189 protein-coding genes (2 of these 189 only partly in view) are annotated in these 230,686 nt (G+C 74.5%); 86 read left to right on the forward strand and 103 right to left on the reverse strand.

Translation table 11 applies throughout. From position 1 onward, the window contains the following. Both ABEA04_RS20175 and ABEA04_RS20180 read right to left on the reverse strand, forming a co-directional pair. Positions 1 to 1,529: the 5' portion of an FHA domain-containing protein gene (locus ABEA04_RS20175; protein WP_345463102.1), read on the reverse strand. Its footprint begins 52 nt before the window's first position; the window shows 1,529 of its 1,581 coding nt (coding positions 1–1,529); the start codon lies at positions 1,527 to 1,529; its stop codon lies off the left edge, out of view. After that, a complete protein-coding gene (locus ABEA04_RS20180; protein WP_345463105.1) occupies positions 1,526 to 2,347 on the reverse strand; it encodes a PP2C family protein-serine/threonine phosphatase in 822 nt (273 codons plus the stop codon). Before ABEA04_RS20180 ends, ABEA04_RS20175 begins: the two co-directional genes overlap by 4 nt. A gap of 45 nt (positions 2,348 to 2,392) precedes the next feature. Here ABEA04_RS20180 and ABEA04_RS20185 point away from each other — a divergent pair, with 45 nt between their 5' ends. Beyond that, positions 2,393 to 4,693 carry a helicase-associated domain-containing protein gene (locus tag ABEA04_RS20185; RefSeq protein WP_345463108.1) on the forward strand — a complete coding sequence of 767 codons (2,301 nt, stop codon included), beginning with the start codon at positions 2,393 to 2,395 and terminating at the stop codon, positions 4,691 to 4,693. Here the strand turns inward: ABEA04_RS20185 and ABEA04_RS20190 are convergent. Next, on the reverse strand, positions 4,680 to 5,393 hold the full coding sequence (locus tag ABEA04_RS20190) for a hypothetical protein (protein WP_345463110.1): 714 nt from the start codon (positions 5,391 to 5,393) through the stop codon (positions 4,680 to 4,682). The genes ABEA04_RS20185 and ABEA04_RS20190 overlap by 14 nt on opposite strands. Positions 5,394 to 5,433: 40 nt before the next feature. Here ABEA04_RS20190 and ABEA04_RS20195 point away from each other — a divergent pair, with 40 nt between their 5' ends. Together ABEA04_RS20195 and ABEA04_RS20200 are read left to right on the forward strand one after the other, a co-directional pair. Then, positions 5,434 to 7,074 carry a DNA repair helicase XPB gene (locus ABEA04_RS20195; protein ID WP_345463112.1) on the forward strand — a complete coding sequence of 547 codons (1,641 nt, stop codon included), beginning with the start codon at positions 5,434 to 5,436 and terminating at the stop codon, positions 7,072 to 7,074. A gap of 469 nt (positions 7,075 to 7,543) precedes the next feature. Further along, positions 7,544 to 8,767 (forward strand): HNH endonuclease signature motif containing protein, encoded by a 1,224-nt coding sequence (locus ABEA04_RS20200; RefSeq protein ID WP_345463114.1) that lies wholly within the window; start codon positions 7,544 to 7,546, stop codon positions 8,765 to 8,767. A 314-nt stretch (positions 8,768 to 9,081) separates the two neighbouring features. Here the strand turns inward: ABEA04_RS20200 and ABEA04_RS20205 are convergent, their stop codons facing one another. From ABEA04_RS20205 to ABEA04_RS20230, 6 genes are all read right to left on the reverse strand, one after another. Next, on the reverse strand, positions 9,082 to 10,068 hold the full coding sequence (locus tag ABEA04_RS20205) for an aldo/keto reductase (RefSeq protein ID WP_345463117.1): 987 nt from the start codon (positions 10,066 to 10,068) through the stop codon (positions 9,082 to 9,084). A 10-nt stretch (positions 10,069 to 10,078) separates the two neighbouring features. Further along, positions 10,079 to 10,768, reverse strand: coding sequence for a hypothetical protein (locus ABEA04_RS20210; protein ID WP_345463121.1), 690 nt, complete (start codon positions 10,766 to 10,768; stop codon positions 10,079 to 10,081). A 64-nt stretch (positions 10,769 to 10,832) separates the two neighbouring features. Beyond that, positions 10,833 to 14,081: a response regulator gene (locus ABEA04_RS20215; protein WP_345463124.1), complete on the reverse strand. Its 3,249-nt coding sequence runs from the start codon at positions 14,079 to 14,081 to the stop codon at positions 10,833 to 10,835. Positions 14,082 to 14,143: 62 nt separating this feature from the next. Then, on the reverse strand, positions 14,144 to 14,986 hold the full coding sequence (locus ABEA04_RS20220; protein ID WP_345463127.1) for an alpha/beta hydrolase: 843 nt from the start codon (positions 14,984 to 14,986) through the stop codon (positions 14,144 to 14,146). Positions 14,987 to 15,014: 28 nt separating this feature from the next. Next, positions 15,015 to 15,377: a YciI family protein gene (locus ABEA04_RS20225; protein WP_345463129.1), complete on the reverse strand. Its 363-nt coding sequence runs from the start codon at positions 15,375 to 15,377 to the stop codon at positions 15,015 to 15,017. Positions 15,378 to 15,452: 75 nt separating this feature from the next. Beyond that, positions 15,453 to 16,604, reverse strand: a complete 1,152-nt coding sequence (locus tag ABEA04_RS20230) for an ROK family transcriptional regulator (RefSeq protein WP_345463131.1) — start codon at positions 16,602 to 16,604, stop codon at positions 15,453 to 15,455. A gap of 93 nt (positions 16,605 to 16,697) precedes the next feature. On the opposite strand from ABEA04_RS20230, the gene zwf reads away from it, so the two are divergent. The 3 genes from zwf to eda are packed head-to-tail and all read left to right on the forward strand — an operon-like array spanning position 16,698 to position 20,720. Beyond that, positions 16,698 to 18,212 (forward strand): glucose-6-phosphate dehydrogenase, encoded by a 1,515-nt coding sequence (zwf, locus tag ABEA04_RS20235; protein WP_345463134.1) that lies wholly within the window; start codon positions 16,698 to 16,700, stop codon positions 18,210 to 18,212. After that, entirely contained in the window at positions 18,209 to 20,089 is a 1,881-nt protein-coding gene (gene edd / locus ABEA04_RS20240; protein WP_345463137.1) for a phosphogluconate dehydratase, read from the forward strand. Before zwf ends, edd begins: the two co-directional genes overlap by 4 nt. Beyond that, positions 20,082 to 20,720, forward strand: coding sequence for a bifunctional 4-hydroxy-2-oxoglutarate aldolase/2-dehydro-3-deoxy-phosphogluconate aldolase (gene eda / locus ABEA04_RS20245; protein WP_345463140.1), 639 nt, complete (start codon positions 20,082 to 20,084; stop codon positions 20,718 to 20,720). The genes edd and eda overlap by 8 nt, the downstream gene beginning before the upstream one ends. 39 nt (positions 20,721 to 20,759) lie before the next feature. On the opposite strand, the gene ABEA04_RS20250 is transcribed toward eda, so the two are convergent. After that, on the reverse strand, positions 20,760 to 23,522 hold the full coding sequence (locus ABEA04_RS20250) for a hypothetical protein (protein ID WP_345463143.1): 2,763 nt from the start codon (positions 23,520 to 23,522) through the stop codon (positions 20,760 to 20,762). Between the two features lie 134 nt (positions 23,523 to 23,656). Here ABEA04_RS20250 and serA point away from each other — a divergent pair, with 134 nt between their 5' ends. The 5 genes from serA to ABEA04_RS20275 all read left to right on the forward strand — a co-directional run bounded on the left by serA (position 23,657) and on the right by ABEA04_RS20275 (position 28,339). Further along, the gene (gene serA, locus ABEA04_RS20255) at positions 23,657 to 24,865 is read left to right on the forward strand and encodes a phosphoglycerate dehydrogenase (protein ID WP_345463146.1); all 1,209 of its coding nucleotides are present in this window, start codon (positions 23,657 to 23,659) and stop codon (positions 24,863 to 24,865) included. A 20-nt stretch (positions 24,866 to 24,885) separates the two neighbouring features. Further along, positions 24,886 to 25,554 (forward strand): hypothetical protein, encoded by a 669-nt coding sequence (locus ABEA04_RS20260; RefSeq protein WP_345463149.1) that lies wholly within the window; start codon positions 24,886 to 24,888, stop codon positions 25,552 to 25,554. A 72-nt stretch (positions 25,555 to 25,626) separates the two neighbouring features. Next, positions 25,627 to 26,487: an oxygenase MpaB family protein gene (locus tag ABEA04_RS20265; protein WP_345463151.1), complete on the forward strand. Its 861-nt coding sequence runs from the start codon at positions 25,627 to 25,629 to the stop codon at positions 26,485 to 26,487. A gap of 78 nt (positions 26,488 to 26,565) precedes the next feature. After that, positions 26,566 to 27,699 carry a hypothetical protein gene (locus ABEA04_RS20270; RefSeq protein WP_345463153.1) on the forward strand — a complete coding sequence of 378 codons (1,134 nt, stop codon included), beginning with the start codon at positions 26,566 to 26,568 and terminating at the stop codon, positions 27,697 to 27,699. A 34-nt stretch (positions 27,700 to 27,733) separates the two neighbouring features. Further along, positions 27,734 to 28,339, forward strand: coding sequence for an HD domain-containing protein (locus tag ABEA04_RS20275; RefSeq protein ID WP_345463156.1), 606 nt, complete (start codon positions 27,734 to 27,736; stop codon positions 28,337 to 28,339). A 151-nt stretch (positions 28,340 to 28,490) separates the two neighbouring features. Here ABEA04_RS20275 and ABEA04_RS20280 read toward each other — a convergent pair whose 3' ends face one another. From ABEA04_RS20280 to ABEA04_RS20295, 4 genes are read right to left on the reverse strand one after another with little or no spacing between them, the layout of a single operon-like run. Then, positions 28,491 to 28,751 (reverse strand): DUF4031 domain-containing protein, encoded by a 261-nt coding sequence (locus tag ABEA04_RS20280; protein ID WP_345463159.1) that lies wholly within the window; start codon positions 28,749 to 28,751, stop codon positions 28,491 to 28,493. Continuing rightward, positions 28,748 to 29,479 carry a copper homeostasis protein CutC gene (locus ABEA04_RS20285; protein ID WP_345463162.1) on the reverse strand — a complete coding sequence of 244 codons (732 nt, stop codon included), beginning with the start codon at positions 29,477 to 29,479 and terminating at the stop codon, positions 28,748 to 28,750. Before ABEA04_RS20285 ends, ABEA04_RS20280 begins: the two co-directional genes overlap by 4 nt. A gap of 10 nt (positions 29,480 to 29,489) precedes the next feature. Beyond that, positions 29,490 to 30,245: a hypothetical protein gene (locus ABEA04_RS20290; RefSeq protein WP_345463165.1), complete on the reverse strand. Its 756-nt coding sequence runs from the start codon at positions 30,243 to 30,245 to the stop codon at positions 29,490 to 29,492. Then, positions 30,245 to 30,607 (reverse strand): hypothetical protein, encoded by a 363-nt coding sequence (locus ABEA04_RS20295; RefSeq protein ID WP_345463168.1) that lies wholly within the window; start codon positions 30,605 to 30,607, stop codon positions 30,245 to 30,247. Before ABEA04_RS20295 ends, ABEA04_RS20290 begins: the two co-directional genes overlap by 1 nt. A 71-nt stretch (positions 30,608 to 30,678) precedes the next feature. On the opposite strand from ABEA04_RS20295, the gene ABEA04_RS20300 reads away from it, so the two are divergent. Further along, entirely contained in the window at positions 30,679 to 31,029 is a 351-nt protein-coding gene (locus ABEA04_RS20300) for a hypothetical protein (protein WP_345463171.1), read from the forward strand. Positions 31,030 to 31,460: 431 nt separating this feature from the next. On the opposite strand, the gene ABEA04_RS20305 is transcribed toward ABEA04_RS20300, so the two are convergent. The 3 genes from ABEA04_RS20305 to ABEA04_RS20315 all read right to left on the reverse strand — a co-directional run bounded on the left by ABEA04_RS20305 (position 31,461) and on the right by ABEA04_RS20315 (position 35,566). After that, positions 31,461 to 32,183: a GntR family transcriptional regulator gene (locus ABEA04_RS20305; RefSeq protein ID WP_345463174.1), complete on the reverse strand. Its 723-nt coding sequence runs from the start codon at positions 32,181 to 32,183 to the stop codon at positions 31,461 to 31,463. 72 nt (positions 32,184 to 32,255) lie between these two features. Then, complete coding sequence (locus ABEA04_RS20310; protein ID WP_345463177.1) at positions 32,256 to 34,808, reverse strand: ABC transporter permease; 2,553 nt, start codon at positions 34,806 to 34,808, stop codon at positions 32,256 to 32,258. Next, positions 34,805 to 35,566 (reverse strand): ABC transporter ATP-binding protein, encoded by a 762-nt coding sequence (locus ABEA04_RS20315; RefSeq protein WP_345463180.1) that lies wholly within the window; start codon positions 35,564 to 35,566, stop codon positions 34,805 to 34,807. The genes ABEA04_RS20310 and ABEA04_RS20315 overlap by 4 nt, the downstream gene beginning before the upstream one ends. A gap of 152 nt (positions 35,567 to 35,718) precedes the next feature. On the opposite strand from ABEA04_RS20315, the gene ABEA04_RS20320 reads away from it, so the two are divergent. From ABEA04_RS20320 to gndA, 4 genes are all read left to right on the forward strand, one after another. Continuing rightward, positions 35,719 to 36,693 (forward strand): glycoside hydrolase family 19 protein, encoded by a 975-nt coding sequence (locus ABEA04_RS20320; RefSeq protein ID WP_345463183.1) that lies wholly within the window; start codon positions 35,719 to 35,721, stop codon positions 36,691 to 36,693. Positions 36,694 to 36,852: 159 nt separating this feature from the next. Next, a complete protein-coding gene (locus ABEA04_RS20325; protein WP_425577057.1) occupies positions 36,853 to 37,491 on the forward strand; it encodes an alpha-ketoglutarate-dependent dioxygenase AlkB in 639 nt (212 codons plus the stop codon). Between the two features lie 436 nt (positions 37,492 to 37,927). Further along, positions 37,928 to 38,341: a lipopolysaccharide assembly protein LapA domain-containing protein gene (locus ABEA04_RS20330; RefSeq protein ID WP_345463186.1), complete on the forward strand. Its 414-nt coding sequence runs from the start codon at positions 37,928 to 37,930 to the stop codon at positions 38,339 to 38,341. After that, the gene (gndA, locus tag ABEA04_RS20335) at positions 38,325 to 39,806 is read left to right on the forward strand and encodes an NADP-dependent phosphogluconate dehydrogenase (protein ID WP_345463189.1); all 1,482 of its coding nucleotides are present in this window, start codon (positions 38,325 to 38,327) and stop codon (positions 39,804 to 39,806) included. The genes ABEA04_RS20330 and gndA overlap by 17 nt, the downstream gene beginning before the upstream one ends. A 53-nt stretch (positions 39,807 to 39,859) precedes the next feature. Here gndA and ABEA04_RS20340 read toward each other — a convergent pair whose 3' ends face one another. From ABEA04_RS20340 to clpB, 3 genes are all read right to left on the reverse strand, one after another. Next, on the reverse strand, positions 39,860 to 40,981 hold the full coding sequence (locus ABEA04_RS20340; protein ID WP_345463192.1) for a hypothetical protein: 1,122 nt from the start codon (positions 40,979 to 40,981) through the stop codon (positions 39,860 to 39,862). Positions 40,982 to 41,075: 94 nt separating this feature from the next. Then, positions 41,076 to 41,534, reverse strand: coding sequence for a DUF4189 domain-containing protein (locus tag ABEA04_RS20345; RefSeq protein WP_345463195.1), 459 nt, complete (start codon positions 41,532 to 41,534; stop codon positions 41,076 to 41,078). A 175-nt stretch (positions 41,535 to 41,709) separates the two neighbouring features. Further along, positions 41,710 to 44,310, reverse strand: a complete 2,601-nt coding sequence (gene clpB, locus ABEA04_RS20350; protein WP_345463198.1) for an ATP-dependent chaperone ClpB — start codon at positions 44,308 to 44,310, stop codon at positions 41,710 to 41,712. A 264-nt stretch (positions 44,311 to 44,574) separates the two neighbouring features. On the opposite strand from clpB, the gene ABEA04_RS20355 reads away from it, so the two are divergent. The 5 genes from ABEA04_RS20355 (at position 44,575) to ABEA04_RS20375 (ending at position 68,299) form a co-directional block, all read left to right on the forward strand. After that, positions 44,575 to 62,664: a hypothetical protein gene (locus tag ABEA04_RS20355; protein WP_345463201.1), complete on the forward strand. Its 18,090-nt coding sequence runs from the start codon at positions 44,575 to 44,577 to the stop codon at positions 62,662 to 62,664. A gap of 173 nt (positions 62,665 to 62,837) precedes the next feature. After that, positions 62,838 to 63,380: a hypothetical protein gene (locus tag ABEA04_RS20360; RefSeq protein ID WP_345463204.1), complete on the forward strand. Its 543-nt coding sequence runs from the start codon at positions 62,838 to 62,840 to the stop codon at positions 63,378 to 63,380. Next, entirely contained in the window at positions 63,377 to 64,792 is a 1,416-nt protein-coding gene (locus ABEA04_RS20365) for a hybrid sensor histidine kinase/response regulator (protein WP_345463207.1), read from the forward strand. The genes ABEA04_RS20360 and ABEA04_RS20365 overlap by 4 nt, the downstream gene beginning before the upstream one ends. A 265-nt stretch (positions 64,793 to 65,057) precedes the next feature. After that, positions 65,058 to 65,789 carry an HAD family hydrolase gene (locus ABEA04_RS20370; RefSeq protein WP_345463210.1) on the forward strand — a complete coding sequence of 244 codons (732 nt, stop codon included), beginning with the start codon at positions 65,058 to 65,060 and terminating at the stop codon, positions 65,787 to 65,789. Then, positions 65,786 to 68,299, forward strand: a complete 2,514-nt coding sequence (locus ABEA04_RS20375) for a glycoside hydrolase family 65 protein (protein ID WP_345463212.1) — start codon at positions 65,786 to 65,788, stop codon at positions 68,297 to 68,299. Before ABEA04_RS20370 ends, ABEA04_RS20375 begins: the two co-directional genes overlap by 4 nt. 9 nt (positions 68,300 to 68,308) lie before the next feature. Here the strand turns inward: ABEA04_RS20375 and ABEA04_RS20380 are convergent, their stop codons facing one another. The 9 genes from ABEA04_RS20380 to nth all read right to left on the reverse strand — a co-directional run bounded on the left by ABEA04_RS20380 (position 68,309) and on the right by nth (position 77,698). Further along, positions 68,309 to 69,184, reverse strand: a complete 876-nt coding sequence (locus tag ABEA04_RS20380; protein ID WP_345463214.1) for an Abi-alpha family protein — start codon at positions 69,182 to 69,184, stop codon at positions 68,309 to 68,311. A gap of 5 nt (positions 69,185 to 69,189) precedes the next feature. Beyond that, positions 69,190 to 70,506: a DUF445 domain-containing protein gene (locus ABEA04_RS20385; RefSeq protein WP_345463216.1), complete on the reverse strand. Its 1,317-nt coding sequence runs from the start codon at positions 70,504 to 70,506 to the stop codon at positions 69,190 to 69,192. A gap of 208 nt (positions 70,507 to 70,714) precedes the next feature. Next, positions 70,715 to 72,244: a hypothetical protein gene (locus ABEA04_RS20390; RefSeq protein WP_345463219.1), complete on the reverse strand. Its 1,530-nt coding sequence runs from the start codon at positions 72,242 to 72,244 to the stop codon at positions 70,715 to 70,717. Further along, on the reverse strand, positions 72,241 to 73,722 hold the full coding sequence (locus ABEA04_RS20395) for a hypothetical protein (RefSeq protein WP_345463222.1): 1,482 nt from the start codon (positions 73,720 to 73,722) through the stop codon (positions 72,241 to 72,243). The genes ABEA04_RS20390 and ABEA04_RS20395 overlap by 4 nt, the downstream gene beginning before the upstream one ends. Further along, the gene (locus ABEA04_RS20400) at positions 73,719 to 74,216 is read right to left on the reverse strand and encodes a hypothetical protein (RefSeq protein ID WP_345463225.1); all 498 of its coding nucleotides are present in this window, start codon (positions 74,214 to 74,216) and stop codon (positions 73,719 to 73,721) included. The genes ABEA04_RS20395 and ABEA04_RS20400 overlap by 4 nt, the downstream gene beginning before the upstream one ends. 257 nt (positions 74,217 to 74,473) lie before the next feature. Further along, positions 74,474 to 75,673 carry a MarP family serine protease gene (locus ABEA04_RS20405; protein ID WP_345463228.1) on the reverse strand — a complete coding sequence of 400 codons (1,200 nt, stop codon included), beginning with the start codon at positions 75,671 to 75,673 and terminating at the stop codon, positions 74,474 to 74,476. Continuing rightward, positions 75,670 to 76,410, reverse strand: a complete 741-nt coding sequence (locus ABEA04_RS20410; protein ID WP_345463231.1) for an NUDIX hydrolase — start codon at positions 76,408 to 76,410, stop codon at positions 75,670 to 75,672. The genes ABEA04_RS20405 and ABEA04_RS20410 overlap by 4 nt, the downstream gene beginning before the upstream one ends. Next, the gene (locus tag ABEA04_RS20415) at positions 76,407 to 76,997 is read right to left on the reverse strand and encodes a TlpA family protein disulfide reductase (RefSeq protein ID WP_345463234.1); all 591 of its coding nucleotides are present in this window, start codon (positions 76,995 to 76,997) and stop codon (positions 76,407 to 76,409) included. Before ABEA04_RS20415 ends, ABEA04_RS20410 begins: the two co-directional genes overlap by 4 nt. Further along, positions 76,994 to 77,698 (reverse strand): endonuclease III, encoded by a 705-nt coding sequence (gene nth / locus ABEA04_RS20420; RefSeq protein WP_345463237.1) that lies wholly within the window; start codon positions 77,696 to 77,698, stop codon positions 76,994 to 76,996. Before nth ends, ABEA04_RS20415 begins: the two co-directional genes overlap by 4 nt. A 133-nt stretch (positions 77,699 to 77,831) precedes the next feature. Between nth and ABEA04_RS20425 the strand changes: the two genes are divergently transcribed. Then, on the forward strand, positions 77,832 to 78,509 hold the full coding sequence (locus ABEA04_RS20425; RefSeq protein ID WP_345463240.1) for a Crp/Fnr family transcriptional regulator: 678 nt from the start codon (positions 77,832 to 77,834) through the stop codon (positions 78,507 to 78,509). A 151-nt stretch (positions 78,510 to 78,660) separates the two neighbouring features. Here the strand turns inward: ABEA04_RS20425 and ABEA04_RS20430 are convergent, their stop codons facing one another. The 4 genes from ABEA04_RS20430 to sp36 are packed head-to-tail and all read right to left on the reverse strand — an operon-like array spanning position 78,661 to position 80,958. Next, on the reverse strand, positions 78,661 to 79,464 hold the full coding sequence (locus ABEA04_RS20430) for an MBL fold metallo-hydrolase (protein ID WP_345463243.1): 804 nt from the start codon (positions 79,462 to 79,464) through the stop codon (positions 78,661 to 78,663). Continuing rightward, on the reverse strand, positions 79,461 to 80,339 hold the full coding sequence (locus ABEA04_RS20435; RefSeq protein ID WP_345463247.1) for an NUDIX hydrolase: 879 nt from the start codon (positions 80,337 to 80,339) through the stop codon (positions 79,461 to 79,463). Before ABEA04_RS20435 ends, ABEA04_RS20430 begins: the two co-directional genes overlap by 4 nt. Next, a complete protein-coding gene (locus ABEA04_RS20440) occupies positions 80,336 to 80,794 on the reverse strand; it encodes a RidA family protein (protein WP_345463250.1) in 459 nt (152 codons plus the stop codon). The genes ABEA04_RS20435 and ABEA04_RS20440 overlap by 4 nt, the downstream gene beginning before the upstream one ends. After that, positions 80,794 to 80,958, reverse strand: a complete 165-nt coding sequence (gene sp36, locus ABEA04_RS20445) for a Sp36 family protein (protein WP_345463252.1) — start codon at positions 80,956 to 80,958, stop codon at positions 80,794 to 80,796. Before sp36 ends, ABEA04_RS20440 begins: the two co-directional genes overlap by 1 nt. Positions 80,959 to 81,028: 70 nt before the next feature. Between sp36 and ABEA04_RS20450 the strand changes: the two genes are divergently transcribed. Further along, positions 81,029 to 81,421 (forward strand): TfoX/Sxy family protein, encoded by a 393-nt coding sequence (locus tag ABEA04_RS20450; protein WP_345463254.1) that lies wholly within the window; start codon positions 81,029 to 81,031, stop codon positions 81,419 to 81,421. A gap of 171 nt (positions 81,422 to 81,592) precedes the next feature. On the opposite strand, the gene ABEA04_RS20455 is transcribed toward ABEA04_RS20450, so the two are convergent. Both ABEA04_RS20455 and ABEA04_RS20460 read right to left on the reverse strand, forming a co-directional pair. Continuing rightward, positions 81,593 to 82,750, reverse strand: a complete 1,158-nt coding sequence (locus ABEA04_RS20455; RefSeq protein WP_345463256.1) for a metallophosphoesterase — start codon at positions 82,748 to 82,750, stop codon at positions 81,593 to 81,595. Between the two features lie 310 nt (positions 82,751 to 83,060). Further along, positions 83,061 to 83,555: a hypothetical protein gene (locus tag ABEA04_RS20460; RefSeq protein WP_345463259.1), complete on the reverse strand. Its 495-nt coding sequence runs from the start codon at positions 83,553 to 83,555 to the stop codon at positions 83,061 to 83,063. A 71-nt stretch (positions 83,556 to 83,626) separates the two neighbouring features. Between ABEA04_RS20460 and ABEA04_RS20465 the strand changes: the two genes are divergently transcribed. Genes ABEA04_RS20465 through ABEA04_RS20475 form a run of 3 tightly spaced genes read left to right on the forward strand, consistent with a single transcriptional unit; the run spans position 83,627 to position 86,478 of the window. Next, positions 83,627 to 84,325, forward strand: coding sequence for a response regulator transcription factor (locus ABEA04_RS20465; protein WP_345463262.1), 699 nt, complete (start codon positions 83,627 to 83,629; stop codon positions 84,323 to 84,325). A gap of 10 nt (positions 84,326 to 84,335) precedes the next feature. Further along, positions 84,336 to 85,883 carry a sensor histidine kinase gene (locus ABEA04_RS20470; protein ID WP_345463265.1) on the forward strand — a complete coding sequence of 516 codons (1,548 nt, stop codon included), beginning with the start codon at positions 84,336 to 84,338 and terminating at the stop codon, positions 85,881 to 85,883. Continuing rightward, positions 85,876 to 86,478 (forward strand): hypothetical protein, encoded by a 603-nt coding sequence (locus tag ABEA04_RS20475; RefSeq protein WP_345463268.1) that lies wholly within the window; start codon positions 85,876 to 85,878, stop codon positions 86,476 to 86,478. The genes ABEA04_RS20470 and ABEA04_RS20475 overlap by 8 nt, the downstream gene beginning before the upstream one ends. Positions 86,479 to 86,494: 16 nt before the next feature. On the opposite strand, the gene ABEA04_RS20480 is transcribed toward ABEA04_RS20475, so the two are convergent. From ABEA04_RS20480 to ABEA04_RS20515, 8 genes are all read right to left on the reverse strand, one after another. Then, positions 86,495 to 87,775: an anthranilate synthase component I family protein gene (locus ABEA04_RS20480; protein WP_345463271.1), complete on the reverse strand. Its 1,281-nt coding sequence runs from the start codon at positions 87,773 to 87,775 to the stop codon at positions 86,495 to 86,497. Beyond that, entirely contained in the window at positions 87,772 to 88,365 is a 594-nt protein-coding gene (locus ABEA04_RS20485) for an anthranilate synthase component II (protein ID WP_345463274.1), read from the reverse strand. Before ABEA04_RS20485 ends, ABEA04_RS20480 begins: the two co-directional genes overlap by 4 nt. Positions 88,366 to 88,432: 67 nt before the next feature. Further along, complete coding sequence (locus ABEA04_RS20490; RefSeq protein ID WP_345463277.1) at positions 88,433 to 89,821, reverse strand: NAD(P)(+) transhydrogenase (Re/Si-specific) subunit beta; 1,389 nt, start codon at positions 89,819 to 89,821, stop codon at positions 88,433 to 88,435. Further along, on the reverse strand, positions 89,821 to 90,138 hold the full coding sequence (locus tag ABEA04_RS20495; RefSeq protein WP_345463280.1) for an NAD(P) transhydrogenase subunit alpha part 2: 318 nt from the start codon (positions 90,136 to 90,138) through the stop codon (positions 89,821 to 89,823). The genes ABEA04_RS20490 and ABEA04_RS20495 overlap by 1 nt, the downstream gene beginning before the upstream one ends. Beyond that, complete coding sequence (locus ABEA04_RS20500; RefSeq protein WP_345463283.1) at positions 90,135 to 91,304, reverse strand: NAD(P) transhydrogenase subunit alpha; 1,170 nt, start codon at positions 91,302 to 91,304, stop codon at positions 90,135 to 90,137. The genes ABEA04_RS20495 and ABEA04_RS20500 overlap by 4 nt, the downstream gene beginning before the upstream one ends. Positions 91,305 to 91,585: 281 nt before the next feature. Continuing rightward, positions 91,586 to 92,158, reverse strand: a complete 573-nt coding sequence (thpR, locus tag ABEA04_RS20505) for an RNA 2',3'-cyclic phosphodiesterase (protein WP_345463286.1) — start codon at positions 92,156 to 92,158, stop codon at positions 91,586 to 91,588. Further along, positions 92,155 to 92,883 carry a hypothetical protein gene (locus tag ABEA04_RS20510; protein WP_345463289.1) on the reverse strand — a complete coding sequence of 243 codons (729 nt, stop codon included), beginning with the start codon at positions 92,881 to 92,883 and terminating at the stop codon, positions 92,155 to 92,157. The genes thpR and ABEA04_RS20510 overlap by 4 nt, the downstream gene beginning before the upstream one ends. Before the next feature lie 4 nt (positions 92,884 to 92,887). Beyond that, a complete protein-coding gene (locus tag ABEA04_RS20515; protein WP_345463292.1) occupies positions 92,888 to 94,756 on the reverse strand; it encodes a serine/threonine-protein kinase in 1,869 nt (622 codons plus the stop codon). 184 nt (positions 94,757 to 94,940) lie between these two features. On the opposite strand from ABEA04_RS20515, the gene glgX reads away from it, so the two are divergent. The 7 genes from glgX to ABEA04_RS20550 all read left to right on the forward strand — a co-directional run bounded on the left by glgX (position 94,941) and on the right by ABEA04_RS20550 (position 107,473). Next, positions 94,941 to 97,163 carry a glycogen debranching protein GlgX gene (glgX, locus tag ABEA04_RS20520; RefSeq protein WP_345463296.1) on the forward strand — a complete coding sequence of 741 codons (2,223 nt, stop codon included), beginning with the start codon at positions 94,941 to 94,943 and terminating at the stop codon, positions 97,161 to 97,163. Next, positions 97,160 to 99,454, forward strand: a complete 2,295-nt coding sequence (gene treY / locus ABEA04_RS20525) for a malto-oligosyltrehalose synthase (RefSeq protein WP_345463298.1) — start codon at positions 97,160 to 97,162, stop codon at positions 99,452 to 99,454. Before glgX ends, treY begins: the two co-directional genes overlap by 4 nt. 1 nt (position 99,455) lies before the next feature. Next, positions 99,456 to 101,258 carry a malto-oligosyltrehalose trehalohydrolase gene (gene treZ / locus ABEA04_RS20530; RefSeq protein ID WP_345463301.1) on the forward strand — a complete coding sequence of 601 codons (1,803 nt, stop codon included), beginning with the start codon at positions 99,456 to 99,458 and terminating at the stop codon, positions 101,256 to 101,258. Between the two features lie 15 nt (positions 101,259 to 101,273). Next, on the forward strand, positions 101,274 to 103,127 hold the full coding sequence (locus ABEA04_RS20535) for an ATP-binding protein (RefSeq protein WP_345463304.1): 1,854 nt from the start codon (positions 101,274 to 101,276) through the stop codon (positions 103,125 to 103,127). 259 nt (positions 103,128 to 103,386) lie between these two features. Beyond that, positions 103,387 to 105,399 carry an eCIS core domain-containing protein gene (locus tag ABEA04_RS20540; protein WP_345463307.1) on the forward strand — a complete coding sequence of 671 codons (2,013 nt, stop codon included), beginning with the start codon at positions 103,387 to 103,389 and terminating at the stop codon, positions 105,397 to 105,399. A 1-nt stretch (position 105,400) separates the two neighbouring features. Then, complete coding sequence (locus ABEA04_RS20545) at positions 105,401 to 105,889, forward strand: hypothetical protein (RefSeq protein WP_345463310.1); 489 nt, start codon at positions 105,401 to 105,403, stop codon at positions 105,887 to 105,889. A gap of 54 nt (positions 105,890 to 105,943) precedes the next feature. Further along, positions 105,944 to 107,473: a sulfatase family protein gene (locus ABEA04_RS20550; RefSeq protein ID WP_345463313.1), complete on the forward strand. Its 1,530-nt coding sequence runs from the start codon at positions 105,944 to 105,946 to the stop codon at positions 107,471 to 107,473. Between the two features lie 96 nt (positions 107,474 to 107,569). On the opposite strand, the gene ABEA04_RS20555 is transcribed toward ABEA04_RS20550, so the two are convergent. From ABEA04_RS20555 to ABEA04_RS20575, 5 genes are read right to left on the reverse strand one after another with little or no spacing between them, the layout of a single operon-like run. After that, the gene (locus ABEA04_RS20555; RefSeq protein WP_345463316.1) at positions 107,570 to 108,271 is read right to left on the reverse strand and encodes an NAD-dependent deacylase; all 702 of its coding nucleotides are present in this window, start codon (positions 108,269 to 108,271) and stop codon (positions 107,570 to 107,572) included. A 24-nt stretch (positions 108,272 to 108,295) separates the two neighbouring features. Then, the gene (locus ABEA04_RS20560) at positions 108,296 to 108,913 is read right to left on the reverse strand and encodes a class I SAM-dependent methyltransferase (RefSeq protein ID WP_345463319.1); all 618 of its coding nucleotides are present in this window, start codon (positions 108,911 to 108,913) and stop codon (positions 108,296 to 108,298) included. 7 nt (positions 108,914 to 108,920) lie between these two features. Further along, positions 108,921 to 109,307: a hypothetical protein gene (locus ABEA04_RS20565; RefSeq protein WP_345463322.1), complete on the reverse strand. Its 387-nt coding sequence runs from the start codon at positions 109,305 to 109,307 to the stop codon at positions 108,921 to 108,923. Further along, positions 109,307 to 109,906 (reverse strand): hypothetical protein, encoded by a 600-nt coding sequence (locus tag ABEA04_RS20570; protein ID WP_345463325.1) that lies wholly within the window; start codon positions 109,904 to 109,906, stop codon positions 109,307 to 109,309. Before ABEA04_RS20570 ends, ABEA04_RS20565 begins: the two co-directional genes overlap by 1 nt. A 7-nt stretch (positions 109,907 to 109,913) precedes the next feature. Then, complete coding sequence (locus tag ABEA04_RS20575; RefSeq protein WP_345463328.1) at positions 109,914 to 112,085, reverse strand: MMPL family transporter; 2,172 nt, start codon at positions 112,083 to 112,085, stop codon at positions 109,914 to 109,916. Between the two features lie 237 nt (positions 112,086 to 112,322). Here ABEA04_RS20575 and ABEA04_RS20580 point away from each other — a divergent pair, with 237 nt between their 5' ends. The 3 genes from ABEA04_RS20580 to ABEA04_RS20590 all read left to right on the forward strand — a co-directional run bounded on the left by ABEA04_RS20580 (position 112,323) and on the right by ABEA04_RS20590 (position 118,457). Next, the gene (locus ABEA04_RS20580; RefSeq protein ID WP_345463671.1) at positions 112,323 to 117,266 is read left to right on the forward strand and encodes a 3-keto-alpha-glucoside-1,2-lyase-like domain-containing protein; all 4,944 of its coding nucleotides are present in this window, start codon (positions 112,323 to 112,325) and stop codon (positions 117,264 to 117,266) included. Positions 117,267 to 117,387: 121 nt separating this feature from the next. After that, the gene (locus ABEA04_RS20585) at positions 117,388 to 117,678 is read left to right on the forward strand and encodes a hypothetical protein (RefSeq protein WP_345463331.1); all 291 of its coding nucleotides are present in this window, start codon (positions 117,388 to 117,390) and stop codon (positions 117,676 to 117,678) included. 134 nt (positions 117,679 to 117,812) lie between these two features. After that, positions 117,813 to 118,457 carry a hypothetical protein gene (locus tag ABEA04_RS20590; protein ID WP_345463334.1) on the forward strand — a complete coding sequence of 215 codons (645 nt, stop codon included), beginning with the start codon at positions 117,813 to 117,815 and terminating at the stop codon, positions 118,455 to 118,457. A gap of 52 nt (positions 118,458 to 118,509) precedes the next feature. Here the strand turns inward: ABEA04_RS20590 and ABEA04_RS20595 are convergent, their stop codons facing one another. Further along, complete coding sequence (locus ABEA04_RS20595) at positions 118,510 to 119,373, reverse strand: helix-turn-helix transcriptional regulator (RefSeq protein WP_345463337.1); 864 nt, start codon at positions 119,371 to 119,373, stop codon at positions 118,510 to 118,512. A gap of 101 nt (positions 119,374 to 119,474) precedes the next feature. On the opposite strand from ABEA04_RS20595, the gene ABEA04_RS20600 reads away from it, so the two are divergent. From ABEA04_RS20600 to ABEA04_RS20615, 4 genes are all read left to right on the forward strand, one after another. After that, the gene (locus tag ABEA04_RS20600; RefSeq protein WP_345463340.1) at positions 119,475 to 120,242 is read left to right on the forward strand and encodes an SDR family oxidoreductase; all 768 of its coding nucleotides are present in this window, start codon (positions 119,475 to 119,477) and stop codon (positions 120,240 to 120,242) included. Between the two features lie 105 nt (positions 120,243 to 120,347). Beyond that, on the forward strand, positions 120,348 to 120,791 hold the full coding sequence (locus tag ABEA04_RS20605; RefSeq protein WP_345463343.1) for a ferritin-like domain-containing protein: 444 nt from the start codon (positions 120,348 to 120,350) through the stop codon (positions 120,789 to 120,791). 178 nt (positions 120,792 to 120,969) lie between these two features. Continuing rightward, a complete protein-coding gene (locus tag ABEA04_RS20610) occupies positions 120,970 to 121,581 on the forward strand; it encodes a TetR/AcrR family transcriptional regulator (RefSeq protein WP_345463346.1) in 612 nt (203 codons plus the stop codon). Between the two features lie 293 nt (positions 121,582 to 121,874). Beyond that, the gene (locus tag ABEA04_RS20615) at positions 121,875 to 122,798 is read left to right on the forward strand and encodes a sugar phosphate isomerase/epimerase family protein (protein ID WP_345463349.1); all 924 of its coding nucleotides are present in this window, start codon (positions 121,875 to 121,877) and stop codon (positions 122,796 to 122,798) included. 69 nt (positions 122,799 to 122,867) lie between these two features. Here ABEA04_RS20615 and ABEA04_RS20620 read toward each other — a convergent pair whose 3' ends face one another. Next, positions 122,868 to 123,785 (reverse strand): 1,4-dihydroxy-2-naphthoyl-CoA synthase, encoded by a 918-nt coding sequence (locus ABEA04_RS20620; protein WP_345463353.1) that lies wholly within the window; start codon positions 123,783 to 123,785, stop codon positions 122,868 to 122,870. 56 nt (positions 123,786 to 123,841) lie between these two features. On the opposite strand from ABEA04_RS20620, the gene ABEA04_RS20625 reads away from it, so the two are divergent. Then, on the forward strand, positions 123,842 to 124,285 hold the full coding sequence (locus tag ABEA04_RS20625; RefSeq protein WP_345463356.1) for a nitroreductase family deazaflavin-dependent oxidoreductase: 444 nt from the start codon (positions 123,842 to 123,844) through the stop codon (positions 124,283 to 124,285). Positions 124,286 to 124,363: 78 nt separating this feature from the next. Here ABEA04_RS20625 and ABEA04_RS20630 read toward each other — a convergent pair whose 3' ends face one another. Genes ABEA04_RS20630 through ABEA04_RS20655 form a run of 6 tightly spaced genes read right to left on the reverse strand, consistent with a single transcriptional unit; the run spans position 124,364 to position 135,594 of the window. After that, complete coding sequence (locus tag ABEA04_RS20630) at positions 124,364 to 124,999, reverse strand: ACT domain-containing protein (RefSeq protein ID WP_345463359.1); 636 nt, start codon at positions 124,997 to 124,999, stop codon at positions 124,364 to 124,366. 35 nt (positions 125,000 to 125,034) lie between these two features. Continuing rightward, positions 125,035 to 126,945 (reverse strand): exodeoxyribonuclease V subunit alpha, encoded by a 1,911-nt coding sequence (gene recD / locus ABEA04_RS20635; RefSeq protein WP_345463362.1) that lies wholly within the window; start codon positions 126,943 to 126,945, stop codon positions 125,035 to 125,037. Beyond that, on the reverse strand, positions 126,942 to 130,349 hold the full coding sequence (locus ABEA04_RS20640; RefSeq protein ID WP_345463365.1) for a UvrD-helicase domain-containing protein: 3,408 nt from the start codon (positions 130,347 to 130,349) through the stop codon (positions 126,942 to 126,944). Before ABEA04_RS20640 ends, recD begins: the two co-directional genes overlap by 4 nt. Continuing rightward, positions 130,346 to 133,759, reverse strand: a complete 3,414-nt coding sequence (recC, locus tag ABEA04_RS20645) for an exodeoxyribonuclease V subunit gamma (RefSeq protein WP_345463368.1) — start codon at positions 133,757 to 133,759, stop codon at positions 130,346 to 130,348. Before recC ends, ABEA04_RS20640 begins: the two co-directional genes overlap by 4 nt. Positions 133,760 to 133,819: 60 nt before the next feature. After that, positions 133,820 to 134,641: an ABC transporter permease gene (locus ABEA04_RS20650; RefSeq protein WP_345463371.1), complete on the reverse strand. Its 822-nt coding sequence runs from the start codon at positions 134,639 to 134,641 to the stop codon at positions 133,820 to 133,822. After that, positions 134,638 to 135,594 carry an ABC transporter ATP-binding protein gene (locus tag ABEA04_RS20655; RefSeq protein ID WP_345463374.1) on the reverse strand — a complete coding sequence of 319 codons (957 nt, stop codon included), beginning with the start codon at positions 135,592 to 135,594 and terminating at the stop codon, positions 134,638 to 134,640. The genes ABEA04_RS20650 and ABEA04_RS20655 overlap by 4 nt, the downstream gene beginning before the upstream one ends. 734 nt (positions 135,595 to 136,328) lie before the next feature. On the opposite strand from ABEA04_RS20655, the gene ABEA04_RS20660 reads away from it, so the two are divergent. Together ABEA04_RS20660 and ABEA04_RS20665 are read left to right on the forward strand one after the other, a co-directional pair. After that, positions 136,329 to 136,682 carry a DoxX family protein gene (locus ABEA04_RS20660; protein ID WP_345463377.1) on the forward strand — a complete coding sequence of 118 codons (354 nt, stop codon included), beginning with the start codon at positions 136,329 to 136,331 and terminating at the stop codon, positions 136,680 to 136,682. Positions 136,683 to 136,700: 18 nt separating this feature from the next. Continuing rightward, complete coding sequence (locus ABEA04_RS20665) at positions 136,701 to 137,864, forward strand: DNA glycosylase AlkZ-like family protein (protein ID WP_345463380.1); 1,164 nt, start codon at positions 136,701 to 136,703, stop codon at positions 137,862 to 137,864. Between the two features lie 4 nt (positions 137,865 to 137,868). On the opposite strand, the gene ABEA04_RS20670 is transcribed toward ABEA04_RS20665, so the two are convergent. The 3 genes from ABEA04_RS20670 to ABEA04_RS20680 form a co-directional block, all read right to left on the reverse strand. Further along, complete coding sequence (locus tag ABEA04_RS20670; protein ID WP_345463383.1) at positions 137,869 to 138,678, reverse strand: siderophore-interacting protein; 810 nt, start codon at positions 138,676 to 138,678, stop codon at positions 137,869 to 137,871. 61 nt (positions 138,679 to 138,739) lie between these two features. Beyond that, positions 138,740 to 139,222 carry a PGPGW domain-containing protein gene (locus ABEA04_RS20675; RefSeq protein ID WP_345463386.1) on the reverse strand — a complete coding sequence of 161 codons (483 nt, stop codon included), beginning with the start codon at positions 139,220 to 139,222 and terminating at the stop codon, positions 138,740 to 138,742. 54 nt (positions 139,223 to 139,276) lie between these two features. Continuing rightward, on the reverse strand, positions 139,277 to 140,032 hold the full coding sequence (locus ABEA04_RS20680) for a lytic murein transglycosylase (protein WP_345463389.1): 756 nt from the start codon (positions 140,030 to 140,032) through the stop codon (positions 139,277 to 139,279). A 74-nt stretch (positions 140,033 to 140,106) separates the two neighbouring features. Here ABEA04_RS20680 and ABEA04_RS20685 point away from each other — a divergent pair, with 74 nt between their 5' ends. After that, a complete protein-coding gene (locus ABEA04_RS20685; RefSeq protein WP_345463392.1) occupies positions 140,107 to 141,759 on the forward strand; it encodes an adenylate/guanylate cyclase domain-containing protein in 1,653 nt (550 codons plus the stop codon). 9 nt (positions 141,760 to 141,768) lie between these two features. Continuing rightward, positions 141,769 to 142,578: an E3 ubiquitin ligase family protein gene (locus ABEA04_RS20690; RefSeq protein ID WP_345463395.1), complete on the forward strand. Its 810-nt coding sequence runs from the start codon at positions 141,769 to 141,771 to the stop codon at positions 142,576 to 142,578. Here the strand turns inward: ABEA04_RS20690 and tpx are convergent. The 4 genes from tpx to ABEA04_RS20710 form a co-directional block, all read right to left on the reverse strand. Continuing rightward, the gene (gene tpx, locus ABEA04_RS20695) at positions 142,575 to 143,072 is read right to left on the reverse strand and encodes a thiol peroxidase (protein ID WP_345463398.1); all 498 of its coding nucleotides are present in this window, start codon (positions 143,070 to 143,072) and stop codon (positions 142,575 to 142,577) included. The two genes, ABEA04_RS20690 and tpx, sit on opposite strands and share 4 nt — an antisense overlap. Before the next feature lie 44 nt (positions 143,073 to 143,116). Then, positions 143,117 to 144,610 carry a lytic murein transglycosylase gene (locus tag ABEA04_RS20700; RefSeq protein ID WP_345463401.1) on the reverse strand — a complete coding sequence of 498 codons (1,494 nt, stop codon included), beginning with the start codon at positions 144,608 to 144,610 and terminating at the stop codon, positions 143,117 to 143,119. Between the two features lie 258 nt (positions 144,611 to 144,868). Beyond that, complete coding sequence (locus ABEA04_RS20705) at positions 144,869 to 145,753, reverse strand: hypothetical protein (protein ID WP_345463404.1); 885 nt, start codon at positions 145,751 to 145,753, stop codon at positions 144,869 to 144,871. 87 nt (positions 145,754 to 145,840) lie between these two features. Beyond that, positions 145,841 to 147,214: a D-arabinono-1,4-lactone oxidase gene (locus tag ABEA04_RS20710; protein ID WP_345463407.1), complete on the reverse strand. Its 1,374-nt coding sequence runs from the start codon at positions 147,212 to 147,214 to the stop codon at positions 145,841 to 145,843. Here ABEA04_RS20710 and ABEA04_RS20715 point away from each other — a divergent pair. Then, positions 147,213 to 148,430 carry an amino acid deaminase/aldolase gene (locus ABEA04_RS20715; protein ID WP_345463410.1) on the forward strand — a complete coding sequence of 406 codons (1,218 nt, stop codon included), beginning with the start codon at positions 147,213 to 147,215 and terminating at the stop codon, positions 148,428 to 148,430. The genes ABEA04_RS20710 and ABEA04_RS20715 overlap by 2 nt on opposite strands. A gap of 513 nt (positions 148,431 to 148,943) precedes the next feature. On the opposite strand, the gene ABEA04_RS20720 is transcribed toward ABEA04_RS20715, so the two are convergent. Together ABEA04_RS20720 and ABEA04_RS20725 are read right to left on the reverse strand one after the other, a co-directional pair. Beyond that, positions 148,944 to 149,801: a class I SAM-dependent methyltransferase gene (locus tag ABEA04_RS20720; RefSeq protein ID WP_345463412.1), complete on the reverse strand. Its 858-nt coding sequence runs from the start codon at positions 149,799 to 149,801 to the stop codon at positions 148,944 to 148,946. Positions 149,802 to 149,826: 25 nt separating this feature from the next. Further along, the gene (locus ABEA04_RS20725) at positions 149,827 to 151,221 is read right to left on the reverse strand and encodes a mycothione reductase (RefSeq protein WP_345463415.1); all 1,395 of its coding nucleotides are present in this window, start codon (positions 151,219 to 151,221) and stop codon (positions 149,827 to 149,829) included. A 125-nt stretch (positions 151,222 to 151,346) separates the two neighbouring features. On the opposite strand from ABEA04_RS20725, the gene egtB reads away from it, so the two are divergent. After that, positions 151,347 to 152,651 carry an ergothioneine biosynthesis protein EgtB gene (gene egtB / locus ABEA04_RS20730; protein ID WP_345463418.1) on the forward strand — a complete coding sequence of 435 codons (1,305 nt, stop codon included), beginning with the start codon at positions 151,347 to 151,349 and terminating at the stop codon, positions 152,649 to 152,651. Next, a complete protein-coding gene (gene egtD, locus ABEA04_RS20735) occupies positions 152,648 to 153,628 on the forward strand; it encodes an L-histidine N(alpha)-methyltransferase (RefSeq protein ID WP_345463422.1) in 981 nt (326 codons plus the stop codon). The genes egtB and egtD overlap by 4 nt, the downstream gene beginning before the upstream one ends. A 70-nt stretch (positions 153,629 to 153,698) precedes the next feature. On the opposite strand, the gene ABEA04_RS20740 is transcribed toward egtD, so the two are convergent. From ABEA04_RS20740 to ABEA04_RS20750, 3 genes are read right to left on the reverse strand one after another with little or no spacing between them, the layout of a single operon-like run. Then, the gene (locus ABEA04_RS20740) at positions 153,699 to 154,847 is read right to left on the reverse strand and encodes a cysteine desulfurase-like protein (protein WP_345463425.1); all 1,149 of its coding nucleotides are present in this window, start codon (positions 154,845 to 154,847) and stop codon (positions 153,699 to 153,701) included. Positions 154,848 to 154,888: 41 nt separating this feature from the next. Then, positions 154,889 to 155,734, reverse strand: coding sequence for an HAD-IIA family hydrolase (locus ABEA04_RS20745; RefSeq protein WP_345463428.1), 846 nt, complete (start codon positions 155,732 to 155,734; stop codon positions 154,889 to 154,891). A gap of 4 nt (positions 155,735 to 155,738) precedes the next feature. Next, positions 155,739 to 156,239 (reverse strand): GNAT family N-acetyltransferase, encoded by a 501-nt coding sequence (locus ABEA04_RS20750; RefSeq protein WP_345463431.1) that lies wholly within the window; start codon positions 156,237 to 156,239, stop codon positions 155,739 to 155,741. Positions 156,240 to 156,269: 30 nt separating this feature from the next. Between ABEA04_RS20750 and ABEA04_RS20755 the strand changes: the two genes are divergently transcribed. Next, a complete protein-coding gene (locus tag ABEA04_RS20755; protein ID WP_345463434.1) occupies positions 156,270 to 156,620 on the forward strand; it encodes an MmcQ/YjbR family DNA-binding protein in 351 nt (116 codons plus the stop codon). Positions 156,621 to 156,629: 9 nt separating this feature from the next. Here the strand turns inward: ABEA04_RS20755 and ABEA04_RS20760 are convergent, their stop codons facing one another. Next, entirely contained in the window at positions 156,630 to 157,322 is a 693-nt protein-coding gene (locus tag ABEA04_RS20760) for a molybdopterin-dependent oxidoreductase (RefSeq protein ID WP_345463437.1), read from the reverse strand. A gap of 75 nt (positions 157,323 to 157,397) precedes the next feature. On the opposite strand from ABEA04_RS20760, the gene ABEA04_RS20765 reads away from it, so the two are divergent. Next, complete coding sequence (locus ABEA04_RS20765) at positions 157,398 to 157,934, forward strand: TetR/AcrR family transcriptional regulator (RefSeq protein ID WP_345463440.1); 537 nt, start codon at positions 157,398 to 157,400, stop codon at positions 157,932 to 157,934. 560 nt (positions 157,935 to 158,494) lie between these two features. Beyond that, positions 158,495 to 160,444, forward strand: a complete 1,950-nt coding sequence (locus ABEA04_RS20770; RefSeq protein ID WP_345463443.1) for a CocE/NonD family hydrolase — start codon at positions 158,495 to 158,497, stop codon at positions 160,442 to 160,444. Positions 160,445 to 160,599: 155 nt separating this feature from the next. On the opposite strand, the gene ABEA04_RS20775 is transcribed toward ABEA04_RS20770, so the two are convergent. Genes ABEA04_RS20775 through ABEA04_RS20785 form a run of 3 tightly spaced genes read right to left on the reverse strand, consistent with a single transcriptional unit; the run spans position 160,600 to position 164,337 of the window. After that, a complete protein-coding gene (locus tag ABEA04_RS20775) occupies positions 160,600 to 161,484 on the reverse strand; it encodes an aldo/keto reductase (RefSeq protein ID WP_345463446.1) in 885 nt (294 codons plus the stop codon). Positions 161,485 to 161,539: 55 nt separating this feature from the next. After that, positions 161,540 to 162,481, reverse strand: coding sequence for a hypothetical protein (locus ABEA04_RS20780; protein ID WP_345463449.1), 942 nt, complete (start codon positions 162,479 to 162,481; stop codon positions 161,540 to 161,542). Beyond that, entirely contained in the window at positions 162,478 to 164,337 is a 1,860-nt protein-coding gene (locus ABEA04_RS20785) for a phosphoenolpyruvate carboxykinase (GTP) (RefSeq protein ID WP_345463452.1), read from the reverse strand. The genes ABEA04_RS20780 and ABEA04_RS20785 overlap by 4 nt, the downstream gene beginning before the upstream one ends. Before the next feature lie 172 nt (positions 164,338 to 164,509). Here ABEA04_RS20785 and ABEA04_RS20790 point away from each other — a divergent pair, with 172 nt between their 5' ends. Next, complete coding sequence (locus ABEA04_RS20790) at positions 164,510 to 165,562, forward strand: serine/threonine-protein kinase (protein WP_345463455.1); 1,053 nt, start codon at positions 164,510 to 164,512, stop codon at positions 165,560 to 165,562. A 71-nt stretch (positions 165,563 to 165,633) separates the two neighbouring features. Here the strand turns inward: ABEA04_RS20790 and ABEA04_RS20795 are convergent, their stop codons facing one another. From ABEA04_RS20795 to ABEA04_RS20805, 3 genes are read right to left on the reverse strand one after another with little or no spacing between them, the layout of a single operon-like run. Then, entirely contained in the window at positions 165,634 to 166,992 is a 1,359-nt protein-coding gene (locus tag ABEA04_RS20795; protein WP_345463458.1) for a hypothetical protein, read from the reverse strand. 59 nt (positions 166,993 to 167,051) lie between these two features. Continuing rightward, complete coding sequence (locus ABEA04_RS20800) at positions 167,052 to 167,696, reverse strand: hypothetical protein (protein WP_345463461.1); 645 nt, start codon at positions 167,694 to 167,696, stop codon at positions 167,052 to 167,054. 20 nt (positions 167,697 to 167,716) lie between these two features. Beyond that, complete coding sequence (locus ABEA04_RS20805; protein WP_345463464.1) at positions 167,717 to 168,229, reverse strand: MarR family winged helix-turn-helix transcriptional regulator; 513 nt, start codon at positions 168,227 to 168,229, stop codon at positions 167,717 to 167,719. A 67-nt stretch (positions 168,230 to 168,296) separates the two neighbouring features. On the opposite strand from ABEA04_RS20805, the gene ABEA04_RS20810 reads away from it, so the two are divergent. Further along, positions 168,297 to 169,487, forward strand: a complete 1,191-nt coding sequence (locus ABEA04_RS20810) for an FAD-dependent monooxygenase (protein ID WP_345463467.1) — start codon at positions 168,297 to 168,299, stop codon at positions 169,485 to 169,487. 171 nt (positions 169,488 to 169,658) lie between these two features. Here the strand turns inward: ABEA04_RS20810 and ABEA04_RS20815 are convergent, their stop codons facing one another. Next, entirely contained in the window at positions 169,659 to 170,885 is a 1,227-nt protein-coding gene (locus ABEA04_RS20815; RefSeq protein WP_345463470.1) for an acyl-CoA dehydrogenase family protein, read from the reverse strand. Positions 170,886 to 170,913: 28 nt separating this feature from the next. Here ABEA04_RS20815 and ABEA04_RS20820 point away from each other — a divergent pair, with 28 nt between their 5' ends. Further along, positions 170,914 to 171,876, forward strand: coding sequence for an SMP-30/gluconolactonase/LRE family protein (locus ABEA04_RS20820; protein WP_345463473.1), 963 nt, complete (start codon positions 170,914 to 170,916; stop codon positions 171,874 to 171,876). 1 nt (position 171,877) lies between these two features. Here ABEA04_RS20820 and ABEA04_RS20825 read toward each other — a convergent pair whose 3' ends face one another. The 3 genes from ABEA04_RS20825 to ABEA04_RS20835 all read right to left on the reverse strand — a co-directional run bounded on the left by ABEA04_RS20825 (position 171,878) and on the right by ABEA04_RS20835 (position 175,265). After that, the gene (locus ABEA04_RS20825) at positions 171,878 to 172,249 is read right to left on the reverse strand and encodes a DUF1707 SHOCT-like domain-containing protein (protein ID WP_345463477.1); all 372 of its coding nucleotides are present in this window, start codon (positions 172,247 to 172,249) and stop codon (positions 171,878 to 171,880) included. Next, the gene (locus ABEA04_RS20830) at positions 172,246 to 173,007 is read right to left on the reverse strand and encodes a PadR family transcriptional regulator (protein ID WP_345463480.1); all 762 of its coding nucleotides are present in this window, start codon (positions 173,005 to 173,007) and stop codon (positions 172,246 to 172,248) included. Before ABEA04_RS20830 ends, ABEA04_RS20825 begins: the two co-directional genes overlap by 4 nt. Before the next feature lie 284 nt (positions 173,008 to 173,291). Next, complete coding sequence (locus ABEA04_RS20835; RefSeq protein ID WP_345463483.1) at positions 173,292 to 175,265, reverse strand: M3 family metallopeptidase; 1,974 nt, start codon at positions 175,263 to 175,265, stop codon at positions 173,292 to 173,294. A gap of 30 nt (positions 175,266 to 175,295) precedes the next feature. Here ABEA04_RS20835 and ABEA04_RS20840 point away from each other — a divergent pair, with 30 nt between their 5' ends. After that, positions 175,296 to 175,625 (forward strand): antibiotic biosynthesis monooxygenase family protein, encoded by a 330-nt coding sequence (locus ABEA04_RS20840; RefSeq protein ID WP_345463485.1) that lies wholly within the window; start codon positions 175,296 to 175,298, stop codon positions 175,623 to 175,625. Here ABEA04_RS20840 and ABEA04_RS20845 read toward each other — a convergent pair. After that, positions 175,603 to 176,829 (reverse strand): RNA polymerase sigma factor, encoded by a 1,227-nt coding sequence (locus ABEA04_RS20845; RefSeq protein ID WP_345463488.1) that lies wholly within the window; start codon positions 176,827 to 176,829, stop codon positions 175,603 to 175,605. The two genes, ABEA04_RS20840 and ABEA04_RS20845, sit on opposite strands and share 23 nt — an antisense overlap. 17 nt (positions 176,830 to 176,846) lie before the next feature. Continuing rightward, on the reverse strand, positions 176,847 to 177,209 hold the full coding sequence (locus ABEA04_RS20850) for a YciI family protein (RefSeq protein WP_345463491.1): 363 nt from the start codon (positions 177,207 to 177,209) through the stop codon (positions 176,847 to 176,849). A gap of 164 nt (positions 177,210 to 177,373) precedes the next feature. On the opposite strand from ABEA04_RS20850, the gene ABEA04_RS20855 reads away from it, so the two are divergent. Genes ABEA04_RS20855 through ABEA04_RS20865 form a run of 3 tightly spaced genes read left to right on the forward strand, consistent with a single transcriptional unit; the run spans position 177,374 to position 179,336 of the window. Further along, entirely contained in the window at positions 177,374 to 177,958 is a 585-nt protein-coding gene (locus ABEA04_RS20855) for a maleylpyruvate isomerase N-terminal domain-containing protein (RefSeq protein ID WP_345463495.1), read from the forward strand. Then, positions 177,955 to 178,968: a glycoside hydrolase family 6 protein gene (locus ABEA04_RS20860; RefSeq protein ID WP_345463498.1), complete on the forward strand. Its 1,014-nt coding sequence runs from the start codon at positions 177,955 to 177,957 to the stop codon at positions 178,966 to 178,968. Before ABEA04_RS20855 ends, ABEA04_RS20860 begins: the two co-directional genes overlap by 4 nt. 5 nt (positions 178,969 to 178,973) lie before the next feature. Further along, positions 178,974 to 179,336 carry a hypothetical protein gene (locus ABEA04_RS20865; RefSeq protein WP_345463501.1) on the forward strand — a complete coding sequence of 121 codons (363 nt, stop codon included), beginning with the start codon at positions 178,974 to 178,976 and terminating at the stop codon, positions 179,334 to 179,336. A 128-nt stretch (positions 179,337 to 179,464) separates the two neighbouring features. On the opposite strand, the gene ABEA04_RS20870 is transcribed toward ABEA04_RS20865, so the two are convergent. Both ABEA04_RS20870 and ABEA04_RS20875 read right to left on the reverse strand, forming a co-directional pair. After that, complete coding sequence (locus ABEA04_RS20870) at positions 179,465 to 179,965, reverse strand: DUF427 domain-containing protein (RefSeq protein ID WP_345463504.1); 501 nt, start codon at positions 179,963 to 179,965, stop codon at positions 179,465 to 179,467. Between the two features lie 2 nt (positions 179,966 to 179,967). Further along, positions 179,968 to 180,249, reverse strand: a complete 282-nt coding sequence (locus tag ABEA04_RS20875) for a DUF1905 domain-containing protein (protein ID WP_345463507.1) — start codon at positions 180,247 to 180,249, stop codon at positions 179,968 to 179,970. A 58-nt stretch (positions 180,250 to 180,307) separates the two neighbouring features. Between ABEA04_RS20875 and ABEA04_RS20880 the strand changes: the two genes are divergently transcribed. Further along, positions 180,308 to 181,660, forward strand: a complete 1,353-nt coding sequence (locus tag ABEA04_RS20880; protein WP_345463510.1) for an MFS transporter — start codon at positions 180,308 to 180,310, stop codon at positions 181,658 to 181,660. Here the strand turns inward: ABEA04_RS20880 and ABEA04_RS20885 are convergent. Beyond that, positions 181,633 to 182,130 carry a mycothiol transferase gene (locus ABEA04_RS20885; protein WP_345463513.1) on the reverse strand — a complete coding sequence of 166 codons (498 nt, stop codon included), beginning with the start codon at positions 182,128 to 182,130 and terminating at the stop codon, positions 181,633 to 181,635. The two genes, ABEA04_RS20880 and ABEA04_RS20885, sit on opposite strands and share 28 nt — an antisense overlap. Positions 182,131 to 182,174: 44 nt before the next feature. Between ABEA04_RS20885 and ABEA04_RS20890 the strand changes: the two genes are divergently transcribed. Together ABEA04_RS20890 and ABEA04_RS20895 are read left to right on the forward strand one after the other, a co-directional pair. Beyond that, on the forward strand, positions 182,175 to 182,654 hold the full coding sequence (locus ABEA04_RS20890) for a group II truncated hemoglobin (RefSeq protein WP_345463516.1): 480 nt from the start codon (positions 182,175 to 182,177) through the stop codon (positions 182,652 to 182,654). Positions 182,655 to 182,841: 187 nt separating this feature from the next. Next, on the forward strand, positions 182,842 to 183,315 hold the full coding sequence (locus tag ABEA04_RS20895) for a hypothetical protein (RefSeq protein ID WP_345463519.1): 474 nt from the start codon (positions 182,842 to 182,844) through the stop codon (positions 183,313 to 183,315). A gap of 8 nt (positions 183,316 to 183,323) precedes the next feature. Here ABEA04_RS20895 and ABEA04_RS20900 read toward each other — a convergent pair whose 3' ends face one another. The 3 genes from ABEA04_RS20900 to ABEA04_RS20910 are packed head-to-tail and all read right to left on the reverse strand — an operon-like array spanning position 183,324 to position 186,816. Further along, positions 183,324 to 185,003 carry a DUF429 domain-containing protein gene (locus ABEA04_RS20900; RefSeq protein ID WP_345463522.1) on the reverse strand — a complete coding sequence of 560 codons (1,680 nt, stop codon included), beginning with the start codon at positions 185,001 to 185,003 and terminating at the stop codon, positions 183,324 to 183,326. A 5-nt stretch (positions 185,004 to 185,008) separates the two neighbouring features. Beyond that, a complete protein-coding gene (locus ABEA04_RS20905; protein WP_345463525.1) occupies positions 185,009 to 185,959 on the reverse strand; it encodes a pseudouridine-5'-phosphate glycosidase in 951 nt (316 codons plus the stop codon). Continuing rightward, the gene (locus tag ABEA04_RS20910; RefSeq protein ID WP_345463528.1) at positions 185,956 to 186,816 is read right to left on the reverse strand and encodes a PfkB family carbohydrate kinase; all 861 of its coding nucleotides are present in this window, start codon (positions 186,814 to 186,816) and stop codon (positions 185,956 to 185,958) included. The genes ABEA04_RS20905 and ABEA04_RS20910 overlap by 4 nt, the downstream gene beginning before the upstream one ends. A 112-nt stretch (positions 186,817 to 186,928) precedes the next feature. Here ABEA04_RS20910 and ABEA04_RS20915 point away from each other — a divergent pair, with 112 nt between their 5' ends. Both ABEA04_RS20915 and ABEA04_RS20920 read left to right on the forward strand, forming a co-directional pair. Beyond that, entirely contained in the window at positions 186,929 to 187,921 is a 993-nt protein-coding gene (locus ABEA04_RS20915) for an ATP-binding cassette domain-containing protein (RefSeq protein ID WP_345463531.1), read from the forward strand. Next, on the forward strand, positions 187,918 to 188,766 hold the full coding sequence (locus tag ABEA04_RS20920) for an ABC transporter permease (protein WP_345463534.1): 849 nt from the start codon (positions 187,918 to 187,920) through the stop codon (positions 188,764 to 188,766). The genes ABEA04_RS20915 and ABEA04_RS20920 overlap by 4 nt, the downstream gene beginning before the upstream one ends. Before the next feature lie 76 nt (positions 188,767 to 188,842). Here the strand turns inward: ABEA04_RS20920 and ABEA04_RS20925 are convergent, their stop codons facing one another. From ABEA04_RS20925 to ABEA04_RS20950, 6 genes are all read right to left on the reverse strand, one after another. Next, positions 188,843 to 189,949, reverse strand: a complete 1,107-nt coding sequence (locus tag ABEA04_RS20925) for a PQQ-dependent sugar dehydrogenase (protein ID WP_345463537.1) — start codon at positions 189,947 to 189,949, stop codon at positions 188,843 to 188,845. Positions 189,950 to 190,004: 55 nt separating this feature from the next. After that, positions 190,005 to 191,306, reverse strand: coding sequence for a cytochrome P450 (locus ABEA04_RS20930; protein ID WP_345463540.1), 1,302 nt, complete (start codon positions 191,304 to 191,306; stop codon positions 190,005 to 190,007). Positions 191,307 to 191,446: 140 nt separating this feature from the next. After that, positions 191,447 to 192,013 carry a Dps family protein gene (locus ABEA04_RS20935; protein WP_345463543.1) on the reverse strand — a complete coding sequence of 189 codons (567 nt, stop codon included), beginning with the start codon at positions 192,011 to 192,013 and terminating at the stop codon, positions 191,447 to 191,449. Between the two features lie 173 nt (positions 192,014 to 192,186). Next, positions 192,187 to 193,203 carry a tRNA (adenosine(37)-N6)-threonylcarbamoyltransferase complex transferase subunit TsaD gene (tsaD, locus tag ABEA04_RS20940; RefSeq protein ID WP_345463674.1) on the reverse strand — a complete coding sequence of 339 codons (1,017 nt, stop codon included), beginning with the start codon at positions 193,201 to 193,203 and terminating at the stop codon, positions 192,187 to 192,189. A 117-nt stretch (positions 193,204 to 193,320) separates the two neighbouring features. Then, on the reverse strand, positions 193,321 to 193,518 hold the full coding sequence (locus ABEA04_RS20945) for a CstA-like transporter-associated (seleno)protein (RefSeq protein ID WP_345463545.1): 198 nt from the start codon (positions 193,516 to 193,518) through the stop codon (positions 193,321 to 193,323). Continuing rightward, positions 193,515 to 195,713 (reverse strand): carbon starvation CstA family protein, encoded by a 2,199-nt coding sequence (locus tag ABEA04_RS20950; RefSeq protein WP_345463548.1) that lies wholly within the window; start codon positions 195,711 to 195,713, stop codon positions 193,515 to 193,517. The genes ABEA04_RS20945 and ABEA04_RS20950 overlap by 4 nt, the downstream gene beginning before the upstream one ends. A 131-nt stretch (positions 195,714 to 195,844) precedes the next feature. Between ABEA04_RS20950 and ABEA04_RS20955 the strand changes: the two genes are divergently transcribed. Beyond that, complete coding sequence (locus tag ABEA04_RS20955) at positions 195,845 to 196,627, forward strand: class I SAM-dependent methyltransferase (RefSeq protein WP_345463551.1); 783 nt, start codon at positions 195,845 to 195,847, stop codon at positions 196,625 to 196,627. Between the two features lie 8 nt (positions 196,628 to 196,635). On the opposite strand, the gene ABEA04_RS20960 is transcribed toward ABEA04_RS20955, so the two are convergent. Next, positions 196,636 to 200,097, reverse strand: a complete 3,462-nt coding sequence (locus ABEA04_RS20960; RefSeq protein WP_345463554.1) for a S8 family serine peptidase — start codon at positions 200,095 to 200,097, stop codon at positions 196,636 to 196,638. Between the two features lie 104 nt (positions 200,098 to 200,201). Here ABEA04_RS20960 and ABEA04_RS20965 point away from each other — a divergent pair, with 104 nt between their 5' ends. Continuing rightward, positions 200,202 to 201,146: a LuxR C-terminal-related transcriptional regulator gene (locus ABEA04_RS20965; RefSeq protein ID WP_345463557.1), complete on the forward strand. Its 945-nt coding sequence runs from the start codon at positions 200,202 to 200,204 to the stop codon at positions 201,144 to 201,146. 8 nt (positions 201,147 to 201,154) lie between these two features. Here ABEA04_RS20965 and ABEA04_RS20970 read toward each other — a convergent pair whose 3' ends face one another. Then, a complete protein-coding gene (locus tag ABEA04_RS20970) occupies positions 201,155 to 203,920 on the reverse strand; it encodes an FAD-binding and (Fe-S)-binding domain-containing protein (RefSeq protein WP_345463560.1) in 2,766 nt (921 codons plus the stop codon). Positions 203,921 to 204,023: 103 nt separating this feature from the next. On the opposite strand from ABEA04_RS20970, the gene ABEA04_RS20975 reads away from it, so the two are divergent. Then, positions 204,024 to 204,437, forward strand: coding sequence for a DUF1761 family protein (locus ABEA04_RS20975; RefSeq protein WP_345463563.1), 414 nt, complete (start codon positions 204,024 to 204,026; stop codon positions 204,435 to 204,437). A 2-nt stretch (positions 204,438 to 204,439) separates the two neighbouring features. Next, positions 204,440 to 205,078: a TetR/AcrR family transcriptional regulator gene (locus ABEA04_RS20980; RefSeq protein WP_345463566.1), complete on the forward strand. Its 639-nt coding sequence runs from the start codon at positions 204,440 to 204,442 to the stop codon at positions 205,076 to 205,078. Here ABEA04_RS20980 and ABEA04_RS20985 read toward each other — a convergent pair. From ABEA04_RS20985 to ABEA04_RS20995, 3 genes are all read right to left on the reverse strand, one after another. Continuing rightward, positions 205,075 to 206,670, reverse strand: coding sequence for a GMC family oxidoreductase (locus tag ABEA04_RS20985; protein ID WP_345463569.1), 1,596 nt, complete (start codon positions 206,668 to 206,670; stop codon positions 205,075 to 205,077). The two genes, ABEA04_RS20980 and ABEA04_RS20985, sit on opposite strands and share 4 nt — an antisense overlap. A 28-nt stretch (positions 206,671 to 206,698) precedes the next feature. Beyond that, entirely contained in the window at positions 206,699 to 207,184 is a 486-nt protein-coding gene (locus ABEA04_RS20990; RefSeq protein WP_345463572.1) for a hypothetical protein, read from the reverse strand. Positions 207,185 to 207,279: 95 nt separating this feature from the next. Beyond that, a complete protein-coding gene (locus tag ABEA04_RS20995) occupies positions 207,280 to 208,077 on the reverse strand; it encodes an IclR family transcriptional regulator (protein WP_345463575.1) in 798 nt (265 codons plus the stop codon). A gap of 117 nt (positions 208,078 to 208,194) precedes the next feature. Between ABEA04_RS20995 and ABEA04_RS21000 the strand changes: the two genes are divergently transcribed. Beyond that, the gene (locus tag ABEA04_RS21000) at positions 208,195 to 208,515 is read left to right on the forward strand and encodes a putative quinol monooxygenase (RefSeq protein WP_345463578.1); all 321 of its coding nucleotides are present in this window, start codon (positions 208,195 to 208,197) and stop codon (positions 208,513 to 208,515) included. Positions 208,516 to 208,672: 157 nt separating this feature from the next. Here the strand turns inward: ABEA04_RS21000 and ABEA04_RS21005 are convergent, their stop codons facing one another. The 3 genes from ABEA04_RS21005 to ABEA04_RS21020 all read right to left on the reverse strand — a co-directional run bounded on the left by ABEA04_RS21005 (position 208,673) and on the right by ABEA04_RS21020 (position 211,006). Further along, the gene (locus ABEA04_RS21005; RefSeq protein WP_345463583.1) at positions 208,673 to 208,993 is read right to left on the reverse strand and encodes an AzlD domain-containing protein; all 321 of its coding nucleotides are present in this window, start codon (positions 208,991 to 208,993) and stop codon (positions 208,673 to 208,675) included. Further along, positions 208,990 to 209,724 carry an AzlC family ABC transporter permease gene (locus tag ABEA04_RS21010; protein ID WP_345463586.1) on the reverse strand — a complete coding sequence of 245 codons (735 nt, stop codon included), beginning with the start codon at positions 209,722 to 209,724 and terminating at the stop codon, positions 208,990 to 208,992. Before ABEA04_RS21010 ends, ABEA04_RS21005 begins: the two co-directional genes overlap by 4 nt. A 70-nt stretch (positions 209,725 to 209,794) precedes the next feature. Next, the gene (locus tag ABEA04_RS21020) at positions 209,795 to 211,006 is read right to left on the reverse strand and encodes a RimK family alpha-L-glutamate ligase (protein WP_425577058.1); all 1,212 of its coding nucleotides are present in this window, start codon (positions 211,004 to 211,006) and stop codon (positions 209,795 to 209,797) included. Between the two features lie 17 nt (positions 211,007 to 211,023). Between ABEA04_RS21020 and ABEA04_RS21025 the strand changes: the two genes are divergently transcribed. The 15 genes from ABEA04_RS21025 (at position 211,024) to ABEA04_RS21095 (ending at position 224,538) form a co-directional block, all read left to right on the forward strand. Beyond that, entirely contained in the window at positions 211,024 to 211,542 is a 519-nt protein-coding gene (locus tag ABEA04_RS21025; RefSeq protein WP_345463589.1) for an ATP-dependent zinc protease family protein, read from the forward strand. A gap of 3 nt (positions 211,543 to 211,545) precedes the next feature. Further along, a complete protein-coding gene (locus ABEA04_RS21030) occupies positions 211,546 to 212,559 on the forward strand; it encodes a succinylglutamate desuccinylase/aspartoacylase family protein (protein ID WP_345463592.1) in 1,014 nt (337 codons plus the stop codon). 22 nt (positions 212,560 to 212,581) lie between these two features. Continuing rightward, the gene (locus tag ABEA04_RS21035) at positions 212,582 to 212,791 is read left to right on the forward strand and encodes a TOBE domain-containing protein (RefSeq protein WP_345463595.1); all 210 of its coding nucleotides are present in this window, start codon (positions 212,582 to 212,584) and stop codon (positions 212,789 to 212,791) included. A gap of 70 nt (positions 212,792 to 212,861) precedes the next feature. Continuing rightward, a complete protein-coding gene (locus ABEA04_RS21040; protein WP_345463598.1) occupies positions 212,862 to 213,977 on the forward strand; it encodes a hypothetical protein in 1,116 nt (371 codons plus the stop codon). Between the two features lie 43 nt (positions 213,978 to 214,020). Continuing rightward, positions 214,021 to 214,326, forward strand: a complete 306-nt coding sequence (locus ABEA04_RS21045; protein ID WP_345463601.1) for a hypothetical protein — start codon at positions 214,021 to 214,023, stop codon at positions 214,324 to 214,326. 233 nt (positions 214,327 to 214,559) lie between these two features. Then, positions 214,560 to 215,831, forward strand: a complete 1,272-nt coding sequence (locus ABEA04_RS21050; protein WP_345463604.1) for an ATP-binding protein — start codon at positions 214,560 to 214,562, stop codon at positions 215,829 to 215,831. A gap of 488 nt (positions 215,832 to 216,319) precedes the next feature. Further along, positions 216,320 to 217,291, forward strand: coding sequence for an ABC transporter ATP-binding protein (locus tag ABEA04_RS21055; RefSeq protein ID WP_345463606.1), 972 nt, complete (start codon positions 216,320 to 216,322; stop codon positions 217,289 to 217,291). Beyond that, on the forward strand, positions 217,288 to 218,094 hold the full coding sequence (locus tag ABEA04_RS21060; protein ID WP_345463608.1) for an ABC transporter permease: 807 nt from the start codon (positions 217,288 to 217,290) through the stop codon (positions 218,092 to 218,094). Before ABEA04_RS21055 ends, ABEA04_RS21060 begins: the two co-directional genes overlap by 4 nt. A gap of 13 nt (positions 218,095 to 218,107) precedes the next feature. Continuing rightward, positions 218,108 to 219,277, forward strand: a complete 1,170-nt coding sequence (locus ABEA04_RS21065; protein ID WP_345463610.1) for a sensor histidine kinase — start codon at positions 218,108 to 218,110, stop codon at positions 219,275 to 219,277. Continuing rightward, positions 219,274 to 219,897 carry a response regulator gene (locus ABEA04_RS21070; protein WP_345463612.1) on the forward strand — a complete coding sequence of 208 codons (624 nt, stop codon included), beginning with the start codon at positions 219,274 to 219,276 and terminating at the stop codon, positions 219,895 to 219,897. Before ABEA04_RS21065 ends, ABEA04_RS21070 begins: the two co-directional genes overlap by 4 nt. Positions 219,898 to 220,080: 183 nt before the next feature. Further along, positions 220,081 to 220,719 carry an urease subunit gamma gene (locus ABEA04_RS21075; protein WP_345463614.1) on the forward strand — a complete coding sequence of 213 codons (639 nt, stop codon included), beginning with the start codon at positions 220,081 to 220,083 and terminating at the stop codon, positions 220,717 to 220,719. Then, positions 220,719 to 222,422 (forward strand): urease subunit alpha, encoded by a 1,704-nt coding sequence (locus tag ABEA04_RS21080; RefSeq protein ID WP_345463617.1) that lies wholly within the window; start codon positions 220,719 to 220,721, stop codon positions 222,420 to 222,422. Before ABEA04_RS21075 ends, ABEA04_RS21080 begins: the two co-directional genes overlap by 1 nt. A gap of 11 nt (positions 222,423 to 222,433) precedes the next feature. Further along, the gene (locus tag ABEA04_RS21085) at positions 222,434 to 223,105 is read left to right on the forward strand and encodes an urease accessory protein UreF (protein WP_345463620.1); all 672 of its coding nucleotides are present in this window, start codon (positions 222,434 to 222,436) and stop codon (positions 223,103 to 223,105) included. Continuing rightward, positions 223,098 to 223,877: an urease accessory protein UreG gene (gene ureG, locus ABEA04_RS21090; RefSeq protein WP_345463623.1), complete on the forward strand. Its 780-nt coding sequence runs from the start codon at positions 223,098 to 223,100 to the stop codon at positions 223,875 to 223,877. Before ABEA04_RS21085 ends, ureG begins: the two co-directional genes overlap by 8 nt. After that, complete coding sequence (locus tag ABEA04_RS21095; protein ID WP_345463626.1) at positions 223,855 to 224,538, forward strand: urease accessory protein UreD; 684 nt, start codon at positions 223,855 to 223,857, stop codon at positions 224,536 to 224,538. The genes ureG and ABEA04_RS21095 overlap by 23 nt, the downstream gene beginning before the upstream one ends. On the opposite strand, the gene ABEA04_RS21100 is transcribed toward ABEA04_RS21095, so the two are convergent. Next, positions 224,522 to 224,995 carry a GNAT family N-acetyltransferase gene (locus ABEA04_RS21100; protein ID WP_345463629.1) on the reverse strand — a complete coding sequence of 158 codons (474 nt, stop codon included), beginning with the start codon at positions 224,993 to 224,995 and terminating at the stop codon, positions 224,522 to 224,524. The two genes, ABEA04_RS21095 and ABEA04_RS21100, sit on opposite strands and share 17 nt — an antisense overlap. A 561-nt stretch (positions 224,996 to 225,556) precedes the next feature. Between ABEA04_RS21100 and ABEA04_RS21105 the strand changes: the two genes are divergently transcribed. Further along, positions 225,557 to 227,704 (forward strand): M6 family metalloprotease domain-containing protein, encoded by a 2,148-nt coding sequence (locus tag ABEA04_RS21105; RefSeq protein WP_345463632.1) that lies wholly within the window; start codon positions 225,557 to 225,559, stop codon positions 227,702 to 227,704. A gap of 131 nt (positions 227,705 to 227,835) precedes the next feature. After that, positions 227,836 to 228,711: a GNAT family N-acetyltransferase gene (locus ABEA04_RS21110; protein WP_345463635.1), complete on the forward strand. Its 876-nt coding sequence runs from the start codon at positions 227,836 to 227,838 to the stop codon at positions 228,709 to 228,711. A gap of 9 nt (positions 228,712 to 228,720) precedes the next feature. Here the strand turns inward: ABEA04_RS21110 and ABEA04_RS21115 are convergent, their stop codons facing one another. Then, a complete protein-coding gene (locus ABEA04_RS21115) occupies positions 228,721 to 229,401 on the reverse strand; it encodes a hypothetical protein (RefSeq protein WP_345463638.1) in 681 nt (226 codons plus the stop codon). 128 nt (positions 229,402 to 229,529) lie between these two features. On the opposite strand from ABEA04_RS21115, the gene ABEA04_RS21120 reads away from it, so the two are divergent. After that, positions 229,530 to 230,686: the 5' portion of a hypothetical protein gene (locus ABEA04_RS21120; RefSeq protein WP_345463641.1), read on the forward strand. It continues 382 nt past the right edge of the window; only the first 1,157 of its 1,539 coding nucleotides appear in the window; it begins with the start codon at positions 229,530 to 229,532; the stop codon falls past the right edge of the window.

The following is a 230,686-nucleotide window of genomic DNA, read 5'->3' on the forward strand; positions in this document are numbered from 1 at the left end:
CCGGGGATGAGCTGGACGGCGATGCCGGGCTTGAGGTCCTCCGGCGGCAGGCCGGGCTGCTCGAGCACGGTGCCGTTGGTGGAGCCCATGTCGGTGACGACCGCGCTGCCGTGGTCGGCGCCCGACCCGGGCCGCACCTCGATGTGCGTGGAGGAGATCTCGTGCAGCGGGCTGGGCACGGTGACCAGCTTGGGCTGGTCGGTGGAGGTGAACCGTCGCGCCTCGGGCGCCCGGCCGATCAGCACGACCCGGTCGACCTCGATCGTCTCGCCGCTGCTGATGACCAGCTTCGCGACGGGGCTGACGACGCTCGGCGCCATCGGCTGGCCGGGGATGCCCGGCTGCGGCCGGGAGAACTCGAGCGGGCTGACGCCGGCGCGGGTGAGGCCGTCGTGGTCGAGCACGCCCTCCTCCTCGCCCGTGGCGGGCTCGCCCGAGGGCGGCCCGAAGCCCGGCGGCGGACCCGGGGGCGGCGGCGGGCTGGACGGCGGCGGGCCCGGCGGCGCGGACGGCGGGGCGAAGGGCGGCGGGCTCGACGGGGGGCCGGACGGCGGACCCGAGGGCGGCGCGGACGGCGGGCCGTCGGGCCACGCGGGCGGGGCCGGCGGCGCGGACGGGCCGTCGGGGTCGGGCAGCGGGTCGTTGAGCGGGTCGGCCAGGGCGTCGTGCTCGCCGGGCACCCGCAGGGTCTCGCCCTCGTCGTCGAGCGGGGAGGACTCGTCGCCGGTGCCGGCGTCGTCCAGGTCGAGCAGCTCGGTGGCGGGGTCGGGTTCGGGGTCGGGGTCGGGCTTGGAGAGGTCGAGGCCCACCGGCGGGGTGGACTCGTCGTCGTCCGCGGCGGGCCCGGCCGGCTCGTCGGCAGGCTCGTCACCGGGCTCGTCAACGGGCTCGTCGAGCGGCTCAACGGGCTCGTCGTCCGCGTCGGAGCCCGCGACGACCGCCGGGGCGACGACCGCGCCGGCGGCGTCGTCGGCCTCGGTCTCGAGCTCGTCGGTGTCGACGAGCTCGCCGGTGTCGGTGCTGACGGGGGCGTAGGGCGGGTGGTCGACGCGACCGACGCGCACCAGACCGCCGTGGATGGGGAGGTCACCGGTGGCGCCCCCGTCGGACCCGCCGGACGCGTCGTGGCCGCCGCCGTCGACGGTGACGCTCACGGAGGTGACGTCGTGCAGCGTGCGCTCGACCCAGGTGGAGACCGAGGAGCCGTCGAGGTCGACCTCGTCGCCGCCGGCCACCACGTGGGCGTGCACGGACGCGCCGCGCACCAGCACCTTCGTGGGGCCGTCGCCGCTGCTGATGAGCACGAAGCCGGGCAGCGAGCCGAGGCCGGTGGCGAGCAGCGCCTCGAGGACGTCGTCGAAGCCGGCCCCGTCGTCGATGCGCGACCACAGCTCGCCGACCCGGGCCTTCTCGGAGGCGGGCAGCAGGAGCGTGGTGGCGGCGCCGAAGACGCCGAACCAGGTCCCGGGACGATACGACCAGGTGCCGGCGCTCGCGCCGGTGGCGTGGTCGGAGTTGCTCTCGCTCACGGCAACGCTCCCAACTTCTGCTCGAGACTCACGCGTTGCGCGTCGGAGTCGTAGGGTCGATCGTCGGCCAATCCCACCACATCGACGACCACCGCCGTGGCGTTGTCTGCTCCACCCGCCTCGACGGCGGCGGCGACCACCCGGTCGGCCGCGTCACGGGGGTCGGAGGCGGTGGCCATGATGTGGCCGATCACCGCGTCGTCGATCATCCCGCTGACGCCGTCGGAGCAGAGCATGAGGCGCTCGGCGCCCGAGAGCGGCAGCACGAAGTAGTCGGCCTCGACCGGGCCCTCCCCGCCCAGTGCGCGGGTGATGACGTGGCGCTCGGGGTGCACCGCGGCGGCGTCGGCGGTGATGACGCCGGCCTCGACGAGCTCCTGGACGACGCTGTGGTCGACGCTGACCTGCTCGAGCACGCCCTCGTTGAACCGGTAGATGCGGGAGTCGCCGAGGTTGGCCAGCAGCCACTTGGTCTCGCGGGACTGCTCGATGAGCAGCGCGACGACCGCGGTGGTGCCGGCGGAGAAGTCGGCGGCGCCCCGGGCGCGCTGCTCGTCGTCGTACGCCGCGATGCGCGCCTGCGCCTCGCGCAGCGTCTCGGCGACGATCTCGGGGCCGCGCAGGTGGTCGTAGCCCTCGTCGGCGAGGCGCGCGAACTCCTCGACGACGATGCGGCTGGCGACGTCGCCGCGGTCGTGCCCGCCCATGCCGTCGGCGACGACGAAGACCGGTGGGGCGACGAGGAAGGAGTCCTCGTTGACCTCACGCACCTTGCCGACGTCGCTGGCCGCGCCGTGGTGCAGCTCGACTCCGGTCACGGGCGGCCCGCTCCGCCGGACGGGGCACTGGCTAGGTTGACGAGGATGGCGACAGGGACGGCGGACGCGGCCGGGTTCCGCTCACTGGCCGACCAGCTGCGCAGCTGGCCGGACGAGCGGCTCTCGGGGCTCCTGCTCGCGCGCCCTGACCTGACCACACCCGCCCCTCACGACATCGGACACCTGGCGTCCCGGGCCACCGTCCGTGCCTCGCTGTCGCGGGCGCTGGACGCGTTGACTCGGCTCGAGCTCTCCGTCCTTGATGCCCTGGTCGTCGCCGGTCAAACCACCGCCGCCGACGTCCGGGGCATCGTGCACGCCGACCCTAGTGCGGTCGACCGGTCGCTCGCACGCCTCCTCGACCTCGCGCTCGTGTGGCAGGCCAGCGGCGGGCTGCGCACGGTGTCCGGAGTGGCTGACGCGCTGGGCGCGGGGCCCGGTGCGAGCGGGCTGCGGCCGCGCTCGCCCGACCCGCTGCCGCCGTCCGAGGTCGAGGCCCGCCTCACCGAGCTGTCGCCGCGGGCCCGCACGATGATCGAGCACGTCGTGGCCCACGGCGGCGAGGCCACCACCGGCGAGGCGCGTCGCACCGTGCTGCCCGAGGACGCCGCGACGCCGGCCGAGGAGCTGATCTCGCGGCGGCTGCTGGTGCCGACCGGGCGCGACGACCGCCCGGTGTGGCAGGCGCCGGGCGAGGTGGGCCTGGTGCTGCGCGGCGGCCGGACGACGACCGAGCCGGTCGACGAGGTGCCGCCGGTGGCGACGTCCGAGCGGTCGGCGAACCTGGTCGACCGGGCGGCGGCGGGCTCGGCCGACGAGGCGGTGCGGCGCGTCGAGCTGCTGCTCGACCACTGGGGTGCCGAGCCGCCGGGCGTGCTGCGCAGCGGCGGGCTGTCGGTGCGCGACCTCAAGGCCGTGGCCGGGCTGCTCGACGTCGACGAGCCGGGCGCGGCGCTGCTGGTCGAGACCGCGGCGGGCGCGGGGCTGCTCTCCAGCCGCGCCGACGCCGACGGCGACCCCGTGTGGGTGCCCACCGACGCCTTCGACGAGTGGACGGCGTCCCCCGCGGCCGAGCGGTGGCTGACGCTGGTGCGGGCCTGGCTCGCGAGCCCGCGGCTGCCGGCCCTCGTCGGCGGCCGCGACGTGAACGGCAAGGCGTGGAACGCGCTGGCTCCCGAGCTGGCCTCGCACGCGATGACCGAGTCCCGCGCGGGCACGCTGGCCGCGCTCGCCGACCTGCCGCCGGGCGAGGTGCTGGCGCCGACGACGGGGCTGCCCTCGCTCGTGGAGCGGGTCGCCTGGCACCGGCCGCGGCGTCCGCGCTCGCGCACCGAGCAGGTGGCGTGGACGGTCACCGAGGCGGCGGCGCTCGGCCTCACCGGGCTGGGCGGGCCGGCGTCGTACACCCGGGTCCTGCTGGCCGGCGACGACCCGACCGACGCGCTCGCGGCGCTGCTGCCGCAGCCCGTCGACCACGTGCTCGTGCAGGCCGACCTGACCGCCGTGGCACCGGGGCCGCTGGAGTCCTCGCTCGCGCGGCGGCTGCAGCTGGTGGCCGACATCGAGTCGCGCGGCGGGGCCACCGTCTACCGGTTCAGCCGCGGCTCGGTGCGGCGGGCGCTCGACGTCGGCTGGACCGCCGCCGAGATCCACGCCTTCCTCGACGACGTCTCGCGCACGCCGGTGCCGCAGCCGCTGACCTACCTCGTCGACGACGCCGTGCGCACCTTCGGCACGGTGCGCGTGGGGGCCGTCGAGTCGTTCCTGCGCGCGGACGACGAGTCGGCGCTCAGCGAGCTGCTCGCGCACCCGCGGGCGGCGGGCCTCGGCCTGCGCCGCATCGCGCCGACGGTGCTGGTGAGCACCACGCCGGTCGACGTGCTGCTGCCGCGGCTGCGCGAGCTCGGCACCGCGCCGGTGGTCGAGGCGGCCGACGGCACGGTGCAGGTGCTGCGACCCGACGTGCTGCGCGCGCGCACCCCCCGGCCCCGGCCGGCGCCGGGCAGCCTGTCGGCCCACGAGACGGCGCGGGTGGCGGCGGCGGTGCGGGCGGTGCGCACGGGCGACCGGGCCGCGGCGGCCCGGCCCGCGGCGACCGCCACGCCGTTGACGCCGTCCGGCTCGCTGGCCGCGCTGCGCGAGGCGATGGAGGCGGGGACGACGGTGGTGGTCGGCTACGTCGACAACCAGGGCGTCTCGGCCGAGCGCGTGCTCGACCCGGTGCGCATCGAGGCCGGCACGCTCTCGGCGCACGACCACGGCGCGGGCGAGGTGCGGGCGTTCGCGGTGCACCGCATCACCACGGTGCGGCCGCTGGCCGACGGCGAGCCGGTCAGGGGCGGCTGACGGCGCCGCGGCGCCAGACCCGCCAGGCGATCACGACGCCGGCGCCCTCGACCAGCACGACGGCGGGGACGAGGGGCAGCGACCCGGCGACGGCCAGCCAGGTGAGGGCGGTGGCGGCGAGCAGGACGCCGAGCACGCGGCCGGCGGGAGGGTCCGGCGTCCACCGGTCGTCGCTCGCGCCCCACCAGCCGTGCGTGCGGCGCCGGCGGCGCAGCAGCAGGCCCACCCAGCCGGCGACGCCGAGCAGCCCGGCGGCGACCAGGCCCGACAGCACCGCGCCACGGGCGCCGAAGAGCACCGAGACGATGCGGCCGTCGTGCACGGCGGGGTCGAACGACAGCGCGACCGGGTCGCCGTCCCAGTAAGAGACGGTGACGTCGTCCTCGCCGATGCGCTCGCGCGAGCGGCCCGGCACCGGGCCGACCTCGACCTGGCCGGGCACGAGGGCGCCGCCCACCTCGGTGATGCGCCACTCGGTGTCGTAGGTCTCGTCGAGGCTGTCGATGCGGGTGAGGTAGCGGGTGGCGGTGTCGAGCTCGCCGCGGTCGTAGGCCACCTGACCGCGCACGTCGTCGACGGCGTCGACCAGGCTCGCCACCGCGAGCAGGCCGGCCCCGACCGCCACGGCCAGCAGCACCGCGGGGACGGCGTGCCAGCGCGGCGGGCGGGTCGCCGTCGTCCGCGTCGTCGTGGCCGTCACGCCCGCAGTCTCGCAAACGGTGCCTCCGTAGGATCGTGCGGTGAGTGATGGGCCCCTGATCGTCCAGTCGGACAAGACGCTGCTGCTCGAGATCGACCACGAGAAGGCGGCCGAGTGCCGGCGCGCGATCGCCCCCTTCGCCGAGCTCGAGCGCTCGCCCGAGCACGTGCACACCTACCGCCTCACCTCGCTCGGGCTGTGGAACGCGCGGGCCGCCGGGCACGACGCCGAGCAGGTCGTCGACACGCTGCTCACCTACAGCCGCTACTCCGTGCCGCACTCGCTGCTGGTCGACGTGGCCGAGACCATGGCGCGCTACGGCCGGCTGCGGCTCGAGAAGCACCCCGTGCACGGGCTGGTGCTGGTGAGCAACGACCGGCCGGTGCTCGAGGAGGTGCTGCGGGCCAAGAAGGTCGCCGGCATGATCGGCGCCCGCGTGGACGACGACACCGTGGTCGTGCACGGGTCCGAGCGCGGCAACCTCAAGCAGGTGCTGCTCAAGCTGGGCTGGCCGGCCGAGGACTTCGCCGGCTACGTCGACGGCGAGGCGCACCCGATCGAGCTCGACCAGTCGGGCTGGACGCTGCGCGACTACCAGCGCGACGCCGTGGAGTCGTTCTGGCACGGCGGGTCGGGCGTCGTCGTCCTGCCCTGCGGCGCCGGCAAGACGCTGGTGGGCGCGGCCGCGATGGCGGAGGCGAAGGCCACCACGCTGATCCTGGTGACCAACACCGTCAGCGCGCGGCAGTGGAAGGACGAGCTGCTCCGCCGCACCTCGCTGACCGAGGACGAGATCGGCGAGTACTCCGGCTCCGCCAAGGAGGTCCGGCCCGTCACCATCGCGACCTACCAGGTGATGACGACCAAGCGCGGCGGCGTCTACCGCCACCTCGAGCTGCTCGACGCCCGCGACTGGGGGCTCGTGGTCTACGACGAGGTGCACCTGCTGCCGGCCCCGATCTTCCGGATGACGGCGAACCTGCAGGCGCGGCGGCGCATCGGGCTCACCGCGACCCTGGTGCGCGAGGACGGCCGCGAGGGCGACGTGTTCTCGCTCATCGGCCCCAAGCGCTACGACGCGCCGTGGAAGGACATCGAGGCGCAGGGCTGGATCGCGCCCGCCGACTGCGTCGAGGTGCGGGTGAGCCTGCCGACGTCCGAGCGGCTGGCCTACGCGACGTCCGAGCCGGAGGAGCGCTACCGGCTCGCCGCGTGCACCCACGAGAAGGTGCAGGTGGTGCGCGACCTCGTGGCCGCGCACCCCGAGCGGCCGACCCTGGTGATCGGGCAGTACCTTGAGCAGCTCGACGAGCTGGCCGAGCGGCTCGACGCCCCGATCATCACCGGCGAGACGCCGGTCAAGGAGCGGCAGCGGCTCTTCGACGCGTTCCGCTCCGGCGAGGTCATGCTGCTGGTGGTCTCGAAGGTCGCCAACTTCTCCGTCGACCTGCCCTCGGCCGAGGTCGCCATCCAGGTGTCGGGGTCGTTCGGCTCGCGTCAGGAGGAGGCCCAGCGCCTCGGCCGCCTGCTGCGTCCCAAGGACGCCGGCCGCTCGGCGCACTTCTACACCGTCGTCTCCCGCGACACCGTCGATGCCGACTTCGCCCAGCACCGCCAGCGGTTCCTGGCCGAGCAGGGCTACGCCTACCGGATCGTGGACGCCGAGGACCTGCCGGCCTGAGCCGGTCGGCGCACGTTCTCGAGGCGGGCCCGACCCCACGGACCTCACCGGTGGTCGGGCGTCTGCGCGAGCGTCGCCGAACGCCCATCGAGACCACACGGACCCTGAGCCTGTCGAAGGGCCCTCCGGTGGTTGAGCAGCGAGCCCAGCGAGCGTCGTCGAAACCACCGGCCCTCCACGTGAACGTTCGCGAGCGCTGTCCCTTCGACAGGCTCAGGGTCCGTGCGGGCGCGTTGCCGCTGACGGTGCGAGGTCTCGAGGCTCGGCCGTGGCCGGCCTCGCACCTCGACCACCGTGAGACCGACTCCGGTGGTTGAGCAGCGAGCGTCTGCGCGAGCGTCGTCGAAACCACCGGCCCACCAGGCCAGCCCGACCCACGGACCCTGAGCCTGTCGAAGGGCCCTCCGGAGTTCTCCACAGGCCATCGAACACACCAGCGGTTGTCAGTGGCCGGCGATAGAATCGGCCCATGCCGACCACCATCCAGACCCCCCGCGTGAGCAGCGACCCGCTGCTCGACGCGGTCGAGTCCGTGGTGGCCGAGCAGGCCCGGGTGGACGTCGCGAAGCTGCGGGCCGTGCTCGCCTGGGCCGCCGACCACACCACCACCGACGCCGACTACATCACCGACACCCTCGCCGAGCCAGGCCTCGAGGTCGCCGGCCCCGGCGCTCCCGTTGTGCTCGAGTGGGCGGCCCTCGACCTCGCTGCCGTCATGGGCGTCTCCACCGACTCCGGCCTGCGCTACCTCGGCCACGCCCTCGAGCTGCGCCACCGCCTCCCCCGCCTCCACGCTCGCGTGATCGCGATGGAGGTGCCGGTGTGGCGGGCGTTCCGCGTCGCCGAGCACACCGTGATCCTCAGCAAGGTCGGTGCCGCGTTCGTCGACCAGGCCCTGGCTCCGTTCGCGCACGACCTCTCGCTGGCCCAGATCGAACGGACGACGGCCGCCGCGATCACCCGGTTCGACCCCGCCGAAGCAGAACGCCGACGCCAGGAAGCAGCCGAACGCCGGGGCGTCGACATCCGGTTGAACGGGCTCGACGTCCCGATCAACGGCACCGTCGAGATCGCCGCCACCCTCGACGCCGCCGACGCGATCGACCTCGAAGCCGCCGTCCGCGCCGGCGCCCAGCAGCTCGCCGACCTCGGATCTGTCGAGACCCTCGACGTCCGCCGCTCCCACGCGCTCGGCGAGATGGCCCGCGCGCAGCTGGCCCTCGACCTCGACACCGAGCCCGGTTCGGGACGCGGGATGACGCTGTACGCGCACCTCGACGCCACCGACGTCGCCGTCCTCGACAACACCCAGACCCCCGTGCTCATCGAGCAGATCAAGCAGTGGTGCGCCGTCCCGGGCACCAAGGTCACCGTCCGACCCGTCCTCGACCTCAACGTCGGCAAGTCCAGCGACGCCTACCGCCCCAGCCCGACCGTCGCCGACCACGTGATGCTCCGCGACCGGCACTGCGTCTTCCCGCGCTGCACCAGACGACGGGTCGATCTCGACCACATCCACCCGTTCGAGTCCGGCGGCCCGACGTCCACCTTCAACCTCGCGCCGCTGTGCCGACGGCACCACCGCGCCAAGACCCACAGCCACTGGCGCTACCGGGTGCTCGAACCCGGGCTCTACGAGTGGACCAGCCCCACCGGACGCACCCACCTCGTCGACCGACGCCGACGACCCTGACCGCCCCACACCCCGCCCCGGCGGGGCTATCGGCGCGCGTTGGGGCCCTTCGACAAGCTCAGGGTGCGTGCGGCCGCGTTCGCACTGACCTTCCGGGGTCTCGACGACGGCCTCGCGCAGACGCTCGGCCTGCTCGACCACCGGAAGTGACGGTAGTTGCGCAGCGAGCTCCAGCGAGCGTCGTCGAAACATCGGCCCTCCACGAGAACGTTCGCACGGGGCGCCCTTCGACAAGCTCAGGGTCCGTGCGGGTGCGTTCACGTTGACCGCCCGGGTCTCGAGGCCCGGCCGTGGCCGGCCTCGCACCTCGACCGCTACCAGCGGGGGTGGATCTGCTCGCGGAGGTGCTCGTCGTAGAGGGCGGTGACGCCGTCGAGGAAGGTGGCGGGCAGCTCGACGTCGGCGGCGGCGGCGTTGGCGCGGGCCTGGTCGGGGCGGGAGGCACCGGGGATGACGGTGGTGACGCCGGGCTGGGCCGTGCACCAGGCGAGGGCGGCCTGGGCGGGCGTGACGTCGTCCGCGAGGTGCTCGCGCACCAGGTCGCCGAACGCACCGGCCGCGCGCAGGCCGGTCTCGTAGTCGACGCCGGAGAACGTCTCGCCCACGTCGAAGGCCGAGCCGTCGCGGTTGTACTGGCGGTGGTCGTCGGCGGCGAAGGTGGTGTCGCGGTCGAAGCGGCCGGTGAGCAGGCCCGAGGCGAGCGGCACGCGGGCGATGATCGCGACGCCGGCCTCGGCGGCGGCCGGCAGCACCTCGTCGAGGGGCTTGAGGCGGAACGCGTTGAGGATGATCTGCACCGACGCCACCCCCGGCCGCCGAATCGCCGAGAGCGCCTGGTCGCACGTCTCCACGCTCACGCCGTAGGCCGCCATCGTGCCGTCGGCGACGAGCGCGTCGAGGGCGTCGTAGGTGGCGTCGTCGTCGATGACCGCCGACGGCGGGCAGTGCAGCTGCACGAGGTCGAGGGTCTCGACGCCGAGGTTGCGCCGCGACCGGTCGGTCCAGGCGCGGAACGCCTCGGGCGTGTAGCTGTCGGGCACCTGCTCGGCGCGGCGTCCCATCTTGGTGGCCACGAAGACGCCGGGGTGCTCGGCGGCGAAGGACCCGACCAGCCGCTCGCTGCGGCCGTCGCCGTAGACGTCGGCGGTGTCGAAGCAGGTCACGCCCGCCTCGGCGGCCGCGCCGAGGACGGCGCGGGCGTCGTCCTCGCTCACCTCGCCCCAGTCGGCGCCCAGCTGCCACGTGCCCAGCCCCACCACGGACAGCTCCCGACCCAACCGGCCGGCCTCGCGTTGCTCCATGCCCGACACGCTAGCCAGCCCCAGGGCGCGGCGCCGCGCCCGATCGGGCCTGCCGCCGTCGGAGCCCCGCGACCAGGCCCGCCAGCTGCTCGGTCAGCACCGTCTCGAGGGCCGCGGCCCGCTCGGGGGTGAACGCCGGACGGTGCATCCCCTCCTCGGCCCGCTCGAGCCACCTGACCAGCGCCTCGTCGTCGGGGCCGTCGGCGGCGGCCGACGTCTCGCCGAAGCGTCGGCGGCTCGTGGCCGGCCACGCCGCCTCCAGCAACGGCACCTCGACGGGGTCCAGGTGGAGCGCCAGCCGCTCGACGGCACCGAGGAGCCGCGGCAGCAGGTGCCGACGCGACGCGTAGCAGAGGACGGTGGGCGGCTCGGAGTAGTCCCAGACCGAGAGCCGGCCCCGTCCGCCGAGCCGGCGCCGCGCCCAGGGAACGAACGCCTCGCCCAGGTCGACGTCGAGCCGCACAGCCTGGCGCAGCGCCCGGAGCCGGAGCTCGAACGACCGCGACCCGAAGCAGGAGCGGACGACGTCCGCGGCGCCGCCACCGACGTGCACCACGAGAGCGCCCATAGCGGCCGCACGGACCGCGGCGGGCTCGTCGCCCAGCGCCGCGGACTCCAACGCGTCGACGACCGCCGGGCTCGTCGGCACTCCCGCCAGCCAGCCGAGGGTCTCCTCCCGCTCGTCCGTGCCGCGAGCCACCGGCCACACCGACGCCAGCTCACGCAGGAGGTGCGCCCGCTCGTCGTCCACGGTCGCGGGCGCGCTAGTCGGCGGTGTCGAACGAGGCGCGGTAGGCCTCGAGGGCGTCGCCGCCGGCGGTGAGGGCGGACTCGAGGTCGACCAGCAGGGGGGCGGCGCCGTCGACGGTGTCGGCGCGGCCGAGCTCCTCCAGGGCGCCGGCGAGGCGGGTGACGACGGGCAGGCCGAGGTTGCTGGCGCTGCCCTTGAGGCTGTGGGCGGTCTCGCTGAGACGGGTGGGGTCGCCGCCGTCGACGGCCTCGTGCAGGGCGGCCAGCACCTCGGGACGGCGGCGCACGAAGTTGCCGATGGCCCGCTCGAGGTAGGGGATGGCGGCGTCGCCGAGCTCGAGCAGCTCCTCCAGGCGGGCGGGGTCGAGGTGCTCCCCCGACCCCTCGGCCGACGCCGGCTGGGGCTCGGGCACGGGGTCAGGCTCGGGCTGGGACTCGGGCAGGACGACGACCGGGTGCGCCGGCTCGGGCACCCACAGGTCGAGCGTCGCGGCCAGCACCGTGGGCGAGACCGGCTTGGTGATGAAGTCGTCCATGCCGGCCGCGAGGCACTTCTCGCGCTCCCCCGCCACCGCGCCCGCGGTCATGGCGATGATCGGCAGCCGGACGCCGTCGGCGGCGCCGGCCTCGTCGCGCCGCAGCGCGCGGGTCGTCTCGTAGCCGTCGAGGCGGGGCATCTGCACGTCCATCAGCACCGCGTCGTAGGCGCCGCCGCCGCGCACCATCTCGAGCGCGACCAGCCCGTCGTCGGCGGTCTCGACGGCGAAGCCCTGCGCCTCGAGGAACCCGCGCGCCACGAGCTGGTTGATGTGGTTGTCCTCCACGACCAGCACCCGGCCGCGCGCGCCCGCCTGCGGCTTGTGGACGACGGTGGGCTCGTCGCGCGGCCCGTCGCGGTCGAGCAGCGTCAGCAGCACGTCGCGCAGCGTGGACGACGGCACCGGCTTGGTCAGGCAGGCGGTGACGCCGGCGTCGCGCAGCGCGTCGTCGGCCGGGGTGTGCGACGAGGTCAGCATCACGATCGGAACCTCGGGCGGGTAGCCGGCGGCGCGGACGGCGGCCGCCACCGACAGCCCGTCGCGCCCGGGCATCGCCATGTCGAGCAGCATCGCGTCGAACCCCCGACCCTGCTCACCGGCCCGCGCCAGGGCCGCCATCGCGGCCTCGGACCCGTCGGCGGAGGTGGCCTCGACGTCCCACCACGACAGCTGCTCGACCAGGATCAGCCGGTTCTGCGGGTTGTCGTCGACGACGAGGATGCGCGAGTCGCCGAGCACCTCGCGCGCCCGGGCGAGGACGGCGTCCTGGTCGTGACCGGTGGCGGCCCCGAGCCGGGCGGTGAACCAGAACGTGCTGCCGAGGCCGGGCTCGCTCTCGACGCCGATCTCGCCACCGAAGGCCGCCACGATCTCGGCGCAGATGGCCAGGCCGAGCCCGGTGCCGCCGAAGCGGCGCGTGGTGGAGGTGTCGGCCTGCGTGAACGGCGCGAAGATGTGCTCGCGCTGGTCGGCGGGGATGCCGACGCCGGTGTCGCGCACCTCGACGCGCAGCATCCGCTCGCTGCCGAGCGGCTCGACCGACGGGTCGTCGACGGCGGTGGCGCGGATGCTCACCGACCCCTCGGTGGTGAACTTGACCGCGTTCGAGCCGAGGTTGAGCAGCACCTGCTTGAGCCGGGTCGGGTCGCCGGAGAGCACGTCGGGCACGTCGGGGCTGCACGAGACCTGCAGGTCGATGCCGCCGGTGCGCGCGCTCTCGCCGAGCACGTTGCCGACCTCGGCGAGCACCTCGCGCACCTCGAAGTCGACCCGCTCGACCTCGAGCCGGCCGGCCTCGATCTTGGAGAAGTCGAGGATGTCGTTGATCAGGTCGAGCAGCGAGCGGCTCGAGATCGTGATGCCCGAGACGAGGTGCTGCTGGCGGTCGTCGAGCGGGGTGGCGCCGAGCAGCTCGTTGAGGCCGATGATGCCGTTGAGCGGGGTGCGGATCTCGTGGCTCATCGTGGCCAGGAAGTCGGACTTGGCCTGCGAGGCCTCCAGCGCCCGGTCGCGCGCGTCGGCGAGCAGCCGGCCGGCCTCCTCGCGCTCGGCGACCCGCCCGATCAGCTCGGCCGCCTGCGCGGCGAGGTCCTGGATCATCTCGTGGCGCCACAGCGGCGGCAGCGAGGTGATGGTGACGACGGCGAGGATGCGGCCGTCGAGCCGCACCGGGAAGGCCAGCGTCAGCCGGTGCAGGGGGTCCCACACCGCCTCGCCGCGCCGGAAGCACTCGTCGGCCGTGGTCTGCTCGATCGCGGCCGCGGTCGGGTCGTCCTCCTCGACGTCGAGGTGCGGCACGAGCCGGGTGCGGTCGGGGGCGGGCACGAAGGCGCGGGCGCGGTGCCAGTCGTCGTGCAGGACGACGAGGTCGCGCGCCTGCAGCAGCAGCTCGTCGAGGCTCTCGGCCTCGTTGGCCGCGGTGGCGACGGCCTGCATGAGCGAGTTCTGGGTGACGAGGTCCTGCAGCTGGTCGGCGGTGTCGCGGGCACGGGTGATGTCCTGGTAGGTGCCCGAGACCTCGACGAGCCGGCCGTCGGCGTCGTAGGTGCCCACCGCTCGCAGCCGCACCCACATCCAGCCGTGCTGGCCGAGCTGGCGCACCTCGATGTCGGCCTGGTGGTCGCTGCCGTCGCGCAGGTGGGCGACGGCCTCGGTGAGCCGTTCCTGGTCCTCCGGGTGCGTCATCGCCATGATGCGCCCGACGTCGAGGCTGAGGAGGTCGTCGATGCGGTCGCCGTACAGCTCGGCGAGGCCGGCCGAGTGCGACGTGCCGCCGTGGACGACGTCCCAGGACCAGCTGCCGCTGCGGGCGATGCGCTCGGCGCGCAGCAGCTGCTCACGGCTGTCGCTGATCTGCTCCTGCAGCCGCTTGTTCTCGTCGTTGTCGGTCAGGCGCAGGACGACGCCGGTGATGCGGCCGCCCACGACCAGGCCGGTCTGCCGCAGCCGCACCCACAGCGGCGTGCCGTCGGCGCGCACCAGCATCGTGTCGACCTCGCGGTCGATGAACTGGCCCTCGGCGGCCCGCGCCAGGTAGACCGCCGACTGCTGGGCGCCCTGCTCGTCGAGGAACTCGTGGATGTTGCGGCCGGCGAGGCCGCCGAGCCCGAGCAGCGTCTCGGCGCTGGCGTTGGCGTAGCGGATGCGGCCGTCGAAGGCGAGGGTGACGATGCCGTCGGTCAGCGAGCCGACGATCTGGCGCGACAGGTCGGCGTCGTCGTCCACCCGGCGCCACCTCCGTCCAGTACTCCCGTCCGGCCCCACGGGTCCGTCGCGTGGCGGTCAGGTTACCGCCGGGTCTCCGCGCCGAGCAGCCACCGCAGCGCGTCGGGGAACAGGACGCCGAGGTGGTTGGGATCGTGCCCGCCGTCGCCGAGCACGAGGCGAGTCTCGTAGCCGGACGCGACGAGCGCGGCGGCGACACGCAGGTTCTCGACGAGCCAGTTGTCCTCGGGCTCGTCCCAGCCGAGGTCGCGGTGGGCGGCGTGCAGGAAGACCCGCAGCGGACGCCGCGGCTCGGCCGCGAGGAGCGCCGGGTAGGGGTTGCCGCCCGGCATCTGCGCGAAGCTGGCCAGCGAGCAGAGCGCGCCACCGAGGACGTCGGGCCGGTGCCAGGCCGCGGTGAGCGCCGCGTTGCCGCCGCTGCTGAAGCCGCCGACGACGCGCCGGGCGGGGTCGTCGGCCAGGGCCCAGCGTCGTCCGACCTCGGCCAGCACCTCGTCGGCCAGGTAGGTGGCGAGGCGGTCGTCGGCGGCGTCGTACTCGACGTTGCGCTGGCGCGGGGCCGGGCCGTCGGCGGGGTCGACGAAGACGCCGAGGGTGGGCGGCAGGTCGCCCGCGTGCACGAGGTTGTCGAGCACCACGCCGCCGCGCACCTCCTCGCCCGGGTCGAGGCAGTAGCCGCCGTCGAGCACGACCACCACGGACGCCGGCACGCTCGGGTCGAGCCCGGCGGGCGCGTGCACCCGCACCCGCCGCTGCGTGCCGGGGTAGGCGGCGCTGTCGCTCCACCCGAGGTCGGTGACCGTGCCGGGCGGCACGCCGGGCCGCGGCGAGGAGTCGGGGCCGTGGGCGTGGCGGACGCCGTCGACCCCGGTCGGCAGCGCGCGGAACGGCAGCTCGGCGTCCATCCGGCGACGGTAGTGCGCGGCGGCCCGCTCAGTCCTCGACCGGGCGGACCTCGACGACCGGGTGGGCCTCGAGCAGCACGCGCGCGGCGTCGAGGAGGGCGTCGTGGTCGTCACAGCGCACCAGGAAGAAGCCCGAGAGCTGCTCGACCGACTCGGCGTAGGGGCCCTCGGTGACCACCGCAGCACCGTCGGCGCCGCGGGTGAGGGTGCGGCCCAGACGGCTGTCGGCGAGGCCGGCGCCGCCGGTGATCGCACCGCCGCGCTCGGCCAGCGCGCGGGCGAAGGCGGCGTCGACGTCGAAGGTGGCCTGGTGGTCGGCCTCGGAGCCGGCGGCCCAGGCCACCTCGTCGTCGGCGGGGAACAGCACGACGTAGTCGCTCTGCTGGCTCATGGCACGTCCTCTCGATCGGGGTCGGTCACGAGGATGACGCGCGACCCCGGCCGGGATCGACAGCGACCCGTGGGCTCAGGCGAGCCGGGCGTCGACCGCCTCGGGGCTGAGCGCGTGGTCGAGGGCCATCGCGGCGCAGCCGACCAGCCCGGCGCGGTCGCCGAAGGTGGCGGGCAGGAAGCGGAGGTCGCGGGTCGCGAGGGCGGTGGCCCGGGCGTAGACGCTCTCGCGCACCCCGGCGGTGAAGACGTCGAACGCCGCGGCCATGTCGCCGCCGACCACGACGGCCTGCGGGTTGAGCAGGTTGAGCGCGACCGCGAGCACCTCGCCGAGACGTCGTCCGCTCTCGCGCAGCAGCGCCTTGGCCTCGGCGTCGCCGTGCTGGGCGAGCGCGACGAGGTCGCGCACGTGGCCGACGTCGTGCCCGGCCTCGCGCAGGCGGCCGACGAGGGCCCAGCCGCCGGCGAGCGTCTCGAGGCAGCCGGTGTCGCCGCAGCGGCAGGCGAGCCCGGCGGCGTCGTCGACCTTGGTGTGGCCGATCTCGCCGGCCGCGCCGAGGTGCCCGGTGACCACGCGGCCGTCGGCGATGATGCCGAGCCCGAGGCCGGTGCTGGCCTTGACGACGAGCAGGTCGGCGAACCCGGCAGCCCGGCCGAGCCGCTCGGAGCGGGCCAGCACGTCGGCGTCGTTGCCCGCGTGCACCGGTGCGGACGACGCGTCGGCCAGCGCGGCGGCGAGGTCGACGCCGTCCCAGCCGGCCATGGCGGGCGAGTCGATCGCGAGGGCGCGCACCGGGTCGACGGTGCCCGGCAGGCTCACGCCGATGCCGAGCACCCGGCCGGCCTCGACGCCCCGCGCGGCGAGCAGGTCGCGCAGACCGGCCGCGGCGGCGGGCATGACGACGTCGGGCGGGGCGCCGACCTCGTGGTCGAGCGAGGACGCCGCCAGCTCGCCGCCGGCGAGGTCGAAGACGCCGAGCTGCGAGCGCGAGCGACCGATGGCGGCGGCCAGCACGACGCCGGCGGCGCCGTTGAAGGCGAGCCCGGCGGCGGGACGGCCGCCGGTGGAGGCGAGCTCGTCGGCGGAGGTGACCAGCCCGGCGTCGGCGAGCGCCGAGACCCGGGCGACGACCGCGGTGCGGCTGAGGCCGGTGAGCCGCACGAGGTCGGTGCGGCTGCTCGCCCGCCCGTCGCGGATGAGCTGCAGCACGTCTCCGGCCGACCTCACGACGTCCACCATAGTCACGGTTTACCGAACTTTCATCTCCAAAGTGCGTAAGTCTGCTTGCACAGAGTCATATCGCGACCTACCGTCGGTCCGGTGACCCTTCCCGCCACCGAGCTGCTCGACGGCCTGCCGCCCTGCGACTTCGTCGTCGTGGGTGCCACGGGCGACCTCGCGCTGCGCAAGCTGGTGCCGGCGCTCTACCACCGCGACCGCGAGGGCCAGCTGGACCCCGCCACCCGCATCGTGGGCGTCTCGCGCACCGAGGTGGACGACGACGGCTACCGCGACCTGCTGCGCGAGGCCCTGGCGCGCCACGTGCCCGCCGCCGACCTCGAGCCCGCCGCCGTCGACCGCCTGCTCGCCCGCGTGCACCACCTGACCCTCGACTCCGCCTCGCCCGACGACTGGCACCTGCTGGCCGGCCTGCTCAAGGACGTGCCCGGCCCCCACCGCGCCGAGCGGGTGCGCGTGTTCTACCTCGCCGTCGCCCCCGCGCTGTTCGGCCCGACCTGCGGCCGACTCGACGAGGTCGGCGCCATCGACGCCACCTCGCGCGTGGTGCTCGAGAAGCCGATCGGCACCGACCTCGCGTCGGCCCGCGAGGTCAACGACGCCGTCGGCTCGGTCTTCGCCGAGCACCAGGTCTTCCGCATCGACCACTACCTGGGCAAGGAGAGCGTCCAGAACCTGCTGGTCACGCGCTTCGCCAACACCTTCCTCGAGCCGCTGTGGAACTCGCGCTGGGTCGACCACGTGCAGATCACCGTGGCCGAGACGCTCGGCGTCGGCGCCCGCGGCGGCTACTACGACCGCTCCGGCGCGCTGCGCGACATGGTGCAGAACCACCTGCTGCAGCTGCTCTGCCTGGTCGCCATGGAGCCGCCGACCTACGTCGGCCGCGAGACCGTGCGCGACGAGAAGCTGAAGGTGCTGCAGGCGCTGCGCCCCATGACCGGCGAGGACGTCGACCGCGACACCGTGCGCGGCCGCTACACCGCCGGCCTGGTCGACGGCGTCCCCGCGGCGTCGTACGACGACGACCTCGGCCTGGCCCCCGGCGAGCGCAGCAGCACCGAGACCTTCGTGGCGCTGCGCACCGAGGTGCAGAACTGGCGCTGGGCCGGCGTCCCGTTCTACCTGCGCACCGGCAAGCGGATGGACCGCAAGGTCAGCGAGATCGTGGTGGTCTTCAAGCGGCCGCCGCACGCGATGTTCCCGCACAGCGAGGGCGCCACGACGCCGAACCGGCTGCACATCCAGGTGCAGCCCGACGAGGGCATGCGCCTGCACCTGACGGCCAAGGAGCCCGGCCCGGGCGGCATCCGGCTGCGGCCGGTCTCGCTCGACCTCAGCTACGCCACCGCGTTCAGCCAGCGCAGCCCCGACGCCTACGAGCGTCTGCTCATGGACGTCATCCGCGGCAACCCGACCCTGTTCATGCGCCGCGACGAGGTCGAGGCCGCGTGGACGTGGGTCGAGCCCGTGCTGCGTCGCTGGGAGGCCACCGCCGACCGGCCCCGCCGCTACCCCGCCGGCACCGCCGGCCCCACCGCCGCCGCCACGCTGCTCGAGCGCGACGGCCGACACTGGCAGGAGCCGGACCTGTGACCCACACCCTCGACTTCACCGTCGCCGAGGTGACCGCGCGGATCGTCGCGCGCAGCCGCGAGACCCGCACCGCCTACCTCGCCCGCACCCGCGCCGCCGCCGACCAGGCCGGCCGCGGCGCGGCCCGCGCCGGCCTCGGCTGCGCCAACCTCGCGCACGGCTTCGCCGCCGCCGAGGACGACGACAAGGTGGCCCTGCGCGGGCGCACCAAGCCGAACCTGGCCATCGTCACCAGCTACAACGACATGCTCTCCGCCCACCAGCCCTACGGCGAGTACCCGCCGGTGCTGAAGAAGGCCGTCATCCGGGCCGGCGGCATCGCGCAGGTGGCGGGCGGCGTCCCGGCCATGTGCGACGGCATCACCCAGGGCCGCGCCGGCATGGAGCTCTCGCTGTTCAGCCGCGACGTCATCGCGATGTCGACCGCGATCGCGCTCAGCCACGACATGTTCGACGGCGCGCTGATGCTCGGCGTGTGCGACAAGATCGTGCCCGGCCTGCTCATCGGCGCCCTGTCGTTCGGCCACCTGCCCACCGTGTTCGTGCCGGCGGGGCCGATGGCCTCGGGCCTGCCCAACGGCGAGAAGGCGAAGGTGCGCCAGCTGCACGCCGAGGGCCGCGTCGGGCGCGACGAGCTGCTGGCCGCCGAGGCGGCGTCCTACCACTCGAAGGGCACCTGCACCTTCTACGGCACCGCCAACTCCAACCAGCTGCTCATGGAGGTGCTCGGCCTGCACCTGCCGGGCAGCTCGTTCGTGAACCCCGGGACGGCGATGCGCGAGGCCCTCACCCGCGCCGCCGCACAGCGGGCCGTGGCGCTGACGCCGCAGGGCGGCGAGCCGACGCCGATCGCCGACATCGTCGACGAGAAGGCGATCGTCAACGCCTGCGTCGCGCTGCTCGCGAGCGGCGGCTCGACCAACCACACGCTGCACCTCGTGGCGATCGCCCGGGCGGCCGGCATCCAGCTCACGTGGGCCGACCTCGCCGACCTGTCGGCCGTCGTCCCGCTGCTGTGCCGCATCTACCCCAACGGCACCGCCGACGTGAACCACTTCCACGCCGCCGGCGGCATCGGCTTCCTCGTCGCGACGCTGCTGCGCGCGGGCCTGATGCACGACGACGTCACCACGATCATGGGGCGCGGCCTGCACCTCTACACCCGCGAGCCGCGCCTGGTCGGTGACGAGCTCACGTGGGAGGAGGGCCCCAAGGCCAGCCTCGACCGCGACGTGCTGCGGCCGGCCGACGACCCGTTCTCGCGCACCGGCGGCCTCGAGGTGCTCACCGGCCCGCTCGGCACCGCGGTCATCAAGACCTCCGCCGTCGCCGACCAGCACCGCGTGGTCACCGCGCCGGCGATGGTCTTCGACGACCAGGCCGCCTTCCTGCAGGCCTTCGCCGACGGCGAGCTCGACGGCCGCGACCTCGTCGCCGTCGTGCGCTACCAGGGCCCGGCCGCCAACGGCATGCCCGAGCTGCACAAGCTGACCCCCGCGCTCGGCGTCCTGCAGGACCGCGGCCAGCGCGTCGCCATCGTCACCGACGGCCGCATGTCGGGCGCGTCGGGCAAGGTGCCGGCCGCCATCCACGTCACGCCCGAGGCCGCCGTGGGCGGACCGCTCTCGCGGGTGCGGGACGGCGACCTGGTCACCGTCGACTCCGAGCGCGGCGTGCTCGGCCTCGAGACCCACGACGGCGCCGACCTCGCCCGCCGCGAGCCCACCGGCCGCGCGCCGGAGGGCCCGGAGTGGACCGGCACCGGACGCGAGCTGTTCGCCGTCTTCCGCGCCACCGTCGGCGCGGCCGACGCCGGCGCCAGCGTCTTCCCCGCCCTGCCGACCCCGTCCGCGCCCACGGAGGTGCCCGTTGCCTGAGTCCCCGCTGCCCCTCGCGTCGTCGCTGCTCGACGTCGTCCCGGTGCTGCCGGTCGTCGTCGTCGAGCGCGTCGAGGACGCCGTCCCGCTGGCCCGCGCGCTCGTCGCCGGTGGGCTGCCGGCAATCGAGCTGACGCTGCGCACGCCCGTGGCGCTCGACGCCATCGAGGCGATCGCGGCGCAGGTGCCCGAGATCCTGGTCGGCGCCGGCACCGTCGTGGCCGCCTCGCAGGCCAAGGAGGCCGCCGACGCCGGCGCCCGCTTCCTGGTCTCGCCGGGCAGCACGCCGTCCGTGCTCGCCGCGATGCGCGAGACCGGCCTGCCGTTCCTGCCGGGCACCGCCACCGCCACCGAGGTGATGGCCGCGCTCGAGGCCGGCTGCACCGAGCTCAAGCTGTTCCCGGCCGAGGCGGTCGGCGGCCGCGCCCTGCTGAAGTCCCTCGCCGGCCCGCTGCCCGCCGCCCGGTTCTGCCCCACCGGCGGCATCACCGCCGCCACGGCGTCCGACTACCTCGCACTGCCCAACGTCGGCTGCGTCGGCGGGTCGTGGCTGACGCCGGCGGCCGCCGTCGCCGCGGGCGACTGGGACGCCGTCACCGCGCTCGCCCGCGAGGCCGCCGCGCTGCGCTGACCTCCTCGCCCCGGGCCTGCGCCCGGCCGACGGGGTCGGTCAGGCGGCGTCGCGGACCGTGATCGGGATGGTCTGCCTGCCGTCGGCGGTGCGCACGCGCAGGTAGAGCCTCTCGGTGCCCTCGCGGCGGCCGTCGCGCGCGACCGGGATCGTGAGGGTCGCGGAGTCGCCGCCCGCCCGGATGCGCTGGCTCACGTAGACGTAGCTGCGGTACAGCGGACGACGCGGGCGCACCCGGTCGGTGAAGTCCTCCATGAACGCCGCCGGCACGTCGGCCTGGCGCAGGTTCTCGCCGGGCCCGCGGACGACCTCGGCGACCGCGTAGAGCTCGTAGTCGGCCGGCGCCGTCGTGCGGAACCTCAGGACGACGTCCTGCCCCTCGCGCACCGTGCGCCGCGGCACCGAGACCCGCAGGTCGGCGTCGGGGTCGTCGTCGGTGATCCGCAGCCGGCCGAGGTAGTCGTCGGTGGTCAGGCCGCGCATGCCCCACGCGGCGAGCTGCACGTCGATCGGCTGGTCGTCGAGACGGTCGGCGGTGTAGGCCACCGGGATGGTGCCGCGGGTCTGGCCGGGGGCGACGTCGACGACGAACCGGTTGCGGCTGCCGCGCTCCTGGCCGGCGGTGAGCACCACGAACTTCGAGGGCCGGGTGACGGTGCCGGAGATGGTGAACGGCACGCGGGCGAGGCGGTCCTCCTCGCGGCGGTCGCCGGCGGGGTCGCCCTCGGGCACGGTGACGGTGCCGAGCGAGACGGTCGGCATCCGCTGCGCCGGGGCCGCGGGCGTCGCGGCGGGGGCCGCGGCCAGGTCGGCCACCCACACGTGGCCGCCGCCGTCGCCGCCCAGCAGCTCGACCGAGCGGACGTCGCTCGCGTCGAGCCCCGAGGCCGACGACGCGTCGGCGTACAGAGACTGCGCCCACATCTTGGTCAGGTAGCGCTTGCGCAGCAGCGGCGCGACGCGCGGGCCGCCCTCGGGCACCACGACGGCGGTGCCGCCCGAGCCGTCGGTGAGCCGCAGCCGCAGGTCGATCGGCCCGTGGTCGGGGTCGAGGATCGTGCGCAGCTCGAGCCGGTCGACGCTCAGGTCGAGCGGCGTGGAGAAGCGCAAGCCGCCCACCGCGCCGGCGCGTGACCACGACATCTCGAAGAACGTGCGGGCCGGCGTCCCCTCGCCCTGCGGCACCCAGTGCGGCGTGACGGCGTCGTCGATGTCGCGTCCGCACGCGGAGACGTCGAACGGGGTGTAGGTGGTCACGCCGGCGCACAGCTTGGTCTCGGCGCGGCCGTTGGCCAGCGTGGGCGTGGCCTCGATGCCCGGACGGCGCTCGTCGCGCCCGCCGCCGATCGCGTGGCTGCGCACGTCGGCGTCGCCGATCGAGGGCACGGTGACGTGCGAGCCGTCGAACAGCGGCAGGTAGTCGGACCCGTCGGTGGCGTCGGTGAACAGCCGGACGGCGCCCGCGACGTAGGCCTTGCCCACCGCGCGCTGCTCGGCGGCCGAGAGCCGGCCCGGGTGGCGGCGTCCGCACACCTGGCCGGCCCCGCCGCCCCAGTCGTCGGACGACGGCGCGGCCGCGATGCCCGGCGTCCACTCGGTGTTGAAGAAGTTGTGGTTGGCGCCCATGACCAGCACCGAGCTCTTCAGCGAGGTGTCGTCGTTGGTCAGGTCGCGCCCGACGTCGGTGAACTTCTGGCCCTGGATGTCGAAGACGTCGCCGTCGCAGTAGGGCAGCACGGTGACCGTCGGCACGTAGGGCGCGGTGTGGCTGGCGAAGTCGGTGGGGGCGAGCAGCACCTGCCCGGCGATCGTGTACGGCGCGCCGGCCGGCACCTGGATCGAGGCGCGGTCGACGCCCTCGCCGCCGCGGCTGTGACCGACCAGGACGACGCGCGAGAGGTCGACCTGGTGCTCGGCGGCGAGGTCGGCCCAGTGGTCGAGGTGGCGGCGCACGATCTGGGCGCGCGCGTCGGCGCCGCCGTCATCGAGGCGGTAGTCCTGGGCGTTGATGCCGTTGACCCGCACCGAGACGGTGGCGTAGCCCTGCGAGGCCAGGAGTCGCTGCACGTAGTCGTAGCCGAGCTGGCTCGGGATCTCCTCGAAGCGGCCCGAGCACGGCCAGCGGTCGGAGTAGGCGTCGGGGTCCGTCGGGTCGTAGCAGACGCCGTGACGGCCGTGCAGGAACAGCACGAGCGGCCGCGGGCCCGTGGCGGCGTCGGCCGCCGGCTCGACGACGTGGCCCACCATCTCGATCGGCTCCGGCATGCCGCGCAGCTTCACACCGGGCAGCTCGTAGTCGCTGGTGACGGTGCGGAAGGGGCCGGGGGTGGCGGGGTCCGCGGCGGGCAGCGGCGTGGTCGGTGGGGCCGCGGAGACCGGCGCGCGGGCGCCGGCGGCGGGGTCGAAGCCGGGCTCGTCGAGCCGGTCGCCCGACAGGACGACGTCGAGGTCGGCCGCCCGGGGCGCGGCGTCGGCGGTGACGACCGTCTGCACGGTGCGGCCGGCGGCGTCGACCGTGGGCTCGGCGAAGTCGAGGCCGGCGCCGGTGACGACCGGCCGGTCGGTGTTCGTCGGGAGCCGGGTGGGCGAGGTCCAGGTGACCTCGTAGCGGCCCTCGCCGAGCGCCGTGACCCGCCAGGCGCCGCGGTCGCGGCCGGGCTGGTCGGCCGGGTCGGGCTCGTCGGCGGGGGCGGAGGCCGGCGCGGTGCGCGCGGCCGGGGCCGCCGGGGCGGCGGGAGCGGTCGTCAGGGCGAGGCCGGCGACGACGGGCACGGTGGCGAGGGCGAGCAGGCGCGTTCGCACGCGCTGAGGGTAGGGCCGCATGAAGGTCGAGACGCGCTGGAGGGCCGAAAGGTTGCGGCCGCTCCCGACCCGAGTCGTCCCGACGGGGGGACGCCGTCGGGCCGGGCCGCGCGACGTCCGTACGCTGGGGGCCCGTGAAGGTGCTGCTGCTGGAGAACATCCACCCCGTCGCCGTCAGCCTGCTCGAGCAGCACGGCTTCGAGGTCGAGCTGCAGGCGGGCGCGATGAGCGAGGACGAGCTCGTCGCCGCCCTGCCGGGCGTCGCGCTGCTCGGCATCCGCTCGAACACCACGATCACCCCGCGCGTGCTCGACGCCGCCGACGACCTGCTGGCCATCGGCTGCTTCTGCATCGGCACCAACCAGGTCGACCTGCCCGCGGCGGCCGAGCGCGGCGTCGCCGTCTTCAACGCGCCCTACTCCAACACCCGCAGCGTGGTCGAGCTCGTCATCGGCGAGATCATCGCCCTCGGGCGGCGCCTGCCGGAGAAGACCCAGCGCATGCACGAGGGCATCTGGGACAAGTCGGCCAAGGGCAGCCACGAGGTGCGCGGCCGCACGCTCGGCATCGTCGGCTACGGCAACATCGGCACGCAGCTCTCGAACGTGGCCGAGGGCCTCGGGCTGCGGGTGATCTTCTACGACACCGCCGACCGGCTCGCCCACGGCAACGCCCGCCGGATGACGAGCCTCGACGCGCTGCTCGCCGAGGCCGACGTCGTCTCGCTGCACGTCGACGGCCGCCCGGGCAACGCCGGGTTCTTCGGCGACGAGCAGTTCCGCAGGATGAAGCCGCGCTCGATGTTCATCAACGCCTCCCGCGGCATGGTGGTCGACGACGTCGCGCTGCGCGAGCACATCCTGTCCGGCCACCTCGCCGGCGCCGCGCTCGACGTCTTCCCGGTCGAGCCGAAGAAGCAGGGCGACGAGTTCACCTCCGTGCTGCGCGGGCTCGACAACGTCATCCTCACCCCGCACGTGGGCGGCTCGACCCAGGAGGCGCAGGAGGAGATCGGCTGGTTCGTGGCCGGCAAGCTGGCCGGGTTCGCGCACGAGGGGCGCACCGAGCTGTCGGTGAACCTGCCCGCCGTGCAGGCCCCGCCGCTGGTCGAGGGCTCGCGCATCGGCTACCTGCACCACAACGTGCCCGGCGTGCTCGCCGAGGTCAACGCCCGCCTCGCCGAGCAGGGCGTCAACGTCACCGGTCAGTACCTCGCCACCCGCGGCGAGCACGGCTACGTCGTCACCGACGTCGCCGCCCCGCTGTCGGCCGACGCCACCGCCGCCCTCGCCACCTCGCCCCACACGATGTGGCTGCGGGCGTTCGGGCCGCGGGAGCAGTAGCGCGCCGCTAACCTCCCGGCGTGCTCCGAATCCTCCTGTGCCAGCGGACGGCGACGGCCGGCCTCGCCCTGTTCGCCGTGCTCGCTGTCGTCATCGCCGCACTGGCCGGTACGACCGGCCCCGCCGGTGCCGACCCGGGCCGCCTCCGTTTCGACCGCTACCCGACGGTCGAGAGCTTGGCGCGTGTCGTGCCAGCACTGGAACGTGGTGAACGCGACTTCGAGGGCGACATCGGGTTCTCGGGCACGGTCGAGCGGTGCCGCGACGACGAGCCTGCCCGCAGCGTCTGGGTCCAGCAGGAGCTGCGGGCGACCTACGACCCGCCGAACGGCACGGGCCGGTTCCCGGTCGTCGGGCTCACGATCGACCGGTTCGGCAGCGCCGCCCGGGCGGGTCGCTGGTTCGACCTCAACGCCGCCTACGTGCAGCGGTGCACCGGCCGTCACTCCGACGACTACTGGACTGAGGTCGTGCACCCCTTTGCGGCGGGGATCGACGGGCGCGCTCTGGCCTTCCGATCGGAGACCTGGTCGCACGTCGAGGGCGGGCGACACGTGCACGCGGGGACGGTCGTGATGAAGCGCGGCCGTGACGTCCTCAGCGCCGAGATCGTCTTCCGCACCCGCGACGTGAGGGCGCCCCTGGTGCGAGCCGTGGCCCGCGCGTTCGAGCGCAGCGCCAGCCGGTAGAACACCGGGTCACCCGGAGGGGCCTGCGCCCGCGCGCCGGCGCGCCGTACCGTCGACCCAATGATCGGTGGCGTGCGTGACCGGCTCGGCGAGGCGTTGTTCCTGCGGGTGGCCGGCCCCGACGGACCGGCCGCGGCGCAGCGCATCCACGGCACCGAGGGCCCGCGGTGGTTCGAGGCCGGCAGCGCCATCACCACGGTGCACGGCGACGCCTCGATGTTCGTCGGCGGCATCCGCGCGCTGCTGATGCAGACGCTGCACCCGGCCGCCATGCTCGCCGTCTCCGAGCACTCCGGCTTCCGCGGCGACATGTGGGGCCGGCTGCACCGCACGAGCACCTTCCTGGCCACCACCACCTTCGGCGCCGCGGACGACGCCCAGCGCAGCGTCGACATCGTCAAGGCCATCCACAAGCGCGTCGTCGGGCTGATGCCCGACGGCACCGCCTACGCGGCGAGCGACCCGCACCTGCTGCGGTGGGTGCACGTCGCCGAGGTCGACAGCTTCCTTCTCTCCCACACCGTCTACGGCCGTGAGCCGCTCGACCAGGCCGGGCGCGACGAGTACGTCGCCCAGGCGGGCCTGGTGGCCGAGAAGCTGGGGGCGCGCGACGTCCCGACGACCGAGGCCGAGCTGGCCGAGGCGCTGGAGGAGTTCCGGCCCGAGCTGCACGGCACGCCCGAGGCGCGCGAGGCGGTGCGCTACCTGCTGCTGCGCCCGCCGCTGCCGCTGGCCGCGCGACCGCCGTACGGCGTGCTGGCCGCGGCGGCCGTGGGGCTGATGCCGCGCTGGACCCGCCGCCACCTGCGCCTGCCGTACCTGCCCGTGACCGAGCGGCTCGTCGTCCGTACGCTCGGGCAGGCCGCGACAGGCACGATCCGGTGGGCGATGTCGCCCCGCGAGCGGCCCGCCGCCGAGCCGTCAACGGCCTGAAGGACAAATCTGCGGAACTTGTCGCGATCTTGACCCTAGGGGGATGTCGCCTTGAGGGGCGCTCCCTAGCGTCGCCCCATGCCCCCCACCCACCGGCCCCTGCGGCCCCGCGTCGGCACGCTCGTCGTGCGCCTCGACGCGCCGGGCCCGGGCGTGGCGCGGGTGAGCGTGAGCGACGCCGCCGGCCGGGTCGTCCGGCGCCGGCGGGTGCTCGGACCGGTCGCGGCGGTCGAGCTGCCGCCCGGTCGCTACCGGGTCACCGCCGACGACGACCGCGGCCGCCACGACCCGCGGCGCCTGGCGTCCGCGGTGGTGGACGACGTCCCGGTCGCCGCCGGTGAGGCCGTCGAGGTCGGCCTGGTGCTGCGCGCCGCCACGGTGGTCGAGGTGACCACCGACCGGTGGGCGCGGGTGACCGCGCTGCAGCCCGGCGGCCCCGAGGTCGAGGCCCGCGCCGACGGCCGCGGCCGCGCCGTGCTGACCGGCCTCGGGTCCGGGCCCTGGAGCCTCGTGGCGCACGACCCCCGCACCGAGCGCTGCTCGGTGGCCGTCGCGATCTGCGCCGCGCCGGGCGTGCGCCGCCGCGTCTCGCTGCCCGCCGACCGGCCGACGGCCGGGCTGCTGGTGAGCCTGCGCGGCACCGACCGGCGTCCCGTGCGGGCCGGTGAGGTCGTGGTCGTCGACAGCCTCGGACGCCGCGTGGTCGCGCCGGTGCGCGCCGGCGTCGCCGACGTGCGGGGGCTGCGGCCGGGCCGCCACACCGTCGTCGTCCCCGCCTCGGTGGGTCACCTGGGCACCACGCTCGCCGTCGCGGCGCTGGCCGCGGGCGACGTCGGGGCCGTCGAGGTCGTCGTCCCCGTCGGCGCCACCGTCACCGGCCGGGTCGTGCTGACCCGGGCGGGCCTGCCGCTCTACGCCGCGGTCGTCAGCCTGCTCGACGCCGGGGGCACCGAGCTCGAGCGCACCCGCACCGGCGACGACGGCCGCTTCGAGCTCGGCACCGGGCTGCGGCGCACCGAGGGCCTCACGGTCGTCGCCACCACCGGCCCCGAGACCCTGCACGTCACCCGCGCCGCGGTCGCCGACCTCGACGTCGTCACCGGCGTGCGCCACGACGTCGGCGACGTCGTCCTGCCCGCCACCGGACCGCCCGCGGCCTGGACGGCGCGCGCCCGCGCCGCCGCGACGCGGCGTCCCTCCCCCCGGGTCTGACGCGTCGCCCCCGGCGTCCCCTTAGATTGGCGGGGTGTCGCTCTCGACCCTGCACGCGTCGTGGCCCCTGCCCGACGCGGCCCGGCTCCGCGACGCGCTGCTCGCCGCCTACGCCGACCCGCAGCGCGGCTACCACGACACCGTGCACCTCGGTGAGGTGCTCGGACGGCTCGACGAGCTCGCCGCGCACGGCGTGGTCTTCGACGAGCTGCCGGTGCGGCTGGCGGGGTGGTTCCACGACGCCGTCTACGACGGCGAGCGCGACGCCGAGGAGCGCTCGGCCGCGTGGGCCGAGGAGGCCCTGCCCGGGCTCGTCGACGACGCCACCGTCGCCGAGGTCGCCCGGCTGGTGCGGCTGACCGAGACCCACCGCCCCGACGACGACGACGCCGACGGCTGCGCCCTCTCCGACGCCGACCTCGGCATCCTCGCCGCCGGGCCCGAGCGCTACGCCGGCTACGTGGCCGCCGTCCGCGTGGAGTACGCCCACCTCGACGACGCCACCTTCGCCGCGGGACGGCGGACCGTGCTCGACGACCTGCTGGCCAAGCCGCACCTGTTCCACACCACGCACGGCCGCGAGCGGTGGGAGGACGCCGCCCGCGCCAACGCCACCGCCGAGCTCGCCCGGCTCGGCTGACCTCTTCGGCCACGGCGTGGGCCGCGGCGGCCCCGTGCCACTACCTCACCCGCGGACGCACTCACCCGCCCGTATGCGGGCGGGTGAGTGCACCGGACGGTGAGTCAGTCGCGTCGGAGCGCCCCGAGCGACGTCGGAGCCGGGACGTCGTTCAGGCGCGGCGCTTGCGACGCCGCAGACCGGCGGCGACGAGCCGCGCCACCAGCTCGCGCGAGCTGACCGGGTGGGCGCCGGCGGCGACGACCTGGTCGTAGAACTCGTCGGGGACGTCGTAGTGGTCGCCGTCGAAGCCGCGCTCGGGGATGCCGAGGTCGCGGGCGAAGGCGTGCAGCTCGTCGAAGGAGGTGTCGCTGGCCAGGTGCGACCAGCGGCGTCCCCACCGCTCGACGGCCGGCGGGTCGACGATGATCACGGCACGGCCGCGACCGCCGGCGGGGCGTCGTCGAGCAGCCGGCGCCACGACCGCACCAGCGACCCGTCGACGTAGGCGCGATCGGCGTCGCGCGAGCCGCCGGGCCGCACCTGCGGGCCGACCCGGAACTGCCGGACGCCGGCGCGGGTCAGCCACGGCACGTGCTCGGGGGTGAGGTCGCCGTCGGGCATCAGCAGCCGGGCGACGTCGGGGTCGCCGGCCGCGAGCGTCAGCAGGTCGTCGAAGCCGTGCGTGAGGCCCTGCGGCGAGCCGCCCGAGGCCACCGCCGTCAGCCCCGGCAGGAACAGCAGCCGCCGCCACGAGCGGCGCGGGTCGAGGGTGAGGTCGACGGCGCGGTGGAAGGTCCACGGGACGCCGGGCAGCGAGCGGGCCAACGCGACGGTGGTCTCGACGTCGACCTCGAGGTCGGCGTCCAGGAAGCCGAGGACGACGCCGTCAGCGCCGAGCGAGAGGTACTCCTCGGCCAGGCCGACCATGCGGGTCAGGCCGGCGCCGCTGGTGGTGTAGCTGTCGTCGAGGCGCAGCACGACCCGGACGGCGACCTCGCCCCCGGCGGCGCGCAGCACCGACGAGGCGGTGGGCAGGTCGGGCGAGCGGCCGCCGACGTCGAGGGTGATGCGGTCGGCGCCGCCCTCGAGGCAGCCGGGCACGTCGCGGTCGTGCTGCACCACCACCTCGAGCAGCGGCCCGCCACCGAGGTCGGTCATGGTGCGAAACCTAGGCGATGGCGGCCAGCACCTCGGGGACGTCGAGCAGTGTCTCGACGCGGTCACGCTGCTGCTGCGCCCACGCGGCCACGGTGTCCTGCAGCGTCAGCAGGGTCTCGACCAGCTCGACGGCCCGCTGGACGTCGTCCACGAGGTCGAGCACGGGCTCGAGCCCGCGGGTGGCCAGCTCGACGGCGAAGACGCCCCAGCCGAGCGGCCCCGAGACCCGGGCCAGCACGCGGCGGGCCAGCCGGGCCACCAGCTCGCCCAGCTCGACGACCAGCGCCTCGACCCGCACGGTGAGCCACTCGCAGAAGTCGGCGACCTCGACGAGGACCGGGGCCGCGCGGGCGACCAGCTCGCCGAGGGCGCGCGTGGCGAGCGAGCGCGACCCGAGCTCGAGCAGGCAGGCGGCGCCGGCCCGGCCGCCCCACGACGGCGCCAGCCACCCGGCCAGCCGGGCCTGCTCGCCGGCGACGGTGACCAGGGCGTCGCGCACGGTGCCGCACGCCACGGCGTTCTGCCGGATGACGCCGTGGTCGCCGGTCAGCGGCTCGACCAGCAGGTCGCGCAGGCTGCCCTCGGGCAGCCGCGGCACGTCGAAGCCGCAGGCGTTGATGGCGTCGACTCCGCGGTTGACGACGTCGCGGACGGCGCCCACCTGCGCGTCCCAGGCGCGGAACGTGGGGTCGTGGCGCACCGTGTCGGGCTGCTCGGGCGGCGGGGCGAGGTCGGGGCCCGCCAGGACGAGCCCGGGGCCGCTCATCAGGCGGCCTCGTCGTCGAGGTGGGCGAGGGCCTCGGCGAGCGCGGCGGAGCGCACGCGGGCCCGCTCGTCGCTGCCGCGCAGCTCGCCGGCCGCGACGACGACTCCGTCGCGCACCCGCTGCCAGTCGGCGAGGTAGCGGCGTCCGGCCTCGTCGAGCGCCGCGGCGACGACGTCCATCGCCTCGGCGAGGGGCCGCAGCAGGCACACCGGGCTGGGGGCGAAGCCGTCGCGGCGGCACATCCAGGTGACGGCGTACCGCAGGGTCGCGCTCAGGTCGGCGGCGACGTCGTCCATCGCGGTCGTAGCGGCATCGAGATGGGCCCAGTCGGCCACCTCGATCTGGTCGTCGGAGCTGGTCATGGGTCCTCCTCGGCTCGGGGTCGTGGGTTGCCCCGAGGGGCCCGCCCTTGAAACGCCCGGACAATGGGCCTGTGGACGAACGCCTGCTGCTGGAGGCCCGAGCGCGCGTGCTCGCGGACCTCACTGCCCGCAAGCTGGCCACCCCCCACGCCGTCTCCGCGCTCGAGGACGCCTGCGACTCCCGCCAGTGGTGGGCCTCGCAGTGGCCCGAGGGAGCCGTGTTCGTGGCCGGTCTGGTGGCCCAGGACGTGCAGGACGCCCTGCTCGAGTCGGTCGGCCGCTGGCCGGTCTGCCTGCAGTGCGACGACGGACCCCCGCACTCGCTCTACATCCAGCCCGACCTCGGCGGCCCCGACCCCGTCTGGGTCTGCGAGGAGACCGGCGAGATCGCCGCCGCCCTCGGCTTCCTCCAGCGGCCGTAGCCCGCGGGCGTCGAGGGTCGGCAGTTTCACCACTTAAGTGGTGAAACTCCCGGTTCTACGACGAACCTTTGTGGCAGAACCCGCAGTTTCGTCGGCCCGGGCCGGGCCGCCCGGCCCGGGCTGGCCGGCCTCGGAGTCCCTTCGACGAGCTCAGGGTCCGTGTGGGTGCGTTCGCATGTGTGGCCGGAGGTCTCGAGGCTCGGCCGTGACCGGCCTCGCACCTCGACCAGCGTGACAGCGTGCTGTTGGTGGGGAGGGTCGGCCGGAACTGAACCCACTATGAGGCGCCCCGACCCGACGGAGACAGGACCACAGGGCGCAGGAGCGGAGGGGAGGCCGGGGTGCGGGACCCCTCGCGGGCCCACGCCGGCGGCAGCGAGCAGCGATGGCGCGAGGGCGGCCGCACCGGCCGACCCGCAGCGACCATCCAGTCAGTCGGCGTCGTCGCCGAGCTGGAGCCAGAGGGTGAAGCGGTCGGCGCGGTAGACGCTGCGGGAGACGTTGACGATCTTGTCGCCGACCATGCCGCGGCGGGAGTGGCGCAGGACGACGGTGGCGGGCTCGATCTCGAGGAGGTCGGCCTCCTCGGCGGTGGCGACGTCGGCGGAGATGGAGTCCTCGGCCCAGGTGGGGCGCAGGCCGCGGGCGGAGAGGGCGTCGTAGAGGCTGGTGGGCATGCCGGACTGCAGGAAGCCGGGCAGCAGGATCTCGTTGAGGTAGTTGTCCTCGAGGCACACCGGGACGGCGTCCCCGCGGCGCAGGCGGCGCCAGTGGATGACGGCGTCGCCCTCGGTGAGGTTGAGGGCGCGGGCCACGCCGGGGCCAGCCTGCTCGCGGCGGGCGACGAGGGTCTGCGACTCGGCCAGCAGGCCGCGGCGCGACATCTCCTCGGTGAACCCGGTGATGCGGGTGGGCTCGCGGCGCGGCCGGGCCACGAAGGTGCCGCGGCCGGGGATGCGCTCGAGCAGCCCCTCGGCGACGAGCGCGTCGAGGGCCTGGCGCACCGTCATCCGGGCGACGCCGAACTGGGTGACCAGCTCACGCTCGGACGGCGCCGGCGAGCCGGGTGCGCTGCCGGCGACGAGCTCGCGCACGTACTCGCGCACGACGACGTGCTTGAGCCCACGTCCGTCACGCAGCAGCACGTCATCCACGCGTCGAAGGCTAGGGACGAAAGGCCGCCACGTCCGGCGAATCGCACATCTGGTACACGGGCGTGCGGAAGGTCACTCGGTGGCGATGGCGCGCAGCACGTCGAGCCGGGCGGCCCGGCGCGAGGGCAGGACGGCGGCGAGGACGCCGATGACGATCGAGAGCGCGAGGAAGATCGCCACCTGGTCGAACGGCACGCTGATGACGTCGAGGCCCTCGTCGCGCACCGCCCACATCAGGGCGATGCCGAACCCGATGCCGAGGACGACGCCCAGCACCGCCCCGAGGAAGGCGATGACGACCGACTCGAGGGTGATCATCAGCCGCAGCTGACGGCGCGTCAGGCCGATGGCGCGCAGCAGCCCCACCTCGCGCGTCCGCTCGATGACCGAGAGCGCCAGGGTGTTGACGATGCCGAGGACCGCGATGAGCAGGGCGAGGCCGAGCAGGGCGTAGATGATGAGCACGAACTGGTCGATGGGCTCGCGCTGCTCGGCGGCGAAGGCGTCCTGGTCCTTGGCCGTCACGGTGGGTTGGTCGGCGAGCGCGTCGTCGAGCCGCTGCTGCAGGCCGGGCGGGGCGTCGGCGTCGGCGTCGGCGTAGACGATGAGCAGCCGGTCGCGGTCGGGGTAGCCGGCCTGCTCGAAGGTCGGGATCGAGACGATCGCGGTGGCCTGCAGCAGCGCGTTGGGCGCGAAGGTGCCGGCGACGGTGAGGTCGCGGTCGCCGGAGGCGACGGTGAAGGTGGCGGTGTCGCCGGGGCCGAGGCCCTCGTCGCGGGCGAAGTCCTCGTCGAGCAGCACGGTGCCGTCGGCGAGGTCGGGCTCGCCCGCGGTGACGTCGACGCCGATCAGGTCGAGGTCGTCGGCGCCGATCGCGATCACGAAGGCGAAGTCGCCGTCGTAGCGGGCGACGTCGCCGCGCTGCTGGACGACGTCCGCGACGCCGTCGACCCGGTCGACCCGCCGGGCCACCGTGGCGGAGAACTCGCCGCCGAAGACGCTGCTGACGACGTAGTCGCCGGTGAAGTCGCGGGCCACGGCCTTGTCGACGGTGGCCTTGGCGGAGTCGCCGATGATCGCCATCGCGCAGGCGAGCGCGAGCCCGATCATCAGCGCCGACGCGGTGGCGGCGGTGCGGCGCGGGTTGCGCAGCGCGTTCTGGGCGGCGAGGTTGCCGATGGAGCCGAAGGTGGCCGCGTAGAGCCGTCGCGCGCCGAGCAGGATCGGCGCGGCGAGCACCGGGCTCATCGCGGTGACGCCGAGCAGGACGGCGAGGATGCCGCCGCCGGTCCACCAGCCGCCGTTGCCGAGGTCGACGACGTCGGCGAGCCCGACGAACAGCATGAGGCCGCCGAGCACGGTGAGCGCGAGGCCGAGGCGGAACCGGCGCCGCAGCGAGGCCTCCGGCAGCGCGATGTCGTCGCGCATGGCCTGCACGGGCGCGATCCGCGAGGCGCGGCGGGCCGGGAAGTAGGAGGCGACCATGGTGACGGTGATGCCGACGACGTAGGCGGCGAGGAAGGTGCGGGGCTCGAAGACCAGCGGCTGGCCCGTCAGGTCGAGCCCGAAGGCGCCGAACAGGGTGCGCAGCCCCATCGCGAGCAGGACGCCGAGCCCGAGCCCGGCCGTGGCGCCGAGCAGCCCGACCACGAACGCCTCGATCTGCACCGACCGCACGACCTGCCGCTTGGAGGCACCGAGCGCGCGGAGCAGCGCGAGCTCGCGGCTGCGCTGCGCGACCAGGATCGAGAAGGTGTTGACGATGATGAAGCTGCCGACGACCAGGGCGATGCCGGCGAAGATCAGCAGGAACGTGGTGAGGAAGCCGATGGCGTCGAGCAGGTCGCTGGCGCCCTCGTCGGCGGCGTCGTCGCCGGTGACCGCCTCGACGCCGTCGGGCAGCACCTCGGCGACCCGGTCGCGCAGGTCGGCCTGCGAGACGCCGTCCTCGGCGGTGACCCAGATGTCGTTGTAGACGTCCTTGCCGTCGAGGAACAGCCGCTGCGACTCCTCGGTGGTGAAGGCCGCGAAGGAGGCCCCGTTGAGCGATCCGCCCTCGGGGAAGCCCGAGACGCCGACCAGCGTCGGCTCGAGGCGGGCCTCGGCGTCGGCGGTGATGATCGGGACGGTGTCGCCGAGGTCGTAGCCCGACTTCTCGGCGGTCTGGTCGTCGAGCACGACCTCGCCGGGTGCCTCGGGGGCGCGGCCCTCGACGATCTCGAGGCCGGGCAGGCCGTTGGCGGCGGGCGCGTCGGTCCAGTTGCCGCCGAGGGCCGGCGGCCCGAAGCCGCCGATCGGCTTGCCGTCGGAGTCGATGACGTAGACGCCGGCGACGCCCACCTGGCCGTCGGCGCGCGCGGCGCCCGGCACGTCGGCGAGCCGGTCGACGAGGTCGCCGGGCACGGTGAGCTCAGTGCTGCCGCCGGGGAGGACGTCCTCGCCCTCGGCGGGCTGGACGACGACGTCGCCGACGGTGGCGTCGAAGAGGGCGGTGAAGCTGCGGTTGAGGGTGTCGGAGAACAGCAGGGTGCCGACGACGAACGCGACGCCGAGCACGATGGCGAACGTGCTCGTCAGCAGCCGCAGCTTGCGGCCGAGCAGGCTCTTCAGCGCGGCCTTGATCACCGCTTCTCGGCCCCTGCGGCGGCCGCGGCGGTCATCGTGGCCATGATCTCGAGCACGCGCTCGCGGTCGGGGTCGCGCACCTCGTCGACGACACGGCCGTCGGCGAGGAAGACGACACGGTCGGTGTAGGCCGCGGCGACCGGGTCGTGGGTGACCATGACGACCGTCTGGCCGTGGTCGTCGACGGCCGCGCGGAGCAGCCCGAGCACCTCGGCGCCCGAGGTCGAGTCGAGGTTGCCGGTGGGCTCGTCGGCGAAGACGACGCGCGGCCGGCTCACCAGCGCGCGGGCGACGGCGACGCGCTGCTGCTGGCCGCCGGAGAGCTCGTTGGGCTTGTGGCCGAGCCGGTCGCGCAGCCCGACGGTGGCCACGACGGAGTCGAACCAGTCGGCGTCCGGCTTGCGGCCGGCGATGGCGAGCGGCAGCAGGATGTTCTCCTCGGCCGTCAGCGTCGGCACCAGGTTGAAGGACTGGAAGACGAAGCCGATCTCCTCACGACGCAGGATCGTGAGCTGCTTGTCGCCGAGCGAGCCGATCTCGCGCTCGCCGATCCAGACCTCGCCGTCGGTGGCGGAGTCGAGGGCCGCGCACACGTGCATCAGCGTCGACTTGCCCGAGCCGCTCGGGCCCATGACGGCGGTGAACTCCCCGGCGTGGAGGTCGAGGGTGACGTCGTCGAGGGCCCGGACCGTGGCCTCGCCCTCGCCGTAGGTCTTGGTGAGCCCGACGACGCGTGCCGCTGGGACGGGGGTGCTCATGCGCCCAGCCTCCCCGACGACCGGGGGCGGCGCCACGGGGATCACCCCGAGTACTCCCCCGGTGGTGCGTCGGGGTGGCACGCGCCGGCCCCGGGCGGACGCAAGGGTTTGCCCGGACGCCGTCCGGGCGGCGTGGGGGTGAGGGTGAGGTGGTGACCACCTCGCGACTGCTCAGGATGCTGCTCTGCGCCCTCGGGCTGGCCCTGCCGGTGCTGGCGATCGTCCCCGCCGCTCCCGCGCAGGCCGCCGACTTCCCGACCTACGGCTCGGGGGTGCGGGTGCGGGCCGACGCCACCACGGCGTCGGCCGTCGTGACGACGCTGGCCCCCGGCGAGACCATCGGGGTCGACTGCCAGAAGCGGGGCGAGCGGGTGGTGCTCGACGGCGCCGACAGCGAGTGGTGGGCGCACGTGCCGAGCAAGGGCGGCTACGTCACCGTCGCCTACGTCGACGTCCCCGAGAGCCAGCTGCCCGGCGTCCCGGTGTGCGGCGGCACCGACCCCGAGCCGGTGGGCGCGATCACCTACGCCGACCTCGTCGCGATGTTCCCGGGCAAGGTGGCCGACCAGGCGACGGTCGAGACCGGCCTGCCGAGCCTGAACGCCGAGATGGTCGCCGCGGGCATCACCACCGCGCCGCGCCAGGCGGCCTTCCTGGCCACGCTGGCCAACGAGTCGACGTTCCGCTACAACGCGGTGCAGGCGGGCGGGGCCACCTACACCGGTCGCGGCTACATCCAGCTCACCGGCGACTTCAACTACTCCGACGCCGGCGACTACCTCGGCATCGACCTGCTCGGCAACCCCGGCCTGGCGTCGTCCCTCGACCACAGCGCCCCGATAGCGCGCTGGTACTGGACCGTGGCCCGCGACATCAACCCGCTGGCCGACGCGCTCGACATGGGCGCGGTCGACGACGCCATCGGCTACGCCACCGACCCCGACGAGGACGTCGAGCGGTGCGACGACTTCAAGGCCGCGCTCGCCTACCTCACCGGCTCGGTGCCGTCCGGGGTCAACTGCGTGCGACCGGCCCGCGGCGGCGGCACCGGCTTCACCCGCGACCAGTCGCGCGAGCAGTTCGCCGACGAGATGCGCGAGCTGAAGCGGGTCGCCCGCACCCGCTGACGCCGTCCAAGCGCGACTACCTCACCGTCGGATGCACTGACCCGCCCGTGTAGAGGCGGGCGAGTGCGCCTGTCGGTGAGGTAGTCGCAGTGGACCCGCCGCCCGTCGACGCGCCCGTCACGTTCGCTCAGGTGTTCGAACGCGGCGTACGATCGGCGCGTGGACTTCCAGGCGACGCTGTTCGAGCCGGCCCCGGCCGGCGCCGACGGCCCGACGGGGCTCGACACCGGTCGCATCGAGCGGCGCGAGCTCAGCCACGGGGCGTGGGTCGACGTGGGCCGCTCGTGGCTGCCCGACGCCGACGAGGTGCTCGAGGCCCTGGTGCGCGAGGTGCCGTGGCGCGCCGAGCGGCGCCAGATGTACGACCGGCTGGTCGACGTCCCCCGGCTGGTGCACACCTACATGATCGGCGAGACGCTCCCCCACCCGACGCTCGAGGCGGCGCGCGACGCACTCACGGCCCACTACGCCGCCGAGCTCGGCGAGCCGTTCCGGACGGCGGGCTGCTGCTACTACCGCGACGGCCGCGACTCCGTGGCCTGGCACGGCGACACCATCGGCCGCGGCTCGACCCACGACACGATGGTCGCCATCGTCTCGGTCGGCGACCCGCGCAAGCTCGCGCTGCGCCCGCGCGAGCGCGACGAGGGCGGGGAGTCGATCGTGGTCACGATGGGTCACGGCGACCTCGTCGTCATGGGCGGCTCGTGCCAGCGCACCTGGGAGCACGCGGTGCCGAAGGTGGCCTCCGCCGGGCCCCGCGTCAGCGTCCAGTTCCGCCCGTTCAATGTCTTCTGACCGCGTCCGAGCCTGCGAAGACGCGAGTCAGAAGAGGTCGAGCAAGCGCCACGACCGAGGAACGAGGTCGTGACGCGCGTGTCGAGACCACGCAACGACCACGCGAACGCCACCGAAGGCCCTTCGACAAGCTCAGGGACCGTGGCCGACGCCCTTCGACAGGCTCAGGGACCGTGGCCGACGCCCTTCGACAGGCTCAGGGACCGTGACCGACGCCCTTCGACAGGCTCAGGGACCGTGACCGACGCCCTTCGACAGGCTCAGGGACCGTGACCGACGCCCTTCGACGAGCCCAGGGTCCGTGTGGTGCCGTTCCCGTGGACGCCCCGTGGTCCCGACGACGCTCGCTGGCGCTCGTTGCCCGACCAGCGACCGCCCAGGTCTCACCCACGAGCGGGTGGACGCCGGGCGCCGCGCCGAGGGCTAGGTTCGGGACATGAGCCAACCGCCGCCACCGGCCACGGGCGAGCCCGAGCCGCTGAGCGAGAACCCCGGGACGGTGCCGCCGGCCGAGCCGGCGCCGTCCACGGCCACCACCGAGCCGCACCCCGAGCCGCACCCCGAGCCGGCGTCCGCGCCGACCAAGGACGAGAACCCGCTGCGGTCCTCGCGCACCAGCGGCGCCTGGACCGGGGTCGTGGTCGCCCTGGTGCTGATCCTGCTGCTCGTCGTCTTCGTGCTGCAGAACACCGACTCGGCCCCGGTCGAGTTCCTATGGCTGGACGGCAACGCACCGGTCGCTGTTCTGCTGCTGATCGCCGCGGCGGTCGGCATGGCCATCGCGGCCCTGGTCGGGTCGCTCCGCATCATGCAGCTACGCAGGAGGATCAAGCGTGAACGACGCCGCTGACGGCATCGACGACACCCAGGGCGAGAGCACTGCTCGCGCCACCATCGGCCTCACGGGCCTGGCGGTGATGGGCTCGAATTTGGCCCGCAACATCGCCCGCCACGGGCACACCATCGCCGTCCACAACCGCACCACCTCGCGGATGACGGCCATGCTCGAGGAGCACGGTGACGAGGGCGACTTCGTCGGCGCCGAGTCGCTCGAGGACTTCGTGGCCGCGATCGAGAAGCCCCGCGTGGTGCTGGTCATGGTCAAGGCCGGTCCGGGCACCGACGCCGTCATCGACGACCTCGTGCCGCTGCTCGAGGACGGCGACATCGTCGTCGACTGCGGCAACGCCCACTACGCCGACACCCTGCGCCGCGAGGAGCGGCTGAAGGAGCACGGCCTGCACTTCGTCGGCACCGGCGTCTCCGGCGGCGAGGTGGGGGCGCTGAACGGGCCCTCGATCATGGTCGGCGGCACCGACCAGGCCTACGAGCGGCTCGGCCCGATCATGGAGTCGATCGCCGCGCAGGTGGACGGCGAGCCGTGCTGCGCCCACGTCGGCGAGGGCGGGGCCGGCCACTTCGTGAAGATGGTGCACAACGGCATCGAGTACGCCGACATGCAGCTGATCGCGGAGTCCTACGACCTGCTGCGCTCGGTGCTCGGGCTCAGCCCGGCCGAGATCGCCGACGTCTTCAAGCAGTGGAACGAGGGCGAGCTGGAGTCGTTCCTGATCCAGATGACCGCCGACGTGCTGCGCCACACCGACGCCGCGACCGGTCAGCCGTTCGTCGACGTCGTCCAGGACGCCGCCGAGCAGAAGGGCACCGGCCGCTGGACCGTGCAGAGCGCCCTCGACCTCGGCGTCCCGATCACCGGCATCGCCGAGGCCACGTTCGCGCGCAGCCTGTCGGGCCACGCCGACCAGCGGGCCGCCGCGCGTGAGGTCTACTCGACCTCGCCCGAGGGCGAGCGGGTCGACCGCGACCGCGACGAGTTCGTCGACGCCGTGCAGAAGGCGCTCTACGCCTCGAAGATCGTGGCCTACGCGCAGGGCTTCGACCAGATCGCCAAGGGTGCCGAGGAGCACGGCTGGGACGTCGACCTCGGCCAGGTCGCCAAGATCTGGCGCGACGGCTGCATCATCCGGGCGCGCTTCCTCGGTCGCATCACCGAGGCCTACGCGGCCGAGCCCGACCTCACCACGCTGCTGACGACCGAGTACTTCGCCACCGCGGTCAAGGAGGGCGTCGACGCCTGGCGCGACGTCGTGGCGACGGCCGCGCGCACCGGCGTCCCGACCCCGGCGTTCAGCTCGTCGCTGGCCTACTTCGACGGCCTGCGCCGCGAGCGCCTGCCCGCCGCGCTCATCCAGGCACTGCGCGACAACTTCGGCGCGCACACCTACCAGCGTGTCGACCGCGAGGGCACGTTCCACACCCTGTGGGCCGGCGACCTCAGCGAGACCGAGGCCTGACCCGACCCTGTCGGGCCACCGGCCCGACCGTCAGCGAGTCGGACGCCCGCGCCTCAGGCGCGGGCGTTCTTCTTCGCCCGGTACCAGTCGCCGGCGCCGCCGGTGAACAGCAGCACGATGACGGCGATGGCCGCGATCAGGTTCAGGCCCGGGAACAGGAAGATCAGCGTGCCGACCAGGCTGACGACGATCGAGACGCCGGCCGAGATGATGAGCATGATGCGCGCGCCGTTCGAGCCGCGCATCGCGCCGACGGCGAGCGCGATCGAGATCAGCGCCCAGACCGCGAGCACCAGGAAGATGATGCCGGCGGCGCTCAGCACGTTCTCCCAGTCCTCGAACGAGTAGTCGTCGAAGGTGCTCTGGTCGCCCAGCCGGTCCTGCAGGTCGTTGATGACGTCGCTCTTGTCGGCCAGCAGCAGCGTGAGGCCGAGGATGCCGCAGCCGAGCGTGGTCAGCGCGCCGAAGACCATCGTGATGATGGCGGCCGCCGTGACGGTGCCGGGCCGCTTCGTCGGGGCGCCCGAGCCGCCGTAGGGGTTGCCGCCGCCGTACTGCGGGGGCGGCGGGTAGGACTCGGAGCCCGGGTTGTACGTCATGGCGGACATGGTGCCAGAGGGACCCGGCGCGGGAGGGTGAGGCGGGCCGGGGGTCTGGACCGGCTCGGCGGGTCGCTCGGCGGGGGTCTCCGCGGGGCGCTCGACCTGCCGCTCGGCGCGTCCGTCCCCCGCACCGGCGGGCACGGGCACCGGCTGCCCCGCGAGCCACGCCCGCGAGGGCTGCACCCACAGCATCACCGTGGCGGCCGCCACCAGCATCGCGGCGAACGGGCTCACCCCGAGCCCGGCGAGCACCAGGAGCGGCGCGGCCACGCTCAGCACGACCCGCGCCTCGCGGGAGCGGCGCAGCACCAGCCAGCCCGCAGCGCCGGTGAGGGTGGCCAGGCCGCCGGCGACCACCGCCATCACGTGCAGGGCGAGCTGCACGTCGTCCACGCTGAGGTCGAAGCCGGTGGACGGCGCCCGGTCGAGCGCGTCGGCGGCGGCCTGCTGCGACTCGATGGAGCCGAGCGTCGCGACCCGCTCGAAGGCGCCGAGCACGACGAAGACGGAGCCGAGCACGACGAGCCAGCCGCTCAGCGAGGTCTGGCTGGGTCGTACCGGCTTCTCGCTCATCGTGGCCATTGTCCAGGTCGGGCCAACGCGAAGGGCCACCACCCGTGACGGGTGGTGGCCCTGTGCGCTGCAGGCCGGCCGGGGCCGGCGGGGCTCAGCGGGTGGTGCAGACCCAGGTGACGATGCGGCCACCGAAGTTGGCGCGGGCCTTGCGCTTGGCTCCCACCTTGGTGGCGGCGAAGCCGTACTTGTAGCGGGTCACGAAGCCGCGGCTGTTGAACTTGGCGGCGACGGCGCCGCACGCGTTGCGGACCCAGCCGATCTTGCGGCAGGTGCCGGGGTAGGCGGCGTTCTTGCGGCAGCCCTTGAGCGCCCGGTCGTAGGCGCCGGCGCGGGTGCGGTAGTCGTAGGCGACGCCCCAGGCGCCGTCGTTGGCCATGGCGATGGCGCCGTAGTAGGCGCGGGGGGCCTTGGCGGCGACCGTGGACTCGGGCGCGGGGGCCGCGGACGCCGAGGTGGTGACGGCGGCGGTCATGGTGAAGGCCAGGGCGGCGCTGATCGCGAGGACCAGGCCGGCGAGGGTGCGACGGGCGGAGCGGCGTGCAGTGGTCACGGTGGTCGTCCTTCGTGTTCGTGGAGAGAGCGGAAGCCGGCCCGCCGGAGCGGGCCGCCGGCCGAGACTGTGCCCGATGATGGCCCGGTCAACCCTCCCGCGTACTCATCCCTCGGGAGACGCCACCACCTCGTCACATCTCGGGCCCGCGGCTCGGCCCCACCTCGGCCCCGCCTCACCCGCCGGAGAGCGTCAGCCCGCCACCCTCGGCCGCGTCGACCCGCACGGCGCCGCCGTCGGGCACCTGCCCGCTGATGAGCAGCTTGGCCAGCGGGTCGCCTATGGCCGACTGCACCAGGCGACGCAGCGGCCGCGCCCCGTAGGCCGGGTCGTAACCGACGTCGGCCAGCCACGTCTTGGCGGCGTCGGTGACCTCGATCGTCACCCGGCGCGAGGCGAGCCGCTTCGAGAGCAGGCCGAGCTGCAGGTCGACGATGTGGGTGAGCGCCTCCTTGCTCAGCGCCTCGAACAGCACGATCTCGTCGAGCCGGTTGAGGAACTCGGGCTTGAAGCTCGAGCGCACCACCGAGATCACCGACTCGCGCTTCTTCTCCGCGTCCAGCGCCGGGTCGACCAGGTAGGTCGAGCCGAGGTTGGAGGTGAGGATCAACAGCGTGTTGCGGAAGTCGACGGTGCGGCCCTGGCCGTCGGTGAGGCGGCCGTCGTCGAGCACCTGCAGCAGCACGTCGAAGATCTCGGGGTGCGCCTTCTCGACCTCGTCGAGCAGCACGACCGAGTAGGGACGCCGGCGCACCGCCTCGGTGAGCTGACCGCCCTGGTCGTAGCCGACGTAGCCCGGAGGGGCGCCGACGAGCCGGGCCACCGAGTGCTTCTCGGAGTACTCGCTCATGTCGACGCGCACCATCGCGCGCTCGTCGTCGAAGAGGAAGTCGGCCAGCGAGCGCGCCAGCTCGGTCTTGCCGGTGCCCGTGGGGCCCAGGAACAGGAACGAGCCGGTGGGCCGGTTGGGGTCGGACAGCCCGGCCCGCGAGCGGCGGACGGCGTCGCTGACCGCGCGGACGGCGTCGCGCTGCCCGATCAGCCGCTCGCCGATGACGTCCTCCATGCGCAGCAGCTTGGCGGTCTCGCCCTCGAGCATCCGGCCGGTGGGGATGCCGGTCCAGGCCTCGACGACCTCGGCGATCTGCTCGGGCCCGACGGCGTCGCCGACGAGCGGGTCGAGGTCGCCGTCGGCGGCGTCCTCGGCGGCCTCGGCGGCGGCGATCTGCTGCTCGAGCTCGGGGATGCGGCCGTAGAGGATGGCGCTGGCGCCGCCGAGGTCGCCCTCGCGCTGCAGCCGCTCGGCCTCGATGCGCAGCTGGTCGAGCTGGGCGCGCAGCTCGCCCTCGCCCTCGCGGCTGGCCTTCTCGGATTCCCACCGGGCGACGAGCGCGCGCAGCGCCTCCTCCTTGTCGGCCAGGTCGGCGCGCAGGGCGGCCAGGCGCTCGACGGAGGCGTCGTCGGTCTCGTTGGCGAGGGCGAACTCCTCCATCTTCAGCCGGTCGACCTGGCGGCGCAGCTGGTCGATCTCCTCCGGCGAGGACTCGATCTCCATCTTGAGCCGCGAGCTGGCCTCGTCGACGAGGTCGATGGCCTTGTCGGGCAGCTGACGCCCGGTGATGTAGCGGTCGGACAGGCTCGCGGCGGCGACCAGCGCGGCGTCGAGGATGCGCACCTTGTGGTGGGCCTCGTACTTCTCGCGGATGCCGCGCAGGATCTGGATGGTGTCCTCGACGGACGGCTCGCCGACGAAGACCTGCTGGAAGCGGCGCTCGAGGGCGGGGTCCTTCTCGACGCGCTCGCGGTACTCGTCGAGGGTGGTCGCGCCGATCATGTGCAGCTCGCCGCGCGCGAGCATGGGCTTGAGCATGTTGCCGGCGTCCATGGCGGAGTCGCCGCCGGCGCCCGCGCCGACGACGGTGTGCAGCTCGTCGATGAAGGTGATGACCTGGCCGCCGGCGTCCTTGATCTCCTCCAGGACGGCCTTGAGGCGCTCCTCGAACTCGCCGCGGTACTTCGCGCCGGCGACCATGGCGGCGAGGTCGAGGCTGAGCACGCGGCGTCCCTTGAGCGAGTCGGGGACGTCGCCGTCGACGACGCGCTGGGCCAGGCCCTCGACGACGGCGGTCTTGCCGACGCCGGGCTCGCCGATGAGCACGGGGTTGTTCTTGGTGCGCCGCGAGAGCACCTGCACGACCCGGCGGATCTCGGAGTCGCGGCCGATGACGGGGTCGAGGGCGCCCTCCTCGGCGGCGGCGGTGAGGTCGACGGAGTACTTCTCGAGCGCCTCCCAGGTCGACTCGGCGTCCTCGCTGGTGACCCGGCGGTTGCCGCGCATCGCGGTGAGGCCCTCGCGCAGGCCCTTCTCGGTGAGCCCGGCGCCGGTGAGCACCTGCTGGGCGCCCGACTCGGTGCCGGCGAGGGCGATGAGCAGGTGCTCGGTGCTGACGAACTCGTCCTTCATGCCGGCGGCGAGGTCGAGGGCGGCGGCGAGCACCCGCACGAGCGCGGGGGTGGTCTTGGGCTGCTTGACCGTGGCGCCGCTCGCGCGCGGCAGCGCGGCGAGCGCGGACTCGGCCGAGGCGAGCAGGCCGGCGGCATCGACCCCGGCCTTGGTGACGAGCGTGCGGGCCGAGCCCTCCTGGTCGCGCAGCAGCGCGACCAGCAGGTGCACCGGCTCCATCGTGCTGTGGCCGGACGTCGTCGCCGACAGTTGGGCGGCGGCGATCGCCTCGCGGCTCTTGGTGGTGAACTTCTCCAGGGGGACCTGGCTCATGCGGCGGCTCCTGAACGACGTGTCCTGCGGCGACGGTGGGGCGTGACCGGGATCCGAGCCGGGTGCGCCCAGTGTGACGGCTCCGGCGGCGGGTGGTCAGCGATTCAACACCACCGAAGTTGAGTCTGTTCCACTCAAGTCTGGTCACCCGGCCTTGGTCCGACGTTCCCGGCCGAGGGGGATGCCGAGGCGCCGTGCCGCGTGATAATTCTCTGTCCAGATCAGTCAACAGGCCGGTCAATCTCGTCGAACGGGCTCCCTCCCATGCGTGGCACCTCCCCCCTCCCGTCCCACCGCGCCCTGAAGCAGCCGCACCGCCCGCCCCGGTGGCTCGTCGTCGTCCTCGTCGGCCTGCTGGCCGGCGTCGTCGCACTGCCGGTGGCGGCGCCGCCCGCGCAGGCGGCCGTCATCCGGCCCTTCACGAAGGTCTACTCGACCCAGACCAACGGCAGCGTGCAGCTCACCGGCAACACGCTGATGACGTGCAGCCCGACGGGCACCAACGGCAGCCAGTGCGCGGGCACGCTCAACGGCACCCTCGACCAGGGCAACAACGGCCTGACGATGGTGCGCCTCGACGTCGACAACGACGCGACCACGTCGTCCAGCTCGACGGCCAACCTCACGCTGCCCACGGGCGCGACGGTGCTCAAGGCCTACCTGTTCTGGGGGGCCAGCGCGAGCCTGGGCACCGCGACGAGCACCACCATCAAGTTCCGGACGCCGAGCGCGGGCTACCAGACGCTCACCTCCGACGTCGTCGACAAGCAGGGCACGTCGCACTACAGCGCCTACCGCGACGTCACGAGCCTGGTGCAGAACAGCGGCACCTACGGCGCCGCCGACGTCGTGCTCACCGACAACCAGTCCGACAAGTACGCGGGCTGGAACCTGGTCGTGGTGGTGGCCGACCCCAACGCACCGCTGCGCGACCTGTCGGTGTTCTCCGGCTACGCCTCGGTGGCCTCGGGCGAGACCGCCAACGCCTCGATCTCGGGCTTCCTCACCCCGCCGAGCGGCACCGTGAACTCGCGCGTCGGCATGGTCGTCTACGAGGGCGACAAGCAGCTCACCGGCGACCAGTTCACGATCAACGGCACCGCCCAGACCGACGGCAGCGCGGGGTCGACGACCAACTTCTTCGCCAGCCGCATCAGCAGCGACGGCGTCATCCTCGCCAACCGCAACCCGGCCTACGTCAACAGCCTCGGCACCGAGACCAAGTCGTTCACCACCACCTCGATCCCCAACAACGCCACCTCGGCCAACCTGTCGTTCACCAGCAGCGGCGACGTGTACTTCCCGGCCGCGCTGACCACGCAGGTCGACCTCTACGCCCCCACGATCTCGGGCACCAAGACCGTCACCAACCTCACCCGCGGCGCCGGCACGGCGCAGGTGGGCGACACGCTGCGCTACTCGCTGAGCTTCACCAACTCCGGCGACGACAACGCGACCAACAGCGTCGTCCGCGACGTGCTGCCCGCCGACGTGACCTACGTGCCGGGCTCGATCCGGGTCACCGCGGGCGCCAACACCGGCGCCAAGACCGACGCCGCCGGCGACGACGTCGGCGAGTACGTCGCCGCCTCGCGCACCGTGCGCGTGAGGGCCGGCACGGGCGCGAGCACCACCGCCGGAGGCACCCTGGCCAAGGGCGCCGTGCAGACGGTGACCTTCGACGTCACCGTCGACGCGACCGGATCGGGGACGACGCTCACCAACGTCGGCCTGCTCGACTACCGCGCCCCGCAGATCGGGCGCGACTACACCTACACGACCGGTCCGGCCGAGACGCCGGTGGCGGCGCGCGCCGACCTCGCCATCACCAAGCAGGCCTCGCCCGAGCCCGTCGACGCGGGCTCCGAGATCACCTACACGCTCACCGTCACCGACAACGGGCCCAACCCGGCCACCGGCACCGTGGTGAGCGACACGCTGCCCGCCGACACCACGTTCGTCTCCGCGACCGTGCCGGGCGGCTCGTGCACCCAGGCGAACGGCACCGTGACCTGCACCCTCGGCACCGTGAACAACGGCGCGACCCGCGCCGTCACGGTCGTGGCGCGCGTGCAGCCCGGCTTCACGGGCACCGGTGTCACCAACGTCGCGACGGTCACCTCCGACGTCAGCGACCCGGTGCCCGGCAACAACGCCGCGTCGGCGGCGTCCACGGTCACCACCAGCGCCGACGTCGCCGTCACCAAGGTCGGGACGCCGACCAACCCGGTGCCGGGCCGCGACGTCACCTACACGATCACCGCGACCAACAACGGCCCGTCGACGGCGCGGTCGGTGGTCGTGGCCGACACCCTGCCCACGGCGTTCCTCACCTCTCCCGCGGTCACCGCCACCACGCCGTCCGGCACCTGCACGGTCACCGGACGCAGCGTCTCGTGCCCGGTCGGGGCGCTCGCGCCCGGCGCGTCGGCGACGGTCACCGTGACCGCCCGCCTCGACCCCTCGTACGCCGGCGGGGCGATCGCCAACACCGCGACGGTCTCGACCACCACCCTCGACCGGGTGCCGGGCAACAACAGCGCGACGGCGTCGAACACCCCCGGCGCCGCCCAGGCCGACCTGTCGATCGACAAGACGACCACCACCTCGCCGGTCGTGCCCGGCCGACCGGTGCAGTACGTGCTCACCGTCACCAACAACGGCCCCTCCGACGCCGCCGGCGTGCGCGTCACCGACACGCCTCCGGCCGCGCTGACCAACGTCGTCGCCTCCCCCTCGCAGGGCACGTGCACCACCGCCGTGGTCTGCACGCTCGGGGCGGTCCCCGCGGGCGGCTCGGCCACCGTCGTCGTCGACGCCGTCGTCGCACCGACCGCCACGGGCCAGCTCGCCAACACCGCCTCGGTCACCGCCACGACCGCCGACCCCGACGGCGCGAACAACAGCGACACCGCCACCGACACGCTGCAGCCGCGCGCCGACCTCGCGGTCACCAAGACCGCCCCGCCGACGACGTCCGGCAACCCGGTCACCTACACCGTCACCGTGACCAACCGCGGGCCGTCGGTGGCCGGCGACGTCGTGGTGACCGACCCGGTGCCCACGCCGCTGACCCTGCAGTCGGCCTCGTCCGACCGCGGCACCTGCACCACCACCGGCGCCACCGTGCGCTGCGCCGTCGGCAGCCTGCCGGTGGGCGCCACGACCACCATCACGATCGTGGCGGGCACGCCGGCCGACGGCAGCGGCGCCGGCGCCGTCAACACCGCCACGGCCACCACGACGGCCCTCGACCCCGACACCACCAACAACAGCGCCTCGCACACCCTGACCGGTGGTGCGCAGGCCAACCTGGCGCTGCAGAAGTCGGCCTCGCCGAGCCCGGTCGTGGCCGGCGGCCCGATCACCTACACGCTCACCGCCACCAACGCCGGCCCCAGCAACGCCACCGGCGCGACCATCACCGACACCGTCCCCGACTCCGTCGTCATCGGCACCCTGCCCGCGGGCTGCACCCGCAACGGGCAGGTGGTCACCTGCACCCGCGCCGCCCTGAACACCGGCGACACCTGGACGGTCGTGCTGCCCGGCACGGTCGCGCCCGGCACCGCGTCCGGCGCGATCGTGGCCAACACCGCGACGGTGGCGGCCGCCGGTCCCGTCGACCCGTCGCCGGCCGACAACACCGCCACCACCCGCACCCCCGTCGTCACCCGGGCCGACCTGCAGGTCACCAAGACCGGCCCGACCTCCGTGGTGGCCGGCAGCGTGGTCGACTACACGGTCACCGTGCGCAACCTCGGGCCCTCCGACGCCACCGACGTGCAGGTGCTCGACGACCTGCCCGGCAACGCCGCCTTCGTCAGCAGCCCCACCTGCAGCTCGGCGCCGGCGACGCCCGGCACCCTCACCTGCGACCTCGGCACGGTGCCGGCCGGGCAGACCGCCACGGCCACGGTGAGGGTGCGGGTCGACCCCGCCGTCACGGGCGGCAGCGTGGTCAACACCGCGCGCGTCAGCAGCGCGACCACCGACCCGGTCGTGGGCAACAACACCGGCCAGACCAGCGCCACGGTGCAGACGCGCACCGACCTCACCGTGGTCAAGAGCGTCACGCCCGTCCCGCTCGTCGCCGGCCGCCCGGCCGCCTACGACGTCACGGTCACCAACAACGGACCCTCCGACGCCGCCGGGGTGCGGCTCGTCGACGTCCTGCCCGCCGGAGTCACCCTCACCGGCACCAGTGCCGCCGGCGGCAGCTGCTCGGGCACGACCACCGTCACCTGCACCCGGGCGGTGCTGTCCGCGGGCGCCACGTGGACGGTGCGCCTGCAGGTCGCCGTCGCGGCCGGCGCCACCGCGAACCAGGTCAACCAGGCCAGCGTCACCAGCACCACCACCGAGCTCACCCCCGGCGACAACCAGACCAGCATCAGCACCCCGGTGACGGCGGCCGGCGACCTCGAGGTCGTCAAGACCGTCGCGCCGAGCCCGCTCGTGGCCGGCCAGCAGGTCACCTACACGCTGACCGTCGTCAACTACGGCCCCGCCGACATGGTGGCCACCACCGTGACCGACCCGCTGCCTGCGGCGCTGAGCGGCGTCCGGGCCACCGTCTCGCCCACGGCGGCCGGCACCTGCTCGACGGCCGGTGGCACCCTGTCGTGCAACCTCGGCACGCTGGCCGACGGTCCGACACCGGTGACCATCACCGTCACCGGGCTGCTCGACCCGGCCTTCGCCGGCGCGAGCCTGTCGAACACCGCCACCGTGAGCAGCACCACGGCCGACCTCGACGCCAGCAACAACCAGAGCACGGCGACCAGCACGGTGCAGACCCGCGCCGACCTCTCGGTGGTCAAGTCGGCCTCGGTCGACACGGTCGTCGCGGGCGTGGCCTTCGACTACGACCTCACCGTCACCAACGCCGGGCCGTCGGTGGCCCGGGCCACGGTGGTGCGCGACACCGTCCCGGCCGGCCTCACCGTGGTCTCGGCCACCGTGGTCGGCGGGCCGGCGTGCGCCGTCGACGGCCGCGCCGTCCAGTGCGCCCTCGGTGACCTGCCGCCGGGCGGCACGCCGGCGCGGATGACGATCACCGTGCTGCCCGACGCCGACCCGCCGTCGAACCGGCTGGTCAACCAGGCCACCGTCGGCTCGCAGACCGTCGACCCCGCGACCGACGACAACACCAGCACGCTCGGCCTCACCGTCATCACCCGCGCCGACCTCGCGATCACCAAGACCCGGACGGCGCCCGCCACCGGCCCGGTCGTGCCCGGGCAGCGCGTCGCCTGGACCATCGCGGTCACCAACCCCGGCGGCCCCAGCACCGCGCGCGGCGTCACCGTCACCGACGCCGTCGACCCCCGGCTGACCGGCGTCACCGCCACCGGCGCGTCCGGCGGCTGCACCGTGGCTGCCGACAACCGGGTCACCTGCTCGCTGGGCAGCGTCGCCGTCGGCGCCGCCCCGGCCACCGTCACGGTCTCGGGCGTCGTGCCCGCCGACTTCACCGGCAACCTCGTCAACACCGCGACGGTCAGCGCCACCACGCCCGACCCGAACGCGGCCAACGACTCCGCCACGGTGACCGAGACGCCGGCCGCCCGCGCCGGGGTGTCGGTCACCAAGACCCGCACCTCCGGCCCCGTCGTCCCGGGCCGCACCGTCACCTGGGACGTCGACGTCACCAACGCCGGCCCGTCGGTGGCCGCTGCCGTCACCCTGACCGACGACCTGCCCGACGAGCTCACCAACGTGACGGCCACGCCGCGGGGCGCCCCGGCCGGCGCCACCTGCACCGTCGGCGCGGCGAACGTGGTCACGTGCCCGCTCGGGTCGCTGGCCGTCGGCACCGCCACCGTCACCATCACCGCGCGCGTGCCGGCCTACTACACCGGGGCCCTCGACAACACCGCCGTCGTCGACTCCCCCACCGACACCACCCCGGCCGACAACACCGCCACCTCGACCGGGACGGCGCAGCCGAGCGCCGACCTCGCCGTCACCAAGACCCGCACCTCGGGCCCGGTCGTGCCCGGCTCGGCGGTCACCTGGCAGGTCACCGTCGACAACCTCGGCCCCTCGCGCGCCACGGGCGTGGTCGTCACCGACGACGTGCTCGACGCGCTCACCGGCGTCGTCGCCACCGTGCCCGGCGTCCCCGGCGCCTGCACCGTCACGGCGGGCGGCGCGACGCCCAACCTGGTGCGCTGCGAGCTCGGTGCCATCGCCCCGGGCGACCCGCTGGTGACCGTCACCATCACCGGCGACCTGCCCGCCGGCTACACCGGCCGGGTCGACAACACCGCCGAGGTCACCAGCGCGGTGCCCGACCCGGCGGCCGGCAACAACAGCGCCACCGTCGACGGCTCGGCCGCCCCGCGCGCCGACGTGTCGGTCACCAAGACCCGCACCACGCCCGTCGTCCCGGGCACCCGGCTGTCGTGGACGATCGTCGTCCGCAACGCCGGACCCTCCTCGGCCACGAACGTCGAGGTCGTCGACGAGCTGCTCGACGCGCTCACCGACGTCGCCGTCGACGCGCCCGCCTCGGCCGGGTGCCGGGTCGGCGCGGCCGGCGTGCTTCGGTGCAGCCTCGCCACGCTCGGCCCCAACCAGAGCGTCTCGGTCGTGGTCAGTGGGCGCCTGCCGGCCGGCTTCACCGGCAGCGCCGCCAACACCGTCACGGTCGACTCGCCCGTCGACACCACGCCGGGCAACAACACCGCCACCGCCCCTGGCACCGCCCGGCCCGACGCCGACGTGTCGGTCACCAAGTCGCGCACCAGTGGCCCCGTCGTGCCCGGACGCCGCGTGACCTGGGACGTCGTCGTCACCAACAACGGCCCCTCGGTCGCCCGCTCGGTCACGCTCACCGACGACCTCGTCGACGCCCTCACCGACATCACGGTGACCCCGGCCGGCCTCGACTGCACCGTCGCGGCGGGCAAGGTCGTGCAATGCGACCTCGGCACCCTCGCCGCCACCGGCACCGGACGCAGCGTCACCGTCACCATCAGCGGCCGCGTCCCGCCGTCCTACACCGGCGCGCTCGACAACACCGCCGTCGTCGACTCCCCCACCGACACCACCCCCGGCAACAACACCGACACCTCGACCGGCAGTGCCACCCCGGACGCCGACGTCTCGGTCAGCAAGGCCCGCACCAGCGGACCCGTCGTCCCCGGCCGGCCCATCAGCTGGAACGTCACCGTCACCAACGCCGGCCCCTCGGTGGCCCGTGACGTCGTCCTCACCGACGACCTCGTCGACGCCCTCACCGGCCTCACGGTGTCGCCGTCCACCGGCTGCACCGTCGCCGCCGGCAACCAGGTCACCTGCGACCTCGGCGACCTCCCGGCCACCGGCGCGGGCTCGAGCGTCACCCTGACCCTCAGCGCGGACGTGCCCGCCGGCTACACCGGCGCGCTCGACAACACCGCGGTCGTCGACTCCCCCACCGACACCACCCCCGGCAACAACACCGCCACCTCCGCCGGCAGTGCCGCACCGGACGCGAACGTCTCGGTCACCAAGGTGCGCACCAGCGGCCCGGTCGTGCCGGGCCGCCCGATCAGCTGGAACGTCACCGTCACCAACGCCGGCCCGTCCGTGGCCCGCTCGGTGACGCTCACCGACGACGTCGTCGACGCGCTCACCGGGCTGACGGTCTCGCCGTCCGCCGGCTGCAGCGTCGCCGCCGGCAACGAGGTGACCTGCGACCTGGGTGACCTCGCGGCCACCGGCGCGGGCGCCAGCCGCACGATCACGCTGTCCGCCGACGTGCCGGCCGGCTACACCGGCGCGCTCGACAACACCGCGGTCGTGGACTCGCCCACCGACACCACCCCGGGCAACAACACCGACACCTCCACCGGCACCGCGGCCCCCGACGCCGACGTGTCCGTCACGAAGGTCCGCACCAGCGGCCCGGTCGTGCCTGGCCGCCCGGTCGGCTGGAGCGTCACCGTCACCAACGCCGGCCCGTCGGTCGCGCGGGACGTCGTCCTGACCGACGACCTCGTCGACGCGCTGACCGGGCTCACCGTGTCGCCGTCTGCCGACTGTGAGATCACCGCCGGCAACCGGGTCACCTGCGACCTCGGCGACCTCCCGGCCACCGGCGCCGGCGCCTCCCGCACGATCACGCTGTCGGCCGACGTGCCGGCCGGCTACAGCGGGGCCCTCGACAACACCGCGGTCGTGGACTCGCCCACCGACACCACCCCGGGCAACAACACCGACACCTCCACCGGCACCGCGACGCCGGACGCCGACGTGTCGGTCGGCAAGGTCCGCACCAGCGGACCCGTCGTCCCCGGCCGGCCCATCAGCTGGAACGTCACCGTCACCAACAACGGCCCCTCGGTCGCCCGCTCGGTCACGCTCACCGACGACCTCGTCGACGCCCTCACCGACGTCACGGTGACCCCGGCCGGCCTCGACTGCACCGTCGCGGCGGGCAAGGTCGTGCAGTGCGACCTCGGCACCCTCGCCGCCGCCGGCACCGGACGCAGCGTCACCGTCACCATCAGCGGCCGCGTCCCGGCGTCCTACACCGGCGCGCTCGACAACACCGCCGTCGTCGACTCCCCCACCGACACCACCCCCGGCAACAACACCGACACCTCGACCGGTGGCGCGACGCCGGACGCCGACGTGTCGGTCAGCAAGGTCCGCACCAGCGGGCCCGTCGTCCCCGGCCGCCCGATCAGCTGGAACGTCACCGTCACCAACGCCGGTCCCTCGGTGGCCCGCGACGTCGTCCTCACCGACGACCTCGTCGACGCCCTCACCGGGCTGAGCGTCGACCCGTCCGCCGGCTGCACCGTCACGGCGGGCAACCAGGTCACCTGCGACCTCGGCGACCTGGCCGCGAGCGGGGCCGACGCCTCCCGCACGATCACGCTGTCGGCCGACGTCCCGGCCGGCTACACCGGCGCGCTCGACAACACCGCCGTCGTCGACTCCCCCACCGACACCACCCCGGGCAACAACACCGACACCTCCACCGGCACCGCGACGCCGGACGCCGACGTGTCGGTCAGCAAGGTCCGCACCAGCGGCCCGGTCGTCCCCGGCCGCCCGATCAGCTGGAACGTCACCGTCACCAACAACGGCCCCTCGGTCGCCCGCTCGGTCACGCTGGCCGACGATCTGGTCGACGCCCTGACCGACGTCACCGTGACCCCGGCCGGACTCGACTGCGACGTCACCGCGGGCAACCAGGTCACCTGCGACCTCGGCGACCTGCCGGCCACCGGCGCGGGCTCGAGCGTGACGGTGACCGTCACCGGTGACGTCCCGGCCGCCTACACCGGCGCGCTCGACAACACCGCCGTCGTCGACTCCCCCACCGACACCACCCCCGGCAACAACAGCGCCACCTCCACCGGCACGGCGGCCCCGGAGGGGAACGTCTCGGTCAGCAAGGTGCGCACCAGCGGCCCCGTGGTGCCCGGCCGCCCGATCAGCTGGGACGTCACCGTCACCAACGCCGGCCCCTCGGTGGCCCGCGACGTCGTCCTGACCGACGACCTCGTCGACGCCCTCACCGGCCTGAGCGTCGACCCGTCCGACGACTGCGAGATCACCGCCGGCAACCAGGTCACCTGCGAACTCGGCGACCTCCCGGCCACCGGCGCCGCCGCCAGCCGCACCGTCACGCTGACCGCCGCCGTGCCGGCCGGCTACACCGGCGACCTCGACAACACCGCCGTCGTCGACTCCCCCACCGACACCACCCCCGGCAACAACACCGCCACCTCCGCCGGCACCGCGGCGCCGGAGGCGAACGTGTCGGTCAGCAAGGTCCGCACCAGCGGACCCGTCGTGCCCGGCCGCCCGATCAGCTGGAACGTCACCGTCACCAACGCCGGACCGTCCGTGGCCCGCTCGGTGACGCTCACCGACGACCTGGTCGACGGCCTCACCGGGCTGAGCGTCGCGCCGTCCGACGACTGCGAGATCACCGCCGGCAACGAGGTCGCCTGCGACCTGGGCGACCTCGCCGCGACGGATGCGGGCGCCACCCGCACGTTCACGCTGTCGGCCGAGGTGCCGGCCGGCTACACCGGCGCACTCGACAACACCGCGGTCGTCGACTCCCCCACCGACACCACCCCGGGCAACAACACCGACACCTCCGCCGGCACCGCGACGCCCGACGCCGACGTCTCGGTCAGCAAGGTCCGCACCAGCGGACCCGTCGTGCCCGGCCGCCCGATCAGCTGGAACGTCACCGTCACCAACGCCGGCCCCTCCGTCGCCCGCTCAGTGACGCTCACCGACGACCTCGTCGACGACCTCACCGGCCTGAGCGTCGCGCCGTCCGACGACTGCGAGATCACCGCCGGCAACCAGGTCACCTGCGACCTCGGTGACCTCCCGGCCACCGGCGCGGGCGCCACCCGCACGATCACGCTGTCCGCCGACGTGCCGGCCGGCTACACCGGCGCGCTCGACAACACCGCCGTGGTCGACTCCCCCACCGACACGACGGCGGGCAACAACAGCGACACCTCCACCGGCACTGCCGCCCCCGACGCCGACGTCTCCGTCAGCAAGATCCGCACCAGCGGCCCGGTCGTGCCCGGCCGCCCGATCAGCTGGAACGTCACCGTCACCAACGCCGGCCCCTCGGTGGCCCGCGACGTCGTCCTGACCGACGACCTGGTCGACGCCCTCACCGGGCTGACCGTCGACCCGTCCGCCGACTGCGAGATCACCGCCGGCAACCAGGTCACCTGCGACCTCGGCGACCTCCCGGCCACCGGCGCGGGCGCCACCCGCACGATCACGCTGACGGCCGACGTACCGGCCGGCTACACCGGCGACCTCGACAACACCGCCGTCATCGACTCCCCCACCGACACCAGCCCCGGCAACGACACCGACACCTCCCCCGGCACCGCCCAGCCCAGCGCCGGCGTCTCGGTCTCGAAGACCCGCACGAGCGGGCCCGTCGTGCCCGGCACGCCGGTCACGTGGGACGTCAGCGTCACCAACAGCGGTCCCTCGGTGGCGCGCGCGGTCGTGCTGACCGACGAGGTGCCGGCCGCCCTGACCGGGGTGACCGCCGACCTGCTCGACGGCGCGGCCGACGCCTGCACGGTCACCGGCTCGAGCGTGGAGTGCGTGCTCGGTGACCTGCCCGCCACGGGTTCCGGCAGCCAGGTCGTCGTCCGCATCGGCGGCGACCTGCCGGCCGGCTTCACCGGCGACCTCGACAACACCGCGGTCGTCGACTCCCCGACCGACACCACCCCGGCCGACAACACCTCGACGTCGGCCGGCACGGCTCAGCCCGCCGCCGACGTCTCGGTCACCAAGACGCGCCCCTCCGGCGAGGTGGTGGCCGGCACGCCGGTCACCTGGCGCGTGGTGGTGACGAACAACGGGCCGTCGGTCGCCCGCACCGTCGTCGTGGCGGACGACGTCGAGCCGGCGCTGACCGGCGTCACCGCCGTGACCGACTCCGGGGCGAGCTGCACCGTCTCGGCCCGGAACGAGATCGACTGCGCGCTCGGCGACCTCGCCGTGGGCGACCCCGTGACCGTCACGATCACCGGCGGCGTCCCCCCGAGCTACACCGGCACGCTCGACAACACCGTCGTGGTCGACTCGCCCACCGACACCACGCCCTCGAACAACACCGCCACCGTGCCCGGCGACGCGTCGTCGGTGGCCGACGTCAACATCGTCAAGGCCCGCACCAGCGGCCCGGTGGTGCCGGGCCGGGCGGTCACCTGGACCCTCACGGTCGGCAACGCCGGACCGTCGACGGCCACCGCCGTCGTGGTCGACGACGACCTGCTCGACGCGCTCACCGACGTCACGGCCGAGGGGCCGGCCGGGGTCGACTGCACCATCGGCGCCGGCAACACCGTGCAGTGCGAGCTGGGCGACATCGCGCCCGGCGACCAGGTCGTGGTGACCGTGCGCGGCCAGGTGCCGGCGTCCTACACCGGCGGCGCGGCCAACACCGCCACGGTCGTCACGACGCCGCCCGACGGCAACCCCACCGACAACACCTCGACCTCCGACGGCGACGCCGTCCCCGAGGCCGACGTCTCGATCGTCAAGACCCGCACGAGCGGAGCGGTCGTGCCCGGCCGGCCGGTCGCCTGGAGCCTGCAGGTGCGCAACGCGGGCCCGTCGATCGCGACCGACGTCGTCGTCGAGGACGACCTGCCCGACGAGCTCACGAACGTGGACGTCGACGCCCCGGCCGGCGTCGAGTGCTCCCTGACGGCGGGCAACGCCGTCCGGTGCGAGGTGGGCGACCTGGCCTCGGGGGCGGCCGCGGCCGTGGTGGTCACGATCACCGCCGACGTGCCGGCCGGCTTCGTCGGCGACGTCGACAACACCGCCACCGTCACCTCGCCGACCGACTCCACGCCGGGCAACAACAGCTCGACCTCACCCGGGACGGCGGAGCCTGCGGCCGACGTGTCGATCGACAAGGTGCGCACCGTCGGCCCGGTCGTCCCCGGTCGCCCGGTCAGCTGGGACGTCACCGTGACCAACGGCGGCCCCTCGGTGGCCCGCGACGTCGTCGTCACCGACGACCTCGTCGACGCCCTCACCGGAGTCACCGTCACCCCCGCCGGCCTCGGCTGCACCGTCGGCGCCGGCAACGAGGTGCGCTGCGAGCTGGGCGACCTGCCCGCGACCGGTTCCGGCTCGGCCGTGACCGTCACGATCACCGCCGACGTGCCGCCCGGCTACACCGGCGACGTCGACAACACCGCCGTGGTCGACTCGCCCACCGACACCACCCCGGGCAACAACAGCTCGACCTCGTCGGGGACGGCGCAGCCGACCGCCGACGTGTCGATCTCGAAGACCCGCACGATCGGGCCGATCGTCCCGGGCCGCCCGGTCAGCTGGGACGTCACCGTGACCAACGGCGGCCCCTCGGTGGCCCGCGACGTCGTCGTCACCGACGACCTCGTCGACACCCTCACCGACGTGACCGTCACCCCCGCCGGCCTCGGCTGCGCCGTCGGCGCCGGCAACGAGGTGCGCTGCGAGCTGGGCGACCTGCCCGCGAGCGGCGCCGGCTCGACCGTGACCGTCACGATCACCGCCGACGTGCCGCCCGGCTACACCGGCGCGCTCGACAACACCGCCGTCGTCGACTCCCCGACCGACACCACCGACGACAACAACGAGGCGACCTCACCCGGCACCGCCCAGCCGGCGGCCGACGTCTCGATCTCGAAGACCCGCACCATCGGGCCGGTCGTGCCCGGCCGACCGGTCAGCTGGGACGTCACCGTCGTCAACGGCGGACCGTCGGTGGCCCGCGACGTCGTCGTCACCGACAACCTGGTCGACACCCTCACCGGCGTCACCGTGACCCCGGCCGGCCTCGGCTGCACCGTCGGCGCCGGCAACGAGGTGCGCTGCGAGCTGGGCGACCTGCCCGCCACCGGCGCCGGCTCGACGGTGACCATCTCGATCACCGCCGACGTGCCGCCCGGCTACACCGGAGCGCTCGACAACACCGCCGTCGTCGACTCGCCGACCGACACCTCCCCCGACAACAACAGCTCGACCTCAGCCGGCACCGCCCAGCCCGCGGCCGACGTGTCGGTCTCGAAGACCCGCACGAGCGGCCCGGTCGTCCCGGGCCGACCCGTCAGCTGGGACGTCGTGGTCACCAACGGCGGGCCCTCGGTGGCCCGCGACGTCGTCCTCACCGACGACCTCGTCGACGCGCTCACCGGTGTGACCGTCACCCCGACCGGGCTCGGCTGCACCGTCGGCACCGGCAACGAGGTGCGCTGCGAGCTGGGCGACCTGCCCGCGAGCGGCGCCGGCTCCGCGGTGACCGTCACGATCACCGCCGACGTGCCGCCCGGCTACACCGGGGCGCTCGACAACACCGCGACCGTCGACTCGCCGACCGACACCTCCCCCGGCAACAACAGCTCGACCTCGCCCGGAACCGCCGAGCCCGCGGCCGACGTCTCGATCACCAAGACCCGCACCAGCGGCCAGGTCGTCCCCGGCGGCCCGGTCAGCTGGGACGTGGTCGTCGCCAACGGCGGCCCCTCGGTCGCCCGCGACGTCGTCGTCACCGACGACCTCGTCGACGCGCTCACCGGCGTGACCGTCAACCCGACCGGCCTCGGCTGCACCGTCGGCACCGGCAACGAGGTGCGCTGCGAGCTGGGCGACCTCGCGGCCACCGGTGCCGGCTCCACGGTGACGATCACGATCACCGCCGACGTGCCCGCCGGCTTCACGGGCGCGCTCGACAACACCGCCGTCGTCGACTCCCCGGCCGACACCACCGACGACAACAACGAGGCGACCTCGCCCGGCACCGCCCAGCCGGCCGCCGACGTGTCGATCGACAAGACCCGCACCAGCGGCCAGATCGTCCCCGGCCGACCCGTCAGCTGGGACGTGGTGGTCACCAACGGCGGGCCCTCGGTCGCCCGCGACGTCGTCGTCACCGACGACCTCGTCGACACCCTCACCAGCGTCACCGTCACCCCCGCCGGCCTCGGCTGCACCGTCGGCGCCGACAACGAGGTGCGCTGCGAGCTGGGCGACCTGCCCGCGAGCGGCGCCGGCTCGACCGTGACCGTCACGATCACCGCCGACGTGCCGCCCGGCTACACCGGAGCGCTCGACAACACCGCCGTCGTCGACTCCCCGACCGACACCACCGACGACAACAACGAGGCGACCTCGCCCGGCACCGCGCAGCCGGCGGCCGACGTCTCGGTCTCGAAGACCCGCACCAGCGGCGCGGTCGTGCCCGGCACACCGGTCGCGTGGGAGGTCGTCGTGACCAACGGCGGCCCCTCGGTCGCCCGTGACGTCGTGCTCACCGACGACCTCGTCGACGCCCTCACCGACGTCGAGGTGACGCCGGCCTCGCTCGGCTGCACCGTCGGCACCGTCGGCACCGGCAACGAGGTGCGCTGCGAGCTGGGTGACCTGCCGGCGTCCGGGGCCGGCTCGACCGTCACGCTCACGGTCTCGGCGCAGGTGCCGGCCGACTACACCGGCGACCTCGACAACACCGCCGTCGTCACCTCGCCGACCGACACCACCCCGGGCAACAACAACTCGACCTCGCCCGGGACGGCGCAGCCGGCGGCCGACGTGTCGATCTCCAAGACCCGCACCAGCGGGCAGGTCGTGCCCGGCTCGCCCGTCAGCTGGGACGTCGTCGTCGCCAACGGCGGCCCGTCCGTCGCCCGCGACGTCGTCGTCACCGACGACCTCGTCGACACCCTCACCGGCGTCACCGTCACCCCGGCCGGCCTCGGCTGCACCGTGGACGCCGGCAACGTCGTCCGCTGCGAGCTGGGCGACCTCGCGGCCACCGGTGCCGGCGCGACGGTGACCGTCACGATCGCCGCCGACGTGCCCGCCGGCTACACCGGGCGGCTCGACAACACCGCCGGCGTCACCTCGCCGACCGACACCACCGACGGCAACAACACCTCGACCTCGCCCGGCGCGGCGCAGCCGGCGGCCGACGTGTCGATCTCCAAGACCCGCACCAGCGGGCAGGTCGTGCCCGGCACGCCCGTCAGCTGGGACGTCGTCGTCACCAACGGCGGCCCCTCGGTCGCCCGCGACGTCGTCGTCACCGACGACCTGGTCAACACCCTCACCGGCGTCACCGTGACCCCGGCCGGCCTCGGCTGCACCGTGGGCACCGGCAACGAGGTGCGCTGCGAGCTGGGCGACCTGCCCGCCACCGGCGCCGGCGCGACGGTGACCATCTCGATCACCGCCGACGTGCCGCCCGGCTACACCGGAGCGCTCGACAACACCGCCGTGGTCGACTCGCCGACCGACACCTCCCCCGGCAACAACAGCTCGACCTCAGCCGGCACCGCCCAGCCGACGGCCGACGTCTCGGTGACCAAGACCCGCACCAGCGGACGGATCGTGCCCGGCGGCCCGGTCTCGTGGGACGTCGTCGTCACCAACGGCGGCCCGTCGGTCGCCCGCGACGTCGTGCTCGTCGACGACGTCGTCGACGACCTGACCGGCGTCACGGTCGTGCCGGCCGGGCTGCCGTGCACCGTCGGTGACGGCAACGTCGTCCGCTGCGACCTCGGCGACCTGCCGGCGTCCGGCGCGGGCTCGACGGTCACGGTGACCGTCACCGCCGCCGTGCCGGCCGACTACACCGGCGACCTCGACAACACCGCCGTGGTCTCCTCGCCGACCGACACCACCACGCCCGGGAACGACACCTCGACCTCGCCCGGCACCGCCTCGCCCGACGCCGACGTGTCGGTCACCAAGACCCGCACCAGCGGGCCGGTCGTGCCCGGCCGGCCGGTCTCGTGGTCGGTCGTCGTGACCAACGCCGGCCCGTCGGTGGCGCGCGACGTGGTGCTCACCGACGACCTCGTCGACGCCCTCACCGGCGTCGAGGTGACGCCGGCCTCGCTCGGCTGCACCGTCACCGCCGGCAACCTGGTGCGCTGCGAGCTGGGCGACCTGGCGGCGTCCGGCGCGGGCTCGACCGTGACGCTCACCGTCTCGGCGCAGGTGCCGGCCGACTACGAGGGCGACCTCGACAACACCGTCGAGGTCGACTCACCCACCGACACCACCACGCCGGGCAACGACACCGCCACCTCGCCCGGCACCGCACAGGGCGAGGCCGACGTCTCGATCACCAAGACCCGCACCAGCGGGCCCGTCGTGGCCGGCAGCACCGTCTCGTGGGACGTCGTGGTGACCAACGCCGGCCCGTCGACGGCGCGCGACGTCGTCGTCACCGACGACCTCGTCGACGAGCTCACCGGCGTCGTCGTCACGCCGGCCGGCTGCAGCGTGGCCGCCGGCAACGTCGTCCGCTGCGCGCTGGGCGACCTGGCGGCCTCGGGACCGGGGTCGTCGGCCACCGTCACCATCACCGCCCAGGTGCCCGGTGACTACGCCGGACCGCTCGACAACACCGCCGAGGTCTCCTCGCCCACCGACACCACCCCGGGCAACGACACCGCGACCTCGCCCGGCAACGCCGAGGGCATCGCCGACCTGTCGGTCACCAAGACCCTGCGCGGCACGGCCGTCCCCGGACGCCGCGTCACCTGGGACGTCGTGGTCGCCAACGCGGGCCCGTCGGTCGCGCGCGACGTGATCGTCACCGACCGGGTGCCCGACGTCGTGGACGACGTCCGCGCCACCGGGCCGACCGGCACCACCTGCGAGGTCACAGGCGGACTGGTCACCTGCACCACCGCGGTGCTGCGACCCGGCGAGACCGTGGCGCTGACGGTCTCGGGCCGACTCGCGCCCGGGGCCACCGGAGAGCTGGTCAACACCGCCTCGGTGGCCGGTGCGCAGAGCGACCCGACGCCGGCCGACAACACCGACACCAGCACCGAGCCGCTGGCCCCCTCGGCCGATCTCGCGGTGACCAAGGCGGTCACGCCGGCCGCGCCGCTGCAGGGCGGGCGGGTCACCTTCACCCTCACCGTGCGCAACCTCGGACCGTCGACCGCCACCGGCGCCACCCTGCGCGACCCGATGCCGCGCGGCGTGCGCGACACCGAGGTCGTCGCCGACGGTGGCAGCCGGTGCGAGGTCACGGCCGCGGGTGGCCGCGACGTCGTCGCGTGCGACCTGCCCGCGATCGCGCCCGGCGCACGGGTGGTGGTCCGGGTGAGTGGCCGGGTGGCCGAGGGCCTCGAGGGCACCCTGAGCAACACCGTGGTGGTCGCCGCCGGCGACCAGCCCGACCCGGTGACCGGCAACAACACCGACACGGTGACCACCGGGCCGGTCGAGGGCGCCGACGTCGGCGTGGTGAAGACCGCGCTGGCCGAGACGGTCGACGCCGGCGAGCAGGTGGGCTACCGCATCGTCGTCACGAACGAGGGCCCGGCCACCGCGCGCGACGTCGAGCTGGTCGACCGGCTGCCCGAGGGCCTGACGGTCGCCGCGACCGAGGTGCGGCCGCCGGCGACCGGGCGGTCGTGCGCCGCCGAGGACGACGACACCGTGCTGCGGTGCGCGCTCGGCGACGTCGCGGCCGGCGACGCCGTGACCGTCGTCCTCACCGCCGACGTGGGCACCGAGGTGGCCGGCCGGGTGGTCAACGGCGTCGAGGTCACGGCCGCCACCGGTGACCCCACGCTCGACGACAACACCGACGAGGCGACCGTGGTCGTGGTCGGCGTGGCCGACGAGGGCGACACCGACGACCCCGACGGCCCGGACGGCCCGGACGACGGGGGCACCGGCACGCCCGGTGACGACGGCGGCGACGACACCGACGACGGGGGTCTGCCGGGCACCGGCGCCGGGCCGTGGCTGCTGCCGATGCTGCTCGCGGCCCTCGGCTCGCTGGCCGCCGGCCTGCTGCTGATGCGCCGCTCGCGACGGTCGTGATGCGTCCAGAAATTCAGCTCTTCGGCTGACTGGGCGGCCCTGGCCGCTTACGGTGGTCGCGCACTGTGTCGATGCGCGGCCACCGTGGGCCGGCCGGAATGGGGGGACGCCGCAGTGACGAGCTACTCCGTCGCGCTGTCGCGCCTCCACCTGCGCGCGCACCCGGAGCCGTCGTGACGTGGCTGGTGTGGGCGCCGGCCAACGGCGTCATCGCGCTCGCCTACCTGGCCATCGGCTTGGTCATCGTGGTGCCCCTGGCCCGCGCGCGCCGGCTGCGCGGCAACCCGCTGGCGCTCGCCACCGCCGCCATCTTCCTCACCGGTGCCGTGCACCACGGCGCCCTGGCCACCCACCTGTGGGGCTGGCCGCTCGTGGTGTGGAGCGTGCTGAGCGCCGTCGCCGCGTGCTGGTACTGGTCGCTGCGCCGCAGCTACCGCTCCTTGACCATCGGGCCCCAGCTCTTCGACGACGTCCGGCGCCGTGAGCAGCAGGCCCTCGAGCTGAACGACACCGTGCTGCAGTCGCTGGTGGTGGCCAAGCTGGCCCTCGACCTCGACGACCCCGAGCGCGTGCAGCGCGCCCTCGACTCCTCCATCGCCGCCGCCAGCAAGATGGTCACCGACCTGATCGGCGAGGCGCCGGCGAGCACGTTGCTGCGCAGCGCTCCCGCCGAGGTCGGCGCCGTGCTGTCGACCGACGCCCCGGTGACGCCGTGACGACGGCCGACCTGCTCACCACCGCCCCGCCGATGCGGGTCGTGGTCGTCGACGACACCGCCGACCTGCGCGACCTGCTGCGGCTCGCCCTGACCCGCGGCGGGTTCGACGTGGTGGGCGAGGCCGGTGACGGCCGCGAGGGCATCGAGGTCGTCGCCCGGCACCAGCCCGACGTCGTCCTGCTCGACCTCGCCATGCCGGTGATGGACGGCATCGAGGCCCTGCCGCGCATCCGGGCGCGCTGCCCCGGGGCGACCATCGTGGTGCTCTCGGGCTTCGGGGCCCAGCAGATGTCGGCGCGCGCCCTCGCGGCCGGGGCCGACGGCTACGTGCAGAAGGGCGCGCCCCTCGGCACGATCCTCAACTACGTCACCGACCTGGTGGCCGGCACGCGCGGCGCCGGCGACCCGGTCGTCGCGCTGCCGCCGGCGGGCGAGCCGCGGTCGCCGGTGCCCGCCGCCGGCCCGGCGCGGACGCCGTCCGCTGGCGACGCGCTGCGCATGGCGCCGATCGGCATCGTCGAGGTCGCCGACGAGCCGCAGCTGGGCATCGTGCAGGCCAACCCGCTGGCGTCCCGCCTGCTCGGGACGCCGCCGCCGGGCGCCTCGCTGCTGGCCGTCGCGCCCGAGCTGGCCGCGCTCGTCTCCTACCACCGGCTCGACTCCGACGCGACGTTCGAGACGACGGTCGCCGGCGCCCGGGTCGGGGTCGCGCTGCGGCGCACGCCGACGTCCGTGCTGGTCTACCTCGACTCCGGGGCCGAGGACGTCGGCCTGCTGCGCCGCGCGATCGCCACCACGGCGCACGAGGTGCGGGGGCCGGTGGCGGTGCTCACCGGCATCGCCGAGACGCTGGCCTGGGACGGCAACCTCATCCCGCCCGAGCAGAACAAGCGGCTGATGGACTCGGTGGCCCGGCAGGCGCGCATCCTCGACCGGATCACCGCCGACCTGCTGACCGCCGCGCAGATCCAGCGCGGCACGCTGCGCATCGACCTGCAGGTCGTCGACCCCCGGGCCCTGGTGCTGAGCACCGTCGACGGCCGCTGGGAGGTCGACCTCACCGTCGACGACGACCGGCCGGTGCTGGCCGACCCGCTGCGGGTCGAGCAGATGCTGACCAACCTGCTCAGCAACGCACAGAAGTACGGCGCCGCCCCGTTCTCGGTGGTCGTGCGCGGCGACGGCGCCCGGCTGTGCCTCGACGTCGTCGACCGCGGCGCCGGCGTCCCCGCCGAGTTCGCGCCGCGGCTGTTCCGCGAGTTCGCCCGCGCCGACGGCACCTCGGCCACCGGCACCGGTCTCGGCCTCTACGTCGTCCGCACCCTCGCCGAGGCCCAGGGCGGTGACGTCTCCCACGCCCCCCACCCCGACGGCGGCTCGGTCTTCACCATCACCCTCCCCGCCGGCTGACCCACGGGCCCTGAGCCTGTCGACGGAGGTCTCGAGGCTCGTCGCCAGGGCTCCTCGCACCTCGACCACCGTGAGCCCGACCTGACGGTGGTCGAGGTGCGAGGCCGGCCACGGCCGAGCCTCGAGACCCCGCGAGATCCACGCCGACCCGACCCACGGACCCTGAGCCTGTCGAAGGGACGACGCACGCGAACGTCCCCCCGGTGCCGTCCACCGCGACCACGGGAGGGGGCGGTGGGGTGGGGGCGGCACTAGCCTCGCGTGCATGAGCGTCGACTGGAGCCGCTACTCGGCCGTGCTGTTCGATCTCGACGGCGTCATCACGCCGACCGCGGAGGTGCACATGCGGGCGTGGGCGCGGATGTTCTCCGACTTCCTCGCCTCGCGCGGGGCGGAGGACTACACCGACGCCGACTACTTCGCGCACGTCGACGGCAAGCCGCGCTACGACGGCGTCCGCGACCTGCTGGCCTCGCGCGGCATCGAGCTGCCCGAGGGCACCCCCGACGACCCGCCCGACCAGGCCGAGGGCGAGGAGACCGTCTGCGGGCTCGGCAACCGCAAGAACGACCTGTTCGGCGCCGTGCTGCGCGAGGAGGGCGTCGAGGCCTACCCCGGCTCGCGGCGGCTGGTCGACCGTCTCCGCGAGGACGGGCTCAAGCTGGCCATCGTGTCGTCGTCCAAGAACGCCCCCGACGTGCTCGAGACCGCCGGCGTGACCGACCTGTTCGAGATCGTGGTCCACGGCGGCGTCGCCGCCGAGCGCGGCCTGAAGGGCAAGCCGGCCCCCGACACCTACCAGGCCGCGGCCGACGAGCTCGGCGTCCCCTACGAGCGCGCGGTCGTCTTCGAGGACGCCGTCAGCGGCGTCGCGGCGGGCCATGCCGGCCACTTCGGTCTGGTCGTCGGCGTCGACCGCGGCGCCGGGCACCAGGCGCTCACCGACGCCGGCGCCGACCTGGTCGTCGACGACCTCGGCGAGCTGGTCGAGCCGTGAGCCGCCGCCACGGTCGCCACGGCGCCAGCCACCACGCCCCGCCGGCGGTCGACCCGCTCGACCGCGCCCGCTTCCCCGTCGACGAGTGGCGGCTGGTCGAGACCCGGTTCGAGGCCGACGACCTCGGCACCACCGAGTCGATCTTCAGCGTCGGCAACGGCTACCTCGGCTTCCGCGGCAACCACCAGGAGAGCCGCGACTTCCAGGCCAACGGCACCTTCGTCAACGGCTTCCACGAGACCTGGCCGATCCAGCACGCCGAGGAGGCGTTCGGCTTCGCCAAGGTCGGCCAGACCATCGTCAACGCCCCCGACACCAAGGTCATCCGGCTCTACGTCGACGACGAGCCGCTCGAGCTCTCCACCGCCGACCTCGTCGACTACGAGCGCGTGCTCGACCTGCGCGACGGCGTCCTCACCCGCCGCGTCGTGTGGCGCACCCCGAGCGGCAAGCGGGTGCGCGTCGACGCCACCCGCATGGTCTCCTTCACCCAGCGCCACCTGGCGGTGATGACCTTCGAGGTCACCCTGCTCGACGACGCCGCGCCGGTCATCGTCAGCTCGCAGATGATCAACCGCCAGGACGCCGACGTGGGCGCCTCGGTCGAGCTGGCGCGGGCCACCGAGAAGCTCGACCCGCGCAAGGCCAGCACGTTCTCGCACCGGGTGCTGATCCCCGAGAACGACCACGGCGTGCTGCCCGACGGCCGGCTCGCGCTGCGCTACAAGTGCGCCCAGAGCGGGATGACGATCGCGCTCGCCGTCGACCACGACCTGCAGACCGAGAACACCTTCTCCCACCACGTCGAGCGCGGCGACGACATGATCAAGGCGATCTACAAGGTCGACGCCCGGCCCGGCCAGCCGATCCGCCTCACCAAGACCGTCAGCTACCACACCGCGCGGGTCGTGCCCTCGCGCGAGCTGCTCGACCGCTGCGCGCGCACCCTCGACCGCGTCGCCGAGGAGGGCCTCGACAAGCAGGCCACCGACCAGCGCGCCTGGCTCGACGCGTTCTGGGCGCGCTCGGACGTCGAGATCCCCGGCCAGCCGGCGCTGCAGCAGGCCGTGCGGTGGAACCTGTTCCAGCTGGCGCAGGCCTCGGCGCGTGCCGACGGCCACGGCATCCCGGCGAAGGGGGTGACGGGCTCGGGCTACGGCGGTCACTACTTCTGGGACACCGAGATCTACGTGATGCCGTTCCTGACCTACACCTCGCCCAACACCGCCCGCAACGCGCTGCGCTTCCGCAGCTCGCTGCTCGACTCCGCCCGCCACCGCGCCCGTCAGCTGGCCCAGCGGGGGGCGCTGTTCGCCTGGCGCACCATCAACGGCGAGGAGGCCTCGGCCTACTACGCCGCGGGCACCGCGCAGTACCACATCAACGCCGACATCTCCTACGCCCTCAGCCAGTACGTCCGGGCCACCGGCGACTACGAGTTCCTCGACCGCCAGGCCATCGACATCCTCATCGAGACCGCGCGCATGTGGGCCGACCTCGGCTTCTGGCGCGACGAGGACGGCGGCGCCTTCCACATCCACGGCGTCACCGGCCCCGACGAGTACACGACGGTCGTCAACGACAACCTGTTCACCAACGTCATGGCCCGCTACAACCTGCGGCGGGCGGCGGCGTCCGTGCGGTTCATCGAGCGCAACCGGCCCGAGAACCACGCCGCGATGGTCACCCGCGTCGGCCTCGCCGAGGGCGAGGTCGAGGAGTGGGAGCGCTGCGCCAAGGCGATGACGGTGCCGTTCGAGGACCACCTCGGCATCCACCCGCAGGACCTGCACTTCCTCGAGCGCGAGATGTGGGACCTCGGCCGGACGCCGGTCGAGAACCGGCCCCTCCTGCTGCACTACCACCCGCTGGTGATCTACCGGTTCCAGGTGCTCAAGCAGGCCGACGTCGTCCTGGCGCTGTTCCTGCTCGGCGACGACTTCACGCTGGAGCAGAAGAAGGCCGACTTCGACTACTACGACCCCATCACCACCGGCGACTCCACGCTCTCGGCCGTGGTGCAGGCGATCATCGCCGCCGAGGTCGGCTACCACGACCTCGCGCTGCGCTACTTCCACGCCGCGTTGTTCGTCGACCTCAACGACCGTCACGGCAACACCTCCGACGGCGTGCACGTGGCCTCCACCGGCGGCGTCTGGAGCGCCCTGGCGTGCGGGTTCGGCGGGTTCCGCGACGTCGACGGCGCCCGCTGGCGCATCGACCCGCGGCTGCCCGACGGTTGGGAGTCGCTGACCTACCGGATCACGCTGCGCGGCACCCGGGTGCGCGTCACGGTGCGCCAGGCCGAGCTCGAGCTGACCGTCGAGGACGGCGACGGCGAGCTGACCTTCGACGTCCGCGGCGAGAACGTCACCGTCGGGCCCGGCTCCCCCGCCACCGTGCCGCTCGAGGGCCACGGCCCGCGTCTCGACGGCGAGCCAGCCTCCCCCGTCGGCACCCGGCGCGCCGACGGCACGGCGATCACCGCGACGGTGCCGTCGGGCGAGTGAGGGGGCGGCTCAGCCCGGGCTGAGTGACTCGCCCTCGCCGGGGGTGTCGTGGCCGGGGTAGACGGCGTCCGCAGCGGTCTCCTCGACCAGGCAGGTGCGGCAGAAGTCCGCGCCGAACGGCGTGAGGTGGATCGAGCGGCGCACCACCTTGGCGAAGCGCACCGAGTGCAGCGCGGCGAGCACGTCGGGCTGCGCCTCGACGACCTGGTAGGCCATCGGGTCGCGCAGCGGGTCGCGCGAGAACCACACCAGGCCGAGCCGGAACAGGTTGTTGAGGTACGACGGCACCTGCTCGACGTGGCGGCAGCCGGCCCGGGCGCCGATCATCGTCAGGCCCGAGGCGATCAGCCGCGAGCTCATCACGCCCGACGGCCCGCCGGTGCGGACGTCGACGCTCGGCTGCGGGCCGGTCGAGAGGAGCAGCAGCAGGATGCGGCCCTCGTCGGGGGCCAGCTCGTCGAGGATCCGCGCGAAGGCGGGGTGGCCCGTGTCGTCGCGCCACACGTCGCGCGAGCGGGTCAGCAGCTCCTGGCCGCGCTCGCGCAGCGACGGCTCACGCTCGCGGGAGGCGACGACCTGCCCGCCGACGACGTCGCCGACCGGCTCGACCAGCCCGCCCAGCGCCTCACCGGCGGCCACGAGCGCCTTGCCCACCGGCGTCCCCGACGAGACCGAGCGCGCCAGCTCGCCCACCACCGAGACCGCCTCGCCGGCGTCGTGGGCGAGGGCGGCCGCCTCCTCGCGGTCGGTGACGGCGCGGCCCACGCGCACCCACGCCCGGGCCGAGGTGCGCACCGACCAGCCGGTGGTGTGCCACGCCGCGGACGCCGCCACGCGGGTCAGCCCCGGCAGCGCCTCGGCCCCCTTGGCCAGTCCGTTCGCCACGCCTCTCAGCCCCCTTGGACGCCGAAGACCAACAGGTGCAGGAAGCCGCCGGCTGCTCCCATGATCGCGCCGTGGGCGTACAGCATCCACTCGTCCTCCTTGATCGCGGCCCGCATCATCTCGACGAAGTCGCGCGGCGGGAGCTCCTGCGTCCGACGCGCCACCAGCACCCGGATCTTCTCCGCCTGCTGGGCGCTGAAGGTCGGGTCCTTGAACGGGGTGAGCGTACGGCCGACCGCCTCACGGGCCACCGACTCGCGGATGGTGTCGAAGCGGCCCCCGCCGATGGCGACGCGCAGCGCGCCGCGGGCCGGGCCGGCGGCCTGGTCGATGGCCGGGCGCAGAGCCGTGGCCAGCATCTGCCGGGTGCGGTCGCCACGGGGCCCGTCGAGCAGGAAGTCGCCGATGCGCTCGAGGGTGATCACGTCCTCGGCGATGATCTGGGCGTACACCTCGGCCGCCTGCCGCTGGCGCCGCGGGAACAGCCCGTGCCAGGTGATCCCGAGGATCCGCTTGGGCTCCGGCGGCTCGAAGATCAACCACATGCCGAGGGCGTTGGTCACCCAGCCGACCACGATGCCGAGCACCGGCAGCAGCCAGGCCTGGTGCGCGATCGAGTCGACGACGGCCACCGGGACCCCGAGCAGGAACCCGAAGACGAACCCGAACCGCACCATCAGGTCGAGCTCGCGCTGCCCGAAGTCGCGGAAGATCCGCACCACCAGCTCGGGGTTCTCCTGGAAGTGGTCGATCACCATGATCTTCGGGTCGAGCAGCTGGTCGATGTGGATGCCGATCTCGGTCGTCACCCGGCCCACGACGTCGGGCAGCTGGTCCTGCACACGGTGGTGGACGGCGTCCTTCACCGGCTGGGGCAGGTCGCGCCACAGCCGCGGGTGCTCGCGGGTCATCACCTCGTCGACCAGCTCGGGCACCTCGGGGCGGAAGACGGCGACGATGTGCTCGGCGATGCGCTCCGGCTCGAGCTGCTGGTAGAACTCCGCGGGCGTGCCCAGCTTCGCGATGGCCTTGTCGACCGCGATGCTGCCCATCTTGGCCGCGCGGGCCGGGATGATGCCCTGCCAGCCGACGCCGCCCTGCAGCAGCCCCGGCACCTCCTGGATCTTGCGCGGCAGCACCCGCGACAGCTCGGCCATGCCCGGCACCCGCACGCCGTGGAAGCGCAGTGGCGCGAACAGCATCCAGAGGCCCGACCAGTTGATCAGCCAGCCGACGACGCCGGTGAAGACCGGGATGCTCACGAAGGCGACCCAGTGCAGGTCGGCCGCCCACTCCCGCACGGGGTCGAGCAGCCAGTCCACGGCGGGCAGCCTAGTGCGCGGCCGCACCACCCCGACGTGGTTGTGCGTGACGCCACGTCACGGTTTCTTTGAGGTCGGCGCCGGGCGGCAGGAGTCACCGGTGATCCGGTGACTCCTGACGTTCTCGGCCGTTGCACCGGCCGAGAACGTCAGGGACCGGCTGAGAAGGGCCCGCGGCCGGACGCCTGCGGGGCGGCGGGCGGGCGGGTCAGAGCGCAACCAGGCCGACGCCGAGCACGACGGCCGCGGCGACCAGCGTCAGCGCCCACTGGACGCCGTACAGGAACCGGGCGAGCAGGGGGTGGCCGTCGCCGTCCCACTGCGCCGCGCCGGAGCGCCGGTCGCGCCGGATGCCCCACAGCACGGCCAGCCCGATGCCGAGCAGCGGGGCCATCGTCGTCCAGTAGCGCGGGCCGCCCATGTGGACGAACGGCTGGGCGAGCAGGCCCATGACGCCGACCTTGAGCAGGATCAGCTGCAGCTGGTGGTCGAAGCCGCGGCGCGTGACCGCCCCGAGCAGCGCCAGCATCACCAGCACCATCGGGTAGAACATGCCCCACGTGAGCACCTGGGAGACCAGCACGGTGTCGTAGGGCGCCTCGCTCCACTTCAGCAGCACCGAGAACCGCGACGGGTTGCCGAGGTAGCGGCCGGTGTTGCCGATGACGTCGCGGGCGTAGGACGTCGGCGTCACGCCCTGGCGGGCGTAGGCCGACATCTCGTCGGCGATGTCGACCTCGCTCAGCCCGGTGGCGTGCGCCTGCTCGCGGGAGTAGCGCAGCGGCGAGAACCAGATGCTGCTGCCGGGGTCGCACTCGCCGAAGCAGACCAGGTCGCTGTCGCCGAAGGTGTTGGCGCGCACCGTGGGCACCGAGACGGTGGTGACCACGCGGGCGTCGAGGGCGGTCGAGGCCCCGACCGACCACGGCGCGAGCACCGCGAGGAAGGCCACCCCGGCCGCGACGTAGGCGACCACGACCCGCCGCCGCTCGGCCCGCGCCGCGAGCACCAGCGAGACGACGAAGGTCAGCCCGAGCATGCCGACCACCAGCAGGCTGACGCTCGAGCGGAAGTAGACGGCCACGATGGCGTAGAGCCCGAGCCCCACCCCGGCGCGCCACGAGACGCTGCCGCGCTCGCGCACCGTGCGCAGCATGTCGACGGCCTGGCACACCATGAGGACGACGACCAGCCCGGCCGACGTGTCGCCCCAGGCGGCCGCGCCGAAGGCGGCGTAGGTGGGCACCAGGCCCGGGAAGACCAGCAGCGCGCCGGCCGGCCCGTTGCCGAAGGTGCGGCGCACCCGCAGCGCGGTGAGCAGCAGCAGCAGCGCCGAGAAGACCGACAGGTAGGCGCGCACCAGCGCCACCGGGGCCTGCGGCGCCACCAGGAACAGCGGCGTCAGCACCACCGACATGCCCGGCATGAACCACCCGCTGCCGACCACGATGCGGTCGAGCTCGGCGGTGTCGGGCGCGCCGAGGCCGGCGAGGTCGCGCAGCGCGTTCGACAGCGCCCGGCCGGAGTCGAGGTAGTAGGCCTCGTCGCCGATGAGGATGCCGCCCGCGATGCCGCCGTAGACGAACAGCCGCATCACCAGCGTCGCCCCGAACAGCAGGACCAGCACCCGCTCGGGACGGCCGAGGTCGTCCCACCACGCGCGCACCCGGCCGGCCGGGCCCGGGCGGCCCGGGCGTCCCTGCGGGGTGGACGGCGTCGTCCGCTCGGTCGTGCTCACAGCAGGGCCAGTGTCCCGATCACGACCACCGCACCGGCGGCCACGGCGGTCAGGACCACCTGGGCGAGGGTCAGCCAGCGGGCCACCCACCCGGTGGAGCGCGGGACGTCGTCCGCGCGGTCGCGCCACAGCTGCCACAGCAGCGCCGCGCCGAGGCCGAGCATGGGCGCCATCGTCGTCCAGTAGCGCGGGCCGGCGATGTGGACGAACGGCTGCACGAGCAGCGTGAGCACCCCGACCTTGAGCAGCACCAGCTGCAGCTGCTGGTCGAAGCCGCGGCGCGCCACCGCCGCCAGCACCCCGACCAGCACCAGCACCGAGGGGTAGAACAGCGCGTTCGTGCCGACCTCGGCCAGCGGGACGATGTCGTAGGGCGCGTGCGACCAGCGCAGCAGCGTCGCGAACCGTGCGGGCTCGCTGAAGTAGCGCATCGTGTTGTCGACGACGTCGCGGGCGTAGGACGTCGCCGTGACGTCGCGCCGGGCGTAGGCCGACATCTCGTCGGCGATCTCGACCTCGCTCAGCCCGGTGGCGCGCGCGTGCTCGCGGGAGTAGCGCAGCGGCGAGAACCAGATGTTGCTGCCGAGGTCGCACTCGCCGAGGCACACCGCGTCGGGGTCGCCGAAGGTGTTGGCGCGCACGGTGGGCACCGAGACGGTGGTCAGCACGGGCGCGTCGAGCACGAGCGAGGCGGCCAGGCTCCAGGGCGCGAGCAGGCCCACGAAGACGACGCCGGCGACGACGTAGCCGAGCACCACCTTGATGCGCTCGGCGCGGGCGGCGAGCAGCAGCGAGGTCACGAAGGTGACCCCGAGGACGCCGACCACGAAGACCGCCACGCTCGAGCGCAGGTAGACCGCCACGATGGCGTAGAGGCCGAGCAGCAGCCCGGCGCGCCACGAGATGGTGCGGTGCTCGCGCACCTCGCGCAGCATCGTGACCGCGTGGCAGAGCATCAGCACCGCCACCAGTCCGGCCGCGGAGTCGCCCCAGGTCGCGGCCCCGAACGCGGCGTAGGTGGGCACCAGGCCCGGGAAGACGAGCAGCGCGCCGGCGGGCGCGTTGCCGAAGGTGCGCCGCACCTTGAGCACCGTGGCCAGCAGCAGCAGCGTGGAGACGATCATCGCGAAGGCGCGCACCACCGGCACCGGCGCACCCGGGGCCACGAGGTACAGCGGGGCCAGCACCACCGACATCCCCGGCATGAACCAGCCGCTGCCCACCACGGCGGCGTCCAGCTCGCCGAGGTCGGGGCCCCGGAGCGTGACCAGGTCGCGCACCACGTTCGAGAACGCGCGGCCGGCGTCGAGGTAGTAGTACTCGTCGCCGATCAGGATGCCGTCGGCCGTGCCGAGGTAGACCAGCCCGCGCAGCGCCAGGACCGCGACGCCGAGGCCGACCAGCACCCGCTCGGGGCGCTCGAGGTCGTCCCACCAGCGCCGCGCCCGCTCCGTGCGCGGCGGGGCGGACGTCGTCACGAGCGGTCCGGCAGATCGGGCGTGAAACGCTTGGTGACGAACAGGTTCTCGCAGTCGGGGTCGTCGCTCTCGCGGCCGGTGAGCGGCAGGTCGAGCACCATCTCGCCCCGGATGACGTAGTCGTCGGGGACGTCGAAGTCGCGGGCGCTCACCCCGACCCGATCGGCCACCCCCGCCGCCTCGAAGGCCGCCTCGGCCCGCGCGACCGCCTCGGCGCCGTCGACGCGGTCGTAGTGCAGCACCACGCGGCGGTGCAGGCCGTGGGCGTCGAGGACGTCGCTGTCGCTGCGCAGCACGTAGGGGAAGTCGAGCTGGGCGCCGCCGGGCAGCGGGTAGCAGCCGCTGGTGAGACCGTCGCCCGGCAGCACCGGGCGGTACATGCCGGTCACCGCCGCCCGCCCGAACAGCGGGCTGACCAGCACCAGCGCGACCCCGACCACCACGGCCACCGCGATCGCCCGGCCGCGCGGGCGGCTCGGCAGCAGTCGGGTCACGTGGGCGGCCTCGCAGGTCGGGGGCGGGTCGGGGGCAGGTCGGGGGCAGGTCGGGGCAGGGCGCGGTCAGTGTAGGTGGGGGTGGGCCTCGGGCCGTGATCGTGTGCGCGCCTGACCGGTTGCGTTCCCGTGGACGTTGCGTGGTCTCGACCCGCCCGTCGCGGGGGGCTCCACGGTTCCTGAGCCTGTCGAAGGGCACCCGCGGGGCTTGCTCGACCTGCGCTGACGACGGCCCGGCTCCTCCGTCGCCGGGCCTGTCAGCTCGCGCAGTCCTGCGTGGAGACCTCGGTGGTGGCGTCGCGGCCCTCGGCGGCGGCGTCCGCGACCTGGTCCCAGGTGAGGGCGTAGCCGGTGTCGTCGTCGGTGACCGAGGCGGCGAAGACCACGCCCGCCACCCGGCCCTGGGTGGTGACGATCGGGCCGCCGGAGTTGCCGGGCCGCACCAGGCCGCGCAGCGAGTAGACCTCGCGCTGCACCGCGCCGTCGCCGTAGATGTCGGGCGAGCGCAGGTTCTCCTCGGAGCGGACCCGGGCGCGCTGGACGTCGTAGGGCCCGTCCTGCGGGTAGCCGAGGATGGCGACGCCGTCCTTCGCGTCGGTGACGAACCGCTCGGACTCCTCGTCGGAGTCGACGAAGCGCAGCGCGGGCCGCCCGCGGTCGTCGAGGGCGAGCACCGCGACGTCGAGGTCGGGGTTGTAGTAGACGACGGTGGCCTCGACGGTCTGGTCGCCGATCTCGACGACGGGCTCGTCGACGCCGGCCACGACGTGGGCGTTGGTCATCAGCCGGTCGTCGGCGTAGACGAAGCCGGTGCCCTCGACGCCGCGACCGCAGTCGTTGTTGCCGGTGACCTTCAGGACGCTGGCCTCGGCGTCGGCGATGTCGGGGTCGGTGAGCAGCCGCCGCGCACCGGGGCCGACCTCGACGATGCGCTCGGGGGCGAAGGGGTAGAGGTACTCGGGGAAGAACGAGGTGCCGACGACCCGGTTGAAGGCGTTGAGCACGCTCGCCGCCGAGGTGGGCAGCACGTCGTTGACCGTGCGCAGCACCGACGACTCGCGCACGAGCGGCGTCAGCGAGCCGATCTTGGCGCCGGCGACGGCGACGCCGAGCGCCCACGCCACCAGCAGGACGGCGACCGCGCTGAGCACCGCGCCGCCGGCGGCGTCGACCACGCGGGCGGGCTGCCAGGTGATCTTGTCGCGGATGCGCGAGCCGAGGAACTGCAGCAGCGCCTGCCCGAGCGAGGCGCAGAGGATGACGATGAACAGCGCACCGAGCGAGACCGCGATCGACGGCTCGCGGTCGCCGAGGATGACCGGCGCCAGCCAGATGCCGAGGATGCCACCCAGCAGCAGCCCGATCACGGCGAAGGCGCCGGTGACGAAGCCCTGCCAGTAGCCCGAGAGCGCGTAGGCGACCACCAGCAGCAGCAACAGGACGTCGAGCAGGTTCATCGGCGCCGCTCCTCGAACTCGGTGTTGGGCAGGACGTCGAGGTTGCGCGGCGGGCGGCCGCCCAGCATGTAGGCGGGCAGCTCGCGCTCGGGCGCGTCGGGCAGGTCGTCGATCCAGCCGAGGTACTCGAACAGCCGCGCCACGATGCCGCCGGTGAAGCCCCACAGGATGACGTCGTGGTCGTCGCCGATCAGGAAGCCCGGCGAGCGCCAGCCCCGCGGACCGATGACGGTGATGCGGTGGACCGGGTCGCGCAGCTCGGCCAGCGGCACCCGGTAGACCGCGTGCACCTCCTCGGGCGAGCGCACCGAGACCGGGCTCGGCTCGCGCCACCACCCGAGCACCGGGACGACGGCGTAGTTGCTCGGCGGCAGCCAGAGCTCGGGCAGCTCGGCGAAGACCTCGACGCCGGCGGGCACGAGGCCGGTCTCCTCCTCGGCCTCGCGCAGCGCGGTCTGCTGCGGCGTCTCGCCGGGGTCGATGCTGCCGCCCGGGAAGGAGACCTGGCCCGGGTGCGAGCGCATCGTGTGGCTGCGCTCGGTGAGCAGCAAGTCGGGCCCGGCGGGGCCCTCGCCGAAGAGCATCAGCACGGCCGAGCGGCGGACGTCGTCGGCGTCGTCCGGGACCATGAAGCGGGTCAGGTCGTGCACGGTGATCGAGCGGGCGGCGTCCTCGACGGGACGGAGCCAGTCGGGCAGGCCGGGGTGGAGGCCGGCCGGCTGCGGCTCGGCGCTCACAGCACTCCCTCGGCGAACGCGTCGAGCTCGCCGAGGGAGGTGAACTCCCCCGCCTTCATGGCCACGACCTTGCCGTTGGCGTCGACCAGCAGCGTCTGGGGCAGGCCAGGGCGGATGCCGAGCGACGGCTGCTCCCAGATGAAGCCGCCGGGGTCGGCGACGTGCGGGTAGGTGGCGCCCACGGCGTCGGCGAAGGAGATCGCGCTGTCGGGCGCGGTGTCGATGTCGATGCCGAGGACGCCGATCTCACCGGCGTTCTGCTCGTGGAACTGCTGCAGGAGCGGCATCTCCTGGCGACACGGGCCGCAGCTGGTGGCCCAGATGTTGATGAGCAGCGGGCCCTTGAGGTCGTCGAGCGCGACGTCCGGGCCGCCGCCGAGGCAGGGCAGCGTGAGGTCGGGCAGCTCGCCGCCGCCGGGGCCGGGCTCGCAGGTCTCGATGCCGGCGGCGGCCTTCATCTCGCGCAGCTGCGGGGTGTCGACGGCGACGTCGATGTCGGCGGGCGTCTGGCCGCCCCCGGCGTCGGGCGAGCAGCCCGTGGCGACGATCAGCGCCAGCGCGGCGGCCGCGAGCAGCCCGCGCCTCACGCCGGCCCCTGGGTCTTGAGCAGCGCCGTGGCCGTCTCGGGGTCGGTGGGGCCCTCGCCGAACGCGGGGCACCAGCGCGCGACCGGGCAGGCACCGCAGGCGGGCTTCTTGGCGTGGCAGCAGCGCCGGCCGTGCCAGATCAGGTGGTGGCTCAGCATCGTCCAGTCGCGCTTGGGGAACAGCGCGCCGACGGCGTGCTCGACCTTGACCGGGTCGGTCTCGTCGGTGAACCCGAGGCGGCGTGCCAGGCGCCCGAAGTGCGTGTCGACGGTGATGCCGGGGACGTCGAAGCCGTTGCCGAGCACCACGTTGGCCGTCTTGCGGCCCACGCCGGGCAGGGTGACGAGGTCGTCGAGCCGGCCCGGCACCTCGCCGTCGAACCGCTCGACGATCGCGGCGCTCAGCTTGAGCAGCGCGTCGGTCTTGGCGCGGAAGAAGCCGAGCGGACCGACGATGCCCTCGAGCACGGTGCGGTCGGCGGCGGCCATGGCGGCGGCGTCCGGGTAGGCGGCGAACAGCGTGGGCCGGACGGCGTTGACCCGGCGGTCGGTGGTCTGCGCGCTGAGCACCGTGACGCACAGCAGCTGGAACGGGTCGTCGAAGTCGAGCTCGATGTGGGCGTCGGGGTAGGTCTGCGCCAGCACCCGGTCGATCTTGCGGGCGCGCCGCACCAGGCCGGTGTGGGTCTCGTCCGCGCGCACGGCCCACAGCGTACGGCGCGGCACCGACCGTCTCAGCGGGTTGTCGCTCCCGACCCGCCAGGCTCGATAGGATCACCTCGGTGAGTGCTCGCACCGAGTGCTCGTGCCCCGCCCGGGCCGACCAGGAGGACCGATGGACAACGACGTGCTCCGCCAGGCCCCGCTGTTCAGCGGGATGGACGACGAGGCGGCCACCGCCCTGCGCGAGTCGATGAGCGAGACCCGCCTGCGCCGCGGCGAGGTGCTCTTCCGCGAGGGCGACGCCGGCGACAAGCTCTACGTGATCATGGAGGGCAAGGTGAAGCTCGGCCGCACCTCCACCGACGGTCGCGAGAACCTGCTCGCCGTGCAGGGCCCCGGCCAGATGTTCGGCGAGCTGTCGCTCTTCGACCCCGGCCCGCGCTCGGCCACCGTCACCGCCGTCACCGACACGACCTTCCTCTCGCTGTCCCACGAGGACCTGCTGCGCTGGCTCGAGGGCCGCCCCGCCGTCGCCCGCGGCCTGCTCACCCAGCTGGCCGGTCGGCTGCGCAAGGCCAACGACGTCGTCGCCGACCTCGTCTTCTCCGACGTGCCCGGCCGCGTCGCCAAGGCCCTGCTCGACCTCTCCGACCGCTTCGGCCGCACCGCCGACGACGGCGTCCACGTCAACCACGACCTCACCCAGGAAGAGCTCGCCCAGCTGGTCGGCGCCTCCCGCGAGACGGTCAACAAGGCGCTCGCCGACTTCGCCTCCCGCGGCTGGGTGCGCCTCGAGCCCCGCTCCGTCGTGATCATGGACGTCGAGCGCCTGGCCCGCCGCGCCCGCTGACGTCTCCTCCCCCGCGCGGCCGGGGCGTCATACGCACCGATCGCCCGCGCCGCCACCTCGTATGACGCCCCGCCGGACGGGCCGGGCGTCATACACACCGGCCGCCCGCGCCGCCACCTCGTATGACGCCCAGAGGCGACGGGTGCGGGGGTCAGGCCTGCTCGGCGAGGTAGTCCAGCTGGGCGCGGACCGACCACTCGGCGTAGTCCCACAGACCCGGGTCGACGTCGGCGTAGACGACCTCGACGACGCGGCGGGGCAGGGTGTCGTCGCCGGTGGCGGGGTCGGCGTCAAGGTCGGCGAGGGCGGCGCGCACCTGGTCGAGGCGCTGGCGGCGGTGGGTGGCGTAGTGGTCGAGGACGGCGGCGGCGTCGGGCAGCACCGGGCCGTGGGCCGGCCACACGACGTCGACCTCGTCGTCGGCGAGGGCGCGCATGCGCTCGATCGAGGCGAGGTAGGGGCCGAGCCGGCCGTCGGGGTGGGCGACGACCGTGGTGCCGCGGCCGAGCACCATGTCGCCGGAGAGCAGCGCCCGCTCGGCGGGCACCACGAACGACACCGAGTCGGCGGTGTGGCCGGGGGTGGCGACCACGCGCAGCACGAGGCCGTCGACCTCGATCTCCTCGCCGTCGCGCAGCGGGTCGGCGCCGTGGCACCAGGCCGGGTCGAGGGCCCGCACCGCGCAGCCCTTGCGCTCGGCGAGCTCGCGGGCGACCTCGGAGTGGTCGAGGTGGTGGTGCGTGAGCAGGACGACGGCGACCTCGCCCGCCTCGGCGTCGACGCGGTCGAGGTGACCGCCCTCGACCGGCCCGGGGTCGACCACCACCGAGCGCGCGGCGCCCGGCTCGCGCAGCAGCCAGGTGTTGGTGCCGTCGAGGGTCATCGGGCCGGGGTTGGGGGCCAGCAGGCAGCGCCCGCGCTCGCCGAAGTCGCCCCCGGCCCAGGCGTCGCTCACGAGCGCCGTCCGGCCACCAGCGGCCGGAGCCGGTCGGGCAGCGAGAGGGTGAAGCCGTCGTCCAGCGGCTCGAGCGAGGGGCAGAACATCGTCGCCGTGCGACCGGCCGCCTCGGCCATGACCGCCTCGGGCGTGCCGAAGTGCGCCAGCTCGAGCGAGGTGAGGACGGTCGGCGGCATCATCGCCAGCTCGCCCGACTCGGCCTGCTCGGCGGCCGCGCCCGCGGAGAGCCAGGCCACCGACGACGACTCGCTCGAGACGTCGCGGGTGCGCTGCCCGGCCGGCAGGGCGGCCACGAAGAACCAGGTGCGGTAGCGGCGGGGCTCGAAGACCGGCGTCAGCCAGGCGTCCCACACGCCCAGCAGGTCGGTGCGCAGCACCAGCCCGCGGCGGGCGAGGAAGTCGGTGAGCGACAGCTCGCGCGACTCCAGGGCGACCCGGTCGGCCTCCCAAGCGTCACCGGTGGTGTCGGCCACCACCTCGTCGGCCGAGGGCCCGGCCAGCAGCACGCCCGACTCCTCGAAGGTCTCGCGGACGGCGGCGCACACCAGCGCCCGGGCCAGCTCGGGCTCGTCGCAGCCCAGCCGCGCGGCCCAGGCCTCGGCGTCGGGGCCGGCCCAGGCGACCTCGCGGTCGAAGTCGCGCCGGTCGACCCCGCCACCGGGGAAGACCGCCATCCCGGCGGCGAAGGCCATCGAGGTCTGCCGCCGCAGGTAGTAGACGTCGGGTCCGCCGTCCCCCTCGGCGCCGGGCCGCATCAGCACCACCGTGGCCGCGTCGCGCGGCTCGGCGGGCTCACGGGCGCCGTCGTCGAACTCGCGGGCCAGCCCGACCAGCTCGTCGGGCAGCGCCACCGGGGGCAGCGGGACCCTCACACCTCGACCAGGATCTCGACCTCGACGGGCGAGTCGAGCGGCAGCGAGGGGACGCCGACCGCCGAGCGCGCGTGCACGCCGGCGTCGCCGAAGGCCTGGGCGAGCAGCTCGGAGGCGCCGTTGGCCACGCCCGGCTGCCCGGTGAAGTCGGGGGTGGAGGCGACGAAGACGACGACCTTCACCACGCGCTTGACCTGGGCGAGGTCGCCCAGCTCGGCGCGCACCGCGGCCATCGCGTTGAGCGCGCACTGCTGCGCGCACATGAAGGCCTCCTCGGCCGAGACCTCGCCGCCGACCTTGCCGGTGACGATCAGCTCGCCCGAGCGCATCGGCAGCTGGCCGGAGGTGAAGACGTGCTGGCCCGAGCGCACCGCGGGCACGTAGGCCGCGACCGGCGCCGCCACCTCGGGCACCTCGAGGCCGAGTGCGGCCAGGCGCTCCTCGGGGGTGGCCATCAGGCCGACTTCTCCGCGCCCGGCCGCTTCAGGAAGGCCACGAGACCGCCCTGAGCGTTGGTGTGGATGGCGACCAGCTCCCACCCGTCCTGGCCGAAGTTGTTCAGCATCAGCGCCTCGTTGTGGAGCGGGATCGGCGCCACCTGGTACTCCCACGTCTGCATGCTCGGCACCCTACTCGCGGGCGCGGCGCGGGGTCTGGCGCCGGCGGTCGGGCCGGGCCACACTGGCCGCGTGGCCGTCGACCCCGAGCTCGCCGAGCGGGTCTCGGCCGCCGTCGCCCGGCTCGTCGACGCCCGGACGGACGGCGACGAAGGCGACGAGGGCTCGGACGGCGGCGGTGCCGCGACGCTCGACCAGCGCCGCATGTTCGGCGGGCTCGCGTTCATGGTCGCCGGCCACATGACCGTGTGCGTGAGCGGCCAGGGCGGGCTGATGGTGCGGGTGCCCGAGGACGACGCCGCCCGGCTCGCCGAGGCCGAGCACGTCGAGCCGATGGTGATGAACGGCCGCGAGCTGCGGGCCTGGGTACGGGTCGCCGAGCCGGCGCTGGCCGACGACGACGCGCTGGCGGCGTGGGTGGCGCGCGGGGTCGACGTCGCGCTGGCCCTGCCACCACAGGGGTGAGTCTCACCCCTCGTGTCACTCATGAGGGTGGGAGGGATTGTTCGACAACCCGTCTAGGTTTCAGGCAAGAGCAGCACCCGGCTCACGCAGCCCGGACCCGTCGCTCCCGATCCCGGTCGTTCGCACCGAGGTCGTCTGAGGCTCCACCTGTGCTCCCCGGCCGGTGGGGCCTCAGTCGTTTTCGCCCTCCGGGTCGCGGCGCAGCGTGACCACGTCGATCGCCGGCGGCGCCAGCACGCGCACCGGCGGACCCGACGTCCCGAAGCCGCGGCTGGTGATCACCGTGACGCCGTCGCGGTCGTCGCGTCCGGCGACCGTGGGGTCGAACAGCGGCACGAGCAGCTGCACCGGCCACAGCTGGCCGCCGTGGGTGTGCCCCGAGAGCTGCAGGTCGGCGCGGCCGCCGGGCGGCCCCTGCCGCGGCTGGTGGCTCACCCAGATCGTGAAGGCGTCGTCCGGGACGCCGGCCAGCGCGGCGTCCGGGTCGGGGGCGAGCGCGCCGGTGCCGGTGGGGTCGTCGACCCCGGCGAGCGCGATCGTGGCGCCGTCGCGGGTCAGCGCGACCGACTCGTTGCGCAGCACGTCGACGCCGAGCCGCTCGAACTCGTCGACCCACTCCAGCGCCTCCGCCTCGCCGCCCATGAGCTCGTGGTTGCCGGTGACGAACACGACGCCGAGCGGGGCGTCGAGGTCGGCGAGCGGGGCGAGGTAGTCGCCCACCTCCTCGACCGAGCCGTCGACGAGGTCGCCGCCGAGGACGACGAGGTCGGGCCGCTGCGCCTCGACCATCCCGACCGCCCGCCGCGCCCACGACGCGTCGTGGAGCGGACCGACGTGCAGGTCGGTCAGCAGCACCACGCGGACGCCGTCGAACGGCGCCGGCAGGCGCGGGCTGCTGACCTCGTGCTCCACGACGCCGGGGCGGGCGGCCTCGACGAGGCCGTAGCCGGTGACCGCCAGGCTGAGCGCCACCACGGCCGGGGTGCCGACGCGCAGCACGCGCAGCCGGGTGCCGGAGCGCCGGGCCAGGCTCAGCGGCAGCACGACCAGCCCGAGCAGCAGCAGACCGAGGGTGAGGTAGAGCGCGAGCGCGATCTCGGTCATGCCGAGCCACAGCAGCGGACGCACCGGGTCGGGGTCGCCGTTGCGCAGCAGGGCGGCGGCCGCCACGAACACGACACCGCCCACGGCCAGCACGCCGAGCACCACCCGCCGGACGACGCGCGGCGCGTCGGGCGCCACGACGAGGCGGCGGTAGAGGAAGGCCAGGTAGCCGGCCACCACGGCCAGGCCCACCAGCAGCGCGAGCGCGCGGAGCACGCCCTCCACCCGCTCCACTGTGCCAGGCGGTGTGAGAGGCGGTCCCTCGCACCCGACTCGGCGAAACCGTTCACCCGGGGTTCGCCACGACGGCCCGCGACCCCATAGCCTTCTATCTCAGTAGCAGCGATCGACTTTAGACCGCTGGTGCTCCTTGGGCCCACGTCGCCGCGGTTGTGCACCCGGCCGCGGCGACGTGGATCACTCCCCCCACCCCCGTGCGAACGCCCGCGCGCCGGGCCGGTGGTCTCGAGGCTCTGCCGGGGCTCCTCGCGCCTCGACCAGCGTCGGGAGCGCGCTCCACCCCGCCGGCGCCGACTCAGGCGGGGCAGGTGGTGGCGAGGTAGGAGTCGAGGGCCTTCTGGTCGGGCTCGACGCCGGGGTCGAGCTCGACGTCCTCGCCGATGCCGGCGAGGGAGCCGGCGACCAGCTGCTCGAGGCTCACCTCGCCGCCGGCCGACAGGCCGAGGGGGGTGGGGAGGTCGAGGAGGGTGCGGCCGGCCTCGCGCAGCGTGTCCTGCGCGGCGGGGTCGGTGGGGGTGGCGACGAGGTTGTTGCTGGCCTCGGCGAAGGCCCGGAAGGCGATGCAGAACTGGTCGGGCGAGGTGGGGGCCGTGCTAGTCGTCGTCGTCGCGGTCGGCGAGGGCGACCCCGACGCGTCGGGCGCGGCGTCACCGGGGGCAGCGCCGCCGCCGCCACCGCCGCCGCCGTCGTCCGCGCCGCCGCCGAGCACGAGCACCAGCACCACGACGAGCGCCACGAGCACGAGCGGGACGGCCGCCCACACGCGGCGGTCGAGGTGCGCGTCGGCCACGACGCGATGCTAGAGCCTGCCGCCGGGCGTCGTCTCAGCCCCGGCTCAGGGCTGCGTGGCACAGTGTCGGCGTGTCCGCCGCGCCCAAGCCCCGCGTCCTCGTGGTCGACGACGACCGCGCGGTGCGCGAGTCGCTGCGCCGCTCGCTCGAGTTCAACGGCTACGACGTCCACCTCGCCGCCGACGGCGCCGAGGCGCTCGCCGGCATCGGCGGCGTCGGTCCCGACGTCGTGGTGATGGACGTGATGATGCCGCGCCTCGACGGCCTCGAGACCACCCGCGCGCTGCGCGCCGCCGGCCACGACCTGCCGATCATCGTGCTCACCGCCCGCGACGCCGTCGGCGACCGCGTCGACGGCCTCGACGCCGGCGCCGACGACTACCTCACCAAGCCGTTCGCCCTGCCCGAGCTGCTGGCGCGGCTGCGGGCGCTGCTGCGGCGCGTGACGCCGTCCGAGGACGACGTCGAGGAGGTGCTGGCCTTCTCCGACCTCACGATGAACGTCGCCACCCGCGAGGTGGTCCGCGGCCACCGCGCCATCGACCTGACGCGCACCGAGTTCACCCTGCTCGAGCTGTTCCTGCGCCGGCCGCGGCGCGTGCTCGACCGCTCGTTCATCCTCGAGGAGGTCTGGGGCTACGACTTCCCGACCACCGCGAACTCGCTCGAGGTCTACGTCGGCTACCTGCGCCGCAAGACCGAGGCCGAGGGCGAGCCGCGCCTGCTGCACACCGTGCGCGGCGTCGGCTACGTGCTCAAGGAGTCGTGACCCGGCGGCGATGAGCGCTCCCGTGCTGCCGCCGCCACCCGGGCCGCCCCCGCCGCCGGGGCAGCCCGGCCCGCCCGGACCCTCCGGCTCCTCGGGGGACGGCGACCCCGCGGCCGAGCCGCGCCGGCTGCGGGTGCTGCCGCCGCCCGACCAGCGCTGGCACTTCCGCCGCTCGCTGGCCACCCGGGTGCTGCTGCTGACCACCATCGCGGTCGGCCTCGCGGTCACGGTGCTCTCGATCGGCGTCTATGTGACCGCCCGTGCGCAGCTGCAGAGCACCCTCGACGACTCCCTCATCACCCGCGCCAAGAAGACCGCCGCCGGGGGCGCCCTCGGTGCGCGGCTCGAGGTGCCCGCCGCCTACCTCGGCGCCGCCGACATCCGGCTGTTCCTCGCCCTCAACGACCTCGAGGGACGCAACGCTGCCATCGCCTACGACGGCTACGAGCCGATCCCGGTGGTCGGCGCGCCGGAGTTCGCGGTGGCCGCGGGCGCGCGCTCCGAGAGCGTGCGCACCGTCGCGTTCGGGGGCGAGCGCTACCGCGTGGTGGCGGTGCCGACCCCCACGCCAGGCCGCGCCATCGTCATCGCGCAGTCGCTCGAGAACCAGGAGCGGGTGCTCAGCCGCCTCGGCGCGGCCTCGCTGATCTTCGGTGGCCTCGGCGTGCTCGGCGCCGGCATCGCCGGGTGGGCGGTGGCCCGCAACGGACTGCGCCCGGTGCGCCGCCTCACCAGCCAGGTCGAGCAGATCGCCGTCACCGAGAAGCTCGACGCGCTGCCGGTCGAGGGGGACGACGAGATCGCCCGCCTGGCCACGGCGTTCAATGACATGCTCGCGGCGCTCTCGGCCTCGCGCGACCGCCAGCGCCGCCTCGTCACCGACGCCGGGCACGAGCTGCGGACGCCGCTGACCTCGTTGCGCACGAACGTCGACCTGCTCACCCAGGTCGACGCCGCCGAGCAGGACATGGACCCGCAGATGCGCGCCGAGCTGCTGAGCGACATCCGGGGCCAGATCGACGAGCTCACCACGCTCATCGGCGACCTCACCGAGCTGGCCCGCGACGAGCCGCTGGCCCCGGTGGTCGGCGAGGTCGACCTCGGCGAGGTGGTCGACGCGGCCGTCTCGCGGGTGCGCCGCCGCGCGGCCGACCGCACCCTCGACGTCACCACGGTGCCGTGGCTGGTCATCGGCGAGGCGCCGGCGCTGGAGCGCGCGGTGACCAACCTGCTCGACAACGCCGTCAAGTGGAGCCCGGCCGGCGGCCTGGTCACCGTGCGGCTCGCCGTCGAGCCCGACCCCGCGCGGGCCGACGGGACGGCAGTCGGCGTCCTCACCGTCGACGACCAGGGCCCCGGCATCGCCGCGCCCGACCGCGAGCGGGTCTTCGACCGGTTTTGGCGCGCCGAGGAGTCGCGGTCGATGCCGGGCTCCGGACTCGGCCTCTCGATCGTGCGGCAGGTGGCCCAGAGGCATCATGGGAGCGTGATCGCCACCGACGCCCCCACCGGCGGGGCCCGCCTCGTGCTGCGCCTGCCGGGGAGGCCCAGTGCGTAGGGCGTGGCTCGCGCCGGCCGGCGCGGCCGTGCTCGCGCTCGGCCTGGGCGGCTGCGCCGGTGGCGACGAGCCGCCGCTGGGCCAGCCGCCCGACCTGCCCGACGCGCCCCCGGCGCTCTGGAACCCGTGCGACGGCCTCGACGTCCCCGGCGTCGACCGGCTCTTCGACACCGCCTACACCGCCGCCGTGGGCACCCCCGCCGCGCCGCGCTGCACCTTCACCCCCGACGACGAGGGCGACCCCGCGGTCGACGTCAACTACCAGCTCTTCCCCGGCACGCTCGACGACCTCTTCGACAGCTTCGGCGACCTCGCGGAGGACGCGCAGACCGAGGTCGAGCCGGTCGACGTCCCGCGGGCGGACGACGCCTCGATCGTCACCGACGTCGACGACGAGGGCGACCTCGCGATCACCGGGTTCGTGCAGAACGGCGACCTGGTGCAGGTCGTGAACGTCACCGACGCCAAGCCGTTCGACCGCGAGACGGTGCGCCGCGGCGTCCTGGCCCTGCTGAAGGACCTCGCCGCGCACGGCGCCGACTCCGGCCTGTCGGGCGAGAGCAGCGGGGACGGCGACGGCGTGGGCAGCGACTGAGGCTCCCCGGGGCTCCTCACCCGGCCAGCGCCCGCAGCAGCCGGTCGGTCTTGAGCCGCGTCTCGGCCCACTCGCCGTCGAGGTCGGAGTGCACGGTGATGCCGCCGCCGGTGCCGAGCCGGTAGACGCCGTCCCCGCGCGTGAGGAGCGAGCGGATGACGACCCCGAGGTCGGCGCGCCCGTCGGCGGCCACCCAGCCGAACGCCCCCGCGTAGGCGCCGCGCGGCGTCGCCTCGACGGCCTCGACCACCTGCATGGTGCGCAGCTTGGGGGCGCCGGTCATCGACCCGGCCGGGAACAGCACCCGCAGCGCGGCGAGGGTGGCGACGTCGTCGCGCAGCCGGCCGCGCACGGTCGAGACGAGCTGGTGGACGCCGGCGTACGACTCCACGGCCATCAGCGCCGGCACCTCGACGCTGCCGACCTCGCAGACATGCGCGAGGTCGTGGCGCAGCAGGTCGACGATCATCAGGTTCTCGGCGCGGTAGCGCGGGTCGGTGGCGAGCCGGTGGCGCTGCTCCTCGTCGTCGGCCGCGGTGGCGCCGCGCGGCGTGGTGCCCTTGATCGGCTTGGTCTCGACGACGCGGCCGGCGCCGTCGTGGTCGACGAGCGCGAAGCGCTCCGGGCTGCTGCTGAGCAGCCAGGCGCGGGCGCCGTCCACGTCGTGCTGCAGGAACCCGGCGTACGGCGCGGGGCTCAGCGCCCGCAGCCGCAGGTAGACCGCGAGCGGGTCGGGCGGGCCGGGGCGGTCGAGGCGGTAGGTCAGGTTGGCCTCGTAGGTGTCGCCGGCGTGCAGGTGCTCCTGCACCGTGGCGAAGGCCGCGGCGTAGTCGGCCGGAGGCGGGGTCGTGTGCCCCCCACCGGTCGTGGCGCCGGCGGCGGGCACACGACCCGGGTCGGACGCCGCCGGGCCGGGCGGGTGGTCGAAGCGCCGCACGTGCGAGGGCCGCAGCCACACCGCGTCGGGCAGCCACGGGTCGGGGGCGGCGGGCAGGTCGGGGCGGGCGGCGTAGCCGAGGTAGCCGAACCACTGGCCACGCCCGCCCGACGCGCGGTCGGCGTCCAGCTCGGCACCGAGCACGTCGAAGACGTCGTCGCCCACCACCTCGGCGCGACCGCCGACGTGGCGCACCACCTCGCGGCGCGCGGCGGAGTAGCTGAGCGAGACGTCGTTGTCGTCGAGCCAGCCGACGATCGAGCGACGTCCGGACCACTCCCGCGCGCCGCCGCCGTCGAGCCAGAAGCAGCGCGGGTGCCGGGCGACCACCTCGCGCACGACGTGCGCGGGGTCGGTCACCGGGCGGCCGTAGCGGGCGCCGGGGACCGCTCGAGGAACGACGCCACCAGCTGCGCGCCGTGGGTCGAGAGCACCGACTCGGGGTGGAACTGCACGCCCTCCTGCGGCAGCGAGCGGTGCCGCACCCCCATGACGACGCCGTCCTCGGAGCGCGCCGAGACCTCGAGGACGTCGGGCACCTCGACCGCCGCAAGCGAGTGGTAGCGCACCACCTCGAAGCCCTGCGGCAGACCGGCGAAGACGCCGCGCCCGTCGTGCTCCACGCGCGAGACGACGCCGTGCGCGGGGGGCCGCCGCTCGACCCGGCCGCCCCACGTCGTCACCAGCCCCTGCATGCCCAGGCACACCCCGAGCACCGGGCGGGTGCCGGCGCGCAGCACGTCGGCCCCCACGGCGAAGTCGGCCGGGTCGGCCGGGTGCCCCGGCCCGGGCGAGAGCACGACGTGGCTGTGCGCGAGCACTTCGGCCGCGCTCACCTCGTCGTGCTGGACGACGTCCGGCAACCGCCCGGTCACCGCCGCCACGAGGTGCACCAGGCTCCACGTGTAGGAGTCGTGGTGGTCGACCACCACGACGTTGGGACCGGGCACGTACCTCACGCTACCGACCGGCGGGCCGGGCGGGATGACGTCCGAGCGGGTCGTCCCCGCCGTGCGGCTACAACGCCTTGAGGGCGGCGAGCAGCTTGCCGAGCGAGTCCTTGGCGTCGCCGAACAGCAGCGTCGTGGTGGGCTCGAAGAGCAGGTCGTTCTCGATGCCGGCGAAGCCGGGCCGCATCGAGCGCTTGAGGAAGACGACCTGCCGGGCGGCGTCGACGTCCAGGATCGGCATGCCGTAGATCGGGGCGCTCGGCGTGGTGCGGGCGGCGGGGTTGACGACGTCGTTCGCGCCGACGACGAGGACGACGTCGGTCTGCTTGAACTCGCCGTTGATCTCGTCCATCTCCTTGAGCTGCTCGTAGGGCACCTGGGCCTCGGCGAGCAGCACGTTCATGTGGCCGGGCATGCGGCCGGCGACGGGGTGGATGGCGTAGTCGACGGTGGTGCCGCGCTCGACGAGCAGCTCGACCAGCTCGCGCAGGGTGTGCTGCGCCTGGGCGACCGCGAGGCCGTAGCCCGGCACGATGATCACCTTCTCGGCGTAGCCGAGCAGGATGGCGACGTCGTCGGGCCCGGCGCTGCGCACCGGCCGGTCGGAGGCCTCGCCGGCGCCGAGCGTCGAGCCGCCCTTGAGCGCCCCGAACAGGATGTTGGCCACCGAGCGGCCCATCGCGCCGGCCATGAGCAGGGTGAGGAAGGTGCCCGAGGCGCCGACCAGCGTGCCGGCGATCAGCAGCACGGTGTTCTGCAGCACGTAGCCGCCGGCGGCGACGGTGAGGCCGGTGAAGGCGTTGAGCAGCGAGATCACGATCGGCACGTCGGCGCCGCCGACCGGCAGCACCAGCAGGACGCCGAGCGCGAGGCCGAGCACGCCCACCAGCACCCCGGCCCACATGACCGGCTCGGCGACCAGCAGGCCGCTGAGCACCAGGGCCGCCAGGAACGCGGCGCCGAAGGCGACCGGCAGCCCGGGGAAGACCACCGGCCGGGAGGTCATCAGCTCCTGCAGCTTGGCGAAGGTGACGACCGAGCCCGAGAACGACACCGCGCCGACCAGGATCGTGAACGCGGTGGCCACCAGGTAGGCCGCCTGGACGTCGACCCCGACGTCGGCGAGGTGGGCGAACTCGCGCAGCTCGAGCAGGGCCACGAGCGCGGCGGCGCCGCCACCCACGCCGTTGAACAGCGCCACCATCTGCGGCATCTGCGTCATCTGCACGCGCTGCGCGCCGACCAGGCCGACCGCCGTCCCGACCGCGATGGCGACCAGGATGAGCAGCACGTGGTCGAGGTCGGCGTAGAAGAACGGCAGCGCCACGGCGACGACGGCCGCCCCGGCGCCGATCAGGTTGCCGACGCGCGCCGTCCGCGGCCCGGAGAGGCCCTTGAGGGCGAGGATGAAGCCGATGCCGCAGAGCAGGAAGACGACCTCGGCCCAGGTCGGCATCAGGCCTCACCCCGCCCCGACGGACCCTGAGCCCGTCGAAGGGGCTTGCGGGTGAACATCTGCAGCATCCGGTCGGTGACCACGAACCCGCCCACCATGTTGACCGCGGCGAGCACGACGGCCAGCAGCGCGATCGCCAGGGCGAACCCGTCGGCCTGGCCGGCCACGATCACCGCGCCGAGCAGGATGATCCCGTGGATGGCGTTCGCGCCCGACATCAGCGGCGTGTGCAGCGTCGAGGAGACCTTCGAGATCACCTCGATGCCCACGAAGACGCTGAGCACGAAGTAGGTCAGCCAGGTGACGTCGTTGCTCATGGAGCGCTGCCCTCCAGGGCGAGGCGGGTGGGTTCGTGGCGGACGACGCCGTCGTGAGTGACGCAGGCGCCGGCGACGATCTCGTCGTCGAAGTCGGGGTCGAGCGTGTGGCCGCCGTCCCCGCCGTCCCTGCCGTCATCGGTGGCGCGGGTCAGCAGCGCGACGAGGTTGACGACGTTCTGGGCGTAGAGCCTGGACGCCGGCCCCGGCATCTGGGCGGGCACGTTGCGGCCGCCCCACACCTGCGCGTTGCCGATGCGCACGACCTCGCCGGGCACCGAGCCCTCGACGTTGCCGCCGCTGTCGGCGGCGAGGTCGACGACGACCGACCCGGGCCGCATCTGCTCGACCATCGCGGCCGTGACCAGCACCGGCGCCTGCCGGCCGGGCACGGCGGCGGTGGTGATGAGCGCGTCGGCGGCCGCGATGTAGGGCGTGAGCAGCTCGCGCTGGCGGGCGGCCCGCTCCTCGGTCATCTCGCGGGCGTAGCCGCCGGCGCCCTCGAGGGTCTCGAGGTCGAGCTCGATGGCCTTGGCGCCCATCGACCGGATCTCCTCCGCCGCCGCGGCCCGCACGTCGTAGGCGCGGACGACGGCGCCGAGCCGCTTGGTGGTGGCGATGGCCTGCAGGCCGGCGACGCCAGCGCCGAGGACGACGACGTCCGCGGGCTGCACGGTGCCGGCGGCGGTCATGTTCAGCGGGAGGAAGCGGCGCAGCAGGCCGGCCGCGACGATCGCGCAGCGGTAGCCCGAGACCAGCGACTGCGACGAGAGCGCGTCCATCGACTGGGCGCGGCTGATGCGCGGCACGAGCTCCATCGCGAGGCTGGTGACGCCGAGGTCGCGCAGGTCGGCGACGAGCCCGAGCTCGGCGCTCGGCCCGCCGACCGGCAGGAAGCTGACCGTGGTGGTGCCGCGCCGCAGCCGGCGGGCGGCGTGCGTCGCGAGCGGCTGCACCGAGACGACGAGGTCGGCGTCGTCGAGCGCGGCCGGGTCGACCGTCGCGCCCGCCGCGACGTAGTCGTCGTCGGTGTGCAGCGCGCCGCGCCCGGCGTCCGGCTCGACGACGACCTCGTAGCCCAGCGCGGTGAGCCGGCCGACCAGCTCGGGCACCATCGCCACCCGGGTCTCGCCGTCGCGGGTCTCCCGGGCCACTGCGATCCTCACGCACGCGAACCTAGCCGCACTCGCGGCCGGCGTGGGCCAGGCGAGGCGCGGGCGGTTCGGGGTGGGTCGTGTGGCGCCGTGGTCCGTTCGATCGAAGGATCTGGGCGGTCCTCGGGCCTGGTGCGCCGCCCGATCCGTTCGATCGAACGATCTGGGCCCCTCGGGCCTGACTCGCCGCCCGAACCGTTCAATCGAACGACTTGGGCGCCACCAACCGCCGATCCGCTCCCTGAACCGTTCGATCGAACGGATCGTGCGGTCGCCGGGCGGGCGCCATCCGGTCAGCCGTCGGCGCCCAGCGGCAGCTCGGCGACGACCTTGTAGCGCGGACGGCGGCGGGGGCCCTCGCCGAGGTGGGAGGCGACGAGCGCGAGGCGGTCGACGCGCCAGACGGGTCCGCGGTAGGCGTCGAGCAGGCGCACCCAGTTCGAGACCTCGGCGGGCCGGCCGAGGCGGGCGACGGTGAGGTGGGGGCGGAAGCGCTGGCCGTCGACCTCGACGCCGGCGTGGGCGGCGGCGTCGCGGGCGCCGCGGGCGAGCCGGTCGAGCGTGTCGCGGCCGGCGTCGTCGGTCTCGAGGCCGGCGAACAGCACCCGCGCCGACGCCGGGTCGGGGAACGCGCCGCCGCCGGCGATGCGCGCCTCGAAGGCCGGACGCCGGGCGGCGGTGCGGGCGAGCGCGTCGACCAGCTCGTCGAGGGCGCGGTCGGGCACCGCGGGCATGAAGGCGAGCGTCAGGTGCACCTGCTCGGGCGCCGTCCACCGGAACGGGGCGTGGGCGCGGCGCGGGTCGAGGAAGGCGTCGAGGTCGTCGGCGACGTCGTCGGGCGGCAGCAGCGCCGCGAACGTCCTCACGCCGGAGCGGGCCCGGCGGGCGGCTCGAGGAACACCGAGGTGCGCGTGTAGCCCGCGCCGACGAGCAGCAGCTCGGTGCCGAGGTCGTCGGGCCGCTGGCTGACCACCGAGACGGTCGCGCCGCGGCGGGCCGCCTCGGTCTCGACGGCGGCCAGCGCCTCGGCCGAGTCGGTGGCGGTGACCAGCAGCACCGGGCCGCCGGGGTCGTAGACGGGCGGCGCGGGCACCAGCCGGCCGGTGGTGCCGGGCGTGCTCAGGCCGATGGCGCCCGGCTCGCCGAGCACCCGCGTCGGCGGCAGGTCGCGGTGCCACCACACCTCGGCGGGCTCGAGCCCGACGACGGCCGCGGCCGCGAGCCGCTCGGTCTCGGCGGCGGCACCCACCACCCGCACCCAGGCCTCGCCGGGCAGTGCCTCGCGCAGCGCGGTCAGCAGGGCGACGCCGTCCACCGCCCAGGCGGCGGGGTCGGCCACGGCCCAGTCGTCGACGACCGCGCGACGGCGTCCGGGGACGGCGAGCACGAACCCGCGGTCGGTGCGCAGACCGACCGTGGCGTCGTCGGCGATCAGGTGGCCCAGGAACGCGCGGTGACGGGCCGCGGCGTCGGCCGCGGGCCTCCAGAAGCGCGGCGCGTGCTCGACGAGCGCGGCGCGACGGGCGCCGGCCAGGTCGGCGACCCAGTCGAGGTCGGCCGGCGTGAGGGGACGGACGTCGGGTTCTGCCACCTGCTCAATTGAACGTGCTGGAGTCGATGACCTCCGACTCGGGGGGCGCCTCGACGCCGAGGGGCTCGTCGAACTCGGAGAAGCGGAAGTCGGCGTCCTCGCCCTCGAGCTGCAGCCGCAGGAAGTAGTGGGGCTCCGACAGCGAGACCCAGGCGTTGGTGTTGCCGGTGGGGTCCTCGGCGACCAGCTTCACGCCGTACTCGCCGTCGACCTGCTCGATGTCGCCGACGGTGCCCGACTCCGAGCCGTCGGCGCCGGAGGAGGGCGAGGAGGACGACGCCTCGCCGATGATGGCGTCGATGTCGCAGAAGGAGTCGAACTGCGCGGCGTCGCTCTCGTCGCCCTTGACCCACCGGTCGCCGATCAGCTTCGCGGCCTGCTCGGCGGTGGCCTGCGGCTGACCGCTGGCAACGAAGAAGGCGACGTCGGGCTTCAGGTAGGCCTCGCCCTCGATGCGCCGCACGGCGGCCGTGCCGTCGCCGACCTTCAGGGTGCCGTCGCAGTCGCCGGCCGAGGTGATGGTCATGTCGATGCTGGAGTCGACGCCGTTGTAGGGGATCTCGCCGCTGATGCGCACCGAGTCGAGCACGCGCATCGCCTTGGCGGTCTCGGACTGGATCTCGGTGTAGCCCTGCTCGGCGAAGGCCCGCTCCGCCGCCGTCGGACGGTCGGGGTCGGGGTCGTCGCCACCGCTGCCGAGCACCACGGCCGCCACGGCGCCGCCCGCGACCACGAGCGCCGCGGCGGTGAGGCCGGTCCACAGCCCCGCGCGCGAGCGACGCGGCGCCGGGGTGCTCGCCCACTGCGGCTGGTGCGGTGCGGGCTGGTGCGGGGGCCGGTACGGCGGCTGGTGCTGCTGCCCGGTCGGCGCGGCGTGCGCGGGCAGCGGGCCGGACGGCGTCGCGTGCGGCGGTGACGGCGGCGACACCGCGGGCGAGACGGCCGACGGGTAGGACGACGGCGGCGGGGCGGCGGCCGGCGCCCCCGGGACGACGAGCGCCGAGGCGAGCCGGCCGTGGTTGGGGTCGTCGACCATCCGCGCGGCCTCGCGGAGGTCGTCGCGCAGCGCGAGCGCCGAGCGGTAGCGGTGCCCCGGCTCCTTGGCCATGGCGACGCGCAGCACGTGGTTGACCGTGCGGGTCAGCGGCGAGCGGTCGGGCAGCTGCGGCACCGGCTTGGTGACGTGCCCGCCGATCACCTCGAACTCGGTGGTGCCGCCGTACGGCGGCTCGCCGGTGAGCACCACCCACAGCAGGCAGCCGACGGAGTAGATGTCGGTGGCCGGGCCGGCGTGCGCGCCGCCGTGCAGCTCGGGAGCCATGTAGGACGGCGTCCCGACGACGGCCGTGCCGATGCGGGTGGCCTCGGCGTCGACGCGCCGGGCGATGCCGAAGTCGCCGAGGTAGGCCTGCACGGTGGTCTTGGTGCGGCGGCGCACGAAGACGTTGCCGGGCTTGATGTCGCGGTGCACCAGGCCCGCCGCGTGGGCGTCGGCGAGGCCGCTGGCCACCTGCTCGATGAGGTCGAGCGCCTTGCCGAGCGGCGCCGGGCCCCAGCGGGAGACCATCTGGCCGAGGTCGCCGTCGGGGATCAGCTGGGTGGCGATGTAGAGGTAGCCGTCCTCCTCGCCGTGGGCGTAGACCTGGACGACGTGCGGCGAGTCGAGCGAGGCGAGCGCGCGGGCCTCGCGACCGAACCGCGAGCGGAAGTCGGGGTCGTGCGCGAACATCGGCGAGATGACCTTGAGCGCCACCCGCCGGTCGAGGTTGACCTCGAGGGCCTCGTAGACCACGCCCATGCCGCCGGCGCCGAGCTGGCGCAGCACGCGGAAGCGCCCGATCTCGTCTCCGGGGGCGGGGAAGGCTGCGGTCACCGTCATGTTCTACCTGACGTCGCCCCGCCCGTGCCGGTTGCGAGCCTGGTCACACCGCCGCCTGAGCGGCCCCTACCTCGCCCTTCAGGACGGACCGCCCCCACCTGGCGACGTGCTTGGATCGATCAAAACGCTGACCCGTCCCCTATGAGCGACGGGTCGGCGACGAGAACCCGGAGGACGAGTGACCGCACGACCCGACAGCCCCGACGTCTGGCCCGGCCAGCCCTACCCCCTCGGGGCGACCTTCGACGGCACCGGCACGAACTTCGCGCTGTTCAGCGAGGTGGCCGAGCGGGTCGAGCTGTGCCTGTTCGACGACGACCTGGTCGAGACCCGCGTCGAGCTGACCGAGGTCGACGCGTTCGTGTGGCACTGCTACCTGCCGACCGTGCAGCCCGGCCAGCGCTACGGCTACCGCGTCCACGGCCCGTACGACCCCAGCCAGGGCCTGCGCTGCAACCCCAACAAGCTGCTGCTCGACCCCTACGCCAAGGCCACCGCCGGTGACATCGACTGGGACCAGTCGCTGTTCGGCTACACCTTCGGCGACGAGGACTCCCGCAACGACGAGGACTCCGCCGCCCACATGACCCACGGCGTGGTCATCAACCCGTTCTTCGACTGGGAGGGCGACCGCCGGCTGCACTACCCCTACAACGAGAGCGTCATCTACGAGGCGCACGTCAAGGGCATGACCCAGCTGCACCCCGAGGTGCCGGAGGAGCTGCGCGGCACCTACGCCGGCCTGGCCCACCCCGCGATCACCGAGCACCTCACCCGGCTCGGCGTCACCGCCATCGAGCTGATGCCGGTGCACCAGTTCGTGCAGGACTCCACCCTGCTCGACCAGGGCCTGCGCAACTACTGGGGCTACAACACCCTCGCCTTCCTCGCCCCGCACGCCGACTACGCCGCCACCGGCCGCCCGGGCCGGGCCGGCGCCCTCGGCCAGCAGGTGCAGGAGTTCAAGGCGATGGTCAAGGCCATGCACGCCGCCGGCATCGAGGTGATCCTCGACGTGGTCTACAACCACACCGCCGAGGGCAACCACATGGGCCCGACGCTGAGCATGCGCGGCATCGACAACCAGGCCTACTACCGCGTCGTCGAGGACGACCAGAAGTTCTACATGGACTACACCGGCACCGGGAACTCCCTCAACGTCGGCAACCCCCACTCGCTGCAGCTGATCATGGACTCGCTGCGCTACTGGATCCTCGAGATGCACGTCGACGGCTTCCGCTTCGACCTCGCCTCGACGCTCGCCCGCGAGTTCTACGACGTCGACAAGCTCGCCACCTTCTTCGAGCTCGTGCAGCAGGACCCGGTGGTCAGCCAGGTCAAGCTCATCGCCGAGCCGTGGGACATCGGCCCCGGCGGCTACCAGGTCGGCGGCTTCCCGCCGCAGTGGACCGAGTGGAACGGCGCCTACCGCGACACCGTGCGCGACTTCTGGCGCGGCGAGCCGTCGCTGGGCGAGTTCGCCTCGCGGGTGGCCGGCTCCTCCGACCTCTACGAGCACTCCGGACGCCGTCCGGTGGCGAGCATCAACTTCGTCACCGCCCACGACGGGTTCACCCTGCGCGACCTCGTCAGCTACAACGAGAAGCACAACGAGGCCAACGGCGAGGACAACAACGACGGCGAGAGCCACAACCGCTCGTGGAACCGCGGCGTCGAGGGCCCCACCGACGACCCTGAGATCCTGGCGGAGCGCTCGCGCGCGCAGCGCAACGTCCTCGCGACGCTGCTGCTGAGCCAGGGCGTGCCGATGCTGCTGCACGGCGACGAGCTCGGCCGCACCCAGCACGGCAACAACAACACCTACGCCCAGGACTCCGAGATCGCCTGGATGCACTGGGACGACGTCGACCAGCCCCTCACCGACTTCGTGGCGGCCGTCATCCGGCTGCGGCGCGAGCACCCGACCTTCCGGCGCAAGCGGTTCTTCACCGGCGACACGGTGCGCACGCCGGTGCGCGGCGGCGAGGGCGACCGGCTCAACGACATCGTGTGGCTGCACCCCGAGGGCCGCCCGATGGAGCCCGACGACTGGTCCTCGCTCGAGCAGGGCGACCAGACCGTCGGCATGTACCTCAACGGGCACGGCATCGCCGGGCTCGACCAGCGCGGCGCGACGATCGTCGACGACCACTTCCTGCTGTACTTCAACGCCGACGGGCCCATCGACCTGGTGCTGCCCTCGGCCGAGTACGCCGAGGCCTGGGACGTCTGCATCAACACCGGCGGCGCCGCCGACGCCTCCGAGACGGTGCCGGCGGGCTCGACCTTCCACATGGAGCACCGCTCCGTGCTGGTGCTGCGCGAGCACCACGAGCCCGAGGCCGAGCCCGACCTGTCGGTGGCGGCGTCCGTGGCGGCCCTCGCGGGGCGCGACGCGTGAGCGAGCCCCGGGTGCCCGTCAGCACCTACCGCCTGCAGATCCGCGAGTCGTTCGACCTGTTCGAGGCCGCCCGCCGGCTGCCCTACCTGCACGAGCTCGGCGTCGACTGGGTCTACCTGTCGCCGCTGCTCGAGGCCGAGCCGGGCTCCGACCACGGCTACGACGTCGTCTCGCACGCCCGCATCGACCCGGTGCGCGGCGGCCGCGAGGGCCTCGACGCGCTGAGCGCCGAGGCCCGGCGGCTCGGCCTCGGCGTCCTGGTCGACATCGTGCCGAACCACGTGGGCGTCCAGACGCCGAAGGTCAACGCCTGGTGGTGGGACCTGCTGACCCACGGCCGTGACTCCCGCTGCGCCGAGGCCTTCGACGTCGACTGGGACGTCGCGGGCGGCAAGGTGCGGCTGCCGGTGCTCGGCGACGACGGCACCGACGCCGTCGAGGTCGACGTCGACGCGGGCGTGGTGCGCTACCACGAGCACGCCTGGCCGCTGGCGCCCGGCACGACGTCGCTGGAGGAGCAGCACTACGAGCTCGCCCACTGGACGACGGCCGACCACGGCCTGAACTACCGGCGCTTCTTCGCCGTCAACACCCTCGCCGGCATCCGCGTCGAGGTGCCGTGGGTCTTCGAGGAGTCGCACGCCGAGATCCGCCGCTGGTTCGACGAGGGCCTGGTCGACGGGCTGCGGGTCGACCACCCCGACGGCCTGCGCGAGCCCGGCCCCTACCTCGACGACCTGGCGCGGCTCATCGGCGGCGCCTACGTGCTGGTCGAGAAGATCCTCGAGCCGGGCGAGGTGCTGCCGGCGTCGTGGGCGACGGCCGGCACCACCGGCTACGACGTGCTCGGCCAGGTCGACCGGGTGCTCACCGACCCCGCCGCCGAGGCCGTGCTGCCACTGTCGGAGCTCACCTACGCCGACGTCGTCCACACCGCGAAGCGCTCGATCGTCGACGGGATGCTCGGCTCCGAGGTGCGGCGCACCGTGCGCGAGCTGCCCGCGTCGGTGCTCGACGGTGGTGCCGACGGGGCCGACCTCACGCCCGGTGAGGCGGCGATCGACGCCGAGGCGCTCGAGGACGCCGTCGCCGAGCTGGCGACGTGCTTCCCGGTCTACCGCTCCTACGTGCCCGAGGGGCGCGAGCACCTCGAGCACGCGGCCGCCGAGGCGCGGCGCCGTCGTCCCGAGCTGGCGCCGTCGATCGACCACCTGGTCACCGTGCTGGGCGACCCGGCCGAGCCGGCCGTGCGCCGCTTCGAGCAGCTCACCGGCGCCACGATGGCCAAGGGCGTCGAGGACACCACCTTCTACCGCTACAACCGCCTCACCTCGCTCAACGAGGTCGGCGGCGACCCGAGCCACTTCAGCCTCACCGTCGAGGGCTTCCACGACGCGATGGCGCGGCGGCAGGCCGAGCGGCCGCACGCCATGACCACGCTCAGCACCCACGACACCAAGCGCGGGGAGGACGTGCGCGCCCGCATCACCGCGCTCGCCGAGCAGCCGCAGCTGTGGACCGAGGCCTTCGAGCGGCTGCAGGACGCCGCCCCCGTGCCGTCGCGCGCGTTCGCGGCGCTGCTGTGGCAGGCCGTCGTGGGCGCGTGGGACGACGACGACCCCGACCTGCGCGACCGCCTGCACGCCTACGCCGAGAAGGCGATGCGCGAGGCCGGCGACCACACCACCTGGACCTCCCCCGACGAGGCGTTCGAGGCCACCGTGCACGCCGCGGTCGACGCCGCCTTCGACGACGAGGCCGTCGCCGCCGTGGTGGCCGGGCTCGTCGGCGCCGTGGCCGGGCCGGGCGCCGTCAACGCCCTGTCGGCCAAGCTGCTCTCGCTGACGGTGCCGGGCGTGCCCGACGTCTACCAGGGCTCCGAGCTGGGCGAGTTCTCGCTCGTCGACCCCGACAACCGCCGCCGGGTCGACTTCGACCGGCTCGCGGCGGTGCTGCGCGGCGACGAGCCGCACCCCTACCTGCCCAAGCTGCGGGTCACCGCGGCGGCGCTGCGGCTGCGGCGCGACCGGCCCGAGCTGTTCACCGGTTACACGCCGCTGACCGCCGAGGGCCCCGCCGCCGACCACGTGCTCGCCTTCGACCGCGGCGGCGCGATCACCGTCGTCACCCGGCTGCCCATCGGCCTCGACGCCGCCGGCGGCTGGGGCGAGACCCGGCTGGCCCTGCCCGACGGCACGTGGCGCGACGTCGTCCACGGGGGCACCACCGACGGCCCGCTCGAGCCGGTGCTGGGCGCCGCCGGCGTGGCCCTGCTCGTGAGGGAGGACTGAGATGACCACCTCGACCACCACCGGCCCGGCCCGCGGCCCCTTCGACGTCTGGGCGCCCGAGCCGGCGCGGGTGCGCCTGCTCGTGGCCGGCGAGACCGTCGAGATGGCGCGCGACGACGACGGCTGGTGGACGCCGTCCGAGCCCGTGCCCGACCCCGAGCAGGGCGACGTCGACTACGGCTACCTGCTCGACGACGTCGAGACGCCGCGGCCCGACCCGCGCTCGCGGCGCCAGCCCGACGGCGTCCACGGCCTCTCGCGCACCCACCGCGCCGACGCCTTCGCCTGGACCGACCAGGGCTGGACCGGCCGCCAGCTGGCCGGCTCGGTCGTCTACGAGCTGCACGTCGGCACGTTCACGCCCGAGGGCACCCTCGACGCCGCGCTCGGACGCCTCGACCACCTGCTCTCCATCGGCGTCGACCTCGTCGAGGTGATGCCCGTCAACGCCTTCAACGGCACCCACAACTGGGGCTACGACGGCGTCGCCTGGTTCGCGGTCGACGAGAGCTACGGCGGCCCCGAGGCCTACCAGCGCTTCGTCGACGGCTGCCACGCCGCCGGGCTGGGCGTCATCCAGGACGTCGTCTACAACCACCTCGGCCCGTCAGGCAACTACCTGCCCGAGTTCGGCCCCTACCTCAAGCAGGGCCGCAACACGTGGGGCGACCTGGTCAACCTCGACGGCGGTCAGTCGGCCGAGGTGCGGCGGCTGATCCTCGACAACGTGCGCATGTGGCTGCACGACCACCACGTCGACGGGCTGCGGCTCGACGCCGTCCACGCGCTGCACGACGAGTCGGCCACCCACCTGCTGGAGGAGATGGCGGTCGAGGTGGCGGCGCTCTCCGCGCACCTGCGCCGGCCGCTCACGCTGATCGCCGAGTCCGACCTGAACGAGACCCGGCTGGTGACGCCGCGCGAGGGCGGCGGCTACGGCCTCGACGCGCAGTGGAGCGACGACTTCCACCACGCCGTCCACGTGGCGCTGACCCGCGAGACCGACGGCTACTACGCCGACTTCGAGCCGCTGACGGCGCTGGCCAAGGTGTGCGAGCGCGGGTTCTTCCACGACGGCACCTACAGCTCGTTCCGCGAGCGCGACCACGGCGCCCCCGTCGACGTCGAGCACATGCCGGGCTGGCGGCTGGTGGTCTGCAGCCAGAACCACGACCAGATCGGCAACCGCGCCGTCGGCGACCGCATCACCGAGGAGCTGGACGACGACCAGCTCGGCTGCGCGGCGCTGCTCACCCTGGCCGGGCCGTTCACGCCGATGCTCTTCCAGGGCGAGGAGTGGGCGGCGTCCACGCCGTTCCAGTTCTTCACCTCCCACCCCGAGCCCGAGCTCGGCGAGGCCACCGCGAAGGGCCGCATCACCGAGTTCGAGCGCATGGGCTGGGACCCCGCCGTCGTGCCCGACCCGCAGGACCCCGAGACCTTCACCCGGAGCAAGCTCGACTGGTCGGAGCGCGACGGCGAGCGGGGACGACGGCTGCTGGGCGTCTACCGCCGGCTGGCCGAGCTGCGCCGCACCGAGCCCGACCTCACCGACCCCCACCTCGGCGGCGTGCGCTGCCGGGTAGACGAGACGGCCCGCACGTTCGTCATGTGGCGCGGCGGACTGGCCGTGGTGGTCAACCTCGGCGACGCCGAGGCCGAGCTGCCGCTCGTCGAGGCCGGCGGCGGCCTCGAGCCGCTGTTCGAGACCGGGCCCGGCGTGGCGGTGGACGGGGGCGCGGTGCGCCTCGCGCCGCACGTCGGCGCGATCGTCCGCGCGAACGGCCGCCGACTGCTTGACTGAGGCCATGAGGCCTCGGTGAGCAGCCCGGAGGCGGGCCCCGACCTCGTCGTCGGCCTGGCGGTCGCCGCCCTCGAGCGGGCGGTCGCCGCCGTCAGCGACAGCGAGCTCGCCGCCGCGGCGCTGGAGCCGGCCGAGGTGGCGCTCGCTGCGGCCCGGGCCGCGCTGGCCGAGGGCCTCGCCGACGACATCGGGCTGGCCGACCTCGTCCGGCAGGCCGGGCTGAGCGGCGCGGAGGCCGAGCTGCTGGCCGTGCTCATCGGTACCGAGATCGACGAGCGGCTGCAGCGGCTGGTCGTGAGCCTCACCGACGACCGCGCCCGCCACCACGTCGAGCTGTGGCTGCTGCCCCACCTGCTGCCGGGCGCGACCCCGGCGCTGGCCGGGCCGGGCTCGGCGCTGGTGCGCGCCGGGTTGGTGCGGCTCTCCCCGCGCGGCGCCTTCGGTCGCACCGCCCTGGTGGTGCCGCCGCGGCTGCTGTGGGCGCTGTGCGGCGACACCCAGCCCGACCCGTCGCTGCCCGCCGGGCTCGAGCTGGTGGTGGCCGACGTCCTGCCGAGCGTGCCGGCGCGGCTCGCGGGCCACGACGCCGTGCTGGTCGTCGGACCCGACAAGGTGCGGCGCCGCCGCCGCGCCCTCGAGAGCCTCGGCGCCTCCGGCGTGCTCGCCACCGCGCCGCCCACCGACGCGCTCGGGTGGGAGTCGCTGGTGCTCGAGGCCACGCTGGCCGACGCCGCCGTGCTGCTCGAGACCAGCCGGCCCCTCGACGACGCCGGACGACGCTGCGTCGAGCAGGCCACCCACCTGCGGTGGGGCATCTCCAGCGCGCTGCCGCTCGGGCTCGACGACCTGCCGCACCGCCCGTGGCGCGAGGTCACCGCCGACGAGGGCACGGTCACCGCGGGCGAGTGGAGCGCCGTCACCGGTCAGGACGGCCTGCCGCAGGGCCTGACCGCCGAGCAGCTCGGCCGGATGAGCCGGGCGCTGGGGCTCACCGGCGGCGACGCGATCGAGGCCTACCGCCGCCTCACCGACGCCGGCATCACCGACCTCGCCACCCGGGTGGTGCCGCGGGCCGGGTGGGACGACCTGGTCCTCGACACCGGGCGCAAGCAGCGGCTGCGCGACCTCGTCGACCGCTACCGCTCGGCGTCCGTGGTCTACGGCGAGTGGGGCATCCGCCCCAGCCCCTCCCGCGGGCTGATCGCGCTGTTCTCGGGCGCCTCGGGCACGGGCAAGACGCTGAGCGCCGAGGTGGTGGCGGGCGAGCTGGGGCTGGCGATGTACCGCCTCGACCTGTCGGCGGTGGTGAGCAAGTACATCGGCGAGACCGAGAAGAACCTCGACGCGCTCTTCGACGCCGCCTCCATCGGCGGCACGCTGCTGTTCTTCGACGAGGCCGACGCCATGTTCGGCAAGCGCACCGAGGTCAGCGACGCCCACGACCGCTACGCCAACGTCGGCACCAGCTACCTGCTGCAGCGTCTCGAGCGCTACGACGGCATCGTCGTCCTGGCCACGAACTTCGAGAAGAACATCGACGAGGCGTTCGTGCGCCGCGTGCACGTGCGGCTCGACTTCCAGCTGCCCGCCGAGGCCGAGCGGCGCCGGCTGTGGGAGTACAACCTCGCCGCCGGCATGCCGCTGACCGACGACATCGACCTCGACTGGCTGGTGCGAAGTCTCGACGTCTCGGGCGCCTCCATCCGCAACATCGCCGTGGACGCCGCCTTCCTGGCCGCCCGCGAGGGCACCGCGGTGTCGATGGCCCATCTCGTGCAGGGCGCCGCCCGCGAGATGCACAAGTCGTCCCGCATGATCACCCGCGGCATGTTCGGCGACTGGTTCGCCGTCGCCACCGCCGCCGGCTGACCCGACCCACTGCCCCGACGCCGGCCGAGGTGCAGGTACCCCTGCGTCCCCCGACGCTGGTCGAGGTGCGAGGAGCCCTCGGCGACGAGCCTCGAGACCACCGGCCGACCACGCGGACGTCCCCACGACCGGTGCGCGGCGCGGGCATGCCGGGGCAAAGTCTTCGCCGTTCGGCTGCGCCCGTCGGGGGGCCGCCCTAGCCTGACCGCGACGGACCGTCCGATCCGCCGCTGCTCCCCGGCTCGAGAGGTCCCCCCACATGCCCCCCACCACGGCTGCGCCCGAGGCCGAGTCCGAGCGCGAGCGTGAGCGCCCGACCCCGGCGCCCGCCCCCGCGGCCCCCGAGGCCGCGACCCTCGAGGTCGGTGCGGCCGACCACCACTACGAGCAGGCCGCCGACGCCACCGCCGACCGGGTGCTGCGGCGCCTGGCCGAGCAGGGCGAGCTCGGCGGCGAGGCCGGCACCGGCGGCGGCCACGGCGGCGGGATGGGCCGCGAGGGCGGCGCCGTCGACGAGCAGACCGCGGGCGCGATCGCACGCAGCCGCGGTGGCGGCGCTCCGCTGTCGGCGCCGCTGCGCCGCTCGATGGAGGGCGCCTTCGGCGGCGCCGACTTCAGCCGCGTGCGGCTGCACACCGGCCCGGCCGCCGGCACGCTCAGCCGCACGCTCGGCGCCACCGCCTTCACCGTCGGCAACGACGTGTTCCTGGGGTCGAACGCCCCCTCCCTCGACACGCGCCAGGGCCAGCACCTGCTGGCCCACGAGCTGACCCACACCCAGCAGGAGGGCGGCGACGCCCACCGCTCCATCCGCCGTCTGGTCGGCGACGAGGCCGAGCACAGCGGCCCCGTCACCTTCCACCTCGACGACGAGGCCGAGGACAGCGGACCGGTCACGTTCCACCTCGACGACGACGCCGAGGTCGACGACGAGGAGCCCTCGTCGGTCACCTTCCACCTCGACGACGACCTCGAGGACGGCGCCACCGCGGTGCCGACGGACGCCGAGACCGCGGCCGAGAAGGACCCCCTGTCGGCCGACCCCGCCAAGGCCGAGTTCGACGTCCTCGTCACGGGCAGCAAGGCCATCGCGTCGTGGCGCGGCACCGGCCCGGTGCCGGAGTTCAACCGCACCACGGGCGAGAAGGCCGAGCTGGGGCTCACCACGGCCTCCGCGACCGGCACGGTGGCCGCCGGGGCCGGCAGCCAGCTCGAGACGTCCCAGGGCGGCAGCGACAAGGCCGCCGTGGCCGACGGCCGCGCGGTCGAGACCGCCGCGCCCGCCGACGTCCAGCTGGCCGAGAACATCCTCGGCGCCATCTCGGCCAAGATCTCCGTGGTCAAGACGGCCTACAAGGCGGTCAAGGACATCGTCCGCGCCATCGACGAGCGCAACCTCGGCACCGGCACCGTGGCCCGCAACTCCCTCAGCGCCGTGAAGGCCTCGGTCGACCTCGGTCAGGCCGCCATGAAGGCGGTCAACGCGATCCTCGAGCCGATGGGCATGGTGACCGGCCCGATGATGGCCGCCGTCCCGGGCCTCGGCATCGCGATCGGCGTGCTCGACATCCTCAGCAACGGCATCGCGCTGGGCATCGCCTACAACGGCTGGGCCCGCATGCGCGACGACAAGCGCGAGGCGAAGAAGGTCCTCTTCGAGGCCAAGAACTGGGGCAAGACCAAGAAGTGGTACGGCGGCAACGAGTCGGGTGCCGAGCTCGCCGCGCTGATCCTCCAGGACGCCGAGACGTTCCCCGACAAGGCGGTCGCCAGTGAGGTCGAGGCGGCCAAGGACTACCAGCTCTCCAAGAGCCTGCAGGAGATCGGCGGCAAGCGCATCCGCCGCAACCTGCTGAACATCTCGGCCGCGGTGCCCGGCATCGCCGGCGACATCGCGATGCTCACCGGGGTCGGCGCCGGTGTCGGCGCCGGGCTCAAGCTGGGCGGCTCGGCCCTCAAGGGCGGCGCGGCCCTCACCCGCCTCGGCAAGCAGGGCCTCAAGGACGCCTTCGGCATCGGCGGCACCACCGCCAAGAAGCTGGCCGCCTACGACGGCATGATCATGGCGATGAGCAACAAGATCATCTCCGTGGGCGCGCTCGGCGACGTCGAGGGCGTGCAGGACCGACGCGACGACGTCACCCACCAGGTGATGGCCTCGGGCCTGAACGTGCGGGCCATCAAGGTCGCGGTGGCCGGCAACGCCCCCACCCTCGGCGCCGACCTGTGGCGCATGTGGGTCAAGGCGCTGAAGAACCGGGACGGGCTCTGAGATGGCCTGGGGCATCCCCGACCTCACCGCGTTCCTGACCGACGACCTCGGCCTGACGCTGCTCGGTACCGACGACGAGGCCGAGCAGCTCGAGGTCGGCCTCAGCGGGGGCGAGGCCGACGAGGTGCACCCCACCACGCTCCGCCTCGCCGGCTCGGTCGCCGAGGCGCGGGTGCTGTGGGTCGACGTCCGCTACCCCTTCACCGCCCCCGACCTCGACGCCGCGCGCATCGCCGGCGCGCGACTGCACCCCTACCTGGCGCTCGGCCACACCGAGGTCGACGACGACGGCTCGCTGCACCACCGCTACGCGATGCCGGTCGACACGACGTCCCCCCTGCCCGCCGGTCTGCTGGCCCAGGCGCTGTCGGTGCTCTCCTACGAGCAGGTGCACTTCGGCGACTACCTCGAGGCGCTGTGCCGGGGCGACGTCGAGGTCGACCTGTTCGCCGAGCTGGTCGCCCGGGGCGAGGCCGCCGAGCTCGGCTGAGCCTGCCCCACGATGCCGGTCCGGGGCCGCCGTCCGACGTATCGTGACGGCACCATGACGCGACCCACGATCTCCCGCACCGTCCGCTCCCGGCTGCTGGTCAGCGCGATGGTGACGGCCATGGTGGGCGTCACCGCGTGCAGCGGCGGTGGCGGCGCCGGTGGGCCCGAGCGCAGCCCGACGTCGCCCGAGGCGGCGCCGCGGCCCGTGCCGTCGTCCGACCTCAACGTGATGGTCTTCGTGATGGACGACGCGGGCGACGTCTCGTGCCGCGACTTCGGCCGGTCCATGCCGAAGTCGGCCGCCCTGCTGCGCGACCGCGGCCGCTGCTTCGAGGGCGCGCAGGCCAACGCGCCGTCGTGCGCGCCGTCCCGCGCGGCCCTGATGACCGGGCAGAACCTGCACAACAACGGCGTCCTCGACAACCAGTCGGCCCCGAACATCGACGTCACCCACACGGTGCAGCACCAGCTCGAGCAGGCCGGCTGGAACACCTACGGCACCGGCAAGTTCTTCAACGGCATCAAGGTCTGGGACGTCGAGTCCGGCAAGCGGCCGAGCGGGTTCGGGTCGTCGGACTTCTGGAGCAGCTCGAAGCCGCTGGGCTACAAGCTGTGGGACGAGGAGACGCAGAGCCCGCAGAAGCCCGAGCGCAACATCCACGCCACCACGCGGGTCGGGATGTTCCTGCGCTCGTTCATCAAGAGCCAGGCCGACTCCGAGCGCCCGTTCTACGCCTACGCCGCGTTCAAGGCGCCGCACACCGACAACTCCGCGCCCACCCTCGAGGCCCGGCTGCCGAAGGCGACCAAGGCCAACCGCACCCGCGAGGTGCCGCCGTTCCGCTACGACCCCGAGGCCGACACCCGCGACAAGCTGCCGATCTTCCAGCAGCAGCTGGCGAAGCGGGAGTACTACGCCCGCTTCCACCAGGCCCGCGCCCGGGCGACCTACGACGTCGACGACGAGATGGGCAAGGCGATCGACCTGCTGCGCGAGCAGGGCGAGCTGGCCAACACCGCCATCTTCCTGACCAGCGACCAGGGCTACCACCTCGGCGAGAACGGGTGGGAGACCAAGGGCGACCCCTACCCGACCACGCTCGACGTGCCGCTGCTGGCGTGGCTGCCGTCGCGGTTCGGCGAGGGCAAGGTCGACCGCAGCCCGGTGCAGCTGCTCGACGTCGCCCCCACGATCTACGACCTCACCGGCGTCGAGCCCGACTACCAGGTCGACGGCCGCTCCATGCTGCGCCGCCAGCCCGGCGGCGCCACCTACGCCGAGGTCGTGAACAAGAAGGCGAAGCTGAGCTACCCCAAGGAGGGCTTCGCCCCCGGACGGGTGCCGAGCTGGTCGGCCCTGCGGCGCGGCCCGGCGGCCTACATCGAGTACTACGACAAGGACGGCGCCCGCATCCGCCGGGAGTTCTACCGCGACCCCGGCATGAAGCGGAACCTGCTCTGGCAGGGCCACCGTGCCGACCGCCCCAGCGACGCCACCCTCGCCCGCTTCTCCCGCGACCTCCGACGCGCCCGCACCTGCGCCGGCGCCGAGGGCTCCGGCGCCCCCAACCCCTGCCCGTAGCCGGCGGCTCGGGCTCGGGCTCGGGCCGGGGCGGCGGTGACCTAGTGACCGAACGCCGACCCGTCACTCATGCGCGACGGCTCGGTGACCCGTCGCCTATGAGCGACGGGTCAGCGTGTCGACCCACTCCGGGACGAGGACGCCGGCGGGGCCGTGGCGGGCGTCGTGGAAGAGGTGGCTGCCCTCGCTGGGCTCGAGGTTGAGCTCGAGGGTGCGGGCGCCGTGGGCGCGGGCGTACTGCACGAAACCGGCCGCGGGGTAGACCGCGCCGGAGGTGCCGACGGAGACGAAGAGGTCGGCCTCGGCCAGGTGGCCGAGGATCTCGTCCATGCCGTAGGGCACCTCGCCGAACCAGACGACGTCGGGCCGCAGCGCGCACGAGCCGCACCGCGGGCACGGCGGCAGGTCGCCCAGCCCGCCCTGCTCGGCCGGCCACGGCACATGTGCGTCACAGCCCAGGCACAGCGCCGAGCGCAGCTCGCCGTGCATGTGGTGCACCCGCGTCGAGCCGCCGCGCTCGTGCAGGTCGTCGATGTTCTGGGTCACCAGGAACAGGTCGTCGCCCAGCGCCTGCTCGAGCCGGGCGAGGGCGTGGTGGGCGGGGTTCGGCTCGACGGTGTCGAGCGCCTCGCGCCGCGCGTCGTAGAAGGCGTGGACGACGCCCGGCGCGCGCTCGAAGGCCTCGGGCGTGGCGACGTCCTCGACCCGGTGGCCCTCCCACAACCCGTCGGCGTCGCGGAAGGTCGGCACCCCGCTCTCGGCCGAGATGCCGGCCCCGGTCAGCACGACGACCCGCACGCCCCCAGCCTGACAGACTCGGGATCAGCCGCGGGCGTGCACCCGGACGACGTAGCCGGACGCCGGGTCGTGCGCCCCGCCGTCCCACGTGCCGTGCCGGGCCCGCTCGACGAGCCCGACCGCGCGGGCCGCGGCGGCGTAGTCCTCGTCGGAGCCGGGCGGGCACCCGTCGGGCACGTGCGCGGCGTCGGTGCCGAACCCGGCGACCAGCAGGCCGCCGTCCACCAGGTACGTCGCGAGCCGCCCGAGCGTGGTGGGCAGCGAGCCGGGCGCCAGGAACGGCACCACGTTGCCGGCCAGCACGACGACGTCGAACGCCGGCCCGTCGAGGTCGAGCGTCGCGACGTCGGCGACGTGCCAGGTCAGCCCGGGGCTCTCGCGCCGGGCCACCTCGACCATGGCCGCGTCGTCGTCGACCCCGACCACCGGGTGGCCGAGGGCGGCGAGCCGCCGCGCCACCCGGCCGGTGCCGCAGCCGGCGTCGAGCACCCGGGCGGGCGGCGGCGCCAGCGCACTCACGAACGCCGCCTCACCGTGGACGTCGGCGCCCTCGGCGGCCGCACGGCGGAACCGCTGCTCGTAGGCCTCGGCGTAGTCGTCCCCGGACTCGGCCCGCGCCACCCGGCGCCAGAGGTCGCTCACCGGGCGGTCAGCGGACGGCCGGTGACGGTCGCGGCCGGTCGAGCGTCACGGCCAGGATCGAGAGCAGGCCGAGCACCGCGAAGCAGCCCCAGCCCAAGAACGCGGTGCCCGAGAGGTAGGCGCGCAGCCGCAGCAGCAGCACCAGCAGCACGGCCAGGTGCACCGTCACCACCACGACCCACGGCCCGGGCGTGCGGCCGGCGAACAGCGCCGCCACCAGCAGCGGCACCGGGGCCGCGACGATCCACACCACGCCGATGCCGTAGAGCACCGCGCCGTTCTCGAACAGGAAGGTCGCCGCCGCCACCCCGTCGATGCCGGTGCCCCCGAGGAACAGGAAGGTCGTCGCGCCGGTGATCATCAGCAGCACCGCCGCCATCACCTTGAACGGCATCACCGGCTCTCGCCCGACCCGGAGCCCGACCCGGAGCCCGACCCGGAGCCCGATCCGCTCGGCGCGACGTCCGGCGACCTCACCCGCCCGTAGCCGTCACCGGCCACCTCGACCCGCGGCCGCTCGGCGTCGGGCTCGCCGACCCCGACGATGCACGAGCGGCCGTCGCGCTGCTCGACGAAGACCCGCAGGCTGGTGCCGCGGTCGGTCAGGCCCTCCTCGTCGCTGCTGATCTCGACCAGGAACGAGCCGGTCGGCCCGTCGGAGACGTCGCTGACGGCGTAGGTGACGTCGGGGTCCTCGGTGCCGGCCTCCTCGCGCCCCTCGTCGATGAGCGTCTCGAGCGACATCCGGTAGAGATCCATGGGCAGCTCGCACAGCAGGTCGATGCCGGCGGCGACGTCGAGGTCCTCGGCCGCGTCGACGGCGAGGTCGGCGACGTCCTCGACCGAGTCGGCGTCGGCCGCGTCGCCCGGCCCGGCGACGAACAGCGTCACCACCGCGACCCCGGCCAGCACCAGCAGGACGGCGCCCACCACCGCCCAGGGCAGCCAGCCCCTGGCGGTGTGCGGTCCCCGGTCGGGCCCGGTCAGCTCCATGGCCCCACTATGACCGACGCGACGACGCCGCACCGGCGGTACGCCGGGACGCGGTGGCCCCCCGGCCCGGCCGCCACCAGTTGCGCTCGCCGAGCAGGGTCATGGTGGCCGGCAGCAGCAGCCCGCGCACGATCGTGACGTCGATCAGGATCGCGACGGTCATGCCCACGCCGATCTCCTTGACCGCCACCAGCCGCCCGGCGGCGAAGCCGAGGAAGACGATCGAGATGGCCAGCGCGGCCAGCGTCACCACCGGCCCGGACGCCGTGATGCCGGTCAGCACGGCCCGGTCGTTGGCCTCGCGGCTGCCGGGGCGGGGCGCGCCCTTGCCGCGCGCGGGGTGGTCCCACGCCTCCTTGATCCGAGCGACGAGGAAGACGTGGTAGTCCATCGAGAGGCCGAAGGCGAAGACGAACAGCAGCAGCGGCGTGGTGATGTCGAGCGCGCCCCACGGGTCGAAGCCGAGCAGCGAGGAGCCCCAGCCCCACTGGAAGACCGCCACGACGACGCCCAGCGTGGCCGCCAGCGAGAGCAGGTTCAGCAGCAGCGCCTTCACCGCCACGACCAGCGAGCCGGTGAGCACGAGCAGCAGCAGCCCGGTGACGAGCACGACGAGGCCCACCGCGAGCGGCAGCCGGGCGCCGGTGGCGTCCTTGGCGTCGACGAGCTCGGCGGCGGGCCCGCCCACGAGCACCGGGACGCCGAGGTCGAGCTCGCGCAGCTCGCCCACGAGCCGCTGCGCCGCCGGGCCGTCGGTGGCCCCCACGGGCTCGACCTGCAGCTGGGTGGAGCCGTCGGGCAGCGGGTCGAGCACGAGCACGTCGTCCACGTCGTCGAGCGCGAGCACCTGCTGCACGAGCGCGGTGACGCGGGGGTCGCCGGGGGGCGGGTCGGTGAGCACCGTGAGGGGCGTCGTGCGCAGGTCGGGGTAGGTCTCCTGCACCGCCTCGTAGGTCAGCCGGGCCTCGTTGTCGCGCGGCAGGGAGCGGGCGTCGGAGTTGCCGACGTCGAGCGCGAGCAGCGGCGCGGCCAGGGCGAGCAGGACGGCGGTCGAGCCGGCCAGCGCGAGCCACGGCCGGGCCTGGGCGGCGCGCGCCAGCCGGGCCAGCAGCGTCTGCTCGGGCGGACGTCGGCGGGCCAGGAAGCGGCCCTCGCCCGGCGCGGGCACGTGGCGGTGCCCGAGCGCGATGAGCGCCGGCGCGAGAGTGAGGCCGGCCGCCGTGGCGAGCGCGACGGCGACCACGCCGCCCACGGCCATGCCGGTCAGCACGGGGTCGCCGAGCACCAGCAGGGCGGTCAGCGTGGCGCCGACGGTGAGTCCCGAGACGAGCACCGTGCGCCCCGCGGTGGCCATGGTCGCGGCGAGCGCGTCGGCCGGGTCGGCCGGGCCGCCCTTGGGCCCTCCGGTCTCGCGCTCGTGCCGGAAGCGTGAGAGCACCAGCAGGCTGTAGTCGACGCACAGGCCGAGCCCGAGCAGCGTGACCACGTTGACGGCGTACTCGCTCACGTCGGTGAGCGAGGCGAGCCCGGTCAGCGCGAGCAGCGAGGCGGCGACGGTGCCGAGGGCGGTGAGCACGGGGACGGCGCCGGCCAGCCAGCCGCCGAGCACCACGACGAGCACGAGCAGCAGCACCACGACGGCGACGCCCTCGCCGCGGGCGGCGTCGGCGACGGCCTGGTCGGCGAAGGCCCGCTCGGCCAGCAGCTGCCCGCCCACCAGCACCTCGGGGAAGGGGATGCTGCGCAGTCGCGCCGTGACCTCCTCGGCCACCTCGAGCGCCTCGTCGTCGCTCAGCGTCGGGTCGAGCTCGACCTGGACGACGACGCCCTGCCCGTCGGCGGCCACGAGCTCGCTGGCACCGGTCGTGTAGGGGTCGCGCAGCTCGGCGACCCCGGGCAGGGTGCGCAGCTGCTGCAGCACGTCGCTGGCGGCGTTGACGATGGCGATCGAGAGGGCGTCGTCCCCCCGCAGGACGGCGACGACCTGCTCGCCCTCGGGGTCGAGCGCGTCGAGGCGCTGCTCGACCTCGGTCGACTCGACGCCCTCGCGCGGGCCGGGGGTGGCGGCGCGGTCGAAGACCGAACCGCCGAGCACGGCCCCCACGGCCACGAGCAGCAGCCACGCCGCCACGACGACCACGCGGCGGCGCCAGACGGACCGGCCGAGCCGCTCGAGCACGGGAGCGAACTCTAGACCAGACCCTACTTTTGCGTGATTCACGGAGAAAAGGTGGCCAACAGGCGGCAGATGTTCCTACAGTGACCACGGTCACGCCCACCGAGGGGTGTGGCGCTCCCTTCCTCCGGAGGTCAGTCCGTGTCAGGTTCCACACAACAGCTGCGTGCGGGTCACCCGCGGCGCAGCACGCGTCGCGGCCCGCTCGCCGTGGCGCTCGCAGGCGCGCTCACGTTGGGCGTGCTGGGTGGCGTCGCCGCCGCCGCGCCCCCGTCGGGCGACGAGGCCGGCGTCACCATGCGCGTCTACCAGCTGGGCCAGGGCATCGACAAGCTCTGCACCCTGAAGTCGGGCCAGACCCCGAACGTCGACCAGCTCAAGCAGAGCATCGACTGGGACGAGGCCTCCGACTTCGGCGGGCTCGAGGACAACTTCGTCGTCGAGGCGCTCGCCAACCTGTCCGTGCCGACCACCGGCACCTACACCTTCCGCCTCACCAGCGACGACGGCTCGCGCCTGAAGGTCAACAACCAGGTCGTCGTCGACCACGACGGCCTGCACGGCGCCACCGCGAAGGAGGGCACCATCGCCCTCACCGCCGGCACCGTGGTGCCGCTGCGGATCGACTTCTTCGAGGCCACCAACGGCCAGCAGCTCACGCTCGCGTGGAAGAAGCCCGGCGACGCCGGCTTCACCCTCGTGCCCAACACCGTGCTCAGCACCGAGGCCGGCGTCACCCGCGTGACCGCGCCCGGCTTCAAGCAGTGCGAGGGCCAGGACGACTCGGCCGGCGACGGTCTCCAGCTCGCCGGCGTCAACCCTGCCTACGACCTCACCAACCTGCGTCCCTCGGGCTTCGAGCCCAAGGTGACCGGCCTGGAGTGGATGGGCGACGACCTGCTCGTCCTCACCTGGGGCGGCAACAACAATGACCAGGGCAACGTCGCGCTCGGCGAGGTCTGGCGCCTGTCGGGCGTCAAGGACGCCACGGGCCCGGCCGACGTCACCCGCACCCTGATCGCCAACGGGCTCAAGGAGCCGCAGGGCATCAAGGTCGTCGACGGTGACATCTACGTCTCGGAGAAGCAGCAGCTGACCAAGCTGACCCAGCCGAACGCGAGCGGGGTCTTCCAGGGCCGCCAGGTCATCGCCACGCTGCCGACCGACACGAACTTCCACGAGTTCGCCTTCGGCATGCTCTACCGCGACGGCAAGTTCCACCTGAACCTGTCGGTCTCGATCAACCTCGGTGGCGCGACCACGGTGCCCCAGGGCTCCTACGACCGCGGCACGCACGTCACCATCGAGAAGGACACCGGCAAGATCGAGTTCGTCGCCGGCGGCCTGCGCACCCCGCACGGCATGGGCGAGGGCCCCAACGGCGAGATCTTCGTGACCGACAACCAGGGCGGCTGGCTCCCGGCCAACAAGCTCGTCGAGATCAAGCCCGGCCGGTTCTTCAACCACTTCACCACCGAGCCCGACGGCTCGCGCGGTCGCTTCGACGACCAGCCGGTCACCAAGCCGATCATGTGGATGCCGCAGAACGAGATCGCCAACTCCCCCAGCACCCCGATGTGGGTCGAGGAGGGTCCCTACAAGGACCAGCTGCTCATCGGCGACGTCACCTACGGCGGCCTGCAGCGCGGCTACCTCGACAAGGTCGAGGGTGAGTACCAGGGCGCGCTGTTCCGCATGACCCAGGGCCTCGAGGCCGGTGTCAGCCGCGTGCTGCGCGACCCCGAGAACGGCGACCTCTACATCGGCGGCATCGGCAACGGCGGCAACTGGGGCCAGAACGGCAAGCTGCGCTACGGCCTGCAGAAGCTGAGCCTCAACGGCGCCGTCCCCTTCGACATGAAGTCGATGGAGGTCATCGAGGGTGGCTTCAAGATCACCTACACCGAGCCGGTCTCCCCCGCGACGCTGCAGGACCTCGCCAGCAAGTACCAGGTCGAGCAGTGGCGCTACCGGCCCACCGCGCAGTACGGCGGCCCGAAGATCGACGAGGAGTCCCTCGAGGTCACCAGCGCGACCCCCTCGGCCGACGGCCTGAGCGTCGAGCTGCAGATCGCCGGCCTCAAGGAGGACCGCGTCGTCCACCTGCGCTCGCCGCGTCCGTTCGACAACGTCGACGGCGAGACCCTGTGGAGCACCGAGGCCTGGTACACGCTGAACAACTACCCGGGCTACGTCGCTCCCGACCCGGAGCCGGCCCTGAACGGCCTCTACGAGCTCGAGGACGGTGAGCTCTTCGGCACCGCGGGCATCGACACCGAGCACGCCGGCTACAGCGGCACCGGCTTCGTCGACGGCATCCAGAGCGTCGGCGCGGGCACCGCGGTCGACGTCATCACGAGCAAGGCCGGAAACTACGACCTCAAGCTCGGGTACGCCAACGGACCCAACCCGTTCGCCGGCCCCAAGAAGCTGAGCATGTACGTCGGCGGCGTCAAGCAGCAGATCACGCTGCCCTCGACGACCGACTGGAAGACCTGGGGCAGCATCACGTTCCCGAAGGTCGCGCTGCCCGCGGGCACCACGACCGTGCGCCTGGTCATGGAGGAGGGGGACGACGGCAACGTCAACCTCGACTACCTGCAGGTCACCGACCCGACCGCCGGTCGCGTCGAGGCCGAGGACGGCACCGTCAGCGGCACCGGCAACCGCGTGCAGACCGAGCACGCCGGCTACAGCGGCACCGGTTACGTGGGCGGGTTCGAGAACGACAACACCGCGGTGACCTTCGACGTCACGGCGGCCGCCGCCGGCACGCACAACGTCAAGATCGGCTACGCCAACGGCCCCAACCCGAACCCGAACCAGACCAAGCAGATGTCGGTCTACGTCAACGACGTCTTCGCCAAGAAGATCGCGTTCCCGCCGATGGCGACCTGGAAGGACTGGGGCACGCTCAGCGAGCAGCTCGAGCTCGCCGAGGGGCTGAACGTCGTCTCCATCCGTCGCGTGGCCGGTGACAACGGCAACGTCAACATCGACTACCTCGACCTCGGCGCCCGCGAGGCGTGCGCCCCGGGTCAGGTGCCCGGTGCGGACGACGAGTTCGACGGCACCTCGCTCGACACCTGCCGCTGGAGCACCATCCTCAACCCGACGGCGAGCGGCGTCGCGGTGGCCAACGGCCAGCTGCGGATCAACGCCCAGTCCGGCGACCTCTCCGGTGGCGCGGTCGACGCCAAGAACATGATCCTGCAGCCGGCGCCCGCCGACGGCACGTGGGAGGCCTCGACCCAGCTCACGATGACCGGCAAGGACGACTACCTGCAGGGTGGTCTGGTCGCGTGGACCAACGCCAGCAACTACGCCAAGCTCGTCGCGATGCAGCGGCCCGAGGGCAACTGGGTGCTCGAGCTCGGACGGCGCGTCAACGGCGACATGGTCTACAAGAACGCCGACCTGCCCGGCGGCACCGCGCCCGCCAACCTGCAGCTGAAGCTGGTCTCGACCGGCACCGAGGTCAGGGGCCTGTGGTCGACCGACCAGGGCGCCACCTGGCAGTCGATGGGCTCGGGCTACCCGAGCGCCGGCCTGGTCGACCCGAAGATCGGCGTCGCCGCCTACAACGGCACCGGCAGCCAGCTGGGCCTGTTCGACTGGTTCAAGGTCGGCAACGACCCCGTCGTCGCGCCCGACACCTGCGAGCCCGTCGAGGCCGACCCCGGCTACCGGATGCTGTACGACGGCACCGCGGCCAGCCTCGAGGACTGGCACCACGCCGGTCCGGGCTTCTTCACCCGCGAGGCCGACTGCGAGCTTATGACCCACGGTGGCCTCGGTCTGCTCTGGCACACCGACCCGCTCGAGGGCGACTACTCGCTGCAGCTGGACTGGCGCCTCGACCGCGACGACAACGGCGGCGTGTTCGTCGGGTTCCCGAACCCGGAGACCAGTCCTCGCAACCCCGGTGACCAGCCCAACCCGGCCGGTGACCCGTGGGTGGCCGTCGACAACGGCTACGAGATCCAGATCGACGCCACCGACGACCCCGACAGCACCACCGGCGCGGTCTACAACTTCCAGTCGGCCAACCTCACCGCCCGCGACGCGGCGCTGAACCCGGTGGGCCAGTGGAACCACTACGAGATCCGCGTCGAGGGCAAGCGCATCCGGATCTACCTCAACGACCAGCTGGTGAACGACTTCACCAGCCCGGCCAGCGAGACCCGGCGCCTGACCTGGCCGTCCTACATCGGCCTGCAGAACCACGGTGGCAACGAGAACGTCCGCTACCGCGACGTGCAGGTCAAGGAGCTCGCCGACCCCGAGAACGTGACCCCGACGGTGACGGTGACCCCGACGCCGGCCGAGGTGACGGTCGGCGAGAGCGCGGAGGTCGAGATCACCGTCGACTCCGCCGCCCAGGAGACCCCGACCGGTGAGGTCACGCTGTCGGTCGACGGCACCGACCTCGCCCCGGTGCAGCTCGAGAACGGCACGGCCACCGTCCCGGTCGGTCCGTTCACCGAGGCCGGGACCGTCGAGATGACGGCGTCCTACGACGGCGACATCGCCCACGACACGGCCACGGGCAGCGGCTCGCTGACCGTCGTCGAGGAGGAGCCCGAGCCCGTCGCGTCGACGGTCGCGGTCAGTGCCTCCCCGGCGAAGATCCAGGTCGGCCAGACCTCGAAGGTCACGGTGGCCGTCGACTCCGACGCCACCGAGGCCCCGACCGGCGAGCTCGTCGTGTCGGTCAACGGCAAGGCCCTGGCTCCCGCGCAGCTCACGAACGGCACGGCCACCGTCACGGTCGGTCCGTTCAAGGGTGCGGGCACCGTGCGCCTCGCCGCCCGCTACGCCGGCGACGCGGCCCACCAGGCCAGCAGCGGCACCGGCACCATCCAGGTCGTCGCCGCGCCGAAGCCGTCGGTCTCGACCGTCGGCAAGCGGGTCGACGCCAACCCCAAGCGCACCAAGGCCACCATCTCGGTGCGTTGCGCCACCGCCGACTGCAAGGGAACCGCCGTCCTGCGGCTGCCCGGCGGCAAGACGCTCGGCCAGGCCTCCTTCTCGATGAAGAAGGGCCAGACCAAGACGCTGACGATCACGCTGAACAACACGGCGCGTCAGCAGCTGAAGTCGAAGGCCTCGGTCAAGTCGGTCCTGGTCTTCCGCCTCCCCGGCGGTGCGACCAAGCAGGTCCAGGTGAACCTCACCCGGTGATCCGGGGCTAGGCCCGTCCCGACGGCCACCCACCGCGAGCGCGGTGGGTGGCCGTCGGCCTTTTTCGGGCGCGGGTCCCCGATCGGGTCCGTGGCCGCCCGAGACCGCCTACCCTCGGCCGATGAGCACGCCTCCCTCGCCCGGACGACGTCCGCTCGAGCCGACCGCGAACCTCGACCACGGCCCGACCTCCGACGTCTCCGGTCGGCCCGGGCGCGGGCTGGTCCCGTGGCTCGCCGTCGTCGCCGTCGGCCTGGTCGCGGCCGGCGCCGGCCTGCTGCTCGACGGCCTGCCCACGGTGCTCGCCGCCGTCCTCGCGGTCGGTGGCCTGCTGGTCGTGGTCATCGGCTGCCTGGTGGTGGGACGGCGGGGCACCCCGGGCTCCGGCGGCGGGTTCAGCGCCCTCGGGTAGGCGGGCAGGGCCGCCGACCGCGGCGGCGCCTGGGCGATCGAGGGCCGACCAGGAGGGCGTCGACCAGAATGGGCCGGACATCGGGGTCGAAGCACGCCGCGCCGTCCGATCACCAGCTGTGCCGAGGGGGTCACGTGATCATCAGCCATCGGCACCGCTACGTCTTCCTGAAGACGAAGAAGACCGCGGGCTCCAGTGTCGAGATCGCCCTCTCGCGCTCGTGCGGGCCGGACGACGTCATCACGCAGCTGCCGCGCCCCGACGAGGAGCTGCGTCGCCAGGCAGGCGGGCTCGGCCGGCAGAACAACTCTGCACCCCCGCTCACGGTGTCGCTCCACGAGCACAGCGGCGCGCGGCGATGCCGACGTGGCGTCGGTCGCGAGACGTTCGAGGGCTACTACCGGTTCGCGATCGAGCGCAACCCGTGGGACGCGGTCGTCTCGCTCTACTACTGGGTCAACCGCCGCACGGGCTCCTACTCGTTCGAGGAGTTCCTCGAACGCCCGGAGGTCGCCAACCTCGCCGCGCAGAACCATGCGATCTGGCACATCGACGGCCGGGTCGCGGTCGACCGCGTCGTCCGCTACGAGTCCCTCGAGCACGACCTCACCGAGGTCTGGCAACACCTCGGCCTTCCTGGCTCCCCCGACCTCCCACGCGCCAAGAGCGGCATCCGCCCCGGACGCGTCCCCTACCGTGACCTGTACGACGCCGGCGGACGCCAGCGGGTCGGCGAGCTGTTCGCGCCGATGATCGACGAGCTCGGTTACTCGTTCTGACCGCCCACCGGTCCGCTCAGGCGTCCCCGTTCGAGGTCGAGCGGGAGCCTCGTCAGGGCGTTCCGCGACCCGCAGCACCCGAGCCGCTCGGGGCGAGCGAGCCGAGCAGGCCCAGCAGGCGCAGCGCCTCGGCGTCCGGCGAGCCGGGCTCGGCGGCGTAGACGACGAGCTCCTGGCCAGGCGCGACGCGGACGTCGAAGACGTGCATGCGCAGGGCGAGGTCGCCGACCTCGGGGTGACGGAACCGCTTCACCGCCGCCCGCTTGGGGCCGACGTCCTGGCGCTGCCACAGTGCGTCGAACTCGGGCGATCCCGCGCCCACCTCGGCGACGACCTCGGTGATCCGTGGGTCGTGCGGGAACTGGCCGCGCAGCGTGCGCAGCCCGGCGACCGTCGCCTCGGCGACGCGGTCCCACTCGGCGTAGAGCTGACGGGCCGCGGGGTCGAGGAAGACCGTGCGCACCAGGTTGGCGCCGACGCCCGCGCCGTCCTCGACCGGGGCAAACAGTGCGGCGCCGAGCCGGTTGACCGCCAGCACGTCATAGGCCCGGCCGAGGACGAGCGCCGGGTTGGCCGACCACGTGTCCATCAGCGACAACAGCTCGGGCGCGACCCGCTCGCTCGGCACCGCCCGCGGGCGGCCCCCGACGCCGGCCAGCTCAGCCAGGTGGTCGCGGGCGTCGTCGTCCAGCTGCAGGACGGTGGCGAGCGCGTCGACCACCTGGGCCGAGGGACGACGCTCGCGCCCCTGCTCGAGCCGCACGTAGTAGTCGATGCTGACGCCGGCGAGCGTGGCGACCTCCTCGCGCCGCAGCCCCGGCACGCGGCGCTGCCCGTAGGTCGGCAGCCCGGCCTGCTCCGGCGTCACCCGTGAGCGGCGCGAGCGCAGGAACTCGCCGAGGAGGTTCTCGGACACGCCACCAGCCTAGGAGCGTGCCGGCCCGCGAGCCTGGGTGTGCGACTACCAGGACCGAGGCGGCCTGCCTCGCACGGACGACGGCCGCCACGGTGGACGGCATGACCCAGGACATCCACCCGACCACCGACCCCACCACCGACCGGCCGCGCAAGGTCGTGCTCGTCACCGGGGCGAGCAGCGGCATCGGCGCCGCCACCGGACGCCGTCTCGCCGAGGCCGGCCACCACGTCGTCCTCGCCGCCCGGCGGGCCGACCGGCTCGACCAGGTCGTGAACGGGCTGACCAACCGGGGGCTCTCCGCCGAGGCCCTGACCCTCGACGTCACCGACCACGCGGCGTTCGTGGCCGCGGTCGACGGCGTCGTCGCCGAGCACGGCCGTCTCGACGTCTACGTCGGCAACGCCGGCGTCATGCTGCTCTCGCGGCTCGACGCCCTGCTCGTCGAGCAGTGGGACCGGATGCTCGACGTCAACGTGCGCGGGCTCTACCACGGCATCGCCGCCGCGCTCCCCCACTTCGAGCGCCAGGGCGGCGGGCACGTCGTGACGATGGCGTCGGTGGGCGCGCACGAGGTGCCGGCCACCTCGGCGATCTACTCCGCCACCAAGCACGCCGCCTGGGCCCTCACCGAGGGTCTGCGCATCGAGTCCCCCGGCAGCATCCGGGTCACCACCGTCTGCCCGGGGGTCACCGAGTCCGAGCTGGCCGACCACATCACCGACGAGGGCGCGATCGAGGCGATGCGCACCTACCGGGCGGCCGCCGTCCCGGCCTCGGCCATCGCCGACGCGGTCGCCTACGCCGTCGACCAGCCCGCGACCGTCGACGTCAACGAGATCATCGTTCGGCCGAGCCGGCAGCGCTGAGGTCCGGCGCCGACCGACGGCCGGGGCACACGCGCACGGGTGAGCCACCGCCGGTGTCGACTCGGCCATGGTGCGTGGACACCCACCTGATCGAAGGAGATCTGCATGAGCGACGACGCCAAGGCCGCCAAGGAGCTGGTCGAGACCCTCAAGGACGGCGAGAAGGGCTTCACCGACGCCGCCGAGAAGCTGCGCGACAGCGACCACCCCGAGTGGGCCACGACCATGCAGCGCCTCGCCGACCAGCGCGCCGGCTACCGCCGCGAGATCGTCGAGCTCGGCCACGAGTACGGCGACGACGTCGACAAGAGCGGCTCGGTCGCCGCGGCCCTGCACCGCGGTTGGATCTCGCTCAAGGACGCCCTCACCGGCGACGACTCCGACGCCGTCCTCAAGGCCGCCGCGACGGGTGAGGACCACGCCGTCAAGGAGTACGAGGACGCCCTGAAGATGGACCTGAGCGCCGGCTTCCGCGAGGTCGTCCAGCGTCAGCACACCGCCGTCGTCGCCGCTCGCGACGAGGTCAAGGCGCTCGGCACCGTCGCCTGAGCCCGCCTGAGACCCCGTCCCACCCACATCTCGGGTGGGGCGGGGTCTCTGCGTCTCGGCGCGGTCCGGGCGACTCGGCCCGCCCGCAGCCCTGACCCTGGGCGCTCGCCGACCACGTAGTGTGCGGTGACGGCCCCGGGCGCGGTGGTCTGACGTGCTGGCGCGGAGGTCGACCGTGGTGACCAATCAGCCCGACGAGGTCTCTGCCAAGCGGGTGCACGCCTCGACGGCCGCCCGGCGGCGGGAGATCGTGCAGTCGGCCCTCGAGCTGTTCCTCGCCGACGGGTACTACGGCACGTCCCTGCGGGCCATCGCCCGGCGCATCGGGATGACGCATGCCGGTCTGCTGCACCACTTCGACAGCAAGGACGAGCTGCTGGTCGAGGTCCTGCACCGCTGGGACCTGGACACCCGGTCGTGGTTCGAGTCCCAGCCACCGGTGCGCTCCCTCGACGACCTGGTCGATCGATGCGTGGCCCTCATCGACCGCCACCGGGACGAGCCGGCCCTGATCCGCCTGTTGCTCACCTTGAGCAGCAGCGCCTCCGACCCCAGGCATCCGCTCAGCTCCCACTTCCGGCAGCGCAGTCGCAGTGCCCGTGCCTTCATGCGGGGCTTCCTCGCCCCGTTGCAGGAGCGGGGCCAGATCCCGGCGGACGTCGACCTGGACCAGGCCGCCGCGTGGATGGTGGCCGGACTCGACGGCCTGCAGCTGCAGTGGCTCAACGACGCCCTCTTCCCCGCCGCCGACGCGATGGACGCCATGCTGCGCCGGCTCCTCGAGCCCTGATCCCTCGGTGCCCCGCGGGCTTGTCATGGCACGCCGTGCGCCGGCCGTCCGGTCGGTCCGGGTCGATCGGGGACCAGTTCGGCGGATCCCGCCCGCCCGGGCGCGCGCGTCAGTAGCGTTCCGCTATCCACCTGGTAAGTCCTCGTCGAGGTGAACAGCGGGCGCGGCCTGCCAGGTGCGACAGCCCCGTGGGTCGCCGACCTGCGGATCATCGACCTCACGAAGGATCCGTCATGTGCACTCTCCCGGGAGTTCCGCTCCCATCGCAGTCCGCCGCCATCAGCCGTCGACGCATGCTCGGCACGGGCGCGGCCGGCGCCGTCGGTGTGGCCGGTGCGGGCCTGGTCGGCGCGGGGGCCTCGGCCAGCCCGGCGCAGGCGGCGCCCGGGAAGCGCAAGATCGACCCGCGCCACATCAGCATCCAGCTGTACACGCTGTCCGCGTTGACGGCCACCGACCTCGACGGCACCCTCGAGGCCCTGGCCGAGATCGGCTTCACCCGCGTCGAGCACGCCGGGATCCCCGAGGGGATGACCGCCCGGCAGTTCCGGGCCGCCCTCAACCGTCACGGCCTGCGCAGCACCTCGGGCCACAACACCCCGCCCAGCGACCCGTTGAACCGCAACGCCTGGCGGCGGGTGCTCGACGACGCGAACACGCTGGGCCAGAAGACCGTCAACTGGTCGGCGCCCGGCCTGAAGGGATTCGACCCGGTGACCGGTCCGGTGTTCATCGAGACCAAGGACGAGTGGCTGCGCCTGGCCGAGCTCGTCAACGAGGCGGGCCTCATGGCGCACCGCAACGGGCTCAAGTTCGGGCTGCACAACCACTTCTGGGAGTTCGCTCCCGTCGAGGGCACGCCGCTGACGGGCTCCGACATCCTGTTCGCCGAGACCGACCCCCGCTACGTGAACTTCGAGATCGACATCTACTGGGCCTGGTACGGCCACAACGACCCCGCTCGCATCGTCGCGCTGGAGCAGGACCGCGTCACCCAGTTCCACGTCAAGGACATGTCGCTGGTCTCGCCTCCCTCCGACCAGGGCGAGTACACCTTCACCGACCCGGGCGCGGGCATCATCGACTTCGCCCGCATCTTCGCGGCCAAGAAGGACACCGCACAGACCGAGTTCATCATCGAGCGCGACGACGCCGGTACCGACGCCCTGCGCACCGCCCGCCGGGGGTTCCGGTTCCTGCGGAACCTGCGCTGGTAGCGGCTGCCGGACCAGACGTCCCACCACGAGAGGCAGCGCCGGCCGCGGCGCTGCCTCTCGCCGGTCGGCTCAGTAGTACCAGGGGAACGGCGACCAGTCGGGCTCGCGCTTGTCGAGGAACTGGTCGCGGCCCTCGGCGGCCTCGTCGGTCATGTAGGCCAGACGGGTGGTCTCGCCGGCGAAGAGCTGCTGACCGACCAGGCCGTCGTCCGGCAGGTTGAAGGCGTACTTGAGCATGCGGACGGCGGTGGGCGACTTGCCGTTGACCAGCCGGCCCCACTCGAGCGCGGTGGCCTCGAGCTCGGCGTGCGGGACGGCGACGTTGACCGTGCCCATGCGGACGCCGTCGTCGGCGGTGTAGGTCTGGCCGAGGAAGAAGATCTCCCGTGCGACCTTCTGGCCGACCTGGCGGGCGAGGTAGGCCGAGCCGTAGCCGCCGTCGAAGGAGCCGACGTCGGCGTCGGTCTGCTTGAAGCGCGCCTCCTCGGCGCTGGCGATCGTCAGGTCGCAGACGACGTGCAGGCTGTGACCGCCTCCGGCGGTCCAGCCCGGGACGACGGCGATGACCACCTTCGGCATGAACCGGATCAGCCGCTGGCACTCCAGGATGTGCAGGCGGCCGAGGCGTGCCTTGTCGACGGTCTCGCCCGTCTCGCCCTCGGCGTACTGGTAGCCGGTGCGGCCGCGGATGCGCTGGTCGCCGCCGGAGCAGAACGACCGCTTGCCGTTCGCCGCGCTCGGGCCGTTGCCGGTGAGCAGCACGCAGCCCACGTCGGACGACGTCCGCGCGTGCTCGAGCACGCGCAGCAGCTCGTCGACGGTGTGCGGGCGGAACGCGTTGAGCACGTCGGGCCGGTCGAAGGCGATGCGCACCGTGCCGTGCGCGCGGGCCCGGTGGTAGGTCAGGTCGGTGAGGTCGTCGAAGCCGGGGACGTCGTCCCAGGCGTCGGGGTCGAAGGTCTCGCTGACTCCCTCGATCGCGCTCATGGCTCGCACGCTAGCGGGTGTGGAACACACCACCACGACCGTGCTGTTGTGGCGGCATGACACTCGAAGGCGAGTACGAGCCCAGCCCCTCGGAATGGGTGCGCAACCAGGTCGAGACCTACGAGGCCACCGGTGGCCGCGAGGCCAACACCCTGCCCGACCACCCCGACTGGCCCATCGTGGTGATCACCTCACGCGGGGTGAGGAGCGGCAAGCTGCGCAAGAACCCGGTGATGCGCGTCGAGCACGACGGCGTCTACGCCGCGGTGGCCTCGAAGGGCGGCGCGCCCGAGCACCCGGTCTGGTACCACAACTTCGTGGCCCACCCCGAGGTCGACCTGCAGGACGGGCCCGAGCCGCACACCTACCGCGCCCGCATCGCCGAGGGCGAGGAGCGGGCCGCGTGGTGGGAGCGCGCCGTCGCCGTCTACCCGCCGTACGCGGAGTACCAGGAGAACACCGACCGCGAGATCCCGGTCTTCCTGCTCGAGCGCGTCTGAGCCGCCGTGGCGGATAGTCCCTGACGACATGGTCGTGAAGTCGCCGAGATCACGACCACATCGTCAGGGACTACCGCCTCAGTCGCGGCGGGAGTCGCGGGAGATCGAGCGGGCCAGGCTGACGAGGTGGCCGAGGCGGGCGATCTCGGAGTCGAGGAACTCCGGTCCGCCGCGGCGCGCGACGACGACCACCTCGTTGCCGTCGATGCGCGCGCCGGCGTAGAGGGTCTCGCCGTCGTCGCCGTCGCCCTCGAGCTCGGCGGGGTCGAGGCGGGTGGCGCGCTCGAGCTCGACGAACCGCAGCTCGGACGGCGCCGCGCCGGTGGCGTGGCCGACGCCGTGGGCGCGGTGCAGGCGGGCACCCCAGTCGACGCGGAAGGTGGCCGGGGTCAGCTCGACGAGCCGGTCGAGGGCGACGGCCGGGTCGGCGGTCAGCTCCTCGACGGCCTCGAGGTCGAGCACGACGCCGCCCGAGGCGTAGCGGCTGATCCAGACGACCGTGACGCCGTCCAGCTGGGTGCACGCCGAGACCACGGAGTCGGGCATGACGCCGGGCCCCATGTGCAGCAGCACGTCGTCGAGGGCGGTGCCGTCGTGCCGCTTCTCGACGATCTCGATGGCCTCGATGTCGCCGCCCGCCTGGCCGATCGCGGTCGCCAACCGGCCCAGGGAGCCCGGGACGTCGGGCAGCTCGACGCGCAGCAGGTACGGCACGGCCGAAACCCTAACCGCAGGCGATGTCGCCGCCGTTACACCGTCTCGGGGGATTGACCGGGCCCGGCCGTGAGCTCTCGCAGGCGCTCGGCGAGGCCGGTCGCCCGCTGCGCGCGCCGCTGGACGGCGGCCCGCACCGCGGCCTCGGTGCCCACCACCCGCACGTGCTTCTCGGCACGGGTGATGGCGGTGTAGAGCAGCTCGCGGGTCAGCAGCCGCGACGCCTCCTCGGGCAGCAGCACGGTGACGCGCTGCGCCTGGCTGCCCTGGCTCTTGTGGATCGTCATCGCGTGCATCGTCTCGACGGCGTCGAGGCGGGCCGGGGCGAGGTCGCGCAGGGACGCCGACCCCGAGACCCAGGCGCGCAGCCGACCGTCGGCGTCGGCCACGGCCACCCCGGTCTCGCCGTTGTAGACGTCGAGCGCGTAGTCGTTGCCGGTGATCAGCAGCGGGCGGCCGACGTACCACTCGCCGGTGACCGGCTGCCCGGTGCGCTCGGCCAGCCACCGCTCGACGAGCCGGTTCCAGTGCCGGACGCCGAACGGTCCCTCGCGGTGGGCGCACAGCAGCCGGTGCTGGTCGAGCCTCTCGATGGCCTCGGTGGCCCGGCCGGCGAGGGCGTGCTCGCGCACCGCGATCGCGGTGTCGACCAGGTCGTCGCGCAGCGCCTTCTCGGCCACGTCGGGCTGGTCGGCCTCCACGAAGTCGACCTCGGGGCCGCCTCGCCGCAGCAGCCGCACCGCCTCGTCGGCGTCGCCGGCGCGCACGGCCTCGGCCAGGGCCTGGATGTCCTGCTCGGAGCGGTGGTTCACGACCAGCGAGGCCACCGGGCCCGACGGCCCGGAACCCGACGGCCCGGAGCCCGACAGCCCGGCCCCCGGGGCCTCGAAGCCGCGGACGACGTCGCCGAGCACCGCGCCCGCGCCGACCGACGTCAGCTGACCGGGGTCGCCGACGAGGACCAGGCGGGTGGTGGGGCGCAGCGACTCGAGCAACCGGGCCACGAGGGTCAGCTCGACCATCGAGCTCTCGTCGACGACCACCACGTCGTACTTGAGCCGGTTGCCGCGGTCGTGGCGGAAGCGCGTGCTGTTGTCGGGCCGCCAGCCGAGGAGCCGGTGCAGGGTGAGGGCGTCGGGGTGGCTGGCGCGGTCGACCAGGTCGGTGAAGTCGGCCAGCTCGGCGGGGGCGAGACGCCGGGCGTGGTCGTCCTCCTCGTCGGCGCTGAGCATCCGGGCGAGCTCGGTGGCCACCGCCTCGTTCAGGCGGGTCACCGCCTTGCCGGTGAAGGCGGCCAGCGCGACCGTGGGCCGCTGACCGCGCGCCCGTGCCTGGGCGGCGAGCAGCACCAGCAGCCGGGCGACCGTGGTGGTCTTGCCGGTGCCCGGACCGCCGGTGAGCACGGTGGTGGACTGCCGCACGGCGCGCTCGGCGGCCGTCTGCTGCTCCGGGCTGAAGTGGGCGCCCTGCACGAGGGCGAGCGCGGAGGCGAGCGCCGCCTCGTCGACCTCGGGCGGCGCGGCGGCGACCCGCGCGGCGAGGTCGTCGGCCACCTGCACCTCGAGGCGGTGGTAGCGGTCGAGGTAGAGCAGCGGGGCGTCCCACCGCAGCACGCCCGCCTCGACCAGCCGGGAGCCGGCGACGGCCGTGCGCCACTGCGCGGCGTCGGGCCAGGGCAGGTCGGCGTCGGGAGCGAGGTCGGGCACGGCGTCGAGGTCGACGCACACCGAGCCCGAGCGGACGCCGCGCACGGCCAGCGCCACGGCGAGCAGCACCCGTGGGTCGGACTCGTCGCCGAGCCGCCCGACCCGCTGCGCCACGTGGACGTCGGCCGCCTCGAGCACGCCTGCGGTGTTGAAGTCGGCGAGCAGTCCCTCGGCACGTCGGGCGAGGCGGCGGTCGAGGTCGGGCCACGGCTCGAGCACCGGTCCGGGGGTGAGGCTCATCGGGCACCTCCGTCGAGCAGGTCGGAGACGGCCTCGAGCAGCGCCACCGGCGGGTGCCACGAGAACACCCCGCACGGCCGCCCGTCGACCACGGGCGTCGCGGGCCCGCACAGCCCGCGCAGGTAGAGGTAGAGGACGCCGCCGACGTGGCGCGCGGGGTCGTAGCCGGGCTGGCGCCAGCGCAGGAACCGGTGCAGCACCACGGCGTACAGCAGCGCCTGCAACGGGTAGTCGGAGTGGCCCATCGCGGCGTCCAGCGCCTCGGGCCGGTAGGCCAGCGCGGTCAGCGGCGTCTCGCGCGGGCCGAGCCAATTGGTCTTGTAGTCGACGACCAGGTAGCGCGGGTCGCCCTCGGGACCGTCGGGCCGCAGCCGCAGCACGACGTCGACCGAGCCCGTCAGGTAGCCGAGCAGCGGCTGGTCACCGAGCGCGGGGACGTCGAGCGCGTCGGCGTAGCCACGCACCGGGTCGTCGTCGGGCAGGTGGGCCCGCAGCAGCGGGGCGAGGTCGCCGAGCCGCGCCGAGCCGGCGCCGGGATGGCCGGCGAGATCGCCACCGGCCAGCGGCAGCTCGAAGTCGAGCTCGCGCAGCCGGTCGCGCAGCCCGAGGTCGCGCAGCGTGACGTCGTCGGCCGCCGGGCCGAGCGGCGTGTCGCACACCGCGACCAGCGCCTCGACGAGCACGTCGGGGTCGAGATCGACCGGCCACCACGTCAGCTGCTCGGCCACGTGGCGCGCCAGCTCGGCGCGCAGGTCGGGTGCGTGGGGGTCGGCGTGCTCGAGGACGGCGTGCACGAGCGAGCCGAAGGTCGCGCCCACCGGCAGCGACGCCATCGGCGAGGGGACGTCGACCACCCCGGCGCCGTCGTCCGGGAGGGCAGAGCCGGCGGCCACGGCCTCGTCGGCGCCGTCGGGCTCGTCGTCCTTGGCCTGCACCTCGGGCTCGCTCCCGACGTCGGCCGGCCCGGCGACCTCGACGGCGCTGAGGGCCGAGTAGGAGGTGCGGCGCCAGGCGGTGTCGACCTCGCGGCCGAAGGCGCGCACCGACAGCTCGCCCACCGGCTCGACCACGGCGCCCGGGGCGAGCGGGATCTCGTCCCAGATCTCCGGCCGGGGTCCGCCGCGGTCGCGCCAGGCGGCGAAGCGCGGGCCCAGGTCGGCGTCGGAGGGCACGGCCGGCGCCTCGGGCACCGCCGGGCTGCCGGGCTCGCGCATGAGCAGCCGGTGCAGCGGCGACGGGGCGGCGTTCTTGGTGGGCGCCCACCAGCACACCACCTGCGACTGGGCGCGGGTGATGGCCACGTAGAGCAGCCGCAGCCACTCGCCGGCCTCCTCGGCGGCGTTGCGCGCGCAGTGGTCGGCCCACCCCTCCCCACCGGCACCGACGTTGCGGCAGCGGACGCCGTCGGCGTCGTGGAACAGCGGCCGCGTCGGCGCGCCGACGTAGCGGTCGGCGAGCGAGGGCAGGTAGACGACCGGGTACTCCAGCCCCTTGCTGGCGTGGATCGTGACCAGCTGCACGGCCGCGGCGTCGGAGTCGAGCCGACGGGTGCGCTCGCTGGTGCGCCGCGCCCGGCCCTCGCGCACCTGGGTGCGCAGCCAGCCCAGCAGCGAGACCAGGCCGAGCCGCTCGTTCTGGGCGACCTCGTGCAGCGCCTCGCCCACGTGGCGCAGGTCGGTGAGCCGGCGGTCGCCGCCCACCTCGGCGAGCACCCGCTCGGTCAGGCCCGCGGCACCGGCCGCCTCGAGGACGGCGGCCACCCCGCGCCGGGCGACGAGGTCGACCCAGCGGCGCAGCGTCTCGGCGACGTCGTCGGTGACGCGGTCGCCGCCCTCGTCGAGCTCGCGGGCGGTGAGCCCGACGAAGCAGGTGAGCGCGGCCCCGCGGACCCGCGGTGCGCGGTGGGGCTGCTCGAGCGCCTCGAGGAGCGTCAGCCACTCGACCGCGGCGGGCGTGGCGAAGACGCTGCCGCCGCCGGCGATGACGGCCGGCACCCCGACCTCGTGCAGGGCGGCCTGGGCGTCGGCGAGGTCCTGGTGGCGGTAGCAGATGACGGCGACGTCGCGGGGCACGAGCGGCCGGCCCTCGAAGGTGGCGTCGGAGGCGAGCAGGCGACGGACGTCGAGGGCGAGGTCGCGGGCGATCCACGGCCGCGTCTGCTTCACCGTCGGCATCGCGGACGGTCGGACGCCGAGGTCGGCGCGGCGCACGACCCGCAGCCGCAGCGGCGCCGCGACGGGGGCGCCGCGCAGCCGGCTCTCGGCGTGGTGGGCGGTGACCGGCCGCACCACGATGCGCTCGTCGCCGAGCTCGGCGCCGGCCAGCAGCTCTTGGAAGGCGGTCAGCAGCCCGGCGTCGGAGCGGCGGTTGACCGCGAGGGTCTGCTGCCGGGCGCCCGCGCCCGCGGTGAGGTAGGTGACGACGTCACCGCCGCGGAAGGCGTAGATGGCCTGCTTGGGGTCGCCGATCAGCACCATCGTGGCGACGCCGCTGAACGCGCGGTCGAGCACCTGCCACTGCGTCGGGTCGGTGTCCTGGAACTCGTCGACCAGCACGATGCGCCACCGCTCGCGCATGCGCACCCGCGCCGGGGAGTCGGGGTCCTCCAGCGCGTCGGCGAGCTGGATGAGCAGGTCGTCGTAGGACAGGATGCCGAGCCGCCGCTTGCGCACGTCGACCTCGGCCCGCACCTTCTCGGCGAACGCGACGCGGCGTCCGGCGGGGGTGGTGCGGTCGGCGCCGGCCGGCTCGAGGCGGGCGCGCGGGTCGCCGACGGCGTCGCGGGCGATGGCCAGCGCCTCGGCGTGGGCGAACGGGGGCGGGGCGTCGTCGGCGGCGAAGGCGAACGCGCGCAGGTAGAGGTCGTCGACCACCTCGGCCACGAGGTCGTCGAGGTCCTCGACGAGCCGGGCCTTGGCGTCGGTGTCGCCCGCCACCCCGAGGGAGTCGAGCACCAGGGAGCAGAACTGGTGGGTGGTGGCGATGGTGGCGCCGTCGAAGCCGGCGAGGGCGTCGGCCACGCGGCGGTGGCGCACGGCGCGGTCGGCGTCGGCGAGCGGGCCGCCGTCGTCGTCCTCGAGCAGCAGGGCCAGCAGCTCGGAACCCTCGGCGGACGCCGTCTCGTCACCGCCCAGCAGCCGCTCGGCCTCGACCAGCTGCGCCCGCACCCGCTCGCGCAGCTCGTGGCTGGCGGCGCGGCCGAAGGTGACCACGAGCATCTCGTCGAGGGTGGCGCGACCCTCGGCGACCCAGCGGGTGACAAGGGCGCCGATGGTCCAGGTCTTGCCGGTGCCGGCGCTGGCCTCGAGCAGGGTGGTGGTGCCCGGCTCGGGCAGCGGGTCGCGGACGGAGAACGGCGCGAGCGGCCCGTCGACGAGCTCGGCGTCCGTGGTGCTCGTGCTCATAGCGGTCCCACCTTCTCGCCGCGGGTGAGCAGCGGCTCCCAGACCTGCCAGGCGTGGTCGGGCAGGCCGGCGTCGAGCAGCCGGGACAGCGGGGCGTGCTCGCCGAAGCACCGCTGGTGGTGCGGGTCGTCGTCCTCGTTGGTGATGCCGTAGGCGTTGTGGGGGTCGGTGACCCACTCGCGGGCGGCGGTGACCGCGGGATCGACGCCCTCGCCGGCGAGCTGGCGGGCGCGGCCCTCGGCCCAGGCCGCGGCGGTGGCGACCGGCAGCGGCAGCGGGCGGGTGAGGCCGAGGTCGCGCAGGCCGACCAGGGTGCGCAGCCAGTCGAGCGCGCGGTGGTCGAGCGGACCACTGAGCGCCCGCTTCGGGCCCGCCCGCTCGCGGCCCACGGCGTGGGAGGTGAAGCTCTCGTCGGGGTGCCCGGCGCTGAGGGCGAGCAGGTCGATCCAGGTCAGCAGCCGCAGCCGGGCTTTGAGGCGCGAGTAGCCGAGCGTGACCAGACGGCTGCCGTGGACGCCGGTGACCGTGCCGGTGAGGCGGCGTCCGTCGCCCAGGTCGACGTCGACGTCGATGGCACGGGGCTCGCCCGTGCGCAGGTCGGCGGTGCGGGCGATGAGCTTGTGGCACTCCTCGACGACGCCGGTGAGCGCGCCGATGCCGAGCCGGCCGGGCGGCAGCGTGCCCTTCAGCTGCTCGGCGAGCATCACCGCCTCGGCGTCGGCGCCGGCCACCAGCTCGCGCACGAGGTGGTCGCCCACCTGCCACTTCTGCAGGCCGTCGAGCTCGACCGGGATGGCGTCGTCGAGCTCGTCGGGCTCGAGCGGCGTGGCGACCTCGAGCCGCTGCCGCAGGAAGGCGCGCGAGGGGTGGGAGAAGAACGCCTTGAGGTCGGCGAGCGAGACGTCGGCGGCGGGCGCCGGGGAGAGCGTGCCCTCGAGCAGCGGCGGGGGCGGCACCCGCTCGGCGACCGCGGCCCGGGCCCCGGCCAGCGCGGCGCGGTCGAAGCTGAACGGCCGCGGGTCGGCCTCGACCAGCGCCCCGGGGCGCAGGTTGCGGGGGTCGTAGGGCTGCAGCGGGTGACGCACCAGCACGTGGTCGCGCACGGGTTCGGCGAGCGTGCGGTCGGCGGCGTCGAGCAGCTCGCCCAACGGGACGGCGGGCGGCCGGGTGGCGCCGGACTGCTCGTTGGCGCCGGTGTAGGTGACCACCACGCGCTCGGTGGCCGCGAGGAGGGCGTCGAGCAGCAGCTGGCGGTCCTCGCTGCGGGCGTCGCGCTCGCCGGTGAGCGGGTGGCGGGCGAGCACGTCGTCGCCGTCGGGGACGACCGTGCGCGGGAAGACGCCGTCGTCGAGGCCGACCAGGCACACCACCCGGTGCGGCACCGAGCGCATCGGCACCAGCGTGGCGACGGTGAGCGAGCCGGTGCGGAAGTTGGCGCGCGTGGGGCGCCCCGCCAACCGGGAGTCGAGCAGCGAGCGGACGTCGGCCAGCCGCAGCGCGACCGGCGCCTCGCCCTCCCCCGAGACGCCCGCGGTGGCCGAGGCCCGCGCCAGCTCGCGCTCGAGCTGCGGCAGCTGCCAGGCGTCGTCGGTGCCGACCTCGGTGAGGGCGCGGACGCCGTCGGCCAGCGCCGTCATCCACGCCGCGACGTCGACGGCGGCGTCGAGGCTCTCGACGCAGGCCGCGACCCGGTCGACGAGCTCGGCGAGGCGCCCGGCGAGGTCGACGTCGCCGCTGCCGACGTCGTCGAGCGGCAGGCCGCGGCCGAGGTGGCGGTGGTCGTCACCGCTCATGGCGACGCCGAGCAGCACGCGGTCGAGGCCCGAGCGCCAGGTGTTGTGCTCGAAGCGCTGCATGTCGAACCGGGCGCGCTGGGAGGCGTCGAGCCCCCAGCGGACGCCGGCCTGCGCCACCCACCGGGCGACGCGGTCGAGGTCGTCGTCGCTGAAGCCGAAGCGGCGGCGCACGGCCGGCGCCGCGGCGAGGTCGAGCACCGCCGAGGCCTCGACCCGGCCGCCGGCCAGGCCGACGAGGTCACGCGCGACGGCGAGCAGCGGGTTGGTGCTGGTGAGGGCACGGTCGGCGAGCCGCACCCGCAGCCGGTGCGCGGGGTGGCCGGCGTCGGCGCGCTCGCCCGGCCGGGCCTCGACGACGTCGGCGAGGCCGAACCCGGCCGAGACCAGCGGCGCGAAGGTCTCGATGTCGGGGCACATCACGAGGATGTCGCGGGGCTGCAGCGTGGGGTCGTCATCCAGCAGGCCGACCAGCACCTCGCGCAGCACCTCGACCTGGCGGGCCGGGCCGTGGCAGGCGTGCACCTGCAGGCTGCGGTCGTCGGGCGCGAGGGTGCGGTGGGCCCGCTCGGCGGCGGTGGGCGCGTGGTTGGCGCGCAGGTCGTGCTGCAGCCGGCCGAGCAGCGTCGCCGGCTCGGACTGCGGCGCCGGCGGGACGACGTCGTGGTCGGTGAGCGGGACGGCGAGCGAGCGCCGCAGCTCGCGGGTGTCGCGGCCCAGCGAGGCCAGCAGCGGGTGCCCGACGACGTCGGCCGAGCGGTCGTCGGCCCGCGGAACCGGACCGGCGGGCCCGGGCGGGCCCGGGAGGTCGGCGAGCGCCGTCCACAGCGCGGCCGACGGCTGCGGCAGCCACAGGTGGACGTCGCGGTGGGAGGCGAGCGCCTGCAGCAGCTCGACCTCGGTGGCGGCGAGCCGGGTGTGGCCGAAGAGCGAGAGCCGGCCGGGGAGGTCGAGGGTGGGGTCGTCGGCGAGGAGACGCTCGACGGTGCGGCGGTGGCGGACGTCGGGTGGCTCGGCGCCGTGCTGGTCGGCGACCCGCGCGACGAGGCGCCGCCACAGCTCGGCCTGCCAGACCAGGTCGGCGGGCAGGCCGGTGCCGGTGCCGGTGCCGGTGCCGTCGGTGTCGTGGCCCTCACGCCAGGCCGTCACCAGGCCCGGCCGCTGGGTGGCGTAGTCGGCCATCAGCCCGGCGAGGCGCCGGGCCACCGACCAGCGCCGGTCGCGCCGGAGCGCGGCGCCGTCGGGGTCGTCGTGGCCGTGGCCGAGGTGGCGCGAGAGCGCCTCGCACCACGGCTCGCCGAGCGAGGCGTCGATGGTGGCGAGCAGCGGCCAGACCAGCCGCTCGGGGTGCCACACGTCGTCGCGGTCGCGGTCGAGCAGCAGCGCCACGAGCGAGCCGGGGGTGAGGAACCGCACGCCCGCGCACACGCCGTCCCCGCCGCGCGGGCCGACGCCGAGCCGGTGCGAGAGCCGCTGGGTGAGCCACCGCTCGACCCCCTTCGCCGGCACCACCACGACCTCCTCGGCGAAGGGGTCGGCCAGCGGCACCGCGAGCAGCTCGCCGAGGGCGTCGGCGAGCTGGTCGGTGCGCGGGGCGCGGTGCAGGTGGAGGGCCATCGGCGACGACCCTAGAGGCGGCGTCCGACACCGGGTCCGGTCCGGGCCGGATCGCACAAGTTACGCGTCGCGGCGGCGGACCGTCGTCCAGGCGAGCAGGCACACCGCGGCGACCTCGAGGGCGAAGACGCCGAAGCCGTTCCAGGCGTCGAGGAGGTTCGGGTTGAACGGCACGGGGCTGGCGATGGCGCCGCCGGCGTTGCCGGGCATCAGCTTCTCGAGCCACTCCCCCACCGTGCCGGGCACGAGCATCACCATGTTGCCGACCACCAGCAGCACGGCCAGCACCAGCGAGATCGTGCCCGCGGTGTGGCGCACCACGAACCCGACGGCGGCGGTGAGCAGTCCGATGCCGGCGACGTACAGGCCGCTGCCGACGATCGCGCGCAGCACGTCACCTTCGAGCGCCATCCCGATGCCCTCGCGGTCGAGGAACCAGTTGCCGCCGAGGTAGCCGAGCAGCGCGGTGACGGTGCCGACGACGAGCAGCAGCCCGGTGACCAGCACGGCCTTGGCGGCCATCACGGTGCCGCGCCGCGGGACGGCGGCGAAGGTGCTGCGCACCATGCCGGTGGCGTACTCGCTGGTGACCACGAGCGCGCCGAGGACGACGGCGCACACCGGCGCCAGCAGCATCCCCCAGGTGATGAACGAGCCGGGCGACTCGTCGGCGTCGCCGCTGGCCAGCCACTCGGCGTTGAGCGCGCAGATCAGGACGGTGAGGCCGGCGCCGAGCAGCACGAACGCGGCGAGGGTCCAGCCGGTGGAGCGCACCGTGCGCAGCTTGATCCACTCGGCGTGCAGGGCGGCGCCGAAGCCCACCCGGGGCAGGTCGGGGACGCCGTCGGCGTGGGTCTGCTCCGGGGCGAGGGTGGCGGTCATCGGGTGGCTCCTTCGAGCTCGGTCTGGGCGTGGTACTCGACCGCGTCGGCGGTGAGGGTCATGAAGGCGTCCTCGAGCGAGGCGCTGACCAACGTCAGCTCGTGCAGCACCCGACCGTCGCGCGCCGCGGCCTCGCCCACCTCGGGCGCGCTGAGCCCGGTGACGCGCAGCTCGGCGGCCGAGCCGGAGCCCTCACGGACGACGTCCGCGCCCTGGCGCTGCAGCAGCCGACCGAGGTCGTCGAGGGACGGCGCCTTGACCCGCACGTAGGACGCCGCGTGCTCGGCCATGAACGCGGGCACCGAGCAGTCGGCGAGGATCCGGCCGCGGCCGATGACCAGCAGGTGGTCGGCCATGAGCGCCATCTCGCTCATCAGGTGGCTGGAGACGAAGACCGTGCGGCCCTCGTCGGCGAGGCGACGGGCGAGGCCGCGCACCCAGCGGATGCCCTCGGGGTCGAGTCCGTTGACCGGCTCGTCGAGGACGACGACCGGCGGGTCGCCGAGCAGGGCGGCGGCGATGCCGAGGCGCTGGCCCATGCCGAGGCTGAACCGGCCCACCCGCTGGCCCGCGACGGCGTCCAGGCCGACCAGCTCGAGCACCTCGCCGACGCGGGTGTGGGGGATGCCGTTGCTGGCGGCGAGCCAGCGCAGGTGGTCGCGGGCGCTGCGGCCGGGGTGCAGCGCGCCGGCCTCGAGCAGCGCGCCGATCTCGCGCAGCGGCGCGGGGCTGTCGGCGTAGCGGTGGCCGTTCACGCTGACCGTGCCGGACGTCGGCGCGTCGAGGCCGAGGACCATCCGCATCGTCGTCGACTTGCCGGCGCCGTTGGGGCCGAGGAAGCCGGTGACGCGGCCGGGCAGCACGGTGAAGTCGATGCCGTCGACGGCGGTCCGGCCCTCGGAGCCGCGTGGGCCGGGGAAGCGCTTGGTGAGGGCGTGGGCTCTGATCGTCATGGCCCTCAGCCTGTCGACGGACCGCCCCGGCCGGCATCGGGGAGCGACCCTGGGGTGTCCCCGGGGTGGGGTCTCGGGGTCGGAATCGGGGTCGGGGTGGCGGGCCGGCGGGGTGGCCCGGGGCGGCGGTGACCCAGTTCCCGTTCGAGCCACCGATCCGGTCACCAGCTCACCGTTGCCCCGACCCAGCCCGGAGCGGCGGTGACCCAGTTCCCGTTCCGGCCACCGATTCGGTCACCAGCTCACCGCTCCCCCCACCCAGCCCAGGACGGCGGTGACCCAGTTCCCGTTCCGACCACCCGTTCGGTCACCAGCTCACCGCCCCCCCACCCAGCCCGGGACGGCGGTGACCCAGTTCCCGTTCCGGCCACCGATTCGGTCACCAGGTCACCGCTCCCCCGACCCAAGCCGCCCCAGCGGTGCACCAGCCACCGTCCTCACCCGCGAAACCGTGGGCCACGCACCGCCCCACCAACCCGGCCCACGCGGCGGTGCACCAGCCACCGTCCTCGGCGCCGGAACCGTGGCCCACGCACCGCCCCACCAACCCGGCCCACGCGGCGGTGCACCAGCCACCGTCCTCGGCGCCGGAACCGTGGCCCACGCACCGCTCCCCCGACCCGACCCACTCGCCGCCCACTCGCCGCCCACTCGCCGCCCACTCGCCGCCCACTCGCCGCCCACTCGCCGCCAGGGGTGACTCGCCCCGCCACCACCCTCGGCACGATCGGGGCGTGGCGTTGACCGGGGCCGTGCTGGCCGTCCTGCTCGCGGTGGTAATGGCGAGCTCGGCGGTGGCCAAGCTGCGGCGTCAGCCCGACGTGGAGGAGAGCCTCGACCGGGCCGAGGTGGCGCGGCCGCTGCGGCCGGTGCTGGCCGGGGTCGAGCTGGTGGGCTCGCTGGGGTTGGTGGCCGGCATCTGGGTGCGCTGGGCGGGCGTCGCGGCGGCGGTCGGGTTCTTCGTCTACTTCGTGCTCGCGATCGTCGCGCACCTGCGCGCCGGTGAGATCCGGGGCGTCAGCGTCCCGTTCGTGCTCGCCCTGATCGCCGGCGCGACCGCGCTGCTGTGGGGCACCGAGGCCGCCTGAGCGGGGCATGATCGGGTCATGCCGCCCGAGCCCCACCGCCTGAGCCGTGCCGAGGCCCGCCGGGTCGCCGTCCGGGCGCAGCTGCTCACCGCCGACCGGCCGGACGACGTCCTCGACGTCGTGCGGCACCTCACCTGCGTGCAGCTCGACCAGACCGCCGCGGTCGCGCCGAGCGCCGACCTCGTGATGTGGAGCCGCCTCGGCGGCGGCTACGACCCCGCCGAGCTGGCCGACCTGCTCGACACCCAGCAGCTGATCAGCCTGCACAACCTCGCCCGCCCCGCCGAGGACCTCGCCCTGCACCGCGCCGAGATGGCGCGCTGGCCCGGCCCGCAGCCGTGGAAGCCCTGGCAGCAGGGGCTGGTCGACTGGGTCGCGGCCAACGACGCCTTCCGCCGCGAGCTGCTCGAGGCGCTGCGCGGCGACGGCCCGCTGCCGGCGTCCGAGCTGCCGGACGGCGCGCTCGTGCCGTGGCCCTCGAGCGGCTGGAACAACGACAAGAACGTCAAGATGATGCTGGTCCAGCTCGTCGAGCGCGGCGAGGTCGCGGCGTCCGGGCGGGGCGGCGTCCGCGGGCGCGAGACGCTGTGGGACCTCGCCGAGCGGGTGCACCCCGACGACCCCGTGCCCGACCCCGACGACGCGCGGCGCGAGCGCGACGCCCGCCGGCTGGCCGCCCTCGGGATCGCCCGCGGCCGGGCCGCGCAGACCCCGCTCGAGCCCAACGACGTCGGCGAGGCCGGCGAGCCGGCGGTGGTGGACGGCGTCAAGGGCACCTGGCGGGTCGACCCCCGCCGGCTCGACGCCGCGCAGCCCGACGGCACCGACGGCACCGACGGCTTCCGCGGCCGCGCCGCGCTGCTCTCGCCCCTCGACCGGCTGGTCGCCGATCGCAAGCGCCTCACCGAGCTCTTCGAGTGGGAGTACTACCTGGAGATGTACAAGCCGGTGGCGAAGCGGCGGTGGGGCTACTGGGCGCTGCCGGTGCTGGTCGGCGACCGGTTCGTCGGCAAGCTCGACGCCACCGCCGACCGCGCCGAGGGTGTGCTGCGGGTCGACGCCCTGCACCGCGACGAGCCGTGGGACGCCGCCACCGAGGACGCCGTCCGCGCCGAGGTCGACGCCCTGGCCGCCTGGCTGCGGCTCGAGGCGTGGGGGCCCGGCCTCGACCGGTCGGGGTGAGCCGTCAGGCGTCGTCGTCCATGGCGGCGACGAAGTCGCGCTTGACCTCGCGCCACGCCTCGTCGGTCATGGTGCGCCGCCAGTAGGGCGAGCACGACATGTCGGCGCGCGCCAGGCCGCGCTCGGCCAGCAGGTGCCGGCGGACGGCGCGGACCTCGTCGGCCTCGCCGTGCACGAAGGCGTGCACCCGGCCCGCGGGGAAGTCGATCGCGGCCGTCGCCTCGGCCAGCAGCTCGGTGCCGTCGCCGTCCGCGCTCTCGCGGTGCAGCCAGGCGAGGTCGAGGTCGGCCTCGGTGAGCAGCTCGACCTCGTGCGACGGCGAGTCGCACACCAGCCGGACGACGGCCGGCCGCCCCGCGGGCACGACCTCGAGCGCCGCGGCGATGGCGGGCAGCGCCGACTCGTCGCCGAGCATCAGGTGCCAGTCGGCGTCGGGGTCGGGCGTGTAGCCGCTGCCGGGCCCCTCGAAGACCAGGACGTCGCCCGGTCGCGCCGCGGCCGCCCACGGGCCTGCGACGCCGGTGTCGCCGTGGACGACGAAGTCGATGGCCAGGCGCCGCGCGTCGGCGTCCCACCAGCGCACGGTGTAGCGGCGGCGGGCGGGCCACACCTCGCGGGGGTGCTCCTCGCGCACCTGCCGCGGGTCGAAGACGGGACCGTACGGCGCCCCGGACGACGGCAGCGCGAGGTTGACGTAGGCGTCGGCGCCCTCGGTGGGCGGCGGCGGCGCGAACCCGTCGAGTCCGCTGCCGCCGAGCACCACCCGCACCAGGCCGGGGGTCAGCAGCTCGGTCGACTCCACCACTCCGTGCATGCGATCGAGGCTAGCCCCGCCCCACGACCGGCCCCCCGAGCGGCCCCGGGCGGGCCGGGCGTCAGAGCGCCTTGAACTTCTCGTCGGCGCGACGCCGCTCCTCCTCGAGCTGCTCGACGGCCTCGGGCTTGCCGTGGAAGCGGCGCCACGAGTAGACGATCAGCGCGAGCGCGATGCCGGCCGAGAGGATGAGCGTGATGCCGGCCCACATGCCGCCGGGCAGCCAGGTCCAGTCGGGCAGCGGCCACCAGCCGGGCTGGGCGGGGTCGAGGATCCAGAACACGCCGCAGGCGACGAGGAAGGCGACGCCGGCGCACGACATCACCGTGCGGGGCACGGTCTCGACGCTCTCGGCGGCGCCCTTGAGCGCGCGGAACTTCACCGGGTCGAGCCGCTTCTCGGCCCACTCGTACTGCTGCGAGAGCACCGCCAGGCCGGCGAAGATCATCAGCAGCCCGGGCCCCGGGAGGATCAGCCCCGCGATGCCGGCGACCAGCAGCAGCCAGCCCAGGGCCTCGAGTCCGACCCGCTTCGCCGCCTTCATGGCGTCATGGTCCCAGACGGGTGGTGGGGGTGCGACGGATCGGCCCGATCGCCCTCAGCGCGTCCCGTACCCCGTCGCGGCGTCGTGGACGGCGCGCAGGTACTCGCTCGACTGGTTGTAGGCCCACAGGCCCGCCGTCCACCCGTCGCTGGTCGCGAGGTCCCCGCCGCGCGCGCAGAGGTAGGCGGCGGCGGTCGCGGCGGCGTCGTCGAGGTCGGTGGGGTCGCGGACGCCGTCGCGGTCGCCGTCGACCGCCCACCGCGCCCACGTCTCGCCGATGAACTGCATGGGGCCGACGGCGTGGTCCCAGGTGGGGTCGCCGTGCCAGCGCACGAACCCCGGCGCGGCGGGGATGGCGGCGAACGGGCCCGCGCCGTCGAGCGCCGGGCCGAGGATCGTGGACGACGAGCGGCCGTCGGCGCGCAGCGTGCGCCCGCCGAGAGTGCCGTGGTGCGACTCGACCCACCCGACACCGGCGAGCGTCGTCCACCCGAGGCCGCAGCCGTCGGGCGCCGTCAGCTCGGCGCGGGCGTAGGCCCGCACGGCGGCCCGCGGGATGCCGGTGACCCGCGCGGTGCGCCGCACCCACGCCGGCACCAGCGTCGGCACCCCGGTGTCGTCGAGCTTCGGGACGACGCCCAGCGGCGGCGCCAGGGGCACCGAGAGCGGCGGGGTGCCGCCCGGCCCGGGCCGCAGGTCGGTGACCGGCACCGGGGCGTAGAGGGTGCGGTGGGCGAGCCAGCCCAGCCCGGCGACGGCGAGCACGGCGGCGAGCGCCAGCGCGACGGCGCGCGGCCGCACGTCCCTCACCTGTGCTCCCTCCGCGCTGCGTGACCTCCGGCGCGCTCCGACGGCCCCGCCCTGCCAGCCTCTAGTGTCGCGCCGTGACCCTCCTGCGGCCGGCGCGACGCGCGCGGACCGACCGCAGTCCGTTCGGGTCGCGGCTGCTCGGGCCCGCCGACCAGGGCGTGCGGGCCCTGCGGGTGCGGGTGCAGCTGCTGCTGACGGCGATGCTGGTGACCACCAACCTGGTGGGCGCGGGGGTGGTCTTCGCGATCTCGACGTTCGTCGTGCCGGCCGCCTCGCCGAGCCGCGGCACGGTGCTGGGGCTCGCGATCGGCGTCCCGGTCTACGTCGCGGCGGCGGTGGTGGTGGGCACCGTCTCGGGCACCACCACCACGCTGCGCGCCATGCGGTGGGCGTTGCGGGACGACGAGCCCACCCCCCTCGACCGCCGGCGCACGCTGCAGGTGCCGGTGCGGCTGACCCTGCTGCAGGTGGTGCTGTGGCTCGGCGCGGCGGTGGTCTTCACGAGCCTGGCGCTGACCCTGCAGCCCGAGCGCGCGGTCAGCACCGCGGCGGCCGTGGTGATCTCGGGGCTCGTGGTCGGTGCCGTCGCCTACCTGCTCGCCCAGTTCGTGATGCGGCCGCTGTCGGCGCGCGCTCTCGCCGGGGCGCCCCTGACCAGGCGGCCCCGCGGCGTCGGGATCGGCGTCCGCATGGTCGTCTTCTGGCTCGCCGGCACCGGGCTGCCGACCCTCGGGCTCGCTCTGGCCGCGATCCTCGCCCTCGCCGGCGTCGAGACCTCGACCACCAAGCTCGCCGTCACGATGCTGGTGCTCGGCGTGGTGGTGCTGGTCTTCGGCCTGCTCGTCACCGTGCTCAACGCGCGATCGGTGGTGGCGCCGGTGCTCTCGGTGCGTGACGCGCTGCTCGACGTCGAGCGCGGCGACCTCGAGCGCAGCGTGCCGGTCTACGACGGCACCGAGCTCGGGCTGCTGCAGGCCGGGTTCAACCAGATGGTCGACGGACTGCGCGAGCGCGAGCGCCTGCGCGACCTCTTCGGCCGCCACGTCGGGCGCGAGGTGGCCCGGGCGGCGGTCGACCGGGGCAGCGGCGTGGACGACGTCGAGCTCGGCGGCGAGACCCGCACCGCCACGGTGCTGTTCGTCGACCTCGTCGGCTCCACCACCTACGCCGTCGAGCACGGCCCGACCGAGGTGGTCGCCGTCCTCAACCGGTTCTTCGGCGTGGTCGTCGACGAGGTCGACCAGCGGCAGGGGCTGGTCAACAAGTTCGTGGGGGACGCCGTCCTCGCCGTGTTCGGGGCGCCGGTCGACCACGACGACCACGCCGCCGCCGCGCTGGCCGCCGCCCGCGCGATGGCCGGGCGGCTGGCCGAGGAGGTGCCCGAGCTCGAGGCGGGCATCGGCGTCGCCACCGGCGAGGTGGTGGCCGGCAACGTCGGGCACCGCAGCCGCTTCGAGTACACCGTCATCGGCGACGCCGTGAACTCCGCCGCCCGGCTCACCGACCTCGCCAAGGACCAGCCCGGCCGCGTGCTCGTGGCCCGGGCCAGCGTCGACGCCGCCGGCGCAGAGGCCGAGCACTGGCAGGCCGCGGACGACGTCGTCCTGCGGGGGCGCAGCGAGCCCACGCCCGTCTGCGTGCCGTCCGATGCGTCCGATGCGTCCGATGCGTCCGATGCGTCGGGCGCGGCGGGTTCGTCGGGTTTGTCGGGGGCGTCGTCCGGCTAGGGTCCGCGCGTGACCGCTCTCTTCGTCATCGCCGCCCTGCTCGCCGTGGCCAGCGGCTACTTCCTCTGGCAGGCCCGCACCCACCGGGGTCGCAAGTCCCAGCTGCTCGCGGTCGAGACGATGAGCACCGGCGAGCTGCGCACCTACGTGCAGGCCGCCGCGGACGCCGCCGGGCCCGGTGCGTTCAGCCAGCACGTCGAGCTGGCCGGCGTCGCCCGACCCGGCGACCTCGGGCTGCTGACCTCCGAGCTGTCGGGGACCGAGTGCGTGTGGCACCAGCACAAGGTGACCCGCCGCTACCGCGAGCACTACCGCGACAGCGAGGGACGCCGCCGCACCCGCACCAAGGAGGAGGTCGTCACCCGCCACCGCACCCAGGACCCCTTCGTGCTGCGCGACGACGCCGGCGAGGTGGTCGTCGTGCCGACGACCAACGTGCAGGGCGGCCGCAAGGTGGTCAGCCGCTTCGAGGAGGGCCGCGACGACGACGACCGCACCGAGCTGACGATCGGCTCGTTCAAGCTGGCCCTGCCGTCGTCCCGTGGTCAGGACACCATCGGCTACGAGTACGAGGAGTGGGTGCTCGTGCCCGACACGCGCGTCTTCGTGCAGGGCGAGGCGCGCGACGACGGCGGACGCCTCGAGGTCGGCAAACCGCGCGACGGCGGCCAGGAGCTGCTCATCTCGACCCGCTCGGAGGCCGACCTGCTCGACTCCGCCGACCAGGGCATCACCCAGAACACCCGCTTCGCCATCGGCGCGGGCGTGCTCGCCGTCGTCCTCGCGATCGCCGGCGTGGTCGTCGCGCTGGTGCGCTAGGCCAGGGCGGCCACGGCCGCGTCGTAGTCGGGCTCCTGCCCGATCTCGGGCACCAGCTCGGTGTGGACGACGGTGCCCGTGCCGTCGACGACCACGACGGCGCGCGCCAGCAGGCCCTCGAAGGCGCTGCTGGTGAGCAGGACGCCGTAGTCGGTGGGGAACGTCGAGCGGAACGACGACGCGGCGACCACGTCGTCGATGCCCTCGGCCCCGCAGAACCGCGCGAGGGCGAAGGGGAGGTCCTGGGAGACGCAGACGACGACCGTGTCGGGCAGCCCGGCCGCCAGCTCGTTGAACCGGCGCACGCTCGCGGCGCAGACGCCGGTATCGACGCTCGGGAAGATGTTCAGCACGGTGCGGGCGCCGGCGCCCGGGGTGCGGGTCACCTGGGCGAAGTCGGCGCCGACGAGGTCGTAGCCGGGAGCGGGGGAGCCGACGGCGGGCAGGTCGCCGACGAGGGTGGCGGGGTTGCCGCCGAGTGCGGTGGAGGCCATGCCCCCGGTTCTAGCAGGCCCGACGGGCGGACCGGGCCGCGGGCTCAGCCCTCGGGCCGGGCCTCCTTGCGCAGCGCGGTCGCCTCGGTGCCGGCCGGCGTCTCGCCGCCCGCCTCGCCGTCGGCGGGCAGCGTGGCGGGGTCGGCCAGCTCGACGACGCACAGGTCGAACTCGTCGTCGGCCACGGCCGGGTCGTCGACCAAGCCGGCCTCGTCGGTGCAGTAGAGGACGGCGTCGTCGTAGGCGAGGGACGCCGGGGCCGGCTCGACGGGCTCGGCCGGCTCGGCCGGCTCGGCCGGCTCCTCGACGGGCTCGGCGGTGGGCTGCTCGACGGGCTCGACGGGCTCGACCGGCTGACCGGCGTCGCCGCCGCCCTGGGTCGGGCCGGCGGGCTCGGGGTCCGGCTGCTCGGTCGGCTGCTCGGTCTCGCCGGCGGGCGGCTCGGTGGGCGGCTCCTCGCCGACGGGCGGGTCGACCGGCTCGCCCACGGGCTGGTCGCTCTCGACCGGGTCGAGGCCGGGCTGGGCCTGGCCGGTGTCGCGGCCGCCCTCGCGGTCGCCGAGCGGGCCGGCGTGGCCCGTGGCCTTCGCCGGGCGCGACGTCGTCGGGCCGAAGGCGAGCTCGCCCGCGGCGTCCTTCGGCTCCTCCGGCTTCGGCACCAGGCGGGCCGGGTAGTCGACGGGGTCGATGGTGGTGCGGGCGTTGAGCACGGGCTCGGGCGAGGTGCCGTAGTCGCCGTCGAGGTAGCCCTGCATCACGCCGAGCACCGTGGTGACGTAGCTGTTGCTGTGGTTGTAGCGCAGCACGGCGGGCCGCATGCCGGCCTCGGTGCCGAGGTCGTCGTCGCCCGAGCACAGGTAGACGGCGGCGGCGAGGGCCGCGTCGTCGACGTCCTGCGGGTCGCGGACGCCGTCGTTGTCGGCGTCGACGCCCACGACGGCCCAGGTGGAGGGGATGAACTGCATCGGGCCGACGGCGCGGTCGAACCTCGCGTCGCCGTCGTACTGGCCGCCGTCGGTGTCGCGGATCAGCGACGTGCCGGGGCGGCCGTCGAGGCGCGGGCCGTAGATGGCGGGGCTGACCGTGCCGTTCTCGGCGATGACGCTGCCGGCGAAGCGGCCGTGGTTGGACTCGACCCGGCCGATGGCGGCGACGAGCTGCCAGCGCAGGCCGCACGTGGGGTCGGCGGCGTTGATGACGCTCTCGGCGCGCTGGTAGGCCGCGAGCGCGGGCGAGGGGATGTCGACGGCGGAGGTGCGGGCGGCGACCGGCGCGAAGGTGCCGTCGCCGGCGGCGGGGGCACGGTCGGTGGCGGTCGACAGGCTGGCCGGCGCGTCGACGCGCAGCGCCGGGACGTCGGTGCCGCCGGGCAGCACGCCGGGCGCTTGGGGCGTGGCCGAGGGGGCGGGCTGCGGAGCGGCGGTGGCGGGCGCGGCGGGGGCGCCGGCACCGGAGAGGTGGGCGGTCCACGCGGCCGAGACCAGGGCGAGGGGGACCACCGCGGCGACGCGGCGTCCTGAGGTCGTCCTGGCGTTCATCTGCTCGTCTCCCGAGGTACCCGAGGTGTGGTGGCGGGGTGTCCGCTCTCGTCGGTGGGTGCCGCGGTAGCCCGAGCTGCTGTGCCTGCCCGTCGTGTGGCCCACGTCCCACCCCTTTCCTATCACCCGGAGGCGACCGGCGGAGCCCCCGTCCGGCCGACCTGGACTCGGCTACGAGTCGAGCATCGGCACACGGAGGGCCCGAGTTGAGGGCGAACAGGGGTGGGACGGAGGGGGCCGGAGGGTGGTTCCGCGGGGTCAGGCGGGCGGGTCGAACCTCACCGTGCCGCGGGTCAGCCGCAGGCCCGGGATGCCCGAGTGACGCTGGGCGAAGCGCAGCTCCTTGGCGAGGTCGCCGATGTTGTTCGAGCCCGGCGTGGGAGCGAGGACGACGGTCGACAACGTGCCGATGGCCTGGCCCTTCGCGGTCAGGAAGCCCGATCCGGAGTCACCGGGGATGCCGGGCGTGAGGCTGTAGAGCGGGTGCGACCAGCCCTGGTCGGCGGGGTCGTCACCGAGGGCGACGCCGAGCTTGGGCGAGAGCACCTCGACACCGCCGCGGAGGCTGGAGTTGCCGTAGCTGTAGAGGCGGTCGCCCAGGCCGAGCGAGGCGGTCGAGAGACCGGTCGGGCCACCGAAGACGGGCACCGAAGGATTCACCTTCCGGACGTCTCGCGGACGCACCTTGACCAGCGCGAAGTCGTTGTACGCGCAGGTCTGGGGGTCGGTGGTGCCGATGCGGCGCTCGGTGATCCAGGAGGAGTAGGCGAGCGTGCCCGACCCGATCACGGTGCCGCCGGAGACCAGGCCGCCGCCGCGCACGAAGGTGACCTTGGTGCCGATCGGCTGGGACGCCGTCGAGCAGCCGTCGGTGTCGGTGGCCTCGCCCTTGCCGGCGCAGTGGGCGGCGTAGCCGACGTAGACGCCGCCGCGCCGGTCGGTGAAGACGAAGTTGGCCGTGCACTGCGCACCCTTGGTGTACATCATCACGCCGGGCGTGATGGTGGCCTTGCCGGCCGGCGTCCAGCTGGTCTTGCGCTGGGCCGGCTGCGGGGCGGCGACGGCGTCGCCGCCGGTCGGGGCGACGAGCAGGGCCGCCGAGACGGCGGTGGCGGCGAGCGCGGCGAGGGTGCGCCGGAGCATGGGGACCTCCTGGTCGGTGGGCGTCTGTGGTGCCCAACGACCGGGGCCGGTGGAGGTGACGACTCAGCCCAACCCTCGGCCCAGCCCTCAGCCCAGCACGCGCTCGAGGTGGGAGTTGCCGAAGGTGCGGCCGGGGTCGAGCCGGTCGCGCAGCGCGAGGAAGTCCTCGAAGCGCGGGTAGCGCTCGCGCAGGGTGGCGGCGTCCAGGCCGTGCAGCTTGCCCCAGTGCGGACGCCCGCCGACCTCGCCGGCGATGCCCTCGAGCGCGGCGAAGTAGGCGTCGCGGTCGGGGCTGCCGGGCGCGGTGTGGACGGCGACGTAGACGGTGTCGCGCCCGGTGGCGGTCGAGAGCGTGATGTCGTCGGCGGCGGCGACGCGCACCTCGACCGGCACCGCGATGCGCCAGCGGCTGGCCTCGACGCGGCGGACCAGCTCGCGCAGCACCGCCATGCCGTGCTCGCGCGGCACGGCGTACTCCATCTCCTCGAACCGCACCCGCCGCGGCGAGGTGAAGACGCGGTGCGAGACGTCGCTGAACTCGCGGTCGCCGAGGGCGGACGCCGAGACCCGGGCCAGCGGGCGCACGAGCGGCGGCACCCGGCGTCCGGCCCCGACGACGGCGCCGAAGACGGTGTTGCTGAGGAAGTCGTCGTCCCACCAGGCGCGGCGGCGCGAGAGGGCCGGCGGGCGGTCGGCGTCGAGCGCGACCCGGGTGTTGTGCTTGGTGAGCACCGAGCGGGTGTGGGGGAACCAGTAGAACTCGACGTGGTCGTGGGTCGCGGCGTCGTGGTCGAAGCGCTCGATCGTCTCGTCGAGCCGGCCCCCGCCCTCGCGGGCGCGGACGGCGAAGGCGGGCTCGGCCTGCAGCGTCACGGTGGCGAGCACGCCGAGCGCGCCGAGGCCGACGCGGGCGGCGGCGAACACGTCGGGGTTCTCCTGCGCCGAGCAGGTCAGGCGCGAGCCGTCGGCCAGCACCAGCTCGAGCGCGCACACCTGCGTGGCCAGGCCGCCGAAGCGGAGGCCGGTGCCGTGGGTGCCGGTGCTGATGGCGCCGGCGAGGGTTTGCTCCTCGATGTCGCCGAGGTTGGTCAGGCCGAGGCCCAGCGTCTCGAGCGCCCGGTTGAGCACGCTGAGGCGGATGCCGGCCTCGACGGTGACCTGGGCGCGCTCGAGGTCGACGGCGGTGATCGCGTCGAGGTGGTCGAGCCGCAGCTGCACGTCGTGCGGGACGCCGATGGCGGTGAAGGAGTGGCCGGTGCCGATGGGGCGGACGCCGCGGCCGGCGTCCGCGAGGTCGGCGACGGTGCGCGCCAGCTCGTCGACGGTGCGCGGGGCGACCACCTGGACGTCGTCCGCACGCTGGTTGCCGGCCCAGTTGCGCCACTCGGTGCGCGGCGCACCGTCCGCCGTCGGGGGGGTGCGTTTGCCTGCGACGGTGCGGGTGGCTTGACTCGCCCTCATGCCGAGCCAGCATGCCCGCCTCGAGCGCGCGACGCAGCATCTCGACGCGCCGGTGGCCGTGGTGGACCTCGACGCCTTCGACGCCAACGCCGCCGACCTCGTCCGGAGGGCCGCGGGGACGCCGGTGCGGGTGGCGAGCAAGTCGGTGCGCTGCCGGTCGCTGCTGCAGCGGGTGCTGGCGCGCGAGGGCTTCGCCGGCGTCCTGGCCTTCACCCTCGCCGAGGCGCTGTGGCTGGTGGAGACCACCGACGAGGTCGACGACGTCGTCATCGCCTACCCGACGGTCGAGCGGGAGGCGCTGCGGGCGCTCGCGGCCGACCCGGTGGCGCTGGAGTGCATCACGCTCATGGTCGACAGCGTCGAGAGCCTCGACCGGCTGCGGGCGGTCGTCGAGCGGGTCGAGCAGCCGCTTCGGGTGTGCATCGACCTCGACGTCTCGCTGCGTCCGGCGGAGCGGTGGCTCGGCGGGCGGCTGCACCTCGGCCCGCGCCGCTCCCCCACCCACAGCGTGGACGACGCCGTCTCGCTCGCGCGGGCGATCGTCGACGACCCGGCGCTGCGGCTGGTGGGGCTGATGGCCTACGAGGGGCAGGTCGCGGGGCTCGGCGACCGGCCCGCCAACCCGCTGCGCGGCCTGCTGGTGCGGCGCCTCAAGGCGGTCTCGGTGCCCGAGCTGTCCGAGCGGCGCGCGGCGGTGGTGGACGCCGTCCGCGGGCTCGCCGACCTCGAGTTCGTCAACGGCGGCGGCACCGGGTCGGTCGAGACCACCGTGGCCGACCCGTCGGTGACCGAGGTGGCGGCCGGCTCCGGCCTGCTCGCCCCGACGCTGTTCGACGCCTACGACTCCTTCGAGCCCGAGCCGGCCGCGCTGTTCGGGCTCGCGGTGACCCGCCGCCCCGGCCCCGGCCTGGTGACCGTCGCCGGCGGCGGCTGGGTGGCCTCAGGCGCCGCCGGCCGCGACCGCCTGCCCGTGCCCACCTACCCCGCCGGCCTGCGCCTGCTGCCCTCCGAGGGCGCCGGCGAGGTGCAGACCCCGCTGCGCGGCGCCGCTGCCGACCGGCTCCGGCTCGGCGACCGGGTGTGGTTCCGCCACGCCAAGGCCGGCGAGCTGTGCGAGCACGTCGACGCGCTCCAGCTGGTCGCCGGCGCCGGTGACGACGCGCGGGTGGTCGAGTCGGCGCCGACGTACCGGGGCGAGGGGCGCACGTTCCTCTGAGGTCTGCCCGGGTGGGCGGTGAGCTGGTTCCCGTTCCGCGGCGCGAATCGGTAACTCACTCACCGCTCCCCCGGCCCGACCCCGGCGGGCGGTGAGCTGGTTCCCGTTTCGCGGCGCGATTCGGTAGCTGACGCACCGCCGCCCCGGCCCGGCCCCGGTGAGTGGTGAGCTAGTGACCGTTTCGCGACTCGATTCGGTAACTGACGCACCGCCGCCCCGGCCCGACCCCGGTGGGCGGTGAGCTAGTGACCGTTTCGCGACTCGAATCGGTAACTCACGCACCGCCGCCCCGGCCCGACCCCGGTGGGCGGTGAGCTAGTGACCGTTTCGCGACTCGAATCGGTAACTCACGCACCGCCGCCCCGGCCCGACCCCGGTGGGCGGTGAGCTGGTGACCGTTCCGCGACGCAATTCGGTCACTGACGCACCGCCGCCCCGGCCCGGCCCCGGTGGGCGGTGAGCTGGTGACCGTTTCGCGGCGCGAATCGGTAACTGACGCACCGCTCCACCGGCTCAGGCGACGGCGGTCACCAGCCAGCAGGCGAGGGGGAAGCGGATGACGCCGTCGTCGAGGTGGCGGCGCAGGTCGGTGCGGACGTCGTCCAGGAGCGCGGCCCAGCCGGCCTCGCCGAGCCGTGGCTCGAGCTCGGCGCGGGCGCGGCGTCCGGTGGAGGTGGCGAGGCTGGCGGTCAGCCGCGCCTCGACGCCGTCGGCCCCGAACCCCGGCACCGCGCCGTAGTCGGCCACGGCGTCGAGGGGGGCGGTGGCGACCTCGCCCCAGCCGGCCTCGGCGAGCAGCGCCGAGAGGCGGTCGGGGTCGGCGAAGGCGGTGGGGCCCGGGGCGCCGGGCGCGGCGGCCGCCGACGGCTCGGCCATCTGCGCCAGCAGCGCCTCGGTGCCGAGGGTGAACATCGGGTTCTCCTCCTCCCCCCGCCAGCACGCGAAGGCGAGCCGCGCGCCGGGGGCGCACGCCGCGCGCAGGTTGGCGAAGGCGGCGGTCGGGTCGTCGAAGAACATGACGCCGAAGCGCGAGACGACGCGCTCGAACGGCCGGCCGGGCGCCTCCTCGAGCAGGGGCGCGGTCTGCGCGTCGGCCACCACGACGACGGCCCCGGGCACCCGCCGCCGGGCGCCCTCGACCATGCCGGGCGAGACGTCGACGCCGACCGGCTCGGCGTCCGCGGCCGCCGCGGCGGCCAGCAGCGTGCCCGACCCGCACCCGACGTCGAGCACCCGCTGCCCCGCCTCGAACCCCGCGGCGTCCAAGATCGCGGCGGTCACAGGCGCGAAGACCGTGTCGAAGAGCGACTCGTTCTCGACCCAGCCGGCCGCGCCCGCCGTCCACTGCTCACGCATCGCCTCGTTGGCCATGTCCGATCAGACCACGGCGGCGGGGTCAGAGCTCGCCCTCGAGGGCGATCAGCGCGTTCTCGACGACCTCGGTGGGCGCCGGGTGGATCCAGTACTGCCCGCGCGCCAGCCCCTTCACCGGCTGCCCGAAGCTCATCGCCTGGATCAGCGGCTGCACCAGCGAGGCCGCCTGCGGGCCCACGAGGTGCGCCCCGACGAGCAGGCCCGTCGAGCGGTCGGCGAGCAGCTTGCACAGGAAGCCGGCGTCGTCGTCGTTGAGCGCCCAGCCGTAGGCGGTGGAGGCGTACTGGTGGCGCACCACCGCGAGGTCGAGGCCCTGCTCGCGCGCCTGCTCCTCGGTCAGCCCGACCGTGCCGACCTGCGGCGAGCTGAACACCGCGGCGGGCACGAACCGGTGGTCGCTGGTCATCAGGTCGTGGGGGTGCAGCAGGTTGTGCTGGACGACGCGCGCGTCCTGGTTGGCCACGTGCTTGAGCGGCTGCCTGCTCGAGGCGTCGCCGAGCGCCCAGACGCCCTCGGCCGTCGTCCGCTGGTGCTCGTCGACGACGACCAGGCCCTGGTCGTCGACCTCGATGCCGGTGCCGTCGAGGTCGAGCAGGTCGGAGTTGGGACGCCGTCCGGCCGCGACCAGCAGCGCGTCGACCGTCACCGGGTCGCTGCCCTCGAGGTGCAGGTGGATCTCGCCGTCCGGCCCCTCGTCGCGCACGACCTTCGTCAGCCGCGCCTCCAGGCGCACGTCCCAGCGCTGAGAGGCGAGGTCGGTGAAGACGCGCGCGACGTCCTCGTCCTGGTTGTCGAGCAGGCTGTCGGCCGACTCGACCTGCACCACCTCGACGCCGAACGAGGCGAACACGTGCGCGAGCTCGCACCCGACGTAGCCGCCGCCGACGATGCCGAGGCGCCGCGGCAGCGCGTCGATGCGCATCACGTCGTCGCTCGTGTAGGGCTCGGCCTCGGCCAGCCCCGGGACGTCGGGCAGCACCGGCCGGCTGCCGGTGGCGATGACGACGTGGTCGGCGGAGATCTCGACCTCCTCGCCGCCGTCGGTGGGCGCGACCCGCAGCGTGCGCGGACCGACGAAGCGGGCGGTGCCGTCGAGGGCGTCGACGCCGTCCTGGCCGTGGCGGTAGTCGTGGCCCTGCCCGGCGACGTGGTCGGTGCGGCCGAAGACCCGGTCGCGCAGCGCCGGCCAGTCGACGCCGTCGAAGCTGCTGTGCACGTCGAGGTGACCGGCCCGGGCGGCGCGCTGGGCGGCGTCGGCCGGCAGCACGAGCATCTTGGAGGGGATGCAGCCGCGGTTGAGGCAGGTGCCGCCGTAGAGACCGCGCTCGACGATCGCGACCCGCCACGACGCGAAGCGCTCGTCGACGATCGTGTTGCCCGAGCCGGTACCGATCACGATCAGGTCGTAGTGGGTCACGAGCCGAACCTAGGCTCGCCGACCCCCACCCACCAGGGTGACCGTGCCGCCGTCACCGACCCGTCACCCGTTCGTCAGCACTCAGGGTGTCGACGCTGTCGGTGCGCTGGTGTTCAGTGGTCGGCATGACCGTCATCCAGACCCCCGCCGACTGGCGGACCGACCAGGACCCCGGTGGCCTGGTGCAGCGCTACGACGACGTGCGCGGCCACACCGAACGACTGGCCGCGCCGCTCTCGCCCGAGGACCAGACCGTCCAGTCCATGGCCGACGTCTCGCCCACCAAGTGGCACCGAGCCCACGTCACCTGGTTCTTCGAGACCTTCCTCCTCGCCGAGCACGAGAGCGGCTTCGCCCCCTTCCAGGACCAGTACTGGTTCTTGTTCAACAGCTACTACGAGACGCTCGGCCCCCGCTACTCCCGACCCGACCGTGGCCTGATCACCAGGCCCGGGGTCCACGAGGTGGGCGACTACCGGGCCAACGTCGACGACCGCGTCCGCGACCTGATCGCCCGCCTCGACGACGGCACGCTCGCCGCGCTTGCCCCCACCATCGAGCTCGGCTTCCACCACGAGCAGCAGCACCAGGAGCTGCTGCTCATGGACATCAAGCACGTGCTCTCCCGCAACCCCCTGCAGCCGGTCTACGCCGGCGCGCCGCCGCCGCGCAGCGAGCCCGACGCGCTCGGCTGGGTCGACGTCGAGGGCGGGCTCGTCGAGATCGGCCACGACCCCACCACGCAGGGGTTCTGCTTCGACAACGAGCTGCCGCGCCACCGCCAGTGGCTCGAGCCCTACCGGCTGGCCGACCGGCTCGTCACCAACGGCGAGTGGCTCGCCTTCGTCGCCGACGGCGGCTACCGGCGTCACGAGCTGTGGCTCTCCGACGGCTGGTCGCGCGTCAACGCCGAGGGCTGGACGGCGCCGCTCTACTGGAGCGAGGTCGACGGCGTCTGGTTCGAGCACACCCTGCACGGCACCTGGCCGGTCGACCCCGGCGCACCGGTGTGCCACGTCAGCTTCTACGAGGCCGAGGCCTTCGCCACGTGGGCCGGCAAGCGGCTGCCCAGCGAGGGCGAGTGGGAGCACGCCGTCGTCTCCACCGGCCTGTCCTCCACCGGCGCACCCGCGGGCGGGGCCTACCACCCGCGCGCGGCCGGGCCGGCCACCGGCGGGCTGCGGCAGGTGCACGGCGAGTGCTGGGAGTGGACGTCGTCCGCCTACCACCCCTACCCCGGCTTCCACCCGCCCCCGGGCGCCATCGGCGAGTACAACGGCAAGTTCATGTCGAACCAGATGGTGCTGCGCGGCGGCTGCGCGCTCACCTCGCCCGGGCACGCCCGCACCACCTACCGCAACTTCTTCCCGCACGCCGCCCGCTGGGCGCTGTCGGGGGTGCGCCTGGCCGACGGCGGGGCACCGCGGTGAGCGGCGTCCGGGTCGAGGTGCTCGTCGACGGCGACTGGGCCTCGGGCTCGCTGGTGGACGACGTCCGCCGTGGCCTGGGCTCGTCGCCGCTGCGGCTGCCGCCCAAGTGGCTCTACGACGACGAGGGGTCGCGGCTGTTCGACGAGATCACCCGGCTGCCGGAGTACTACCCCACCGAGGCCGAGCGCTCGATCCTCGCCGCCCGCGCGGCCGACGTCGTCGCGACCAGCGGGGCGACCACGGTGGTCGAGCTCGGCTCGGGCACCAGCGACAAGACCCGCACCCTGCTCGACGCGTTCGCCGGCGCCGGCCGGCTGCGGCGGTTCGTGCCGGTCGACGTCTCCGAGCAGACGCTGCGCGACGCCGCCGAGCAGCTGAGCGAGCGTTACCCGGGCGTGGCCGTCGAGGCGGTGGTCGGCGACTTCACGTTGCACCTTTCGCACCTGCCGGCCAACGAGCCGGGCGAGCGGCGCATGGTGGTCTTCCTCGGCGGCACCATCGGCAACCTCTACGTCGAGGAGCGGGCGGCCTTCCTCGGCGCGCTCGCCGACTCCCTCGACCCCGGCGACACGCTGCTGCTGGGCACCGACCTGGTCAAGCCGGTCGACCGGCTGGTCGCGGCCTACCACGACCCGGGCGGTGTCACCGACCGGTTCGTGCGCAACAGCCTGGCCGTGCTCAACCGCGAGCTCGGGGCCGACTTCGACCTCGGCGCGTTCACCTACGTGCCGCTGTGGGACGCCCACCTCGAGCGCATGGACCTGCGGCTGCGCGCCGAGTCGCCGCAGCACGTCGTCGTCCCGGGCGCCGACCTCGAGCTGCACCTCGCCGCCGGTGAGGAGATCCAGGTCGAGATCTCCTCGAAGTTCCGGCCCCACGGCATCCGCACCGAGCTGGCCGCCGCCGGCTTCGAGGTGGTCGAGCTGCTCACCGACGAGCCCGGCGACTTCGCCCTCACCCTCGCCCGCCTCGCCTGACCACACGGACCCTGAGCTTGTCGAAGGGCCACCGTCCGGGCCCCTCGACGAGCTCAGGGTCCGTGTGGTGTCAGGCGAGGGCGGCGAGGCCGGCGAGCAGGCGGTCGACGTCGTCGGTGCCGGTGTAGGGCGCCAGGCCGACGCGGACGCCGCCGGCGTCGCCGAGGCCGGCGTGGCGGGCGGCCTCGATGGCGTAGAAGCTGCCGGCGGGGGCGATGACGCCGTGCTCGGCGAGCCGCAGCCGCGCCTCGTCGGGCGTGTGGCCGTCGACGTGCAGCAGCACCGTCGGGGTGCGGTGGCGCGGGCGGCCGAGCACGGTGACGTGGTCGAGGCCGGCCAGGCCGTCGAGCAGCCGGGCGAGCAGCCCCTCCTCGTGCTCCTCGAGCGCCGCCATGCCGCCGTGCGCCTCGATGAACTCCACCGCCGCGGTCGTGCCGGCCAGCAGCTCGTAGGGCAGCGTGCCGAGCTCGAACCGCTCGGGGACGGCGTCCGAGCTCGGCAGCAGCTTGTCGGGGCGCAGCGTCTCGAGCAGCGCGGGGTCGGCGGCCACGACCCCGCAGTGCGGGCCGAAGAACTTGTAGAGCGAGCAGGCGACGAGGTCGGCGCCCAGCGCGACCCGGTCGACCGGCGCGTGCGCGGCCAGGTGGACGGCGTCGACGTAGACCAGCGCGCCGACGGCGTGGGCGGCGTCCGCGATCGCCCGCACGTCGGGCCGGGTGCCGAACAGGTTCGACGCCGCGGTGACGGCCACCAGCCGGGTGCGCTCGGAGAGGACCGTGGCGACGTCGTCCAGCTCGGCGGTCTCGGGGTCGAAGCCGAGCCAGCGCACCGTGGCGCCCGCCCGCTCGGCCGCGATCACCCACGACCGGACGTTGGAGTCGTGGTCGAGGCGGGTGACGACGACCTCGTCACCGGGGCCCCAGTCCTTCGCGATCGTGCGGGCGAGGTCCATGGTCAGCGCGGTCATCGACCGACCGAAGACCACGCCGCGCGGGTCGGAGCCCAGGAACCGGCCCATCGCCCCGCGGGCGTCGGCGACGGTGGCCTCGGTGAGCCGCTCGGGCGCGGTGACGGCGCCGCGCTGGCACATGCCGGAGGTCATCGCGGTGGCGACGGCCTGCGCGACGTCGTCGGGCACCAGCGAGCCGCCGGGGCCGTCGAAGCGGGCGAGCCCGTCGGCCAGCGCGGGGAAGCGGGAGCGGATCTTCTCGACGTCCATGCCCCGATGCTGCCAGCCCCCGCCCGGACGGCGGCCCGGGGTCAGCCCTCGCCGTGCCCCTCGCCGGAGTCGTGCCCGGCGTCGATCCCGTGCTCGCCGCGGGCGGGCGAGCCGACCATCGCGACCAGGTCGGCGATCGAGTCGACGACGCGGGTGGGCCGGTAGGGGAAGCGCTCGACGTCCTCGGGGCGGGTGGAGCCGGTGGTGACCAGCACGGTGCGCAGGCCGGCCTCGAGGCCGCTGACGATGTCGGTGTCCATGCGGTCGCCGACCATCACGGTCGACTCCGAGTGCGCGTCGAGCCGGTTGAGGGCGCTGCGCATCATCAGCGGGTTGGGCTTGCCGACGTAGTAGGGCGTGCGGCCGGTGGCGGCGGTGATGAGGGCCGCGACCGCGCCGGTGGCGGGCAGCATCCCCTGCTGGCTCGGGCCGCTGGGGTCGGGGTTGGTGGCGATGAACCGGGCCCCGGCGTCGACGAGCCGGATCGCCCGGGTGATCGCCTCGAAGCTGTAGGTGCGGGTCTCGCCGAGGACGACGTAGTCGGGGTCGCGGTCGGTCATCACGTAGCCGACGTCGTGCAGCGCGGTGGTGAGCCCGGCCTCGCCGACGACGTACGCCGTGCCGTGCGGGCGCTGGTCGGCGAGGAACTGCGCGGTGGCCAGCGCCGAGGTCCAGATGGCGGTCTCGGGCACGTCGATGCCGCTGCCGAGCAGCCGCGCCCGCAGGTCGCGCGGGGTGTAGATCGAGTTGTTGGTCAGCACCAGGAACTGCAGCCCCGACTCCTTGAGCGCGTCGATGAACTCGGTGGCCCCCGGGATCGGGACCTCCTCGTGCACCAGGACGCCGTCCATGTCGGTCAGCCAGGTCTCGACCGGTCGCAGGGTCATGGGCTCAGTGTGACCGACGCGCGACCACCCGGTGCAGGTCGAGGGTGAAGGTGAGCTCGGGGCCGTCGCGGACGATGCTCGCGTCGGGCGCGTCGCGGCGCACCAGGGCGAGCACGCCGGCGTTCGAGGCGAGGGTCGTCACGCGCACCCGGAGCACACCGACCTCGAGCAGCCAGGCGCCGAGCTCGTCGAGCAGGCGGGCGCCGACGCCGCGGCGGTGGTGGTCGTCGCGCACCAGCAGCGCGACCTCGACGGCCGGCCCCTCGTCCGTCTCGCGGCCGGGCACCGGAGCCCACATCGCGTGGCCGACCGCCTCGCCGCCGACCCGCGCCAGCAGCGCGCCGCCGCCGGGCACGTCGAGCAGCCGCCGCACGAAGCGGGGGCCGGGGGTGCGCGACGTCCCGGTGAGGAAGCGCGAGGCCCGTGACTCGGACGACGACCGCGCGAGGAGGTCGGCCAGGTCGGTCAGCGCGGCGTCGACCGGGCCGGCCCGCGTCACGGCCACGGCGTCGGCGGCGACCCCTAGCCTGCGGGCGTGGGCACCACGATCACCGACGTCCTCGACCTCGTCGGCCAGCTGCCCGCCGTCACGGTCACCGACCACGACCGCTACCGCAAGCTCGCCGTGGCGGGCCGCACCTTCGGCTACGTGTGGCCGCGCACCGGCACCGCCGGGCTCAAGCAGACGATCGCCGAGCAGCAGGCGCTGGTGGCCGAGCGGCCCGAGGTGTTCGAGGAGCAGTTCACCGCCGGCGGCTTCGGGTGGGTCGTGGCGCTGCTCGCCGGCGTCGAGCGCGACGAGCTGGCCGAGCTGGTCTTCGAGGCGTGGCGGCTCACCGCGCCGTCCGCGCTGGTCGACGAGCGGGACGACGTCCTGCCGGCCTGAGCGCACCGCTCACTCCCTTAGCCGCGCGGCCGGCAGCCGGACGAGCCGGTAGAGACGCCGCGCCACCGGCCCCGGCACGAAGCGGTGCCGCTCCTCGTGGGCCACCCGGGCGCGGGGGTGCGGCCGCACGGCCATGAGCGCCCACTGCACCGCCCGCGCGGGGTGGAGGAACGCCACCGGCTCGCGGCGGTGCAGCTCGATGCGGCACAGGTGCTTGGTGTTCACGTAGCCGTACTGGCCCGGGCTGACCAGCCGCAGCGGGGCCCCGTGCTCGGGCGGCAGCGGCGCGCCGTCGAGCCGGTCGGCCAGCAGGACGTCGTCCGCGAGCGCGTCGTCGAGCCGCACGATCGAGCGGTAGCCGTCGCGGCCGACGAGCACGAGCCAGCGCACCTCGGCCTCCGCGACGAGCGCCGGCGCGACGACCTGTTCCCACACGTCGCGCACGCGCACGCCCTCCCACCGCAGCCCGAGCGCCGACCAGCCGGCGACGCAGTGGAAGGCGGCCTCGACCTCGCGGCGGGGCAGGCCGGCCAGGGTGGCCCCGTCGAGCACCACGCGCCGCGCGAACGGTCCGGTCAGCTCGACCACGGCGCCGTCGGGCGCCCGCGGTGGCGGACGACGGGTGTCGACCCCGAACCGCGGGAACCCCTCGACGGCCCGTTGGCCCGGTGGCAGCTCGAGCACGTTCACTACCCTTTCCATACGGCAACGTATGGATACGGTGCCGTATGCTTGCGCTCGACGTCAACGAGAGCGGGGTGCCGGGTGCCGGCGAAGGTGCGCACGCCACGGGAGAGCTGGGTCGAGGCCGGACTGTCGGCGCTCGCCGCCGGCGGACCGGACGCCGTCCGCATCGAGGCGCTCGCCGGGAGCCTCCGCGTGACCAAGGGCGGTTTCTACTGGCACTTCCGCGACCGGCGCGCCCTGCTCGACGCGATGCTCGACCACTGGGAGGCGACCCTGGTCGACCGGACGATCGAGGCGGCCGACCACGGCGGCGGTGAAGGTCGTGCCCGGCTGCGTCGGCTGTTCCGTGCCGCGGACGCCGACGGGCTGCTCGGGCTTGAGGTCGCCGTGCGCGACTGGGCCCGCCGCGACCCGGCCGTCGCCGAACGGGTCGCCCGCGTCGACGACCGCCGGACGGCCTACCTGCGGCCGCTGTTCGCCGAGTTCTGCGCCGGCCCCGCCGACGTCGAGGGACGCTGCCTGCTGGTGCTGACGCTGTTCGTGGGCGAGTCGCTCGTCGCCGCCACCCACGGACGCCGCACCCGCCCGGCCGTCACCGCCGCCGCCCTGCGCCACCTGCTGGCCTGACCGGGTCCGGCTCCGCGAGCGTGCGGGCGGGGAGTCGCGGGTCTCGAGGCTCGGCCGTGGCCGGCCTCGCGACGAGCCTCGAGACCACCGGCCCTCCACGGGGACCTCCGCGTCGACCACCACCGGTGGGACCGACTCCGGCGGTCGAGCAGCGAGGAACGAGCGTCGTCGAGACCACCGGCCCTCCACGAGAACCTTCGCGACGACCTTGCGGGGTCTCGAGGCTCGGCCGTGGCCGGCCTCGCACCTCGACCACCGTGAGGGGCCGGCGCTGACGATGGTCGAGGTGCGAGGAGCCCTGGCGACGAGCCTCGAGACCACCGGCCCTCCACGGGAACCTTCGCGTCGACCCTGCGGGGTCTCGAGGCTCGGCCGTGGCCGGCCTCGCACCTCGACCATCGTGGACCAGTCGAGACCCGGCGGCGTCCACGGCGGGCGAGGGCTCCTTGACGGTCGGGGCGGGGGCCGATTGGGTTGAGCGCGGTGGACTCGGCCACCCCCTGCGAGGCCGCCTGCGTGTCGTCGTCCCCCCGACCCCAGCCGACCGAGAGTGAGACCACGTGTCCCGCCGCATCGCCCTCCCCGCAGCCGGCCTGGCCCTGGCCGCCCTGGTGCTCCCCACCCAGCTGCCCGGCGCCACCGCCGCGCCCGCCCCCGACCCCGCCGCCGCGGCCCCCGCGGAGGCCCCCGCCGCGAAGCCGGTGCTGCGCAACGGCGTCACCGCGCCCGTCTACAGCTACGGCAACGCCGTCCGCGAGACCGTCTACGTCTCGGCGCCCGACTTCGACGGCGACGGCGAGCGCGACTCGATCGCCGCCGACATCATCCGGCCGCGCGAGGCCGCGGCCGCCGGCACCAAGGTGCCGGTGATCATGGACGCCAGCCCCTACTACCTCAGCGTCGGCCGCGGCAACGAGGGCGAGTTCAAGTCCTACGCCGAGGACGGCACGCCCGAGCTGTTCCCGCTGTTCTACGACAACTACTTCGTGCCGCGCGGCTACGCCTTCGTCGCCGTCGACGTCGCCGGGACGGCGCGCAGCACCGGCTGCGTCGACCAGGGCGGCGTCAGCGACGTCGGGTCGGTCAAGGCCGTCGTCCAGTGGCTCAACGGCAACGCCACGGCGGTCGACGCCGACGGCGAGCCCGTCGTCGCCGACTGGACCAACGGCAAGACCGGCATGATCGGCAAGTCCTACGACGGCACCCTGGCCAACGGCGTCGCCGCCACCGGCGTGCAGGGCCTGAAGACGATCGTGCCGATCTCGGCGATCAGCTCGTGGTACGACTACGACCGCTCGCAGGGCCTGCCGTTCAGCTGGAACTATCCCTCGGGCCTCTCGAGCCGCGTCATGGCCAACCGCACCGAGCAGGTCGACTGCACCGCCACCCTCGCCCGCCTCGACGCCGAGGACGGCGACGAGACCGGGAAGTACGACGCGTTCTGGGCCGAGCGCGACCACCGCGACGGCTCCTACACCGACGCGAGCAAGGTGCGCGCGAGCGTGTTCGTCTACCACGGCCTGCAGGACACCAACGTCAAGACCCGCAACTTCTCGCGCTGGTGGCGGGCGCTCGGCCGCGCGGGCGTCACGCGCAAGATGTGGCTGACCCGCGTGGGCCACGTCGACCCGTTCGACACCGACCGCGCCCGCTGGGTGCGCACGCTGCACCGCTGGTTCGACAACCAGCTGATGGGCATGGGCAACGGCATCAAGCAGGAGCCGGCGGTCGACATCGAGACGAAGCCGAACTCGTGGGTCACCGCCGCCCGCTGGCCGGCCGGGCCGAGCACCACCTTCACCCCGCGCGCCGACGGCCGCATGGTCGCCGGCGCCGCCGGCAGCGGAACCGCGTCGTGGGTCAACGACCCCAACCTCAGCGAGGCCAACGCCCTGAGCGCCGGCAACGAGGCGCGGCGGCTGCTGTTCGCCACCGGCCCGCTGGCAGCCGACACCCGGGTGAGCGGCGAGGCCACCGCGACGCTGCGGGTCACCACCGAGGTGCCCACCGGCCAGGTCGGCGTCATGCTGGTCGACTACGGCCTCGGACGTCGCGTGCTCGCCGGCGGCGACGGAGCGGTGACCACCGAGCAGGAGTCCTGCTACGGCGCCTCGACGTCGTACGACGACGGCTGCTACTTCGAGGTGCAGCGCAACATCGGCACCACGCCGCTGCAGGTGCTGGGCCGCGGCTGGGCCCGCCTCGACGGCGCCGGCGTCCACGACGTCACCGTGCGCATGGACCCCGACGACACCATCGTCGAGAAGGGCCACCGCCTCGGCCTCGTGGTCGTCGCCGCCGCCCCGAGCCGGCTGCGCAACGTCGACACCAGCCCGACCTCGCGCTACACCCTCGACCTCGCCCGGACGTCGTTCAGCGTGCCCGGCGCGGTGAAGGCGGCGGCGTCGAAGAGCACCGGCGCCCGCACCCCCGGCTGGCTGCCCGAGCGTGGCTCGCTGCCCCGCGGCACCGTCGCACCCCCGACCCGCGGGTTCGTGCTGCCGTACTGATCAGGTCGGCTCCCAGTCGGCAGGAGTCACCGGTGATCCGGTGACTCCTGACCTTCTCGGCCGTTGCAACACCTGAGAACGACAGGAGTCACCGGTGACCCGGTGACTCCTGACGTTCTCGGCCGACTCCGACGCCACCGCCGGAATCGGAGCGATCAGTCGGCGTCGAGGGCGGCGAGCTCGTCGGCGGTGAGCTCGAGGTCGGCGGCGGCGGCGGAGTCGGTGATCGACGTGGGGCGCTTGGCGCCGGGGATCGGGATGACGATCGGCGACTGGGCGAGCTCCCACGCCAGGGCGACCTGCTGGGCGCTGACGCCCCGCTGCTCGGCGGTGCGCGCGAAGGCCGGGTGCTTCTCGGCGAGGTCCTTGGCGTCGCCGAGGCCGCCGAGGGGGCTCCACGGCAGGAACGCCAGGCCGAGCTCGGTGCAGACGTCGATCTCGGGCCTGCTGCTGCGGAAGGCCGGCGAGAACTGGTTCTGCACGCTCACCAGCGCGTCGCCGAGCACCGAGTGCGCGAGCCGGATCTGCTCCGGGTTCGCGTTCGAGAGGCCGATGCGGGCCACCTTGCCCGAGTCGGCGATCTCCTTGAGCGTGCCGACGACGTCCTCGTAGGGCACCTTCGGGTCGGGGCGGTGGTGCTGCCACAGCGCGATCTGCTCGACGCCGAGCCTTCCGAGGCTGGCGTCGACGGCCTGGCGCAGGTGGTCGGCCGAGCTGTCGGTGTCCCAGCCGCCGCCGTCGGTGCGCACGTGGCCGCCCTTGGTGGCCAGCAGCACCTGGTCGCGCACGCCGAGCTCGTCGAGCAGGCTCGCGATGAGGCGCTCGTTCTCGCCCTGGGCGCCCTCGCCCTTCTCCTCGCCGGGCCCGTAGGCGTCGGCGGTGTCGAAGAGCGTGACGCCGGCGTCGAGCGCCGCACGCACGGTGTCGGCCAGTTGCTCGCGCGGCTGGGTGCCGCTCTGGTCGAAGGTCATGAGGCCGAGGCCGATCGCGCCCACCTCGACGCGGCCGACGGTGTCGTTGCCGATGTGTCGTGTCTTCACGCTTCGGGTCTACCGGACCCGCCAACCCCCGGGAGGGTGGTGGGCCCCGGCGGGCTCAGCCGGGGACCGGCAGGCCGAAGTTGTTGTAGAGCCGGATCGGAGCCGACACCTCGTCGGACCGGCCCGTCACCGTGACGACGCTCCCGTCGGCCTCGACGTCGTCGACCTCGAGCTCGTCGACGTCGGCGTACTCCCGGCGCAGCTGGTCGACCGCCCCCTCGGCCGCCTCGTCGGAGGCGAGCCGGTAGGCGACGGCGAACGCCGGACGGCCGTCCTCGACCGACAGCCCGATGCCCACCGCCTGGTCGTCGCCGAGGGTCGAGAGCTGCGCGGTGATCGCGCCCTCGTCGTCGAGGGCGGCAGCGAGGTCGGCGAGCACGTCGTCGTCGGCCAGGGTCGCGTCGGGGTCGAGCCAGGCCTGGGCGAGCGGCTCGTCGACGGTGACGGCGGCGCGCGAGCCGTCGACGGCGAGGAACGGCCCTTCCTCGGACACGCCGAGCACGCTGTCCGTGCCGGTCTCGACCAGGTCGTCGGGCGCCTCGACGTCGTCGGCGAAGGCGTACGAGGCGAGAGCCGGGGCCCCGGACTGGACGCCGACCACGAGGTCGGCCTGCACCCAGGAGAAGCCGTACCGGTCGACGGACTCGTCGGGCGGGCTGACCTCGTCGAGCGCGGTGGGCAGCGCGTAGGCCGCGGCGCCGTCCTCGAGGTCGGCCGTCGCGCGCACGAACGCGCTGACCGCCTCGGGGTCGCCGACGTCGGGCACGTCGAGGCCGTTGGCCTCGCGCACCGCCGCCAGGTCGGTGTAGCGCACGATCACCTGGCCGTCGCCCGACGGGGCCGGCAGCCGCTCGAGCGCCGCGCTGACGCCGTCGTCCCCGCCCGCACCACCGCCGCCACCGCCGCCGTCGCCACCGTCGCCACCGTCGCTGCAGCCCGCGAGCGCGACGCCCAGCGTCAGCACGCCCGCGACGCCGAGCCGCGTCGTCCGCCTCATCGCTCGGCCTCGAGCGCGGCCGCCACCCGGCGGTGGGCCTCCCAGATCGGCTGGGGCAGCCGGTCGAACTGCTCGAGGTGCTCCTGGCGGAAGCCCATCTCCTGCCTCCACCGCTCGACGTCGATGCCCAGCAGCCGGTCGAGGTCGGCCTGGGGCAGGTCGAGCCCGGTGAGGTCGAGCTCGTCGGCGGTGGGGACGACGCCCACCGGCGTCCGGCGTCCGCTCGCCTCGCCGCGCTGGTAAGCCGCGAGCCACAGCAGCGCGCGGAGGTTCTCGCGGTAGCCCGGCCAGAGGAACCGGCCGCCACCGCCCTCGGTGAGGTCGCGCTGGAACCAGTTGACGTGCGCGAAGACCGGCTGGTGCGTGGCCGCGCCGATGATGCGCAGCCAGTGCGCGGCGTAGTCGCCCTCGCCGTAGGCCAGGAACGGCCGCATCGACATCGGGTCGTAGCGCAGCTGCCCGTCGAGGCCGTCGGCGGCGAAGGTGGCCTCGGCCCCCAGCGTCAGCCCGTCGTAGACGCCCTCGGCGAGGTCGTCGACGGCCCGCACCAGCGGCTCGCGGTCGCGGGTGCGGCCGCCGAAGATGATGGCGTCGATCGGCACCCCGGCCGGGTCGTCGTGGTCGTCGGCGATGTTCGGCACGTTGGCGAGCGTGGTGGTGAACCGGCTGTTGGGGTGCGCCCAGGGCGAGGTGTCGCCCTCCTCGCGGTCGGCGATCGGCGTGCCCGTCCAGTCCTCCCACCCGGTGACGTCGGCCGGCGGCTCGGGCGTGCGGCCCTCCCACCAGACCTCCTGGGTCTGCGGGTGGTAGGCGACGTTGGTGAAGATGGCGCCGCTGCCGGGCCCGATCGAGCGCAGCGCGCCGGGGTTGGTGAGCTCGTTGGTGTCCTTCGCGACGCCGAAGACGCCGAACTCGGGGTTCATGCCGCGCACCCGGCCGTCGTCGTCGACCCACAGCCAGGCGATGTCGTCGCCGTAGAACGAGACGTGGTAGCGCTCGCCCAGCGCGTCGGGGGCCAGCGTCATCGCCAGGTTGGTCTTGCCGGAGGCGCTCGGGAAGCCGCCGCACACGTGGTAGGTGCGCCCGGTCTGCTTGTCGGTGATGCCCAGCAGCATGAACTGCTCGGCCAGGAACCGGCCCGACGCGCGGCCGTCGTAGCAGGCCTGCCGCAGGCCGTGGGCGATCTTGCCGAGCAGCGCGTTGCCGCCGTACGACGACCCGAAGTGCAGGATCGTGCGCCGGTCGGCGACGGTGACGAACCAGCGCTGGTCGTCGTCGGTGCCCTGGCCGAGGTTCTCGAGGTCGCCGGTGACGTGGACGGCGCGCACGAACGTCGTCGGGTCGGCGAGCTGCTCGAGGTGGGCCACGCCGACCCGCGCCATGCGGATCATGTGCAGCACGACCGGCCGGTTGTCGGTGAGCTCGACCCCGGCGGCCCAGGCCTCCAGCGGCGAGCCGGGGGGCGCCATCAGGTAGGGGACGACGTACATCGTCTTCCCGCGGGACTGGCCGCGCATGCGCTCGACCTGCGCGGCCGTCATCTCCTCGGCGTCGTGCCAGTTGTTGTAGACGCCGCGGTCGGCCGGGTCGCCGGTCGCGACGACGGTGCGCTCCTCCGACCTCGCGGTGTCCTTGCGGTAGCTGCGCGAGTAGTAGCGGCCCTCCCCGGCGGGGAGCAGCTCGCCGGCGTCCAGGGCCTCGGCGACCAGCCGCGCGTCGTCGGCGGCGTCGACCACCTCGACGCGGTCGGGCTCGGTGATGCCCGCCCAGTGGGCGACGTACTCGCGCACGTGCGGGTTGCGCACCCCCGCCGCGTCGAGCACCCGCTCGACCTCCGCTCCGTCGAGACCGCCCATGGTCGACCACCCTTCGCAGCGCCGCCCGGACCACCCATCCGGCCGTGTGTGGCGGTCAACCTACCCACGCCGCACGACGTCGCGTGGGCCCGCGCCGGTTGGATCGTTCCAGGTCGGAGGGGTGCCGCGGGGCGGGGAGCCGTACCCTCGGCGTCCATGGGGAGCGGACGCCGTGGGTGAGGTCTTCGCGGGCCGCTACGAGCTGCTCGACCCCGTGGCCACCGGCGGCATGGGCACGATCTGGCGGGTGCACGACCGCGACGACGGCGAGGTCAAGGCGGCCAAGATCCTGCGGCAGTCGGACGCCGCGTCGCTGCTGCGGTTCATGCGCGAGCAGTCGATGCGCATCGACCACACCCACGTGGTGACGCCGCTCGGCTGGGCCGGCATGGACGACCGGGTGTTGTTCACCATGCCGCTGGTGCGCGGCGGGTCGGTGGCCGACCTGGTGCACGAGCGCGGGCCGCTGCCGGTGCGCTGGGTGGCGACGCTGACCGACCAGCTGCTGCAGGCGCTCGAGGCCGTGCACGGCGCCGGCATCGTGCACCGCGACGTCAAGCCCGGCAACCTGCTGCTCGACCCGCACGACCCCGCCGTCGGCGACGTGCCCCACCTGCGCCTGACCGACTTCGGCATCGCCGCGCCGGTCGACCAGCCGCGCATGACGCAGGCGTCGATGTCGTTCGGGACGCCGGGCTACATGGCGCCCGAGCAGTGGCACGGCGCCGACCCCGACCCGCGCGCCGACCTGTTCTCGGTGGGCCGGGTGGCGCTCGAGATGCTGACCGGCGAGCGGCCGCCGGCCTCGACCGAGCCCGACCTCGACGCGCTGCGCACCGGCGAGCGCGAGCGCGACGCGCTGCTCGACCTGGTCGCGGCGGCCACGCCCGCCGACGTCCAGCGGCGCCCCGAGTCGGCGTCCGCGCTGCGGCGGATGCTGACGGCGTCCGGGCTGCTCGACCTCACCCAGGCCCACGACGAGCCCACCGTGCCCGACCGCTTCAGCGCCGCGCCCACCGCCGGCCTGGTGCGACCGGGCCCGCCGCCGTCCACCCCGCCGCCGTCCGCGCCGCCCGCCCCGCCGATGACGCGCGTCAACACCGGCGAGGGCCCCCGCCCCGCCCCGACGCCCCGCGGCGGTCGCCCCTCGGCCGTGCCCGGCGTCCTGCTGCTGCTCGTGGGGCTCGTCGCTCTCGTCGTCGCCGCGTTCCTGCTGCTCGGCTGAGGCGCCCGGCGCGGTAGTCCCTGACGAAGTGGTCGTGAAAATCGGCGATTTCGCGACCTTTTCGTCAGGGACTACCCCCGGCGGCGGCGGGCGAGCAGGAGGACGCCGGCGGCGCAGCAGGCGAGGCCGAGGGCGCCGGCGCCGAGGCCGGCGACGCGGCGGGTGGTGTCGTCGTCCGCGGCGGCGTCGTCGGTGGCCGACCCGTCGGAGGCCTCGCCGTCGTCCTCCGGCTCCGGTGCGTCGGTGCTGCCGGAGACGTCGGCGGCGAAGGTGCCGGGCGAGACGAGGTAGGGCGTGTCGGCGGCGTAGCCGTCGGGTCCGGCGTCGCCGGTGGGGCTCTGCACCGTGGCCGGGAAGGCCGGGGCGCCGGCGCCCGGCTCGCCGAGCACCTGCACTTCGAGCTGCATCGGCACCTCGATCGGGGCCCGGTCGTCGGGAGCGTCGACGCTCACGGTGACCCAGTAGTCGCCGGGCAGGATGGCGACGCCGTCGCCGAAGCGGTTGTCGTAGGCCACCGGCGACGTGCCGTCGCGCATCGTGACCGGCTCGTCGCCGTAGTCGCCCGAGGTCACGGCGTCCTCGACGCCCTCGCGGAAGGTGTTGAGCAGCGGGTCGACCAGCACCAGCTCGACGTTGGGGCCGAACCCGCCGATCCGCTCGAGCGTCGCGTCGTCCGCGGCGGGCAGCCGCAGCCGGGTCGAGAGCTGCTGGCCCCACCCGAGCCGCACCCGCCAGAACTTCTGCTCGCCCTCGCCGACCGTCGTCCGGTAGCTGCCGTCGTCGAGGTAGCGGGCGTCCTCGAAGGTGTCGGCGCCGACCAGGTCGTCGCCCTCCGGCACGTCGGGCACCTCGACCCGCGGCGTCTCGGGCTGGGCGGGCAGCGTGGTGACGTCGGAGGTCGTCGGCGCCTCCTCCACGATGCGGATCGAGACCGGCACCGGCGACGAGACGTTCTTCGTGCCGCGGGAGACGGTGAACCGCAGCTCGTCGGCCACCAGGCAGGCGGAGTCGCCGTCGTTGGGCTCGTCGGGGCCGATGTAGAGCCGGGCGCCGAAGCTGCCGAAGGCGTTCTCGTAGCCCGACTCGGAGTAGTCACTGGCGCACTCCTCACCGCTGGGCAGCGAGGCGACGACGTCGACGCGGTCGTTCTCGACGGAGTTGGCGCCGGTCACGCCGATGAAGACGGTGCTGGCACGCATCGTGCGGCGGTAGACGAACTGGTGGGCGCTGTCGGCCGCACCCTGCGCCCCCTGGAGCGTGTCGGTCCACGTGCCCGCCTCGAGCGGCAGCGGCTCGCTCGGGTCGGTGCTCGGCTGCTCGATCGGGACGCCGGGCAGCGCGATGTCGGCCGACGCGGGGGTCGCGCCGAGCACCGGCAGGCCGAGGGCGACGACCAGCGCGGCGAGCACGAGCGCGGGCCGGCGGGTCACGCCGCGGACCCTACCCAGCGCCGGACGTCGCCACCCGTCGCCGCCGGAGCACGACGACGTCAGGCCGGTCCGACGAGCGGCACGCCGTCGTCGAGCTCGATCGTGGTGACCACGTCGGTGACCGACGGCCTCGGCGGGGTGGAGGAGAACCCGAACCGCGGCGCCGGCAGCACGTCGGCCATCGCGCCCAGGCTGGTGCCCTCGAACGAGCCGGACGCCGCCACGACCTTCCGGTGGCCGGTGGCGCCGTACCACTCGCGGCGCTCGCCGATGACGCCCTTGGTGCGCACACCCCGCATGACCACGCGCGCGATCGGGTCGGTGGCGGCGCACCACCACGGCGCCTCGGCCACGCGCCGCGGCACGAGCCGCAGCAGCCGGCCGAGCAAGGTGGGGCGGCCGAACTCGAGGTCGAGCTCGAGCGAGTCCGAGCGCACCGCCCAGCCGGTGCCGGTCTTGGTCGCCGTGATCGGCTCGACCCGCACCTCGTCGAAGACGTAGGTGGCGGCCACGAACCGCACCACGTCGGGGTTCGGCGCGATCAGCATGCGGTGCCCGTCGGGGCGCTCGACCATGGCGTCGGCGAACGAGCCCAGCGGGCTCTCCTCCCACCGGCCCACGACGATCCGCACCCCGCTGGTCGACCCGGTGCCCGCGATGCGACCCCGGAAGCTGACGCGACGACGTCCGGCTGCTGCGCTCATGCCTCCACGGTCGCAGGCGGCTACGACGCGGCACTCACCCTCGCGTGCGATCGCAGCCGCACGACGGCGGCGGCGTTCGCCGCGCCGAGCCGTTCGAGGACGGCGGTCGCCACCGCGAGGTCGTGGGCCGGCGTCTCGCGCAGCACGGCGGCGGTCTCGGCCCCCGCGGCGGCGAGGAAGTCGCGCACCCCGGCGCGGGCGGACGGCGTCGGGCGCAGGGTGACGCGGCGGCGGTCGGCGCTCTCGCGGCTGCGGGCCACGTGACCGGCGGCCTCGAGCCGGTCGACGAGCAACGTGGTGGCGCCCGAGGTGAGGCCGATGCGTCGCATCAGCCCGGCCGGGCTGAGCGGGTCGCCGGCCTCGGCGGCCCACACGAGGTGGCCGAGGGCGACGGCGTCGGAGGTGGGCAGGCCGATCCAGTCGGCGAGCTGCCGGTTGACCTCGGCGTGACCGACCGCCCAGTCGTTGAGCCGGTGCATCAGGCCGACGCGGACGTCGTCCCACGGCTCGGTGAGCGGGTCGGCGTCCCTCACCCGTTGGGGCCTGGACTCCCCATCTACCTTTGTCACAAAGCAATCCTACGTCTCGATCGGATCACCCATGACCCGCCACGCCCTCGTCTCCGGCGCGAGCATCGCCGGCCTCTCCGCCGCCTTCTGGCTGGCCCGCACCGGGTGGGAGGTGACCGTGCTCGAGAAGGCCGAGGCGTTCCGTGACGGCGGCCAGAACGTCGACGTGCGCGGCGTGGCCCGCGAGGTGCTCGACCGCATGGGCCTGTTCCAGCAGGTCAAGGCGCTCAACACGACCGAGACCGGCACCGTGCTCGTCGACGAGCACGGCGACGTGCGCGCCGAGCTGCCGTCCGACGGCCCGGACGGCGCCACCGCCGAGCTGGAGGTGCTGCGCGGCGACCTGGCCGGCGCCGTCCGGGACGCCCTGCCGTCGGGGCCCGACGGCCGGGTCGAGCTGGTCTTCGGCGACACGGTCGGCACCGTCGACGAGACCGGTGGCGGCCTCACCGTCGTCACCGAGGCCGGTCGCGAGATCGCCTGCGACCTGCTGGTCGTCGCCGAGGGGGTGCGCTCGGCCACCCGCGACCGCCTCTTCGACGACGTCGACCGCCACGAGCTCGGCATCGACATGGCCTTCGCGACCATCCCGCGCATCGAGTCGGACGACGACCGGTGGCGCTGGTTCACCACCGTCGGCGGCCGCCAGGTGCACCTGCGGCCCGACAACCGCGGCACGACCCGCGCCATCCTCGCCTTCGCGCCCAGCGAGCACCTGGCCACGATGGAGCGCGACGAGGCCCTGGCCCGGCTGCGCGAGCGCTTCGCCGACGCCGGGTGGCAGGCGCCGCGGGTGCTCGACGGGTTCGAGGCCTCCGACGACCTCTACGTCGACTCGCTCACCCAGATCCGGATGCCGCACTGGCACCGCGGGCGCATCGCGCTCGCCGGCGACGCCGCCTGGTGCGTGACCCCGATGGGCGGCGGCGGCGCCTCGCTCGCGCTGACCGGCGGCTACGTGCTCGCCGCCCAGCTCGCCGCGCACCCCGACGACCACGAGGCCGCGCTCGCCGCCTACGAGGAGTGGATGCGTCCGCTGGTCGACCAGGTGCAGAAGCTGCCGCCCGGCGTCGACAAGATCGCCTACCCCCAGACCGCCTGGGGGCTGCGGCTCAAGCACGTCTTCGACAAGGTGCTGACCTCCTCGCTGCTCGAGCCGCTGACGAAGAAGATCACGCAAGTGGCCGACGACGACCGCGGGCTGCCGCCGATCCCGGCCTGAGCCACCGGCCCTTCGACGAGCTCAGGGTCCGTGGGTTCAGGTCGGCGTGATCGCTGCGGAGGTCTCGAGGCTCGGCCGTGGCCGGCCTCGCTCCTCGACCATCGTCATTCCACGATGGTCGAGGTGTGAGGAGCCCTGGCGACGAGCCTCGAGACCGACGGGTCCCGGCGCTCAGCGGATCGGCGCGCCCGAGATGGTGCGGGCGATGACGAGCCGCTGGATCTCGGAGGTGCCCTCGAAGATCGTGTAGATCTTCGCGTCGCGGGCCATGCGCTCGACGGGGTACTCGCGCGTGTAGCCGTTGCCGCCGAGGATCTGCATCGCCTTCTCGGTCACGCGGACGGCGGTCTCGCCGGCGTACAGCTTCGACTGCGAGCCCTCGGCGGCGTCGAACGCCTTGCCCTGGCGGCCCATCCAGGCCGCGCGCCACACCAGCAGCCGGGCGGCGTCGATGTGGACGCGCATGTCGGCGAGCGCGAAGGCGATGGCCTGGTTCTCGATGATCGGCTTGCCGAACTGCTCCCGCGTCCGGGCGTAGTCGAGCGCGACCTCGTAGGCGGCGCGGGCGATGCCGACGGCCTGCGCGCCGACGCCGGGCCGGGTGCGCTCGAAGGTGGCCATGCTGGCGTTGCCGCGCCCGCTGCTGCCGTCGCGGGCCCGGGCGAGGCGCGCGTCCAGCTTCTCCTTGCCGCCGAGCAGGCACCGGCCGGGCACGCGGACGTCGTCGAGCACCACCTCGGCGGTGTGGGAGGCGCGGATGCCGTGCTTGGCGAACTTCTGGCCCTGGGCGAGGCCCTTCGTGCCCGGCGGGACGACGAACGAGGCCTGGCCGCGGGTGCGCAGCTCGGGATCGACGACGGCGGTGACGACGTGGACGTCGGCGAGCCCGCCGTTGGTGGCCCACGTCTTGGTGCCGGTGAGCACCCACTCGTCGGTGGCCTCGTCGTAGCGGGCGCGGGTGCGCATCGCGCCGACGTCGCTGCCGGCGTCCGGCTCGGAGGAGCAGAAGGCCGCCAGCTTGAGGTCGCCCGGCGCGCCGAACATCTGCGGCACCCACTCGCCGACCTGCTCGGGCGTGCCGCTGCCGCTCACCGCGGCGGCCGCGAGCGTCGTCCCGACGATCGACAGGGCGATGCCGGCGTCGCCCCAGAACAGCTCCTCCATCGTGACCGGGATGCCGAGCCCGGTCTCGTCGACCGACTGGGTGGCCCAGAAGTCGAGGGAGTACACGCCGGCCCTGGCGGCCTCCTCGAGCACCGGCCAGGGGAACTCCTCGCGCTCGTCCCACTCGGCCGCGGCCGGGCGGATGACGTCGGCGGCGAAGGTGTGCAGCCAGTCGCGCAGCTCGAGGTGGTCCTCGCCGAGCTCGAAGGAGGGGCCCGCCGGGGGTGTGGTCACGCCTGCGGACACTACCTACGGTCGCGACATGCGCCCCCTCCCCCGTCTGGTCGCCGCCACGGTCGCCGCCGTCACCGCCGTCACCGCCGTCACGCTCGGCGCCGCCGTCCCCACGGTCGCCGCCGGCCCCGCCCCGGCCCCTCCCGACCGCATCGACCTGCCCCACGGCTTCCAGCCCGAGGGCATCGCGATCGCCGGGCCCTCCGCCTACTTCGGCTCGCTCGCCGACGGCAGCATCTACGCCGCCGACCTGCGCACCGGCGAGGGCCGCCGGCTGCGGCCCGGCCCGGGCGTCCCGGCCGTCGGGCTGAAGGCCGAGGGTTCGAAGCTGTACGTCGCGGGCGGCCCCAGCGGTACCGCCCGGGTGGTCGACCGCGCCACGGGCCGGGTCCTGTCGACGCTGCGCCTGGCGCGTGACGAGTCCTTCGTCAACGACGTCGTCATCGCCCGCGGCGCCGCCTGGTTCACCGACTCGACCTCGCCGCGGCTGTGGCGCGTGCCGCTCGGCCGGGACGGCGTCCCGCGCACCGCCGACGTGCGGACGCTGCGCCTGCGGGGCGAGTGGCGGCAGCCGGAGGCCGGCGAGTTCGGCGCCAACGGCATCTCGCGCACCCCCGACGGCACGGCGCTGCTGGTGGTCGAGTCCACCGGCGGCAGGCTCTACCGGGTGCCGATGCGCGGCCAGCGCACCGGCGTGGCCGAGCGGGTGCGGGTGAGCGGCGTGCGCCTGACCAACGGCGACGGCATGCTGCTGCAGCCGGCGGACGACCTGCTCTACGTCGTCCTCAACCGCCGCAACAAGGTCGCGCTGCTGGGCCTGGACGACGCGGGCCGCACCGCGAGCAAGCGCGGGTTCCTGACCTCGCCCGACTTCGACGTGCCGACGACGATCGCGCGCTGGCGCGACCGGGTCTACCTGCCGAACGCGCGGTTCACCACCACGCCCAGGCCGGGCACGCGCTACTCGGCGTACGGGGTGCCGCAGCCGTGAGTCAGGCCGCCCGGTAGCGGTGGCGGGAGCGGGAGAAGAGACCGCACCCGACGAAGAAGATCGCGATCCACACCGGCCAGCCGGTGAGCACCGAAGCGACGATCAGCACCGCGAGCAGCGGCAGGAACGGCACCGGCCGCCACCCCCGCGGACCCCGGACCGGGCCGGCGGGCCCGTCCCGGCGCATCGGGGTCGCCTCGGCGGTCGGCAGGTCGTGGAAGACGACGTCGAGGTCACCCTGGGTACGGGCGGTCCACACCGCGTCGAGCCGCTCGGCGTGCTCGTCGGTCGTGAGCCGGCCGACGGCGTAGTGCTCACCCAGCTCGGCCGCGGCGCGGTCGCGCTCGGCGTCGCCGACCCGCAGCTCGGTCATCGTCCGTCGGGCCGGTCGAGCCCGTCGTGGTCGTCGTCCTCGTCGTGGTCGACCGCGGGGCCGTCGGCCAGGACGCCGTAGAGCCGGCGGCGGGTGTCGGCCAGGATCTCGAGCGCGGCCTGGCGCTGGGACGGCGAGCCCTGGCTGAGGATCTGCCAGACCGCCGGCATGACCTGGCCGAGCTCGGCCTTGAGGTCGATGGGGCCCTCGACCTTCTCGTCCGACCCGTCCGACCCGTCCGATCCGTCCGACCCGTCGGAGCGCTCGGACCGCGCGCCGGCGCGCTCGAACGGCGCCCACACCGCGGCGAGCTCGGCGCCGTGCTCCTCGACGTAGCGGCGACCCGCCTCGGTGAGCAGCAGGGACCGGCGTCCGCGCTCGTCGTCGGTCTCGAGCAGCCCCTCGTCGTGCAGCTGCTGGATGGTCGGGTAGACCGAGCCGGGGCTCGGGCGCCAGGCACCGTCGCTGCGCTCGGCGATCTGCTGGATGACCTGGTAGCCGTTGATCGCCTCGTCGGCGCGGCCGGCGGTGGCGACGACGTCGACGATCGCCGACCTCACGTCACCGCGTCGCACCCGCGGGCTACGGCTGCGCTCGGTCTGCGGCATGCCGAACAGCCCGGCCAGCCACGGCGGGGCGCCGCGACCCGGCCCGCCGGGGGCACCCCAGCCGCCCCACCCGCCGTCCCAGCCGTGGCTGTGGCCGTGGCGCCCGTGACCGCCGCGTCCCCCGTGCTCGTCGCGCGCCTGCCACGGCATCTCGGGCCCTCCGGCCCACTGCCTGCTTCGTCCTCGGTGTCCCATGTCGAGACCCCCTCTCACAGTCGGAGTATCGCGACCGTTCGCGATATATCGCGAGCGTACGTCGACTGTGACGCCCGGACAAGGGTGGGGTTCGGCGGAGGCGGGGTCGTGTGCCCCTCACCGGTCCGGGCACCGCTCCTGGGCACACGACCCCGTCACCGGCGCCCGGCCCGGTCACGGCCCGGTCGGCGTCCCGTGCTGACGCCGGGTCAGGAGGGGTCAGGACGGGGCGGGAGGGGTCAGCGGGCGAGCCAGGCGGCGTAGGCGTCGAAGGTGTAGGGCCGGCCGAGGAAGTCGGCGACGAGGTCGGCGGCGTCCTCGGTGCCGCCGGCGGCGAGCACGCGGTCGCGGTAGCGGCGGGCGACGTCGTCTGGCGCGGCACCCGGGTCCGCGCCGGGCGAGCCCGGCAGCGCGGTCTCGTCGAAGGCGCTGAAGAGGTCCTTCGCGATCACCAGCGACCACATGTAGGTGTAGTAGGCCGAGCTGTAGCCGCCGAGGTGGCCGAACGAGGCGTAGAAGTGGGTGCCCTCGAGGTAGGGCCACGGCGAGTAGCGCTCCTGCAGCTCGAGCATCCGCGCGGTGAGGTCGTCGGGCCGGTCACGGTGGAACCAGTACGACGTGGCGGCGTAGAACATCTGCACCCGCGCCTGGTAGCCCTTGCCGAAGTCGTCGCTGCGGCGCATCGCCTCGACCAGGTCGGCCGGGATCGGCTCGCCGGCCTCGTCGGTGGCGAACGAGCGCAGGACGCCGGCGTCCCAGGCCCACTCCTCGAGCATCTGGCTCGGCGCCTCGACGAAGTCCCACTCGGTGGCGACGCCGGCGAAGCGGCCCCACGCCACGTGCCCGCCGACCACGTGGTGCACCAGGTGGCCGAACTCGTGGAACAGCGTGACGACGTGGTCGTGCTCCATCAGGCCGCGGGAGAAGTTGCACACCAGCACGCCCTCGGGCAGCTGGCGGCCGGCGACGCCGTCGGTGAGCGTGAACTGCGCGGCGTGCTTGTACTTGCCCTCGCGCGGGTGCAGGTCGAGGTAGATGCGGCCGAGCCCGTCGCCGCTGGCGAGGTCGACGACGTCGTAGACGGTGACGTCGTCGTGCCAGGTGGCCGCGTCGTGCACCTCGTCGTAGCGCAGCCCGAACAGCCGGCCGGTCACCTCGAGCAGGCCGGCGCGCACCTTCTCGAAGGCGAAGTAGGTGCGCACCCGCTGCGAGTCGACCTGCAGCCGCTCCTTGCGCACCAGCTCCTCGTAGTAGGAGGCGTCGGCCATCTCGACGCGGGCGGCGTCGGGGTGGTCGGCGCGGTAGCGCTCGAGCAGCACGGCGAGGTCGCGCCGCATGGGCTCCTCGGCCGCCTCGGCGATGCGGTCGATGAAGGCCGGGATGGCGGGCCCCTCGCCGATCATCTTGACCTCGGCGTCGTACGACGGCCAGTCGTCGTAGCCGACCGTGGTGGCCAGCTCGTGGCGCAGCGCGAACATCTCGCGCAGCAGCGGCTCGGCCTCGGGCCAGCCCCGGTTGAGGAAGGCGTGCAGCATCGCGCGGCGCACGTCGGCGTCGTGGCAGAACATCCGCACCGGCACCGCGTCGGGGTAGTCGGTGGTGAGCGTGACCAGGCCGTCGTCGCCCGGCGGGTGCGCCTCGACGAAGTCGTCGGGCAGCCCGGCCAGCTGCTCGGGGGCGACGCGCACGGTGCGGACGTCGTCGCGGATGAGCTTGGAGAACTCCTGGTCGACCTCGGTGAGCCGCTCGTTGACCGCCGCGATGCGGGCGCGGAGGTCGTCGTCGCGGTCGACGCCGGCGCGGGTGAAGTCGCGCAGCGTCTTCTCGAGCAGCCGGCGTCCCTGGTCGTCGAGGCCCCGGCCGGCGTCGGGGTCGAGGCCGGCGAACAGCTCGTAGAGGCCGCGGTCGAGCGTCAGCTCGGTGAGCACGCGGTGCACGTCCTGCTCGGCGCGCTCGGCGGTGGTGCGCACCCCCTCGTCGGGGTGCACGTTGCCCAGCAAGGAGCCCATCGCGGCCACGTCGCCGAGCGCGAGGCCGGCGTCGTCCCAGGTGCGCAGCGCCTCCTCGGCGGTGAGCCCGGACGACGCGTGCCGCAGCCCGTCGACCAGCTCGCGCGCCCGCGCCAGGCCGGTCTCGGCCCGGGCGGCGACCCACCCCTCCCACGCGTCGGGGGTGGTCGGCAGCGCCAGCGGCTCGAGGGTCTCGGGGGTCACCGGGCCACCCTAGGGAGCAGACTGAGGCCCGTGCAGCCCCAGGTCGGCCAGGTCGTCACCGTCTTCCGCAACCGGCTGCGGGAGGGGGCCCGCGCCGACTACGCCGCCGAGCTCGAGGTGGTCGCCGCGCTCGCCCGCTCGATGCCCGGGTTCGTGGAGACCAAGACCTTCACCGCCGACGACGGCGAGCGCGCCACGGTCGTCACCTTCGCCGACGAGGCGAGCCACCGGGCCTGGCGCGAGCACCCGCGCCACCGCGTGGCCCAGCGCCACGGCATCGAGACGTACTACCGCGAGTACTCGATCGCGGTCGGGACGACGTCGTACGCCAGCGCGTTCACCCGCCCGGCGGCGGACTGACCAGCTGGTCGCGGCGGCGGGTCAGGTACGCCGTCTCGGCCGGGTTGTCGGTCAGCGCGAGCGCGGCGTCGTAGGCCGCCCGCGCCTCGGCCGAGCGTCCGAGCCGGCGCAGCAGGTCGGCGCGGGTGACGTGCCAGGCGTGGTAGCGCGTCATCTGCTCCGGCGGCAGCCGGTCGACGATCGCCAGCGCCAGCTCGGGACCGTCGAGCTCGGCCACCGCCACGGCCCGGTTGAGCGCCACCACCGGGTTCGGGTCGAGCCGCAGCAGCTGGTCGTAGAGCGCCACGACCGAGCGCCACTCGGTCTCGTCGGCGGTGACGGCGTCGGTGTGGACGGCGTTGACCGCCGCCATCACCTGGTAGCGGCCCGGCCGGCCCGCGGCCAGGCACTCGCGCACCAGCGCGTGACCCTCGGCGATCAACGGCCGCGACCAGCCGCCGCGGTCCTGCTCGGGCAGCGGCACCAAGGTGCCGTCGGCCGCGACCCGTGAGGGGCGGCGCGCCTCGGTGAGCAGCATCAGCGCCAGCAGCCCGCGCACCTCGAGGTCGTCGGGCAGCAGCTGGCGCAGCATGCGGCCGAGCCGGATCGCCTCGGCGGCCAGGTCGTCGCGGGTCGCGGTGCCCGACGTCGCGAGGTAGCCCTCGTTGAAGACCAGGTAGACCACGGCCAGGACGGCGCCCAGCCGCGCCGGCAGGTCGGCCGGCTCGGGCACCCGGTAGGGGATGTGGGCGCCGGCGATCTTGCGCTTGGCGCGGGTGATGCGCTGGGCCATCGTCGTCTCGGGCACGAAGAAGGCGTGCGCGATCTCGGCGACCGTGAGGCCGCCGAGCAGCCGGAGGGTCAGGGCCACCCGCGCCTCGGGCGCGAGCGCCGGGTGGCAGCAGGTGAAGACCAGCCGCAGCCGGTCGTCGCCCACGACGCCCGTGGGCTCGTGGGGGGTGTCGTCGGTGATCATCTCGGCCGCGCGGTGCTTGGCGTCGCGGTGCGACTCGCGGCGGATCCGGTCGATGGCCTTGCGCGCGGCGGTCGTGGTCAGCCACGCCCCCGGGTTCGGGGGGACGCCGTCCCTCGGCCAGCGCTCGAGCGCGACCAGCAGCGCCTCGCCGGCGGCGTCCTCGGCGACGTCGATGTCGCCGAAGCGCCGCACCAGCGAGGCGACCACCCGGCCGAACTCCTCGCGGTAGACCCGCTCGATCGTCTCCACCGCTGCCGGCCGCCCGCTCAGCCCTCGGGCTGGAACGGGCGGACCTCGACCTTGCCCCGGCAGGCGGCCGAGCCCTTGCGGGCCCACTCCAGGGCGGCGTCCAGGTCGGCGGCGTCGATGATCCAGAAGCCGCCGAGGTACTCCTTCGCCTCCGAGAACGGCCCGTCGGTGACGACCGGCGCGTCGCCGGTGGCGTCGACGACGGTGCTGGCCTCGGGGCCGAGCAGCCCGCCGGCGAAGACCCAGGCGCCCTCGGTGCGCAGGTCGGTGTTGAAGGCGTCGACGGCCTCGAAGACGGGCTGCATCTGCTCCATCGTCATCTCGGCCATCTCGGCAGCGCCGGCCTCGTCGTGGTTGACGGCCAGGAAGTAGTGCGGCATGTCTGACTCCTCCGTGTGGTGGGGCGGTGGCGGCGGCGCCTCGTGGCGGCCGCTCGCCTCCTCCACGAACGGAGTCGGCCCGATACGACAGCCCGGCGCCACGATCTCCGGACTATTTCACCCGAGGCTCGGCGCACGGCGCCCACGGGACCTATCGTTCTCGGGTGACGGACTGGGGTGCGCTCTACCGCGACCACGTGAGCGCGATCGCGGCGTTGGCCGGCGACCTCGACGACGAGCAGCTGACCATGACGGTGCCGGCCTCGCCGGCCTGGACGGTGCGCGACGTGCTCGCCCACCTCGCCGGCGGTCCCGCCGACGCGGTCACGGGCCGCATGGACGGCGCCCCGAGCCCCGAGTGGACGGCGCGCCACGTCGCCGAGCGCACCCACCTGCCGGTCCCCGAGCTGGTCGCCGAGCTCGAGACCAACCGCGACGTGACGGCCGAGCGCGCCGCCGAGGCGCAGACCCCCGCCGTGGTGTGGGACATCGCCGTCCACCACGCCGACCTGCACGAGGCGCTCGGCCGCGGGCGGCTCTCCGACCACCTGTGGCGCCCGATCGTCGACGAGCTCGGCCCGCAGCGCACCCCCGACCTGGTCGGCGTCCTCGAGCCCTACGAGCTGTTCCGCGCGCTGTTCTCGCGCCGCTCTCGCACGCAGCTGGACGACGCCGGCGTGCCCGGCGACCGGGTCGACGCCGTCGGCATCTTCGGCCCCCGCGACGACGACCAGCCGGTGCCCGCATGAGCCGCCGTCCGCTCGCCGCCGCCTGCGCGGCCCTCGCCCTGCTGGCCGGGCTCGGCAACGCCGCCCCGGCACCTGCCGTCGTCCCGGCCGTCGTCCCGGCCGCCGACAGCGCGGTGGTGCGCACCCCCGCCGCGACCGCGCCGGCACCCGCCACCGACCCGCGCCGCACCCGTCCGCTCTACGTCGACCCCACCTCGGCGGCCAAGCAGGCCGGCCGCGAGTTCTGGCGCATCGGCAACCGCGCGCAGGCGATGTGGCTCACCGAGCGCTTCGCCACGCCGACCCAGGTGCGCCAGGCCACCCGCGCCTACACCTCGAAGGCGGTCAAGGCGCGGCGCACGGCGGTGCTCACCGTCTACGGCGTGCCCGGGCGCGACTGCGGCGGCCAGTCCGGCGGCGGCCTGCCCACCCCCACCGCCTACCGGGCGTGGGTGCGCGGCATCGCCGAGGGACTCAAGGGCACCAAGCCGATCGTGGTGGTCGAGCCCGACGCCATCGCGTTCATGGGCGACCCCTCCTGCGCCGACGCCGCCCAGCGGCAGCGGCTGCTCAGCTACGCCGCCCAGCAGCTGAGCCGCTCGGGCGCGTGGGTCTACCTCGACGCCGGCCACTCCGACTGGCGCAGCGCCGCCGACACCGCGACGCTGCTGCTGCGCTCCGGCGTCCGCTACGCCCGCGGGTTCAGCACCAACGTCAGCAACTACCGGCTGCTGGCCGACGAGCAGGCCTGGGCCAACGAGGTGCTGGCGGGGCTGCGCTCGAGCGACGTGCTCGGCAAGAAGTACGTCGTCGACGTCTCGCGCAACGGCTACGCCCAGCCCGTCTCGGGCGAGTGGTGCAACCCGGGCTGGGCGCGGCTCGGCCCGCGGCCCGCGCTCGTCTTCCGCGGCCCCTACGACGGTGGCCTGTGGATCAAACGCCCCGGCGAGTCCGACGGCTACTGCAACGGCGGGCCCGCGGCCGGCGCCTGGTGGCCCGAGGGCGCCCGGCGGCTGCTCGGCAAGGGATAGCCGGCGTGGCGCGCTACGCGGTGAACGACGCCGCGGTCGCGCGCGCCCGCGAGCTGATCGAGACGCGCCAGTACGTCCTCGACAGCGACTGGGGCGTCGTCCAGCCCGGCGCGGAGGCGCAGAACGCCTACCTCGAGCGGCACGACTGGACGGCGTACGCCGCCTGGCACCTCGGCCTCACCGAGGGCGCCAACGACGGGACGAAGGGCCGGTACGCGTTCGTCTACGGCGACCTGCGCCGCGTGCACCGCAGCGGGCTCATCGCGTGCGTCTACCGGGCCGCGGAGTGGCGGCACAAGCAGGTCGAGCTGGCCGCGCACGACCTGCTGCAGCGGCTCGACGCCACCGCGGGCATCAACAGTGGTTGAGGTGCTCCGGAGCGAGGAACGAGCGCAGGAGCCTCGAAACCTCGCAGGGACCAGGCCAACGCTCGCGATGGCGGCCGGCGGTCTCGAGGCTCGTCGCTAGCGCTCCTCGCACCTCGACCATCGTGAGCTCACCACCCCCAAGTGCCGGGGGCGCCCTTGAAGGGGCCGACGACGCGGGAGGTGATCCAGCCGCCGTAGAAGCCGCCCTCCTGCGGGACGACGACCTCGTCGTCGACCAGGCAGCGGTCGACCGCGGCCGGCATCACCGCGACCGCACTCATCAGGTCGGCGAAGCGGGGCGTGGGGTCGGGGTAGGTCCAGGCGGCGCGCTCGGCCACGCGGTCGCCGCCCAGCAGGTCGAAGTAGGCGGCCTCGCCCTTCCACTCGCAGTGCGACGACCCGGCGGCGGGGCGCAGGGCGCCGTCCACGAAGGCCTCGAACGGCAGGTAGTACGTCGGCGGGTGGCTGGTCTCGAGCACCCGCCACGAGCGGGTCGTGTCGGCCACGACGACGCCGCCGAGCACCACCTGCACGTGCTCGTGCGAGACGTCGAGGGCCGGCGGGCGCGGGTAGTCCCAGCAGGACTCCTGGCCGGGTCCGGGCTGGTCGGGCTTGGTGGGTGGGCGCACCCTCACAGTCTGCCCGTGAGGTGGATCTCGACCTCGTCGCCCGCCTCCTTGCCCGACTCGACGCGCAGCGCGCCCTTGATCGGCAGCTTGTGCGTGCCGTCGCCGAGCGCCATGAACGAGCTCTCGAACGCGACGCCGTCGACGGTGCCGCGCACCTTCACCAGCCCCCGGGTGCCGAAGGCGGCCACCGACTCGGGCCAGACGACGTAGGTCCAGCCGCCCCGGGCCTCGCTGCGGCGCAGGGTCTCAGTGAACGTGATGTCGAGGGGCTGCTCGGGGCTCATGACGTCACAGACCAGCCCCCGGCGTCGGACTCATCGCGCCCGGTCGTAGCGTGGGTGGGTGAGTCGTCTCCGGGGGCTGGTCGCCGACACGCGCCCGCTGCGCAACGACCACTTCCGCCGGCTGTGGCGGGCCAACATCATCACCGTCATCGGCGCCCAGCTGACCGTCGTCGCGGTGCCGGCCCAGATCTACGCCGACACCGGCTCCTCGGCCTACGTCGGCCTCACCGGCGTCTTCGGCCTCGTGCCCCTGGTGGTCTTCGGGCTGTGGGGCGGCGCGCTGGCCGACGTCTTCGACCGCCGCACGCTGCTCGTCTTCTCGACCCTCGGGCTGATCGTCACCTCGGCGCTGTTCTGGGTGCAGGCGGCGGTCGGCAGCACGAACGTGTGGCTGCTGCTGTCGCTGTTCGCGGTGCAACAGGCCTTCTTCGGCATCAACCAGCCCACGCGCAGTGCGGTGCTGCCACGCATCCTCACCCCCGACCTGCTGCCGGCGGCCAACGCGCTCAACACCACCGTCTTCATGGCCGGCGGCATCGCCGGACCGCTCGTCGCCGGCGCGCTCATCCCGGTGATCGGCCTCGAGTGGCTCTACCTCGTCGACTCGATCACCCTGCTCGCCACGCTCGGGGCCGTCGTCCGCCTGCCGCCGCTGCCGGTGGCGGGCTCCACCGGCAAGCCACCGGGCCTGCGGTCGGTGGTCGAGGGGTTCGGCTACCTGCGCGGCCAGCCGGTGCTGCTGATGTCGTTCGCGGTCGACCTGATCGCCATGGTCTTCGGGATGCCGCGCGCGCTGTTCCCCGAGATCGCGAACGAGAGCTTCGGCGGACCCGAGGCCGGCGGCCTGGCCTTCGCGTTGCTGTTCGCGGCCATCCCGGCCGGCGCGGTGGTCGGCGGCGTCTTCTCCGGCTGGGTCTCGCGGGTCTCGGCGCAGGGCCGCGCCGTCATCGTCTGCATCGTCGTGTGGGGCCTGGCCGTGGTGGTCTTCGGCGTCGCGGTCGGCATCGCCGGGTCGTCGACCTCGCTGCGCACCACGATGCTGGTGGTCGCCGTGGTCGCGCTGGCCGTCGGCGGCGCGGCCGACACGGCGTCGTCCGCCTTCCGCAACGCGATGCTGCAGGCCGCCGCGTCCGACGAGGTGCGCGGTCGCCTGCAGGGCATCTTCATCGTCGTCGTCGCCGGCGGTCCGCGGGTGGCCGACGTGGCCCACGGCGCCGCGGCCGCCACCGTCGGGACGGCGGTCGCCGCGGGCGGCGGCGGCGTGCTCGTCGTCGTCCTCACCGTGGCCGCGGCCGTGCTGGTGCCGTCGTTCGTGCGCTACCGCGTCAGCCTGCCGACGGCGACGGTGGTCGAGGCGGACCCCGAGCCCGAGGCGCCCGGGGGTCAGACGCCCAGCAGGCCCCGCACGTAGGCCGCCTGCCCGAGGTGCTGGGTGTCGTCGTTGACGACGCTCACCAGCCGCACGCCGAGGGTGACGGGCGGGTCCCAGTTCTCGTCGACCACGCGGTCGAGGTCGGCCGGCTCGAGGGTGGCGAGGTAGCCGACGCTGCGGTCGTGGACGGCGGCGGCGTACTCGGCCAGCAGCTCGGCCGACGCCGTGAACGCCGCGACGTCGTCGCTGCTGTGGCCGTAGCCGATGTCGCCGTCGTCGTAGGGCAGCGCGAACCGCTCGGCGAAGCCCTCGTAGACCTGGGCGTGCCCGGCGACCGTGGCGACGTGGTCGTCCTGCACCCGCGCCGCGTGCCAGACCAGCCAGCCGATGGGGTTGGCGTCGGGCCCGGGACGGTGGCGCAGCTGCTGCTCGTCGAGACCGTCGACGACGGCCACCGCGCCGTCGCGGACGCGCTCGAGGGCGTCGATGAGGAGGTCGGCGGGGCTCATGCGGGCGACGCTACGCCGCCGTCCGCCGTGCCAGACTCCACCCCGTGGGAGTGGACGAGGCCGGGCTGCCGACCCTCTTCGAGTGGGCGGGCGGCGGCGAGCCGCTGCGCCGGATGATCGACGCGTTCTACGACCGGGTCGAGGCCGACCCCCTGCTCAGCGGGTTCTTCCCCGGCGGGGTCTCGCAGGCCCACCGCCGCCACGTCGCCGACTGGTGGGCCGAGGTGCTCGGCGGCCCCACGACCTACACCGACGAGCGCGGCGGCTACGCCACGATGCTCGACCACCACCGCGGCCTGAACATCCAGCCCGGGCAGCGGCACCGCTTCGCCTCGACCATGAGCCTCGCCGCCGACGACGCCGACCTGCCCGCCGACCCCGAGTTCCGCGCCGCGATCATCGGCTACCTCGAGTGGGGCACCCGTCTGGCCATGGGCAACTCCCGCCCCGGCGCCGACGACCTCGTCGAGCAGGCCCCCGTCCCCCGCTGGGGCTGGGGCGTCGCCCCGCCGTGGCTCGGCTGAGGGACCGCGACGTCCGAACGGGCCGCGCGGGGCTGCGCGGGGGCGGGGGCGCAGGAGTCACCGGTTACCCGGTGGTTCCTGACGTTCTCAGCCGTTGCAACGGCTGAGAAGGTCAGGAGTCACCGGTGCACCGGTGACTCCTGCCGGGGCCCGGCGGGGTGGTGCGGCGCCGAGTAGCGTCGCGGGGGTGAGGGCACTGGTGAGGGCTCTGGTGGCGACGCTCGTGTGCGTGCTCGCGCTGGGGGCGTGCTCCTCGGGCGGGTCGGACGACGACCCGGACGACGGCGGGTCGGCCGATGTCGGCGCCGCGACGACGTCGTCCGCGGCCCCCGCTCCGGAGGACCTCGCCGCCGCGCTGGCCGAGGTCTGCGTGGAGGTCACCGCCGGCATCGACGCCTTCAACTACGGCGACCTCGACGAGACCGTCGCGCGGTTCGAGGCGGCGGTGCCGCTGGCGGAGGCCGCCGCGGAGGAGGCGCCCTCGGCGGAGACCGAGGCGATGCTCGAGGCGGTGCGCTACTACGCCGACCTGCCGGCCGACGACTACCTCGAGGCCTCGGCGTCCTCGCCGGAGTTCCTGCGCCACAAGAACACCACGCTCACCCTGTGCAATTACCAGGGCCCGCCGGCCGACGGCCCCTCGTCGGGCGTGGAGGCCTGAGCCGGGGCTCAGCCCCGCATCCGCTCCAGCCGCTGCGCCAGCAGGTCGCGGCGGTGCACGTTGGCGTCGAGTCCGACGTAGCGCTCGCCGTGCACCCACAGCAGCGCGTCGTCGAGACGGCGGACGGCGCCGGGCGGACGCCGGTAGTCCATGCGCTCGGCGATCACCGACTCGTCGGCGCCGCGCAGGGTCTCGGCGAGCTGCACCAGCGAGGTGACGCCGAGCTCGGCGAGCAGGGCGACGATCCACTCGTAACGGTCGGTGCGCGACCAGCCGGCGTCGGAGTACTGGCCGGCCAGGAACGCGGCCAGCTCGCGCGGACCGATGCCGTCGAGCCCGCCCGGCGCGGGATCGGCCGCCACCGACGCCACCGACGCCCCGCGCAGCCGTTCGCGCACCTCGGAGAACTCACGGTCGGCCAGCTCGAGCAGGCCGGCGGCGAGGGTGAACCGGCGGTCGAAGTCGGGGGCGTGCTCGGCCGGCACCGTGCCCTTGTAGCGGATGTCGTGCTCGAACTCGGCCCACGCGTGCTGCAGCACGGTGCGCACCTGCACCTGCACAGCGAGGCTGCCGGGGGCGTCGTCCAGGACGACGAGCAGGTGCCGGCTGGCGTAGCCGAACCGGCCCTGGCTGGCGGTCTCCTGGCCCATGTCGCGGTCGTCGGTGACCTGCGCCTGGTCGGCGAGCAGCTCGGCGACGGCGGTGACGTCGTCGCGCACGTAGGTGATGACGCGCACGCCCACCTGGTCGGTGATCTGGGTGAGCGGGTCGTCGTAGAGCCGGTGGCCGTCGTCGTCGGTGCGGGCGGCCTTCTCGGCGAACGAGGCGACGGTCTTGGTGCGCCCGGTGACCGAGAGGTAGTCGATGCCGGCCTCGTCGAGCATCTCCTGGACGCCGGCCACGGCCCGCTCCCCGGCCACGACCAGCCCGGGGTGCCGCTCGCGGTAGCGCGCCACCGGGTCGCGCGGCTGCGAGACCGGCTCGACGCCGAGGGTGGGGGTGACGATGTAGCCGGTGGCGAGGTCGCCGTAGGTGGTGACGTCGTCGGGCCGGGTGTGGACGAACCGCGCGACGACGGCGCACATGACGGCGTCGACCTGGTCCTCCACACGCCGCAGCTGCGCCTTCTGCGTGGCGGTCTCGACCAGGCTGCGCAGCGTGCGCCACTGGTCGCTCACCTCGACGACCGACTCGAGGTGGCCCATGAGGGTCAGCAGCTCGCCGCGCAGGCTCTCGAGGTCGCGGCCGGGCTTGGCCTTGTAGCGCAGCACGGTCTGCAGCCCGAACAGCACGATGGTCGCCGGGTGCGGGTAGACCTCGAGGGCGCGGCGGCGTCGTCCCGACCGGGGGTCGACGTCGAGCCCGAGGCGCTTGGCCACCGCCCCACCGCGGGTGCCGTCGGCGAACTCGGGCTTGCCGGTGTTGGAGGGGTGGGCGCCGGCGTGGAAGCGCTGGAAGTCGGCGTTCAGCAGGCGCTCGGCCTCGCGCTGCCCGGTGGGGTTGACCACGACCAGCGGCGCGTCGATGCCGACCACGCAGTCGCCCTCGACGTAGGGCGTGAGGGTCTCGACGATCTCGTCGTCGGTGCGCACCGCCGAGACGTGCAAAAGCCGCGCGTCGTCGTCGAGCACCGCGAGCCCCGTGGGGTTGCGCTGCCCCCACGCGAGGTCGACGCCGACGAAGTGCACGGGCCTCAGCGTGCCAGGCCGGACGCCGGGTGGGGCACGAGCGCGACCGCGACGGCCGCGCCGAGCCGCGCGTTGGCGCGCACGAGGGCGATGTTGGTGGCGAGGCTGGCGCCGTCGGTGAGCTCGACGATGCGGGAGAGCAGGTAGGGCGTGACGTCCTTGCCGGTGATGCCGCGCTCGCCCAGCTCGCCGAGGGCGCGGTCGATGACGGCGCCGATCGCGGACGCCGGGATCTCGTCGGCCACGGGCACCGGGTGGGCGACCACGACCCCGCTGGTCAGGCCGAGGGACCGGGCGGCGGACACGACGGCCGCGACCTCGTCGGCGCCGTCGACCCGCGACGGCGCCGCGAACCCGCTGCTGCGCGAGTAGAACGCCGGGAACTCGTCGCTGCCGTCGACCAGCACCGGCACGCCGTTGGTCTCGAGCGTCTCGAGGGTCAGCCCGATGTCGAGGATGCTCTTCACGCCCGCGCACACCACGGTGACCGGGGTGGCGGCGAGCTCGGTGAGGTCGGCGGAGACGTCGAAGCTCTCGGCCGCGCCGCGGTGGACGCCGCCCAGCCCGCCGGTCACGAAGACCTCGATGCCGGCCAGCGAGGCCAGGCGCATCGTGGCGGCCACCGTGGTGGCGCCGTGCAGGCCACGCGCCATGACGTAGGGCAGGTCGCGCACGCTCGCCTTGAGCACCCCCCGACCGCCACCGCCGCCGGCCAGCAGCTCGAGCTCGTCGTCGCCGAGCCCGACCCGCGGGACGCCGTCCAGCACCGCGATCGTGGCCGGCACGGCGCCGCCCTCGCGCACGATGCCCTCGACCTCGCGCGCCATCGCGACGTTGTCGGGGTAGGGCATGCCGTGGCTGATGATCGTGCTCTCGAGCGCCACGACGGGGCGGCCGACCGAGAGCGCCTCGGCCACCTCGTCGCCGAGGCGGACGGCGTCGCGGGTCGGGTTCACAGCAGGCTCCTCACGAGCTCGTCGGTCAGGTCGGGGCGCACGGTGCGGTCGCCGCCCACGGTGAGCGCGGCGGCGGCGTGGCCGTAGGCGGCGGCCTCGAGCGGGTCGGCGCCGGCCAGGGTGGCGTGGCACCAGGCGGCCAGCATGGCGTCGCCGGCGCCGGTCACGTCGACCACCTCGACCGGCAGCGCCGCCGTCTCGACCGGACGGCGCAGCGCCTCGCCGCGCAGGGTGGAGCCGTCGGCGCCGCGTCGCTCCCACACCAGGTCGGCGCGGACGTCGGCCAGCGGCGCCAGCTCGGCGTCGCCGCCCGAGAGCAGCCGCAGCCGCCGTCCGCCCAGCGCGGCCGCGAGGCGCGCGGCCTTCGGCACGCTCACGGGGTCGAGGACGACGGGCCCGCGCGCGGCGTCGAACGCGGCGGCGAGGGTGTCGGGGTCGAGGTTGCCGTCGAGGACGACGAGGTCGGCCGCGGCGACCAGCGCGACGTCGAGGTCGGCCGGGCGCAGCGGGCACGTCATGTCGGAGACGGCGCCGACCAGCTCGCCGTCGTCGTCGAGCAGGGCGACGTAGCAGCCGGTGCGGGCACCGGGCACGGTGACGACCGGGCCGACGTCGACGCCGGCCGCCGCGGTGGCCTCGATCGCCAGCCGGCCGTGGGCGTCGTCGCCGACTGCCGAGACCAGCGCGGTGGGCGTGCCGAGGCGGGCCAGGTTCTCGGCCACGTTGCGGCCCACACCGCCCGCGGTGACCGCGACCCGGCCGGGGTTGCTGGTGGCGGCGACCGGGGCCGCGCCGGGGCGCGCGACGACGTCGACGTTGGTGCCGCCCACGACGACGACCCTCGCTCCCCTGCTCACCGGGCCAGCCTGCCAGCCTGGTCGGACACAGGTCGCGCGCGCCGATGAATTGGGATGTCGGTGGCGGTCCCTACCGTGCAGGATCGAGCCACCCAACGACGAGAGGGAGTCGATGGCCGACATGATCCGGGCCGAGGGCCTGGTCAAGAGGTACAAGGAGGTCGAGGCGCTGCGCGGTCTCGACCTCGTGGTCCCCGAGGGCACCGTGCTGGCGCTGCTGGGGCCCAACGGGGCGGGCAAGACCACCGCGGTGCGCTGCCTCACCACGCTGCTCGTGCCCGACGAGGGGCGGGCCGAGATCGCCGGGGTCGACGTCGTCGCCGACCCGCAGGGGGTGCGCAGCCGCATCGGGCTCTCGGGCCAGTACGCCGCGGTCGACGAGTACCTCACCGGGTTCGAGAACCTCACGATGGTGGGCCGGCTCTACGGCATGGGCAAGGCGCAGGCGCGCGCCCGGGCCCGCGAGCTGCTCGACCGCTTCGACCTCGCCGACGCCGGCGACCGCCCGTCCAAGACCTACTCCGGCGGCATGCGGCGCCGCCTCGACCTCGCCGGGGCCCTCGTCGCCGCCCCGCCGGTGCTGGTGCTCGACGAGCCCACCACCGGCCTCGACGTGCGGGCCCGCCAGCAGATGTGGGACGTCATCCGCGAGCTGGTCGCCTCGGGCGCCACCCTGCTGCTCACCACGCAGTACCTCGAGGAGGCCGACAAGCTGGCCGACGACATCGTGGTCATCGACCGGGGCGAGGCCATCGCGCGGGGCACGGCCGACGAGCTGAAGTCGCAGGCCGGCGGCGAGCGCATCGAGGTCGTGCTGGCCGAGTCCTCCGACGTCGAGCGCGTGCGGGGGCTGCTGGCCACGGCCACCCAGGGCGAGGTGGCCGTCGACGACCGCACCGTCACCGTCGCGGTCGACCAGGGCGTGCACGCGCTGCGCCGCTTCCTCGACGACCTCGACCGCGAGGGCATCGCCGTGCTCGACGTCGGGCTGCGCCGTCCCACCCTCGACGACGTCTTCCTCTCCCTCACCGGCCACGCGGCCGAGGACGGCGACGAACCCGCCGGGTCCGACCGTCACCCCAGCAGGAAGGAGGTGTCGGCGTGACCACGCTGCACACCACCCCCGCCGAGTCCGCCGTGCCGCCCAAGGGCCGCGGGCAGGCGCTCACCGACGGCTGGGTCGTGGCCCAGCGCAACCTGATCAAGATCAAGCGGGTGCCCGAGGTGCTCGTCTTCGTGCTGATCAGCCCGATCATGTTCGTGCTGCTGTTCGCCTACGTCTTCGGCGGCGCGATCGACCCCGGCGACGGCACCGACTACAAGGAGTTCCTGGTCGCCGGCATCTTCGCCCAGACGGTGGTCTTCGGCGCCACCTTCACCGGCGCCGGCCTCGCCGAGGACATGCAGAAGGGCATCATCGACCGGTTCCGGTCGCTGCCGATGTCGCGGGCCGCCGTGCTGGTGGGCCGCACGACGTCCGACGTGGTCTACAACGTGCTCTCGCTGATCATCATGGCGCTGACCGGCCTGCTCGTCGGCTGGCGCATCCGCGAGGGGGTGCTCGACGCCGCACTCGGCTTCGGGCTGCTGCTGGTCTTCGCCTACGCGATCAGCTGGATCATGGCCTACGTCGGCCTGCTGGTGCCGAGCGTCGACGTCGTCAACAACGCCTCGTTCGTCGTCATCTTCCCGATGACGTTCCTGTCGAACGCCTTCGTGCCGCTCAAGGACTTCGACGGCGCGGTGCTGCAGGCGATCGTGGAGTGGAACCCGGTCAGCTCGCTGACCCAGGCTTGCCGCGAGCTGTTCGGCAACACCACGAAGCCGCCGCCGTCCGACGCCTGGTCGATGACCCACCCGGCGATCTACACGCTGCTGTGGGCCGTGCTGTTCGTGGTCGTCTTCGTGCCGCTGTCGGTGCGCCAGTACCGCCGCTCGACCTCGAAGTAGTCGCGGGTCGAGACCACGCGAGGACGACGCCGACGCCCCGAGGCGCCCGGACACGGGGCGTCCGGGCGTCGGTGCGTCAGCGCGTCAGCCGCAGCAGCCGGTCGTCGCCGTCGGTCACGTCGCCGCGACCGTCGGTGTTCGAGGTGACCAGCCACAGCGCCGAGCCGTCGGTGGCGGCGACGGCGTTGCGCAGCCGGCCGTAGCGGCCGGTGAGGTGGGCCACCGGCGCGCTCACGGCGCCGTCGGCGGCGCCCGCGCCGTCGAGGGGCACCTCCCACAGCGTCTCGCCGCGCAGCGCGGCCAGCCAGAGCGAGCCGTCCCAGAACCCGATGCCCGAGGGCGAGGCGTCGTCGGTGGCCCACACGGCGCTCGGGTCGGTGAACCCGTCACCGCCGCCGGTGCCCTCGACCTCGGGCCAGCCGTAGTCGTTGCCGGCCTCGACCAGGTTCAGCTCGTCGTAGGCGTCCTGGCCGAACTCGGCCGCCCACAGCCGCCCGTCGTCGTCGAAGACCAGGCCCTCGACGTTGCGGTGCCCGGTGGTGAGCACCGCCGTCCCCGACGGGTTGTCGGGCGCGGGCTCGCCGTCGAGCGTGTAGCGCAGCACCTTGCCCGACAGCGAGTCGTCGTCCTGCGCGTCGTCGGGGACGCCGTTGTCGCCGGTGCCGACGTAGAGCAGGCCGTCGGGCCCGACCGCGAGTGCACCGCCCTGGTGGAACGACGCTCCGCCGGGGATGCCGGTGACGACGTCGGTCGGCTCCCCGAGCCGCTCGCCGTCCCAGGTCATCGCGACGACGCCGTTCTCGCTCTCGCCGGTGCGGTAGGCGAACAGGGTGGCGCCGTCGGGTGAGAGGGCGAGGCCGAGCAGACCGCTCTCGCCCTGGGCGCGGACGCCGTCCACGCGCCCCACGACCTCCGGCTCGCCGCCGTCGGCGGGCACGAGCGAGACCTCGGCGGCGTCGCGGGCGCCCACCAGCAGCGAGCCGTCGTCCAGCGGCACCAGGCCCCACGGCACGACGAGGCCGGTGGCGACCTCGTCGATCGCGGGGGTCTCGCCGGTGGTGCGCAGGTCGCCGGTGGGGACGCCGGAGTCCGGCTCGTTGGCGGGCTCGTCCTCGCCGCAGCCGGCGAGCAGGACCGTCACGAGCAGGGCGAGGGCGGCGGGGCCGCCGCGGGTGCCGGGCATGCCCCCAGGCTGACAGCGCCGGCCAACCGGGCCCGGCGCCGAGGGTCGGGCAGCCTCAGACGCGGGCGCCCGCGCGGTCGGGGCCGTGCAGCAGCACCGGCAGCGCCTCGACGCCGTAGACGGCCGACAGCTTGCGGAAGTCGAGGTCGCTGGTCTCGGCGGCGACGGTGAGGTCGGGGAAACGACGGGCGAGGGCGCGCAGCGCGATGCGCAGCTCCATGCGGGCCAGCTCGGCGCCGACGCAGCGGTGCATGCCGTGGCCGAAGGCGAGGTGCCGGGTGGGCTCGCGGTGCGGGTCGAAGGCGTCGGGGTCGGCGCCGGCGAGCTCGGGGTCGTGGTTGGCGGCGAGCAGCGAGAAGGCGACGGGGTCGCCCGCCTTGACCTGCTGGCCGCCGAGCTCGAGGTCGACCTTGGCGAACCGCAGGAAGGCCAGCTGGACGACGGTGAGGTGCCGCAGCAGCTCTTCGACCACGCGGTCGACGGCCGCGGCGTCGGCGTCGTCCTCGCGCATGATCGCCATCGCCTCGGGGTGCTGGCTCAGCAGGTAGGCGCCCAGGGCGAGCATGGACGCCGAGGTCTCGTAGCCGCCGAGGAAGACGCCGTCGGCGATGCCGCCGAGCACGAGGTCGCTCAGCTCGTCGCCGTGCTCCTTGAGCAGGCCGCCGATCAGGCCGTCGCCGGGGTGCTCGCGCTGCGCGGCCACGGCCTTGATGAGGAACTCGCGCGACGGCACGGCGGCGCCGAACGCGCCGGCCCCACCCTGGGTGAGGTCGAAGCGGGCGACGCCGATCTCGTAGAAGCGCTCGCGCTCGTCGGTGGGCAGGCCGAGCAGCTCGCAGATGACCTCGAACGGCACCGGGAAGGCGAACTGCGAGACCAGGTCGACCTCGGGGCCGGCGTCCTCCATGGCGTCGAGCCGCTCGTGGACGATGCGCTCGATGACCGGCTCGAGCCGGGCGATGCGGCGCATCGTGAACTCCGGCGTCAGGTAGCGGCGCAGCGCGGTGTGCAGCGGCGGGTCGGTCATGCCGAGACCGCCGATCTGCTCCTCGTCGCTCTTGCCCTCCTGCGAGACGAACTGGCCGATGTCGTTGGAGTACGACGCCCCGTCGGCCAGCGCGGCGCGCACCTCGGCGGCGCCGGTGACCAGCCAGATGTTCTTGCCGAACAGCGTGGCGAGCTTGGTGACCGGCTCGCGCTCGCGCAGCGCGGTCAGCTCGGGGGCGGGCACGACGCCGACGCGCTTGAACGGCACCTGCAGCGCCTCGGGGAAGAACCGCAGCTTGCGCAGGTCGAGACCGTCGCGCATCGTGCGCTCGAGCAGCATCGTGCTGACGCGCCGACGGATCGCCCCCATCCACCTCATGAGGCGTAACTACACCAGATGCGCCCGGTGCCCCGCGTCAGGATGTGCCCGGAGTCTCCCCCGAGACGCGCCCGGCCGAGCCCCGGACGACGTCCTCGGGGCCCGGCCGGGCGGGAGTGCTCAGGCCTCGCTCAGGGCTGCAGGTTCTGCGGCACGCTCTGGTTGGCGGTGCGGTTCTCGGCGTCGACCATCCAGGCCAGCTGCTCGATGCGCTCGAGGATGGTGTGCAGCAGGTCGGCCGTGGTGGGGTCCTCGGCGTCGACCTCGTCGTGGATGCGGCGCGCGGTGGCCGCGACGCCGTAGAGCGCCGAGACGATGAGGTCGACGGTCTGGCCGGTGTCGACCTCGGTGGCTGGGAAGGCCGGCAGGCTCGACTGGTGGCCCACCGTCGCCGCACGGGCGTCGGGGGTGACGTAGAGGGCGCGCATCCGCTCGGCCACGTCGTCGCCGAAGGCGCGCGCGGCGTCGACGATCTCGTCGAGCTGCAGGTGCAGGTCGCGGAAGTTGCGGCCCACCACGTTCCAGTGCGCCTGCTTGCCCTGCAGGTGCAGGTCGGTGAGGTCGACCAGCAGCTGCTGCAGGTGGGCGGCGAGCTGCGGCGAGGCCTTGAACGCCGGGTGCGAGGAGTGCACGGCCTTGTGGCGCTCGCTGCCGGTCTGGCCGTCGGACTGGGTGGTGCTGGGGGTGGTCGTCGTCATACGGCCGAGCCTGCCACCTTTTCTTGAACGGTTCCAGAAAGGTGAGGCTGGCCTGGGTTGCAGGAATACCCGGTTCACCGGGTGTCCCTGACGTTCTCGGGTGTTGCATTGCCCGAGAAGCTCAGGGATACCCGGTTCACCGGGTATTCCTGAGACGGGTGGGACGACTGGGCTCAGCCCAGCCGGGCGAGCTCGAGGGGCACCGAGGAGCGGGCGCCGAGGTCGGCGACCGACGGCGGGGCGCCGTCGCGGACGAGCAGGTCGCCGATGGCGGCGATCATCGCGCCGTTGTCGGTGCACAGCCGCATGGGGGGCACGCGCAGCTCGATGCCGGCCTCGGCGCAGCGCTCCTCGGCCAGCGAGCGCACCCGCGAGTTGGCGGCGACGCCGCCGACGATGACGAGGGTGTCGACGTCCTCCTGGCGGCAGGCGCGCAGCGCCTTGGTGACCACGGTGTCGGCCACGCACTCCTGGAAGGACGCCGCGACGTCGGCCGTCGAGACGCCGGGGTCGCGCGGCCGGGCGACGTAGCGGGCCACCGCCGACTTCAGGCCCGAGAACGAGAAGCCGAGCGCGGGGTCGCGCTGGCCCATCAGCGGCCGCGTGAACCGGACGGCGGTGGGGTCGCCCTCGCGGGCGGTGCGGTCGATCGACGGTCCGCCGGGGTAGGGCAGGCCGAGCAGCCGCGCCACCTTGTCGAAGGCCTCGCCCGCGGCGTCGTCGAGGGTGTCGGACAGGTGCACGATCGGGGTGCGCACAAGGTCGCGCACCAGCAGCAGGCTGGTGTGGCCGCCGCTGACGATGAGCACGATCGAGCGCTCGGGCAGCGGCCCGTGCACCAGCGTGTCGGCGGCGGCGTGCCCGGCGAGGTGGTGGACGCCGTACAGCGGGACGCCGAGCCCGAGCGCGGTCGCCTTCGCCGCGGCCACCCCCACGTGCAGGGCCGTGGCGAGGCCGGGTCCGGCGGTGACCGCGACCGCGCCGACGTCGGGCCAGGCCAGCCCGGCGTCGTCCAGTGCGGCCTGCATCGTCGGCACCATCGCCTGCACGTGGGCGCGCGCGGCGATCTCGGGGACGACGCCGCCGAAGCGCACGTGCTCGTCGATGCTGGAGGCCAGCGCGTCGCCGAGCAGCTCGCCGTCGCGCACGAAGCCGACGCCGGTCTCGTCGCACGAGGTCTCGATGCCCATCACGACGGTCACCGCTCGATCCTGCCAGCCCCGGCCAGCCCCCGACGGCCGGGCGTCATACGGGTCGGTCGCCCCGGGAGCCGGGACGTATGACGCCCCGGAGCCCCGGGCGGACGGTCAGCAGCAGCGCGCGTGCACGGTGCGGTCGTCCTGCCGGCGCCGCTCGAAGGTGCGGCGGTCGAGCACCGGGCGGCCGGGGTGGACCACGAGCTCGTGGGCGACGTAGCGCTCGTAGGCGGTCTCCCCCGACGCCTCCCGCAGGTACCAGACCAGGCCGCGGGCGCCGTCCGCGAGCCAGCCGCGCACCCGCGTCACGACGAGCCCCCCGGCCCGCCGGCGCCGGCCTCGGCCATCGCCCGCTTCTCGGCCTTCGTCGGCACGAGGCCCGCGGGCGCCACCAGCGTCGAGCGCACGTAGGGCACCTCGGTGGTGGCCACCGAGTCGGGGTCGCGCAGCGCCTTGACGCACACCCGGGCGGCGTCGGCGATCACCACGACGACCAGGATCGCGAAGAACGCGGCGAGGACGCCGTCGACCGTGGTGTTGGTGACGATCTGCCGCATGCCGTCGAGGTCGGTGGCCGGCGGCAGCACCTGGTCGGCGTCGAGCGCGGTGGCGTACTTGTCGCGCTGGGCGAAGAAGCCGAGCACGGGGTCGTCGCTGAAGACCTTCTGCCAGCTCGCGGTGAGCGTGACGACGGCGTCCCAGGCGAGCGGGACGCCGGGCACCCAGGCCCAGCGCAGCTTGCCGTGCTTGATCAGCAGCGTCGTGGCGACGGTGAGCGCGATGGCGGCGAGCAGCTGGTTGGCGATGCCGAACAGCGGGAACAGCTGGTTGATCCCGCCGAGCGGGTCGGTCACGCCGACGTAGAGGAAGTAGCCCCAGCCGCCGACGACGACCGCGCTGCAGATCCACACGCCGGGCTTCCACGACACGTTGCGCATCGGCTTCCAGACGTTGCCGAGGGTGTCCTGCAGCATGAAACGTCCGACGCGGGTGCCGGCGTCGACCGTGGTGAGGATGAACAGCGCCTCGAACATGATCGCGAAGTGGTACCAGAACGCCCGGCCACCGCCGCCGAAGGCCTCGGAGAAGATCTGCGACATGCCGACCGCCAGCGTCGGGGCGCCGCCGGTGCGCGAGACGAGCGTGCTCTCCTCGACCGCCGCGGCGGCCGAGGCCAGCTGGTCGGGCGTGATCGAGAACCCGAGGTTCGCCACCGCCTCGGACGCCGACTGCAGCGTGTCGCCCATGAGCGAGGCCGGCGAGTTGATGGCGTAGTAGAGGCCGGGGTCGATGATCGAGGCGGCGATGATCGCGCTGATCGCCACGAAGCTCTCGGCGAGCATGCCGCCGTAGCCGATGAGCCGCACCTGCGACTCCTTCTCGATCATCTTCGGCGTCGTGCCCGACGCGATGAGGGCGTGGAAGCCCGACAGCGCGCCGCACGCGATCGTGATGAAGACGAACGGGAACAGCGAGCCGGCGAAGACCGGCCCGGCGCCGTTGCTCGCGAACTCGGTGACCGACTCGTTCTGCAGCAGCGGCCGGGCGAGCAGCAGTCCGACGGCCAGCAGCCCGATCGTGCCGATCTTCATGAACGTCGAGAGGTAGTCGCGCGGCGTCAGCAGCAGCCACACCGGCAGCACCGAGGCGACGAAGCCGTAGACGACCAGGCAGAGGACCAGCGTCTCCTTCGAGAGCGTGAACGTCTCGGCCAGCCCCGACGACTCCACCCAGCCGCCGCCCACCAGCGCGAGCAGCAGCAGCGTGACGCCGATCGCCGTCGTCTCGAGCACCCGTCCGGGCCGCAGCACGCGCAGGTAGACGCCCATGAACAGCGCGATCGGGACGGTCATCGCGATCGAGAAGGTCGCCCACGGCGACTCGGCCATCGCGTTGACCACCACGAGGGCGAGCACCGCGAGCAGGATGATCATGATCGAGAAGACCGCGATCAGGGCGGCCGCGCCGCCGACCGGCCCGATCTCCTCGCGGGCCATCTGGCCCAGGCTCTTGCCGTCGCGCCGCATCGAGAGGAACAGCACGACCATGTCCTGGACGGCGCCCGCGACGATGACGCCGACGATGATCCAGATGGTGCCCGGCAGGTAGCCCATCTGCGCGGCGAGCACCGGGCCGACCAGCGGTCCGGCGCCGGCGATGGCCGCGAAGTGGTGGCCGAAGAGCACCCGCCGGTCGGTGGGCTCGAAGTCGGTGCCGTCGCCGTTGCGCTCGGCCGGGGTGGCCCGGGTGTCGTCGACCTCGAGCACCGTCTTGGCGATGAACCGGGCGTAGAAGCGGTAGGCGATCGCGTAGGAGCCGAGCGCGGCGCCGAGCAGCCAGATCGCGGAGATCTGCTCGTCGCGCACCAGGGCGATGACGCCCCAGCAGACGGCGGCGACGACCGAGACGAGCGTCCACACCACGACCTGGCGGGCGCGGTTCGGCGGGTCGGGGTCGGTCGGCCGGCTCGCGGTGGTGGTGGGCGGGGGCGCGGTGGTGCTCACGGCGTACCTCTTCCTCCGGCGGCACGGTGGCGCGGGCCGGTGACCCGGCTCACACCGGCGGACCCTAGACCTCGCCCCGGCGGCGGGCTCCCCTCCTTTCGGGGGGTCTGGCCGGCGGGCACGATCGCGTCGTGAGCACCCGGGCCCGCCGCTTCGGCAGCGTGGCCGCGGCCTACGAGCGCTACCGGCCCGGCTACCCCGACGCGCTGGTCGAGCGGGTGCTGGCCTACGCCGGTCGTCGGGTGCGCACCGCCCTCGAGATCGGCGCCGGCACCGGCAAGGCCACCCGCGCCTTCGCCGCGCACGGCGTCCGCGTCACCGCCACCGAGCCGGACGCCGCCATGCTGGCCGAGCTGCGCCGCCACGTGCCGCCCTCGGTCACGCCGGTGCGGGCCTCGCTCGAGACGCTGGCGACCGACGAGCGCTTCGACCTCGTGCACGCCGCGGCGGCGCTGCACTGGACCGACCCGGCGCAGCGCTGGCCGCGCGTCGCCGCGCTGCTCGTGCCGGGCGGAGCCTTCGCCTCCTTCGGCGGCCCGGTCGGGCTCGCCGACCCCGACCTCGAGGCCGCGGTGCGGGCCGCGCGCGGCGACGTGCTGCCCAGCGACGAGGTCCCCTCGCCCGACGGGACGCCGTCCGGCGCCGCGCTGCAGTGGCCCGGCACCGAGCTCGCGCGCAGCCCGCTGTTCACCGACGTGCGGCAGGAGCGGCTCCCCCGCCGCCTCACCTGGCCGGCCGACGACTACGTGGGGCTGCTCGGCACCGTCTCGGCCTACCTCGGCCTGCCCGACGACGCGCGCACCGCGCTGCTCGCCCGCGTGCGCACCGCACTGCCCGACCAGGTCGAGGTGGTCGTCGACCTCACCCTCCACCTGGCCCGGCTGGCCCCGCCGACGCTGACCCGTCGCTTGTAAGCGGCGGGTCAGCCGGCGGGGCGGATGCGGACGACGTCGCGCAGGCGCTGGTCGATCTCGTTGCCGGCGGCGTCGGTGGCGTGCAGCCAGGTGCTGACGGTGCGGCCGGCGTGCAGCACGTCGCCCGGGACGACGGCACGGAACCGGTCGGCGGAGACCCGCTGCACCGGCCCGCCCCGCCAGGTGCGGCCGCCGTCGACCGACCACCGCAGCCGGGCCGAGACGATGCGCGAGCGGGAGCCGGGCGCGGTGCTGCCGGGCTGGTGACCCACGCGCAGCGCGAACCGCAGCGCCCGCCGGGCCGGGGCCGAGCCGCGCATCCCGACGTGCGGCCCGTAGTCGACCGTCAGCGCGGGCGGCACGAACGAGCCCTCCTGCTCGCGGGCGCCGCGCGAGCGGAACCGCCACACCGTGCGCGCGGTCACCGGCACCGACCGGCGCAGCACGAGGTCGCTGACCAGCCGGTAGGACGCCGGCGCGGCCGGCACCTGGAACCACCGGAAGGTGTCGTCGCCGGCGTCGACACGCTCGCCGTCGCGGAACAGCACGAGCCGTGAGTCGAGCACGCTGGGGTCGTCGACCCGGGCCTGCGCGACGCCGTCGTCCAGGCCGGTCTCGACGTAGAGGGAGCCGAAGCTGGTGCCGGAGACCGAGACCAGGCCGGGGTGCACGGCGCGGCCGAGCGCCGTGACGGTGCGCGAGCCGGGCCGGTAGCTGCGCGGCATGGTCTGGGTGGCCTCGATGCCGCTGCCGGCGGGCACCTCGTAGGTGCTGGCCCACACGGCGGCCGGGTCGGCGGTCACGAGCGAGACGACGCGTCGCGGCAGCTGCACCGAGCGCCGCTCGACGAGGCCGATGCCGCCGTGCTCGCTGATCAGCCCGACCACGGCGCGGCCGCGGTAGCCCACCTGGTGGAAGCGGGTCGTGACCCGGGCCAGCCGGGCGACGTCGGCGCGGGTGAGGCGGGTCGGGCGCACGTCGGGCAGCCCGGGCCGGCGCCGGTGCAGCTCGTAGGTCTCGGGCTCGCCCGGCGCCCGGGTGCCGGTCGCGCGCAGCTGCCAGCGCACGCTGGAGGCCGACCGCCCGGCCGGGGCGGGCGCCATCGGCTCGACGAACAGCCCGCCCGCCTGCACCTGCCCCACCGGCATCAGCACCGTCTCGATGTAGCCCCCGCCCTCGGAGGTCATCGACTCGTAGGTCATCAGGAACTGCGTGGGCCGCGTGGCGTCGCCCGCCACCGACGGCGCCCCGACGGCGCGGCCGCGACGGGCGTCGATGGTGACCGCGACGTCGCCCGTGGCGGGGGAGACCTCGAACCCGTTGTCGCCGGCGATGGTCAGCGACTCCGGGCGGCCCGGGGCGGCCGGCGTCACGACGCGACCGATCGCGCTCCAGGTGCCCGCCGGCACCCGCGCCACCGCGTGGCCGTCGGTGACCCGGGCGTTGACGTAGCCGCCGTGACGCACGTCCTGCAGCGGGACGACGAGCCCGTCGGCCGGCGCGCCGGTGCGGTCGAGCACCGTCAGGTCGACCTCGAAGAGCTCGGGGAGGTCGTGCGCGGTGAAGGGCACGTCGAGCAGCGGCTCGTCGTCCGCCAGCACCCGCACCCGGCCGTACCAGCGCGTGTACTCGACCGAGGCCCGCGGGTCGAGGGTGAGGGTGACCTCGGACGACGCACCGGGCTCGAGGGTGAGGGTGTCGGCGTCGACGGTGGCGAAGCCGTCGGGCGCCGGCTGCAGGTAGGCGTCGATCGCCTCGGGGACCAGGCGCAGCGCGAGCACGGCGTCGGTGGGGTTGGTGACGGTGAACGTCTGCGCCACCGTGGAGTCGTCGAAGGGCAGCAGGCCGAAGCCGAGCGGCCCGGGCGAGACCAGGGCCGGCGGGTCGATCGCCCGCGGCACCGAGAGCAGGCCGCTGCCGGTGGTGCCGCCGCCGGGCAGCTCGAGCGGCGCGGCCGTGCTGGCGAGCACCTGCTTGAGCCGCTCGCCGTCCCACGCGGGGTGCTGCTCGCGCAGCAGGGCCGCCGCGCCGGCCACGAGCGCCGTCGCCTGCGAGGTGCCCGAGAGGGCGACGTAGGGGTCGGCGTCGCCGGCGCGGGCGCCCGCCCGGGCTCCGGGGATCTCCTCGCCGGGCGCGCCGAGGTCGGGCTTGGCGCGCTCGCTGCCGCGGACGGGTCCCTCGCTGGCGAACCGCGAGAGGCGGCCGGCCGAGGAGATCGAGGTGACGGTGAGCGCCGCCGCGGCGGTGCCGGGCGAGCCGATCGTGCCGGGGTCGGGGCCGATCGCGCCGGCGTCGCCGGCCGCGACCACGAACAGGGTGTCGCTCCCGGCGCTCAGCGCGTCGACGGCCAGGGCCGCCGGGTCGTCGACGCTGCCGTCACCGCTGGGCGGCGCGGTCAGGCTCACGTTCACCACGTCGGCGCCCTGCGCGACGGCCCACTCCAGGCCGGCGACGAGCCAGGACTCCTGGCCGAAGCCGTCGTCGTCGAGCACCTTGCCGCTGAGCAGGTCGACGCCCGGCGCCACGCCGCGCAGCACGCCGCCCGTGGCCGGGCCCGACCCGGCGCCGTCGCCCGCGACGAGCGAGGCGACGTGCGTGCCGTGGCCGTAGGCGTCGTCCGTGCCGGTGCCGGTGAAGTCGCGCGCGGTCACGGTGACGTCGGCGAGGGCCGGGTGCCCGGCGTCGACGCCGGTGTCGAGGACGGCGACCTCGACACCGCTGCCGTCGAGGCCGGCGCCGTCGGCGGCGGTGACGCCGATCTGGTCGAGGTAGGGGTGCAGGGGGCCGTCGGGGGCCGCGGGGGCGGCCGGCGTCGAGGTCGCGCGGGTGCGGGCGTCGAGCCAGACCCGGTCGAACCCGCCGAGCGTCGCCGCGGTGACCGCCGAGCGCTGCGTCGGCCTCGCCGCGACCCGGGCGAGGCCGCGCGCGAACGCCCCCGCGTCGGTCTTCGACAGCTCGACCGCCGTGCCGCGGATGCTCGGCAGGCTCGCCTGCGGCTCGACCACCGCACCGGGGGCGAGGCGGGCGACGCCGCGCGGGCGGTGCACCACCAGCGGCAGGCCGGCACGGGAGGCGTCGTCGTAGCCCATCTCGACCAGGCCGGTGACGTCGAACAGCCGCGGGTCGAGGACGCCGGGCACGAGGGCGGCGACCCGCTCGGGCAGCACGGTCACGACGCCGTCGTCCTCGCGGCCCACACGCACGTCGCCGAACCGCCCGGCTCCCTCGACGACGACCTCGGGCCAGCGGCCCGCGCCGGGCGTCAGCGTGACGCGGTGGCCGGTGACGAGGGTGACGGTGCGCGGCCCGGCGAGGCGGTCGGGGCCCGCGGGCCCGCTGGGTGCGGGGGCGGCGCTGGTGACGGTCGTCGCCGGCGCCGCGACCGACGGGCCGGGCACGCCGGCGAGGGCGGTGGCGGCCAGCGCGGCGAGGGCCGTGGCGGCGACGAGCGGACGGCGGGGAGCGACCATGGCGGCATCCTCGTCGCGTTCCGGCGCCGGAGCCACGCAGTAGCGTGTCCGACACCGGACACGTCGTGAAGTGGACGGCCTGACGACAGGACGGGAGATGGCGGGTGCTCGAGGCGGTCGGAGTCGGCGCGGACGACGAGGAGGTCTACCGCGCGCTGCTGCAGCGGCCCGAGGTCGGCGTGGCCGCGCTGGCCGACGCCGTCGGCCGGGCCGAGGGGGCGACGTCCGCCTCGCTGGCCCGGCTCGAGCGGCTCGGCTTCGTCACCTGGACCTCGGAGGAGGTGCCGCGACCGGTGGCCACCCGGCCCGACGTCGCCGTCGAGGTGCTGGTCTCCGGGCGCGAGGCCGAGCTCGACCGCGCCCGCGCCGCCGGCCGCGAGCTGCTCGCCGAGATGGCGCTGCCGGGCCGCTACCGGCCCGAGCGGCTCGTCGAGGTGGTGGTGGGTCGGCAGGCCATCGCGGCCCGGTTCGCCCAGCTGCTGTCGACGACCACGAGCGAGCTGCTGGTGCTCGACCGGCCGCCCTACGCCACCGGCCCGGGCGAGGCCGACGCCCGGGTGCGCGGCCTGCTGGCCGAGGGCGCCGTCGTCCGCGGCATCTACTCCCCCGACTCGCTGAGCCTGCCGGGCGCGGTCGAGGAGGCGCACAGCGCGGTCGAGGCCGGGGAGCGGTCGCGGCTGCACCCCGAGGTGCCGATGAAGCTGGCCGTCAGTGACCGGCGCGAGGCGCTGCTGCCGCTGGCCGTCGACCAGCTCGTCGACAGCGCGCTCGTCGTGCACGCCAGCGCCCTGCTCGACGCGCTGGTGCAGATGTTCGACCTGCTGTGGGACCAGGCCGTGCCGTTGGTCGAGCCGACCGAGCCGGCCGGCGACCCGCGCGACGGCCGGCTGCTCACCATGCTCACCGCCGGCCTGCAGGACGACGTCATCGCCCGCCAGCTGGGCGTCAGCACCCGCACTGTCGGACGCCGGGTGGCCGCGCTGCTGGAGACCCTCGGCGCCCGCACCCGCTTCCAGGCCGGCGTCCTGTCCGGACGCCGGTCACGCTGACCCGTCGCCTATGAGCGACGGGTCACCTCGGCGAGCACCTCGAGCACGTGGCGGTAGGGGCGGCCGGTGGCGCGGGTGAGGCCGATCTCGCAGGTGCGGTTGCCGCTGACGAACACCGTGCCCGGCACCTCGGGCAGCGCCGCGACCTCGGCGGCCTCGGGCGCGGTCGCGGCGGCGGTGAGCTCGGGCCGCAGCATCCCGCGGTCGCCCGCGAAGGCGCAGCAGCCCCAGGCGGTGGGCACGACGACGTCGTCGGCGGCCGCCCCCGCCAGCCGCACGAGCGCGTCGGTGCTGCCGAGCGCGGTCGAGGAGCACGTGGGGTGGACGACGGCGCGCGGCGCCCGCCGGGTCACCTCGAGGTGCGGCAGCACGCGGTCGGCCACCAGGTCGAGCGCGTCGACCACGGTGAAGCCGGAGTCGGCCACCAGGACGCCCAGGCCCTCGGCGCACGAGCTGGCCTCGACCACCACGGGCAGCCGGCCGCCGTCGGTGGCCGGGCCGAGCGCGGCCACGACCTGCTCGCGCATCCGCTCCCAGCCGGCGCGGTGGCCCTTCGACTTCCACGGCGTGCCGCAGCACAGCCCGGCCAGCCCCTCCGGCGTGCGCAGCCGGACGCCGCCCGCCTCGCACAGCTCACCGAACGCCGAGGCGGCGCCGCCGCCGAACATCGTGCCGACGCAGGCGCCGAACCACACGACGTCGGCGTCGTCGGCCGCGACGTCGCGCCGCCTCGGCCCGCCGGCGCCGAGCCCGGCCAGCCGCTGCGGCCGCGACAGCAGCCCCGGCACCTTGTCGGCGACCGTCAGCCCGGCGGACGCCGACCCGGTGACCGCGCCCCACCGGCCCGCGGCCGCCGCCCAGGCCCGGTGGACGACGTCCGAGCCGGTCTCGCCGCGCAGCCGCCGCACCAGAGCACCGGTGTCGATGTGCACGGGGCACGCGGTGGCGCACATGCCGTCGGCGGCGCAGGTGTCGAGGCCCTCGTAGCCGTAGTCGTCGGCGATCGCCTCGGCCGTGGCGTGGTCGCCGGCGGCCCGCGCGGCGGCCTCCTCGCGGCGGGCGACGATGCGCTGCCGCGGCGTGAGCGTGAGCGAGCGCGACGGGCACACCGGCTCGCAGAAGCCGCACTCGACGCAGCGGTCGACCTCGCTCTCGACCTCGGGCGGGGTGGGCTTGAGGTCGCGCAGCCAGGCGCGGTCGCCGTCGGGGTCGTCGGGGTCGACCACCACGACGCCGGGGTTGAGCAGTCCGCGCGGGTCGAAGAGCCGCTTGACCTCGCGCATCGCCTCGGTGAGCGTCGGGCCGTACTGCCGCTCCACGAACGGCGCCATGATGCGGCCGGTGCCGTGCTCGGCCTTGAGGGTGCCACCGAGGCCGAGCACCAGGTCGACCAGCTCGAGCGTGAACTGCTCGTAGCGGGCGAGCAGGTCGGGGCGGTCGAAGCGCTCGTTGACCAGGAAGTGCAGGTTGCCGTCGCGGGCGTGGCCGAAGATCACCGGGTCGTCGTCGACGTAGTCGTGCGCCTCGAAGAGACCCACGAGGCCGGTGGCCAGCTCGCCGAGCCGCTCGACCGGGACGGCGACGTCCTCGAGCAGGGCGTTGCTGCCGGCCGGCCGCGCGCCGGCCACCGCGCTGAACAGGCCCTTGCGGGTGCGCCAGAGCCGACCGCGCTCGGCGGCGTCGGTGGTCAGCTCGAGCGGGGCTGCCAGCGGCAGCGCGCCGAGCACCCGCTCGGCGTCGGCGCGGAGGGCCTCCAGCTCGTCGGCCGAGGCCGCCTGCACCTCGACCAGCAGCGCCGCCTGCGTGCCGACGTCGAGCCGGCGGATGCGCTCGGGCGAGGCGGGGTCGGCGCCCGCCACCCGCAGCGACGTCGCGTCGAGCAGCTCGGCCGTGGCGACGCCGGTGGCCAGGACGTCGGGCACCAGCCGCGACGCGGTGGCGAGGTCGTCGAGCAGCAGCAGGCCGGTGGCCACGTGGGGCAGCACCTCGACGGTGCGCATCACCGCGGAGGCGACGAAGCCGAGCGTGCCCTCGCTGCCGATCATCAGCCGCACCAGGACCTCGACGGGGTCGTCGGCGTCGAGCAGCGCGTTGAGGCCGTAGCCCATCGTGTTCTTGATCGCGAACAGCCGCCGCAGCGTCGCCACCGCCTCGGCGTCGCCGCGCACCCGGTCGCGCAGCGCCAGCAGGCCGGCGTGCAGCGCGGGCTCGGCCTGCGCGAGCAGCCGGTCGGCGTCGGGGCGCGAGGAGTCGACGACGGTGCCCGACGGCAGCACGACCACCAGCGACTCGACGGTGGCGTAGCTGTTGGCCTCGGTGCCGCACTGCATGCCCGAGGAGTTGTTGGCGATGACGCCGCCGACGGTGCAGGCGATCTCGCTGGCCGGGTCGGGCCCGAGCCGGCGGCGGTACGGCGCGAGCCGGGCGTTGACGGCGCGGACCGTCGTCCCGGGCTGCACGCGCACCCGCGCGCCGCCGTCGAGCACCTCGACGCCGGTGAAGCCGCCGCGCACGTCGACCAGGACGCCGTCGCCCACCGACTGCCCGCTGAGCGAGGTGCCGCCGGCGCGGAAGGTGAGCGGCAGGCCGAGGCGGTCGCAGGCGCGCATCACCTCGGCGACCTGGCCGCGGTCGCGCGGGCTCGCCACCGCCCGCGGGCGCAGCAGGTAGTGCGAGGCGTCGTGGGCGCGCACCGCCAGGTCGAGGGCGCGGTCGGTGACCTCGACGTCCCCGAGCAGTCGTCGCAGGTCGTCGGCCGGGCTCGTGACGGGCACGCGGGCCTCACTTTCGAGTCTTGTCAGTTCCGGAACTACCTAGTATCGTTTCTCTCACCGCAGCCGCCGCCGGCCCGCTGCACCGAAGGACAAGGACCCACCCATGATCGACGCCCTCACCCAGGTCAGCTGGCTCGCCGTCGCCCTCGCCACCGTCGCCGCCACCGTCGTCGCCGGCGTCTACTTCGGGGCCCTCGTGCCCCAGGCCTACCAGCGCGTGCTCGGCCGGGCCGGTCAGCCCGCGCCGGCCGCCACACCGGTCACCGCGATCGGCCCGGTGGTCTGCATCCTGGCCACCGTGGTCGCCAGCGCCGTGCTGGTCGCCGCCCTCGACCTCACCACCGCCACGGACGCCGTGGTGTTCGCACTCGTGGTCGGTGTGGGATACCTGGTGGCGATGACGTTCCAGATCGCGATCAACCCCAACATGCCGCACCCGCTGCGCTACGGCCTGCTCAACGCCCCGTTCTTCCTGGTCACCAGCCTCACGACCAGCCTGATCCTGGTGCTGGTCTGACGGTGCCGCCCGAGCCGCCCGAGCCGGAGGCCGCCCCGCGTGCGCGGGGCGGCCGTCCGCGCGACCCCGGCCGCGACGCCGCGATCGTCGCCGCCGCGCTCGAGGTGCTGGCCGAGACCGGCTACGAGCGGATGACGATGGACCAGGTCGCCGCCCGGGCCGGCGCCGGCAAGGCCACGCTCTACCGCCGTTGGCCCAGCAAGGCCGACCTCGTCGTCCACGCCGTCGGGCAGATCGGCGACACGCCCGTGCTGGCCGACCTGCCCGACACCGGCACCCTGCGCGGCGACCTCGTCGCGCTGATGCGCCCCCAGACCGCCGAGGACGACGAGCGGCTGCTCGCCCTCACCGGCGGTCTGGCGTCGCTGCTCTCGGCCGAGCCGGCCCTCGCCGACGCCGCCGGAGCCGCACTCGTCGAGCCGTTTGTCGCCTCGCAGCGCCTGCTGATGGAGCGGGCCCGCGACCGGGGCGAGGTCCCGGCCGACGCCGACATCGAGACGGTCGCCCTCGTGACCCCCTCGATGACGGCGTTCCGGCTCATCGTGCAGCGCCAGCCGGTCGACGTCCCGCACCTGGTGCGGCTCATCGACACCGTGGTGCTGCCGGCGCTCGGCCTGGCGGCGTCGGCGCGGCCGGCCTAGAGCGAGCCCTTGCCCATCTCGTCGGCGATGTGCTCGGCCTGCCGGATCGCCAGCGCCACGATGGTCAGCGTCGGGTTGGCCGCCGCGCCGGTGGTCATCTGCGAACCGTCACTGACGAACAGGCCCGGCACGTCGTGCGCCTGCCCCCACCGGTCGACGACGCCGTCCTCGGGCCGCTCGCTCATCCGGTTCGTGCCCAGGTTGTGGGTCGCCGGGTAGGGCGGGGTGTGGTGGGTGCCGACGGCGCCCACGGCCTCGTAGAGCAGGTCGGCGCGCTGGTAGCCGTGCTCGCGCATCGCCACGTCGTTGGGGTGGTCGTCGAAGTGCACGTTCGGCACCGGCAGGCCCCACTGGTCCTTCGCGCCGGTGTTGAGGGTGACCCGGTTGGTCTCCTGCGGCATGTCCTCGCCGACCACCCACATGCCCGCGGTGCGGTCGTAGGCGTCGAGCAGCTCGGTGAACTCCCGGCCCCACGAGCCCGGCTCGACGAACGCCGCCATGAACGGGACGCCGAGCGACAGGGTCTCCATGTAGTAGCCGCCGGCGAAGCCGCGCGAGGTGTCGTGGCGGGCCTCGTCGGCCACGATGCCGGCCATCGTCTCGCCGCGGTACATGTGCACCTTCTCGTCGAACCGGGCGTAGACCGACCCGGTGGTGTGGCGCATGTAGTTGCGACCGACCTGGCCCGAGCTGTTCGCCAGGCCGTCCGGGTGCTGGGCGCTGGCGCTCATCAGCAGCAGTCGCGGCGACTCGATCGAGTTGCCGGCCACGCACACGATCCGCGCCTTCTGGCGGTGCAGCGCGCCGGCCTTGTCGAGGTAGAGGACGCCGTCGACCTTGCCCTGCTTGTCGTGGGTGATCTGCACGGCCTGGCTGTGCGCGCGCAGGTCGCACTTGCCGGTGGCCACGGCCCGCGGCACCTCGCGCACCGCGGTGCTCCACTTGGCGGTCGACTTGTCACCCTGGAAGTTGAAGCCGTCCTGCACCGAGGCCGGGCGGCCGTCGTACGGCTCGGCGTTGGTGCCGTAGGGGCCGGTGGCGTAGTGCTTGTAGCCCACCCGCTCGGCGCCATTGGCGAAGACCTTGTAGTTGTTGTTGGCCGGCAGGGCGGGGCGGCCGTGGCGGTGCGTCGAGCCGATGGCCTGCTCGGCGAGGTCGTAGTACGGCGCCAGCTCGGCGAGGTCGATCGGCCAGTCGAGCAGGTTCGCGCCGTCGAGGTCGCCGTAGTAGGTGCGGGTCTTGAACTCGTACTCCTTGAACCGCGGGGTGGCGCCGCTCCAGTGGGTGGTCGAGCCGCCCACGGCCTTGACGATCCACGCCGGCAGGTTCGGGAAGTCCTTGGTGATGCGCCACGTGCCCGACGTGGTGCGGTTGTCGAGCCAGGCCATCTGGTTGAAGGCGGCCCACTCGTCGTTCTCGTAGTCCTCCGGCTGCAGCCACGCGCCCGCCTCGAGGACGACGCACGGGATGCCGCGCCTGGTCAGCTCGTAGGCCACGGTGCCGCCACCGGCGCCCGAGCCGATGATGACCACGGCCTCCTCGTCGTGGTCGATCGCGGCGCCGAAGCGCTCCTGGTTCCGCTGGTCGCTCATGCTCGTTCTCCTCGCGTTCTCGGGCGTCTCAGGCGTTCGTGGTGTGGCCGGCGGGGAGGTCGTGCTCGGCGACCTCGACGAGCCGGTCGGGGCCGTCGTACTCCTCGATGCGCGGGTCGGGCAGCCAGTCGAGGTCGTTGAAGGTCTCGAGGTAGCCGCCCTTGTCGAAGGAGGCGCCCTCGTAGCCGAGCAGCTCCCAGACCTCGTGGTCGTCGTAGAGCGTGGTCACCGCGACGCTGCGCACGAAGACGAAGAACTCGGCGTCCTCGATCTCGCGCAGCAGCTTCTCGGCCGCCTCGTCGTCCTCGGTGTCGAGGTCGAGCTGCTCGAGGGTGTCGAGGCCGTGCTCGAGGGCGAGGCGGTGCCAGAGGTCCTCGTCGAGCTCGGCGAGGATCTTGTCCGCGCACCGCTCGAACGGGCCGTCGGGGAACGAGGGGTGCGGGAAGGCGGCGCGCAGCAGGCGCACGAGCGCGGGCTTGAGGTCCTTCGCGTCGTTGGGTGTCGGGTCGGGCATGACTGGCCTCCAGGTGGCGGGCCGACCGGCCTCGATGGCGGTCGGCGGGTGACGGTCGTCACGCTAGGACGCCGTCCCGCCCCGTCCCAGGGTCGTTATCGCCGGGCGAGAAGGTGCCCGGGTGACGGCCTGCCCCGGGCGCCCGCCCGGTAGCAGCGGCCCACCCGGGCGGCGGCCTCGCGCAGGGCGTGCTCGACCTCGGTGCGGGCGCGCTCACCGGCCAGCCGGGCGTCGGGGGCCGAGATCGCCACCGAGCCCACCAGCGCACCGGCGACGCCACGGACCGGCGCGGCCGCGCAGGTGGCCCCGGCCTGCACCTCGCCGAACTCCCATGCCACGCCACGCTCGCGGACGGCGTCCAGCTGCGCGAACAGCTCGGCGTGGGTGGTGATGGTGCCCGGGCCGTAGCGCGGCATCGGCTCGGGGTCGAGCAGCAGGAGGCGCTCGTCGTCGTCCATGGCGGCGAGCAGGATCTTGCCGAGCGCGGTGGCGTGGGCGGCCTGGCTGAAGCCGACGTCGATCGGCGCGAGGCGCGGGTGCTGCGGCGAGTCGACGGTGTGGACGACGACGATGTGCGAGCCGCGGTGCACCGCGAGGTAGGCCGCGACGCCGAGGTGGTGGTGCAGGCCCGCGATCTCGGCGCGCACCTGCCGCGAGAGACCGACCTGCTCGTGCAGCGAGACGCCGAGCGCGTGCAGCTTGTAGCCGAGCTCGAAGCGCTTCTCGTCGCGGATGTGCACCAGGTAGTCGCCGTCGAGCAGCTCGCGCACCAGGCGGTAGACGGTGGGCAGCGGCAGGCCGGTGGCGTCGGCGATCTCCTTCGCGCTCGCGCCCCCCGAGGCCGCCACGGCCTCGAGGATGTCGAAGGTGCGGGCGACCGTGCTCTCGGCCATGACCAGAGCGTAGGTCGCGGGCGCGCACCGTGACCTGTGACCGGCTTCTCACCCGCTTCTCACCCGGCGAGAAGGTCGGGTGGTCGGACCGCCCCCACCGCTGGCAGCATCGCGGCCATGATCCTCATCGTCGTGAAGTGGAAGGTGAAGCCCGAGCACGCCGACGCGTGGCCCGAGCTCACGCGCGAGTTCACCGAGGCCACCCGGGCCGAGCCGGGCAACAGGTTCTTCGAGTGGTCGCGCAGCCTCGACGACCCGAACCAGTACGTGCTCATCGAGGCCTTCGACGACGGCACCGCCGAGGCCCACGTGACCTCCGAGCACTTCAAGCAGGCCCAGGCCGACCTGCCCCAGTACGTGCAGGAGACCCCCGAGATCCGCAACTGGCAGGACCAGCCGGAGGAGTGGCACCGGCTCGGTGAGTTCGAGGTGAGCTGACTCCCGCGTCAGGGATACCCGGTTCACCGGGTATCCCTGACGTTCTCGGGCGGTGCAACGCCGCAGAAGCGGAGGCAGAACCCGAGAAGGTGGCTGGCCCGACCCTGCCCGACCCTGCCCGGCCCCGCCCGACCCCCGAGCCGCGCGCGGACGCCGCTCAGAACAGCGCGCGGAGCGCCGCGGTGACGACGACCGCCGCCAGCACGGCCAGCAGCAGCGGCACCCGCAGCAGGAGCAGCAGGGTCGCGGCGCCCACGCCCACGGTGTGGGCGTCGACGGCCAGCCGGGGGCCGTCGGCGAAGACCGCGGTCACCACCAGCGCCGCGAGCAGCGCCGGCGCCATCGCGCCGATGACGCCGCTCGCCCAGCGCGGCAGCGGCCGGCCGCCCACGAGCGCGGGGCCGATCGCCTTCGTCACCGCCGTCATCAGGGCGAGGGCGAGGATGGCGAGCCACAGCTGACCCTCCGACAGGCTCACGCGGCCTCCTCGCCGTCGGCCGCGCGGGCCCCGCCGGCGGCGCCGGGCCCGTCCGGACGACGTCCACCCGGGATCGCCAGGCCCACCAGCGCGGCCGACGCGGCGACCAGCACCGGCACCCCGGCCGGGGTGAACGGCACCAGCGCGAGCGCGATGGCGCCGCCGGCGACCGCCGCGACCCGGCCCCGGCTGTCGCGCAGCTCGGCCAGGAGGATGCCGACGAAGAACGTCGGGAACAGCGCGTCGAGCCCGAAGCGGTCGGGGTTGCCCAGCAGGTCGCCGACGAGCGCGCCGACCACCGTGCCGACCGTCCACATCACGTACTGCGGCACCGTCGTGCCGAACATCAGCGCCCGGTCGAAGGTGCCGTCTCCGCGGTTGGCCAGCGCCCACGACGAGTCCACGACCGCCTGGCCCTCCAGGGCGCGCCGCGCCGGCCCGCCCTTGAGCGAGGGTGCCAGCGCGATCCCCATGGCCAGGAACCGCGAGTGCATGAGCGAGGCGGCGGTCAGCGCGGCGACGAACGACCCGCCGCCGGCCAGGATCGAGAGCGCCGCGAACTGCGCCGAGCCGGCGAAGACCAGCATCGAGGTCACGATCGCCTGCAGCGGGGTGAACCCGGCCTGCACCGCCACCACGCCGAACGACAGCGACAGCGCTCCCGAGACCAGCCCGAACGGCACCCCCAGCCGCAGCCCGCGCCGGAAGACGGGGTCGCGCAGCAGGGTCACGGGCTCACGGTGTCACGGGGCGGCCGGCGTCCCGCGACGCGCCCACGACCGGCCTGCGGTCAACCTCCGGTCAGCCGGACGGCGGGACGTCGTGGATCGGCTCGGCCGGCAGCCTCTTGACCCGCCGGGTGCGCTTGCGCCGGCTCGGGATCATCGAGCGCATCTCCTCCAGCTTGCCGAAGCACAGCAGCCGGTCGCCGGCCTCGAGCACGTTGTCGGGCCGCGGGTTCGGGATCACCGCGGTGCCGCGCTGCAGCGTCAGCACCGTGACGTCGCGCTCGCGCAGCCCGGAGTCGCCGAGCGCCGCGCCCACCAGGTCGGACGCCGCCTGCACCAGCAGCTCGGCGACGCCGTAGCCGGTCGAGACCGTCAGCCGCTGCCGCACGTCGATCTCGGGGAAGGCGACCTGGTTGTCGATGAAGTCGATGATCGCGCCCGCCACGTCGAGGTTCGTCGCGGTCTCGATGCCCTCAAGGCCGGGCGAGGAGTTCACCTCCATCACCTGCGGGCCGTCGGCGCCCTCGAGCATGTCGACGCCCGCCACGCGCAGGCCCATGATCTGCGAGGCCCGCACGGCGACGCGCTCGAACTCGGCGTCCAGCTCGACCTTCTCGACCGACCCGCCACGGTGCACGTTGGAGCGGAACTCGTCGCCCTTCGCCACCCGCCGCATCGCCGCGACCACCCGGTCGCCGACCACCAGGGCGCGGATGTCGCGGCCCTTGCTCTCCTTGACGAACCGCTGGATCAGCACGTTCTGCCGGGTGCTCTGCAGCGTCTCGATGATCGCCTCGGCCACCTTCAGCTCGGGCGCGAGGATGACGCCGATGCCCTGGGTGCCCTCGAGCAGCTTGATCACGACCGGGGCCCCGCCGACCCGCTCGATCGCGGGGATCACGTCGGCGCGGTCGCGCACGAACGTCGTCGGCGGCATCCCGATGTTGTGCCGCGACAGGATCTGCGTGGCACGCAGCTTGTCGCGGCTGTTGGCGATGCCCCACGACGTGGCCGGGGTGTAGACGTCCATCTGCTCGAACTGCCGCACGACCGCGGTGCCGAAGTAGGTCACCGAGTTGCCGATGCGCGGCAGCACGGCGTCGTAGTGCGACAGCGGCTTGCCCCGGAACTGCAGGTCGGGCTCGTCGCCGGAGAGGTCGATGCCGAAGCGCAGCGTGTTGAGCACCTTGACGGCGTGGCCGCGGTCGAGGGCGGCAGTCCGCAGCCGCTGCGTACTGTACGAGCGGGGCGCGCGGGACAGGATCGCGAGTTTCACTTCACTCACCAGGAGGGTGGACGACGGTGGCTGGGGCGGGAGGCGCGGCGGGGCCGACAGGTCCGCACGCCGGTGACCTTTCCTACACCCGCGCCGGTTGGCGCGAGTGGGTCGGGTTGCCCGACCTCGGCATCCCCTGGCTCAAGGCCAAGCTCGACACCGGCGCCCGCACCTCCGCGCTGCACGCCTTCGACCTCGAGCTGGACGACGCCCCCGACGGCTCCGGCCGGGTCGCCCGGTTCGCCGTCCACCCGTGGCAGGCCACCGACGACGACCCCGTCGCGGTCACCTGTCCGCTGGTCGACGTCCGCGAGGTGCGCAGCAGCTCGGGGCACAGCGAGGAGCGGCCGGTCGTCTCGGTCGACCTCACCCTCGTCGGCCGCCGTGTGACCGCCGAGGTGACGCTCTCGAACCGCGACGAGATGGGCTTCCGGATGCTGGTGGGGCGCGAGGCGCTGCGGCAGGGCTACGTCGTCGACCCCGCCTGCTCCTACCTCGGCAGCCGGCCGCCGCTGGCGGTGCGCCGGCGCAACCGGGGCCGCTGACGCATGGCGCGCGTCGTCCGCCCCTCCTTCGAGATCGGCCCGGTGCGGGTGCGGCCGGGGCGCCACCAGTCGCTGTCGCTGCCGATCACCCGGCTGGTCACCGGCGCCGAGGTCGACCTGCCGGTGCGCGTCGTCCACGGCCGCGACGACGGGCCCACCGTGTGGGTCGACGCCGCCATCCACGGCGACGAGGCGGTCGGCGTCGAGGTGGTGCGCCAGGTGCTGGCCGACCTCGACCCCAAGACGTTCCGCGGCACGCTCATCGCGGTGCCGATCGTCAACGTGCTCGGCTTCATGGCCGGCAGCCGCTACCTGCCCGACCGCCGCGACCTCAACCGCAGCTTTCCCGGCTCGGCCCGCGGCTCGCTGGCCGGGCGCATCGCCCACCTGTTCATGCGCGAGGTGGTCGACAAGTGCGAGGTCGGCATCGACCTGCACACCGGCTCCGACCGCCGCACCAACCTGCCGCAGATCCGCACCGACCTCGACGACCCGCGCACCCGCGAGCTCGCGGCCGCCTTCGCCGCGCCGGTCACCCTGCACGCCCGGCTGCGCGACGGCTCGCTGCGCCACGCCGCCCGCGAGCGCGGCGCGAAGGTGCTGCTCTACGAGGCCGGCGAGGCCTGGCGCATGGACCCGTGGGCGGTGGACGCCGGCGTCCGCGGCGTGAAGCGGGTGCTGGCCGCCCTCGACATGATCGACCCCGACCAGGTGGGCGACGACGCCCCGCCCACCCCCAGCGTCGAGTGCCGCCGCAGCGGGTGGGTGCGCGCCCGCGGCACCGGCATGCTGCACCTCGAGGCCGACCTCGGCCGGCACGTCGTCCGCGGCGAGCGCCTCGGCGGCCTCTTCGACGGCTTCGGCAAGCGGGTGCGCCTCGTGCACGCCGACCGCGACGGCATCGTCGTCGGCCGCACCGAGGCGCCCCTCGTCACCTCGGGCGACGCCGTCGTCCACCTGGCTGAGCCCGTCGAGCCCGCCGAGCCCGTCGAGCCCGCTACCGCGACCGGCGCGTGACCGCGTCGGTACTGTCGCGAGCATGCGACTGAGCACCCGCAACCAGCTGCGCGGCACCGTCACCTCGATCACCGAGGGCAGCGTCAACGCCACGGTCACCGTCGACGTCGGCGGCCAGACCGTCACCTCCTCCATCACCCTCGCCGGCCTGGCCGAGATCGAGGTGAAGGAGGGCGACGAGGTCGTCGTGCTGGTCAAGGCGAGCGACGTCATGCTCGCCGTCGAGGACTGAGCCGACCGGGCCGACCGCCCGCACCGGGACGGCCGTTTCCGAGCGCCCCGACGCGGGCAAGGGAGAGCACATGAGTGGCGAGTTCTCCGTCAAGCCGAAGGTGGTCCGCGCGGCGGGCACCGACATGCTGACCATGGCCGACGCCATCTTGTTGGCCAAGCAGTGCGCCGGCCACATCCAGGTCGACAGCGGCGGCACGTTCCTCAACGACATCGCGGCCTCGGCCAACGACGTCCGCGAGCAGCTCGAGACCGACTACGCCAGCACCGGCAAGGCCTACACGACCTTCGACAACGCCGGCAACGCGCTGCGCGGCATGGCGCAGGACTACGCCGACACCGACGCCGACCAGGCGGCCAAGTTCGACAAGATCATGGACACCGACACGGTGACCGCGCCGGAGTACATGGGCGGCGAGCCCGGCATCCACGCCGAGGACTTCTCCTCGGTCACCACCGTCGAGGACGCCTTCGAGGACTACAACAGCCTCCACCAGTTCACCAACGACGTCGAGTACGTCATCGGGCTCGACTGGGTCAGCAGCTGGCTGACCACCGCCGGCATCGTCGACCCGTTCGCCGGCTTCCGCGACGACCTCGAGGGCGACTGGACCAAGCTCGGCAAGGTGCTCGGCGCCATGCGCAACCTGGTCACGTTCTGGGAGACCGCGAAGTCCTCGATCGAGTCGGTGCCGGTCACCTTCGTCGCCAACTGGGTCGACACCGGCAACGGCTACCCGTTCCTGCAGTACAACAGCGAGTACAACGGCGCCCCCAACTGGTCGGGCAACGCGTGCGACGCCACCGTCGAGTGGATGACGAAGGCCGCCGAGGCCGCGGGCGACCACGGCTACGCCATCCAGCTGAAGGCCGACGCCCTCACCGGCCGCCTCGTGGCGATGTACGAGGGCATGGACCTGGTGCTCGACGCCGTGCAGGACCTGCTCGAGATCATGCCGTGGGGCCAGTCCTTCGACGACTTCATCAAGGACCTGGTGCTGCCGTGGCGGGTCGCCGACCGCCTGATCAAGATCGCCGGCGCCGCCGCCAAGACCCTCACCCGCATCCGGGCGCTGATCGTGCTGGTGGTCGAGGTCGTCGGCTGGTTCAGCGAGCTGCTGTACGCGGTCGCCGACCTCGAGTTCCCCGACGTCAGCTACAGCCCGCCCGACGTCGACGGCCCCTGACCCGTTCCGGCCGCCGCACCCCAGCACCACAGGAGACACGAGCATGGACGACGCCGACTTCCTGGCCCGCCTCAAGGACGTCATGGACCGCCACCGCGACCCCGAGCTGCACACGGCCGTCTGGGACTACCGCGAGGGCAAGATCTCGCGCCGCGAGCTGATGACGCACCCCGCGTTCTCGGGGGCGATGCGCACCGACGCGGCCGAGCTGCAGGCCCGGCTGGAGGCCGAGGGGATGACGCCCGCGCGGCTGCGCGCCCGGCTCGAGGACGCGCTCGTCGCGGCTGGCGAGTACCCGCCCGCGCCGGGCGAGCCCGACGTCCTGCTCCCGGTGCCGCCCGAGCGCTGAGCCTCTCGCGGGCCTCTCGCGGGCCTGTCGCCGGCCTGTCGCAGGCCCGTCGCGGGGCACCGCGGCGGCCCCGGTGGTCTGGACCGCGCGGTCTTGACCACTTGCCCGGGAACGGCCGTGCCACCCGAAAGCGCGGGCTGTCGGTGGTTGAATGACCGGCGGATTCCGCCGGGGACGACGGCGGAGGTGACCACCACGGCTCGGGACACGTCGAGGGGGGCGAGCACGCGACGGTGACCGGCGACGTCATGGTGCACGAGACCCTGCCCGCCGACGCACGCAGCGTGCGCGAGGCCCGGGCCGTCGTCCGCACCGTGCTCGCCGAGGCCGCGCTGTCGGAGGACTGGGCCGAGCGCGCGATGCTCGCCGTCTCCGAGCTGGTCACCAACGCCGTCGTGCACGCCGGCACCGACGTGCAGCTGCGCATCCACCTGCGCGGCGAGGCGCTGCGCGTCGAGATCGAGGACAACAGCCCCACCGTGCCGTCCGCGCGCTCGCACGCCCTGACGGCGGTCACCGGCCGCGGGCTGTTCCTCGTCGAGAGCAACGTCGACCGCTGGGACGTCGAGACCCGCCCCGACGGCAAGACCGTCTGGTTCGAGATCGGCGACCCGCTGCGCCTGGCCGGCCAGGCGCCTCCCGACCCGTCGCGCGCCGTCGCGGCGGTGCCGACGGACGTCGAGGTGGTGCTGGAGCAGATGCCGCTGCTGCTGCACGCGGCGTGGCAGGAGCAGATCACCGCCATCCTGCGCGAGTTCCTGCTGGCGCGGCTCGAGAGCGACCCCGGCGTGCTCGAGAGCCACGCGCAGGCCAGCGACGCCCTCGCGCTGCTGTTCGAGCAGGTGCCGACGCCCGACGTCGACGACGACCCCGACGTGATCATGGTCGGCGCGGTCGAGCCGCTGGTGACCGCGCCGCGGGTGGTGCTGCGGGTGCCGCGCACCTCGGTGCCGCACTTCGAGACGCTCGAGACGATCATCGTCGAGGCGCTCGCGATGGCCCGCGAGGGCGAGCTGCTGGCCAACCCCACCCAGCCCGAGATCGCCGCGATGCGGGCGTGGCTGTGCCGCCAGGTGCGCGAGCAGGCGGCCGGCACGGCCGCGCCCGAGCCGTTCGACCTGCGCGCCGACATCGCACCGGTGCCGCACGAGGGCGCCGTCCCGCCGGTGCTGCGGGCGCTGGCGGCCTCCGACGAGGCGGTGCTGGTCACCGACGTCGAGAACCGCATCGTGGCCGTGACCCGCCCGGTGCTCGACGCGCTCGGCTACGCCGAGGAGTCCGACCTGCTCGGACGCCGCGTGGTCGCCGTCATCCCCGCACGCTTCCACCAGGCGCACGTCGCCGGCGTCGCGCTGCACCAGACCAACGGCCGCGACGTCCTGCTCGGCACCCACCTGACCGTCCCGGTGCTGCGCGCCGACGGCACCGAGGTCGCCCTCCCCGTCACCGTCACCCCCGAGGTCCTCGACGGCGACGTCCTCGCCTACGTCGCCCGCTTCGGCTGACGTCGTCCCGGTCCCTCAAGAACCCCGCCGGGACCACGCGACTGGACGTCGTCCGCGAACGTCCGCGTGCAGGGCCGGTGGTCTCGAGGCTCGTCGCACCTCGACCAGCGTGGAGCCGCCCTGACGGTGGTCGAGGCGCGAGGCCGGCCACGGCCGAGCCTCGAGACCCCGCAACCACCACGCGAACGCACCCGCACGGACGGCCGGTGGTCTCGACGACGCTCGTCCCTCGCTGCTCGACCAGCGTGGAGCCGCCCCGACGATGGTCGAGGTGCGAGGCCGGCCACGGCCGAGCCTCGAGACCCCGCAACGACCCCGCGAACGCACCCGCACGGACCCTGAGCCTGTCGAAGGGCCCCGCCGACCGCCCTTCGACAGGCTCAGGGTCCGTGAGCCGGGTCCACTGGTCGCCCCTACTGACAAACGTCATGGCGGACCGGTGTGACGCTGCACTGCCGCGGCCCCGGATCGGCGGGCACGGTGGAGACATGAACACCACCACCCCCGACTCCCCCGCCATCGAGGTGCGCGGGCTGCGGCGGCGCTACGGACGCGGCACGACCGCGTTCGAGGCGGTGCGCGGCCTCGACCTCGAGGTGCCCCGCGGCAGCGTGACCGCCCTGCTCGGCGTCAACGGCGCCGGCAAGACCTCGACCCTGGAGGTCATCGAGGGCCTGGCGCCCGCCTCCGACGGCGAGGTGCGCGTGCTCGGCCTCGACCCGATCGCCCAGCGCGCCGACGTCCGTCGCCGCACCGGCGTCCTGCTGCAGTCCAGCGGCTTCAGCGGCGAGCTCACCGTGCGCGAGACGCTGCAGATGTGGGCCGGGCTGGTCAGCGACCCGCGGCCGGTCGACGAGGCGCTCGCCATGCTCGACCTCGCCGACCGGGGCGGCGTGCGCGTGCGGGCGCTGTCGGGTGGCGAGGTGCGCCGCCTCGACCTCGCCGTCACGCTGCTCGGCCACCCCGAGGTCGTGATGCTCGACGAGCCCACGACCGGCCTCGACCCCGAGAGCCGCCGCGACGTGTGGCGGCTGCTGCAGCAGCTGCGCGACCAGGGCACCACGATCCTGCTCACCACCCACTACCTCGAAGAGGCCGAGGTGCTCGCCGAGCACGTCTCGATCATGGCCGCCGGCCGCATCGTCAAGGCGGGCACGCCGGCCGAGCTGGCCGAGGGTCACCCCTCGACCATCAGCTTCGCCACCCCGGACGGCGTCACGCTGCCCCCGCTCGAGGCGCAGGTCGCCGTCGACGGCGCCACGACCCGCATCGAGACCCTCGAGCTGCAGGACACCCTCACTGACCTGCTCGGCTGGGCCGCGCGTCACGGCGTCCGGCTCGAGCAGCTCGACGCCCGTCACGCCTCGCTCGAGTCGATCTTCCTCGCCGTCGCCGACGAGACCAGTCACCACCGGGCCGCCGCGGGCGACCCGGCCTCCCTCGAAGGAGCCACCCGATGAGCACCACCTCCCCCGTCGCCGAGGCCGGCCGCCCGGCCACCGACCCTCGCAACCGCTCGAGCGCCGTGCGCCGCGTCGTCGCCCTCACCCGCGCCAACGCGCTGCTGATGGTGCGCAACCGGCTGACGCTGATCTACGCCACCGTCTTCCCGCTGGTGCCGATGGCGCTGCTGGTCGCCAACCCCGGCGACGCCGAGACCGGCGTGACCGCCGTGGTCGGCGTGCTGTTCCTGGCCCTGCTGTTCCCCGTCTACTACAACGTCCTGTCGCTGTTCGTGACCCGGCGCGACGAGCTGGTGCTCAAGCGTCTGCGCACCGGCGAGGCCCGCGACGGCGAGCAGCTGGCCGCGCTCGCGCTGCCCGGCTCGGCCGTGGCGCTCGTGATCATCGTCGCCACCATCGGCGTCGGCGCGCTCTTCGACCTGCCGCTGCCGGCCAACGCGCCGCTGTTCCTCGTGGGCGGCCTGCTCGGCATCGCGATCTTCGTCGGCCTCGCCTTCGCCACCGCGGCGTTCACCAAGACCGCCGAGGCCGCGCAGATCACCAGCCTGCCGGTGATGGTGCTCGCCACCGTCGGCACGCTCGTCGCCGCCCTGCCCGACAGCTTCGCCCGCGTGGTGGAGTGGACGCCGATCGCGGCCATGGACGCCCTGACCCGCGCCACCTGGCTCGACGCCGACGGCTCGATCGCGATGGCCGACACCTGGCGCGACGCGGCCGACCCGCTGAGCGTGCTGGTGGTCTGGACGGTGCTGGCCGTCGTCCTCGGCAAGCGCTACCTGCGCTGGGAGCCCCGGGCCTGAGAGGCTGACGACCGTGCGCCGGTGGAGCGAGCTGACCCAGGTCGAGCGGGTCCGCATCTACACGCGCCAGTCGCTCTACGCGATCCTCTGGCTCGGCCCGCTCGTCGCGCTGCCCGGCGTCGCCCCCGACACCGACCGCCCCGGCCTGCTCCTGCTGGCCGGGGTCGGTCTCGCTGCCGGGCTGGCCGCCATCCCGCTGCTCAAGCGGGTGATGGACGACCACCCCGACGTGACGCGCGTGCCGTGGGACGCCGCCTGGCCGCTCGTCGCCGTGGCCGTCGCCGCCGCGGCGCTGCTGTCGCGCCAGCCGGTCGAGGCGCGGGTGGCCGGGGCGATCATGGTCGTCGTCCCGGCGGCGGCGGCGCTCACCGGCATCCGCAACCGCGCCCTCGGGGCGGCCGTCGTCGTCGTCCTCGCCGGCTACGCGGTGGCCGTGTCGTGGCGGCCCTCGGCGGCGATCCCGGCGCTCGCGATCACGCTGTTCTACATGTTCACGATGCGGCTCTCGCTGTGGGTGCTGCAGGTGGTCGCCGAGCTCGACCGGGCCCGCGACACCGACGCCCGCCTGGCCGTCGCCGAGGAGCGGCTGCGGTTCTCGCGCGACGTCCACGACGTGATGGGACGACGCCTCTCGACGATCGCGGTGCAGTCCGAGCTGGCCGCCACCCTGGCCGAGCGCGGCGACCCCCGGGCCGGCGAGCAGATGCTGGCGGTGCGCGGCGAGGCGCACGACGCGCTGCGCGAGGCCCGCGAGCTGGCCCGCGGCTACCGGCCCACCGACCTCGACCACGAGCTGGAGGGAGCGCGGTCGCTGCTGCGCTCGGCCGGCATCGAGGTCGAGCTGGCCGTGGACGACGTCCCGCCGGCCTGGCACGAGCCGGCGGCGTGGGTGATCCGCGAGGCGGTGACCAACGTGCTGCGGCACTCGACGGCGTCGTGGGTGCGCCTGACCTGGCAGGAGGAGCGGCTGGTGATCGAGAACGACGGCGTGTCCGGGGCGCCAGGCCCTGACGGCCCTGACGGCCCTGACGGCCCTGACGGCCCTGGCGGCCCTGACGGCACCGGGCTGCGGGGGCTGCGCGAGCGGCTCGAGCCGCTGGGCGGCGGGCTCACGGTCGAGCACGACGACGCGGCCGGCCGGTTCGCGCTGTGCGCGCGGCTGCCGGCCGGGGGGCCGGCATGAGCGACGCTGCCGGTGTCATCCGGGTGCTGATGGCCGACGACGAGCACCTCATCCGCACCGCGCTGGCCCAGATGCTGGCCCTCGAGGACGACGTCACCGTCGTCGCCGAGGCCGCCTCGGGCGACGAGGCGCTGGCGATGGCGGCCAAGGAGCGGCCCGACGTGGCCGTGCTCGACCTGCAGATGCCCGGACCCGACGGCATCGCGGTGGCCGAGCGCCTGCGCACCAGCCTGCCCGGCTGCGGCGTGGTGATCGTGACCAGCCACGGCCGGCCCGGGCACCTCAAGCGGGCGCTGGCGGCCGGCGTCCGCGGGTTCCTGCCGAAGACCACCTCGGCCGCGACCCTCGCGACCGTCGTGCGCACCGTGCACGCCGGCGGCCGCTACGTCGACCCCGAGCTGGCCGCCGAGGCCATCGCCGCCGGCGACAGCCCGCTCACCCCGCGCGAGGCCGACGTGCTCGAGCTGGCCGCCGAGGGCGCGCCGGTCGACGAGATCGCGCGCCGCGCCTCGCTCTCCCCCGGCACCGCCCGCAACTACCTCTCGTCGGCGGTCAGCAAGCTCGGCGCCGCCAACCGCCACGACGCCGCCGCCACCGCCCGCCGCATGGGCTGGATCTGAGGCCGGGCCGCCGGGCCGACGGGCCCCCGCGCCGGACGCGGGGTCGTGTGCCTGTCACCGATCCCTGCACCGGTCTCGGGCACACGACCCCGCCACCGGGCCGACCCGGGTAGATTGCGACCCGGCGCGAGGACGACGGGGTCCACCGCCGTCCGAGCCGAGCCGGCCACGCGAGGAGACCCCGTGAACCTGACCCCCGCCGAGGTCGAGAAGCTGCTGCTGTCGGTGGCGGGCATGGTCGCGCGCGACCGGCTCGCCCGCGGCGTGAGGCTCAACCACCCCGAGGCCATCGCCGTGCTGTCGACGTGGGTGATCGAGCGGGCCCGCGAGGGCGCGCTGGTCACCGACCTGATGGAGCAGGGCCGCACCGTGCTCGGCCCCGACGACGTCATGGACGGCGTCGCCGCGATGCTCCACGACGTGCAGGTCGAGGCGACGTTCCCCGACGGGCGCAAGCTCGTGACGATCCACGACCCGATCGACGGCGGCGCGCACGGGTCGGGCAGCGAGGGCCCGGGCGCCGTCCGCGTCGGCGAGGGCACCGTCGAGCTCAACGCCGGCCGCGAGCGCCGCACGATCGTCGTCGAGAACACCGGCGACCGGCCGATCCAGATCGGCTCGCACCTGCACCTGCCGGACGCCAACGCCGCGCTCGCCTTCGACCGGGCCGCGGCGCGCGGGTTCCGGCTCGACGTCCCGTCGGGCACCTCGCAGCGCTTCGAGCCCGGCGCGTCGCGCGAGGTGCCGATCGTCGCCCTCGGCGGCGAGCGGCGGGTGCCCGGCATCCAACCCGGCAAGACCGATAGCGAGGCGGCGCTCTGATGGCCCAGATCAGCCGCGCGGCCTACGCCGCCCTCTACGGCGCCACCACCGGCGACCAGGTGCGCCTCGGCGACACCGACCTGTGGATCGAGGTCGAGGACGACCTCACCGTCGGCGGCGACGAGGCCGTCTTCGGTGGCGGCAAGTCGGTGCGCGAGTCGATGGCGCAGGGCGTCACCACCCGCGCCGACGGCGCCCTCGACACCGTGATCACCAACGCGCTGGTGCTCGACTGGTGGGGCGTCGTCAAGGCCGACGTCGGCATCCGCGACGGCCTCGTCGTCGCGCTCGGCCGGGCCGGCAACCCCGACGTCGCGGACGGCGTCCACCCCGACCTGCACATCGGCCCGTCGACCGACGTCGTCGCCGGCGAGGGAAGGATCCTCACCGCGGGCGGCGTCGACTCGCACGTGCACCTGCTCTCGCCGTCGCAGCTGCACGAGGCGCTGGCCACCGGCATCACGACGATCGTCGGCGGCGGCACCGGGCCCAGCGAGGGCTCGAAGGCCACCACCGTCACCCCCGGCGCCTGGCACCTGGCCGCCATGCACCGCGCCCTGGACGGCGTCCCGGTCAACGTGGCGCTGCTCGGCAAGGGCAACACCGTCTCGGCCGACGCGCTGGCCGAGCAGGCCCTCGGCGGTGCCGCGGGCTACAAGGTGCACGAGGACTGGGGTTCGACGCCGGCCGCGGTCGACGCCGCCCTCACCGCCGCCCACGCGTGGGGGCTGCAGGTGGCGCTGCACTCCGACTCGCTCAACGAGGCCGGCTACGTCGACTCCACCCGACGCGCCATCGCCGGCCGCTCGATCAGCGCCTTCCACATCGAGGGTGCGGGCGGCGGCCACGCCCCCGACATCCTCACGCTGGCCGGCGACCCCAACGTGCTGCCCGGCTCGACCAACCCGACGCTGCCGCACACCGTCAACACCGTCGCCGAGCACCTCGACATGCTCATGGTCTGCCACCACCTCTCCCCCGACGTGCCGGAGGACCTCGCCTTCGCCGAGTCGCGCATCCGCGCCACGACCATCGCGGCGGAGGACGTGCTGCACGACCTCGGCGCCGTCTCGATCACCTCCTCCGACGCCCAGGCGATGGGCCGCATCGGCGAGGTCGTCACCCGCACCTGGCAGGTCGCGCACGTGATGAAGGCCCGCCGCGGACGGCTCGGCGAGTCGCTGCCCGCCGACAACGAGCGCGCCCGCCGCTACGTCGCCAAGTACACGATCAACCCCGCCGTCGCCCACGGCCTCGACGCCACGGTCGGCTCGGTCGAGATCGGCAAGCTGGCCGACCTGGTGCTGTGGGAGCCGAAGCTGTTCGGCGTCCGGCCGTCGGTGGTGATCAAGGGCGGCGCCATCGCCTGGGCCGCGCTCGGCGACCCCAACGCCTCGATCCCGACGCCGCAGCCGGTGCTGATGCGGCCCTCGTTCGGCGACGCCGGCGCGCACGCCCTGGCGGTGTCGTGGGTCGCCCCCGCCGCGATCGACGACGGCCTCGGCGAGCGCCTCGGCCTGCGCCGCACCCTGCTGCCGGTGCAGGACACCCGTGACGTCGGCAAGGCCGACATGCGCAACAACGACGCCCTGCCCGAGATCGTCATCGACCCCGAGACCTTCGCGATCGACGTCGACGGCGAGCGCATCGAGCCCGCGCCCGCCGAGCGGCTGCCGCTCGCCCAGCTGTACTCGCTGTTCTGAGCCGTCCTCCGATGTCCGCCGAGCTGGTCGCCCTGATGCTGGCCGACGCCCGCCTGCCCACCGGCTCGCACACGCAGTCGGCCGGGCTCGAGGCCGCGGTGCGCGACGGCCTGGCCGACGACGGACGACGCCTCGCCGACGTCGCCCGCTACGCCCGCGACCGGCTGCGCACCGTCGTCCGGGTCGAGGCCGGCGCGGCGGTCGTGGCGCGTCACCTGGTGCTCACCGGCCGCGACCCGCTCGAGGTCGTCGTCCACTGGGCGGCGCGGACGCCGAGCCCGGCGCTGCGCGAGATCGCCGGCCGCACCGGCCGTGGCTACCTGCGGCTGGCCGAGCGGGTCTGGCCGGCGGTGCTGCGGCACCTGCCGCGCGACACCGAGACGCCGCGGCCCGTCGTCCTCGGCGTGATCGGCGCCGTGTGCGGGCTGGACGCCGCGCAGGTCGCCCGGCTGACGGCCTACGACGACGCGCAGAGCGTGGTCGCGGCGTCGCTGAAGCTGCTGCCGGTCGACCCCGCCGCCGCCACCGGCTGGCTGGTCGACCTGCACCCCGACATCGAGGCCTGCGCCACCGCCGTCGCGGGCCTCACCGAGCCCGGCGACGTCCCGGCCTGCGGCGCGCCCGTGGTCGAGCTGCTGGCCGAGCGTCACGCCGTCGAGAGGATGAGGTTGTTCCATGGCTGAGACTGCTGCTCCCCCCGCCACCCGCGCACTGCGCCTGGGGGTGGCCGGGCCCGTGGGCACCGGCAAGTCGTCCCTGATCGCGACGCTGTGCCGCGCGCTGGCCGACGAGCTCGAGCTCGGCGTCGTCACCAACGACATCTACACCGACGAGGACGCCCGCTTCCTGCGCAGCGAGGGCGTGCTCGACCCCGACCGCATCCGCGCGGTCGAGACCGGCGCGTGCCCGCACACCGCCATCCGTGACGACGTGACGCCGAACCTGATCGCCGTCGAGACGCTCGAGGCCGACGTCGCCGCCGGCGGCGCGCCGCTCGACGTCGTGCTCGTCGAGTCGGGCGGCGACAACCTCACCGCCACCTTCTCGCCGGCGCTGGTCGACGCCCAGCTGTTCGTGCTCGACGTCGCCGGCGGCGGCGACGTGGCCCGCAAGGGCGGCCCGGGCATCGCGCGCGCCGACCTGCTGGTGGTCAACAAGACCGACCTGGCGCCGTACGTGGGGGTCGACGTCGAGCGGATGGTCGCCGACGCCGAGGCGGCCCGCGACGGCCGTCCGGTGCTCGCCCTCTCGCGCACCGCGCCCGACGCGGTGGCGCGGCTGGCCGAGTGGGTGCGCACGCAGCTCGGCGCCCACCGCGCCGGCACCCACACGCCGGTCGACCCCGGCCCGATGGCGCCGCACAGCCACGCCGACGGCACCGACCACGGGCACGGCCACGGGCACGGCCACGGCCACGGCCACGACGAGGCGCATGAGCACCCTCACGCGCATTGAGGTCTCGCCCGGCGGTGTGCGCCTCGGGCACGGCGTGCTCGCCGCCCGGCGGATGCGCGGGCCCGGGCCGGTGGTGCGGGTGGGGCTCGTCGGCACCGAGGCGCTGCTGCTCGCCGGCGACCACGTGCGCCTCGAGGTGGTCGTGCGCGGGTGCGCGGTCGAGGTGGTCGAGATCGGCGGCACCGTGGCCTACGACATGCGCGACGGCGCCACGACCAGCGCGCGGTGGGACGTCGACGTCCGCCTCGCCGACGGCGCGCGGCTGGACTGGCGTGCCGAGCCGTTCGTGGTCGCCACCGGCGCCGACGTGCGGCGCACCACGACCGTCGAGCTGGACGGCGACAGCGCGGCCACGCTGCGCGAGCGCGTCGTGCTGGGCCGCACCGGCGAGACCGGCGGGCGGCTGACGACGTCGACGCACGTGACCCGCGACGGCGTGCCACTGCTGGTCGAGACCCTCGACCTCGTGCGCGAGACGGCGCCCGGCTGGGCGGTGCTCGGCGCGGCCCGCTGCCTCGACACCGTCACCGCGCTCGGCCACCGGCTGCCCGACGGCCCCGACGTGCTGCAGCTGGCCGGTCAGGGGTCGGTGCGGCGGTGGCTCGGCGTCGACCTGCACGCGAGCGTGCTCGACCGCGAGCCGGTCACAGCGGGCGCTTGAACCCAGTGTGGCTCGGCGCGTAGCCGAGCCGCTCGTAGAAGCGGTGGGCGTCGACGCGGCTGCGGTCGGTGGTCAGCTGCGAGAGCACTGCTCCGCGTTCGGCACCCCAGGCGTGCGCCCACGCGAACAGCGCCGAGCCGAGGCCTCCGCCACGGGCTCTCGCGGCCAGCCGCACCGCCTCGACCTGCAACCGCGTCGCGCCGCCGCGCGCGAGCCCGGGCAGCAGCGTGAGCTGCATCGTGGCGACCAGCGCGCCCGTGTCGTCGCGCACCGCGAGCAGCAGGTGCGCCGGGTCGGCGTCGATCGCCGCGAACGCCCGCTCGTAGGCGACGAGATCACCGCTCTCGCGCGTGGCCCCGAGCACGTCGTCCGCCAGCAGCGCGGCCAGCCCCGGGACGTCGTCCACCACAGCGCGTCGCACGTCGAAGACCCGTCCGGCCACCTCGATGCGGTCCACGCCGGCGAGCATCGCACGGCCTCGCACCTCGACCACCGTGGGACCCGGACCGCTGACGATGGTCGAGGTGCGAGGAGCCCCAGCGACGAGCCTCGAGACCCGCCCCGCACGCGAACGTTCGCAGTGACCCTGCGAGGTCTCGACGACGGCCTCGCGCAGACGCTCGGCCTGCGCGACCACCGGGGGCCGACGCCGGTGGTCGAGCAGCGAGGAACGAGCGTCGTCGAAACCACCGGCCGTCGACGCGAACGTTCGCGTGGACCCTGCGAGGTCTCGAGGCTCGGCCGTGGCCGGCCCCGCACCTCGACCACCGTGGGACCCGGACCGCTGACGATGGTCGAGGTGCGAGGAGCCCCAGCGACGAGCCTCGAGACCTCCAGACCCCGACCCGCCGCACCAACCAAGCGATCGCACGGAACAGAACGCTCCAGACCCCGACCCGCCGCACCAGCCAAGCGATCGCACGGGACAGGTCGCGGAGAACAGGTCGCGGAGGGCACGCACCGCCCTCACCCGGCGCATCCCTTCCCCTGGATCGGCGGTGCCCCTACGGTGTCCGCCATGACCACTCGGGGTGTCATGGTGTCCGGTTGTGCTCTCCTGGCGGTGGCGGCCGCCGCGTCGGCGGTGGTGGCGGCGCCCGCGGTGCCGAGCGCCGACCCGCCCGGCAACGGCCGGGGGGTGAGCGCCGCCGTCAAGCCGTGGCAGTACGACCACTGGCCGCAGACCCAGCCGTGGCAGCGCAACCCCTCCGACGCCGCGCTGAAGAAGGTCCGCGCCGACCGCGGCGTCGGCACGCCCGGCTTCCCGGCGCCGATCGACGCGCAGAACTGGGAGAACCCCGACCAGATGACGTGGTCGGACTACACCCGCATCCCCGGCACCGACTGGTCCGACCCCGACCGCGAGGGGTCCGAGCGCACCTTCCGCGGCGCGCTCGTGGTCGTCGACTACGACGACAAGGGCTTCACCATCTCGCGCGGGGCCGACTCCGACATCTTCGGCAACCCCAGCGTCGAGGCGAACGGCGTCCCGCGCGAGCAGGTGCCGGAGTTCTACCGCGACTTCCTCAACACGCCCAACCAGCTCAACCGCGGCCACACCATCCACGAGTACTGGATGGAGGACTCCGGCGGCCGCTACGGCGTCGACCTCACCTCCTTCGGCGCCTACCGGATGCCGGGCAAGTCGCACGAGTACGCGATGGAGTTCCAGGACGGCCAGGCCTGCCCGGCCGGCGATGACTGCACCAAGGACCTACGCACCGACGCCTTCGCGGCGTGGACGGCGGCCGAGGGCGCCGACGTCCGCGACGACTTCGACTTCGTCTACATCCTCAGCGCCGGCCAGGACGAGTCCTCGACCTGGCAGGAGTTCGGGCAGATGAAGTTCCCGACCCGCGACGACGTCACCGAGCCGTTCGGCCCGCCCGACCCGGCCCTGCCCAACTGGGCGCCCACACGCTACATCGACTGGACGTCGTGGGCCTCCGGCTCGACGATCTGGCCGAACGCCGGCGGCGGGTCGACCACGCAGGCCGAGAGCTCGGGCATGGGCGTCTACGCCCACGAGCTGAGCCACGTGCTCGGCATCGGCGACAACTACAACAACCCCTACTCCGACCCGCCGCGCCGGGCCTACAGCGGCCCGTTCGAGATGCTCGACCGCGGCTCGTTCAACGGCCCCGGCGGCCCGCACAGCCGCTGGACGATCCCCGCCACCGGCGGCGGCTCGCTCGGCGCCCAGCACATGCTGCGCAACAAGATCAAGCTCGAGATGGTCAGCGAGCGGCACGTGCTGCGCCTGAGCCGCGCCGCGCTCGACGACTCCGGCGTCGTGGTGGCACGGGTGACGGCGCGGGCGCTGCAGCCCGGCGCGCAGGGCCTCTCCGGCATCAACCTGCAGCTGGGCCAGCAGGGCGACCGCAGCCCGGCGTGCAACACCCAGACCGACCCGCTGTGCGACGGCGGCGGCTACCAGAACTACACCCTCGAGGTCGTCGACCGCATGGGCGCCGACTCCTTCACCCCCGACGCCGGCGTCCTGCTGGCCAAGACCAAGAACGACGACCGTGCACCGTTCATCTGGACGATCGACGCCAACCCGCAGGACATCGGCATGACCGACTACGTGCTGCCCGACGGCACGAAGGTGCCGATCACGGTGGGCGACTACCGCCAGCTCTCCGACGCGCTGTTCCACGCCGGCACCGACTCCGGCAGCGAGTACGAGTGGGTCGACGAGGCCAACCGGCTGCACTTCTACGTGCTGCGCAACAGCCGCGACGCCCGCGGCCGGCTCAACTACACCGTCGCCGTCCGCTCGCTCGACGGCGACGGCGACCAGCAGCGCGGCGTCTCGCTGCGGCCCAAGACCGCCGTGGCGAACGGCAACGGCCTGGCCACCTGCACGATCCCGCTGACCAACACCGGCCGTGGCGCGGTCGACGGCGGCGACCACCCCGAGGACGTCGGCCGCTACCTGGCCAACGACGTCTACCGGCTCTCGGCGAAGGTCTCGGGCAGCGGCTGGCAGGTGCACCTGCCGAACGAGCTGGCCACCGCGGCCACCGGCAAGGGCACCCAGGTCGTCGTCTACGCCCGCAACGACTTCGCCAAGGCGAAGCCGGCCACGGTCACCCTCACCGCCAGCTCCGAGAGCGACCCCGACGCGCTGGCCCGCACCACCTGCCGCGTCTCGATGCGCTGAGCACGACCGGGGTCGTCGTCGTCCGCGTCGACGTCGCGGACGACGGCGCCCTGCGTGCGCTCTGGGAGGTCGAGCAGGCCGCCCACCGCGCCGCGCGTCGGCGTCCACTGCTGCGCACCCACGACGCCTTCGTGGCGCAGGCCCGGCGCACCGACGACCCGACCCGGCGGACGCTGCTCGCGGCACGAGCCGGTGGCGAGGTGGTCGGGGCCGCAGAGCTGTCGCTGCTCGGGCCCGACAACCCGCACCTCGCCGAGCTGGAGGTCGCCGTGGCGCCCGCGCACCAGCGCGCGGGCGTGGGCCGGTCGCTGTGGCGGGCCGCGCGCGAGGCGGCGGTGGCCGACGGACGCGACACCGTGGTGGGCGAGGTCTACGCGTCACCGGACAGCGGGGGCGCCGCGCTTGCCTTCGCGACCGCGATGGGTGCGGTGAGCGTGCACCAGGAGGAGCACCTCGCCCTCGAGCTGGACCGCGCCGCGACACCGCCCGACCCCGACGCCGCCAGGGACGGGTACACCGTCGTCGCGTGGGGCGGCCGGTGCCCCGACGAGCACCTCGCCGCCTACGCACGGCTGCGCACGCGCATGGAGCACGACGTGCCGCAGGGCGAGCTCGACCGGCGTCCGATCGAGGTCACCGAGGAGCGGGTGCGCGCCCGCGAGGGGCGGCTCAGCCCGAGCTACGACTCGCTCGTCGCCGCCGCCCGGCACGTCGTGAGCGGCGAGCTGGTCGGCTACACGCAGCTGCTCGTCCCCCACGGCGAGACCGAGGTGGTGCAGGACGACACGCTGGTCGAGCCCGAGCACCGCGGCCACGGTCTCGGCGCCCGGCTCAAGCGGGTCAACCTCGCCCGACTACGCGTCGAGCACCCCGGCGCCACCGCGGTGCACACCTGGACCGCGCCCGACAACGCCCCGATGCTGCGCACCAACCTGGCGCTCGGCTTCGTCGTCGTCGAGCGGATGCACGAGGTGCAGGCGCGGCTGGGTGAGCCGCCGCGCCGCTGACCCGGACGGTCAGTCGAGGACGCCGGGCGCCACCGCGCCGAGCAGCGCCTCGGCCCGCGCCAGCAGCCGGCCGGCGCGCTCGGGCGTCAGCTCGTCGCCCTCGACGAGCAGCAGCTCGCTGCCGACCGTGGCGAGGACGACGGGGGCCAGCGGCGCGAGTGCCGCGCCGACCGTGGGCGTGACGAGCGCCTGCGCGAAGCCGGCGTCGACGCTGCGCACGCGGTGCTGCTCGTCGAGCGGCCCGGCTTCGACGTCCACGGTCTCGCCGCGACCCACCTCGACCAGGTCGGTCAGGCGCGACAGCACGCCCTGGGGCCGGACGTCGAGCGTGGGCACCTCGCGGGCGAGGCCGAGCGCGAGCACCGAGACGCGGCGGGTGCCGCCCTGGCCGGCGTTGTAGGCGTAGTCGACCAGCCGGCACGGCCGCCCGGCGCAGGTGCCGAGGTACATGAGGCCGAGGCTGTCGACCTCGCGGCGGTTCAGCGGGCCGCCGCTCCCGGTGAGGCGCCGGCGCCACGGCTCGACGGCCGCGGTGTCGTACGCCACGGGCTCGAGGCCGCGGGGCGCGACGGCGGCGGCGACGGCCGCCGCCCGCTCGCCGCGCTGCCGGGCGCTGCGTCGGAGCGCGACGACCACCACCAGCCCTGCGATGCCGAGTCCGACGACGACGCTGAGCACCCCGGCGACCATGGGGCTCTGGATAGCAGGTGCGGGCGACCCGAACGGGTGGTCGCCGCCTCGTGACGAACCACGGATTCCGCGCGTTCCCACCCCTCGTGGCCCGGGCATGGCCCGGTCAGACACCTCGGGAGGGACCCATGAGCTACTCCAGCGCCGCCATCGACGGCTTCAAGACCTCGATCGCCCACCAGGCCATCACCAGGATGTTCGACGACAAGGGCGGGTGGGAGGGCGACGCCGCCTCGGGCTACCACCACCACGCCATGTGGCCCTACCCGTCGCTGGCCGGCCGCACGCTGCCGCCGGTCTCGGGCCCGACCGGCGTCGTCCAGTTCTTCGTGCCCGGGACGGCGATGAACGCGCACGGCCAGTGGGACCGCAGCGACGGCGCATCGCTCGACTCCGACGGCTTCCCGCCCGGCACCACGATCATGCGCGAGGCCGAGGTCGAGGGCATGGACGGCTGGGTCTGCCAGGTCGACCCGTGGACCGACTGCTACCAGCCGTGGCTCGAGCGCATCGAGTCCGCGCTGGAGGGGTGGGAGACCATCCCCGACCACAGCCGCTTCGCCGAGGAGGCCGCGAAGGCCGGCGCCGCCCTCGAGCAGCTCACGCCGAACGGCGGGTTCGGTGACCTCGGCGCCGCGGCCTGGCGACCGGCCTTCACCGACCCCGCCCGCACCAACGCCTTCGACCTGCTGGCCGAGTACGTCGGCGGTGCCGTGGAGTCCAACCTCGTCTACGCCTTCCGCGACAAGTACGGCCCGACCGCCATCCGCACCGTCATGGCGAACCAGGGGCAGGTCGCGCTCGGGCTGAACCTGGTCCTCGGGGGCGAGGCCGAGCTGTGGCGCACGGCCGGGGACGACGTCACGGCGCTGTGCGAGGCGGCGTCCACCGCGTTCGAGCACCAGGGCGGTGGCGGCGGCGTCGAGATCGACCTGCGCGTCGTCCGGGCCTTCGTCGACCTCGTCAACGTCTTCGTGCCGCCCCCGGCGAAGGTGGTCGTCAGCGCCATCTCGGCCGGCCTCGGCTTCGTGCAGGCGCTGGTCCCGCAGGACCAGGCGGAGACCACACCCCCGCCGCCGCTGGCGGGCGGCACGGCCGAAGACGTGGCCCGCAACTTCGAGGAGGCGCTGCGCCTGCTGCGCACCGCCTGCTTCCGGCAGGAGGAGGAGCTGTACCGCTGCGCGTCGCGGCTCAGCGAGTCGCTCGCCACGACGGACGCCGACTTCCTGCACATCCACCCGGGCTCCGGCCTCGACAGCGGCGTCACGACCGCCGAGCAGATCGA

This window comes from Nocardioides marinquilinus, from assembly GCF_039543705.1.
In the GTDB taxonomy this organism is placed as follows: domain Bacteria; phylum Actinomycetota; class Actinomycetes; order Propionibacteriales; family Nocardioidaceae; genus Nocardioides; species Nocardioides marinquilinus.

Excerpts from the sequence above, each read along its gene's own strand:
- ABEA04_RS20915 (WP_345463531.1), top strand. The coding sequence starts at position 186,929 with ATGGCCGACATGATCCGGGCCGAGGGCCTGGTCAAGAGGTACAAGGAG.
- ABEA04_RS20600 (WP_345463340.1), top strand. The coding sequence starts at position 119,475 with ATGACCCAGGACATCCACCCGACCACCGACCCCACCACCGACCGGCCG.
- ABEA04_RS20495 (WP_345463280.1), bottom strand. The coding sequence starts at position 90,138 with ATGAGCAACGACGTCACCTGGCTGACCTACTTCGTGCTCAGCGTCTTC.
- ureG (WP_345463623.1), top strand. The coding sequence starts at position 223,098 with ATGGCTGAGACTGCTGCTCCCCCCGCCACCCGCGCACTGCGCCTGGGG.
- ABEA04_RS20650 (WP_345463371.1), bottom strand. The coding sequence starts at position 134,641 with ATGACCGCCACCCTCGCCCCGGAGCAGACCCACGCCGACGGCGTCCCC.
- ABEA04_RS20820 (WP_345463473.1), top strand. The coding sequence starts at position 170,914 with ATGCGCCCCCTCCCCCGTCTGGTCGCCGCCACGGTCGCCGCCGTCACC.
- ABEA04_RS21105 (WP_345463632.1), top strand. The coding sequence starts at position 225,557 with ATGACCACTCGGGGTGTCATGGTGTCCGGTTGTGCTCTCCTGGCGGTG.
- ABEA04_RS20570 (WP_345463325.1), bottom strand. The coding sequence starts at position 109,906 with ATGGAGCTGACCGGGCCCGACCGGGGACCGCACACCGCCAGGGGCTGG.
- tsaD (WP_345463674.1), bottom strand. The coding sequence starts at position 193,203 with ATGGGCATCGAGACCTCGTGCGACGAGACCGGCGTCGGCTTCGTGCGC.
- ABEA04_RS20670 (WP_345463383.1), bottom strand. The coding sequence starts at position 138,678 with ATGCACGGAGTGGTGGAGTCGACCGAGCTGCTGACCCCCGGCCTGGTG.
- ABEA04_RS21115 (WP_345463638.1), bottom strand. The coding sequence starts at position 229,401 with ATGGTCGCCGGGGTGCTCAGCGTCGTCGTCGGACTCGGCATCGCAGGG.
- ABEA04_RS20850 (WP_345463491.1), bottom strand. The coding sequence starts at position 177,209 with ATGCCGCACTACTTCCTGGCCGTCAACCACGACGAGGCCGGCGCTGCC.
- ABEA04_RS20780 (WP_345463449.1), bottom strand. The coding sequence starts at position 162,481 with ATGAGGCGGACGACGCGGCTCGGCGTCGCGGGCGTGCTGACGCTGGGC.
- ABEA04_RS20715 (WP_345463410.1), top strand. The coding sequence starts at position 147,213 with ATGCCGAGCCAGCATGCCCGCCTCGAGCGCGCGACGCAGCATCTCGAC.
- ABEA04_RS20975 (WP_345463563.1), top strand. The coding sequence starts at position 204,024 with ATGATCGACGCCCTCACCCAGGTCAGCTGGCTCGCCGTCGCCCTCGCC.
- ABEA04_RS21035 (WP_345463595.1), top strand. The coding sequence starts at position 212,582 with ATGCGACTGAGCACCCGCAACCAGCTGCGCGGCACCGTCACCTCGATC.
- ABEA04_RS21040 (WP_345463598.1), top strand. The coding sequence starts at position 212,862 with ATGAGTGGCGAGTTCTCCGTCAAGCCGAAGGTGGTCCGCGCGGCGGGC.
- ABEA04_RS21000 (WP_345463578.1), top strand. The coding sequence starts at position 208,195 with ATGATCCTCATCGTCGTGAAGTGGAAGGTGAAGCCCGAGCACGCCGAC.
- ABEA04_RS20565 (WP_345463322.1), bottom strand. The coding sequence starts at position 109,307 with ATGCCGTTCAAGGTGATGGCGGCGGTGCTGCTGATGATCACCGGCGCG.
- ABEA04_RS20220 (WP_345463127.1), bottom strand. The coding sequence starts at position 14,986 with ATGGACGCCGAGCTGCCGTTCCGCGCGCTGCCGACCGGGGTCGACGGC.
- ABEA04_RS20640 (WP_345463365.1), bottom strand. The coding sequence starts at position 130,349 with ATGAGCACGAGCACCACGGACGCCGAGCTCGTCGACGGGCCGCTCGCG.
- egtB (WP_345463418.1), top strand. The coding sequence starts at position 151,347 with ATGACCGTCATCCAGACCCCCGCCGACTGGCGGACCGACCAGGACCCC.
- ABEA04_RS20925 (WP_345463537.1), bottom strand. The coding sequence starts at position 189,949 with ATGCCCGGCACCCGCGGCGGCCCCGCCGCCCTCGCCCTGCTCGTGACG.
- ABEA04_RS21085 (WP_345463620.1), top strand. The coding sequence starts at position 222,434 with ATGTCCGCCGAGCTGGTCGCCCTGATGCTGGCCGACGCCCGCCTGCCC.
- ABEA04_RS20315 (WP_345463180.1), bottom strand. The coding sequence starts at position 35,566 with ATGAGCACCCCCGTCCCAGCGGCACGCGTCGTCGGGCTCACCAAGACC.
- ABEA04_RS20745 (WP_345463428.1), bottom strand. The coding sequence starts at position 155,734 with ATGACCCTGCGACCGGTCGAGACCTGGCTGACCGACATGGACGGCGTC.
- ABEA04_RS20800 (WP_345463461.1), bottom strand. The coding sequence starts at position 167,696 with ATGAGCGCAGCAGCCGGACGTCGTCGCGTCAGCTTCCGGGGTCGCATC.
- ABEA04_RS20700 (WP_345463401.1), bottom strand. The coding sequence starts at position 144,610 with ATGAACGCCAGGACGACCTCAGGACGCCGCGTCGCCGCGGTGGTCCCC.
- ABEA04_RS20605 (WP_345463343.1), top strand. The coding sequence starts at position 120,348 with ATGAGCGACGACGCCAAGGCCGCCAAGGAGCTGGTCGAGACCCTCAAG.
- ABEA04_RS20785 (WP_345463452.1), bottom strand. The coding sequence starts at position 164,337 with ATGGGCGGTCTCGACGGAGCGGAGGTCGAGCGGGTGCTCGACGCGGCG.
- ABEA04_RS20860 (WP_345463498.1), top strand. The coding sequence starts at position 177,955 with ATGAGCCGCCGTCCGCTCGCCGCCGCCTGCGCGGCCCTCGCCCTGCTG.
- ABEA04_RS20205 (WP_345463117.1), bottom strand. The coding sequence starts at position 10,068 with ATGGAGCAACGCGAGGCCGGCCGGTTGGGTCGGGAGCTGTCCGTGGTG.
- ABEA04_RS20990 (WP_345463572.1), bottom strand. The coding sequence starts at position 207,184 with ATGCCCGACCCGACACCCAACGACGCGAAGGACCTCAAGCCCGCGCTC.
- ABEA04_RS20760 (WP_345463437.1), bottom strand. The coding sequence starts at position 157,322 with ATGGAAAGGGTAGTGAACGTGCTCGAGCTGCCACCGGGCCAACGGGCC.
- ABEA04_RS20825 (WP_345463477.1), bottom strand. The coding sequence starts at position 172,249 with ATGACCGAGCTGCGGGTCGGCGACGCCGAGCGCGACCGCGCCGCGGCC.
- ABEA04_RS20810 (WP_345463467.1), top strand. The coding sequence starts at position 168,297 with ATGACCCGCCACGCCCTCGTCTCCGGCGCGAGCATCGCCGGCCTCTCC.
- ABEA04_RS20655 (WP_345463374.1), bottom strand. The coding sequence starts at position 135,594 with ATGACGATCAGAGCCCACGCCCTCACCAAGCGCTTCCCCGGCCCACGC.
- ABEA04_RS20550 (WP_345463313.1), top strand. The coding sequence starts at position 105,944 with ATGACGCGACCCACGATCTCCCGCACCGTCCGCTCCCGGCTGCTGGTC.
- ABEA04_RS21070 (WP_345463612.1), top strand. The coding sequence starts at position 219,274 with ATGAGCGACGCTGCCGGTGTCATCCGGGTGCTGATGGCCGACGACGAG.
- recC (WP_345463368.1), bottom strand. The coding sequence starts at position 133,759 with ATGGCCCTCCACCTGCACCGCGCCCCGCGCACCGACCAGCTCGCCGAC.
- ABEA04_RS20290 (WP_345463165.1), bottom strand. The coding sequence starts at position 30,245 with ATGAGCGGCCCCGGGCTCGTCCTGGCGGGCCCCGACCTCGCCCCGCCG.
- ABEA04_RS20330 (WP_345463186.1), top strand. The coding sequence starts at position 37,928 with ATGAGCCAACCGCCGCCACCGGCCACGGGCGAGCCCGAGCCGCTGAGC.
- ABEA04_RS20490 (WP_345463277.1), bottom strand. The coding sequence starts at position 89,821 with ATGCCGACCTGGGCCGAGGTCGTCTTCCTGCTCTGCGGCATCGGCTTC.
- ABEA04_RS21055 (WP_345463606.1), top strand. The coding sequence starts at position 216,320 with ATGAACACCACCACCCCCGACTCCCCCGCCATCGAGGTGCGCGGGCTG.
- ABEA04_RS20540 (WP_345463307.1), top strand. The coding sequence starts at position 103,387 with ATGCCCCCCACCACGGCTGCGCCCGAGGCCGAGTCCGAGCGCGAGCGT.
- ABEA04_RS20665 (WP_345463380.1), top strand. The coding sequence starts at position 136,701 with ATGCCGCCCGAGCCCCACCGCCTGAGCCGTGCCGAGGCCCGCCGGGTC.
- ABEA04_RS20875 (WP_345463507.1), bottom strand. The coding sequence starts at position 180,249 with ATGAGCCCCGAGCAGCCCCTCGACATCACGTTCACTGAGACCCTGCGC.
- ABEA04_RS20620 (WP_345463353.1), bottom strand. The coding sequence starts at position 123,785 with ATGAGCGCGATCGAGGGAGTCAGCGAGACCTTCGACCCCGACGCCTGG.
- ABEA04_RS20470 (WP_345463265.1), top strand. The coding sequence starts at position 84,336 with ATGAGCGCTCCCGTGCTGCCGCCGCCACCCGGGCCGCCCCCGCCGCCG.
- ABEA04_RS21080 (WP_345463617.1), top strand. The coding sequence starts at position 220,719 with ATGGCCCAGATCAGCCGCGCGGCCTACGCCGCCCTCTACGGCGCCACC.
- ABEA04_RS21045 (WP_345463601.1), top strand. The coding sequence starts at position 214,021 with ATGGACGACGCCGACTTCCTGGCCCGCCTCAAGGACGTCATGGACCGC.
- ABEA04_RS20710 (WP_345463407.1), bottom strand. The coding sequence starts at position 147,214 with ATGAGGGCGAGTCAAGCCACCCGCACCGTCGCAGGCAAACGCACCCCC.
- ABEA04_RS20705 (WP_345463404.1), bottom strand. The coding sequence starts at position 145,753 with ATGCTCCGGCGCACCCTCGCCGCGCTCGCCGCCACCGCCGTCTCGGCG.
- ABEA04_RS20295 (WP_345463168.1), bottom strand. The coding sequence starts at position 30,607 with ATGACCAGCTCCGACGACCAGATCGAGGTGGCCGACTGGGCCCATCTC.
- ABEA04_RS21060 (WP_345463608.1), top strand. The coding sequence starts at position 217,288 with ATGAGCACCACCTCCCCCGTCGCCGAGGCCGGCCGCCCGGCCACCGAC.
- ABEA04_RS20340 (WP_345463192.1), bottom strand. The coding sequence starts at position 40,981 with ATGAGCGAGAAGCCGGTACGACCCAGCCAGACCTCGCTGAGCGGCTGG.
- ABEA04_RS20185 (WP_345463108.1), top strand. The coding sequence starts at position 2,393 with ATGGCGACAGGGACGGCGGACGCGGCCGGGTTCCGCTCACTGGCCGAC.
- ABEA04_RS20270 (WP_345463153.1), top strand. The coding sequence starts at position 26,566 with ATGCCCCCCACCCACCGGCCCCTGCGGCCCCGCGTCGGCACGCTCGTC.
- recD (WP_345463362.1), bottom strand. The coding sequence starts at position 126,945 with ATGAGCCTCACCCCCGGACCGGTGCTCGAGCCGTGGCCCGACCTCGAC.
- tpx (WP_345463398.1), bottom strand. The coding sequence starts at position 143,072 with ATGGCCTCCACCGCACTCGGCGGCAACCCCGCCACCCTCGTCGGCGAC.
- ABEA04_RS20545 (WP_345463310.1), top strand. The coding sequence starts at position 105,401 with ATGGCCTGGGGCATCCCCGACCTCACCGCGTTCCTGACCGACGACCTC.
- ABEA04_RS20935 (WP_345463543.1), bottom strand. The coding sequence starts at position 192,013 with ATGACGACGACCACCCCCAGCACCACCCAGTCCGACGGCCAGACCGGC.
- sp36 (WP_345463252.1), bottom strand. The coding sequence starts at position 80,958 with ATGCAGACGTGGGAGTACCAGGTGGCGCCGATCCCGCTCCACAACGAG.
- ABEA04_RS20585 (WP_345463331.1), top strand. The coding sequence starts at position 117,388 with ATGAGCACGCCTCCCTCGCCCGGACGACGTCCGCTCGAGCCGACCGCG.
- ABEA04_RS20830 (WP_345463480.1), bottom strand. The coding sequence starts at position 173,007 with ATGCCGTGGCAGGCGCGCGACGAGCACGGGGGACGCGGCGGTCACGGG.
- ABEA04_RS20285 (WP_345463162.1), bottom strand. The coding sequence starts at position 29,479 with ATGACCGACCTCGGTGGCGGGCCGCTGCTCGAGGTGGTGGTGCAGCAC.
- clpB (WP_345463198.1), bottom strand. The coding sequence starts at position 44,310 with ATGAGCCAGGTCCCCCTGGAGAAGTTCACCACCAAGAGCCGCGAGGCG.
- ABEA04_RS20200 (WP_345463114.1), top strand. The coding sequence starts at position 7,544 with ATGCCGACCACCATCCAGACCCCCCGCGTGAGCAGCGACCCGCTGCTC.
- ABEA04_RS20675 (WP_345463386.1), bottom strand. The coding sequence starts at position 139,222 with ATGAAGGCGGCGAAGCGGGTCGGACTCGAGGCCCTGGGCTGGCTGCTG.
- treZ (WP_345463301.1), top strand. The coding sequence starts at position 99,456 with ATGACCACCTCGACCACCACCGGCCCGGCCCGCGGCCCCTTCGACGTC.
- ABEA04_RS20355 (WP_345463201.1), top strand. The coding sequence starts at position 44,575 with ATGCGTGGCACCTCCCCCCTCCCGTCCCACCGCGCCCTGAAGCAGCCG.
- ABEA04_RS20625 (WP_345463356.1), top strand. The coding sequence starts at position 123,842 with ATGACACTCGAAGGCGAGTACGAGCCCAGCCCCTCGGAATGGGTGCGC.
- ABEA04_RS20985 (WP_345463569.1), bottom strand. The coding sequence starts at position 206,670 with ATGAGCGACCAGCGGAACCAGGAGCGCTTCGGCGCCGCGATCGACCAC.
- ABEA04_RS20720 (WP_345463412.1), bottom strand. The coding sequence starts at position 149,801 with ATGGCCAACGAGGCGATGCGTGAGCAGTGGACGGCGGGCGCGGCCGGC.
- ABEA04_RS20740 (WP_345463425.1), bottom strand. The coding sequence starts at position 154,847 with ATGGACGTCGAGAAGATCCGCTCCCGCTTCCCCGCGCTGGCCGACGGG.
- ABEA04_RS20425 (WP_345463240.1), top strand. The coding sequence starts at position 77,832 with ATGGACAACGACGTGCTCCGCCAGGCCCCGCTGTTCAGCGGGATGGAC.
- ABEA04_RS20440 (WP_345463250.1), bottom strand. The coding sequence starts at position 80,794 with ATGGCCACCCCCGAGGAGCGCCTGGCCGCACTCGGCCTCGAGGTGCCC.
- ABEA04_RS20995 (WP_345463575.1), bottom strand. The coding sequence starts at position 208,077 with ATGGCCGAGAGCACGGTCGCCCGCACCTTCGACATCCTCGAGGCCGTG.
- ABEA04_RS20930 (WP_345463540.1), bottom strand. The coding sequence starts at position 191,306 with ATGGGGGCGATCCGTCGGCGCGTCAGCACGATGCTGCTCGAGCGCACG.
- ABEA04_RS20615 (WP_345463349.1), top strand. The coding sequence starts at position 121,875 with ATGCTCGGCACGGGCGCGGCCGGCGCCGTCGGTGTGGCCGGTGCGGGC.
- ABEA04_RS20960 (WP_345463554.1), bottom strand. The coding sequence starts at position 200,097 with ATGGTCGCTCCCCGCCGTCCGCTCGTCGCCGCCACGGCCCTCGCCGCG.
- ABEA04_RS20370 (WP_345463210.1), top strand. The coding sequence starts at position 65,058 with ATGAGCGTCGACTGGAGCCGCTACTCGGCCGTGCTGTTCGATCTCGAC.
- ABEA04_RS20885 (WP_345463513.1), bottom strand. The coding sequence starts at position 182,130 with ATGAGCCCCGCCGACCTCCTCATCGACGCCCTCGAGCGCGTCCGCGAC.
- ABEA04_RS21095 (WP_345463626.1), top strand. The coding sequence starts at position 223,855 with ATGAGCACCCTCACGCGCATTGAGGTCTCGCCCGGCGGTGTGCGCCTC.
- ABEA04_RS21030 (WP_345463592.1), top strand. The coding sequence starts at position 211,546 with ATGGCGCGCGTCGTCCGCCCCTCCTTCGAGATCGGCCCGGTGCGGGTG.
- ABEA04_RS20405 (WP_345463228.1), bottom strand. The coding sequence starts at position 75,673 with ATGAACCTGCTCGACGTCCTGTTGCTGCTGCTGGTGGTCGCCTACGCG.
- ABEA04_RS20225 (WP_345463129.1), bottom strand. The coding sequence starts at position 15,377 with ATGAGCCAGCAGAGCGACTACGTCGTGCTGTTCCCCGCCGACGACGAG.